This window comes from Halomonas sp. NYA30, from assembly GCF_976980765.1.
In genome coordinates, this window is record NZ_OZ334477.1 from 2,066,586 (window position 1) to 2,292,964 (window position 226,379).

Here is a 226,379-nt window from a genome sequence, read left to right on the forward strand (position 1 = left end):
GTAGCTTACGCCGACGAGTGCAGCAGCGTGCGCTTTGCAGAAGTGGGCTGGACGGACATCACCGCGACGACAGCGCTAGCCAGTGAAGTACTTGAAGGGCTTGGTTACGAGCCAAGCGTGGATACGGTTTCCGTGCCGATCGCCTACGCAGGCATGCGCAACAATGATTTTGATGTCTTCCTGGGTAACTGGATGCCTTCGATGGCTTCCATCAGCGACCCCTATATCGAGCGTGGCGAGGTTGAGCGCCTGGTGGCTAACCTGGAAGGGGCGAAGTACACCCTCGCAGTGCCCCAGTATGTTTACGATGCTGGCGTGACCTCGGTTAACGATTTAGCGGAGCATGCCGACCAGTTTGATCGCAGCTTGCATGGTATCGAGGCGGGTAACGACGGCAACGAGATGATCGAGCAGATGATCGATGATGACGCTTATGGCCTTGGCGATTGGCAGGTAATCGATTCCAGCGAAGCGGGAATGCTGGCTGAGCTAAGTGCCCGAGTACCCAACGAGCAGTGGATGGTGTTTTTAGGCTGGGAGCCGCACCCCATGAATTCCAACTTCGAGATGGCCTACCTATCTGATGCCGATGACTATTTTGGCCCAGATTTAGGCGGTGCGACGGTGCACACCAATACCCGTGCGGGCTTTGTGGAGGAGTGCCCCAATGTGGGAACGCTATTGCGCAACATGACGTTTACCCTGGAAATGGAAAACCAACTAATGAGCGCGATCATGGATGATGGCGAAGACCCTCGTGATGCCGCGCGTGATTACTTGAAGGCCAATGATGGCGTGCTTGACGAGTGGTTAGACGGCGTGACCACACGCAACGGCGAGCCTGGTGCTGAAGCCGTGCGTACTGCTATTCAATAAGTCAATTTCGATACGCTTTGTTAACTAGCAGGGCAAGCCGGAATCCGGCTTGCCTTTCATCGTTAAGATAGGCATAATCTGCACCCGTTGATGAGGAAAGGCTACGTAGCTCAGCTGGTTAGAGCACATCACTCATAATGATGGGGTCCCCTGTTCAAATCAGGGCGTAGCCACCACATCAGCATTAACACACTTATTTAACAACCGAGTGTGCCGTTATGGTGGCCCCTTAGGTCCTCCCGCAACGCTAAACTGCGAACCCCGCCAGGCCCGGAAGGGAGCAACGGTAGTGGTGGCTGCGTGTGCCGGGATGTGGCTTTTGGGGCCGCCTCCATTTTGGCTTTTCTAGTCTGTTGTGATATGAATTCCAGCCAAAATGCCATATTTTCCGGTTTGTCGTGACATAACCTATCTTTGTAGTAATTCTACGAAATGGGGTGGAGTCATTTATAAACACAAGCTCAGCCACCCCCGTGTCAGAAACTCTATAAATTTGTAGCGCAAAATCCATAACAGTAATAACTGTTGACTCGCTGCTCGAATTTTATGCATCCGCTATTTTCTTCATTCTTTAGTTTTACCTAGCTGCATAAACAAGGGTGCTTTGTCCCTGGATTAAATATTAAGTTTGCTAAACCAATAAATATAAAATTATTAAGGTTCCAACTCCTGCAGCTCCTAATGCGTCGAGCGTATCGAACAAATCATTTTCAACCATTTTCAATTCACTGAGAGAAAAATAGCGACCGAGTAACTGTGATATACCATTTGACGTTACACTTAATATGGCGATGGTGATCTCGATGTTTTCTATTCCCGTTAACCACAGCAGAGTCGCTAGTAAAGTAACTAAAACAACGCTGGCTCTAAAGGAAAGCCATTTAGCAGAATGAATAGAGGCGTTGACACCGCCTACCAAGCCCTCCGAGGTTGCCATTTTTTTGGGTAGAAGCCGTCTCCAAAAACCTTGGCTGGAGCCCAATAAATGCGATAAAACCATGTGCATACACCAGAATAGTTGAGCAGAGTGGAAAGCAGCTTGCCATGGAATACTTAACGATCACTTAAGCATTCATTAATTGGCGAGGCTCCGGCACGTTTGGCTAATATCTTTTGCCTGCTGGTAAACGTCCGTTGCTACGTCAAGCAAACCCAACACGCTGTGAAATAAGTTATCGTGCGAGGCGGCTTGATCAGAGACTTGGCGTAAGCAGTCCGTATCAAGCCCTTGCTGCTGTGAAAATGAGTTGGACAGCCACCACACCATAGGCACATGCGTCTGTTCGTCGGGGGCAATAGCGTAGGGAATGCCGTGCAGATAAAGCCCTTTTTCGCCAAGTGATTCACCATGATCCGAGAGATAGATCATCGCCGTTGCGTATTCATCCTGATGCTTTAACGTCTCAATCACCTGATCCAATACGGTGTCGGTATATAGAATGGCGTTGTCGTAGCTATTGGTAATGGCCTCTCTTGAGCACGTGGCTAAATCAGCGCTGTTGCAGGTGGGCACAAAACGCTCATAAGCAGGAGGGTAGCGTTGGTAATAGCTGGGTCCATGGTTGCCTAGCTGATGCAGCACGACCACCTGATCTGCTGAGGTACCGCTAATTTGCGTGGTTAATGCTTGAACCAGTGCTTCATCAAAGCAACGTCCATCTTGACATAAAGACGCATACTCCTCTGGCGAGAGCGCTTTTGTTGTCACTCCGTCGCAGACACCTTTACAGCCTGACTGGTTATCAAGCCAGGTGACCTCTAACCCGGCGTGAGCTAATACGTCCAGCAAGGATTCATGTTGCTGAGCATACGATTTAGCGTAATCGGCACGCCCTGGTAATGAAAACATGCAGGGTAATGAGACTGCTGTGCTTGTACCGCATGAGAAAACATCTGAAAAATTGATAACGTCAGGCTGCAGGGCAAGTTTAGGTGTGGTTTGGCGTTCATAACCATTTAACCCCCAATTCGCCGCCCGTACCGTTTCGCCCACCACGATGACGAGAAGTGTGGGTTTGTCACCCGCTTGTGAGCTGATACTGGCGTCCTCACCCACTGGGGAACGCACCGTATTCGCGGAAGCGTGTTGGCTGGAAAGCGCCTGCGCCATCGAAACAATATAATTACCTGGGGTCACCAAGTAGCGAAGCTCTTTATTGTTGCGCATGAGTGACGACACTTCTTGATAAGATAAAAAGAGCGCTAACAGCAATATAACAGCGCTAGCAAGGCAATAAGCCGAGCGACGCAACATTGCCTTCTTCCAGGTTGAAGGTGTGATGTTAACGCGCCAAATCATGACGGTAGGCAAGCCAAAAAAGATTGCCAAATGAATCAGTAAACCAGCGGTGAGAAGTTCCTGTGCTTCGTTAGTGTCCGTTTGAAGCACATTGTCTAGCATGGAGGTGTCAAAATAGGTGCCGTAGTAACTGGTAAAGTAACTGACAAAGGCGGCAATCAGAAACAGCAAGGTTAATAAAGGTTTTACCAGCGTTCGAAAAGCAAGGCTCACGAAGATCAAATAGTTAAGGCAGGTCATCACCAAAAACATATTGGCAAAGGTTAGCCACGTCTGGACGGCAAGAGGGTCATAGCCAGCAAAGGCTTGTTGCCAAAAAGGGACATTGTAAAAAACACTGAATATGACAACACCCCATAAGACAAGCTGCTCCGTACTTAATGTGGGGCGATAATGCCAAGCGGTGCCTACAATTTTTGAAGGCAATGACAGCAAAGGGGGCATTGAAAGGCTCTCTATATGAAAAGATTAATGAACGCTGGGGGGTAATAAGAATCTTGAAAGGACAAAGCTTACGGTCCAACAAATCATGACGGTCCAGAGGTCATGGGAGAGAAAGTGCGCCCCGCGGAACTGTTGAGTGATCCCAAACGTAAGGCCAAGCCCTAAGCCCAGTGCAAGCCCTGCCCATCGCCAGTGGGGCCGTATGGCGGCAAAAAAGAAGTAGAGGGCTATCCAGGTATACCCTGCGCTGGCATGCCCGGCGGGAAAGCAGGCGGACGCTGGCATTGAGGAAGGCCGTATGCTGAGCAAGCCAATAAAGTCGCGTGCCCCACCATAGCGAACTAAATCCCAAGGGCATTCCATGCTCACTAGGTGTTTAATCGTTGCTACAAGTAGCGCTGAAAGAAGCGTTGCGGAAAAAAGATATAAAAGCGGCGTGCGATACGCTTTAAGACGAGTAACCACGGTGCTTAGTATTAATAGGAGGAGTGTGGCTAAACCCATCGCCAAGCTTAGCCATTTACCGCCTTTGTGAAGAATATCTTGGGTAATTAAGGTGTTTTTCCATGCCCAAGCATTACCCTGAAGGCGATATATAAAGTCCGTTATCGTAAAATCTATGTTTAGAGTGCTGAAGGCTGACATGGCGATTATAAATAAAAGCCAGGCGGATGCTACGGGTTTGAAAGAATTTAGTAGAGCAGCACGCATAGCCACACACCCATCATCATAAAAATGGTCATCATGACGGCGGCAGCCCCCATGTCTTTAGCACGCCCGCTAAGTTCGTTATGTTCTAGTCCAATACGGTCAATGGTGCTTTCGATGGCGGAGTTAATGAGCTCCACTATCACTACAAGGGTGAGTGAAGAAAACAGCAATGCTTTTTCCACTGAAGTGGCATTAACAAAAAATAAAAAAGGGTAGAGGACGAGGCATAGCATCACCTCTTGTCTAAAGGCAGACTCATTTATCCAGCAAGCTTTTAAACCCGATACTGCATTCATAGAAGCGCGGAAGATGCGTTTGAAACCCGTGCCATTGGGTTTTGACGTCGTTGAAATAGGCAAGACAGTACTCTCGATAACGTAACAGTAGGGTCACTATAAAGTGCAAAACTTAACGAACAGTTATGCGCTTTAATTCAGTGGCTAGAATGCAAAGGGGCAGCGCTGGGTGGTGGTGTTACCCACTGTGTTGGTTGATTTGTTGCCGAGGCCGATTGAACGGGATCCGTTGCGTTTTGTCCGTTAAGATTAGTGCGTATGGCTTCTATTACCGTGCTGATTTCTGGGTGCCACAGAATAGTGTCATAGGCTTCTCGTGGTACGAAAGCGAGTGATTTTTTTTGGCGTACCAGGGAAATGGTGGCGACATCGAGTGCTGCCGCTAAGTGCATAGGCCCAGAGTCTGGCGTCACGAGTAACCGCGCACGTTCCAAAACCGCGGCAAAGTGGCGGATAGGAAGCGGTGAGCATAAGCTGCCATAAAGTGATGACTTCAAACGCTTCTCAATAGGTGCTAGAAGCCTAAACTCCTCCGGTCCAAGAAATACAATATAGCGTATTTTACGGGCTTCCATGGCATCGATAAGCATTAACCAAAATTCCAACGGCCAACGCTTGTTTTGATGCCCGCCTACGAAGATCGCAATAAAATTTGTATCTGGTGGTTGTTCGCTATGAAGGCTGGCTAGCTGTTGTATTTTCGTTATTGCCTGATAGCGTTCCTGCTCTGTTATCTGGAGCAATGGCCGGTTACGGCAAGCAACACCGAGCGGACGTGTTAAGTTAACGATGGCATCGTAGGCATGTGATGACGTACCTTCCGCCTCAATGCTGTACCAGCGCTGGTGACCTTTACCTGAACCCATGGTGTACCGTGCCCCTATTAACCGGGTCACTATAAAACCGCTCGTTGATCCTCCACTCACTTGTACCGCCAGGTCATAGCGTTGTGCTCGTAGACGTCGTAATAATGTCACACACTGCCAAGGTCGAAGAATGGCGCTTCTCGACAGTAAAAAGAAATAATCAACAGGTCGTTGTTGCAACAGTGGCCATGTTTTATCAGTCGCTAAATAGTCTATGCGCGCGGAAGGAAAACGTTCACGAAAAGCATCGATGACAGGGGTACTAATTAGCGCGTTGCCTAGACGAAAATTGGGGCGAATAATGAGAATTTTTTCTACGCCCACAAGGCTGTCAATGGTTTCTGGTGTAGGTGCTTTGAGGATATACCGTATGCCTCCCAGTAAATATTGCTTCATTCTTTTTTCTAAAAAACGGGCCATTATTTTTAAATAATAGTTTGTTCTAATAAGTGTTAGTAATTGCATGTTATGGCGCTCTCTCAATTAATAAAAAATAGCCTGCCCACGGTTGCGACAGGGCATAATCAAAATAACTGTCACTGAAGGCACTGCTTGGGCTTTGCCCATGGCGAAAGAGGCAGCATGAGCCTAAATAACTTAAAGAAGAGTTAAACTGCGTAAGAAGTTCGAAAAGATAGGGTGGTTGGCTTACTGGTTGCATTCAGATGAGGTTGCTTTTTGAGAAGTAAGTTACCCTATTTAAGAAAAGCTTAAGTTTTGGTAGCCAAGATAGCGGCTTGTCGATTGAGGGAATCAGCATGCGTGCACTACTAATAGAAGATGATCCCTTGCTTGGGGATGGCATCAAGACGGCGCTGGAGCGCGAGGGCTACGCGGTTGATTGGTTTATGCTTGGCCGCGAGGCAATCAGCGCTATCGGCAGCGAGACCTTTAGTGTGATTATTTTGGATCTTGGGCTGCCCGATATGGACGGTATGCAAGTACTGCATTTACTCCGACAGCAATCTACTCTGCCTATTCTTATTTTGACGGCCCGTGATGCGATGGAAGACCGTATTGGGGGTTTAGATGCGGGGGCGGATGATTATGTGCTCAAGCCTTTCAATTTGCAGGAGCTCCTCGCCCGTTTGCGTGTCGTAATGCGGCGCGCTGAGGGGCGGGCCTCGCAAATATTGACGCTGGGTGCACTGAGTATTGATGAGGCTCTCCATGCGGTGAGTTGGCGGGGCAAAGACGTAAAGTTGGGCCGACGCGAGTATGCCTTATTGCTAGAGCTAGCTAGGCACCCTGACAGGGTGCTATCTCGCCCTCGTTTAGAAAATTTGCTTTACGGCTGGGGCGAAGAGGTAGAGTCCAACACGGTGGAAGTTCACATTCATCATCTGCGAAAAAAGCTTGAAAAACATCTAATTATTAACGTGCGGGGGATTGGCTACCGACTGGATAGCCAGGCGCAATGAGATCGATACGGCGTTATCTGCTTCGCACGCTAGCCATTACCATGGTGGTCGCTGGGGGCGTTGCGGTTACCGCGGCTTACTTAATTACGGATCACGAGCTAGAAGAAATTCTCGATACACAACTCAGTCTGCATAGCCGGATTGTGGCTGGCCAACTCGATCCAAACGCTACCATCGACGACTATGCTCGCCTTGCTGCGCGCATGGGCCTTCCCGCGCATCCAACCCAGCTATATCGTGACGGTATCGCCGTGCCCGTGAGCAGCTCTGAATCAGGTCCCAAGCTTTACCACGAGGAAGAGCTTAAATTAGTACTGGGTTTTTGGAATGCCGATGGCTCACCCAGGCTGTTAGGGGGCAAATGGAATGATGCAGGGCCTTTCCCCGCGCCTTTAGAGGAGGGTTTTCGCTGGGAAAGCTACGATGGTCACCGCTGGCGGGTTTTCAGCATGTTCGATGTTGCCAGCGATACCTGGATCAGCATGGGACTACGGGGTTCGTTTCATGATGAAGTGGTGGAGCGCATCACCTGGAACAATTTATTGCCGATGCTCTTGTTGCTGCCACTCCTTCTTTGGCTGATGAGTAGAGTTATCCGGCGGGGTGTTGCACCCATCCAAGCACTTTCCAGCCAGGTACAAGGTCGCTCCGCCCACGACCTGCGTCAAATCAATAATCCGGTTCCTCAAGAGCTTAATGGATTACGCCAATCACTAAACGACTTTATCGCCCGGTTGAAAGCCACGTTAGAGCGCGAGCGGCGCTTCACTGCAGATGCGGCCCATGAATTACGCACGCCCTTGGCAGCGCTGAGAATCCACTTAGATAATGCGCAGGCAGGGGGAGAGCAATCATTACAAAAGGCTTATGTCGGGGTTGAGCGGCTTCAACGGGTGGTAGAACAGCTGCTCATTTTGGCTCGTTTGGATCAAGTTGCCACAACCTCACCGGCCACTATTGACCTCTATCCGATTATTGCTGAATTGATAGCCGAGCTGTGGCCACTCGCTGATGAGCGAGATCAGCACTTGAGGCTAACAGGCTTAACCCGGTTGGAGGTTCGCGCCGACGAAGTCGAGGTGGGAATGCTCTTTCGTAACCTACTGGATAATGCCTTGCGCTATACGCCGGAAGGCGGTCAAGTGGAGGTAGAGTTAGCGCTTTGGGAGGGGTTGCCTCAACTCACGGTGAGTGACACTGGCCCCGGCCTCCCCGAGGCACTGTTGGATAAAGTCACTGAGCGCTTTCGGCGCGCGTCTGGCCAGGGTACCACCGGCAGCGGGTTGGGTTTATCGATTGTCTCGGAGTTGGCTCAGCGCCAGAACGCACGCCTTACGCTTAGTAATCGTACGCCCAATGGCCTGGCGGTCAGTGTGGTGTGGGAGCAAAACCAACATCAGGATCGCTGATTAGCTTACAGTGCTTTTCTTTGGAACAAGTGATTGAATCTAAATGCATTTCAACCGTTATATGCACCAGAGAATCGCACTGTTGCTACAAGCGCTGGCTAAAAATATGCCCTGAAGGCTGTTGCCACACAGCTATCTGCCACTCTCCCTCTGAAAAGAAAGGGGAAATCAATCACGAGGTGAGGCCATGCAACATACAGAGCACCATCGATCTAACCGTTCAGGTTGGCTGCGCGCAGCCGTCATGGGCGCGAATGATGGCCTTGTCTCGACTAGCAGCCTGATACTCGGCGTGGCAGCAGCGAGCACCGCGCATAGCGACATTATGTTGGCCGGTATTGCGGGGCTAGTGGCCGGGGCTATGTCGATGGCCGCCGGTGAATACGTCTCCGTTAGCTCACAGTCTGACACCGAACATGCGGATCTTGCGCTTGAGCGCCAAGCGTTGATAGAACATTTTGATGCTGAACTGGAAGAGCTGGCAGCGATTTATGAAGCGCGTGGGTTAACACCGGCGCTAGCCACGCAAGTCGCTGAACAGCTGATGGCAAGCGATGCGCTAGGCGCTCACGCCAGAGATGAGATTGGCATCACCGAGACAAGCCAAGCGCGCCCACTCCAGGCGGCCTTTTCATCGGCTGTGACCTTCACGGCTGGCGCCATGTGGCCGTTGCTAATCGCCTGGTGGGCGCCGCCGCCATTGCTTATTCTTCTGGTGGCGCTCTTCTCGATACTGTTTTTAGCCTTTCTAGGGGCGGCGGCTGCCCGTGTGGGTGGCGCGCCGATACTCAAAGCCTCGGTGCGCGTAATGTTCTGGGGCGCATTGGCGATGACCTTGACCTTCGGCATAGGCCGCTTGTTCGGTGTCGTGGCATAAATAAGGGATAGTGCAGCCATTGCTCTGTGTCAAACAGGTCTGAAAAGGCCACTCGTGCAAAATTAAGGAGTGGCCATTATCATTGCATTGTCTTAACAACATCTTAATTAAGACTGAACATCATGAGCCTTAGTGTTGGGGGTAGAGGTAGGGCGGCGGCGATAGCCATGCAACATGCTAGCGATCAAATTATCGCCTTGCTTGAGGCTTTCTACCACAGCACCCAATACATGCAGTGGTACTAGAAAAAGAATCGCGTTGGCCATGAATTCGTGGGTTTCTTCAACCCAGCCAACCCCCCAGAAACGATCCGTTTCTTCCATCATGTAGCCAGTAAGTCCCAGACCGAGGATTAGCCCAAGCAGCACCAGCATCATGATAGCGCCCAGCGGTGTATGGGTAATGCCGGTTTGCTCTATCTTGCTGTCGCGACCGCGCAGCACACATTGAAGTCGGCTCACGGTAGGCCAAAAGCTCCGCCAGCGTGCACTCCAGGGACCGATAAATCCCCAAAGGATGCGTACGACGATTAATGCCACCAAGGCATAACCGACCCATTGGTGTATATCGCCCCCTTCTTCGGTTAGCCATAAGTTGACGGCTACGCCAGCAACCAAAGCCCAATGTACCAACCTGACCAACGGGTCCCAAACACGGATACGGGTATTATCGGCCATGGTAACCTCCTGATCAGTCTTCGACTTCCTGCTTCACGATGCTGGCATCTACTGGGTTGAAATAGATCTCTACCCGGCGCTCCTGCTCGTCCCAGCCGTATATCTCGTAGCAGTTTCCCTCGGTGACCTTAAATTCTTTGATTTTGTAACCCATCTCGCTGATACGTTCTTCCATATCAGCTTGGCTGATCCATTCGTCACTGGGGGCATCAGTACAATGAGTCTCGGCCAGCGCAGCCGTGCTAGCCGTCAGTAACAACGCCGATGTTATAATCTTAGTGATGTGAGTTCGCATAAGTAATACCTCTTTTCGATGATGGGTGGCTGTGCAAGACATATTTGTCGATTGGCACAAGGATCATCCTAAATGAGGTAACTTATGGCAGGCTTAAAAAAAGGTAAGCAGCAAAAAAACTGATTATTGAGAACGTTTCTCTGGCGCCTGATGGGCAGATAAGTGAATAGCTGGGTTCGCTTTCAATTTCTTCGCAGGTTGCGGTTACCCCAGGCGATTAGGCCAACGACAGATCGCGCTGGCTAGCCATCGGTTTTATCACCTGGATTGCCAATTTACCGGGGCGGGGGAGTCGATGGTACTGTAAGGCGCTTTCGCGCAAATCGTCTGCCATGTGATTTACCTCGCTCGCTTTCGCTCACGGCGATAACGGTGACCACATCGCCGATCTTGTTTTTGTTTTGTATTGCTAATCGCCTAGCCACAATTCCATTTCTACAAGCCTTCCTAATTTTTAAATTAGTGGTCTCCGTTGTTTTGTCAATTTTTGTAATCTCAGCGACTAGTAGTTGGCGCTGTACACTTCAGGTGGGATCTACTTAGACGTCGTGTGAAATCTTTCAGTGGCAGCCCCGCTTATGAGGGTATTGAATCCCCTCGTGGGCTGCGTGCGTTATCGGTAGCGGGGATGATGTTGCGAGCTTTAGAAAATTGCGTCGACTCAGTTGCAGCATTATTTGGCATTCCAGCGTTATCATCGGCAGGATACCGATGTCTCGACGTCACCCCATTTTCAGTAGCAGCCGAGTTTAGAGTCAGAAGTAACTTTATCGTGTTTTAACATCAGTTGCTCGGCATAGGCTGAAGGTGTCAGTCCGCCAAGACTCTTCTTCGGTCTTTCCTCGTTGTACTCCCGCCGCCATGCTTCGATGACAACCTTGGCGTGATGAAGACTGGTGAACCAATGCTCATTCAGACATTCATCTCGAAAACGCCCATTGAACGATTAGATGTAGGCGTTTTGATTGGGTTTTCCAGGTTCAATTAAAAACAGGGCAATGCCATGTAGATGAGCCCATAACAGCATGGCACGCCCACAAAATTCCTTTCCATTATCCGTACGAATGGCGCTAGGTAGGCCACGTTGTAAAGCCAGTTGATCTAGAATCCGTGTTAACAACAGTCCCCCGATGGCACGTTCAGGCACGATAGCCACGGCTTCATGGGTAGCATCGTCGACAATGGTGAGGTTCTTTAACACTCGCCCGTCGGCCGTACGGTCAAACACAAAATCCATTGACCAGACCTGGTTGGCGGCACAAGGACGGCCAAGGGGCTTTCGCTCAGACGCAGGAACCTTCTTGCGCTTGCGGCGTTTTATCTGCAATCGAGCCGCCGCGTAGAGGCGTTCGACGCGCTTATGATTGACCCGTTCAGAGTGACCTCCATCTCCAGTAGCGACTCCTCGAGCAGCTTTTTCAAGCGTCCATTTTCGGCTTCGAGTTCTTTGAGTCGTTTGGTATCGGATACGCTCATGCCGCCAAACTTGCTGCGCCATAGATAGTAATTAGCTGCTGAGAAACCGTGCCGACGGCATAGCTCCTTGATGGGCAGTCCTGCTTCTGCTTCGCCTAGAAAACCAATGATCTGTTTGAATCGCCCCGGATATTCTAGACACCCGTTAGGCTCTTAAAGTAACGCCTTTCATACTCAACCGGTGACAAGTTATCACTTGTGCTGTGTCGGCGCTTTGGGTTGTTGAATCGCCCCGGATATTCTAGACACCCGTTAGGCTCTTAAAGTAACGCCTTTCATACTCAACCGGTGACAAGTTATCACTTGTGCTGTGTCGGCGCTTTGGGTTGTAAAACATTTCAATGTAATTGAAAACGTCACGTCTAGCCGCTTCGCGTGTTGAATAAATCTGTCGCTTGATTCGCTCTCGCTTGAGAAGTTGAAAGAAGCTTTCAGCAACGGCGTTGTCATGACAGTTACCACGTCGGCTCATGCTGCCTACCAAGTGATTTGCTTTCAGAAAGCTTTGCCAGTCTCCACTGCTAAACTGGCTTCCTTGATCCGAATGCACCATCACCGTTACTTGTGGCTTGCGTCGCCAGACGGCTGATAACAAAGCATCCAATACCAACTCCGTAGTCATGCGAGACTTCATCGACCAGCCAACCACTTGACGGGAAAACAGGTCGATAACTACTGATAAGTAAAGCCAGCCTTCGTAAGTGCGGATGTACGTGATGTCCGTCACCCAAGCAATATTTGGCGCTGTTACTTCAAACTGACGGTCTAAATGGTTAGGGGATACAACAGCCGGTTTTCCACCACCATAGCCGCCAGGGCGTCGTCGATAGCCCGTCTGAGAGCGTAAACCTTCCCTATTCATAAGACGCGCCACACGGTGCTTCCCGCAAGCTTCGCCAGCTTCACGCAAGTCCTGGTAGACTTTGCGATAGCCATATACACCGCCGCTTTCAAGCCAAGAGTGCTTGATCAATCCCAGCAGGCGCTCATCTTCCCGTGCTCGATTAGAGAGCGCTTTTTTACACCATGCGTAGTAACCGCTGGGGTGCACTGCCATCACCTGACACAAGCGACGTACCGAATATTGGCTCGCATGATTTTGAATAAACGCGTACCTCAGTCGGACTCCCTGGCGAAGTACGCGGTGGCCTTTTTTAATATGTCTCGCTCTTCTGATACGCGTTTGAGCTCGGCCTTCAAACGACGGTTTTCAGCTTGGAGATCATCATCCTCTTGCCGTTGTTCTACCGGCTTATCGTAGCGCTTAATCCAGTTGTATAGGCTGTGACCTGACACGCCTAGCCGCTCAGCGACCTCGGCCACGCGATGGCCGCGCTCTACCACCTGTTTGACGGCTTCGATTTTGAATTCTTCAGTGTAGCGGGGATGGCTCATGGTTCCTCCTAGATACCTTTAGTATAAGGCCTGGAGGTGTCTACGAAACCTGGGGCGATTCACAGTTCGACGCCGAATTGAAAATATACTGGCTGTTGGTCTAAGCGACAGGCTTTTCTTGTAATAAGAAGTATTAACAAGCGTTGGCGCGGAAGCAACATGGGTTCTCATCATCTGTAGAGGCGTTTTCGTACGTACCTTTTTCAGCTGTGGGAATGGAACAACACTAGTTAAGCAAAAGGAGTAAAATTATGAAAATGTTAAATGTGGCATTAATAATTACATTAATGCTTATCTCAGGTGTAGCACTCGCTGAGAAGGGATCGGGTCAGAAAAACATGATTGTTAAATATGAACCGGTGACTACGCAGCTAGACAGCGGCCCACGGGCTGATATTACATTCCGTGAGGGAACCAGAAGTCCTTAGACGAAGCTATCTCTAGCTGATGTAGCAAGTATTACCGGGTAGGCATAGCATCCTTCGGTCTGCCCGGTAATTTATAAGGTTTTATTTAAGAAGGTTTCATTAAAGTCAGCCGTTAATGAGGCAAAAATTCATACTTATGGTGTGCCGTTAATGACAAGCTGTAGGTAATAAAATATTTGGTGAAAAGCCAGTTATTGAACTTCCCTCTTAAATAATCGCCTATAATCTTGATAACGTTTCTTTTTTGACATGTAACTTTTCATTCAAAAGCGATGGAAGTCGCTCGCTCCTCGGGTAAGAAAGTCATACCCCTGTGCCGCTATACCCTTTTGCCAAGGGATAGTTTGCACACCATTCAGAGTGGCAGGCTCTATTATTGTAAGGTGCGTGCCACATTTTCCTGCCTCTCACGTCTGGAGCCAACCCTATGAGCTGGATGCCTGATATAGAGCCTAAATGTCCTTCCGCAGGTAGTCTGAACGACATAGAGACACTGATTATTCCCCGAGCACGAGACCTGGGTGGTTTCGAGGTTCGCCGTGCGCTTCCCGCTCCAAAACGTCAGATGGTGGGTCCGTTCATTTTTTTCGATCAGATGGGGCCTGCTGAGTTTCTTAAAGACGAGGGTATTGATGTTCGCCCACATCCTCACATTGGGCTTGCCACGGTTACTTATCTGTACCAGGGGGAGTTCCAGCACCGCGACAGTCTAGGCACTAATCAAATAATCCGTCCTGGTGCTGTTAATTGGATGGTGGCGGGTAATGGGGTCACCCATTCGGAGCGCACCAGTTCTCTCACTCGTCAGAACAAACATTCTATGTTGGGGATACAGACCTGGGTGGCGCTTCCCGAAGCTTATGAAGATAAGCCTGCAAGCTTTGAGCACCACAGCGAGGAGGCGCTGCCAATGCTGAAAGGTGAAGGCAAAGAAGTGCGCTTGATTCTAGGCACGGCTTGGGGAGAGCGGGCACCGGTACAAACCTTCTCTGAAATGTTCTATGCGGATGCCGTGCTGCAGCCAGGAGCAAAGATCCCATTGCCGGATGACCATGAGGATCGTGGTATTTATGTCATGTCCGGTAGTGTCATTATTGCAGGGGAAACATTCGACGCTGGCCGCATGATGGTATTCCGACCAGGCGATCCGATAACGGTGGTGGCGGGCGAAACAGGCACTAGGTTGATGCTACTGGGCGGTGAAACGCTAAATGGCCCCCGCTATATATCTTGGAACTTCGTCGCTTCTTCGCAGGAAAAGCTGGAGGCCGCCAAGCAGGCTTGGGTTGAAGCGGATTTTGAAAATGGTCGCTTTCGCCTTCCTCCAGGAGATGATGCTGAGTATATCCCTTTTCCTGGTCAGCTCGGTAAATGACGTTTTACAAAAATCTAACTGCCTGAGGTAGTTAGATTACTTCTACAAGTGAAATAATAATGATTAGCTGGCCATTAGGCTAAACCGCGGCCGCTGTTTAAGTCACAAGGAATACATAACTCACGACGGCTTCTTTAAGAGGAAATTGCTAGCCGATGGCAGAGAACCTCCTACTTAGGAGAGTCTGAATGCAACCATAGCACAGCATTAAACTGCAAGCTTATCTGATCAAGTATTGTTATCAGGAATGCAAGATATCTTGAGAAATTCTTGATCTGCGTCACCACGTTTAAATTTTCCAGTTTCATACTGATTGCAAAGGCTAATGCTGGCACTAGCCGTTATACGTTCTTTTCCTTTTGAATGACTAGTTAGTCTAGCCCGGATTTCTCACAGGGTATAAAAGAAAGCGGCTGAAAGTGCTATGATTTCAAGAACCTAACCAATCCATCAAGCACCAACAGCCGCTTCCAAAATGGTACCTGAAAAGCTGACCTTCTCGCCACTCTCACGCCGCCAAATTGAAGCCGACTTCTCCGGGGGCCACATTACGTCGGACGCCGGATTACTCCTGCTTCGTGAAGTCGATAAACAGCATCGCCTGACACGCCGCTTGGCCGCCGTGCTTCATGATCCCCGCGCACCGGAACAGGTTCGTCATAAGCTCGACACTTTGGTTCGTCAGCGGGTGTTCGGTGTCGCCGCTGGCTATGAAGATTTCAACGACCATGAGGCCCTGCGCTATGATCAGGCCCTTCAGACAGCGCTCGGTGAAGAGGATACGCTGGCAGGCAAGTCGACGCTGTGCCGGGTGGAGCAGAACGCCGATCGGCAAGCAATAGTGAAGGCCCATGAGTTGCTGTGGCATCACTTCATTGAACAGCATGACGAACCACCAAAGGAGATCGTGCTGGACTTTGATGGCACCGACATCCCCGTGCATGGCGAGCAACCCGGCAAGTTCTTTAACCGTTATTACGATCACCACTGCTACTTCCCACTGTATGTCTTCTGTGGGCGCCACTTACTGGTGAGCTATCTGCGCACCAGTGACCGCAGCGACAGCCGCCATAGCTGGGCGATCCTCGCCTTACTGGTACGCTTTATCCGTCAATACTGGCCCGATACGCGCATCGTGTTACGAGGTGATAGCCACTTTTGTCGTCCCCGGATGCTGAACTGGTGTGATCGGCATCACGTCGACTACATCGTGGGAATCGCCAAGAACAGCCGGCTGCTCAAGGAAGTGGACGTGCCCATGATGCTGGTGCGCAAGACCCAATGGCAGGTGGGAGGGAAAGTAGCGGGGACGTTCCGCTTCCAGTATCAAGCCCACTCCTGGAAATACTCACGCTGGGTGGTGGCCCGCCTAGAAGAAGGCGAGTTAGGCTCTAATCCCCGGTTTATCATCAGTTCCCGTTACGATGATGGCTTCAAGCTTTACTACGAGCAGTACTGTGCCCGGGGTGACATGGAGAACCGGATCAAGGATCAACAACTGAGCCTGTTTGCTGACCGGACCTCCAGCACGCACTGGTGGGCCAATCAGTGGCGGCTGATCTTGTCGGGCTTCGCTTATACGCTGTTCGAGCGGTTACGGACTTATCTGAAGCACACGCCCTTCGCGCGCATGAGTCCGAGCAACCTGAGGCTCAAGCTCATCAAAGTAGGCGCGGTCATCATCCGCAATACGCGTCGAATCCGAGTACTCATGAGTGACAGCTACCCCTATAAAACGGCGCTATCCGATCTCGTCAGGCGGTTGGTTCCTAACTGACTGCTCGGGCGCCCCCGGCCCGAAGCAATGGGGGAAAGGGGGAAGTGTGTCTGAACGCCGGAAAGTGGTTAAAAAGTAGCCGATGTAAGTCGAGCCAGTAGGTGTTTAGCGGTGTTACAGCCTGAGTGCGGTACTGGCTGAGGTACTATGAGAAATCCAGGTTAGAGGTCTTTACCGATGGTTAGCGCAACAGCACTTCACTCCTTACCTCAGGATCAACTGGCCTTAGCTTACTCGCAAGAAACACGCGAGCTGTATCGCTATCGTGGCCTGACCCTTTGCTTTTTGCCCTTTGACCTTCCCGTTAGCCGTTTGATGAGTGCCATTGGCATGGAGTGCGAACATAGACTTTTTAGTTTACAGGAAGTGGCTAAGCAGATGGAGTTAGTTCTACCTTCAACTATTAGCCAGCAAAGAAAAGCATCCTTTTTAACTAAAAATAGCAGACATTTTTTTGTGGTGGATGAACATATGGGCAGGCAGGTTCTGCTCGATGCTGAAGAAGCTGCTGAAGCGACGTATACACTTTTTAGCAGACTATCGGAAACCAACGCCACTCCTGAATTGCAGCACCTGTTATCTACCTTCGTAACGCAAAAATACAGTGAGTACCGCGTCGTAAAAGAGTGTCGTGAGCAATGGAAAATCGCTCTTTACGCGCTAGGTTGTGCTTCCTAAGCTGTTCTTCATAAAAGAGATATAGCTTTTTACTTGTCACTACACTCATGGTAGGAGGGCATGTTTATGAGTATGCCAATGTGGAAAAATCCTGGCTTTCTGGGTCATTTTGGTGATGATGCCGACTCCATGATGCAGTTTCTATGGGATTTTTTTCCTGCTCCAATGATGATGGTCCGTTGCGAAGGGCCGGGTGATTTCGTCGTTGAGGCAGTTAATCCCTTTCAGCAAGCTACGTTAAGCGACCAAAAAATATACCTGGGTAAAGATCTATCCCATATGTTTCCTGCATCGCTATGCAATGAGTTGACTGCAAATTGTGCTCACTGTGTAGCAGACGGGGTGTCGGTACGTTACGAAATGCCGGGAAAGTACATTGATGAGGAGTGTCATCAGGGCGATTGCCAGCTCCTACTCAAACCGATTAGTGGCCAACCAGGCGTAATTACGCATTTGCTCTGCATCGTCCATAACTCAAGTACCTGTAGCGGTTCGAAGGTGGCCCATTATTCCGAACTAGAAATAGAACGTCGGGTGTTGGAGCGCACCGATGAACTGACGACCATTAATCGCCAATTAAGTTACTTAGCGACTCATGATTGGCTCACTGAAGCGTTTAACCGTCGCCATCTCCTTGAGTTGGCGACGACTGAATTCAAGCGAGTTTGTCGTTATGGTTTATCACTTGGCCTGTTAATGCTGGATATCGATCACTTTAAGTCGATCAACGATGAAAAGGGCCACGCCGCAGGAGATCAGGCGTTGCAAACAGTGGCTCGCGCAATACGTGCGACGGTCCGCAACTGTGATTTGGTCGGACGCTATGGTGGTGATGAGTTCATCATCGTATTGCCCGAAACCGATCTGCAGGGAGCCCGCGCAATTGCCGAGCGGCTGAGCAGCACACTACAGAGAGCTAATCTGTCTGCCAGCATTGGCATCGCCACGCTTGAGCGCAATGACCAAACGATTGATGAGGTGATCAATCGCGCTGATCATTTGTTATTGAGCGCTAAGCGAAATGGTCGTAACCGAATTGAAAGCGCTTCCCTTACGCTTATACCTTGATGGCTGGCGTTTAGTGGCTATTACATTTAGCTTCCGCTCTTAGCGCTTGCTACAAACCGACAATATACGCTTGCGTCCAACCTGCTATCGCGGTACTAACAGTTATCTCTTAGCTTCGGATAACGCGATGAAAACGCTGCTGCGATGGCTGCTCACTCTCGTAGTGCTTTTAGCGCTACTACTAGTGGGGCCTGTATGGATATTGGCAAGTAATCAAGTGGTAACAGATGGGCATTGGTCATCGCTGGATCGCACCTCTGCTGGGATCGCCCCGGACCCAGCAGCGATCTCCGAAGCCGTGGTACAGGTCTATTCTGCCCGCGCCTATAATTGGCGTGGGGCGTTTGGCGAACATATCTGGATCGCGACGAAAGCAGAGAATGCTGATAGCTACCGGCTGCATCAAGTATTGAGCTGGCGTCGCCCTACGGTGGTCTCTTCTATCGATACCCCTGATCGCGCTTGGTTTGGTAACCCGCCAACGCTGTTGGCTGATTACCGCGGTGATGCGGCTGTACAATTAATACCCAAGATAGAATCCGCTGCTGCTGACTACCCACAAGCTGATCTGTATCGCGTATGGCCTGGGCCTAACAGCAACAGCTTTATCGCTTGGGTTATTCGTGAAGTGCCCGGCTTTGAGGTGATGCTGCCCGTTACCGCTATCGGCAAAGATTATATTTTCAACGGTATTTTGGCACCCACGCCAAGTGGCACCGGTTACCAGCTCTCCTTAGGCGGGGTGGTCGGTATTATGCTGGCGCTAGAAGAGGGCATCGAGATTAATGTTCTCGGTTTGAGTTTTGGTATTGATGTGATGCGCCCTGCCTTGAAGTTGCCGGGTATAGGGCGCCTTGGAATGCCCGCACGAGTAGCGGGCGGTGAACTTTAGTTTTTGACAACCTGCGCCTGGAGAAGGGTGTAATCAAGTGCTTCGATGAAACCGTCAACTATATCAATGTTATAACGTCTTCTCAGCGCTTTCGCTCGGCCTGCAAACGCTCCCGATCCCAACACAATGGGCGTCAAATTTAACCTGATTGCTTCTTGAATTGCTTCGTGAAGGCGGGCTTCGGCAAGCTCCGTTTGCGCGGCGGTGTCGGCTACCCCAATGCCGGTGGCCACCACTCGGCAGCGCATGTTCAGCCCATAAGATTCGCTAAGCGACGCAATAGTGGGAACTGCTTCATCAAAGGTAGTGATTACCGTAAATTGGCCGCCAGTCGCCGCTGCATGGCGAATCGCCGCTTCCGCTAAGCTGATCACCGGCACCTGGGTGAGTATGCGGGCTTCAGCAATGGCGATATCGTCAAAACAGGCCATGATATAGCCTGAAAATCCCTCGGCGTTGCGCCTTTGAATAAGTGCTAAGACTTGCTGGGTCGCTGCTGCTTTGTCCTGTTCGGTTTCGATAGCATAGGGCCCGTGAGGCGGACTAGTGACTTCTGTCATCACCCCAGGTGGGGAGATGCTATGTACGACCTCTCGAATATTATCAGTGACGGTGTTGTTGGTATTGGGATTAATAATTAAAAAGCGTGGCGTGTCTTTCACTATTTTTTGATGATGGTTCATTAGCGGCCCACCAGCAGGTCTGGAAGCCACATCACAATGCTTGGCCACACCATAATCGCAAGGGTAAACAGCGCCATAATAGCCACGAAGGGCATTGATCCCCAAATCACATCATTAAAACTACCGCCATCTTTGCGAACGCCCTGAACCACAAATAGGTTCATACCCACCGGCGGGGTGATGAGCGCAATCTCGCACATCAACACGATGAAAATCCCGAACCAGATAGGGTCAATGCCTACAGCCATCACCATGGGTACCGTGATGGGTACGGTAAGTACCAGCATCGACATCGCATCCATAAAGGTGCCGAGTATCACGTAAAACACCAGCAACACGAGGAGCAGGCCGACAGAGGTAAGACCAAACGAAGCGACCCACTGAGTAAGCGCCTGGGTGACCCCGAGCATTGATATGGTCACGTTGAGCAGGAGGGCGCACATCAATACGATGATGACCATACCCGTGGTCTTGGCTGCCTGAAACGAGCAGTGAATAAGTAAGTCGAGACTCATTTTTCCGCCACCGATAATAAACACTAATGCAATGACGACACCAATGGCCGCTGATTCAGTTGGAGTTGCCAAACCGCCGTAAATGCTGCCCATTACCACACCAAAAATAACCACGGGCGGAATCAAGTGTTTTGAGAGCGTCAGCTTTTCATTAAGCGGTAAATTTACTTCCACCATTGAAGCGTTACCTGCTTTGCCGTGAGCAATAAAAAGATAAACAGAGAACAGCAGCGCCAAGGTAATTCCCGGGATTAAGCCAGCTGCAAATAGTTGGCTAACCGACGTATTGGCTAATTGGCCATACACCAACAGGTTAATGCTGGGGGGAATCAGAATCCCTAGTGTGCCACCTGCGGCTAAAGAACCCAGCGAAGGACGAATGGGGTAGCGGTACTCCTGGAGGGCGGGAAGCGCAATCGTGCCCACCGTGGCAGCCGTAGCAACGGATGAGCCAGAGGTCGCGGAGAACAGCGTGCAGGTGGCGATATTGGTATGCAGTAAGCCACCGGGCAGCTTGTTGAACCATACCGCTAATGCGGCGTACATTCGGTCTGCAATGCCACCGCGTAGCAGCAGCTCTCCCAGCAACATAAATAGCGGTATAGCGAGCATAGAGGGGCTGTTTAAGCTACTCCACACCACGCTGCCCATCATGTCGACCAGTGGCGCGCCATACATAAGATAGCCCCCCAATACCCCGACAAACAGAATAGCGACCGCGACCGGTAAGCTGAGAAGCATGAGCGTCAGCATGACCAAAAACGCGGCGATAATCAGCGGTATGCTCATGGTTTGCCTCCTTCACGTTGATCTAAGTCGGCTAGTTCTGCTTCTAGCTCCTCAGATACCGAGCTTGGCCCGAACTGGCGATTGAGTGATGTCCAGTCACGCTTTAGTAGCAGTAATAGCGCTTTGCCTGAGAGAAATGCCGCTGCCACGCTAAATGCCGTCATCGCCACTAGCCAAACGGCCTGCGGATAGATAAGGGGAGTCGCCCAAGGTGTTTGTGCGATTGAGCGATACAACTGAGTCTCTAGCACGGTCTGCACCGTGAAGTAGAGTAAGAAAGCGGCTAACAGCCCCATCGAAATGGCTGCCAGCGCGTTGAGTACTGCCTGGGAAGTGGAGGGAAGGCGCATGTGCAGCAGGTTGATGCGGATATGCGACTGCTCAACCATGGCAACGCAAAAGGCCAGCGGTGCTGCAATAGCAATGGCGTAGCCGCCCAGTTCGTCGACACCCCCCAGTGAGAGTGAGAGAAACTTACGTATCAACGTTTCGAGGGTGATTAAGACCGCAAGCAGCAACATTACGCCGCCGAAAATGATGCCAAGAAGGCGCGAGTAGGTGGTCATGTTCGCTCCTCGCAACTTATAGGCCTAACTGAGTGCCAACGGTTTCGCGCCAAGCGGCTTCACAATCAGCCGCCACAGCGTTGCACTGGCTAGCCCAGATAGGCAGTGATACTTCCTCAACAGCAGCCTTAACGGTCGCTAGATCTGCTTCTGAAACGGGCACTTCGGTTAGCGAGTAAGCGGTGCCGAACTCGCAGGGGGATTCACCCGCATTGCAGCGCATGGCGTCTTCATATAGCTCTTCGGAGTATTGCCAGATATCGTCGCTAAGGGTGGCGACAGCCTCTTCCAACTGAGTCTGCTGTTCGGCAGATAAGCGATTCCAGCTATCCATATTGATGGCATAGCCATTGATTGCTAATTGCAGTGCAATGGGCAGCACCGTGCTGGTGGCTTCGGGCCAGCCACCAGAGTTAGCGGAGGCTGGGCCGGTAATGGCGCAGTCCACAACGCCACGGGAGAGCGCTTGCTGCACGTCGCCAAACGGCATGGAAATGCCGGTAGCACCTAGCTCGCCCACGAAGTTAGCCGCGCTTTGATCACCTACACGCACGCGCAGACCTTGAAGGTCGTCTAAGCCAGTAATTTCATCGCTGCAAAAAATCACCTGAGGGCCTGCGGGCCAGACACCTAGCAGCTTGGCGTTGAAGCGATCTTGTAGGCGAGCATCTACGTAATCATAAAAGGCCATCACATTATTACGTCCAGCTTCAAAGCTGGTGTTGAGCCCGATCAAATCAAGACCCAGGATGGATGGCTCGTCACGACTCACTTGAGGCCCGCGTAGCGATACGATGTCAAATAACCCTGAATTCAATACGCGTAGGCCGTCGGTGTCTGGAATGCCCGCGACATCAACCGGAATATACTGAACAGACACATCCAGGCCACTATTTTCGGCCAGCGCTTCAAAGAAGGGCTGTTCTTTGTTTTGTGCGATAAGCCCAGAGCCTGCGGGTTGACCCAGTACTTTCAGCGATATGGTTTCCGCCTGTGCGGTGGGTACAAAGAGGGCTGTGGAGATGGCGGCGATCAATGCAGTGCGTTTTAACATATCGGTTTCCTATTGAGGTTTTACCACTGACGTATTTCTAAACGGGGTGGCGTGGCATGGAGGTATTTGAACAGCGTGTGCTGTACAGTTATTGCTATGTAGATCCATATTTCATGCCATAATCAATAAGAAACTGCAGTTTCATATTTAAATCAAATGATTACCCCATTTAGCTTGGTCGAACACGTTTATATCGTGAAATGAAAATGCACGCTATAAGTGCATTGAGTGAGTCCTGTGCGCTATCTAAGTGCTTTAAATGCCCAGTAGTGTATTTTAAAGCTCTTCAAAACGATCATTAAGCATTTCGATGCGGCGCAATCGGGATCTTGATGCATCGCCTGCAAGCTCAATGGTGCGCATAACAATCAAATGGCAGAGCGCCATCACGGCGGTATGATTGAATAATGGCCCGGTTGCTAGCGTGTGGCAGCGGAAGTGCCAGGTGGCCATGGGCTCTGTAGTGAGGCCTTCATCGGTAATATAAAGCAGCTTCGTGCCGCACTCTTTGGCATGGTCAAGCAGCTGTTCGGTCAGTGCCACACGGCGGCGAAGACCAAAGATAATGACACAATCATCCCGTGTGAAATTCACCAACTGCTCCCCTAGCGTTTCGCCGCCACCGGGCAAGCTGGTTACCTGCTCAACTACCTGGGTTAACTGCCAGCGCAAGTAATCAGCAAAAGGGTGACTGGCACGAAAGCCAATCACCCATGTTTTACGAGCGCTGAGAATGGTTTGTGCAACATCGTCAACTTCCGCTTGGGTAACAGTGGCAAAGGTTCGATCTAGATTAGCTTTGCCCTGCTCCAGATTGCTGGTAAGGGAGTGCTCTTCAGTACGCGCGTCGGATGAAGGAAGAAAAAGCCTGGAACCGGTGGTTTGCTCTTCACGGGCATGTTTGCGGGCTGCCTCATAGCTTTCATAACCTAACCGCCTTACAAAACGTGACACCGTGGCTTTAGAGACGTTGGCAAATTTAGCGAGCTCTTGGGCATCGTAGCTGGCTAATTCGCCAGGGAAATCACACACGAACTCGCCCAGCCTCCGTTCGGCAGGGTGGAGTGTGGGCAGAGCGCTGCGCACGCGAGTTAGAAACGAGCGTTCCTGATTGATAGGCGACATTATTTTCCTGAAATCTCAGTTTCATAAATAATGAATGCTGATTAGCGTTAGGGCAACAATAAAAGATATACATAGTTTGGTTTGTAGATACTTTTATACTAAAATTGTATCTGCAGATAGAAGAGGTGACTATGCAAACAGCACATGATATTTCCCAAAACAGAGCCGCGGCGGCGGCGGGTTTGAAAGCGGCGGTGCGCATTCTGGATAAGTGGCGTGCGTCTGGCGAGCAGGGCGAGGCAATTTTGCGCGTTTCCCATAGCACATACGCACGTGCCCGGCGGGGAGATATTGCCGAGATCAAGTTAGATAGTGACCAGCTCACCCGGATCAGCTATTTGCTAAACATCCATGCAGCGCTGCGGATGATATTTGATAATCCAGAGAACCTTTATGGGTTCGTTAACATGATTAATCATAACCCTTACTTTAATGGCCGCACGCCGCTGGAGATTATGGGGTCAGGGGATTTTGCAGCGCTTTATGAAACGTTTAAGCGCATCGATAGCCTGCGAGGTGGTCAGTGGTGAAGGCTACTGATTTGCTGCCTTTACCACCCAGCGAAGTCACTGGATATCGTTTAATTAATAGTAAGTTTCCACCGATTGACCTGTTCGATGATGTGGCCAGCGCTGAGGAATTTGCCGCGTTGCACGCGCTGCAAGCATTGACTAATCCACGTTTGCAAAATGAAGTGGGTAATTTAGCGCTGTTACCACCGGAGCAGATCCCGTTTGGCATACGTGGCTGCTCATATGCGGTGGCACCTTTTACTCATGTAAACCCGCAGGGTTCTCGCTTTAGTGATGGCAGCTTTGGCGTGCTCTATTTTGCCGATACGCTTGAAACGGCAATTGCCGAAGTAAAGCATCATCAACAAGTGCATTGGAGCAACATACCCGGTTTGCACTACGAACGATTTGTCTTTCGTGGTTTGAAAGGCATCTTTAATGAAGCGGGCGTGGGGGATGCGCTGGCATTACCCATAGACCATGCCATTTATACGCCCGATGATTACTCGGTCTCACAACCATTCGGTGCAGAGGTTCGTCGCGCGATGAGTGGCCTTCGCTATCGCTCGGTTCGTTTGCAGGGCGCAAACTGTTGGGCGCTTATGACGCCTATTGGCGTGACTGACATTATCCAAACCACTCATTTGGAAATGATTTGGAACGGCACCATTACCCAGGTAAGCCATCTGCGCTTTTCTCATGGGTGACGAGAAGAAGATTTAGCTGTTCTGCTGCTGCTCAGTAAATCGCTGCATTATATCCAGCGTTTCATCGCTCACGTGGTGCTCCATGCCTTCAGCGTCAATACGAGCAGTAGCATCTTTGACCCCAAGCGCGCGTAAAAAATGCAATACGATATCGTGTCGCGCGCGTGAGGTTTCCGCCATTTTCTGTCCTGCCTCGGTCAGAAACAGAGAGCGGTAGGGCTTGCTAGTCACCAGCTCAAGCTCATTTAGACGCCTAATCATTTTCGATACGGTTGCCTGACTCACCGCCATGCGGTTGGCAATGTCCGCCGCACGTGCTTCGCCACGATGCGTTAGTAAATCCCCAATCAGCTCAACGTAGTCTTCAATCAGCTCGGTTTCATGGGCATTACGCACCGTTGCATACTGCTGAGCATGCTGCTCCACGGGCGGAAGGGCATCACCATGAATGCTTGGGGCGGTTAATGAAGCGTTCGGATTAGAATCAGTCATTGGCAAATTATATCGGAAGCAGTGGTAATAATCATTGGATCGTACTTGGGATAGTAGCCTATTTTTACGCAACATTGTTAGCCAAGGCTAAACTATTTGCACAGTGCTTTATTTTTGAGCTACAGTCTACTTATCAGTAATGCGAAAGGGATGAATAATGAATAAGCGCAATCTTTGTATAGCTTTGAGCCTGCCGCTGTGGTTAAACGCAGCAATGGTGAATGCTCAGGGTGAGGATGTTGCGCCATCGCCTTTGAATGTTGCCGTAACGTTTTCCGTGCTTGGCGATATTGTTACCCGCGTGGCGGGGGAGAATGCCAACGTATCAGTATTAACCCCAGTTGGTGCGGAAGTGCATGAGTGGGAACTGACCCCAAGTAATTTTGCGGCGCTAGAAACAGCAAACATCGTTTTCTATAACGGTTACCAGTTGGAGCAGTGGATGCCCCAGGTGGAAGCAACCCTTGTAGATGGCACGCCGCTAGTGGCGGTAGCTGAAGCTTCTGAGTACCCCACTCAAACCATTATTACCGGCGATATGGAAGGCGATGTCGATCCCCATCTCTGGATGGATCCGCGGGCTGTGGCTACCTACGTTCAGGTAATTGCTAACGAGCTAGAGCATGTACTTCCTCAGCGGGCTGAAGAGTTTCAGCAGCGTGCTGAGGCGTTGAAAGAAGAGCTATATACGCTGCACGTTGAACTTCAAGAGCGCTTAGAAGCGATACCTGACGAACGGCGGGTATTGTTAAGTAGCGAAGCTGCCTTTTTATATTTCTCAGATGCCTACCATTTTGAACATGACGGCATCTGGGGCACCAACGCTGAGACCGAGGGCTCGCCCCGTCAGCTTATGCGAGTGGTGGATATGATCAATGAGCGCCAACCCGCCGCGCTGTTTTGGGAAAGCACTATTTCTGACCGCCATGTGACCAGTTTGGCACGGGATACGGGCGTTAAAGTGGCTGGGCCTTTATATGTGGACTCATTGAGTGAGCCAAGTGGTGAAGCTGGCGACTATTTTACCATGATGCGTCACAACGTTGAGTTGTTGCGTCAGACCTTGGCAACCGAGTAAATAGCGATGGCAACTACCCTGGGTGATGCCCCTGTGGCGATTGAGATCAAAGGCCTCTACGCGGCCTACCAGCGTCAGCCGGTGCTTGAAAACATTAACCTGCGTTTTCCGGCAGGCCAATGGACCGCTATTGTAGGCCCGAACGGGGCAGGGAAATCGACACTTTTTCATGTGCTTACCGGTAGCATGAAGGCACTGCGTGGCAGTGTTCAGGCGTTTGGTGAGCCGATTTCGACGCACCGTAAAGCGGGACATATTGCTTATATGGCTCAGCGTGAAGCGATTGAATGGGATTTTCCTGTCTCGGTTTGGGAAACCGTTATGGGTGGCCGCTATGGGCATATGCGTCATGACCCCTTGTGGCGGCGCCTGCTGCCTTCACGTTGGTATGATTCCCGTCATGGCGAGGCGGTAAAGAGAGCGCTAGAAGCGGTGGATATGCTGGCGTTGGCGAAACGCCCGATTGGCGCGCTATCCGGTGGGCAGAAAAAGCGTGTACTACTTGCCCGTACGCTTGCTCAGCAGGCCAACATTTTACTGCTTGATGAGCCACTGGCGGGTGTAGACCCACCTAGTGAGCGGTTGATTTTAGACGTGCTGGCCGGTGAGCGAAAGGCCGGACGTACGGTAATCATGGTCACTCACGATATGCCGGGGGCACGGCGCCACGTCGACCATGTGGTGTTGATCAATCGTTTTATTCGTGGGGTAGGCTCGCCTGATAAGATGCTCAGCGATGCCAAGTTAGCTGAGCTTGCGGTGAGTTCTACCGAGCAGACGGCGAATAATGTGCAGGTCGATAAAGCATCTTCCTTTACGGCAGCGCAGGGGTAACTAACGTGGCAGAACTAATGACAACACTTGGCCTGTTTGGCGATGCGTTGGTGAGCTGGCTCATTGCCGCCATCATGCTTATTGTCAATTTATTTCCCGGTAGCATTTCAGATGCTTTCCAGTACGCCTTCATGCAGCGCGCCTTATTAACCTCGGTGTTGGTGGGTGCTATCTGCGGTATTTTATCCTGCTACGTGGTGCTTAAGCGCTGGTCGCTTCTAGGCGATGCGATCTCTCATGCGGTGCTGCCAGGGGTGGCCATTGCCTATCTGTTAGGCTGGCCCTTCTTTATTGGCGCGTTTATTACTGGCGCGCTGACCTCAGTGGGCATTGGTGCGATCGAGCGCCACACGCGAATCAAATCCGATGCGGCCATGGGATTAATGTTTACCGGTGCTTTTGCACTGGGCATTGTGATTATCAGCAAAATCGCCTCCAGCACCCACCTGATGCATATCCTGTTTGGCAATGTGCTGGGTGTTCAGCAATCGGCACTATTGCTGACCTTAGTGGCCAGCGTGATTGCCTTGCTGGTGGTGTGGCTCGCTTATCGGCCGTTGCTGCTCTACGCGTTTGACCCCCAGCAGGCTCAGGCGCTGGGTTTCAATACCAGCGTGATTCACTACGGTTTGATCTTGCTGCTGACGCTTACCATCGTGGCGAGTTTAGAAACGGTGGGCATTATTTTAGTGGTCGCGATGCTTATTACTCCAGGCGCCACGGCGCACTTACTCACGGACCGCTTTAAAACCATGATGCTGATTTCAGTGGGCGTGGGCGTTAGCTCAGCGGTCATTGGGCTGTGGCTTTCTGTGGTGTTGGACGTTGCTTCTGGCGGCACCATTGTATTGGTCGCTACCAGTTGGTTTTTTATGGCGCTGCTTTTTTCGCCCAAGCAGGGTGTATTAATGCGTTTTTGGCGCCACCGTCAAATCGGCTAGCGCCGGATATTCACAACAGAGGTGTTTGTAGGCTTTCCCAGGTTTTTTCGGCGATCCCGATGCCAGCGCCCGTCATTAATAGGTACGTTTGATCGACGCCGGCAGCACGCAGAGGCGCGGCTTCATCTTGAAAGTGAATGCCCGCAATTATGTGGCCGGTAAATCCCGCTTTGCGCAGTTCGCGAGTAGCAATCAATTTGCTTTCAAGTTCCGGGGTAGCCAACGTGGCTGCCGCTAGATGGTTGATATTGAGATGATGCCAGAACCCCACGTCCTCAATATCGCCATAAAATACTCGTCGTTGGGTGTTTATTTTATTGGGATCTGAATCAATACCCACAGCAGACAACCCTTTCTCAGCAAAAAAATCGTAGGCGGCGTTACCGGTTCGGCCCATACCCAGCACTAGAATGGTGGCACTACCTAAATCCACTGGTTGTTCATCGGGATGGCGAGCGTGTCGTTCAAAACGCAGCAAGCTTTTTTCCCAACGATCAAAAAGCTGGTGGGCAATGCGGTTTAGCGGTGCTGCGATGACAAACGACAGGGCAACGGTAATCGCTAGCGGAACAAGCCACTCTTGTAAAATGCTGGCGGCAACAATTAAGCCGAACTCACTGTAAGCCGTTAGGCTCAAGCCTCCCAGGAAGGCATTACGCGCTCTGATGCGAAAAGCAATGAGAAGGGCAAAAAACAGAACCCCTTTTAATGGAAGTAGAATAGCCAGTACCACTGCAAATAACAGTGCTTCTTTATCGGGCAAACCTGCCATGCCAATCTGCAGAAAGAAGCTGATTAACAGTACTTCTTTAAGCCCCCATAGCGCCTTGGATAATTCTTGCGCGCGAGGGTGCTTTGCAAGTAGCAGGCCCATTACCAGGGCGCCTACCTCGGCGCTTAACCCCACGGCCTCAAAGCCCATACCACCAACCGCAATGGCTAACACAGCACCTAATAGCACCAGAAGCTCATCGTGCTGAGCCATGTTCATTAGCCAATAAAGCACTGGTCGTAATAGCGGCAGTAAGAAAACTAGCAATGCCCAGGGGCTAGGGGAGTCACCGCTGTAAATACTGAGAACCGCTAAGGCAACCAAGTCTTGAATGATGAGAATGCCAATCGCAATACGGCCGTGTAGGGCACGTAGTTCGCGTTTGCTTTCGAGCACTTTAGCGGCCAAAACCGTACTTGAGAAAGAGAGCGCAATCGCCAAAAGTATTGCTTTATCGAGGGGAAGCGAAAGAAAAATAACAAACCCTGCGGTAAACAACAGGCAGGTAATCATTAGGTGTATAAAAGCGCTACCCAGCACTACGGGTTCTGCCAAACTGCGTATATTGAGTTTAAGGCCAATGGTAAACAGCAGTAGTAGCACCCCTAAATGAGCAAGATGCTCAAGCAGTGGGCCCGCATCGCTGGGTAGGCCAATACTGGGGCCAAAGGCATTAAGAGCAAACCCTGCTACCAAGAACCCCACGAGTGGCGGCAAACTTAGCTGGCGTGCCGCGATGCCAAAGATTAACGCTACCGATAAAATAACTACTTCAAACATGCCGCATCCCTTGAGCGTGTAACAGCGCTGACTATCTTCCAACCCGCCAGTGCTTTTGCATTTCTATAAAGGTGAAAGATGCTGACCAAGTGATCAGCACAAAACCGGTTAATGCCAACGTGCCATATAAAAAGCGCACCGGCCCAGTAGCATAAATATCGCCATAGCCCACAGTGGTATAGGTCACTGCAGAGAAAAAGATATAATCCAATACATTAAAGCTGTCGTAACCTTGTAAAGCACCAATGCTCAGCTGGTCGGTTAGCCACCAACCAGTGATCCCAAACAGCCAAATTTCGACTATGTGAGTCATCAATACGCCAAACGCCATTCCGAGAATGCGTTGCCGATGCGGTCTTCGCGATGTTTCAATTTGGCGTGAGATAAGCCACAGGGCTTCGTAATGGAGCAGTACCGCAATAACGACGACCACAAAGGTCGTTACCACAACGGCGATATGCTCAGGGTAGGGAATAGTCATCTACGCAATTATCAACTGGATTCACCGTTGCCACTTAGCATAAACGAGTGCCCATCAGCAGCAAGTTAGCATCCGCCTGCTGCCAGCCCCACCATGCGAGCATCAAACAAGTCAGCAGCAGAAGTGCTGCGATGGCCTTAAGTAAAAAATGGATTGTCATGTGGATACCGTTGTGGGCTGTGAGCGTTCTAGCGGCTTTTCGCTAATAAACCAATGCAGTGCAGCTGCGATGACCGAGAGCACAATAGCAAGTTGCCATACTGTATTGTAGTGCCCGGTAAGGTCATAAAAATAGCCGCCCAGCCAAACGCCCATAAAAGAACCTAGCTGGTGAAATAGAAATACGATGCCGCCCAGCATGGATAGGTGGCGTACACCAAACACTGAAGCCACGATGCCATTGGTTAACGGAACGGTGGAGAGCCATAGTAACCCCATGGCGATACCAAATACGTACGCACTCACAGGGCTTAGCGGCAAATATACGAACGCCGTAATCACCACGCCGCGAATCAAATAGAGCCAGGTTAGCAGCTTGGGTTTTGACCAAATGCCACCCATCCAGCCAGCGGTATAGGTGCCGACAATATTAAATAAACCCACTAACGCCAGCACCGTTGTTCCTACCTGAACGGCAAGACCGTTATCAAATAAGTAGCCGGGCAGGTGGACGGCAATAAACACCACCTGAAAACCACACACAAAAAAACCTAGGCAGAGTAGCCAAAAGCCTTTTTGGCTTGCTGCTTCGTTGAGCGCATCTTTAAGGCTTAGATCGGCGGCTGTTTTGGCCGAGGGCTTGTCACGTAACATCGCTCCCAATGGAATGATGATGGTGGCAATGGCAGCCATGGCCATCAACGCAGCGGCCCAACCTAGCCACTCAAGAAGCCCCAGCGTACCGGGCAGCATTGCGAATTGCCCAAACGAGCCCGCGGCGCTCACAATCCCCATGGCCATGCTGCGCTTTTCAGGCGCCACCGCGCGGCCAACAGCGCCCAAAATGACGGAGAACGTAGTGCCTGATAAGCCTAGGCCTATCAGAAGACCTGCGCTGACCGTCATGCCTAGCACTGAAGTGGAAAGGCTCATAAACAGCAGCCCCAAGGCATATAATAAGCCACCCACAACGATAATCTTAGCCGCGCCGAAACGGTCAGCCAGCGCGCCGGTAAAGGGTTGTGATAAACCCCAAACCAGGTTTTGTAACGCGAGGGCGAAAGCAAACACACCGCGCCCCCAGCCTAGCTCGCTGCTGAGTGGCTCCATAAAGAGCCCAAAACCATGACGTAACCCCATGGCAGTGGAGATAACCAAACTTCCCAGGATAATCAATAGCAGTGAGTGGCGATGAATGAGAGCCATGATGTTCTCTTTATTTGCAGGCTTAGCGTTTGTTCACTATCGCATGAGTCGTGGGGGTTTAAAAGCTAGGAATAGGCTGAGACGCAATGTTAGTTTTACCCATTTAATCTGCTAAAATCCGCCCCCTTCGCCGTTAGTGACCTCTCAATAACTCTAGGGATCTTCATGAATGCAGTAATTCTTGCGGTGCTGGTGATGGTGGCACTGTCACTCGCCCGTGTCTCGGTGGTATTCGCACTGGTGGTGGGCGCGTTAGTGGGTGGCTTGGTGGGCGGTTTATCGCTTGAGCAAACGCTTGGTGCTTTTAATGAAGGCGTCGGTGGCGGGGCTCAAGTGGCACTGGCTTATGCCACCTTGGGTGCCTTCGCGGTGGCTATTTCCCGCTCGGGGCTGCCGGACATGCTGGCAAATCGATTGATTACGCTGCTGGGCAAAGAAGAGGCTACGATTGCGCATCAGGCGCGAGTCAAAATGTTGCTGCTGACGGCAGTACTGTTAGTCGCCATCTCTTCGCAAAACGCTATCCCGGTGCATATCGCCTTTATACCGGTGCTGATTCCGCCGCTATTAACGGTGATGAACCGCTTAAAGCTGGATCGTCGTGCGGTGGCATGTGCGCTCACCTTTGGTTTGACGGCACCTTATATGTTGCTGCCGGTAGGCTTTGGGGCGATTTTTCTTAATGACATTTTGCTGGCCAATTTGAATAGCGCCGGTGAGCCGTTAGGGTTAGAAATTACCCGTGGCATGGTGCCGATGGCCATGGCAATACCGGTCGGTGGTATGGCGTTGGGATTAATCGTTGCGCTGTTTTGGAGCTATCGCCGTCCTCGTGACTATCAGGCGCAAGATATTGCCGCGAATGTGTCTGAAGCTCATGCACCTGCTAAACCGCACATGCTGGGCCTGGTGATGTCGGGGGTAGCGATCGTCGCAGCACTCGGCCTGCAGCTGTATAGCGGCTCAATGATACTGGGTGGTTTGGTGGGTATTGGGCTGCTTTCAATGGGCGGTATTTTTAAGTGGCGTGAAGCAGACGATCTATTTACCAGCGGTATGCGCATGATGGCGCTGATCGGCTTTATCATGATTTCAGCGGCGGGTTTTGCGGAAGTTATGAAAACCACCGGAGAGATAGACGCACTGGTATCGGGAGCCTTCGCGATCTTTGGCGATAACCGTGGCTTGGCGGCGTTGGTGATGCTGCTGGTCGGGCTGTTTATTACCCTGGGCATCGGCTCGTCGTTCTCAACGATACCGATTATTGCTGCGATTTTTGTGCCCTTAGCGGTGCAGTTTGGCTTCTCGCCCATGGCGACGGTCGTGCTGGTGGGTACGGCGGCGGCGCTGGGTGATGCGGGTTCACCCGCGTCTGATTCAACCTTGGGGCCAACTTCTGGGCTGAACGTTGATCGCCAGCACGATCATATGTGGGACAGCGTGGTGCCGACATTTCTGCACTACAACATCCCGTTAGTGGGCTTTGGCTGGTTAGCGGCGATGATGCTTTAAAGGCATTGTTGTAAAAACGTACTGTTTTAAAGCACTATTTTAAAACATGGAAGGGACAACGCGGGTTGTCCCTTTTTCACGTTTTAATGATCGTTATTTAGGCAGATGGCTTTCAAACGCGCTTAGCAGGCCGCGAAGTAAAGACAACTCTTTGCGGCTGGGCTGGGCGCGGGCGAAGAGGGCTTGAAGCTGCTCTTCGGTGCGGGCGTGGGGCTGGGTTAAAAAACCACTCTCCTGCATTAAGTGGCTCAGATGCGCCTGAAAGTGTAAGAACTGTTCGCGGCTTGGCGGCGTTGCCTCCAACGGGCGCTGGTAACTAAAGCCGCTATCTTCACCTTTACGCCAAGCGCGATGTACTTCATAGGCCAGAATCTGCACCGCCTGGGATAAATTCAGAATGCCGTAGTCAGGGTTGGCGGGAATACTGACTTGATGAGTGCAGCAGCGGATCTCATCGTTTGTCAGCCCCGAGCGTTCGCGGCCAAACACCAGTGCCACCGGTGCCGTTTGTGCGTTTTGAATCACATCCGCCGCCATCTCATCGGGTTCGTCAAAGTGGGGCAAGGGCAGGCTGCGTAACCGTGCGCTAGCGCCGACGATTTGAACGCAGTCAGTGACGGCCTCTTCCAGCGATGTAACCACGCGTGCGTTTTCAAGCACGTCAGTGGCGCCTGCCGCTAGCCGTGTTGCCTCTTCATCGGGAAACTTGCGTGGGTTAACCAGTACGAGTTCGGTTAGGCCCATGGTTTTCATTGCCCGCGCGGCCGCCCCAATATTGCCTGGATGAAAGGTCTGTACGAGTACGATACGGATATGCTGCAACATGCGCTAAGAAGCCCGGTAGCTGTTAAAAATCGCGGCGATGATACCATGCTCGCCTAGCGGTTTGGTGTTCAAAGCGCGTTAACCCGTCGCCTAAAACGCAACAACCCCGCACGAGGCGGGGTTGTTGGTGGCTGCCTTAAAAGCTGGCAGCCTAGAGCAATAGGGCTCAGGGGTGCACTACATCATGCCGCCCATACCACCCATTCCGCCCATGCCACCCATATCAGGGGCTGAGTCTTTCTCTTCCGGGTCTTCAGCGATCATGCACTCGGTGGTGATCATCAGACCGGCAACAGAACCAGCGGACTGCAGCGCAGTACGGGTAACTTTAGCCGGATCCAGAACGCCCATTTCGAACAGGTCGCCAAATTCACCCGTTTGTGCATTGTAACCGAAGTTGCCGGTTTCATCTTTCACACGGTTGATGACAACGGCGGGCTCTTCACCAGCGTTAGCAACGATTTGACGCAGCGGTGACTGCATAGCGCGTAGCGCCATGTTGATACCGTGGTTCTGGTCTTCGTTGTCGCCAGTCAGGCCTTGTACTTTGGCCATCACGCGAACCAGTGCGGTACCGCCACCAGGTACGACGCCTTCTTCAACGGCTGCACGAGTAGAGTGCAGAGCGTCTTCAACGCGGGCTTTCTTCTCTTTCATTTCCACTTCGGTGGCAGCACCGACACGGATAACGGCAACACCGCCTGCCAGTTTGGCAACGCGCTCTTGCAGCTTCTCTTTGTCGTAGTCAGAAGAGGTGTCTTCGATTTGCGCGCGGATCTGGTTAACGCGTGCTTCGATATCGCCTTCTGCACCAGCGCCATCAATGATGGTGGTGTTCTCTTTAGACATGGTCATGCGCTTAGCGGTACCCAGGTGATCCAGGTTCGCTTGCTCAAGCGTCAGGCCTACTTCTTCAGAGATAACCGTGCCGTTAGTCAGGATAGCGATATCCTGCAGCATGGACTTACGACGGTCACCGAAACCAGGTGCTTTGGCAGCGGCTACTTTAACGATACCGCGCATGTTGTTAACAACCAGCGTTGCCAGTGCTTCGCCTTCGATATCTTCAGCGATGATGGCTAGCGGCTTGCCTTGTTTAGCAACAGCTTCGAGAACCGGCAGCAGCTCACGGATGTTGGAGATCTTTTTATCCACTAACAGGATGTAAGGATCTTCAAGTTCAACCGTCATGGTGTCCTGGTTGGTAACGAAGTAAGGAGACAGGTAGCCGCGATCAAACTGCATACCTTCCACGACTTCCAGCTCGTCTTCAAAGCCACGGCCTTCATCAACGGTGATGACGCCTTCTTTGCCGACTTTTTCCATCGCTTCGGCGATAATTTCACCGATGCGCTTGTCACCGTTAGCAGAGATGGTGCCAACCTGTGCAATCGACTTGGTGTCGGTGCAAGGGACAGACATCGCCTTGATTTCTTTAACGGCAGCATTAACGGCTTGGTCGATGCCGCGCTTAAGATCCATCGGGTTCATGCCGGCAGTAACGCCTTTCAAACCCTCAGCGATAATGGCCTGGGCCAGAACGGTAGCGGTGGTAGTACCGTCACCAGCGGCGTCAGAAGTCTGTGAAGCGACTTCTTTAACCATCTGCGCGCCCATGTTTTCGAACTTGTCTTTCAGTTCGATCTCTTTGGCGACAGAAACACCGTCTTTAGTAACAGTCGGGGAACCGAAAGATTTTTCCAGTACCACGTTACGGCCTTTAGGGCCGAGGGTTACTTTTACCGCGTTGGCCAGAACGTCGACACCGCGGGCCATGCGCTTACGAGCATCATCTGAAAACTTAACTTGTTTAGCTGACATATCTGCTACTTCCTAAATTGAATGCAAAAACGTGAAAGTAAATAATCGAGGCGCTCATCAATCAAATGTGAGCCGCAACGACTGTTAGCCTTCAACAACCGCAAGAATATCGGCTTCGCTCATGATCAAGACTTCTTCGCCGTCGACTTTTTGTTTCTCAACGCCGTAGCCATCTTTAAAGATCACGTTATCGCCAACTTTAACGTCGAGAGGACGGACATCGCCATTTTCGAGAATGCGGCCATTACCGACAGCAAGAATTTCGCCACGCGTCGGCTTTTCTGCTGCATTGCCCGGAAGCACGATGCCGCCAGCGGTTTTCTGCTCTTCTTCAACGCGACGGACGATGACACGATCGTGCAAAGGACGGATATTCATTCACGTTCTCCTGAGTAGGGTTGAAGCCCTGATGAGGGCGGTTAGTCTAAAAGTGTTCTCGAGGGAGTAACCCGCGAGAAGTGAAGACCTGACGGTCTTCCTTGTTAATGGCAGCTACCGTCTAGATCGCTGCCGAATTTGTGTGCTGGGTGAAAAATGGGGGCTGCGGTTGGCCTTTCAAGGGGGCGAGTAAGAAAAAATTGATTTTTTAGCGATTTTCTTCCAATCCGCGCCTTAGTCGCGGCGTGGAGGCTCATCTCGGCTAATAAAATCACCTTCAATCGGGCCTTCGTGTTGGGAGGTGTTTGGGTTGCGGTAGCCATTTGGCCGAGCCGAGGAAGCGTTGGGGTCTTGCTGCTGGCTGGCGATCTTTTTCAGCCCTAGCCAAGTAAGTGCTTTAAACATCAATTGGCGTGCGCTAGGTATCAGGCACGCAAGGCCCAGTGCATCAGATAAAAAGCCTGGCGCCATTAATAAGGCACCACCAAAAATAAGCGCGGCGCCGGTCAATAGCTCACTAGAAGGGATTTCACCGACCTGCATACGCTGACGTGCGCGAGCAAAGGTTGATACGCCTTCTTTACGAATAAGATGTAACCCGGCAAAGCCTGTGCCAAGCACTAGGAGTAGGGTAGTGAGTAACCCTATTTGGCTACCAATCGAAAAAAGCACCACAAAATCAAGTAGGGTGAACAGTGATATAAAAATAAGAATGGGCATGACTAACTCCAGAAAACGCTATAAATAGCGACTCGATAACCGTCGTAATTGCGTAATATGGTGACATAAATATAAATAGCAAGCAGCTAACATTGCGCCTTCCAGCGGCGATGTAGCTCGATTAATGCTCATAATTCCTCTATGCTGCAATGCACAATGAAGCTGGTTGTATTTCTCGTAAGGAGTCAATAATGGTACTTGCCGATAAAGTAATCGCCGTCACCGGTGGGGCGCGTGGGTTGGGTTATGCCATGGCGCTGCGCCTGGGTAAGCAGGGTGCACGCATGGCGCTGTTGGATATGAGCGCTGAAGCCCTTGATCAAGCGGTATCAGCACTTTCTTCAGAAGGTGTCGATGCGCAAGCCTTTGTAGTGAATGTGGCAGAAGAGGCTTCTGTGACTCAAGCGTTTGCCGATATTGCTCAGCGTATGGGGCCGATCAGCGGTTGCGTTAATAACGCGGGGATTACTCAGGATGCACTACTGGTAAAGGCCAAAGAGGGGCAAGTGGAAAAACGCATGTCGTTGGAGGCATGGCAAAATGTCATTAACGTCAATTTAACCGGCGTTTTTCTGTGTGGTCGCGAGGCTGCCACGCAGATGATTGAAGCAGGGTATGAGGGTGTGATTGTTAATATCTCCAGCATTTCCCGAGCAGGAAATATGGGCCAAAGCAACTATGCCGCTGCCAAAGCAGGCGTGCATGCGCTGACGGTTACCTGGAGCAAAGAGTTAGCGCGCTATGGTATTCGCACCGGCACCGTGGCCCCAGGGTTTGTGGCTACCGAAATGACCGCCTCGATGCGTCCCGATATGCTGGAACGTATCTCATCAAGCGTGCCGCTAAAACGCCTGGGTGAGCCGGATAACATTGCTCAAAGTGTTGCGTTTATCCTTGAAAACGACTACTTCACCGGGCGTATGATTGAGTGCGATGGTGGGTTGCGGCTGTAGCATTTACTTGCTGTAACCAGAATGGGCGGCCAAGCATGGCCGCCCATTAGTCGCTCTTAAAAGATCGTGATTAAAAGGTCGTACCTAAAAATAATCGCGACTAATCTCTCGCTGAAAATACATCTCCAAGCGCAGTGTCATGGCCCAGCGTGGGTCATAGCTAACATCGCGTTGAAAATGCAGTTCCGGAATCACATCGGCAAATAAAATCCCTTTATGGATGTCCCGGCGATAGCGTGTTTGCAGGTAGTAGTTAGTCATGCGAGGATTTGAAGCGCTTTCGCCGATGGCAATCGCCGAGTAGCGCAGTGCGCTGCGGCGGTTAATGCGGTGATTGATTTCGGCAATTTCACTGTATTCCAGCTTATCTTCCTCTTCACGCCACTGAACCGTAGAAATAAACCGCAAATGGCGGCGTTCGCTCAATTGGCGGCCGATATCCCAGCGCGTTCGTGCCGAATAGCCTTCATTGTTAAACCAGGAAACACGGTTGTTCGACTCAAGCTGCCAAGGCCCTTCACCAAGCTGCCATAGCCGTTCGCTGGTAAAGCGAACATAAGGATCCAGAGGGAGACGCAGACGAATACCAGCGCCAACGCGGTTGCTCCAATTTTCGCGCTTGTCACGACTTTCTAGCCAATCCAGGCCTAACGTAGAGCTACGACGGTCGCGCTGGTCATTGGCAAGACGCCCTGATCCTTGCTCTTCAAGAGTACCTTGCGACTCTTCAGGATCGCTTTCGATAACCAGGCGTAAGCGTTCTTCAGAGGTAGGTAGATCGATACGGTAACGAAGTGAGGTATCGCCACGTGTACCATCACCTTCCATCCAATCGATTTCTTGACCAAAACGAAGATAAGACTCGTTTTTAGTCTGCATATGGTCGTCGGTGCCAAAGAAACCATCAATCCGGCGTGACGTGTTATCTACCCAATTGCCGACACTTTCGCGAAACGGTTCAACGCGTTCTTCTGCCCAGGCAGGCAGATCACTGTCATCCTCTTCGGCATAAGCGCTAGCCGCTACCGTGATCATTATGCCGAGCCAGCAGAAGGTTAGAATTTTATGCATCGAATGGTCTCAATTAAAAGTGCTCGCTGTTCAATGTCAGCTTTGCAAAGGTAATGGTTTAACGTGCTTTATGAGTCTCGATCTCTTTTGCCCATTCAAGTACACGCTTACGTTGGCCACGGCTATTGAGTCGGTCTGTATCAACGCTAGCCGGAATAAGCTGACGATTGGGCGATGCATCTAGGTCAAGATTAAAAGAACGCGAGGCGCCGGTAGGCATATCTTCAGAGCCGTAAATGGCAATGACACGAATTTCGAGCTGTATATTCTGCTCATGGAGCAGGCTGTCATCAATTTCCCAATATTGCTTAACCTGATTGACAATGTCGCCAAACGACTGAATATTAAGATAATCCCCCGACGCTAACGGGCCCTGGTGGGTGCGATAGCTGGCTTCCTGTTTTTCGCTGCCGTGTTGCTGGTACTCCACCACATCCAGAGAGTAACTCTTTTTTTGAGTATGCAGCACCGCCACAAGGTGTTGAACATAGATTGCTTCGCTGCTCATATTGCTGATTAAGCAAATAGCATCCACACCAATCCCTTTACCACGGTTAATGATCACACGAGGGCGACGTTGGCGGACATAGCCGTTATAAAGCAATTGGGCATAGAAAACCCAGACGAAGAGGGTGCAAATACTTGCTATTGCCGAGATGGCTTGGGCATTATCGTTGAGCCATTCCATTGTTAGAGATCCTTCTCATAGTTATTGGAGGTAATCATTGGCGATAGTATTGGCGTCAATTACTTGCAGTAAGCCATTTCACATTGAGGCATTGACGAGTATCCAATTAGTCGTTTTAACAGAGCCTAGCGGAAAAGTGGTGCTAAGTCAGCCTGTTAAAAGTATGTCATTCGGCAAATGCCAAGCACGAAAAAAATGGCATTGAGCCATTAATGATTTAAAGCCAGGAGTAAAAACGCAAAAAAAAAGCCTTAATATTACCTAAGCTAGGCAGGTATTAAGACATTTTGAAAGGGGGAAATAACGTTAACTGCTTCAAAACTAACAAGTAATTGGTGCGGATGGGGAGACTCGAACATTCTCTGAACCGCACCAAATCAATAGCTTATACCTAAATCCTGACTCAAAGTTGACCATCAGCAAACATTTCTACCGCTCGCAAACCTAGTTCAGGTGACGTATTAGGTATCCACTGCGCATAGGTTCTAGCGGTGAATACTACATCACGATGGCCCATTTGTTTACTAACCCATGCTAAGGGTTCCCCCGCCGATAGCATCATTGAACCGAAAGTGTGCCGCGTTTGATAGAGCGTGCGGTAACGAACGCCTGAACGGATCACAGCCGGGCGCCATAGCTTTTCCCTTATATCGTTGTCGCCGCTAAGAGGCTTCTGGCTGCGTGGCCACAGGAATATTTTGCCGCTGGGGTGAAACCTGGTGTATTGCATTTGTGCTTTGAGCGCTTGGGCAGCTGGGGGTAGTAGTGCGACCGTGCGCCTGCCTGCAGTCGTTTTTGTGTCTTCCGCTTCGCCCTTGGCTGCTGCCGTGATTGATTTGTTGACGGTGATCTCCATTCGGTGCCAGTCAATATCACCCCATTCAAGGGCGATATATTCGCTTGGACGTAGGCCGGTCCAGAATGCGAATTGAAATAGTGGGCGTACATTGTCCCGTGCGGCCGCTAGGATCGCGGCCTGTTCTTCTCGGGTGAATGGATCCGGGCCTTTCCGTGGGCCTGGTGTTTCCTTCAAGCGGTAGTGCCAGCCCTGCAATGGGTTGGTATCAAGCAGCTCATCATGCATAGCGTCGCTGAGGGCAGAACGTAGAACCATCAGTATGTTGGAGAGCCGTTTATTTCCGCAGGTAAGCGATGCCAGCCAGTTACGTACTAGCGGCCGCGTGATTTCACCCAGTAATAAATGACCCATTTCTGGAATCAATAGGCGTTCGATGATGGTTTCGTACGTCTTAATCGTAGACGCCTTTAGGCTAGGCCTCTTTGAATTGAGCCATTGGCGAAGGTAGTTATCTAGCCGATCTTGGCGCATGAACTTACGGGCGTTCTTACTGCGAGGGAAAGTCACTTGATAATCAAACGTGCCAGCGTCGATCGATGAGATGACCGCGGCCCGATGACGGGCCGCTTTCTTCAGGTTAGCGGGGGTGGGCTCGAGCTTGAGTCGTTCGCGGCAGCGCGTGCCTTGGTAGTAGAAGTCGATTTCGATACTGCTGTTCGAAGCGATCCGGACCCCTTCGTCGTTGCTCCCTTTGTTACCCATCTTGCATACCCTTCTAATGACATTAATATCCGACCATCCGGCGCTTTGAAAAACTGCTCACCTTGCCGCCAGTCACCCCGCTTGATCTTTGATCGGATCGCAAACTCGCTGTAGCCGGTCAGCTCGCTGAAGCGCTCGATGGTGACGTGATCAATCGCTAGCATGGTCGCCTCCTGGAAGTGTGCAGGTTGTGGGCGCTCCTTGGCTTGGCATCGTTGCGGGCTTAATGCCAACGGGCTGTAGGTCGTAGATCCATACCGGTGGGTTGGCGTCCCAACTGCCTTTGCCATTTACGGAGTCCCATAGGTTCCAGAAATGCAGGAAGGCATCACCGTTTTCATCGCCTTCAAACCCCTCTGCCAGCACATCTTCAGCGCTCATATCTTTCAGTCGCTCAAGGCGAACGCTAACAACATCAAACACCAGGCGTGCTGCCCATCGTGGCATGAACATTGAAGGCATCCAGTGAATACCCTTGCCGTTGGCCCGCGTGTAGTTGCTCATTACCGTGGGGAATTCTGCATCATGGCTGTTCGCTGGCCCTTTCGTTGTGTAGTAAGGGTGGCCCGTTTGGCACCTCCATATTTGGCGAGGCTCCCCATCTGCTCTATATATCGTCTGGTATTTGACAGGTGGCGGCCCTGGTATTCCAGCGCAGCCAGGCTGCGAGTACCGGCCTTCCTGTATCGCTAGCGGATGTTGGTCAGCGCATCCTTCCTTAACGTATATCCGATCACCTGGCTGAACCCGTGAGTAAATCCGGTGGGTCGTGCCTTCCGCGCAGGTGGCTTTTAGGTAAGGGCCTGGGTTGCCTGCAGGTGATGGGCCGTTGTCGATCGTCGCGTTGGCGAGGTCGAAGCCTGCTTCATTCCAGCGCTTTTTGCTGATGCCGCTGCCGTCGACCAGGGAGTTGTGAGCATCAATCACGCGGCGGGTTTGGTTTTTACGTGCCTCGAGGAACGCCTGCACCATGGCCGTGTTGAATAGTTTGCCGTGTTCTTTCATGCCACGCCCTCCATGTGATTAAGCGCTACTACTTGGTGATCGTTAGCGGCGGCGAGTGCTGCCATGGGTAGCGGGCTGACGCTGTTGCCGCACATGCGGGTTTGCGCGGTGATCGTGAACGGTTTGCCATCGTGGCCGCGATCGATGATGTAGGTATCTGGAAAGCCTTGAGCGCGGTAGAGCTCGCGGGGTTTGAGCATGCGCAGGCAGATATCGACGATGATGTAGGGCGTGCCTTTGATGTAGACGGTCACCAGGGCTAGGCGGTCTTTCGTCGTCACCGTAGTCATCGGGTCGTGCAGGTCCGCCCACTGGCCACCGGTGCTGTGGTAGCGCATCAGGAACGCGGCCACCTGCAGGGCGCTTTCTTCTACTTGTGGCGAAAGTGTGCAGTTCACTAGGCCGTGGTGAAGGCCGCCTGCAGTTATTGTGTGGAGCGGATGCGTCACATCGACGCCATGCTGGTTTTGCCTCTGAACCATCAAGTGGGCGGTGACGATCTGCTGCTGGGTACCGCGGCCGGTGATGGTGCTTAGCGGGTCATCGGCGGCGCGGCCAGCGCCTTCGTAGAAGCCGCCGTTCATTTGGGCCATGAACGCGGTGGCCACGGCCATTCCACTGCTGGCCGTGATGGTGTTCATCGGTTCTTCAATGTCGCGGCTGCCGATTCCCCAGCGCTGGACGCCACCTGGTTTACCCTGACCGTGAGCTAGCTGAACCAAGCAGGGTGAAGCTACGGCAAAACTGCCACCTTTGGGCCATGCGGTAATGGTGCGCAGTGGCTCGCTAATGGGTTGAACGACTTCACCGGTACCGTAATTGGCGATAGGCACAATGAAGGGCTGCGCTGCATTGATGACGAACTTATCAATGCCCTTGGCGATGCGCTTCAGGGTGTTCTCTGCGAGTGGGCGGGGGCGGTTGAAGATGCTTTTGCCTAGATTCGTCCAGTCAATGCATGATGCCGCCGATGAAAAGCGCTTTTGGCCCTTAGTGGGTTTGCGGGCGTGGGTAGGTGCAGGCCATACGATGGGCTGACCATCGCGGCGGGCGATTAGATATAAGCGTTTGCGGGTGGTGGGTGCGCCAAAATCGCAGGCGGCGATAGTGCGACACTCGACTTCATAGCCCAGTGCCCGCAAGCCACCGATAAAATGCCGCCAGTTCTGGCTGCGTCGCTTCTTATCCGGTACCAGGAACTGTTCATTGATCGGCGTTCGTTCACCTGGAGCGGCTACGCTGCCGTCGATTTTCATAACACGGCCCGTTTCTTTGCAGCGCTTTGCGATGAGTGGGCCCCACTGCAGGATTTGCTCGACGTTTTCCAGTGAGATGACACGGGGGCGTCCTAACCCTGCCCATTTGAGACCGACCCAGCTAAGCGAGCGAATGGCGCGCTTGCGTGGCTGCCCGCCACGGGCCTGGCTGTGATGGGTGCAATCAGGGCTCATATGCAGATGGCCAATGGGCCTTCCCCGCGATGCTGCGATAGGGTCAACTTCGTATATGTCGCACTGGTAATGTTCGGCGCCGGGGTGGTTGGCGGTGTGCATGCTGATGGCGTCGGGATCGTGGTTGATGGCGACGTGCACGGGGCGCTTCAGGCCCATCTCTAAACCGGTGCTGGCACCGCCGCCGCCGGCGAAGAGATCGACGTTGATTTCACCTTCGTAGTCGAGGGCGTATTGGGTGCGCCAGTGGGGAGGCTGTCGTTTCATTGGGCAGCTCCTCTGGTAGTACCATTTAGCACAAGGTGCAGGTCGCGCCCCAGCTTCGACTTCCAGCCTGGTTTTCCCTCTGGATATGGGTGCATCCCCGGAGAGCAGATACTGTCTTCATCTGCCAGTTGCTGAGCCAACTTAAGTTTCGCGGCCAGAGCATCACGTTCTTCTTCAGCGGCAGCGGCTTTCCTGCCTAGTTCGCGGTAGCCTTCAAGGTTGTTATTGGCAGCTTTGGCGATCATTTCACGGATGCCTTGCTCAGCTTTAAGCGCGCGTGACTTCCACTTTTCCCGGCGCGCTTTAAGCTTTTCAATAGCATTCAAGGTTTGGGTGGTGCCGCCCATCAACTGGTCTTCTTTGCGAACACCGGCGGCTTCAGCCACTTCGACTAGGCTGCCGATCACCATTGCAAAGAGCCGTTCATAGTTCGGTGCAAAGGTGGCGGTTGGTTCGGGTAAGTCGGCTAGGGCTTCGCGCCTGATTTGGTTGCCCACCAGAATAGCGACGTTGGCGGCTTGCTCTCTGGGATCGTCGCCGAACTTGTTCCAATCAATGGGGCCGTTGCGCAGTTCTTCAGATACCCTTAGGCAGCCTTGCTGTTGTTGATCAACGCAGAGCTTCTTAAGGCTTACCGCTGGCATTTCATCAATCGCTGACTGTGTGTGCGGCCCTGGGCCCTCAGCGATGGCGGCTTCGATGATGCGCTGCAGGTTGGCGTCTAGTTCGTTGCAGCGAGTGAGGGTGTTAAGCAGCATTTGATGATGCTTGCGGGCATCTTTAAAGGCCGCTTGCGCGGCCTGTTCACTGCTCTGGAAGGTGGCACGCCAGGCTTCGTAGTTCATCGCGTTAGCTCCTGGAGGCGTGGCTTCATGAACACCAGCCAGTGGGTGCCAGCCTTGCGGCCGCTGGTGTTACCGAATAGCGGTTGGTGTGGGGTCAGGGCTAATACTTCACTTAGCTTTACCTGTGTTTCATTCCACTTAAACACCAGCACACCATCGGGGTGCAGCACGCGGAAGCATTCAGCAAAGCCTTGGCGGAGATCGTCGCGCCAATCCTTGCTGAGCTTTCCGTACTTGGCAGCCAGCCATGAGCGCGGGCCAGCGCGCACCAGGTGAGGCGGATCAAATGCGACCAGGCGGAAGGTGGCATCACTGAACGGCAGGGCGCGAAAATCCATCTGCATATCTGGGCAAACCGTTAGCGTTCTTGTTCCGTCGATCCGGCCGTGGCTGCGGTCAGTAATGGATAGTGTTTCGCTGCGCACATCACCAAACACTGCATCAGGGTGGCCACGGTCAAACCACATCATGCGGCTACCGCAAGCGGGGTCGAGTACCCGGGCTGTAGGGATTTCAACGTTGGCATGCGTGTTCATAGCAGCCGCTCCTTGGGTGGGTTGTCGCCAAGGGCTTCCAGCTTATCGACCGTGGCGTTGAACGCTTTGGCCAACCGTTTGCGGCGTCCGCCGGTGATGTGATCGGCTAGGTGGTTGCCGCAGTTGAAATTATCATGGGCATGGGCATATGACAGGTAGAGGCGCCGCGCTCTGGAACGGAGCTGCCTGATTCGAATGGCGTTTAGCATCTTCATCCCCGGCCCCCTTTGCCATAGGCCTTTAGTGCTTCACTTAGCGCTTCGTGTGGGCCCCACTGGCGAAGGTTAGCGTGTAGGTCGCCGGCGGTCATCCAGAGCTGGTCGTGGTCGCCTTCGCCGTAGGTGATCTCTATAAGGGCCGCATCAGCGCCGCGCATCTGGCGCGACTTGCTGAACTCAACGAAGCGAAACTGTGGGTATTGCGGCGCTGCCTCGGGATGTTGTTGTGGGGTGCTCATGCGGCGTCCTCCTCGGCTTTAGCCCTGGCGGCGGCGCGGTCTAGGCGTTCGATTTCGGCGAGGATCAGGGCGCCTGCTTTTACCAGGTCGCGGCGTGGGTCGAGGCTGGGTTTCCACCATTGGCTATCCATGTTGCCGGGCAGCCAGACAGGCTCGCTTGCTTCGTAGCCAAAGTGGGCTTGTGCGATAAATGCCGCGTGGTCTGCATAGCAGCAAGCCAGGGAGGCCAGCTCGCCTTTTGACCATTGATCATCTTGCTCACGGCTAAAGCCTTCGGCATTGACCTGGCGGCTGCGCTCTTCATTAAGCTCGAATAAAGCCACAATAGGATTGGGCACTGGAGCTTCATCGGCTTCATCAAAACGAGGGTCAGACCAAAGCAGCGAACATGCAAAATCTGACTTGGCACGAACTGAAACTATGGTGATATCGCTATCTTCATTAACGAAGCGGCCAATTTCGGTGAAGCCTGTGGGCGGGGCGTAGTTAATGGCATCGACATAGGCGTTGGTTTGCTTCTCAAAAAGTGCCCAAGCCTCTGGCTCTTCTTCCGCACAGGGAGCGTCGTCAAAGTGTAAGTTCACTTCAAAGCCGAACGGCTCAAGTACCTCTTTGACGTCATGCTCTTCAAATAACGGGTGTGCGAGTAGCTTATGCATTTGCATTGGTTTGCTCCTGGTGGTGGAACCCCGCCGCAAGTGGTGGGCAGCGGCGGGGTGGTCGTGCGGGTGTGGCTGTTGCTTATTTGCTGAATGAGCCCAGTAGCAGAGTTGCGTTTTCTTCCAGCTCATCCTGGAGTACACGCTTGAACTCCTTGGCCATTTCTTCTTGCGCCGTTTCCAGTCCGATGATGCGCAGCTTTAGGCGTGGCTTGGTGTCGTCGGTCAGGATCGAGACGCGCATCTCGAACGTGCGTTCGCTGAGCCCTTCGTAAGGGATGCAGGTGAAGCGGATGATATCGGGTGTGCTGTCGCCTGCGCTGGCATCCAATGCGTCCATGCCGCTGCGCTTGGTGTTCCAATCACCATCCTCATGGCTGCGCTCGGAGGTTGCTTTGATCTCGATCTTGCGCACTGCGTTGGCGAGCTGCTTAGCGGTGAGGTCTTGGCCGTTACTGTCGATTCCTTTGATGCAGTGGTGCCAGTCTTCAATCCAGTGGGCCAATTCCTTTTGCGCAAAGCTTGAGCCGTTGGCTTGCAGGCAGGCTTCATAGGCGCCGGTTTTCTCCAAACTTAGGCTGGCGGTGTGGGCGCCATGACCTGGTGCGACTGGGTTGCCGAGGTCAAAAAAGGCCTTGGCGCGCATGGCGTCGATATCTACGAACACGCGGGCTTCGTCTTCTGCGTTAACGTAGTGGCCGTAGTCTTCAATCGAGCTGGTGGCGAAGGTGCCACGAAAGCGCGTAGGCGAATCCATGAAGCGTTCCAGCGACTGCAGTTCATAGCCTTTTGGTACCAACATCGTGGGTTCATAGGTGCCCGGGTTGCCGATCTGCGCGGCGTGAACGAGGGCTTCAATCTTTTCGATGGCTTGGTGATCCATGGGGATTCCTTAATGCATTGGTTTGCGTTGGTGGGTGGGCGTGCCAGTGCGTTAGTTAGGCGCGCTGGGTGTTGCTTTCGCCTTCCGGCTGAAACTCGAACTTGCCCTGGTTCTCGGGGAACAGCGTGAGCTTGCCGCCTTTGCCGACATACAGCGGCGTTTTAGTTGTGTTCTCTTCAGAGCGCTTGCCCTTGGCGGTGGGCACCACATAGCTGAGCTTGTGGGCGCAATCGACTTGCGAGCTATCCGCGATCTGTTTCAGGCTGAACTTGATGGTGACATCAGCCGCTTTGCCGTGAGCGACACAACCGGCGGCGGCGTCGCTTAGGGCGCGGGCTAGCTTTTCGCGGAATATGCCCGCGTCTAGGTCATCCAGTAGGGCGTTTATATCGGTTGAGGTGGGCTCGTTAGCCATGATTGGTTTCCTCTTTTACGTGGTGGTGTTGGCCGTTAGGCCTGGGTTTTCGGTGTGGCGGTGGCCACATCGCGAAACTGGGTGATGCTATGCGGCATCGGTTTATTCGTCGTTGGCTGCCTCGCGCTGGATGCGAATGCCCAAGCGGTTGGCGATGTAGAGCAGGCCGCGCTCGGTGACCAGCGTTTTGCCGTAGGGGCGTTCGGTGCCAAGGCCGCTGTGCTCAAACGATTTCAGCTCAACGAATAGGCGCCCGGTGCTGGTGTGCGGGCGGGTGCCGAGGTTGTGGGCGTCCAGCATGCCGATACCGCGCAGCTGTTTGCATAGGGTTATATGGCCGGTACCAAGTAGCGCAGCGGTTTCCTTGAGCGAGTAGCGCTTACCTAGTACGCGGGCCGCTTGTGGGTGCTGGGGTGCGTTCATGCGGCGTTTCCTCCAGTGGGTGGGATGAGGAGCGCTTCTAGTTCACGGGCGATGTTTTGCAGTTCTTCAAGGCTGCTATTTCCAGCCAAGCGCTCAAGGCCCGGGAGATAAACACAGAAGGACTTGAGCGCCTTAAAATTCTCTTTGGCCAATTCGCTGAACAGCAGCACGCTGACGCGGAATGCATGACCAACGCCCGTATATTCGGCGCTTACGCTATAGACGCCGTGCATACTGGTGGTGATCGCCAGTTCTTGGATGTAGGCCATGGCGTCGCGGTGCGCTTGAGTAAGCACGCTGGGAGCGGGGATGCGGGCGATAGTGTTCATGCTGCACCGCCCTGGCGGCGATAGCGGGCCGCTTCTTCAGGGGTGAGCAGATAGATGGTGCGGGATTTGTTACCAGCCAGGCGGGCGGCAACGCGTCCAGTGACGTGTTGCATGGCCTGAATGGCGATATGACTGTTACCTGCGGCCGGGTGCATATACACCCGGCATGGTTGGGCATTGGTTTGCATTGTCGTGGCTCCGTGGTGGGCGGATTACGACAACGAGTTTTGTACACCAAAAAGGTTTTGTCAACCGTTAAGGTTAATAACCTTTTAGATTATTTTTTTGCGGGAGAGGTGAATTATAGCTTTTTGACCAAATAAAGCCCCTTGCCAACTACTTCCCATGTCTCGCCCATCTTCATGTATTGCGGTTCCCACTTCGGGTTCTTTGCACACAAGTAGTAGTCACCATCTTCATAGCGTATTTCTTTAAATGTGCCACGGTCAGTCTGTGTGCAGCGGGCATAAACTACATCGCCGGAAATCCATTCCGCGTCAGGGTCAATGACAATGCGATCTCTTGGGTGGAAGTCTGGAAGCATGGATACGCCGTCCAGTATCAGTACAAATGAATTTTTACTGCAGTTACCTGGAGCGGGTACATATTCTTCGATGTCAGCTTCCTCGAATGACTCTCTGAGGGCGCCTGCGGTGGCCATCCCAATCACAGGTAGCATGTGCCCTACCGGGTGGAGAACGCTTGCATCATCTAGGCTGTACTCTGCTTTACTGTCACGAACACCGTGAACGAGATTCCTAACATCGTCTAGGTAATTGGTTGGCAGGTTCAGCTTTTCTTCAATGTGCCTCGCAAGCCTTTCCCCAATATTCTTAGTGGGGTTTTTGCCCGCAAAGCTGCTGCACTGGCTGGGATGTCTATCCAGTGCGTCAGATAATTTTTGCAGGTTCATATGCCGCTGTTCCATGACTTTATGAAGCAGCTCTAGTCGTAAGGCGTGTATATTCATAAGGTTATTCTTCGCCATAACCGCAAAGGTTGCGATAACCATTAAGGTGTTGCTTTTGTAATCTCGAGGTGTCATTCTTAATGGCATGACTCATTGGAGACAAAACCATGCAACTTCGTGATTATCTGAAACAGCAAGATGAGGCCCAGCTTGAGCAGTTTGCGGTGCGGGTTGGCACTTCCACTAAGTATCTGCGAGCACATGTGATAAGCGGCAGCCGAGGTGCTTCATTAAAATTTATGCGCGCACTAGCCCGCGGCAGTGAAGGTTCGGTATCACTGTCAGAAGTCTTGCAGCATTACGGTGTTAGCAAGGAAGAATTAGAGGCCGCCTAACCATCGGTTAGAGGTGCTGGGTAAGCTGCCCGAAAGCAACTTCCCCAGCGGTGCCAGAGAGGGTCTGCCCACCACAGACGAGCCCTCACTGGACTTTTTGCAACGCAAGAGAGCAAACCAATAAAGCCCCTTGCGCTACAGTTCCCATCATACACCACAGGGGATCTGTTGCGCATGGCATAGTAACGGGAGTAATGCCATGTCTAAACGCTGGCCCACCTCAAAGGATCGCGCTGAGCGCGAAATCCTGCCCCTTGGTCTTTCGATGTATCACGCGGCGCGTGATTACCCTGGTGGCGGCAAGGCGATTGCCGCTATTTACGGGGTGCCTGCCACCACGCTGCAGCATCGCCTGAACCCTAATGCAGATACCCATAAGCTGACCGTCGATGATCTGGAGTACGTGCTGGAAGCGACACGCGACCCGCGCATTCTCGATTCTCTTTTGGCGTTGGTACCGGGCGCGCACTGGTTCGAGTATCAGGAAGCGACAAACGATAGTAGCGAACAGCAGTTGATGGAGTCGGTGGCGGAAATGTCGACCCGTGTCTCCGATTTGTTGAGCCGCATCAGCGAGCATCGTAAGGATGGTGTGTATACCTCAGGCGAAGTCTCCGAGCTTAAGAAGCTGAAAGGCCAACTGATCAGCGCCTTGCAGGGGCTGCTGGTGAGCGCCCAGCGTTTTGATGGGGAGAGCAGCCATGGATAAGGCCGATATCGCGAACGATTACATTGAGTGGCGTACAGAGCAGGCGCTAAAAGCCCGAGAACAACAGCCCTCTGCGCTTTCCAGCCGTGCGGTGTGTAAGCAGTGCCACGAGCCGATTCCGGCGGCGCGACGTAAGGCGCTGCCGGGAGTGCAGTTTTGTGTGCAGTGTCAGTCGATGTTGGAGAAATGGTGATGGATTTACTCTCTATTGATGAGCTGCGCGTGGCGTTAACACATATCCCCGCCGATGATCGTGATATTTGGGTGAACATCGGCAATGCCGTCAAAACCGAATATGGTGATGACGGCTTTTTTGCGTGGGATGAATGGAGCCAAGGCGACGATAGCTACAACGCGAAAGATGCGCAGAGTGTTTGGAAAAGCCTGCAAGCGGGTCACGTGCGCTTGGGTACCATCATCAAGCTAGCGGGTCAGCATGGCTGGAAGCGTGAGCGTAAGGAGATGAGCGCTGACGATCGGAAGCGGTTGAAAGCTGAGCAAGAGGAACGCCGCCGTAAGGCAGCGGAAAGCGTTGAGGCCGATAAGGCGAAGCTGGCGAGAATGCAGCAAGCGGTTTCGCGGGCCTGTCAGCTGGTGATGGAACGCCACTTAACCACTGAGGGTTCGGCGCCGTATCTAACCGATAAAGGTGTGGGTGCCCATGGTGTGCTGTTCGTTAAGCGTGCGGTGCTGGTCAGCATTGATGCGAAGGTGGAAGCTGCCAGCGTGTGGGTAGGCAGTGAGGTGAAGGATTTCTTTGATCAACTACCTAAGCCGCGTCCTGAGCATTTGCACCTATTTCGCCTGCATGAGGGGGACACCATTCTGCCCCTTTATGATGGCGGCGGTGTGCTGTGGTCGCTGCAGGTGATTAATTCAAAGGGCACGAAGCTTTTCCCTAAGTTTGGGCGTAAGAGTGGCTGCTGGCACCGCATTGCTTGGCAAGAGCAGCCCGCCGTGATCGGTGTAGTGGAAGGGTACGCCACGGGTGCTAGCGTACATGAAGCCATGGAGTGGCCAATGGCCGTTGCACTGGATGCTGGTAACCTTGCGCGGGTGGTGCCTCAGTTGCGGGAGCTTTATCCGCAGGCTGAATTGGTGATCTGCGGTGACGATGACGTGGATACCGAGGGCAACCCTGGCAGAACCAAGGCTGAGGCGCTGGCGTTTGAGTACGGCTGCCGTGCGGTCTTCGCTGAGCTTGGCGAGGTGGCCTGATGCCGGATTGGAATGATCTTCACGTTGCCCGCGGCCTTTGGGCTGTTCGTGACCAAATCAATGCGCAGTTAGCGAGCGCTGCTAATGATGAAGAACTCCCCCCAGCCCCCTCTGAATGGCAGCCCCCGGTGCCGCCGATGGCTGCTGCACCTACGGGGGGCGTGGGGGAGGGCCAAGAGTGGACCGAAGAGAGTATTCACCGGCGCTTTGCGCTGCTCGAAGGTGAGAAGCAGGTATTCGATTTAGTTAAACGCCGCCTGATTAAGTGGGGGGCGTTTGAGGCGTACGTTGGTAAGTCTTTAGCTAAGGCGTGGGTAGATCGGCACGATAAGAAGCTGATTGACCCGGATCAGGCAAGGCACCAGGTGGCGGAAGCCAAGCTGGCAGGTAAGCAGAAGGGCGGGCAAGGCAAGCTGGGCATGGCCCCCACTGACCGTTACGTGTATTTAGACGGTACCCAAGAGATTTGGGATAGGCAGTTAAAGCAGCGGTTGCCTGCGCGCGCTGTGCAGTTGGCGTTGGGCGATGCTTGGTCTCTGTGGATCAACTCGACTGAGCGGCGCCAGATTCCCCATGATTGCCTGATCTTTGACCCGCGCATGACGCAGAGCCCCGGCGAGTACATCAATACATTTGAGGGCTTGCCGCTTGAGCCGATCGCAGAGCCTCAGCGGTGTAAATCCATTCAATACCTGATTCAGTGGCTGTGCAGTAACGACGCGGCCGCGACGCATTGGCTGACCTGTTGGTTGGCTTATCCGCTGCAGAATTTGGGCGCGAAGCTGGATACGGCCGTATTGGCCCACTCAACGATCGAGGGTTCGGGTAAGTCGTTGCTGCTTTCCGATGTGATGGGTGCGATCTATGGCATGTACTCAGCCACTGTTGGCCAGGCGCAATTGGAGATGAACTGGAACCAGTGGCAGGAAAGTAAGCTTTACGGTGTGTTTGAGGAGGTCGTGAGCCGCGACCAGCGTTATAACCAGGTAGGCAAGATCAAGCACATGGTGACCGGCAAGACGATGCGGGTTGAGGCGAAGTTCATGAACGGCTGGGAACAGGCCAACTATATGAACGCGGCGTTTCTCTCCAATGAGATTATGCCGTGGCCGATCAGTGAGCATGATCGCCGCATGCTTGTTATCTGGCCGGAAAAGACGCTACCCCCTGAGGCCAGCCAAGCGGTCGGTAAGGAGCTGGTGAACGGTGGCATTGAGGCGTTTTATCATTACCTGCTGAACTATGACACCGGTGACTTTGATGAACGCACGCGGCCGCCCAAGACGCCTGCCCGTGAGCGCCTTGTAGCCCTGAGCCGTGCAAGCTGGGAGAACTTCCTGGTGGCATGGCGTGAGGGCATCTTGGGAGTTCCGTTTACGGTGGCCAGGACGCAGGATGTGCACGATCTCTATCTTGAGTGGTGCAGTAAGAACCGTGAGCACACGATGAGTGAGACGAAGTTCTCTCTATTCGTTAGCACCCAGGTTCCCAAAACGGATAAGCAATATTGGTGGTATGACATGGACAATAATCGGAAGCGGTCTATCTTCTTCCTCCCCGACCCACCTGATGGGGTAGACCTCGGCGACGGTAAGAAGCTGGGTGCGCTGGTGAAGGCGTTCAGGGACCAGGCCTTAGAAGCAGGCTGGAACCCGGCGACATGGGACAAGTGCCAAGGGTGGATCAAGCCCTATGGCGGCTCGCCACTCGATTAGTGTCTAGGGTTGCTAGGGTATGTCTAGGGTCAATATTGCCAAGGGTAGACAATGAAAGCCATTATAAAACAAACGGTTATTTGTACCTGTCTAGGGTGTCTAGGGTTGTACGCGCCCGCGCGCGTATACGTGCGTCATTATATAAGCAGTTATCCACAACACCTTTTAAATTTTCCCCTATAAAGGAATACCCCTAGACACCCTAGACACCCTAGACAGTATTAAATAAATAGCTGTTATTAATAAGATTTTAAGTGTCTAGGGTGTGTCTAGGGTTGAGATGATTTGATCTAGGGTTGAGAAGTGCCACCACCACGGAGCAAACCAATGATTAAAGCGATGGATGAATTACTGAAACATTGGGCCGATCAATGGAAGTGTCGGGCAATGCGTCAGTGCAGCCCGCTGGGCAAGCTGATGGAGTTCAAGGGTGTGATGCCTGACGGTGGCCCTAAGGGCAGCCGTGACCCGCTTGGACATGGTGAGATCGATGATCTGGCTTGGGAAGTGTATGAGGGCATCGGTTGCCTGAGTAATGACCTTCAGGTGCTGGCTTGGGAGCATTACCACTGGGAAGGCTACAACGAACATAAAGCGCAGCGTTTGGGGCTGACTGAGCGCACTTACTATCATCGCCTCGATAAATTGCACATCGAGCTTAGAGAGGTGCTGAGGCGCCGTAGCAGGAAGATTAAAAGAGCGTAAGCGTTAATCATTTTGACGTTTGCCCAACCATGCCCAACGTATTAAAGAGTTTTTTTGTTTGGCATTACAAGACGCTTGATGCCATTGCAGTCAAGGTTCAAGATTCAGCTATCGTCTAGTAATTGCGGCACCTAGAAGCCCCAGCCTAACCGCTGGGGCTTTTTGTTGGGCGCTAGATAACCAGTGCTCCCGTCCGTGGTGGGCGGTGCCTCGCATAGCTTCGGTTGTGCGGGGCATTTTTATTTACCCTGCTGAAGATTGGTTACCTATGTCATCTGTACTTATCCAAGAGAGCGCACGTATTGCGCCGGTGCCGTTCGGCTGGGCAGCAATGCTGTCATCCGACCCTAGCACCCAGGTAACGCTGGTGGCTGGGTTGCTGACCTGTATCTACATGCTGGCTCAGCTGTTCCTGATCGTACGTCGGGCGCGCATTGAGCGTGAGAAGCATGAAATGGCTAAGCGTGAACACAGCATCACGATAGCGAACCTGGAAGCTGGACGTGAGAGGTCGCCCGAATGAGCTGGCTAAAGCGTATTGGAGTGCCTGCTGTTGGTGCGAGCGCGGTGGCAATCGCCGCGGCTACGGTTGGTTTCTTTGAGGGCAAAGAGAACCAGGCGTATCACGATCCGGTGGGCGTGGTAACTATTTGCTATGGGCACACAGCTACTGCACGCATCGGCCAGACGCATTCTGACGAAGAGTGCGAGGCGTTACTGGAGCAGGATCTGGGTACAGCATTTGAAGCGGTTAATCGCCATGTGACGGTAGATCTGCCTCCAACACGTGAAGCAGCACTGGCTTCGTTTGTTTATAACGTGGGCACCGGCGCTTTTGCCCGCTCGACACTGCTGCGCAGATTGAATGCAGGGCAGGCAAGGGCTGCATGCGATGAACTCCTAAGGTGGGTGCATGCTGGTGGCGTTCGCCTCCAGGGGCTGGTGAATCGCCGCCTTGCAGAGCGAGAGCTGTGCTTGATGGAGCCTACGCCGGCGGTCGAAAAAACGAGGCCTGACTGATGTCTGTTTTCTTGAAGCTGCTGCGCTGGGTACCGGGGTGGGCTTGGGTCGTTGCGCTGGTGTTTGTTCTGGCGTTCTCGCTTCTGGGATTTATCCAGGGGGTGGTGTCTGAACGCGATCAAGCGGTCAGCGAACTGGAAACCTCACGGCTGGAAACGCGAGCACTGGAAAGCGCGCTTGAATGGCGACGAACTCAGGCAGCAAAGCAGCTTCAGGCATTGGAGTTGCGCGAAGCTGAGCTGCAGCGAGTGAGGGCCGGCCACCAACAGCAATTGGATGCGCTTAATCAATTGGAGCAGAACGATGAAGAAACCGCTGATTGGACTGGCGTTGCTCTGCCTAACGCTATTCGTGACTGGGTGCGCCAACTCCCCGGGGAGGGTGGTCGTTCCGATCGTGATGACGCCGGAGGTGCCGGGGTATCTACTTTCACCGATTCCTCAACCGACGCATCGAATTGAAAGCAACCGAGATTTATTGCAGCTACTCGCTGCCTACGAGTCACTTCGCAAACGCGCCAATGCGGATCGCGAAACGGTAAGCCAGCATCTCCAGCAGCCTGGCTCAGCCGGTGAAAAACGCTAGGTTCTCCTGGCCAATCCTAGGCCACACGGGGTCGCAGAGTCCCGGAATTCGTGCAGCTGTGACGCTCCTATGGCTTCCTTACTTTTAACCGTATCAATGGGTTAGCGTTATGACGACTGTTGAAATGATCAATGTCTGTCGCCAAGCGCTGCTGAATTGGCACGCTGCTGAGCTTCCTGCGACGACAAACAAGCGGTCGCTTGCCGAACTGCTCGAAGTCTCTGAGCGCTCGCTGACAGACTGGCAGCAGAAAGGCATGCCGGTTGCCGTTTCCGCTGGCCGTGGTGCTAGCAATGAATACTCCCCCGCCGAGGTGATTGCCTGGCTGCTTGAACGCGCTAATGACACCAGCCGTGAATCCGCTAAGGATCGCCTCGACCGCCTACGCGGTGACCAGCTTGAGCGGGAGATTCTCAAAGAGGATGGCGTGCTAGTCATGCCGGACGATCTAAAAGTTGAGTATGAGGCGCTGGTTGAAGCCGCCCGCGCTGAGCTGCTGTTCAACATGCCCGACGCACTGGCCGCCGAACTGACCGCCATACTGGGTGAAGAGGTGGATGTCTCGATTGTCCGCCGCCATATAGACGATGCCCTGACAACCCTGAGCCATTATGACTCCAGCGATGAACCTGAGCCCGCAGATTCGGGCGACGCTCAAGCGTAATGCAAAGCGCTGGGTGCGTTCGCTTGCCCAGAAGTTTGCCCCGCCTGAGCGCATCAGCACACTGGAGTGGGCGAACAAGCATCGCTGGATGAGCGAAGTGGAAACAGCAAGGCCCGGTAAATACAGCATTCACGTAACGCCCGCGCTGGCATTGCCCGGTGGCCCGCTGGAAGCGATCGACGACCCCAATGTTGAAGAGGTGTGCTGCCAGAAATCGGCGCAAGTGGCCTGGACATCAGGCGTACTCGGCAACGCCCTTGGCCGCTGGATCGACGTGGACCCGTCGCCGATCATCGGCCTGTTCCCGAAAGACGGCGCCGCTAAAGAATACGTTGCGGAAAAATTCGAGCCGATGGTGGAAGCAACGCCACGGCTGAGAGACAAGATCGACCTTCGCTCACGGAAGCTGCAGCAGCGGCAACAGTTCAAGCGCTTCCCAGGCGGCTTTCTCAAACTTGTGGGCTCCAACTCGCCATCGTCGGTGAAGTCCACACCAAGCCCGCGCGGGTTTGTTGAAGAGCCCGATGACTGCAACCTGAACCTGAAAGGTCAGGGCGATTCGATCCTGCTATTGAAAGAACGCGGCAAAACCTACGGCCGTGGCCGTAAGAAATACATCATCGGTGGCACGCCCACCATCGCTGGCATTTCCTCCATTGAAGCGGAGATGCAGCTAAGCGATCGGCGGCGCTGCCTGGTGCCTTGCCACCACTGTGGCGAGTCGCATGAACTCAGCTTCGACAACTTGGTGTGCCCGCCTGACCCCGATCAACGCCACCCGATCTTCGGCCAGTACCGCCCGGAGCGCACGGTTTACGCTTGCCCGCATTGCGGCTGCGAGTGGGGAGACCAAGAGAAAAACGCCAACTTACGGAACGGACGCTGGGCAGCGACAGCAGAATTTCGCGGCGTGGCGGGCTACTACATGAACGAGCTGCTGAGCACGTTTCCAGATTCTCGCTTTGCACGCCTGATGGAAAAGTGGTTATCAGCAAAGCACAACGCTGAGCAAGGCGACTTCAGCGACCTGATCGTGTTTACCAACAGCTCCATGGGGCTAGCCTATGAATTCAAAGGCGATGCCCCCGAAGTTGATGAGCTGAAAGATCGCGCCGAAGACTATGCGGAACGTACCGTACCCCGCGGCGGCTTGCTACTCACCGCGGGTATCGATGTTCAGCACGATCGCCTAGCGGTAATCATCCGCGCCTGGGGCCGTGGCGAAGAGAGCTGGTTGGTCTACTGGGGCGAACTCTACGGCAACACCATTGATAAAGTTGACCCCGTGTGGGATGAGCTCGACAAGCTGTTAACCACAGGATTTGAACACGACAGCGGCGCCACATTGCGCGTCACCGCGTCCGGTATCGATAGCTCTGACGGGCACACCAGCGATGCCGTATATCACTACGTGCGCGCCCGCCAACGCCACGGCGTGATGGCCGTGAAGGGCGCTTCAGTCAACGGCGAAAGCCGCGAGATTTTCAGCCGTCCGAAGATCTCAGATGACACCAACCGGCAGAACACCAAAGCCGATAAATACGGCCTACGCCCGTTTATCGTCGGTACCCACAAAGCCAAAGACCTGATCGACACCCGCATTCGATTGCGCGGCGATGGCCCCGGGCGAATGCACTGGTACCGAGATGTGCGCCCTGACTACTGGGATCAGCTGACTGCCGAAGTCAAAGCACCGCATGCGCGAAACCCACGTAAGCGAGTGTGGCAAAAGAAAGCAGGCAAGCCCAACGAAGCGCTGGACTGTGAGGTTTATGCCATGCACGCCGCCCGCAGCTGTCGCACCCATGTGCTACGCGGCAGCGACTGGGACAAGCTCGAAGGGGCGCTGACCCAAACCACGCTATTTGCACCGCCACCACCGGCAGCCACGCCACAACAGGCTGCCGGTAACGGCCGCAGACGCAACCGAAAAATGAGGAACGGCCGCGTATGACCACGCAAACCTATACAGAGCGACTGGCCCTGGTGCGTCAAGCCATCGACAAGATCATTAGCGGCTCACAGTCATGGCGCTTCGGCGACCGACAGTACACCCGCGCTGATCTGGATACCCTGCAGCGCATGGAAACCCATTACGCCAAGATGGCTGGCCGCGAACAAGCCATTGCCAGCGGCCGCCGCGGCCGAAATCGTATTCGTCATATAGGGTTTTAAGCCATGCGAATATTTGAAGGGCTAGGAGGTGCCCGCGCCAAACTGGCCGAATCCCAGGCGACACAGGCACGCGCTGAGCTGGAAAAACTCAAGGCCCGCCAGCCCAGCACAGCGGCAAATGTCGGCAGCGAAACGCGGCACCGGGGTGCCAGCCGCATGTTACGCAGCATGCTGAGCTGGATACCTGGCCTCGGCAGCCCGCGGCAAGATAATCCGACCAGCGAACGCGAAACGCTGATTGCCCGCTCTCGCGACGCCTACCGCAACCACATGCTTGGCCGTGCTGCGATCAGCCGCGCTGCCACCAACGTTGTCGGCATGGGCCTGACTGTGCGACCTAACGTGGACGGTGAAGCCCTGGGGCTAAATGACGAACAAACGTCAGCACTTAACGAACAACTGGCCCGCGGCTTTCGCCTATGGGCAGAGGATCCCGCTGAATGCGATGCCGAAGCCACGCTGGATTTCTACATGCAGCAGCGCCTAGCGTTTATCAGCGCGCTGGTCAGTGGTGACGTATTTGGCTTCACGCCAATGGATAAACGCCCCGGCTGCCTATTTAGCCTCAAGCTGCAGCTGACCGAAGCGGAACGTATCGGCAACCCGCTAACGGATCTCAACACCGCCAATGAAATTGACGGTGTACGTGTGGACCGACTTGGCAAACCCACTGATGTGCGGGTCTGCAATGGGTACCCCAGCGATTACTTGACCCGCCAAACATGGGAATGGGTGCCGGTGTTTGGCGCCGAAACCGGGCGCCGCCGCATCTTGCACCTGATGAACGAAAAGGATCGCCCCGGACAAACACGCGGCGTGCCGTATTTGGCACCGATTCTTGAAGCGCTGCAAAAGCTGGAGCGCTTCAGCCAGGCAGAGTTAACCGCCGCCGTGATCAGCGCGATGTTCACCGTGGCGATCAAGCACGAAAAAGACGATACAGACCCCGGCTTAGGGGGCTCCACGCTGTGGGATGAAAACAGCAGCGACCCTAATAAACCCCAACGCCCTGTAGTGCGGAGCGACCGCGAACACGAACCGGAAGGCGATAACCTGACACTAGGCGAAGGCGCCGTGTGGGATCTGGAAGAAGGCGCCGAACCGGTACCGATCAGCCCGAACAGGCCTAATGCCCAGTTCGACCCGTTCTTTGTCGCGATCGTTAAAGAGATTGGCGCAGCGCTGGATCAGCCAGCGGAAGTATTGCTGATGCACTTTTCAACCAGCTACACGGCAGCCCGCGCCGCGTTTAACCAGCTGTGGAAATTCGTCAAACAACGCCGCCATCACCTCACCACGCAATGGTGCCAGCCAGCCTATGACCTGGTGGTGGATGAAATGGTAGCGCGAGGCATGATTAACATGCCCGGATATCGCGACCCGGCAAAGCGCCGCGCATATACCCGCGCGCTCTGGATAGGCGAACCGCTTGGCGCACTGAATGACCTGGTGGATGCCCGCGCTGCAACCGAGCGCATTGCCAACGGCACCAGTAACGAAACACTGGAAACCATGGCCTACCACGGCGAAGACTGGAACGACGTCGCACAGGATCGCGCTCGCGAGATTAAGTGGAAGCGTGAAAACAACGTGCCGGTGTATGTCGGTGGCAAGGTTCAGGAGCCACCACCTGAAGAGAATGAAGACAACGACTAGCCCGCCATTTTGGTGGGCTTTTTTCATTGCTAACGACCATTTTCCCGGCATCAGGAAAATGGTCGCAGCTCACTACCTAAGGAGCCACTTATGCCCCGCACTGCATTTGAGCTGGCGGCAAGCCGCCCATGGCTGATGACCGGGGATGCGCTGGATAGCCTGATGGCTGTAGCCGACCGCCAAGGCGATATCCATGCGCTGGAAGCGCGCTTGGGTCGATCACTCGATAACACGCGCAATGTCACGGTTCGTGATGGCGTGGCAGTGATACCCGTCACCGGGCCGATCTTCCGCTATGCCAACCTGTTCGCCGAGATCAGTGGCGCAACAAGCACTCAGGTTCTGGCGACTGATATCCAAGCCGCGCTGGATGATCCGCAGGTACGGGCCATTGTCATCAATGCTGACAGCCCTGGCGGCGAAGCCTCCGGTATTAATGAGATTTCCGAACTCATTTATCAGGCGCGCGGCACAAAGCCTATCAAAGCCTATGTAGGTGGACAGGCAGCAAGCGCAATGTACTGGATTGCCAGCGCCGCCGATGAGGTGGTTGTTGATGACACGGCTCAGCTTGGCAGCGTTGGCGTAGTGCTGAGCATGCGTAAGCGCGAAGACCGTCCCGGCGAAAAAAGCTACGAGATCGTCTCCAGTAATGCCCCCAACAAGCGCCCCGACTTAGAAACAGAAGCGGGCCGAGCACAGCTTCAAACTCGTACCGATGAGCTCGCTAGCGTGTTTCTCGACAAGGTTGCACGCAACCGTGGCATACCCCGCGAAGAGGTCAACGACCGCTTCCGCCAAGGCGGCATCGCCACCGGCGCTTTGGCGGTAGAGGCCGGCATGGCTGACCGCCTTGGCTCACTGGAATCCCTCATTACCGAGCTGGCCGGTTCCCCTGCCAGTAACCAACCCAGGAGCATGACCATGACCACCGTCAAAACCACGGCAGAGCTGCATGCAGCGATCGAAGCCGGTACCGACCCAAAGACTATCCAAATCGCCGCCGCTGAAAGCGTCGATCAGGAAAAGCTGCGCACCGAAGCGGCGGATGCTGAACGCCAGCGCTGCATCGGCATTCAAGCGCTGGCAATGCCTGGGTTTGAAAAGGAAGTCGCGGCAGCCCTAACCAATGGCGACAGCGTGGAAGCAACCGGCTTGGCGCTGTTCAAGGCGGCTCAGGATCGCGGCATTTCGTTGAGTAGCATGCAGCAAGACAGCACTAAGGCACCGCCAGCGACCCCGCCGAACGGCAGCAAGGAATCCGAAGAAGATCAGCAAGCGGTGTCGGCAATTTCACGCCGCTGGAAAACCAAGTAAGTCACGCGCGACCAGCGCAATAGAGGAGGCATTTCATGCCGAGTGCAACACAAACCGCCCATCCCCAAATGGGCTCATTGATCGCTGGCGATTTTCCACGCCGCTACATCACCATCACCATCGCCGCCGGTGAAGTTCTCGCTGCGGGCAGTGTGTTAGGCGAGGTTACCACTAGCGAAGAGTTTAAGCTCAGCGCCGCGGCGGCCACTGACGGCAGCGAAGCCCCAAGCATTGTGCTTTGGGAAGACGTGAATGCCACCGACGGCGCAGTGCAAGCAGAGGCACTGCTATCCGGTGATCTACGCGCCACTGGCTTGACGCTGGGTGATGGCCACACCGTCGCCGCTGTACGCAAGGCGCTGCGGCCCTTCAGCTTGTTCGTGCATAGCTAAGCGAACACCTACCTGTTTCCTACCCTGGAGTAACCCATGGACTTATTTGCAACACGCACCATGCTCGCAGCGGTTGAGCAAATGCTGCGCAGCCGCCGTTTTCTGGGCACGCTATATTTCGGCGCTACCCCTGTAACAGCGACCACTGCCACTGTTGATATCGACATCATCAAGGGCAACCGCAAGATGGCGCCCTTTGTGCGCCCGAACCGCCCCGGCAAAGTGGTTGATCGCTCCGGCAGCGTTATGCGCAGCTACAAGCCTGCTTACGTTAAGCCGAAGCTTGAAACCAGCGCGGGTCTTTTGCTTAACCAACGCCAACCAGGGGAGAGCCTCTATTCTGGTCGCTCACCGCTTGAGCGCGCCGGTGATCAATTGGCGCGGGACATGGAAGACCTCGACGACCAGATCAACCGCCGGGAAGAGTGGATGATTGCCCAGGCGCTCACGACTGGCCAAGTGCAAGTGGTGGGCGATGGCGTCAACGATATCGTTGACTACCAAATGGACGCTGAGCACCTGGTCACCGAGTCCGTTCAATGGACGGAACCCACATCAGACCCGATCGCTGACCTGCGCAAATACAAGCGCCGTAGCGCGAAAAAGAGTGGACGAACGGCCAACGCCTGCGTCATGAGCTCCGAAGCCGCGGATGCGTTTCTTGATAACGAATCGGTCATGAAGAAACTCAATACACGCCGCATCGATCTAGGCATGATCCGCCCAGAAGAACTGCCAGATGGCGTGACCTACCTTGGCTATCTCAACGACCCGGGGATGGATTTGTATGCCTACGAAGAGTGGTACCTGCCAGACGAAGGCGAAGAGCAACCGATGATTCCCGCCGGCGGCTTGATTGTGGGCCCCACCACCAGCCGTTGCTCCATGCTCTACGGTGCCATTCAGGACATGTCAGCGCTAGAAGGCGGCCTGTTTGATGTGGCTCGGTACCCGAAAAGCTGGCTAGAAGACGATCCCGGCGTTCGTTGGTTGATGATGCAGGCCGCGCCACTGCCTGGCTTCCACGAACCGGACGCGTTCGTTTACGCCAAGGTCGTCTAACCACCCCCGCCCAGTGCGGGGTTTTTGTGTATCACCCTGAAAGCCAATAGGAGGCCACCATGGCCAAGCAATTTATTGTTACTCGCGGGCAGATCGAAAAGGGTAAGAGCGTGCTAGCCAAAGAAGGCCAGATCTACAAACCCAAAAACAAGGCCGAAGAGGACCGCCTACTGGAAGCGGGAGTGATTGGCGAAGCGCCTAGCGCGTCTCCAGCCGCAGAACCAGAACCAGAGCCAGAACCCGGCGTGGGCAAAGGCGGTGAATAATGAGCGTCTTCGATGACGAAGTTCGCGAAGGCACCCAAGAGATACTGATGGAGGCCGGCAGCCCGGCCACCTTCAGCCCTCTTAACGGCACGCCCGTTACGGTAAGCGTCATTCTAGATCGAGACGTTGAGCGCACCGTAGCGGGCATGCAGGGCGTTATCATGGAATCCCGTACTGAGCTAACCGGGTATGCCAGCGAATTGGGCGCCGGCGGGCGCGGCGATGTAGTGACACTGAACGGCAAAGGGTGGCGGCTAGGCCAGAAAGCCAGCGATGACGGCTACCTGGTGACCTGGATTGTGACTGAGGAGCGCACATGAGCAGCACAACGCCGATCAAAATAACGGTGGACAGGAATGCCGTCCGCCGGATTGAAAGCGATTTGATGCACCTCAAGAATGGCGCGCCGCGTGCCATGAGTCGTGCTATCAACCATACGCTTGGCGTGACCCGTACGGAGGCTAGCAAGGAGATCCGTAAACAGGTCAAGCTGAAAGCGGGGTATGTGCGGGACAAGCTGGCGGTGAAGCGGGCCACCGTTAATAGGCTGAACGGTGCGATCCAAACGCCTACGCGGGGAACGCTGCTCACGCGGTACCCGAACCGGCGATATAAAAGCGGCAGTGTGGGCGTTCAGGTTAAACCGACCGGCGGCAAGAAACGCATGCCTGGCGCGTTCTTTATCCGATTCGCCAATGGCGTGCAGGCCATTGCCATTCGAACGCAGTACGGCCCCGGCCTTGGCCGAAGCGAAGGGCTAAAGGTTTTGTATGGCCCTTCCACTAGCCAGGTGTTCACCGATGTTAAAGACGATCTGCAGGCACCGAGCGGTAACCGCTTGATGCAGCGCCTGGGCTACGAGGCGGAACAGCTACTCAAACGGCAGTGATATGACCCTACCCATTCGAGAACAGATCATCGCGGCTCTGGCTGCACGGATGACGGCTGAGCGTGCCAACACCATTATCGACACGTTGCCAGCCCGCAGCATCTGGGATGGCAGTGACGGCAACGTTGAGCGCAATCGCTACGGCGGCATGGATGTCACCACGGATATAACCGTCGAAACCATCCACCAAGCCGACCGCGACCACCGCCAGTGGAGCACCCAAGCGAACTTGATTCTGGCGGAACTGATCGCTACGGCCACCGGTACCGACCGCGCCTTAGGCGGGTTAGCGGAAGATGTCGCCTACGCAGGCGGGACTATCTACTACCCCGAAGAAGGCAGCGACATTATCGGCGTCGATCTGGTGCTGACGGTGCGCTGGTCGCACCGCATTGGCGACCCTTACACGCAGTAGGCGCTTCAATAAGAGGACTTCCCCATGTACCAAGAGATGCGCAGCGAGCGCCTGCCCAGCCGCACAGATGTTCGCTGGTTTCACATTGAAACAGTGACTGACGACACCAGCAATCCGCTAATGGTGCCCGCCGTTGATCGTCCGGTGGCGATTGTGGTCACGCCCGGCGCATCGGCCCGCGTGGAATACACGCTCAGTGACTACGCCGCCGTGATAGATGGGGCTGGCACATGGTTGCCGTGGCCCGCGGGTGATGTTTCCGACGCTACCGGCGATTCTGCTGTGGGCGCAGTCACTGCGCTACGGCTGGTAAGCATTGGTGCTAGCACGTGGGAGGTGGCGTTGTGAGCATTTGGCAATCAGAGCAGGGTGCACAGGCAGCGTCCGTGAAGGTCGCGCAACATGTGGCTAAAGCGGATCCGCATCCACAGTATGAGCGGCGTGTTAAGAACAACCTCACTGCCACCGCCGCGCCCGCTGTTACCGACGATGCTAATGCAGGTTATGAGCCGCGCAGTATTTGGTTTAATACGGCTCAACAAGAAGTATACCGCTGCATCGGCGCCGACATTGGCGCGGCAGTGTGGGCAAAAACAACACTAACGATTGATGAGCTAGGTAGTGCTGCGCTGTCTGATGTTGGTGACTTCGATCCTGCTGGCACCGGCGCAAGCGAAGCCGCCAATGCTGTCGCTGCTCACGAAGCCAAAACCGACCCGCACGACCAGTATTACAATGCTTCACGCCTCACTGTCTGGTCGCGCGACAAAGAGCGTGAAGCCCTAGAAGCCGCTACCGGCGGCGCCTGCACTATTGAGCGCACGACCAACGGCCAAGCCTGCCACATGTTCGTGCTGCCCAAGACGACATGGGAAGACCTGATGCCAGGCCAAGAGCTAGGCACTGGCACGCATGAAGCGTTTATTGAAAATGGTGTCGAGAAAAGCGAGCTGCTGGTGGGCATGTACATGGCCGCTGAACTGAATGGCGAAATGGTTAGCCAGCCTCGCACGGTTGGCCGCCGATCCATTGACTGGGATCAGTCGGTTGCGGCAGCGCAAGCCAGCGGCTTTCAGTTGTTTGGCAACTGGGAATGGTCAGCCGTGGCCCTGTGGTGCATGGCGAACGGCTTTCAGCCACGTGGCAACACCGATTATGGGCAGTCACACAGCCACCCGCATGAACGCGGCGTTTATGACGGCGATGGCAGTGGCGAGGAGTACACACTGTTGGGTACCGGTCCGAATTCGTGGAGCCACAACAATGCAGCCAACGGCATCGCTGACCTGGTGGGCAACCGCTGGGAATGGGTGCGTGGGTTCAAGATGGTGGATGGCCGCATTCTTCTGGCACCCGATAACGACCCGACATTAGCAGAAAGCGCCTGGGTAGATACGGGCTGGGATATGCCGGGCAATCAAACGTGGGCCAGTGTTGATAACACGGGCGCGCCGGAGTCGGTAAAAAGAGCCCTTATCGTGCCTAATGGCATCGCCGATCCTGAGGGTTATCTTTACACGAACCTGAGCGGCGAACGCTTCCCGATCCGTGGTGGCACTCGCGGCAATGCGGCGTATGCCGGGCTTGGTGCGCTCGCTCTCATCCATGCGCGCACGAATGCGAATACGCCCCTCGGGCTTCGTCTCTCGCGTTTAATTTAATCTGGTCTAGCCGCGGTAGCGGCGGTAGGAGTTTGGAAAGGTGTCAGGGATGCAACAGAAAGACCTTGAGCTAAAGCTCAAAATAGAGGAAATGGCGTGTTATTTCTTTTCGGTTGCGCTGCCTCAGTACCCCGCAAAGGCCAAGCGGATTATTGGAGAATCCACCGAGCGACAGCTGTGGTTTCTTCTTGAAAAGGTGATTGAAACCAACCACCGCTACTTCAAGAAGACCGGCGCACGGGATATTGACGTGGCGCTCGGCAAGATTCGCTCGGCATTCAGAATGGCCCGACGCCGTGGCTATCTGCAGCACAAGCATCATCAACAGCTCGCAAAGATGATGTGGGAAATCGGCAGCCTTCTGAATGGGTGGATGGCATGGATCAAGAGCCATTCGCCTACTGGCGCAAAAGAAGAAGCCGCCATTTCTGAAACCCTGGCACCTTATGATTTTTCTTAACGGGCTGTGCGTTGAACTTGGTAGCGGATCCCGATCCGTGGTGGCAATCGCAACAATGCGGCGAATGCCGGGCTTGGTGCGCTCAATCTCAACAATGCGCGCACGAATGCGAATACGAACATCGGGCTTCGTCTCTCGCGCTTTAGGGCCATTCCTCAGATCCTATATGGACAGAGGATAGCGCCTAAAACGGATGCACATTCCACGGCATGGATGCCGAAAAAGAATCAGGCTGGCAGCGCGTAGTACCTAGCGGGAGGCCTGTTGCCATGCCGCCTTACGGAGATAACAGACAATGAAACGTCATGGAGGTTTATTCCTTGAGTTTGCGAATTACGATGCACTGGAAGCCGCAGTCCTGAAGGCCAAGAAGGGCAGACGAACCCGCGGCAGCGTGTTGCGTTTCTCGCAGCGCGAAGAAGAGCACCTGGTTGATATTCTCAACCGCCTACACCATGGTCTTTACCGTGTCGGTGGGTATCGGCATTTCTTAGTGCATGAGCCCAAAACCCGGCGCATTGCCGCGCTCAGAAACTTTGAAGACCGCATTGTACAGCACGCGATATATGCAGTGATCGAACCCCTGTTTGAGCGCCGCTTCATTAGTGATAGCTACGCTTGCCGAACCGGTAAGGGGACGCACGCCTGCGCAGATAGGGCGCAGCAAATGCTGCGCGAATGCTTGCAGGAGCACGGGCACATCTACGTGCTTAAAGCAGACATCCGCAAATACTTTGCCAGCATTCCCCACGCGGTAGCTAAGCGCCTGCTGCGTCGCGTCATCAAGTGCCCGCTTACGCTAGCGATTCTTGATGACATTATCGGCAGCTACCACGAGCCCGGAAAGCCAGGCTACGGCATTGCTATCGGCAGCCTGATCTGCCAATTGCTCGCCAATATCGTGCTGGACGCGCTGGATCAGTATGTGAAGTGTCGGTTATGCGAGCGCTGGTATATCCGCTACATGGATGACTGGCTGATTGTCGGCCCTGATAAGCGCCACTTACAGAAATTACGCATCCATCTTGAGTGGTGGCTTGCCGAACACCTAGAACTTGAAACCAATCACAAGACCAACGTTTTTCCCGTTAGCCCAACGCATGGCCGTGGCCTGGATTTTGTTGGTTATCACATGTGGCCGCACAAGCGCCGCCTGAGAAAAGGCAGCATGAAGCGCTTCAAGCGCCGCGTCCGCCGCCTGCGCCGAGAGTACGCTAACGGCGAAATCGCCATGCGAGACGTGCAGTTACAGCTAAATTCCTGGTTGGCTCATGCCAGCCACGCCAACGCTGAGGGCTTTGTGCGCTCGGTTATTTACGACACCCCGTGGGAGCAGCATCATGTCGCTATTTGTGATTGAGCCTGTTGATGCCGAAGTCGACGAGCGCCCGTCTGAGCCAGAGGGCGCCCAATCGCTCGGCCATGCGGCGGGGGTGCGTTGGTATAAGGCCGATACCATCCCGACGAAAGGGCGCGCGCCTACCGTCGATGAATTGGCTGCCGCCAACCTTGAGCTGCCCGCAATCCGCAACCTAAAGGCATCGACACGGCGAAAGATCGAAGCTGAGGTGGGTGACCTGCATGAGGTCGTGGCAGATCAAGCCAAACAGATCGAAGCGCTCACCGTGATGCTTTGCCACCTATCGGCGGAATACCTTGGCGGGACCGTGATGAGCGACGGCGCTAAAACGACCTACCTGGCGCGCGTGGAAAACGTACTGAGTGCGATTGATAGCGGCGCGTTACAGTTGCGCGGCGACCTGGAAGGCACCGACGACATGCTGGAGAAGACGCTGTCCCGCACCAATCGGATTAACCAGATCGTGGGCAATGAGTATCTGCCTTCGCGTGCCAACGTATTTAACTAAGCGCTAAGCAACACGAGGCCCGCCACCGCGCGGGCCTTTTTATGCCCGCTCGCCGGGTTAATGAACGACAGGAGAGCCGCATGGCGATCACCGATAACCCCAAATTAGAGTATGAATCCGGTCAATCATTTAACGACTGGGAACACATGAGCGATACCGGCGATACCGTGGTGTTTGAAGCTACGTTCGCCCCCTGGAGCGCCCGTGCGGGCTTTGATGCCGATGTGCGCCCGTGGGGCTTGGCTACCGGCGGGCAATTGCGTGCCGGCAGCGGTAACGACAACGTCACCGTATCGGCGCTTACAGCGTATATGCCCACCGCGGCAGGCGCTCAGTCAGACGGCCTGGTCAATGTTGCCAGCGGCGATGTATCGGTTGAGCGCGCAGCCACGGCTACCCACATGATTACCAGCATTACCGTGGATGCTAGCGGCACGCTGTTGGCGGTGGCAGGCACTGAAGGTAGCGCCTTTACTGAGCAACGCGGTGAAGCGGGCGGCCCGCCGTTTATCCCGGTGGATAGTATCGAGGTTGGCCAGGCGCGCCTAGCCAGCGCAGATGCGGCCCCGGTTTCCGACCCTGAGATCTTCCAGGTGGTAGGGCTGCACCAGGAGCGCTACGACAGCCCGGTCTTTGAAACCGACCCGACAGTAGGCGAGGTGCATTTCGCGTCTGAGCTGCCCAAGATTCACACCGACAGCGTTACCAAGAAAGTCAGTGTGCGTGGTTACACGCCCATCTTCGCTGAGATTCCCCGCTCAAGCGACTGGGTGCCGGCGGAAACATCGCACTCTGTGAACTCCACCGAGATTTACAACGGCACGCTAGGCAGCGTATCCCGATCGCTAGGGCAAGCCTCGTTTACTTATTACGGCGAAGGCAATGCCAATGACCCGCTGGTGCGCCTTAAAAACCAGCGCCTGTGGTTCCGCTGGTACCAGGATCGCAACCGTTCGCCGCATTCGCTGACGCAAGGGATCTTAGGCATCGGTCGAACTTATCCCGCCGGCGATCACGTCAACATCGCCTGCACCGTCTCTGCCGAGCAAGAAACCCAGGACTTCGAATAACGCTACGCCGCCCCGGTACGCCGGGGCCCAGCTGACAAAAGGGAGAGCCGCATGGAGTTTGACGCTAATAAGTTCGCCAGCGCATCGTTTAAGCGCCGTGAAGAAGATGTGCCGGTACCGGATTTGCGGGACTGGTTCAAAGGCACCAAAGAAAACGAAACGCCTGTGTGGCGGGTACGCGGGCTGGCAGGTGAAGAGCTGGCCCGGGTTAACGAAGCCCAGGCCCGCAACCGTAATAAAAATGCCGTGATCGATGCGCTCAGTTCTGAGAAAGCCGCGCACGTCACAGACGCGATTAGAGAGCTGATCGGCACCGGCAGTAGCGTGCCCGATGATTTAGCCCGCCGTATCGAGATGCTAACCATTGCCAGTGTCACGCCGGAATGCTCTCACCAGGTAGCCGTCAAACTCGCTGAGGCATTTCCGGTTGAGTTTTATGACCTCACGAATAAGATCACCACGCTGACCGGCCTGGGCAGCGAGCCGGGAAAGCCGAAGCGCTCTTCAGGCAGCCCAGCATCCAAGTCGCCCTCCAGCTCTGCGACCTGAAGGGCGAATTCCTGTTCCGCGTTAGGCCCGACCTATTCCCGCTAGCAATGCTGACTGACCTGGAGTGCGACCTGTGGGGGCTGTATTACGAGCAGCGCAAGAACAAATAGTGTGCTAGGTTAAGTGAGGCATCGGCTTGGAGAGTGGTATGTGGGGCGCAAAGACAGCTGCTTTACTTGCAGCGCTGGCACTTCCTCTGGCAGCACAGGGGCAGATATACAAATGCACCAACGGTGCTGAGCATGTGACGTATCAGGATACTTTGTGTCCCGCTGGGGTAGAGGGAATGCGGCTTAGCATCCGCGGGGGCAGGGCTATTCCTGCTTCGACAAATGGCCCGTCTCCTAAAATAGAGGCTCTTGCTCAGTTTCGCCTATCAGCGCCCACGCCGTTTTTGGATAACAATGACGGAAAAATCGACACAGCTTTAAATGCCCCGAGTCTTCAGCCGGGCACAACAATTTTCATTACTGAAATGGACAGGGTAGGCAGCACTGCCTGGTTCCATGCATTTAGGCAGATTGGCGGGCAACGCGATTTTGGCTGGATAAGCTATTTAGCAATAATCGGGCAAGATGAATCGCTGCCCCTAATAGATTGGAATAATGCGCTTGCCGAGAGCGAGAAAGTATCGAGGGCTGCCGCCTTATCAAATAACTTTAGCGCATTGCCAAAATACGATATTGCTCAGTATTGTGATGGGCATTCAAAGGATATTGAAAGCCTTGGTGCTGATCGTGAGCAAATCCGTGAGCAATGCGTGGATGCGCAGCTTAATTCGCTCGCTGCCTTAAATGGTCAATTTGAACAGCTGCCTTTTATTATTAAGCAGACATGCAGTATTGAATCAGTTATTGACTCTTCAGGATCTTATGAGGAGCTACTGAGGTGTGTAGAAATAAAGGAAGATATATCCGGTACAGCACTGACATTCCCGAGTTGATATAAACTTAATTTAAATATTATTTAAGCAATTAAACCCGCTAAGGCGGGTTTTTTATTGCCTGACGTTTAGAGGTGGCTTATGGCCGATCTGGAACAAACAGTCGCCATTATTTTTGAGGGCGTCGATCAGATGGGCGCTGGCGTGGACAGCGCGTCTAAGCGCCTCAACAGCATTATCGGTTCTGCGCAAGGAGTGGTTGATCCCATTGCCAATGCCACCGTGGGTATCTTGAAATTTGAAGCCGCGCTATTGGCAGGGGGCGTTGCAGCAACCGGGTTGGCAGTAAAGCTCGCTGGGGATTTTGACAGTCAATTCCGCGAAATCAGCACCTTGGTTGAAGCACCAACGGGCAGCCTTGATGAGTTCCGTGAGGCGGTTCTGGCCTATGGCAGCCAAAGCACTAACTCCATCCAAGATGTGAACAGTGCGGTATATAGCGCCATTTCGGCAGGGGTGGACTACACCGACTCGCTAGAAGCGGTGAATATAGCAGAGCAACTATCCATTGCCGGCAAGGCGGATCTTGGCGACACGCTGACGGTGCTGGTGTCGTCACTTAACGCCTACGGCGAAGGGATGGGCAGTGCATCCACCTTCAGTGACCAGCTTTTCACCACTGTCAAAAATGGCCAAACCACGCTACCTGAGCTGGGCGGGTCACTCGCTAACGTCACCGGCCTAGCAGCCACCGCTGGCGTTAGCTTTGGCGAACTGCTGGCGGGCGTTGCCACGCTGACGGCGACCGGCTCTGGCACGAGTGAAGCCATTACCCAAATACGCGGCGCTATCTCTACGCTACTAAAGCCCACCAGTGAAGCGGCAACATTAGCCGAAGAGCTCGGCATTGAATTCAACGCCTCCGCGCTTGAAAGCAAAGGCTTTCAGGGCGTCTTGGAAGATGTGTTTGATGCAACTGGCGGAAACGTTGAGCAGATGGCCAAGCTCTTCGGCAGCGTCGAGGCGCTTAACGGCGTGCTAACACTGACCGGCCTAGGGGCTGAATCGTTTGCTAGCAACATTGTGGCGATGAGCGATAGCGCGCGCGCGACTGAAGCCGCGTTTGAAAAAATGGCGGGCACGGTAGAGCAGGGCAACCAGCGTATCGCCAACGCATTTACGGCAATGATGGTAGGCGTTGGAGACCCACTGCTGGATGAATTCGGCGGCATTCAAGAGGCGATCGCCGAGATTTTTAACGCCATTGGCGCAAGCGTTACCGGCGGCCAGCTTGATGAGTTTGTTGGGTTGATCGAAGGCGTAACGGGCTCGCTTGAAGAAGCGCTCTCCAACGTCGCGACCAACTTGCCTGAGGCGCTTGAAGCCGCAGACCTGTCCGGCTTTGTAGGTGGCTTTGAGGCAGTGCGCGATGCGGTGGCGGGTTTGTTTGATAATGCTGACATCGGCACGACCGAGGGGCTGGTAAGCGTTATTCAAACACTAGGCAGCGGCGTTAACCTGCTAGGCGAGTTCACCGCCGGCGCGCTTGAGCAGCTGATCCCTTTCATGGAAACGTTGGCCGACCTGGCTCAGTGGGTCGCCAAGCTTAATCCTGAAATGGTAGCGCTAGGCGGCGCGATCGGTGGCATCTCCATTGCGGCATCCGGCATTCTGGCCGGGCTCGGGGGCCTAGTAACAATACTCCAAGCGCTAGGTGGATCTAGCGGTGTGCTGCCAGTGGTCGCTAGGGCAGTCGGTGGGCTGGTTACTAGCCTGGGCAAGATAGCGGGGCCAGCAGGCGCGGCGTTCCTAGCTTACGAAGCGCTAACACAGCTAAAGGGTACGCTCGACGAGTTTGGCGAATTCAAGTTCAACTTTTCCGACGAGCTAAAGGCAGAGCTGGATAAAACAACCGGCGCTCAAAAGGTTGCCAATGAAGCTGGTCTGTTCAGCCTGCAGAAGCTAGCGGAAGGCTACGTTGGTCTTTCCGACTACTTCGGCTGGGGTGATGAAGCGTCAGCCGACTTTACCCAGCTTTCTGACGCGGCGGTAGCCGCCGCCGTTGAGGTAGCCAGTGCCGCGGGGAGTATCGGCGGCCAAAGTGCAGAGGACGTTAAGCGTATCAGTGATGCGGCTATTGACGCCGCGCTAGGTGTGGCCAGCGCTGGCGATCAGCTGCGCACTGGTCTGTCTGCAATCGATAGCCCGCTGGTGGATCAGATTGTAGGGCTACCCGGCACGCTCTCCGAAGCCGCTTCTGCTCTCAGCAGCGGTGGAGCCTCCATTGTTGCTACCAGCGAAGAGATCCGCGCCGCGCTGAGCGGCGTGCAGGACGCCTTCAATAATGGCGACATTAATGAGCAACAGTATCGAAGCCTCACAGGCGCGCTGCTGGAGCTAAAGGAGGGCAGCGACGCCGCCGCTCAAGGTCAGCAGGCGCTAACTGGCGAAGTGCTGAGCAGCGAAGACGCGATACTTAAAGCACGCCAGGCAGTGCTTGATCAAACGCTTGCGCTGCAACAGCTAGCCAGCGATGAGCGCATTAAGAACATGGAGTTCGCGGTTGACTTCAAAATCGCAAAGATGGAAACGGATGCCCAGAAAGTAGAGGCGATCCTTAATGCCACCAGCGCCACTATTTCCAGCACCGCTGAAGCCGCCGCCAGCATGTTTGACACCTTGGGTAGTGGCGATCTGAGTTTCGGCGATCGCTGGGCAGCCCGTGATGCCATTGAGCAGCAGCTAGAAATTCAGCAGCAAGCCGCTGACCAGCAGGAAAAATTGATTGCTGCGCAGGTGGAACAATTGCGAGCCCGCACCCAGGCGCTGCAATCCGGTGACGGCTTGATCAAGATTTCAAGCGATGGCCTGGAGCCCGCCCTGGAGATGATCATGTGGCAGGTGCTGGAAAAAATTCAGATGCGCGCCAATGCCGAGGGCGCTGAATTCCTGCTTGGCCTTTAAGCCTTCCTAGCTAAAACCCCCAAGCCCTTCTGGCGAGAACCCTATGCACCTAATTGGATTAGCCGCGCGGAGCTACGACCCGCTTGGCGCGATGCTGTTGCCGCACCGCGACGGCACCACGCTAGGCGACGTAAACCGCCGGGTTAGCCGTGTGAGCACACTAGATGGTGGTGTTGCCGTCACAAACCGAGGGCACAGCCCCGGCGACCGCACCGTAGTGCTGTCGTTTGCAGGCCTGCCCCGCGACGTTGTCGATCGCGCCCGCCGCATGGTGCGCCTGCATGCCATCGTCACCCTATCGATCCCCGACGGCTGCTTTGTGGGCGTGCCCAGCGAATACGTTGAGCGCCGCCAAGAGCTGACCATTTTAATTACCGAGGAGGCGTAACTATGCGCTTTGGATTTCTGAATAACTTTGCCACGCAGATTGCGGCACCGGTAGCTGACACTGATACCTCGATTGAGCTAAGTGCAGGGGCCGACCTCATTGCCACTGCGCTGCAAGACGCCGATGCCGTGGTGCTGACGCTATTCACGACCGACGATAGCGGAAACGAGATCAAGCGCGAAGTGGTCTATGCCACCGCCACAGCCGCGCCATTGGTGACGGTGACGCGCGCGCAGGAGGGTAGTGCAGCGCAGGCGTTCAGCGCAGGTGATGGGGTAGAGGCGAGGCTAACGGCAGGGGTTATGGGCGAGAGTTATCGCATGCACATAAAAGGCGCGGGCAGCGCGTCGGGAGATAACTCGTACGCACTCACTGCGGATGCGTCAGCCGCCATGGCGCACAGCTTTGCAGTCGGGCGCAACGCCAGAACGCTGCTAGTCAGGTCAATCGCCATCGGCGCGGGTACACTAGCTAATGGCGAAAGAGCCATCGCTATTGGGCCGGCGACAGACGAGACATTGCCTGATACGGAGGCAGCCACGAACAATCAATTTGGTGCTTATGCTTACGGAAACAGCGCGGTGGCGATAGGCACCGGCAGCAAGGCGCTGAACGTCTCGGCTGTCGCGCTAGGCCCATACTCGAAGGCGGATAACGTCTCGGCTGTCGCACTAGGAATGGGATGTAGCGCATATGGCTATAGAAGCACAGCGGTAAACACTAACTGGGATGTTTATGGTGAGAAGTCCACCGCGATAGGTTTCTGGGCACTGGTAGGCAGTGACGAGCTATATGCAGATAGAGCTGTAGCAGTAGGTACTAGCGCAACAATTCAGGCGGAAAACGGCGTGGCGGTGGGGGCTCACACCTACGTCAATCCGACCGCGCCGAATGGTGTTGCGATAGGCCCAGGGGCCAGGGTTTCTGTTGACTCCGGCTTCCGCATTAACGGCGTGCCATATCTATCATTCGCTCCCGACGACAACGAGATCGAAAACACCAACTCAGGGCTTTCTAGCGAGGTATTGGCGACCCAGCTTCCCCTGGCACGCCGCACGGCCAGTCAGGTTGTCTTTGCCACCGACGCCATTGATCTTACTAGCACCGCGGCTGCGACCACCCTCGACCTTCCAGCAAATACAATCCTCCTACCTGATTCGCTTGATATTGTCATCATGGAATCGGCAAGTCCGAGCGGCGCTCCTGAAATCCAGATCGGCCCCAGTGACGCAACACCCGCCGCCTACCTCTCCGCTACGCCAGTCGGCAAAACCGCTGTAGGCGGGCGCGAAACGCACGCCCCGCTAGTAACAGACGGCATCACCGCCTTGCGCGTGTCTGTCGTGACCGCAGGCACTGGCACGTTAAAAGCCAAAATCGTCGTGCGCGGCTACGTGATGGAGATTTAATATGCTCAATGCGTCGCCGATTAACGCACTCGCGCTCAATGCGCCGCAGCCGACTGGCGGCGAGGCATTTGATGTTGCCGAGCGTATGGAAGTCTACCTGCTCGATGTGGGTGGCCAGCGCGTGCCTATGTCGTCATTCCAGGCTACGATGCAACGCTCGGGCGCGTCGTTTCTGCAAGCCATCATTCCCAATGGCAGCGAGTACATCAGCCTGCTGAATAATGGCCAGCCAATGCAAGTGCATCTCGGCTACTACTATCCACAGCCCGATGCGTTTAGCGGTCTGGCGACAATCGCTGAGGCACCGCTTGAGCAGATTCGCAGTGACGAGGGTGCCACGCGCCACACCATCACCATCTCAGGGTATGGGCAATACAAAAGCGATACGTTAAGCCAGCGCAAGCTCAAAGGCGTGCAGACGCGATCGGTTAATCAGGGGTTGCGCCGCATCCGCTCGGAAATTGACCAGCTGTTGCGCCCAAATCACTACGCGGTAGATACCGATGGCAGCGTGTTTCGTGTCGATAAAATTCAATATTTCGTCAATGCGACGAGCGCGGCGATGGAAGTGACCGAGCTTTATGTGCCGAAGGCCATCACGATCGCCTTCGATACGACCGACTGGGTGCAATACCTCGGCGGCGATTGGGTCGTTGCACCTGATGGTACGCAAATTAGCAGCGCCAAAATCACGGATGATCAAGAGAGCGTGATGACGCTATCCGTGCCCTACGTGGCTAGTATAACCGTGAGCTACAAAGTCAGTTCAGAAGGCAACTATGACTACTTCGTGATCGAGGTTAACGGCGAGCAGGTATTCAGCGATAGCGGCGACAAATCCGCGTCATGGCTTAGCACAACCTTTGAAGCTGGACCCAGCGACACCGTGCAGTTTATTTACCGCAAAGACGGCAGCGTTAGCGAGCTTGATGACAAGGCATACATCCAGCAAATCAGCATCGTGCCAGCATAAGGAATGTATCGTGGGCAAAGCACGCATCATTGAGGCGCTGGGCGAAGGCCAGTATATTATCGAAATCATCGAATCGCGCGAACGAGCTGAGGCCGCAAAGCAGCAGGCTCAGGGCCGCATTAATCGCAACCAGGCCAGAATCACCGAGCTGGAATCAGAAATCAGCGCCGCGCAAAATGATGTAGATACAGCCGTTGCAGAGCAAAACGACGCCATCAATCTGTACCAGCAGCAAGTGCAGGGCGGTGGCACATCGAACATCGACCTTGCCAGCTATGCCCAGGCCATTCTTGATGCTGCCACCAGGCGCGATTCGCTCGCAGGAGAGCAACAGGTGAAACAAGTGATGATTACGTCAGATCAAGCACTAATCGCTAGCGTGGATGCGCTGCCGCCATTGCGCCAAATGCAAGCCTGGTGCGCTGATTTAACGGAAGATTTGAACGGGGAAGTGGCCACAGCCGAAATTCCCGGTGAAATTGGCAATGTGATCATCAAGCCTGGCTTTGAAGGTAACGCCTGGAGCGCGGCGGAAGATGGTGCCATTCAACCAGCATTGGCGGGCACTCCGGCAGGTGTGTTTTACAATCTGGCGATGATGCCCGGCTGGCAGAAATGGCGGCCAACCTTTCGCATCGCAGCCATCACCATCCTGAGCGGTAACACTTGCTCGATCAGCCTGGACGCGGCCAGCAGTAGCCAGCAGGGGCTGGGCGTTAATGCGCAGTCGAGCTACAGCAGCGTGCCAATTCTCTATATGGACTGTAATGGTGGCGCTTTCGAGGAAGGCGATAAGGTGCTGGTGGCGTTCGCGGGGAATGTTAGCGGGCCGACAGTCGTGGGGTTTGAGGCGGCCCCCAAGGGGTGTTGTAATCCGGAGATTTTAGCAACGGCACCATCCACTGATACGTGGAGGATAAAGGAGGATTTCTTAAACTACGAGGTCAACGGTACTGAAAGTGTGCAATGGCGAGTTACCGAAGGAAGCAATAACGAAAATACGCTATATGAAGGGGGTGTGACTCGGGATGCCGAGGGTGTTTTGCGGCTGTCTGGGTTGCCGGATGAAATTGTGTTAGTAGAAGAGGAACTTGTGTCACACCTTTTTTTCGGGGAGAGTTCAACTCTGGACGAAGGTGAGCTTGTGGGTAATATCAGCATACCCGCTATTCCCGAATACGCAGGCGGTACTTTTTACCTAATCTTTCACTTTATACCCCCTGGTGAATACCCCACTAATCATACTGATTATGGGAGTGTGTTTGATACTGGCCCCATAGATAGTGCCGGCAGGGCTATACCTCAATATTTTAATGAAGAGGAGTTTGTTTATGTGGGCTATGAGGGGGAGTCTGGTTGGGATTACGCACAGCAAAAAGGGAAAGGTCTGTGGTACATCCAAGAATCGGGATTTGTGAATTTGCGGTTGGAAAAACGATGTTCTAGTAGCGCGGAGTGGCCCGAGTGATGTTGAGTAATTTTGGATGTTGGCCATTTGCGGCGGCCCGCCTTAGCACTGCGGTTTTTGATAATGCCGCCGAAATGATCAAACTAGGCGTAAGAGCAGGCTTACAAACCCTGTATCCGATTTCTTACATATCCCACACCAGTAAACTGCTACTCTAGAAGTGTGACGCCAGGGCCGACGCTTATATAGCATGACGAACGCGTCACGCCACGGATAGGCAGTTTAGAAAGGGCAAGATCAAGGTGGCCACGGATGGCTTAACCTTTCCCTCTCTGCGGCATTCTCTTTCTGCATTCAGTTCGCCAGTTTACTAACTACTAATACAGCTTGATGGTTGAGTCCAGCCTATCGGCTAGCTCAAGCGCAGCTTTGCCATGCTCTCTCTCAAGGGCGCCCGCCAAGCATTAAAAACGAAAAAAGCACCTCTTGGGTGCCTGATATGCTGACTGAAAAACTGACCATGCTATGCCCAAAACAGCCTACATGTGACTAAATAAGGGGAGGGGGGTGAAACTAACTTCTTGAAAACTAACTAGTAATTGGTGCGGATGGGGAGACTCGAACTCCCACACCTTACGGCACTAGAACCTAAATCTAGCGTGTCTACCAATTCCACCACATCCGCTAAGACGAGGCGTATATTATCAACTTCGTGATAGAAGTCAACCATGAGTTTAATATTAATATCTCTATTGGGGAGAAGGCATGAATGTAAAACAATGGCTACAGCGTGGCGGCCATTGGCTAAAGCAGGCCATGCCTGGCTATTGCGCCTTTTGTTTGGCCCCCGCCTTGGCGGGGCGGGGGTGGTGCACCGTCTGTTTAGTCGGGCTGCCGTGGAACCTAAATGCCTGTCGACAGTGCGGTGACCCTGTTTCCCATGGGGCGAGCTTGTGTGGTCACTGTTTGATTGACCCACCGGCATTTTCGACCACCCAGGCGGGGCTTTTATATCAGGGACCTATTAAAGCGCTGGTACATGATTTTAAATTTCACGCCTCCCCGCGGGCGGGCACGTTGTTAGCGGAGTTAATGGTATTAACGCCGCCGCCTACCCAAGCAGACGCACTGTTGTCGGTACCTATGCACCCAGCGCATGCTCGTACACGAGGATTTAATCAATCGCAGTGGTTAGCCGAGAGGCTCAGTCGCCATCTTGATATACCATTAGTGTCTGCCAAGCGAGTGAAGGATTCCCCCTCCCAGCGGACGTTAAACCGTCGTCAACGGGCTGCTAATTTGGTGGGCGCCTTTGTGTTTGAAACGACGCCACCAGCGCATGTGTTGATCATAGATGATGTTGTCACCACAGGCTCAACGGGTCACGCACTGGCGCGCGCGGCGCTAGAGGCGGGCGCAGAACGTGTCGATATTTGGGCGACCGCGCGGACATCCTTGGGCAAGGATTGATAGAATAGCGCTTTAGCTTATTTAAAAGCCTTTTTGCCAACCCAGGAGTGACCGATGTCACACCCGTTTAGCTCTCTTTCGCCCGACCTAGTGATGTCTGCAATAGAGTCGCTTGATGTTTGGCCCGCCGGTGAGCCTTTCGCACTGAATAGCTATGAAAACCGTGTGCTCATGTTTCGCGATGACGACGGCAAAAACTGGATTGTTAAATTTTATCGGCCCGACCGTTGGTCAGACGCGGCGATTCAGGAAGAGCACGATTTTTTACAAGAGCTCGCACATCAGCAAGTGCCAGTCGTTGCGCCTTGGCGTGATAAGGACAATGTCTCGTTACACTATTTTAAAGCGTATCGATTTGCGCTCTTTCCCCACTGCCCAGGCCAGGCGCCCGAGTTAGATAATCCATCGCACTTATTTGCCATGGGGGAGGCGTTAGGGCGGTTGCATAAAGAGTCGGTCAAAAAAACCTTTCAGCACCGGCCTCGGCTAGAAATGGCGAGTGGTATTTTAGATGCTCAGCAGCGAGTGCAGGCCACTAATTGGATGAACCGTCATCAGCGCCGGGCCTACGATAATGTAATTGAGAAGGTGCATCAGCAGCTTGTAAAACATACGGTGCCCGCCAGCAGCATGATTCGCTGCCATGGTGATTGCCATTTGGGCAATGTGCTGGGGCGTGATGAGGACTTTACGCTAGTTGATTTTGACGACTGCATCATGGCGCCTGCTATGCAGGATATCTGGATGCTACTGCCCACGGATGACCCCCAGGGATGGCGATCATATCTAAGTGAAATTACCGAAGGGTATGAGGAAACCTGCTCATTTCCTACTGATCAGTTGGCGTTGATAGAGCCACTGAGAAGTTATCGTTTAATTAGGCACTCAGCGTGGCTGGTCTCACGCTGGGATGATCCTGCGTTTCCCCGTGCTTTTCCCTGGTTGGCGGATAGTGGCTATTGGGATCAGCATATCCGCCAATTAGAGCAGCAGTGCCTGCAGTTAGATCATCCACGCTGGCTGGCGTAAAAAGCGAGGATTAGTCTGGCACGGCTTCTTCACGGGGCACAGGGTTAGCGATGCCTTCTCCTTCAACTTGGCGGCGTTGTTCGTTCAATTCTTCAGAGGGGTTGTCCTGCTCTTTAATCTCGAGGGATTCATCCAGTGTAAGAACGAATGTTTGACCAGGAGAAAGCGTGCACGGAGTGCCTTCGCACGCGATGCCGTACTGACCATCTTCGGCATACGCGCTGGCGCTGAATTCACCCGTAAAAATATCACTGTCCGCATCGTGTGTTTCAATGCAGGTGGCCTCTTTCGTGGTAACACGAATGCGCTCATCGACTAATTGGGCATTGCCCACGATGACGCAATATTCAGGCAGCGAGTGCGATGCCCTCTCAGCTTGAGTGGGGTGCAGCAAAATATCGTTAAGACGTGCTTGGTTTGACTCAAAAGTAAGCTCTTCAACAACCTCAACGCCAACAGTCGCTTCATTAGGTAGTGAAAGGGTGGCTTCTTCGGCGACAGACGTTAGTGGCGTAGCGAAAAAAAAGGGGGCCGCAACGGCGGTTAACCAAAAGGGTGTTGGCTTAAATAACATGGCAAACTCTCAATGGTGGTGCCTGAAATAAAGGCAATCAATAATGATGATTTATCATAGCACAGGCCTCTAGGTTGCAAAGTGAGCACCGCGGCGCTCTGCCGCAGCTAGAGAGGCCATTGGCAGGCGAGATGCGGTAAAATAATGAAAATAATTAATTTTTATTGTGCGGTTTTTATGAAAAGTATACTTTTTGTATAACATGGGTAGAGGAAGATGATGGTTATCATCTCTCTAGCGATAGTTTTTACTTTTTCCATGCGCAAAGGGTAATGACCCACGTGGCCGTTTGGACGCGATTGCGCACGTTTTTGAAACAGTTTTGAGACAGTTTTTGAAGAGGCTAACTATGTCCGATGATATCGCCGAGCACTACCGCAAGATAATTTCAGCCCTTGGTGAAGATCCTAACCGGGAAGGGTTGCGAGACACGCCAAAGCGTGCGGCCAAGGCTATGCAGTTTTTGAATGCAGGCTACACTCAGTCATTGGACGAGATTATTAATGGCGCAGTGTTTGAATCGCAAACGGATGAAATGGTGTTGGTGAAAGACATTGAGCTCTACTCAATGTGTGAGCACCACCTGCTGCCATTTATCGGTAAATGCCACATTGCCTATCTGCCCAACGGCAAAGTATTAGGATTGTCTAAGTTTGCACGTATTGTCGATATGTTTGCGCGCCGCATGCAGATTCAAGAGAACTTAACCCGTGAGATTGCAGATGCCGTTCAGGAAGTGACTCAGGCAACGGGCGTTGCTGTGGTCATTGAGGCGCGTCACCTCTGCATGATGATGCGTGGCGTAGAGAAGCAAAATTCCAGTATGACATCATCGGTAATGCTGGGTGGTTTTCGTAGTAACCAGGCGACCCGGCAAGAGTTTTTAATGCTGATTAACTGATTTAACTGTCGGTAATTAGCAAGTAAAGCACGCTGTAAACTTGGTCTAAAGGGGTGTTTCGTCTTAGCATGAAGAGGTTAATGAGCCTATAAGGCCATCATTTTGGTCAGGAGCCTGTCATGGAAGCGCTTAAAGAAACACAGCTGTATTGCCCCTTTGCCTATATAGACGGTAGTTGGGTCGCGGCGGATAGCGGCGAGCAGATCACCGTATTGAACCCGGCAACCGGCGAAGCGATTGGCGATATTCCCCGCTTGGGAAAGGTTGAGACTGAGCGAGCGATAGACGCAGCGGATGCTGCACTACCAGCGTGGCGTGCCCTTACCGCTCAGGAGCGTGCTGACCTGCTGATGAAGTGGCACGATCTAATGATGGAGCATCAGCAGGATCTCGCTATGCTGATGACCTACGAGCAGGGTAAGCCGCTCAAAGAAGCGGCGGGTGAAATTGCCTATGCGGCCAGTTTTCTACGCTGGTTTGCCGAAGAAGCGCGGCGTGTTTATGGCGAAACGATTCCGGCGGCAAAAGCCAATCAGCGTATTGTGGTTACCAAACAGCCGGTAGGGGTGGTGGGCGCGATTACCCCCTGGAATTTCCCCGCGGCGATGATTACCCGTAAAGCCGGTGCTGCGTTAGCTGCTGGCTGCACAATAGTGGTGAAGCCTGCGAGTCAGACGCCTTTTTCAGCCACTGCGCTTGCGCTATTGGCCGAGCGTGCCGGTATTCCCCGCGGTGTGTTCAACGTGGTGCCCGGTAGTGCCAGCGATATTGCCCAAGCCATGACCCAGTCGCCCAAAGTGCGCAAGATTACCTTCACTGGCTCGACCGAAGTAGGTCGCAAGCTGATGGCGCAAGCGGCAGAGCACGTTCAGAAGATCTCGCTTGAGCTGGGCGGCAATGCGCCGTTTATCGTGTTTGAAGATGCCGATTTAGATGCCGCCGTAGAAGGCGCTATGGCCGCTAAATTCCGTAACGCTGGGCAAACCTGTGTTTGCACTAATCGCTTCCTGGTTCAGTCCAGCGTGATTAACGCCTTTTGCGAAAAGTTAGCGGTTGCCATGAACAGCGAGCTGCATGTCGGCGATGGCACTAAGCCGAATATTAATATCGGTCCGCTCATTGATGGCAATGCGGTTAAAAAAGTCAGTGAGCATGTGCAGGACGCCATCGATAATGGTGCAGAGCTGTTGTTGGGCGGGCATCCGCACCCGTTGGGCGGTAACTTCTTTACGCCGACGCTGATCAGTTTTGCGACCGACAAGATGAAAGTGGCCCACGAAGAGACCTTCGGTCCGCTCGCGGCTGTCTTCCCGTTTGACGATGAAGAGACCGCGATTGAAATGGCCAACGATACCCAGTATGGCTTGGCTTCTTACTTCTATTCGCGTGATCTCTCCCGCGTATGGCGCGTCGCCGAAGCACTTGAGTACGGTATGGTCGGGATTAATACCGGCGCCATTTCTAACGCTGCTGCGCCGTTTGGGGGTGTCAAAGCCTCAGGCTTAGGCCGTGAAGGCGGCCATCAGGGCTTGGAAGAGTACCTTGAAACCAAGTATCTATGTATTGATCTTGGCTGAGCCCTAAGTGTTCTTTTTTAAGTAAGACTGGGTGAAAAAAGCCCTCATCAGCGCGCTGCTGATGGGGGCTAGTTTTTACGGTATCAGTTTGATGCCGATAGTGTGGCTAAACGTCGTGGCTACTCTTAGTGGCGGAAGTGGCGCATGCCGGTAAACACCATGGCAATGCCTGCTTCGTTGGCGGCGTCGATCACTTCCTGGTCGCGCATGGAACCCCCCGGTTGAATCACGGCGGTAATGCCTGCGGCTGCCGCGGCATCAATGCCATCGCGGAACGGGAAGAAGGCATCAGACGCCATCACTGATCCGGGCACCGAAAGACCTTCGTCGGCGGCCTTAATGCCGGCAATTTTAGCCGAGTAAACGCGGCTCATTTGGCCTGCGCCAACGCCCACGGTTTGGCCCTCTTTGGCATACACAATGGCGTTGGATTTGACGAACTTGGCCACTCGCCAGGCAAAGGCCAGATCACGCAGCTCCTGTTCGCTAGGGGCGCGCTGGCTGACCACTGTCAGGTTGTCACGGGTGACCATTCCGTCGTCACGTTCCTGCACCAGTAACCCGCCGTTGACACGCTTAAAGTCCAGCGCAGGCTGCTGCTCGCCGGGCCAGTGAGCGCTGACGTCCAGCAAGCGTACGTTTTGCTTATTCGCCACGATGGCAGCGGCTTCATCGCTGACCCCTGGGGCAATAATTACCTCGACAAACTGGCGATCAATGATCGCCTGGGCTGTTTCGGCGTCTAGCGGTGTATTGAAAGCGATAATGCCGCCAAACGCACTGGTAGGATCAGTGGCAAAGGCTTTGTCGTAAGCGGCTAAGGCGGTTGCGCCAATGGCGACGCCGCAGGGGTTGGCGTGTTTAACAATCACGCAGGCTGTCTCGTTAAAGGCTTTTACACACTCAAACGCAGCGTCAGTATCGGCGACATTGTTATACGAAAGCGGCTTGCCTTGGAGCATTTTGGCAGTAGCGACACTGGGCTCGCTCGCCTGGGGGTCAACGTAAAAGGCTGCCTGCTGATGCGGGTTTTCGCCGTAGCGCATGTCCTGCTTTTTCGTTAGCTGCAGGTTAAAAGTGCGTGGGAAGGTCTTATCGCTAGCATTCACTTGGCGACCCAGGTAGTCAGCAATCGCGCCGTCGTAGCCAGCGGTGTGTTCAAACGCTTTTACTGCTAAATCAAAACGCGTGGCGCGACTCACCTGGCCATCCTGGGCGGCCAACTCACCAAGTACCCGCGCGTAGTCACTGCTATTGACCACGATAGTGGTGTAGGCGTGGTTTTTAGCGCAGGCGCGTACCATGGTTGGGCCGCCGATATCGATATTTTCAATCGCATCTTCCAGCGTGCAATCAGGCTTGGCTACCGTCGCGGCAAATGGGTAGAGATTGACAACCACCATGTCGATCGGGGTGATGTCGTTCTCGGCCATAACCGCATCATCCTGACCACGGCGCGCCAGGATGCCGCCGTGAATTTTCGGATGCAGCGTTTTTACCCGGCCATCCATAATTTCGGGGAAGCCGGTGTGTTCAGACACTTCTTTCACTGCAATAGCATTTTCCTGCAGCAGGCGGAAGGTGCCGCCAGTGGAGAGCAGTTCAACACCGTGCTCCGTCAGGCCGCGGGCAAATTCTACAATACCGGTTTTATCAGAAACGCTCAAAAGAGCGCGGCGGACGGTGGTGGCGCTACTGTCAGTCAATGAAGAACTATCAGCCATGAGAGGATTATCAGCCATGAGAATGCTCGTATGCAGAGTCGAGAATAGAAAATAATAACGCCCCAGAGTTATGGGGCGTCACCTTCGATAAGTCCGTATTGCTTGAGTTTTTTACGCAGGGTGCCGCGGTTCAAACCGAGTACATCCGCGGCACGGGTCTGGTTGCCGTCGGTGTGCTCCAACACGCAGGCGAGTAACGGCGCCTCTACTTCGGCCATCACCATGGCGTAAAGGTCGCTGGCTTGGCTGCCGTCTAAGTGTTCAAAGTAGCGGCGCATTGCCGTTTCAACAGCCTCTCTAAGTGGCTGTGGCGGTGAGCTAGCAGCCGGGTCCGCAAGCGTGCCCGTTAAATGGGAGTAGCTCTCGCTGGAACGGGTGTCGCTAGAAGAATAGGTGTCGCTAGAGAGAAGATCGCGTTCGGTCATGCAGCATGGCTTCCTTTGGCTAGCAAACGTATGGCAGCACCGGGGGCCATCACGTCGTTGATCCAATCAAATTGCGTTTCAGGTGACGCTAACGCATTGAACTGCTGCTTAAGCGCGCGCTGCTGAGGCTGCGTAAAGCGTGGGTCGTCGCTGAGGTACCAGCCGACATGTTTGCGTGCGATACGCACCCCCATGGTCGTGCCATAAAACTCATGTAACGCCTCGACATGCCCGTGTAGCACGTGCTGGCGCTCCACAAGGGTGGGTAGCGCCAACCGTTCCCCATGCTGAAGATAGTGGTTAATCTGTTGAAATATCCACGGGTTGCCCTGAGCACCACGGCCTACCATTACTGCATCAGCGCCGGTATAAGCGAGTACCTCGGCGGCTTTTTCCGGGCTTGTTATGTCGCCGTTGGCTATCACCGGTATCGAGAGGTGAGATTTTATCTCAGCAATCGTGTCGTACTCTGCCTGTCCAGTATAGCGCTGCTGGCGGTGACGGCCATGTACGGCGAGTGATTGAATGCCTGCTGACTCAGCTAAGCGGGCAATTCGCAGGGCATTGTTTGATTCGGCACACCAGCCGGTGCGAATTTTCAGCGTTACTGGAATGTCGACCGCTGAAACTACTGCGTCAAGAATCTCGGCAACCAAGGCTTCATCGCGAAGTAGCGCCGACCCAGCGGCTTTGTTGCAGACTTTTTTCGCGGGGCAGCCCATGTTGATATCGATGATCTGCGCCCCCAACTCTGCATTTAGCCGCGCCGCCTGCGCCAGCATTTCAGCATCGCCACCGGCGATTTGTACCACGCGCGGGTCGGGCTCTCCGCGATGGTCCATCCGTAGCTGCGATTTACGCGTGTGCCATAAGCTGGGGTCTGACGTCACCATTTCACCCACCACCCAGCCAGCCCCCAGCCGCCGACACAGCTGGCGAAAAGGCCGGTCGGTGACGCCGGCCATGGGCGCGAGAATTACCCGGTTGGGTAATGCATACGTCCCAATGGTGACGGGCTCATCGGTGGCTAGTGCATTGGCTACAGTCATGGCGTTAGGCTTTATGTGTGCTGGGCTAGCGGCGAGTAGGCGATTCAAGGGGGCGTATGATACGCCTACTCGGTGATGGGGTGAAGGCCGTTTGCCGCTTTAACGCGGACGCTGGCCGTTAAGTCGCACCCAGCCTTCGCGAATCACTGGCTCTTCCATGGTGATTCCCTGTGCGGCATAGGCTTCATAAACCTCATTTGCCTGGTTCGCCAAGATGCCGGATAGTGCAATGCGGCCGCCAGGGGCCACGTGCCCGGCAATCATTGAAGCAAGCTCGACTAGCGGGCCCGCTAAAATATTGGCGGTCACAACAGGATAGCCGCCGCCATCGCTTAACTGCTCAGGGTAGTAGAGAGTTAAGTCCGGCTCGGCAATACCGTTACGCTCGGCGTTGTCGCGGCTGGCTTGGAGTGCCTGCGGATCAATATCGGTAGCATCAGCATGGCTAGCGCCCAGCTTGAGCGCGGCGATAGCAAGAATGCCGGAGCCGCAGCCCACATCCAACACGGTCTGCTGTGCTAAGTGCCCAGCCACGGCCAGTTCATCCAACCACTCCAAGCACAGCGCGGTGGTCGGGTGCGTGCCCGTACCAAATGCCAGGCCGGGGTCGAGAATCAAATTAACGGCGTCGGCATGGGGCGGTTCGTGCCAGCTTGGTACGATCCACAGCCGCTGGCCCATCTGCAGCGGTGTGAAGTCATCCATCCATTCCCGCTCCCAGTCCCGGTCAGCCAGTAGCTCATATTCGATGGCGGGGCAGGGCTCCTCAGGCATCTGTTCGGACCATGCCGCCTCAATACGTTCCAACATGCTTTCGACGCCCTCTAGGTCATCGTAAAGGCCGGTTAGAATGGTGTCTTCCCAGAGCGGTGTGGTGCCACGTTCTGGCTCAAATACCGGATCATCGTGGGCATCCTGAAGGCCAATCGCTGTCGCGCCTTCACCAAGCAGCAGTTCTTCGAGAAACTCTGCTTGTTCAGGGGCGACATGGGCTTTGAGTTGGAGCCAGGGCATGGAGAGTCTCCGCAGGGCGAATTAAAGACAAATACAGTCAAGACAGATTCAGTAAAAACAAAGACGTTAAAGACAGAGACGGGGTGGACATGGCCACCCCGCTGGGCATCACTCTTAGCGCTGGAAAGCGTTTGCAGCGCGATTAGCTGCTGAGCTTCTTTTCCAGGTAGTGAATGTTGACACCACCTTGACGGAAGTAGCTATCGCGAACCAAATCTTTTTGTAGATCGATATTGGTTTTAATACCTTCCACCAATAGCTCGTCGAGAGCATTGCGCATGCGCGTCAGCGCTATTTCGCGGTCGGCGCCCCAGGTGATCAGTTTGCCGATCAGTGAGTCATAGTGAGGCGGCACGGTGTAGCCGGTGTAGAGGTGGGAGTCCATACGGACACCCAGGCCACCCGGCGCGTGAAACAGCGTTACCTTGCCAGGGGAGGGCATAAAGGTGCGCGAGTCTTCAGCGTTAATCCGGCACTCGAAGGAGTGACCGTTGAGCTTTACATCTTCCTGGCGAATCGACAGCGGCAGACCCGAGGCAATGCGCAGCTGCTCTTTAACGATATCGACGCCGGTGACCATCTCGGTAACAGGGTGCTCTACCTGAACGCGGGTATTCATCTCGATGAAGAAATACTCGCCGTCTTCGTACAAGAATTCAAAGGTGCCTGCGCCACGGTAATTGATCTTAATACATGCTTGGCGACACGCTTCTAGCACTTGGGCGCGAGCTTCCGGATCAAGACCTGGTGCAGGCGCTTCTTCAAGCACTTTCTGGTGACGGCGTTGGAGTGAGCAGTCGCGGTCATAAAGATGAATCGCGTTGCCCTGACCATCCGCAAGCACCTGAACTTCGACGTGGCGCGGTTTTTCGAGGAATTTCTCCATATAAACCGTGCCATCACCAAAGGCGGCGTGGGCTTCAGTGCGAGTAACGGTGATTGCCGAAAGCAGGTGGCCTTCGGTGTGTACCACACGCATGCCGCGACCACCGCCACCGGAGGCTGCCTTGATGATGACCGGGTAGCCGATGCGACGCGCAGTGGCTAAATTGGTCGCATCATCGTCACCCAAGGGGCCGTCTGAGCCTGGCACCGTGGGAACGCCCGCTTCTTTCATCGACTGGATAGCACTGACTTTATCGCCCATCAGGCGAATCGTCTCTGCGCGGGGGCCAATAAAGGTAAATCCCGAGCGCTCAACCTGTTCGGCAAAGTTGGCGTTTTCAGACAAAAAGCCGTAACCGGGGTGAATAGCGGTCGAGTCAGTGACTTCGGCCGCACTGATCAGGGCCGGAATATTTAAGTAAGACTGCGCTGACGATGCCGGTCCAATACACACGGCTTCATCCGCCAGGCGAACATGCATGAGTTCACGATCAGCTTTGGAATGTACCGCAACGGTTTTAATGCCCAGTTCTTTACAGGCCCGTAGGATACGGAGGGCAATCTCGCCGCGGTTGGCGATAAGTACCTTGTCCAGCATGGGAGAGTCCACCCGTGTTGAAAATGAAGGATTAAGCGATGACGATCATGGGTTGATCGAATTCGACCGGCTCACCATCTTCTACCAGGATGGCTTCCACCACGCCGTCGCGGTCAGCTTCAATCTGGTTCATCATTTTCATGGCTTCAATAATACAAATGGTATCGCCTTGCTTGACGCTATCACCGACTTCTACAAACGACTTGGCGCCCGGCGCGGGGCTGCGATAGAAGGTGCCTACCATCGGGGAGTTAACTGCTTCACCACGGTAGCTTGTGCCTTGAGGCTCAGCTTCAGCAGCCGGTGCTGATGTAAGAGCGGGAGCTGCTGCATAGCCTGGCTGCTGTTGTGCGTATTGCGGCATGGGCTGTGGCTGCCACGAGGCGCCATTAGGGTGGCGGCTGATACGAACGGACTCTTCGCCTTCCTGAATTTCAATCTCGCTAATATTGGACTCTTCGAGCAGCTCGATCAGTTTCTTAACTTTGCGGATATCCATGGCATAGCCCCATCAATGTCATAAAAGAAGATTATGAGAAATAATCACACAGTAACCGTGGCCTATAGGCGAGTTGCTGCGCGGCGCTGCGCGGCTCATCTATAGGCGCAGTAAACCAAATTTAAAAATGAAGAGAACGCTGCATGTTAGCGAACGTTACCCCGTTCTCACCCCTAAAAAAGGAAGTTTTTAGCTAATATGGGAGCGGAGTTTGCCGAAAAAGTGCCAGGATGTCCAGCGACAGCCTAAGCCAGTGCTTAAACTGTCGCTGAATGTAGATTTAAACAACTGTTTGACGATATTCGCGTCAAAACGCTGCTTAAGCGCCTTAGTGGGCAAGGCTCGTAGGGTGGTGGCTCAACTATTGGCAAGCCACTGGCTAACGGATTCAAGATGTTCATGCAGTTGGTCGGCAGTGACTTCGCCTTGAATGCGCGCATCACGAATTTCTTCGCCTTGACTGAAAAACAGCAGGCTCGGCGGACCGAAAAGATTGAACTGATCCAGCAGCTCACGACTTTGTGGGTCGGTCTGTGTCACGTCTGCAGCAATTAACGTGTAACCCTCCAATGCCGCTGAAACACGTGGGTCAGGATAGACATCGCGCTCCAGTAGCTTGCATGAAATGCACCAGTCAGCCGTAAAGTGAACAAACGCTGGCTTATTAGTACTGTTCGCTTGGGCGATGGCTGCCTCAAGCGCGGTAAGGTTATCGACCTCAACAAACTCAAGCTGTTCCACTTGAGACTCGCCAGACCCAATTGAGGTGGCCGCAAGAGGACGCAGCGGGTCACTGCCACCTTGCGCGGCACCAATGACCAGCAGAACACCCCACGCCAGCAGTAAAACCCCCAGCGTTTGACGTGCCCGCGGCCACCCTTGCGGTTGATTGAAGTTCAGCGCCCCAAGCGCCAGCGCCGCGCCGATAGCGAGTGCTGCCCATAGAAGCAGTGCAATGGGCGCAGTGACTAAACGCTCGATCATCCAAATTGCCACGCCCAGCAGTAAAAGGCCAAAGGCAATCTTGACACCATTCATCCAGGCGCCCGAACGGGGTAACAGCGTGGCGCCAAAGGTGCCTACAAAAAGAAGCGGTACGCCCATGCCAAGGCCCAGCGCAAAGAGCACCGCACCACCCATGACTGCATCGCCGGTTGAGGATATAAACACCAGGGCTCCGGCCAATGGCGCGGTGACGCAGGGTGACACCACCAATACTGAGAGCGCACCTGCTAACGCTAATCCCGCTGGGCCACTGCGCTGAGCGCGAGCCTGCCAAGCGTCAATACGGGTGGCTAAGCGGGGCGAGAGATTAAGCGTGAAGGCTCCGAACATCGCCAGCGCAAAGAGCGTGAAGAGTACAGCGAAAGTGATAAGCACAGGTGCCGACTGTAAGCGTGCCTGAAGATTAAGACCGGCGCCGAACAGCCCCATCAATACCCCGACCAGGGCGTAGGTCAGCGCCATGCCCAGCACATAGCTTAACGAGAGGGCAAAGGCGCGTGGGCGGGTGGGGTTCTGGCCGACGACGATGGATGACAGAATCGGAATCATCGGTAATACACAGGGCGTAAATGTCAGCCCTAAACCGGCGATAAAAAACAGCCCCAGCGCCAGCGGCAGGCTAGCATCGCTGATTAGCGCGCTAAAGCGGCTATCTTCGCTTTGAGGCCCTGCGAAGTCACTCTGTGAAGTAGCGGTAGCGGTTTCACTAGCGGCGCTATCGCCTTCTTGCCAGTTCGCAAATTGACTGGGCGGCTCAGTCTCACTCGCCTGTAGGCTCAAGCGTTCCGGTGGATAGCATAGCCCTGCATCCGCGCAGCCTTGAAAGGTTAACTCAACGTTTAGCGGGCCTGCGTAGGGGGCGCTCAGCGGTACTTCAAACACCACCTGGTCGCGGAATATGTAAACATCGCCCATGAATTCATCGTTGGTGAACGTGCCTTCGGGGATGTTGGGTTCGCCAAGCGTTATACCCTCGGTCTGACTGGAGACAGCAAACTGATGCCGATAAAGATAGTACTCATCGGTGATGTCGGTACCGATAAAAAGCGTTTCTCCATCGTGCCAAGCGGTAGGCTGAAAGGCTTCCATTACCGGTAAAAATTCATCTTGGTTGCTAGACGATGAAAACCATTGGGCGTGTGCGCTCAGCGGTAACCAACCGAGGAAAAAAACAAGTAAGGGAAATAGGCTCAGGCGTTTAAGAGATAACACGGTGCGTCCTTAATTAATGGCATCGCAAGCTAAGACAAATAGCATACCGCAACCTTGAATCTCTCGCGTATACGCTGCGGTGACGTGACGCGGTCGCTAATGGTGTGTTAATCCTAACAACCTAAAAGGTCGCCCGAAGGCGACCTTTTCACATACACAGAAGCAGCTTTAGAAAACGATTACGCTTTCTGGTAAGCGATAACGGATTTTTCAATCGCTTTGCGCGCAGCGTCAGCGCCTTCCCATGACTCAACTTTTACCCATTTGCCTTTTTCGAGATCTTTGTAGTTCTCGAAGAAGTGGGCGATTTGCTGGCGCAGCAGCTCAGGTAGGTCAGTGACTTCCTGAATGTCATCGTAGAGCGAGCTAAGCTTGGCGTGGGGCACGCAAATCAACTTGGCATCTTCGCCGGCTTCGTCGGTCATGTTTAAAATGCCTACCGGACGAGCACGAATAATGCTGCCGGGTTGAACCGGGTGCGGGGTCACAACCAGCGCATCGAGGGCGTCGCCGTCATCGGCTAGGGTGTGGGGAATAAAGCCATAGTTGGCAGGGTAGAACATGGGGGTGGCCATAAAGCGGTCAACGAGTAGTGCGCCCATGTCCTTATCAATTTCGTATTTGATTGGATCGTGGTTGGCTGGAATTTCGATCACCACGTAAACGTCGTTGGGGAGATCCTTTCCAGCAGGGATATTATCGAAGTTCATCGTTGATTCCTTGGTAGTACTGTGGCTTGAGTCGTGCAGAGGTTAGGTAATCGTTACAGAGTCGTTGATGGCGAAGAATTATACGAACATGACTACTCGATTACCAATGCGACATAGGTGGGCCGGTGTGGTTTAGCCGTTGCCTATTATGAGGGAAATCAAAAAGGAGCGCATATAAAAGCGCGCTAATACGATAGAGACGTTTGTTGGGCATCGTTTCTGCTCCGCTGCGTGTATTATAGGCAGCGTTTATTGACAGTGTTGGTTGACAGTGAAGTCCCTCGATCGAGTCGGCAGCCTAGGAGGATGACTTGTCGCACGCCCAGTTGCTCATCAGTTATGGTCAAGCATTTGTCGCGCCGGACCGGCGCCTGCACCGCAGTTCAATGTCAGTTCGCTTTCCTGAAGCGCCGCTGCTGCGCGCCAAAGGTGGCTGTGCCGTTATCAGTGACTCCATCTCACGCAATACCATGGCCAAGCAGGCCGGTGATTTAAGCGTGCGCGGCTTTCTGGCCGATTACTTCTCGACACCTGATCATTGGGATGTCAAAACCTCGGCCACCCGCGTGCTGCGTGCCCTTAATAGCTGGTGCTACAGCCAAAGCCAGCATGTGAAAGAGGGCAGCTTTGTCTCCTCCATGTCGGCGATGGTCTTCCGTGGGCGCGAAGCGCATCTGTTTCACATGGGCGACACGCTGGTGTTCCGTTTGCGCGGGGCCGAGTTTGAGCAGTTGAGTCGTGATCATGTCACCGACTTAGGGGGGTACCGTTATCCTTCCCGCGCGTTGGGTATGGATGGCAGTGTTGATATCGATTACACCCATATAGCGCTCAAACAGGGCGACCTGTTTCTGTTCACCACTCAGGGTGTGCGCGGTACGCTGCTGCCTTCCGACTATGTGCGCTTGATCCGCCAAGATGCTAGTGATCTGGATGCCGCCTGTGAGCGGCTTGCCGATGAGGCGAAGCAGCGCGCTCAGGATCGTGGCTACGGTGGCGATCAGTTTTGCTTCCAGTTGGTGCGAATCGATGAGTTGCCTGACGAAGTGACAGAGCATCCTGGGCAGCTTTATGGCGACCTGCCGATTCCGCCAGAACTGGCGCCGGGTGAGCGTTTAGATGGCCTTGAAGTTCTCGCTGTGCTGTCACGCACGGCGCAGTCGCGGGTTTATCGCGTTCGCGATGTGCATAGCGAGCGTGAAATGGTTATGAAAGCACCCAGCCCGGAGCTTTCGTTGCGCAACGCCTATCTGGAGCACTTCCTGCTTCAGCAGTGGGTGGTTGAGCGCGTCAATTCGCCGTTTGTGGTCAAGGTGATGGAGCCGTCCCGGCCGCGCCGTTATCTCTATTACCTGATGCAGCATATTGAAGGTGAAACGCTGCGACAGTGGGCTGAACGTCATCCTCAAGCCAGCTTAACGCAGCGCTTAGATATTGCTAACCAGCTGGGTAAGGCGGTGCAGGCACTGCATCACCGGGAAATTATTCACCAGCAGATTAACCCCGATAATATCCTGATCGACCCGCACGGCAAGCTGGTGCTTACTGATTTTAGCGCCTGCCATATGCGCGATGGCGAAGGGCATCGCCACTCGGGGGAGTTGCTCCGCCAAATTGGCTTCAACGAGCACACCGCCCCTGAGTATGCGTTGGCCGACAGCATTGGTCGGCGCAGTGACCAGTACTCGCTGGCATCCACGACCTACTGGTTACTCACAGGTGCCTTGCCCTATACCTTGACGCCCAATCGCCTGCGCAGCCATACCGATCTTGAAGAATTAACCTATCGCAGCGCGCGCACAACCAACCCTGAGATATCCCAGGACTTGGACGATGCGCTACGCCGTGCTTTGGATCCGCAGCGGGCTCTGCGCTTTAGGCGCCTATCGGAGTTCTTGCATGCCCTTAGGATTCCGCTGGGGCGGTTGCCGAACCGGGAAGAGAGCCGCCAGGAGCCGCGGCGTTTCTGGCAGGGGGTAGCAGGTATATTGCTATTGCTGCTCGTGCTTTCCTGGCTGTTGCGTTAGTAATCAGCCATGTGAAACGGGGCGATGAATAGCTTCATCGCCCCGTTTTTTATTGCCGCATAGCTGTTTCGCTGCGTGCGCGGTTTACAGCGTAAAAGTAGGCAGCTTGCGCTCTGCTTTTGCCAGTTTCAGCTTGGCCACTTTCGGCAAGCCATTCTCAAACGGGGGGAAATCCTCGCCCTGGATCAATGGTGAGAGGTAATCCCGGCACGTCTGGGTAATCGCAAAGCCGTTGTCGCTGATAAAGTCGCGGGGCATAAATTTCTCTTTATTGGCCACCTGTGACAGCGGGGCAGAGATGACATCCCACTGGTAAGGTGACTGAGAAATACGACGAATAGCGGGCATCATGGCATTTTTGCCTGCTAGCGCCAGCGTCACCGCTTCGCGACCCACCGCATAGGCCTGTTCAACGTCGGTTTTAGACGCTAGGTGGCGCGCCGCGCGCTGTAGATAATCGGCCACTGCCCAGTGGTACTTGTAGCCCAAATCCTGCTTGATCATACCCGCAAGTGTGGGCGCTACGCCGCCCAGCTGGCGGTGGCCAAAGGCATCGGTATTACCTGCATCGGCTAAGAAAGTGCCATCTTCGTAGCGGGCGCCTTCAGAAACCACGATCACGCAGTAGCCATATTGTTTAACGCTTTCTTCAACCCGCGCCATGGCCGCTTTACGGTTAAACGGAATTTCCGGGAAGATAATCATGTGCGGCGGCTCGCCTTCGCCTTCGCCCGCTAAACCACCGGCAGCGGCGATCCAGCCCGCGTGGCGGCCCATGACTTCAAGCACAAATACCTTGGTGGAGGTGGCGCACATGGAAGCGATATCCAGCGAGGCTTCCAGCGTAGAGGTCGCAATGTACTTAGCGACACTGCCAAAGCCCGGGCTGTTATCGGTAATCGGCAGGTCGTTATCCACGGTTTTAGGCACGTGGATCGCGGTAAGCGGGTAGCCCAGTTTCTCGGAAAGTTGTGAGACCTTTAAGCAGGTATCGGCACTATCGCCGCCACCGTTGTAGAAGAAGTAGCGAATATCATGAGCTTTAAAGACTTCGATTAAGCGCTCGTACTGGGCGCGGTGAGTATCAATGTCTTTTAGCTTATAGCGGCAAGAGCCGAAAGCGCCGCCTGGCGTGTGGCGCAAGGCTGCAATCGCTTCGTCACTCTCTTGGGTAACGTCGATTAGGTCTTCCGTTAAAGCCCCGATAATGCCGTTATGACCGGCATACACCTTGCCAATCTGATCGGGTGCTTGACGACAGGCTTCGATAACGCCACAGGCACTGGCGTTGATCACGGCGGTGACGCCACCGGATTGGGCGTAAAAGGCATTATGCTGGGCCATGGAAACGTCTCATCTCCTGAAAATGGATAAAGTTAATCGAAATCGTTTTATCACCGCCAATCACGCGCTAACCGGCATTGTCGGTGTTAAAGCACATTGCTGTAATGCGGCAAAGTTTAGCGTAAAGCCTGGTTTTCTGCATTAGCGGCTCTCTGCATTACTGCCTCTATGCATGAGTAATGCATCAGCGGCTAGGCGGCGGATGCCAGGTTCTACTCTGTGCCATCCATCTCTTGCTCGCGCTGGGCAAGCTGCCAGCCGCCCAAATCTTTATAGCGATTCACCATGGAGCAAAACAGCTCAGCAGTTCGCTCAGTATCGTAACGGGCGGAGTGGGCAGCTTTATTATCAAACTCAATGCCAGCAGCACGGCAGGCGCGGGCAAGCACAGTTTGCCCATATATCAAGCCAGCTAGCGTGGCGGTATCAAAACTAGAAAACGGGTGAAAAGGATTGCGCTTAATGCCACAGCGATCCACCGCCGCGTTCAAGAATCCCTGATCGAACGCCGCATTATGACCAACTAAGATGGCGCGAGTGCAATCGTGAGCTTTGATTGATTTACGTATCGGTCGAAAAATTTCATTGAGTGCTTCAGCTTCGCTAAGCGCGACCTGGCTGCGCAACGGGTCATCCAGGTTAATGCCGGTAAAATCGAGTGCCGACTGCTCAACATTCGCTCCTTCAAAGGGGTGAATGTGGTAAGCATAGGTGGCATCAGGCAGCAGGTTGCCTTCTGGATCCATGGTCAGCGTAACGGCAGCAATCTCAAGTACGGCATCACCTTGGGCATTAAATCCCCCGGTTTCTAAATCAACGACCACCGGCAGGTAACTGCGAAAACGTTGGGCCATTAATTCGCGGGCAATTGCCTCGCTCATGCAGCTCTCCTTATGTTCAAGCGAGTAATAGTCTTCAAGCGAGTAGTAGTAAAGCGAGTAACCATTCGACATTAGCGGCAAGCCGCCGCTTTGAATGGGGTGATTCTAGCAGCTTTAGCCCCCAGGCGTCGTTGACGGTATTCGCTGGGCATTGAGAACGCTATACTCAACGTCTGTCTCAAAGATCTATCTCAACGGTCGGTCGCAAAGAGCTCTCGCATCAGCCAAGTGTGAATGGCTAGCGTGGTTTTGTTTTATCAATTTCTTATGGTCAATGAGGAGCAAAGAATGTCCGATGTCAAAAAGGTTGTGCTGGCATATTCAGGCGGCCTGGACACATCCGTCATCGTTAAGTGGTTGCAAGAAACTTACAACTGCGAGGTAGTGACTTTTACTGCCGACATCGGTCAGGGCGAAGAGGTCGAACCAGCGCGTACCAAGGCGCAAGCCCTTGGTGTAAAAGAAATTTACATCGAAGACCTGCGCGAAGAGTTTGTGCGTGACTACGTTTACCCCATGTTCCGCGCTAACACGATTTATGAAGGTGAGTACCTGCTGGGTACCTCTATCGCTCGGCCATTGATCGCCAAGCGCTTGATCGAAATTGCCAATGAAACCGGCGCCGACGCTATTTCTCACGGTGCTACGGGTAAAGGTAACGACCAAGTTCGCTTTGAGCTTGGCGGCTATGCCCTTAAGCCCGGCGTGAAAGTCATCGCCCCATGGCGTGAGTGGGACTTAACCTCTCGCGAAAAGCTGATGGCGTACTGCGAAGAGCATAAAATTCCGGTCGATTTTGCCAATAAAAAGAAAAAATCGCCTTACTCCATGGATGCCAACTTACTGCATATCTCTTACGAGGGCGGTATTTTGGAAGATCCTTGGGCCGAAGCCGAAGACGACATGTGGCGTTGGAGTGTCTCTCCTGAAGCCGCACCCGATACCCCTACCTACGTTGAACTGACGTATGAAAAGGGTGATATCGTGGCCATCGACGGCGAGCCGTTGAAAGCCCACGAAGTGCTAGAAAAGCTCAACAAACTAGGTGGCGACAACGGTATCGGCCGTTTGGATATTGTTGAAAACCGCTATGTGGGCATGAAATCTCGTGGCTGCTATGAAACACCTGGCGGCACTATTATGTTGCGCGCTCACCGTGCGATTGAGTCGCTAACGCTAGACCGCGAAGAAGCCCACCTGAAAGATCAACTGATGCCGAAATACGCGGAAGTGATCTACAACGGTTACTGGTGGAGCCCAGAGCGTCGCATGCTGCAAGCGGCCATTGACGAGACCCAAAAGAATGTAGCGGGTGTCGTGCGTATGAAGCTCTATAAAGGCAACGCTACCGTGGTTGGTCGCAAATCTGATGAATCGCTGTTTGATGAGTCAATTGCGACATTTGAAGATGACGAGGGCGCTTACAACCAGAAAGATGCTGAAGGCTTTATTAAGCTGAATGCCCTCCGCCTGCGTATTGCCGCTGGCAAAGGCCGTAAGCAAAGCTAGTAAAACCTAGTTAATTATAAAAGCGTATATCTTGTCAGGGCGGCAGCTATTAGCTGCCGCCCGGCATGTTAAGGAGCCACTATGTTAAAAAAATTATTATCTGGCCTCTTTGGTAGTGATCGTCAGGCTGCGCCAGGCGCTACCACCAAAGCGGCTGATGCCGTGGAGTACAAAGGTTATGAGATTGTATCTCAGCCGGACGATCAAAGCGGCCAATATCGCGTCAGCGGTTGGATTCGTAAGGCTGATGCCAGCGGTGAAACCCTTGAACACCGTTTTGAGCGTTCCGATATGCTGCCAGGTCGCGAGGCGTGTGATGCCATGATGGTCACTAAAGCGCAGCGCTATATCGATGAAGTAGGGGAGGCAATGTTCGAGCCTGACCCACGTCGTGCTGGCGACAGTTCAGAGTAAGCCGACACAAACGTTCGTAAAGGAGAGGCGTATGCGTGTAGTACACCAAGCCTCGCCCTGGCGCTCCTTATTTAATGAGCATGGACATTTAAACACCATGGCGCTCGACGCGCCGCTCCAGCATCTTTTCTCAAAAACCTCTTCACCTCAGTCTTCCATTGCCGACGCTTATGCTTGGCAACCCTCCTTGGTTGAAACACTAGCACATTACGATTTACCCGCTTGGCGTATCAGCCAGATCATTAGTGATCATAATGCTTGGCTATACCGGCGCGCTATTGCCCAGTCGCTTGAAGAAATGCAGGCGCAAGGGTGGGGCACACCGCCGGCCGATTACTGCGTGTTGATGCTAGGTTCGGCGGCTCGCTATGAAAGCTTGCTGGGCCCTGATCAAGATAATGCACTGATTATCGATGATTATCCCGATCATCGGCACGTTGAGATTGACGGCTACTTTCAAGCCCTAGGCGAGCGGTTTACTCAACATCTGGATGAAGCCGGCATTCCCCTTTGCCGAGGCCATGTGATGGCTCGCTGGCCAATGTGGCGCAAGCGGATAAGTGAATGGCAAGCACAGCTGGAAATCTGGAGCGCTGACCGCCGGGTGAAGCGTGTTCAGCAGACCAATATCTTGCTCGATTTTTCCCCCATCGCTGGCAATTCAGCACTTGCCGCGCAACTGGGAGATAGCATCGCTGCGATACTCCCTAACGCAGCGCTTTATATGGATGAAATGGCGGCGCTGCTGAATGAGCTGCCGGTAGCTTTGAACCGCTTTGGGCAACTTGCCTCGAGCCCACACCTTGAGGCTCCTCACGAGCAAGCCATTAATCTGAAACTTCAGGGCCTATTGCCTTTGATTAGCGCTGCGCGTTTGTTCTGCCTGCGTTACGGGCTGCGCCACATAGCCACCCGCGAACGGTTGATCGCGCTCAGTCATACGGGAGATGGTCATATGGTAAATGCGCTAACGTCGGCTGAATCGGCGTTGCTTATAGCCGCTTTCGAGCGTCTACAGCAGCGCTTATTGGAACAGCAGCGTTACAACAGAGCCCGTGGCCAAGCCGCAGACGCCTGGGTGGATCTTCGCCGCCTGCGTGAAGACCAGCGCCTGCTGTTAAAATTTGATCTGCAGCAGATTAGAGCGTTTGTTCAGCGCGCCAAAAGTGGTTAGCGATAAGTTCTTGGCGGAAAGTTCTTAGCGGAATAGTATCAAGCGTGGGTGCCATTCGGCGCCGCAGGTAGCTCCAGTGTTAAACAGGCACCGCCAAGCGTTTTGGCATCCTCAACCCAGAGTCGTCCACCCAGATGAGCGATAATTCCACGGCTAATGGGTAGTCCCAAGCCGCTCCCTCTGGGCCGTCCTCTTGGAATATCATCGTCTTGCTGTATCTGATGGAATTTTTCAAATACCCGTTCACGCTCCTCCGCGCTAATACCGGCCCCGTTATCCTCCACGCTTAAACGGAAATGGCGGCGATGGCGATAGAGCGACAGGCGTACTTTAGGCTGGTGTCGATCGGCAAACTTACTAGCATTATCAAGCAGGTTAATAATCACCTGTTCTAAACGATCATGGTCACCAACCACCATCGCTGGTTCTGCTTCTAAATGAACCTCTAGCTGGACACCACGCTCTTGGTGCAAATGCGCAATGGCGTCAATGCTGTGTCGGATAAGAGCGGCAAGATCCAGTGGCACCGGGTTAAGCGTTAAACGGCCACTTTCCAGGCGGGCAAGGTCTAGTATTTCTTCGATTAAGCGTGAGAGCCGTTGACTTTCGAGAACGATGACACCCAGAAAATGCTGGCGTTTTTCATCGGGCAGTTGGCCACTATCGCGCAAAATTTCAGCAAAGGCGCGGATGGAGGTAAGCGGCGTGCGGAGTTCATGACTGACCATGGCGACAAACTCATCTTTTAAACGATCCAGCTCCCGCAGTCGTTCATTAGCGCTGCGTAACTCTTCGCCGATTTGGACGAGCTCTTGGGATTTCTGCTCTAAGCGGCGGTTGTACTCAAGGGTTTGCGAGGTGGTATCCAGAATACTAAGGATCGACTCAATATCCAGCGCCTCGCCGCGAACCACTGAGTTGATCAACACCCGCGCTGAAGAGCTGCCCAGAGCCCCCGCCAATGCCTGCTCTGCACGTGTAATCAACTCAGCGGCAGCGGGCTCGTCTGCTACAAATGCGTCTTTGGTACTGCCATGACTGAACACCCGTCGAGTAGTGTGAGCCCCCAGATAGCGAACCAAAAGCTCTTTAAGCGCCCCTTGGGTGGTTTGCCCGCGCCATAATGACGTCGAGAGCGATGTTGTTTGCAAATTAGGGTGCATGGCTTCGGTGAATAGCGCCGCCTGGGTTTGCTCCAGGGGCGTTGGGCGGGTAAACAGCGAAACACCGATCAGCAACCCGACGTTGACCAGCATGCTCCAGAGCAGCGAGTGAGTGTAAATATCCCAATTTTCGAGTCCAAACAGCGCATAGGGTTTCAACCAGCCGATTCCCCATGGCCCGTTTGTAAGTAGCGTGGCGTCCAGCCAGCCTGACTGGGCAAAGCCCGGCAACAGTAGCGTATAGCACCACACCAAGAAGCCGGCGATTAAGCCTGCCGTGGCGCCCTGGCGAGTCGCACCACGCCAGTAAAGGCCTATCAATAGCGCAGGTGCAAACTGTGCCGCACCTGCAAAAGAGACCAGTCCGATGGTGACCAGACTGTATGAGTCGCCAATGAGCGCATGGTAGAGATAACCCAGCAGTAGAATAAGCACGATAGCGACCCGGCGAATTCCCAGTAGCCAGCCGGCAAGCTCGCCTTTGGTACTTAAGTGCAAGCGCCGTGAGCGCAGCAGCAGTGGCATCACCAACTGGTTGCTGACCATTGTGGAGAGGGCGATTGTCTCGACGATCACCATACCGGTTGCCGCTGAAAGCCCCCCGATAAAGACCAGTAGCGGCAGTCCTTCTAGACCTGCTGAAAGCGGGAGCGTCAGAACAAAGCTATCCGGGTCGCCTGCGCTCGCACCCAGCAGCAGGCCTGCCAAGGCGATAGGGATCACGAACAGGTTGATCAACAGCATATAGAGGGGAAATAACCAGCTTGCTCTCGCTAAATGCTGCTCATCGACATTCTCTACTACCAGCACCTGAAACTGGCGGGGAAGCGTTAAAAAGGCCAGGAAGGCGAGCACCAGCATGCCCACCCAACCCGTGACGCCGCCAGGAACGCTGTCCAACCGCATGCTATCGACCAGCGCTGGCGTGGACGCTGCCTGGGCAAACAGCGCCGCGGGGCCTTCAAACATCACAAAGACCACGAACACACCGACGGCCATAAAGGCGATCAGCTTCACCAGGGATTCCAACGCGATGGCGGCCACCATGCCCTCGTGGCGTTCGCTGGCGTCCAAGTGGCGGGTGCCAAAGAGAATAATAAACACCGCCAGCACCAGCGCGACCCAGAGAGACTTATCCATCCAAAAGTGTTCATCCACCAGCGTCGTGTCGGCCGCTTGTGGGTAGTTAATGAGCACCGCATGGCTAACGGTAATGGCCTTTAACTGCAGGGCAATATAAGGCGTGATACTGATCAGGGCCATTAAGGCCACCAGTGCCCCTAAGCTGGTACTTTTGCCGTAGCGGGCACTGATAAAATCGGCAATTGAAGTAATGCGCTGGCGGGCGGCGATGCGAACCATCTTACGGACCACGAAGGGTGCCAGCAGCATGGCGAGGGTAGGGCCAAGATAGATGAGTAAAAAGCTGGGTCCATACTCCGCGGCACGCCCCACGCTGCCGTAGAAGGTCCAGGCAGTGCAGTAAACGGCAATGGAGAGGGCATATACCGTGGGTGAGCCGATCAGCGATCGCCCTTGCTCGGCCCGCCGATCGCCCCAGGCCGCGACCACAAACAGCAGTGCTAAATAGCCAAAGGCAGTGCCCAGGATGACGGCGTCAGTGCGCATCATCAGCGATCCGCACGGTGTTCCATTAGCCAAGCCGTCAAACCGATAACGACTGCCCAAGCGCAAAACAGATAGAGTGGTAACCAGCCGACGTTAAAGGAGGGAAGGCGGTCTACCACGATAATCAATGGTGGGCAGAACAGCAGTAAGGCCACCGCTACCAGGGCCATTAAGCGTTCGGTTTGTCGCGATTTAGTGCCTGTCTTTTTCATGAGGCGAAATTTTTCATAAGACTAAGCCTTTCATAAGGCACTCGCATCCTGTCGGTCAAAAGCATTGGCTTGTAGCGTTAATAGCTGTTCCAGGGTGTCGACACCGCGGGCCTCTAAGCGTGGCAGCAGGGCTAGCCAGAGTTCTGCGGTCACTCGAGCATCGCCTAAGGCAGTGTGGCGGGTGCCGGGGGGGAATGTTAGATCGTAGCGTTGCGCAAGGCTATCCAGGTCATGCCCATCTAAGGCTTCGTCCAGCGCGCGTGAAATTAGCAGAGTATCGATGACGGGAATATCAAAAGCGACGCCTTTATGACTGATGGCGAGCAGATCAAAGGCGGCGTTATGGGCCAGTAAAACGGCTTCCCCTACAAAGTCACGAAAGCGGGTAAGCACGATATCCAGCGGTGGTGCACCAATGACATCGGCATCGGTAAGGCCGTGAATGGCCGTACTGGCGGCCGGAATAGGCCGCTGAGGATCGACTTTTTGATCGAAGGCCTCGCTTGCCAATAGCCGCGCGTTGACCACGCGACAGGCACCAAGACTGATCACCGTGTCGCCTCTACGTAGCTCAAGCCCGGTGGTTTCAGTGTCAAACGCCACGACCTCCAAGCTGCGCAAGGAACGACTCGCAAGCGCTTCATCCGGCGGCGGGAGGTCGGCAATGCCAAAATCATGAAACTCGGGGCGTGGTGGTGCGGTTTCCCGTGGGGCACCAACGCGTTCAACGGCAGGGAGTGGAAGGCGTAGGCGGGCATGCACACCATCATCGTCGGCCAGACTCCAGATGTCGCTGGCGTGTTGGCGCAATACATCGGCCACGCTGGGTGTTAGGGGCAGTGAGTTGAGCGGCTGCTGGCGCCATTCAGCCAGTTCATGTTCGGGGATCGCTTTGCCACGCCAAATTAGGTCTAAATAGACACGCTTATTGCCTAGACATATTTCACCTTCAAAGCCGCTCTCAGGAAGGTGGGTATTCAGATGCTTTACTAATGAGTCGAACAGCGCAATCAGGGCGGGGGCATCGCCTTTAAACCAAGCGGGCATGCCCACTGGGGTAATCAAACGGTGCTCTGGATCTAGGCGTTCATCCAGGGCTTGCCAGAAATCGTTAGACCACATCGGTGTTAAGCGCTCGCCCTGATGCTGCATGTCGTCGAGCAGTTGACCGATTTTAGCCACGTTGTCGCCTAACGTGATGCCTTCCTCATGAATAACGCGCTCAAACCGTTGACGCAGCAATGACGTGCTGGCGTCGTTTTGATGGCGCAGTTGAATCAACGCATCGGCGGCACTGGTTAGGCTGGCGGTATGCTGGCGCAGCGGTGTCAGCATATCGGCCAATTCGGCTCTTACGCCCATTTCATTCGACCACGACGCCGTTGCATCACCAAACGTCAGCAATGTTTCGCCATCGCTACCCGGCACGCGGCGCAGAATAACCTTTAGCCACCGGTTATCGCAGGGGGCGAGCAGCTCTCGCGGGGAGCCGTCGTTAGGCAGTTGGCTGAGTGCTTGCTGTAAGCTAGCAACCGGAAGCAGCGCTTCAAGACGCTTACCTAAACCTAGCCCGGTATTGCCAATAAAAAAGTCTTCTGCCGCTTGGTTAAACAACATCACACGACGGTGGTGGTCACATAGCAGCAGCGGTGTTTCGAGTACTTGCAGCAGTGTTTCCAGCTCCTGGCGAATGCGTGCCGCGCTACGGGCGCCGTCGGCGTGGGCGGTAGCGAGGCGGCTGCGATCTTCGCGCCAGCTTTCGCGCACACGTCGTAAATCTGGCCCCAGCCCTTTTAGCCAACCCTCGGGTGGGTGTTCGTCACGGGCGTCGGGATTGGCAACCAAGCGCGCCAGCTGCACCTGTAAATGACGTAGCGGTGTAAACAGCATGCGTTCAAGCACTAAGCCCGCCAAAAACAGTGTCGCGCCACCGGAAAAACTGCCTAGCCATAGCGCCATTCGGGTGATACCCGTAGGCGCGAGCTGAGCATCCAACCAGGCGGCAAAAATAGCCCCACCCAATAGGCTGATGCCGCTTAGCGAGAGCCATAAGCCAATCAGGCGCTGGCGTTTGGGCAGCCCACCACGGGTCATGGCTGCTCCTTAATGAGTAGCGCTTTGACTTTTTCCACCAAGGATTGGGTGGAAAAAGGCTTGGTAATATAGTCATCAGCGCCCAGCGCCATGCCTTTTTCACGCTCGACATCGCGGCCGTGGGCAGTGAGCATAATAATCGGTAGTTGGGCGGTGCTTTCTTCGTTACGCAGGCGCTCTAAAACGTCAAAACCGCTAATCCCTGGCAGGCTGATATCAAGCAGGAGTAAATCGGGCTGGCTATCCTGGACACGTGCTAACGCCTGTTCACCATCTTCGGCAGTCACTACCTCAAATCCTGCTTGCTCCATCAAGAACTCAAGCGATAGCACAATGTTGGGTTCGTCATCGACGACGAGCACTTTGGCCATGGTGTTCTCCAGCTTTTATTTGTTTTAACGACGCATACTTGCAGTCTAGATAGATCGAGACAGTCAGCCAAGACGACCTTGGCCGAATGTACTAGCAATCCGCTAGCAGCGAGCAAATGCGATTGGTTTGGTACACTGGTGTCTCTATGCCATGGCATAACAAGCGATGGCTTACTACTGATCTGCTTGCTAAGGCTGTGAATGCGCGTACTACTGTTATCCGCCTACGAAGCGGTGAGTCATCGCTATTGGGCGCAAAGTTTAATGGCGCAGCTTGATGAAGTATCGTGGGCGATGTTGAGCCTGCCACCGCGTCATTTTGCCTGGCGAATTCGCGGCAACCCACTGAGCTGGATGTTGAAAGAGCAGGATACCCTTAGCCAGTCGTATGAGGTGGTGCTTGCCACGTCAATGGTGGATCTGGCGACGCTAATAGGGCTGTTTCCACACCTTGGCCGAGCCAAAAAGATCGTCTATTTTCACGAAAACCAGTTTGCCTATCCTGAGTCTAGCGATCAGATACCCCAGGTAGAGGCCAAAATGGTCAACCTCTACACGGCGCTAGCGGCGGATTGTGTGGTGTTTAACAGCGCTTACAACCGCGACTCTTTTATCGATGGCGCGCGAGCCTTTCTGAAAAAAATGCCTGAAAACCTACCTGCAGCGAAGCCATTGGAAGCGCTGCGCGAGCGGTCTCAGGTTTTACCCGTGCCCATTTCTGATAGCTCAATTTCTCACCAGCAAACGGCTGTGCAAAAAACAGTGCCACAGCGTATTGTTTGGAATCACCGCTGGGAGTATGACAAAAATCCTGATGACTTCTTTGCCGTGCTGTTCGCGTTAAGCGATGCCGGAGTGGCATTTGAGCTGGCCGTGCTAGGGCAGCGCTTCCGCCAAGCTCCGGCCATTTTTGACGAAGCCGAGCAGCGCTTAGCCAAGCATATTGTGGCTTGGGGGCCCCAGCCCGAGGGGAGGTATCGCGAATTGCTGGACAGCGCAGGCATCGTGGTATCGACCACCTGGCATGAGTTTCAAGGCTTGGCGATCATGGAGGCAGCTCAGCGCGGGGCGCTGCCCCTAGTGCCGGATCGGCTTTGCTTCCCGGCTTTATATCCACCTGACTACCGTTACGATGGCACTCAGGAAGGGCTTTATAAGCGACTCCATGCTTGGCTGACAAATCCAACTGCGCGTCCTATGAGCCTTGATACTGCGGCTTGGGAGTGGGCCGCTTGGCGCGAGGCCTATCGCCAGCTTCTTTCAGTCGAGCCGGTCTAATCGTCGTGTCGGCCAGTGCACCACGGCGGTATGGCGACGCATCTTTTGCGCAAGCATCGGGTGCTCACGGCGAATCACCTGCTCGGCAAAATCTGACAGAAAGTGGGATTTAAGCTCCGCGCGGGCGCGGTCGACGCCGCTGTGCTGGTAGGGGGTCGAAGCCAGCAGCATAAAGCCATCATCTGGGATGCGTCCGGCGCGCATATTGGTGTCAATGATGGTGGCTGCCGTGCCAATGGGCACTGCTAAGTCCGGCCCGTAAGGGCCAATAATCAGGGCGGTATTGGGTAGGTGCAGAAAATCAAAGCCCCGGCCGATGCAGATCACCCATTCGCGGTGCTCGATATCGAGCTCCCGCTCGACGCCATGCAATTCGCTAACGTGGGCAAGGTTACCTTCCAGCAGAGGCAACAAATCGCGCTGCATGTCATGGGGCATATCGGGGCAAAGGGCATTCAGTTGACTGCTTAGTCCTTCTGGGGCCCGGCCAATCCACTCGCTGACATCAAGGGTGGTGCCGTCTTGGCCATGAATCACCAGCGCATCGCTGTCGGTTTCAAAGCCGCACACCAGCGGGTAAACCTGCTGGTGGTCGTGGCCAAATAGCTTTCCAGCCTGTTCGGCAATGGCATAGGCGTGGGCTTTCGCGGCTTGGGTATCGCAGTTAAACCCGGCGCAGCCGCGGGCTGGGTTGCCATGGGAAAAGTGGTAGGTGATCAGCATTAGCGTGCTGCGCCCCGCCTGAGCGGCGTCGACTACCGTCTCGGTCAGCAGTTCCCCCAGGTAGGGCCAGCCTAGATCAAAAATGCCGCCCAGGTTACGAAACGGCGTAATGATACCTAACGGCGTGCGCGTGGCGTGGGGTATATGTATGCGCCCATCCATGCACTTCATGACGACGATGGATGTCGGGTGCTGTGCCGTATAACGCTGCCGCGCTAGCCATGCCCCTGGGCTACAGAAATGCTCGGCGTGTTGCCGTGACAGATCCAGTAGCGCATCAATACGCTGCTCAATGGGCTGATCATGCAGAAGCGTGGCAGGGGTAGGCATGGAGGACTCCGTCTAGGCGATTTCGGTTTTGTCTTTATAGTCGCACAGATCCTCAATAATGCAGCTACCGCAGCGCGGTTTGCGGGCAATGCAAGTATAGCGACCGTGCAGAATCAACCAGTGATGAGCATCTTGCAGAAATGCTTTGGGCACATGGCGCAGCAGTTTTTGCTCCACCTCCACAACATCTTTACCTTTGGCGATGCCAGTGCGATTAGAGACCCTGAAAATATGCGTATCCACGGCCATGGTGGGCTGGCCAAACGCCGTATTGAGAATCACATTGGCAGTTTTGCGGCCTACGCCAGGCAGGGCTTCTAACGCTTGGCGGGTGTTGGGCACTTCGCCGCCATGCAGGTTGACCAGCATATGGCAGGTTTTCATCAGGTTTTCGGCTTTGGTGTTGTATAAGCCGATGGTTTTGATGTGCTCTTTAAGTTCGTCGATGCCCAAATCAATGATCGCTTGGGGAGTATTCGCTACCGGGTAGAGCCGTGCTGTGGCTTTATTGACGCCCACATCGGTGGCTTGAGCAGAAAGCAGTACGGCAGCAAGCAGCTCAAAAGGTGAGCTCCAGTTAAGCTCGGTAGTGGGATGCGGGTTCTCTGCCTGAAGGCGAGCAAAAATTTCATGACGCTTTTGGGCATTCATGGCTGGTCTCGTTATTTAAAAGACAATGTTTTAAAAGACAGTGGTTAAAAACAGTATTTAAAAAAAAACAGTGACTTATGCGCAGTGATTAAAAACGCTATTTAATCGTACCGGTTACCCGCACACGGCGATCAACTCGGGTTTCAATGGCTGCCGGACGAGCGCGTGCTGCACTGCGTTGATCGATGGCATTTTTCAATGCGATCAACATGCCCGCCACAAAGAAAGCGCCCGGGGGCAGCACAAAAAACAGAAACTGGTAATCGTCGGCAATCGTCAGTTGCCAATTAGCGGCTTGGGGTCCAAACAGCAGCGCCATGTCGCTGAACAGCGTGCCCTGACCGAGTAGCTCGCGTAGGGCGCCCAGGAGTACCAGCACGGCGCCAAACCCCAGCCCCATCATCAAGCCATCGATAGCCGCTGGAATGACCGGTTGGCGGGAGGCAAAGGCATCGGCGCGGCCTAAAATAGCGCAGTTGGTGACAATCAGTGGAATAAAAATCCCTAGCACCTGATAGAGCGGGTAAGCATAGGCGGCCATCAGCAGTTCGGCGCAAGTCACAAAGGCGGCAATCACCATCACGAAAGCGGGCAAGCGCACCGCGCTGGGGACTTGGTGGCGAATCAGCGAGATCGCCGTGCTGGCGCCTACCATTACCAAAAGCGTGGCAAGTGCCAAGCCCAGCGCATTCACCACGCTGCCGCTAACGGCTAACAGCGGGCAAAGCCCCAGCAGTTGAACCAGCGCAGGGTTGTTTGACCACAGCCCATCACGGGCCAGTTGGCGCCATTGGCTCATCTGCTTGTTTTTCACGAGCGTGGCTCCTCAAATGTTATCGGTAATGGTGTATTAGCGGCGTACTCCAAGGCTTTATGAACGGCGTTAACCACGGCTCTGGGGGTGATCGTTGCGCCGGTAAACGCATCAAACTGGCCACCATCTTTAGTTACCGCCCAGCCCTCTGGTGGCAAACTATTTAGCCCCAGGCCATCAAAGTGAGTGATCCAGTCGCTGCGGCTGCGCTCAATATCATCGCCTAGCCCGGGCGTTTCCTGGTGTTGGGTGACGCGCACACCGCTAATGCGCTGCTGCTCATCAATCCCGATCAGTAGGCGAATTTCGCCGTTATAGCCTTGCCGGGTGACCACCGGAAAAATGACGGCACTGTGTTTATTACTGTTGTCGTTGTCGTTGTCGCTGCCGCTTACCCACCAGCCTTGGCTATCGCTTTTCAACCCCAGTGCTTCTGGGTTAGGAAGCGTAAAGGTGCTTTCTAGCACGCGTGCAACGGGCGTGTTGGCAAGCGTCTGAGGCAGTACTTCTTGAAGCTGACGGTGCTGGTAAGCCAACTGATGGGTCGCTATGCGCTCGGCGGTTAATGCGCGCGTGAGCGCAACGCTACCCGCGGTCACCAGAGCAAAAGTGCCCAATGCGAGAGCACCCCGCTGCATGGCTTGAAAGAGCGTCATGGCTGCTCACCCCGGGAGCTTTTTGGCTGCCCCGTCGGGCGTGGCACGCTGTACAGGTCTAGCAGCGGCACGCACAGATTCATCAGCAACACCGCAAACGCCACTGCATCCGGGTAACCGCCAAAGGTGCGAATAATGATAACCAAGGTGCCGATACCGGCTCCATAAAGTAGTTTGCCGCGGCGGCTGGTGGCGGCGGAAACCGGGTCGGTGGCGATAAAAAATGCCCCAAACAGCGTCGCCCCGGTAAGTAGGTGAAAAAGCGGTGAGGCAAAGTGGCTGGGGTCGCTGAGATAAAACAGCGTGGCCAGCACCACTAGGCTACCCAGCATAGCGGCAGGAATGTGCCAACTGATAATCCGCTTTGCCAGCAACAATACGCCACCTGCTAACCAAGCAAGGGCGACCCAGCGCCAAGCACTCAATGTGCTCTCGGGCAGTGGGTGGGTGGCCCAGAATTCGCTGGCAAGCACGGCCTCGCCTTTGTGCTTAAAGGCATCGAGCGGTGTGGCGCCACTTAGGCCATCTAGCTGGCCAGCTGGCAGCGTTCCTGTGATTTGTGCCCACAAGCCCTCCGGTAGTAGTTCTTGGGGGGGAGCCCAAAGCGTCATATAGGTTGGGAACGACACCAAAAGCAGCGCATAACCTACCATGGCGGGGTTAAACGGATTGTGGCCCAAGCCACCGTATAACTGTTTAGCGACGATGATCGCCGCGATCATCCCGACACCGATCAGCCACCAAGGGCTTGCGGGGGGCAGCGAAACGCCCAGTAAAACGCCGGTGAGTAGGGCACTTGAGTCATTCAACGTAATACGAACGGGGCGATTACGTAACTTAAGAATGGCGGCTTCTAGCCCAAGGCCAAACGCTGCCGCTAGCATTACATTGCTGAGTACCCCAAGGCCAAAGAAATAGCTCATAGTGGCGATGCCCGGCAGCGTGGCGATGATCACCCAGCGCATTAAATTTGCCGTGGGTGGCACGATAGTAGCGTTTGCACTGGTCACCTGTGAGGCGTGCATCATGCTCATGGTGATTCCTTGCTGGGCTGTTGTTCGCGTGCTTGGGTAAGCTGGACCTCGGTGGCGCGTAAATTTTCCTGGGCGGTGGCAAGCTGCATTTCGAGATCATCAAGAGGCTGTTTGGGGTCTTCCTGGGCAACGCGTGCCAGGGTTTTTTCAGCTTTTTTGACTGACGCCTTGGCGGCGGCATGGGCAATTCGTAGCCCGCGCAAGTCGACCTTTTCACTACTGGCTGCTGCACTAGTGGGCGTTTGACGCTGTTGCGATTTGCGGGCCTCTTTACGTGCCTGTTTCTCCGCCTCTTCCCGCGCCAACCGCGCTTGACGAAACTCAAAGCGGTGCTTGGCATGCTCTGCTTTTACCGTCTCGATTCGCTGCAGGCGGATTCGACTTTTTGCTTCACGATAATCGTCAACCAGGGGGATATGGCTGGGGCAGACGTAGCTGCAAGCGCCGCACTCAATGCAGTCGAAAAGATGATAACGCTCCATCTTGGCATCATCGTTGGCGCGAGCGTACCAGTGGAGCTGTTGGGGTAGCAGCGACACCGGGCAAACGCTTTCACACTCACCACAGCGTATGCAGGGGGATTCCACCGGGGCAGGTGGTAGTTCGGCAATAGTTGCAGCTATTAAACAGTTGGTAAGTTTGGTAACTGGCGTATCAAGTGTCAGCAGCGGCGCTCCCATCATGGGGCCGCCCTGAATCACTTGATTGAGCATGGGCTGATTAAGGCCTGCCTGTTCCAGCAGTGCTTTCACGGAGGTGCCTAGTCGCACCCAGCGATTGCCGGGCTGACTGATCGCTTCGCCCGTTAGCGTGACAACCCTGGACACCAGCGGCTGACCATCACGCACTGCATGTAATATTGCCAGCAGTGTGCCAGGGTTATGGCACAGCACGCCTACGTCAGCGGGTAAGCCGCCGCTGGGTACCGTTAGATCCAGCAGTTTTTTGATCAGTTGGCGCTCGCCGCCGCTGGGGTAGCGGGTAGAAATCACCTTGAGCTCAACGGTAATCGGGTGGCTATTCTGTATCGCCTGCCGCAGCGCTTCAATTGCCTCGGGTTTGTTATCTTCAATGCCGATAACGATATGCTGCGCGCCGCACAGTTTGGCGCTTATCTGGGCGCCTTCGAGTACGTCGTTAGCGTAGTGGCGTAGCGTGATATCGTCGGCGGTGATATAAGGCTCACATTCGGCGGCGTTGATCACCAAAGTATGAATGTCATGCTGTTCCACTACCCGCGCTTTAATATGGGTAGGGAAACCAGCTCCGCCGAGTCCGACAACCCCGCTCTCATTCAAGCGCTCAAGTAGCGCATTGAGTTCGCCGCGTTGCCAGTCGAGGCTGGGTAACCGGAGCCACTCATCCTGACCATCGCTATCAATGATGATTTGGATAGCGCTCACCTCGCTCACCGTGCCGCTAATACTGGCGTGCACGTTGCTGGAGATCATGCCTTCGCGTTTAGCAATGACACTACCTACGTTGACGGCATCGCCCGGCGCAACACAGGGTGTCGCGGGCTGGCCACTATGTTGTTGCAGCGGGAGAATCACTCGGCTGGGCAGCGGTGCCTCAATCAGCGCGGTCTGATTCGAGCGCTGTTTGCGCTCAGGCGGGTGAATCCCACCGGGGAAATCAAAGGCGTTCGACATGAACACCCCCAACGGTAGGCTGACGGTCACTGGCAATTAACCCCGGGGAGTGCGCTGTTACCGGTTGCCATTGGGTGAGCGGTGCCGTGCGTGGCAGCATATCGATACAGTCTACGGGGCAAGGGTCAAGGCACAGATCGCAGCCGGTACACTCATCCTCAATCACGGTATGCATTAACTTAGCCGCACCAATAATCGCATCGACCGGGCAGGCTTGAATGCACTTGGTACAGCCGATGCACTCCTCTTCACGAATAAATGCCACTTTTGCCACGCTTTGAGCTTCGCCGTCCAGGGGCTCAGGCTCCCGGCCTAATAGATCAGCGAGGGCGTGGATCGTCGATTCGCCACCTGGCGGGCATTTATTCAGTGCATCGCCTTGGTTAATCGCCTCGGCGTAGGGGCGGCAGCCAGGGTAGCCGCATTGGCCACATTGGGTTTGCGGCAAGAGTGCATCAATTTGCTCTACCAGCGGATTTTCCTGACGTTTGAAACGCTCACTCACGCCACCGAGCAGGGCACCGAAACCAATGCCCAGGCCCGTTAATACGGCGATGGCGCTAAGCATGCCAATAGCATTGAAAGTGTCACTCATTGCGCGTTGCCTTCACCCTTGCACCAACCCTGAAAAGCCCAAAAAAGCTAACGACATAAGACTGGCTGTTACCATCGCAATCGCAGCGCCTTGAAAGGGCTTGGGAATATCTGCCCCAGCTAAGCGTTCGCGCATGGCCGCAAACAGAATCAGAATAAGCGAGAACCCCAACGCGGCACCTAAACCATAGAGGGTGGTATGAAAAAAACTGAGTTCGCGGTTTAGCGACAGTAGCGCTACACCCAATACCGCGCAGTTGGTGGTAATTAGCGGTAGAAAAATCCCCAGCACTTGGTGCAGCAACGGACTCAGCTGGCGCACCATGATTTCCGTGAACTGTACGACAGCGGCAATCACTACGATAAAGCTGATGGTGCGCAGATACGTGACATCCAGCGGCACCAGCAGCCCATGATAGACAACGAAACTGGCCGCCGACGCCAGGGTGAGTACAAAGGTGGTGGCCAGGGACATGCCCATGGCAGACTCCAGCTTATTGGAGACGCCCATAAACGGGCATAGACCCAGAAACTGTACCAATACGAAGTTGTTGACCAGCGCTGTGCTGATCAAAATGATAAATAGCTCACTCATGATGGCGCATTGTGCGAAGAAATGGTGGCGTTGGCGAGCGAAGGTGTATAAACCTTGGCGCAGTGTCTGCCAGCTGCTTTAGCAGCGTAAAGCGCTTGGTCAGCGGCGGTCATTAATCCACTGAATGTCTGGATGCCTGCTATACCCAACTGGCTAATACCGATGCTCACGGTAACATGCGGTGCTACGGGCGACATATGGTGTAGATGCTGCAATTGATCAATAGCGTCACTAAGTGCTTGGCTTTTTTCCAATGCCTGGGTAGCTGATGTTGCGGACATCATGGCACTAAACTCCTCGCCGCCTGTACGCGCGATAAAGAAGCCATGTGCAGTGGCGACGTCATGCATGGTTTGTGCTACCCGCTGCAAACATATATCACCCTTGGGATGCCCATAATGATCATTAAACATTTTGAAGTGATCGATATCGAGCATCATGACCGACAACGGTTGGCCTGACGCCAAGGCGCTATTAACCACCTCTTGCAGGCGCTGATCGAATAATCGCCGATTGGGTAAACCGGTTAAAGGGTCATGAGTAGAAAGCTCGATAAGCTCAGCATTGAGCTGCTGTTGATGCTTGAACTGGTCTTGAAAGGCCCGTGCTAGGATGCCGATTTCATCTCCACGCCTTAATAAATTGCTTGATCCCTTTAAATCCACGCTGGCTTGCTGCGTAAACTGGGTCAGAGTTCTGAGTGGCTTCAGAATAATACGCTCCAGTAGCAGCAGAACAAGGCCAATCACTAATAGCATCAAGCAGGCTGTCCATAAAAGTACGTAGCGAAACGTTTCTAGACTGGCCAAATAACTGGTGCGATTAAGCTGGGTTCCCAATGCTAACTGCTCGTTATGCGGGTAGGTAGTCAAATAGCGCTGCGCCTGGATCGTATTGCCTGAGATGGTGACGGCTGCGTCATTATTGATACCGCCTTTCACCATCGAAAGCGTCGTTGGTAGCCCCGTATAGTCTTTTATGATCGTCAACCATTCATCGTCCATCGGCCTTACTTTGAATAGCCATCCTTGGGGCGGACCGCTCTCATCGGTTCTCACAATGGGGTTGGACGCAACCATTAGCGGCGTTGTGCCCGCATACAGGCTACTTTTACCCTGTTCTGGATCTTCTTTAATGGAAGCCTGCATCGAGCGAATAAGTCCCGACATCCAGCGGCACTCACGTTCTGCGGTATAGCAAGCGTGGTATTGGCCGGTAGCAGGATTGAGACCTGCCAAAAAATGTACATCGCCCTCCGCGTTGAAAAAGGCCATTAGCTGGTAGCGCATTTCTTCAAACATCTGTTGGCTAAAATTGGTATCCGTATAGCCAGGGTAGTTACCCTGAATAAATTCATAGGTATCGTCCCAGATCGACCAGTCTCGCGCTTGGGCTAGTAGTTCCTGTTGGCTGATATTGAGGCTGCGTTCAATTTGCGCTAGCTCCTGGATTACTACCGCACGCTCTTCCTTATGAAGTGCGGGAAATATTACCCACTTGCTCAAGGCAGCTAAGGAAATAAGGGCTAGTAATAACACCCCGCCCAAGGCGGCCAGAAAACGAAAGCGCAAAGATCGAGAGAAGCGATGAACCATAGGGGTGCCTAAGCGAAACGGTGACGATGTACGACAGCTGCAAAAAATAAAAGGGGCAAAGGCGTTTAGCCTCTGCCCCTTTGGCATGGCACTTTAGTGATTAAGTGACCCGCTGGCCCGGTTCAGCACCGGTGTCAGGGGAGAGCAAATAGATGCCGTCTTCGTTTGCTGAGGCTAGCACCATGCCTTCCGATACGCCAAAGCGCATTTTACGCGGTGCCAAGTTGGCAACCATAACTGTCAAGCGACCTTCCAGTGCTTCAGGTGCGTAAGCAGAGCGAATGCCAGAGAATACATTGCGTGTTTCGCCACCTAGGTCGAGGGTCAATTGCAGCAGCTTGTCGGCGCCTTCCACGTATTGGGCTTTCGCAATGCGCGCAATGCGAAGGTCGACCTTGGCAAAGGCTGCAAAGTCGATTTCATCGGCAATGGGGTCTTCCGCCAGCGGGCCTTTTGGCGCCTCTTTCAGCTTTTGCTCTTCCACAAGATCTTCCTTTGACGATTCGATCATGGCATCAATTTTATCGCGCTCGACGCGGGTCAACAGCGGCTTGAATTTGTTGATCGAGTGATCGGTCAGTAAGTTTTGACGCGTGTGCCAATCCAGCGACGCAACGTTAAGAAACTCACGGGCCTGCTCAGCCATCGTGGGTACCACGGGAGCAAGATAGACCATCAGTTGGCGGAACAGGTTAATGCCGACCGAGCAGATATCGAGTACTTCAGCGTCGCGGCCATCCTGCTTAGCCAGCGCCCAGGGCTCTTTATCGGCGATATAGGTGTTGGCTTCGTCTGCCAGCTCCATAATTTTACGCATTGCCCGGCTAAATTCACGTGCTTCAAAGTCGTCGGCGATATCGTCACCGGCGGCTATAAAGCGGGCGACCATTTGCGGTTCAGCGCAATGCGTGGAGAGGGTTCCGCCGCCAATTTTTTTCACGAAACCAGCGCAGCGGCTGGCGATATTAACCACTTTGCCGACCAAGTCGGAATTAACCCGGGCGCTAAAGTCTTCCAGGTTTAAATCCAAGTCATCGACTTTGGAGGTAAGCTTGGCGGCAAAGTAGTAGCGCAGATATTCAGGATTCAAATGATCGGCGTAGGTGGCGGCTTTAATAAAAGTGCCACGAGATTTCGACATCTTGGCGCCGTCTACCGTCAGGAAACCGTGGCAATTGACAGCGGTAGGCGTGCGCAGGTCGGCACCATGCAGCATGGCGGGCCAGAACAGCGCATGGAAATAGACGATATCTTTGCCGATAAAGTGATAAACCTCGGCGTCGGAGCCTTTTTCCCAGTAACTGTCGAAGTCGATGCCTTCGCGGTCGCAGAGGTTCTTAAAGCTAGCCAGATAGCCAATCGGCGCGTCCAGCCAGACATAGAAATACTTGCCGGGGGCGTCAGGGATTTCAAAGCCGAAGTAGGGCGCGTCGCGGGAAATATCCCACTCGTTAAAGCCCGACTCAAACCACTCCATCAGCTTATTGCGGATTTGCGGCTGAACGTGGCCGTCGTCGATCCAGCGCTGTAAGAAATCCGCAAAGTCGGGCAGCTTAAAGAAGTAGTGCGTCGAAGTGCGTACTTCAGGAGTGGCGCCCGATATGGCCGAAACGGGATTAATCAAGTCGGCGGGGGTGTAAGTCGCGCCACACTTTTCACAGTTATCGCCGTACTGATCTTCCGAGCCGCATTTGGGGCAGGTGCCTTTAATAAAGCGATCCGCTAGAAACAGTCCTTTTTGAGGATCGAACATCTGCTCAATATCGCGGGTGGCGATATGGCCTTTGTCGCGCAGGCGCTTATAAATCATTTCGCTGAAGTGGCGATTTTCGGCGGAGTGAGTCGAGTGATAATTGTCGAACCCAACGCCAAAACGGGCAAAATCTGCTTGGTGATCCTGGGAAACCCGCTCAATTAGCGCTTCAGACGTAATACCTTCCTGCTCGGCGCGCAGCATAATGGCAGTGCCATGGGCATCATCAGCACATACGTAGTAGCACTGTTGGCCACGGCTTTTCTGGAAACGAACCCAGATATCAGTCTGGATATACTCAAGCAGGTGACCGAGATGAATGGCTCCATTGGCGTAAGGGAGCGCGCTAGTCACCAAAATGTTGCGCGTGGCGGTTGTAGACATGGTGAAGGTTAATTCCGAGTGAATAGGGAGGCCGGGCAGGCAGTAACAAAAAAGGCGGCGAAGTGATTAAATGCTTCGCCGCTGTCGCTGTTAGCGGTAAAGGTTAGTAGAGCGCTTGCTCTTCTTGAACCACTTCGCGCAGCAGCTCTAAAAAGAGTTTATCCGCCTCAGAGTGCTCCGCCGGATCTTCCGGAATATGCACGCTGGTAGTGTCGGAAATTTCGTTGGCAATCCGCGCCATCGCCGCTGGGCTGTTGCCTTCAGTCAACTGCTGACGGGCAACTGCAAGAGATTGCTCAAGGATTTTGGGGTCTTGCAGCAGTTTACGAATAAAATCTCGTAGCTCATTGATGACACGTGTTTTCTGAATTTCTGAACCGGACATGGGAGTCTCCTTAGGATCGCGCTTGGCGACGGCGCCAAGCGAAACCAATCAATGCGCTGACCATAGCATTTTTTCCGCCAACGGGCATGAGTCGCCGAGCATTAATACGCAACATTAAAGGGTCAGTCGACCCGCTTTATGTTTAACAGGATTTGCGTACTGGGCAAGCCAATAAGGACGTAGTGGCGCAGGCACATCGGCAAGCCGGGCATTAAAGCGCTCTCTGTCTTGGCGTGTAATCGACTTGCGCGCTACCAACTCCGGGGCTTCGCCCAACGCCTCTAAGGCTAAATAGTGGCTGGGAAACAGGCGATAACCGCCAATCACCTGACGATCAATCTCAGCGGCGACTTCATCAGGGGTGGCCATGTCGGCGCCTACCGGGGTGCCAAAGTGTAAGCGAACGCGGCCCTTGGAGCCGGTAATGCCCGCCACTATTGAGCGAATATCTTCAAACTCCTCTTTAGCGTAGCTGCCTTGCGTGTCGATATCATGCAGCTCTTGGGCTTTTTGAACATCGCAGGGGTCATATTCGTAGCTAATCGACACCGGCACCAGTTTTAGTTCGGCGATAGCTTCGCCAAATACCATGTCACGCTCGGCGTTGCGTCTGGCCATGGTCAACATTTTGATGATCGCTGGCTCAGTATGGTCGATACCGTTCTTGGCGCGCCCTTCGCGCTGCGCCATCCAAATCGAGTGTTGGTCTTCGGTAATGGTGTGGCGAATATAGGCCGACAGCTGCTGATACGCCGCCAGCATAGCCCGCTTGCCGCGCGCGCTGCGCGGGACAATAAAACTCTTATTGAGCCGCATTAGGTCGGTGACATAGGGTTTTTTTAGCAGGTTGTCGCCGATAGCGATACGCACGGTGTCACGCTTGGCCTGATACAACGCATAGTTAACGAACGCAGGATCCAGTGAGATATCGCGGTGATTACCAATAAAGAGATAGGCGCCTTCAGGGTCGAGTTTATCCAGCCCAGTGACTTCAAAGGCGTCTGTGGTGGTACGAATCATGCGCTCCATATAGTGGGCAATGCGCATTTGAAACTCGTAAACCGACGAGACATCTTTAACTTCACGTCGCACGGCGCGACCCGCAAAGCCGCGCGCCAGCGAGGGCGCCCAGCGGGCTAGACGCGGCAACCGGAAGCGGGTCAGCGCATCCAGCAGCTCGTTGTCCCGTGAGAGCCTAGCCAGGACATCGGCCACTTCATGATCCATAAAGGGCCGAATGTCGGCCCACGGGTCTGTCTCAGTAGAGGCGTTGGTAGCGTTATTGTGATGAGTCATGCGAACCGTTGGATGATAAATAGTGAGTATCGATTAATAACATCAAGGGGAGTAGCTATAGAACCACTTACTGTGCTGCGGGTTCCCGCTGGGTCTCGCCGCCGAGCCACTCTATCAAGCGAGGAATATCGTCAGATAGCGCCTGCGCCATTAAAACAAAGTCCGTTTCCAGGCGCGCAAGGGCGTCATCGCCGTCGTCAGCATGATCGGCTTCTTCAATCAAAGCATCGCCAAAACGCAATGATTTGAGCGCCAAATCATCATGCAACACAAAGCTTAAACGGCCTTCCAAGCTAATAGCGAGTTTGCTGGCCTGTCGGCCGCTCTCTAGCAGCTGCTGAATTTCATCGCTGTCTAAATCGACTTGGCGCGCGCGCAGTACGCCATCATCGCCTTTGGCCTTGAGCTCTACTTGGTCGCCAAGCTGCAGGTCGGCAGGTCGACTCGCAGCATCCCCAAGCCAGGTGGTCATCGCGCGGATAGGCAGCGTTTGAGAGCTGAGTGGGGTGACTTTTAAGCTGCCCAGGGTTTCACGCAATAAATCGAGAATATCTTCAGCGCGGGTACGCGAGCTGGCGTTAATGCCGATCATCTGGCCGCGGGTGTCCCACCACAGATCGATTTTCTGGCTGCGCACAAAGGCGCGCGGCAATAAATTCTCAGTGACTTGCTCTTTCAGTGCGGTCTTCTCTTTGCGAGTGACTTTGCGGCCTTCGCTGGCCTCAATGTCGGCGACCTGCTCATCGACTTCTTCTTTGACCACGGACGCGGGCAGTAGACGCTCTTGGCGTAGGGCGGAAAGTAGCCGATGGGATTGGATTTCGTGAACGAGCTGGCCGCCGCCCATACGCCCAGCGGGCGCTGTCCAGCCCAGGCGACGCGCATCGGCGTTGCCGAGTGGTTTGGCGGAATGCTCGTCTAAAGCGCTAGCCAGCGCATCGCTGGATATTTCGGGCGCGTCGTGCAGGCGGTATATATGCAAGTGCTTAAACCACATGGAGCCAATCCTGTTCAAAAGGTGGCACATTATGGCGAAAGCGGGGCCTTCCTACCAGCATGCAACGTGCAATCCATATTGTTGCGCACGTTTCAAGCTTGTGTTTGATTAAGTTGTTGGCTAATCGATATAAAGGAGTTGTTATGACCGCATCACTTTCACGGGTTCCATTACGCGTTCGGGGATTTCACTTAGATGGCTACGGCCATGTCAATAACGCCCGCTATTTAGAGTTTATGGAAGAGGGGCGCTGGGATTTCTTTGATCAACACCCGGCAATGATTAAAGAGCTTCATCAGGCTAAACGAGCATTTGTGGTGGTGAATTTGAATATTGATTATTTAGCCGCGGCAAGTCACGGCGATGATTTAGAGATTATAACCGGGATCATCGACGTCGGTGAGCGCAGCGGCATATGTCACCACCGTATTGTGCGCAAGGATGGCAGCGTGATCGCTCAGGCAGACTTAACCTTTGTACTGTTGGATATGAAGGCCAATAAAGCCACTCCCATCGAAGGAGAGGTACGCGAGACATTACGTGCATTAATGTTGCCTAAAGAGGCTTTTGCCGCTTAAAAGGCTTTGTAGGCTCTCTGGCTGCCCTTGCCGCTTTTGCAGTGGTATGATGGCAATGTATTTGCGCGCCGCTCTTATCTACTTTTAGGGGCGGTGTTTTTAAGCGCTTTCAACTCTCGCAGTGCCAATGCAGTGCAAAGGATCTGACTTTCATGGGTGACATCGCCAGAGAAATCTTGCCCGTCAATATTGAAGACGAGCTTAAACAGTCGTATCTCGACTATGCGATGAGCGTCATTATCGGCCGCGCGCTTCCAGATGTGCGGGATGGCCTTAAACCGGTTCACCGGCGTGTGCTGTTTGCCATGCATGAACTGGGTAATGACTGGAATAAACCGTACAAGAAGTCGGCGCGTGTCGTCGGCGATGTCATCGGTAAATACCATCCGCACGGCGATAGCGCGGTTTACGACACCATCGTACGTATGGCCCAGCACTTTTCGATGCGTCATGTGCTGGTCGACGGCCAGGGTAACTTCGGTTCGATTGATGGGGATAACGCGGCTGCCATGCGTTATACCGAGGTGCGTATGTCGCGCCTTGCCCACGAACTGCTCGCTGACCTGGAAAAAGATACCGTCGACTGGGTCGATAACTACGACGGTACTGAACGTATTCCCGCGGTATTGCCTACCAAAACGCCCAATTTGCTGATTAACGGCTCCTCGGGCATTGCGGTAGGTATGGCAACCAATATTCCACCGCACAATATGCGTGAAGTGATTGATGGCTGCTTAGCGTTAATCGACGACTACACGCTGACCGTGGATGACTTGATGGAGTATATCCCCGGCCCTGATTTCCCCACTGGGGCGATTATCAATGGTCGCGCGGGTATCTTATCGGCATACCGTACCGGCCGTGGGCGTATTTATGTTCGCGCCTGTCACACCATTGAGCACCATGACAAAACCGGTCGCGATCACATTATTATTAGTGAGCTGCCGTATCAGGTTAACAAAGCGCGGTTGATCGAGAAGATTGCCGAGCTGGTGAAAGAGAAGAAGATCGAAGGCATCGCTGAGCTGCGCGATGAGTCGGATAAAGATGGCCTGCGCGTGGTCATAGAAGTTAAGCGTGGCGAGTCCGGCGAGGTAGTGGTCAATAACCTATTTGCTCAGACACAGCTGCAGAACGTGTTCGGGATCAACATGGTGGCGCTGGAAAATGGCCAGCCCCGTACACTGAATCTGAAAGAGATGCTGGAAGCCTTTATTCGCCACCGGCGCGAAGTGGTGACCCGGCGTACGCTTTATGAGCTGAAAAAAGCCCGTGAGCGTGGGCATTTGTTGGAAGGTTTGGCCGTCGCTATTTCAAATATCGACGAAGTGATTGAGCTGATTAAAGCCTCGCCCAATGCGGCAGAAGCGCGTGAAAAGCTGCTCGCCAAGACCTGGCAGCCCGGCCAAGTGACCGCCATGTTGGAGCGGGCGGGTGCTACTTCTTGCAAGCCAGAAGAGCTGGAAGAGGGCTTTGGTCTAAACACCGCGGCCACGTCGTATCGACTATCGCCTGCCCAGGCACAAGCGATTCTTGAGTTACGTCTGCACCGCTTGACGGGCCTTGAAACCGAGAAGCTGCTCGATGAATACCTGACGATTCTTGAGAAAATTGCTGAGCTTACTGAGATTCTGGCATCGCCTGATCGGTTGATGGAAGTGATCCGGGAAGAGCTGCACGCCGTGCGTGATCAGTTTGGCGATGATCGCCGCACTGAGATCCAGGCAAGCCACCTGGATCTGTCGATTGAAGATTTGATCGCTGAAGAAGACATGGTCGTGACCGTGTCGCGCTCTGGTTACGCCAAGACGCAGCCGCTGTCGGATTATCAGGCCCAGCGCCGTGGTGGTCGCGGCAAGTCTGCCACCGCGATGAAAGATGAAGATGTAATTGAGCACCTGCTGGTAGCGTCTACACACGACACCGTGCTGCTGTTCTCCAATCGCGGCAAAGTGTACTGGCTGAAAGTGTATGAAATGCCCAACGCCAGCCGCGGCTCGCGTGGCAAGCCGCTGGTCAATATGCTGCCGCTGGAAGAGGGTGAAGCGGTTAACGCCATCCTGCCGGTCCGTGACTACGATCCTGAGCACTATATCTTCTTCGCGACGGCTAAAGGCACCGTCAAGCGCACCAGTCTTGAACAGTTCTCGCGCCCGCGTAGCGTAGGTCTTATCGCCATTGACCTTGAAGAGGGGGATCGCTTAGTTGGCGCTGCCATTACCACTGGTAATGATCATGCCATGCTGTTGTCGTCTAACGGCAAGGCCATTCGCTTCGAAGAGGGTAAAGCCCGCGCCATGGGACGTACTGCTCGCGGCGTACGTGGTATGCGCCTGGCTGGCGATGCGGAAGTCATCAGTTTGATTATTCCCAAGAGCCAGCAAATCGACGCTGAAGCGGATGCCGAAGAGGAAACTCAGGATAGCGCGCAAGAGAGCGTCGTGGCCGAAACCGCCGATGGTCAGATATACATTATGACCGCCAGTGAAAACGGTTACGGTAAGCGCACGCGTCTGGAAGAGTTCCCGCTGCGTGGCCGTGGTGGTCAGGGTGTTATCGCCATGCAAACCAGTGAGCGTAACGGTTCGCTAGTCGCGGCGATGCAGGTTTATGACAGCGATGAAATGATGTTGATCACTGACCGTGGCACGCTGGTGCGTACGCGTGTTGAAGAGGTCTCAACCACCTCGCGTAATACCCAGGGCGTGATGTTGATTCGTCTGGGTAAAGAAGAAAAATTAGTCAAAACCGTTCGCGTTGATGAGCCCGCCGAAGTCGATCTGACCGCTCTTGAGGAAGGTGCCGAAGAGGGTGCCGAGGCTAGCCTTGATGAGCGACCTGAAGACGTTCAGGCGAGTGAATCATCCGATGACGCACAGGAACCGGGGACTGATGACACGTCATTATAATTTCTGCGCAGGGCCAGCGGCCCTGCCAGTAGCCGTACTGGAACGCGCCCGGGAAGAGTTGCTGGACTACCATGGGCGTGGCCTTTCCGTAATGGAAATGAGCCACCGTAGCGACGAGTTTGTTGCCATTGCTGAGCGTGCAGAAGCTGATTTTCGTGAGCTTCTAAGCGTGCCAGATAACTATAAAGTGCTGTTTTTGCAGGGCGGCGCCAGTATGCAATTTGCAATGCTGCCGATGAACCTGCTGGGACAGGGCGGTAGCGGCAACTTCATCCAGACCGGTATCTGGGGCAAAAAAGCGCTTAGCGAAGCAAAGCGCCTTGGTTTCGCTTGTCATGTTGCTGCAAGCAGCGAAGCTAATGGTCACATGGCGGTACCCGCGCTGGATAACATCAGCGTTAGCGATGACGCGGCCTATTTGCACTACACGTCGAACGAAACGATTGGCGGCTTGGAGTTTGACTATACACCCCATGTTCAGCGTGCCGATGGCGCTAGCGTGCCGTTGGTCTGCGATATGTCATCAAATATCCTGTCTGGGCCGATCGACGTTAGCAATTTCGGCGTGATCTACGCTGGGGCGCAGAAAAATATCGGCCCCGCAGGTTTAACGCTGGCCGTCGTTCGTGACGACTTGCTAGGCAAAGCCCAAGCCAACATTCCTTCGCTGTTTGATTACAAAATGCTGGCCGAAGCGGGTTCGATGGTGAATACACCGCCCACCTATGCCTGGTATTTGGCGGGATTGGTGTTTCAGTGGCTGAAAGATGACATTGGTGGGCTAGCCGCGATGGACGCCATTAATCAGCGCAAAGCCGATAAGCTGTATGAGGCGATTGATGACAGCGACTTTTATAGAAACCCGATTGCTAAGCACAATCGCTCGCGTATGAACGTACCGTTTGTCTTGGCCGATGCGGCGCTGGATAAAGCGTTTTTACAACAAGCCGATGCGGCGGGGCTGCTCAATTTAAAAGGCCACCGCAGCGTGGGCGGTATGCGGGCTAGCCTATATAACGCAGTGCCTGAGTCTGCGGTAGATGCGCTGATCGCATTTATGGCCGATTTCGAACAAACAAGGGGCTAAACACCATGTCCGACACGTCGATCAATCTGGATGAGCTGCGCCAGCGAATCGATCAGCTCGATAGCGATATTCTGAATCTCATCAGCGAGCGCGCCAGCTGTGCCCAGCAAGTGGCGCATGTGAAGCTGGCCGAAGATAAAGATGCGGTGTTCTACCGCCCTGAGCGAGAGGCTCAGGTGCTACGGCGCATCATGGCCTTGAATAAAGGCCCGCTTGATTCAGAAGAGATGGCGCGCCTGTTTCGCGAAATCATGTCGGCGTGTTTGGCACTTGAACAGCCGGTTAAAGTGGCTTACTTGGGCCCTGAGGGCACTTTCACTCAGCAGGCGGCGCTCAAGCACTTTGGTGAAAGTGCAGTCAGTCTGCCCATGGCGGCGATTGATGAAGTGTTTCGCGAGGTAGAGGCGGGCGCTGTGCATTACGGCGTGGTGCCGGTGGAAAACTCCACCGAGGGGGTGGTCAATCACACCCTGGACACTTTCATGGACTCCTCCATCAAAATTTGTGGCGAGGTGGTGCTGCGTATTCACCATCATCTGCTGGTCAGTGAAACGACCCGTCGCGATAAAGTCTCGCGTATCTACTCGCACCCGCAGTCGTTTGCCCAGTGTCGTAAATGGCTGGATGCTCACTATCCCCATGCGGAGCGAGTTCCGGTTTCCTCTAATGCGGAAGCGGCTAAGTTAGTCAAAACCGAGTGGCATAGTGCGGCGATTGCAGGTGATATGGCAGCCAAGCTTTATGGGCTTGAGCACATTGCCGAAAAAATTGAAGACAGCCCGGATAACTCCACGCGATTTTTGATTATTGGCAACCAGGATGTGCCCATGGCAGGAGAGGATAAAACCTCTATTGTGGTTGCCATGCGCAATCAGCCGGGTACTTTGCACGCGTTACTGGAGCCGTTCCATCGCCATCAGATTGATTTAACGCGCCTTGAAACACGTCCTTCGCGCACTGGTGTGTGGAACTACGTCTTTTTTATAGACTTTAAAGGCCATCGTGATGAGCCCAAGGTCGCGGCGGTGCTTGAAGAGGTGCAGCTGCGGGCGGCGGACTTGCGTGTGCTGGGTTCCTACCCGATAGGGGTACTGTGACGTTAATGGTTGGAAGCAGCGTAACAACATCATCTTGTCATGAGTCGCGCTTATTAATTGTTGGTCTGGGATTAATTGGTGGTTCGCTTGCGGCAGCTCTGCGCGCTTCAGGATTTAAGGGGCAGATTGTTGCCTGTGACCCTGATAAAGATGAAATTGCTCGCGGTATAGAGATGGGTCTGATCGACTCAGGTGGCACCCACCTTGCGGAGCAAGTGAGTGGCGCTACTATGGTGGTGTTGGCTGTGCCGGTGCTGGCGATGGAAAGTGTAATGACTCATTTGGCGGGTGCCCTGGCATCTGCGTCACCGAGTGTGGTCATTACTGATGTCGGTAGCACTAAAGCCACTATCCGCGCCTGCGCTGAGCGAGTATTTGGCCAAGTTCCCACCAATATGGTGTTAGGGCACCCCATCGCCGGTTCAGAGAAAAGCGGTGTGGCGGCGGCGAATCCACGCCTTTATGTGAATCATAAAGTGATACTTACGCCCGAGCCCAACGTAGATGCCGATGCCTTGCAGCGCGTCCGTAGCTTGTGGGAAGCCTGCGGTGCCGATGTGCTGGAAATGGACGTTGAGCGCCATGACCAAGTGCTGGCGCGCACTAGCCATTTACCTCATCTATTAGCATTTTCATTGGTGGATACGCTGGCTCGTCAGGATGAGCGGCTAGATATTTTCCGTTACGCAGCGGGCGGTTTTCGCGATTTTACCCGTATCGCGGGAAGCGACCCGGTAATGTGGCGGGATATTTTTATTGCCAATAAGCAGGCGGTTTTAGCATCGTTGGATGATTTTGAAGCAGGGCTTTCTCGCTTGCGTCATGCGGTAGAAACCGGTGACAGCGATGCGTTAATTGCCACCTTCGATCGGGCGAGCCATGCCCGGCACTATTTCGACTCTTTATTGAACAAAACCAGCTATCAGGCGGAATACCATATGCAACCACAAGGTAAGGTCACCTACCGTGTGCAGCCGGGCGGTCAAGCCCAGGGGCGCCTGCGCGTGCCCGGCGATAAATCCATGTCACATCGCTCTATTATGCTGGGCGCGCTGGCAGAGGGTGTTACTGAAGTAAAAGGCTTTCTGGAAGGCGAAGATAGCTTGGCGACGCTGCAGGCGTTTCGTGAAATGGGCGTGGCGATTGAAGGACCGCATCAAGGTAAAGTCACCATCCATGGCGTTGGCATGCACGGTTTAAAAGCCCCCGCGGGGCCGCTCTATGTAGGCAACTCAGGCACCGCGATGCGGTTGTTTTCAGGGCTGCTCGCAGGTCAGGCGTTTGATAGTGAGCTAACCGGCGATGAGTCGCTGACCAAGCGCCCTATGGGACGCGTGGCTGACCCGCTACGTCTAATGGGAGCCACCATTGATACGGCTGAAGGCGGCCGCCCACCGCTGAAAATTCACGGCGGCGCTAATCTAAAGGGCATTTATTACGATATGCCTATGGCCAGCGCCCAGGTGAAATCCTGCTTGCTGTTGGCGGGGCTCTACGCCGAAGGCGAAACCCGTGTACGTGAACCAGCGCCCACACGCGACCACACCGAACGTATGCTCAATGGCTTTGGTTATGCGGTTTCTCGAGAAGGTGATACCTGCTGGCTGCAGGGTGGCGGTAAGTTAACGGCTGGGCCGATCGATGTGCCTTCGGATATCTCTTCAGCAACGTTTTTCTTAGTCGCAGCGGCTATCACACCGGGTTCTGATATTACCCTTGAGCATGTAGGTATTAATCCCACCCGGATCGGCGTTATCAATATTCTGAATTTGATGGGGGCCGATTTAACGCTTGAAAATGAGCGTGAGGTAGGGGGCGAGCCGGTGGCGGATATTCGTGTTCGCTATGCGCCACTTAAAGGGATTGATATTCCCGTTGATCAAGTGCCGTTAGCGATTGATGAATTTCCTGCCCTCTTTATTGCTGCCGCCAACGCAAACGGCGTAACCCGCCTAAGAGGCGCAGAAGAGCTGCGTGTTAAAGAGTCCGATCGCCTCCAGGCAATGGCGGATGGCATGGCCATCTTGGGTGTTAAGCACACGCTACTTGATGACGGTATCGATATTACCGGCAACGGTAATGCCGAGGTGGCCAGTTATGGCGGTGGGCGTATCGATAGCCTGGGTGATCACCGTATTGCCATGGCGTTTGCGATTGCATCTCTGCGGGCGAGTGCAGAAATTGAGATTGAAGACTGCGCCAATGTGGCGACCTCTTTCCCTGATTTCGTTGAATTAGCCACGCGCATTGGCATGGGCGTTAACGTGGAGGGCGCGCATGAATGATCGCGCTTCAGCTGTTCCAGTGCTCACCATTGATGGCCCAGGCGGGGCAGGTAAAGGCACCATTAGTGGTTTAGTAGCAGAACGCCTGGGCTGGCATTTGCTGGATAGTGGCGCACTGTATCGGCTGACGGCTCAAGCAGCGGTTAAGCACAACGTAGCCGTTGACGATGAGGCGGGGCTTGCCCGCTTAGCGGAGCAATTGGATGTCGCCTTTCCAGTTGAAGATGGTCAGCCACGAACGCTACTAGAAGGTGAAGATGTTGGTCAGGTGATTCGTACCGAACAGGCTGGGGAGCGTGCCTCGCAAGTAGCAGCGCTTCCTGCTGTGCGTCAGGCATTGCTGCAGCGCCAGCGCGATTTTTGCCAAGCGCCAGGGTTGGTGGCCGATGGCCGCGATATGGGCACGGTGGTGTTTCCCGACGCCACGCTAAAGATTTTTTTGACGGCAAGTGCCGACGAACGGGCACGTCGGCGTCATCTGCAGTTGCAGGAAGCCGGGGTGAATGCTAGTCTTTCGAGTCTTTTAAAGGAGATTCAGGCACGCGATGCACGCGACACGCAACGCAGCGTGGCCCCTCTCAAGCCGGCAGATGATGCCATTACGCTTGATACCACGCGTCTGAGCATACCGGAAGTGGTTGAACGACTGACCGAACTGCTCGCCCAAAGAGGGCTGGTAAGCGGCGTGTGATTCTCCCTTGCGGCGCTTTTGGATAGGTGTCACGACGTGGCAGGGCACTAAACTCACATCGGTGAGCCCGGTCAGGTCTAACCAGCGTTAACACCCCCAAAGGCTGAGTGACATTAGGCCCGCACTTGCTGGTGGTGCGGAGAAGGCATTTATGCCTCAACAACGTAATTACGTAGGAACACCATGAGCGAAAGCTTTGCTGAGCTGTTTGAACAGTCTCTTAACGACATCAACATGGAGCCAGGCGCTATTGTCGCGGCTCAGGTTGTCGACATTGACGGTGACTGGGTTACTGTCAACGCTGGCCTAAAATCTGAAGGTCAGATTCCGGCGTCACAATTCCGCGATGAACACGGTAACCTGAACATCGCTATCGGTGACGACGTGCACGTTGCATTGGAAGCCGTTGAAGATGGCTTCGGTGAAACTCGTCTGTCCCGTGAAAAAGCCAAGCGCGCAGAAGCTTGGAAGGTTCTGGAAGCAGCCTTCGAGAAAGACGAAATCATCAAGGGCGTTATTAACGGTAAGGTTAAAGGCGGCTTCACAGTTGAAGTTGACTCTATCCGTGCCTTCTTGCCTGGCTCGTTGGTTGACGTTCGTCCGGTTCGCGACACTGCGCACCTGGAAAATAAAGAGCTGGACTTCAAAGTCATCAAGCTTGATCCGAAGCGCAACAACGTCGTGGTATCACGTCGTGCGGTTCTGGAAGCAGAGAACAGTGCCGAGCGCGAAGCGCTGCTGGCAACGCTGCAAGAAGGCCAGCAGATCAAGGGTATCGTTAAGAACCTGACAGACTACGGCGCTTTCGTAGACCTGGGTGGTGTTGACGGCTTGCTGCACATCACAGACATGGCGTGGAAGCGTATTAAGCATCCGTCCGAAATCGTTGCCGTTGGCGACGAGATCAACGTCAAGGTTCTGAAGTTTGACCGTGAGCGCAACCGCGTTTCACTGGGTCTGAAGCAGTTGGGCGAAGATCCGTGGGTCAACATTAAAGAGCGTTACCCAGAAGGCATGAAGGTACACGCAGTCGTCACTAACCTGACTGACTACGGTTGCTTTGCTGAGCTGGAAGAGGGTGTTGAAGGTCTGGTTCACGTGTCTGAAATGGACTGGACCAACAAAAACATCCATCCGTCTAAAGTCGTTCAAGTGGGCGATGATGTTGACGTCATGGTGTTGGATATCGACGAAGAGCGTCGTCGTATTTCTCTGGGCATCAAGCAGTGTACTGCTAACCCGTGGGAAACCTTCAACACTGACTACAACAAGGGCGATCGCGTTTCAGGTACCATCAAGTCGATCACTGACTTCGGTATCTTTATCGGCCTGGAAGGCGGTATCGACGGTCTGGTTCACCTGTCTGATATTTCTTGGACTGATACTGGCGAAGAAGCCGTACGCAGCTTTAAGAAAGGCGACGAAGCTGAAGCCGTTATCCTGTCTATTGATCCTGAGCGTGAGCGTATCTCGCTGGGCATCAAGCAGATGGATTCTGACCCCGTTGCTGAGTACTTGTCAGTCAATGATAAGGGCAGCATCGTAACGGGTCGTGTCATTGAAGTTGATGCTAAAGAAGCTCAAGTTGAATTGGCGACTGACGTTATTGCTGTGCTGAAAGCTTCTGAAATTAGTGCTGATCGCGTAGAAGACGCGCGTAATGTACTGAATGAAGGCGACAGTGTAGAAGCCCGTATCGTGAGTGTTGATCGCAAGAGCCGTCAGATTAACCTGTCGGTAAAAGCGAAAGACCAGGATGATACGCGTCAGAACCTGAAGAAGATGCGTGAGCAAGAGCCGGAAACTGCGGGTGGCCCGACTACAATCGGCGACCTGATCAAGCAGCAGATGGGCCAAGACTAATTATCGATTAGTTATTGGTTGATAAAAGCGCCGCCCTTATGGGCGGCGCTTTTGTTTGTAAGTGTTGAGCCTTCTAATAGATGACACATAAATTCACAAAGCAATGATGAGCTATTAGGGTTATAAAACACTTTAAATAGCAGTTGTGTTTTTAAAAAACGATTAGTAATTGAGTAAAAATCAACTAGACTGTTGTCAGTTAGTCTTTTTACAGCAATAATGTCCCAGCATTCTGAACTAGTGGGTGCCAAGGTTGTCAAGTTAGCACCTAAGCCAGTTGAACCCCTTTCAGTTGGACCCCGTTCAGTTGGATACGATACTAAAGGAACCCCGATGTCATTACTTAACGAATATATTCAAAAAGAACAGCAGCTGAAGCAGCTTCAAGAAGACCTACAGCGCTTAGAAGGCGATCAGCGCCTTAAAAGCGAGTTGGAGTTCAAGGCCAAACTTGAAGCGCTTATGACTGAGTTCGGCAAGCGTCCTAGCGACGTCATTGCTTTACTAGATCCCGCTTCTGATCAGCGCAGCGTTAAAACGACGGCTAGTGGCAATGCGCGCCGTAAGCGTCGTCTTAAAATTTATAAAAACCCTAAAACCGGGGAAGTCATCGAAACGCGTGGTGGCAATCATAAAGGTCTGCGTAGCTGGAAGGATGAGTACGGCGATGAAGCCGTCGAATCCTGGCTGGTTCGCATGGAAGATTAAGAAATTTAATAACCGGCATTTCTTTACAGAAGTGCCGGTTTTTTATTACCCCAGCTCAGCGGTGCCTCAAAGACGTTATCTTTCCTACTGACTTATAAGCGGGAGCCGAAGCTCTAAACAATGTGCTTTCCATAAGACCTGAGGCGGGTAACCGCTTACGTGGAAGCTATTCTGGCTGTAAAGCAAGTGCGCGATGGTATGCTTCAACGCATCATAAAGATCAGCTAAATCACCAAAGCGCGTACTTGAATAATAGTGGGTTGGAATGTCGACCCGCCGATAAGGCACCGGTAAGGCAATGTCTTGAGCGTTATCTGCTGGTTCAAGGTAAAGGCCTACGTCTGTGCGGTAAGAATGAAAATAATCATTATTAAGCGCACCCACTTTGGCCGATAGTATATCAGGCAGTGAAATGGTGGTTGTCGATAGGCGTAATCGCGCCTGTAAGCAGGCTAGCTGCTTGTTGTGGTAGCGTGCATCCCCTAGCCCTTTAATATGCTCGGGAGCTTGATAGAGGCGCATTAGGATCATTTGCCGGTCACTGGCTTTTTGGATGTCAGTTTTGAAGCCTGGATTAGGCATTGAACGTGACAACGTGCTTTTTAGTGATTGCCGAAAATTACGTGGCCTAAGCTGATAGCGACGCTGGAATGCGCGTGAAAAGGACGAGTGATTATGATACCCACAACGTATCGCAATTTGCGCTATATTGAGAGGCGTAAGGGCTAACAATACAGCCGCCCGTTCTAATCGTCTTTTTTCGCGGTAGGCGCTAGGCGAAATGTGAAAGCTTTGGCGAAATTGGCGCCGTACTTGGGAAGACGAATAACCAATATGGTTAGCAAGGTTTTCAATACCGAGTGGCTTATCAAGTGTGTCCTGTAGCCAGATCTCAGCTCGTGTCATCGCGTTGAACATTATCTGGCCTCTCATGCGTGAATCGTACAGGTCGTGCTTATCTCGCCTGTAGTGCACTCTCCCAGTGCGTTAATGTTTGGTAACCTAGCTGAATAGCAAATGTTCAGCGTCTAGATGAGCGTTGAATCTCTATTCAGGCTACTTGTGGCTATGTTGATGCTAAGCATCAATTTTTGAGTTACCGCTGACTGTGGCGTATTTGATAAAGTGTTTGTCACCATCGTGTGCCTAATGATGTTGTCTTTATGCTGGCAACAGGGTGGCAAAGGCAAGTTTGCTCGTTATCTTTACGCGTTTGTGCACAGTTTTTGCAAAAAAATGCTACGTTTGTAGCCATGTCGACCATTTCAAGTAAGGTGTAAATGAAACATCGATGAAATATCAAAAGGTTCAAAAGCCGGTAGATGAGCGTGAGAAACTGCGTAAATTCCGTGAATTAGACGATGCCTTTGCGCAGGCGTTACGTCAGTTAGACGATCCTGATAGCGACTTTGATATACCGACGGGGCCGCCGGTACGATCGCTTGCGGCATTGGAGCAAGATGATGTAGAAACAAAGCAGAAGGAACAACAAGACGAGCAGGAGCGTGTGTTTAAACAGCGCTTTGAGGCTCTGCTGAATGAGTATGGTATTGACCAGGGCGATCTGGCTGAACTGGTCGAAACACTACTTGGCTATGGGTTATGGCAGCAGGATCAAGTGCCAGGCAGGGAGTAAGGGCTAGGTAGTTAGCACCTCTACAATATCCTACGTGTGGTAATGCTAACGGTAGCGGTAAACGCGCAAACTCGGCAGAAATACATCTGGCTCAAGCTTTTCATCGCGCCGTCGTGCCCGTGTGCGGGTAGTGGGGGGCTGTAAAGCGGGCACGTTTATGTGTGGCAGCCGCTGGTTATTGTCTGGCACGAAGATAGGCATGGCCGCATTCAGTGCTCGCCTTGTATGTCCATCATCGAGTGGCTCGGTAAAAAATAGATTTGCCCGCATAAGGGGAGCTTGCGTTTGCACCTGGGCGAGCACTTCGCCGCTTGGGATGCCTGCTAGTTTGCGTAGTTGAATACGGATATGCGGTGCATCGGTATCGAGCTTTAAAAGCTTTTGCTCAGCCTCTTGAACGGTCAGCCGCTTTATGGAGCGACCACTGCTATACCACGCAAAGCGAACCCGTGACACGGGCGCTTGCGCGATGGGCAGTTGACGCCAACTCTGCTTAAGGTGCAGGCGGGCAAGCCCATTGCGCCTTAACGCTTCATCAACGAAGGGATGGCGTTGTGGCAGACGGCTTTTGGCGTCGCTCAACGTTTGTGGAAAAGCCTGTTTAATATGTTGCAGCAGCTCAGCAAAACTTTTTTTGGCTTGATTAACGGCGTCTACCGCTGTCAGTAATTCATCATTAGCAGCCACAATGGCAATGTAATTTCGCGTTTCGCGACCATCCTGATCTTGTTCATGCCACATATCGAAAAGCGCTTCGCGTAGCCAGTGGCGAGAGAGTGTTGCTTGATGAAAGACCCACGATGCCGGTTGCTGCCGTTCAAAAAGCGAAACAGCGGTCTCAATCATGTCAATTAAAGTGTCAAACTGCTGCTCCAGCTGAAGCAGCAGATGATAGGCCGAGGGCGATGGTTGATCAGGCATTGTTGTAGCCATGTGGATTGCGGGACTTAAAACGTCGGTTGTTTGATGCGTTATGAGAGCGGCGCATCCTTATCGGCTTGCGCCAACAGTGTTTCAATATCAGCTTCATCCATCGCCGATTCGCCCGATATGCGGTGCGACTCATCGGCCCAGGCACCTAAATCTAACAGTTGGCAGCGTTTGCTGCAGAAAGGGCGATAGGTGCTCTCAGGCAGCCAAGGCACACGCTTAGCGCACTGAGGGCAACTAACTTCAAGCGGGGAATCGTTTGCAGGGCGAACCATAAAAACTCCAATTACGTTAACAGGGGCGATATCTCAGTCGTTAAGCAGCTGACGGTAGCGTTGATCCAGCCGCACCACTTGCTCCATCATGCTGGCATGGTCACCGCTGTTATCTATCACGTCATCTGCTTGTGCTAGTCGTTGTTCGCGGGAAAGCTGGGCGGCGAGAATAGCATGCACTTGGCTTTCGCTCACCCCATCGCGTTGCTGGGTTCTCGATAATTGTAGCGCTTGTGGTACATCGACAACGACCGCTCGGTTGGCTAGCAAATTTTGGCCCGACTCAAATAGCAGCGGTGATACCAGTAGCACATAAGGCGCGCCTTGTGTTTTAAGCTGCGCTAAGTGCTGCAATAGACGTTCTCTTATTTTGGGGTGTGTGACTGATTCTAGCCATTGTCGCTGCTCTGGATCTTTAAAAATAATATCGCGTAGGGCCGCGCGGTTAAGCGTGCCATCATGATGCATGACCTGATCACCGAAGCGGTTTTTAATGGCTAATAGTGCCGGTTCGCCAGGTAGAACGATTTCTCTGGCGACATCATCAGCGTCGACCGAGGCAGCACCAAGTGTTTCAAAGGCGCGCGCAACAGTCGATTTGCCCGACCCAATGCCACCGGTTAATCCGATAATCATCTGCTGCCTCACTTAGCTCGGTTTTCAATAATCCAAATTCACTAGCTCAGTTTTAATAGCCAGTTTTTAATAACCAAAATAACAATAGTTAAACTTTACATAAGCAGGCTGAGATACAGCGCCATTAGCTCATCGCCAACTAATAACGCTACCCAACCCGCGAGGGCAAGAAAAGGCCCAAAGGGTAGCGGTTTGCCACGTAAGCGAGGCGCGCAGGCCTGAGCAGTCAAACCAACCACCGCGCCAAGCCCTGCGGAAAGTATCAAGATAAGCGGTAAAAAGCTCCATCCTAGCCAGGCACCCAACGCTGCCAGCAGCTTAAAGTCGCCAAAGCCCATACCCTCTTTCCCGGTGACGAGTTTGAACAGCCAATAAAAACTCCATAGAGAAAGATAGCCCACCATCACGCCAATAACGGCATCGGGGAGCATAAACGGCTGAAAGAGTAGCTGAAAAAGTAAGCCTGCCCATAGCAGCGGGAGCGTAATGACATCCGGCAATAACTGGGTACGAAAATCGATCACGGCGAGTGCTAACAGCATCAAGCAGGCGCCGTAAATAAACAATGACTCTGCAGTGAGGCCATGGAGTGCCAGTACCGCTAATGCCAGTAGGCCACCGGCCATTTCCACCAGCGGATATTGAACACTGATGCTCGTTTGACACTCTGCACACCGCCCGCGGCGTTTAATCCAACCAATCAAAGGCAGGTTGTCGTGCCAGGCGATCGGGGTTTCGCAGCGGGGGCACAGAGAGCCTGGTGTGGCTAAATTGAAGCGTGGCGAGTGTTCGTCATCCAGTTCAAGCGCTGCACGCGCCTCACGGCGCCAATGGCGCATCAGCATGACCGGTAGGCGCGTGATAACAACATTAAGAAAACTGCCTAAACAGAGCCCTAAAAGTAAAACGATAAACCACACGATAAGCGGAGGGTGGTGCATGTAGCTCCTTAGGTTTCTTAAACGTAGCGTTATTGGCAGTTTGAGGCTTAGAGTGCAGACCCTAAGTCGAAGATAGGTAGATACATCGAGACAACAACGCCGCCGACCAGCACGCCCAGTACCACGATAATAACGGGCTCCATTAGCGAAGTGAGTGCATCGACTTTATTGTCGACCTCTTCTTCGTAATAATCGGCGACGCGGTTCAACATGGCATCCAGCGAGCCCGCCTCTTCGCCGATACTAACCATCTGGATCGCCAGAGGAGGGAAGCGGTTAGTCATCCGCATAGCGAAATGCAATTGCTGCCCGGTCGCCACGTCTTGGCGCGTTTGAATCACCGCGCGTTCGTATACTTTATTACCTGTGGCCCCGGCGGCAGTATCTAAGCCCTCGACTAACGGCACGCCTGAGGCAAAGGTGGTAGCTAATGTACGCGAGAAGCGAGCAATAGCAGATTTATGCATAATATCGCCGATTACCGGTAAGCGAAGCAGTAAGGCGTGCATGCGGTAAGCGACCTTAGCAGAACGCTGAATGCTAAATTTGAGCAGTAGTACCGCGCCAATCACCGCCCCCAGCGCCACAAGCCAATAGCGCTGGGCAAGCTCGGACAAATTCACGGTCATCTGGGTAAGTGCGGGAAGCTCCGCGCCGAAGCTCTGAAACATGCTTTCAAATTCAGGCACCACTTTGATTAACAAGAGCATAGTCACCGCGATGCCAATGGTCATAACGGCAGTAGGGTACCAAAGCGCTTTCTTTACCCGTGCTTTGAGCGACTCTACTTTCTCTTTATAAGTCGCAACACGATCAAGCATCTGATCGAGCGCACCTGACTGCTCACCAGCATTAACCAGATTAACAAACAGCCGGTCAAAGTGTTTGGGATGGCGGCGTAGAGCGTCGGAGAAACTAGAACCCGACGACACATCGCTCATCATATGCTGTACGAGAGCAACCATGGCGGGTTTTTTTAGGCTCTCGGCCACTACTTGCAGCGCTTGTAGTAAGGGGATGCCCGCTCGAATCATGGTGGCCATTTGGCGCGCAAAGACCATGACATCATTAGGATTAATACGACCGCTGCCGCCCAGGTTGCCCTTTTTAGAAATGCGCCGGATAACGATGTTCTGCTTGGCAAGCTCAGCCGCTACTTCAGCTTTGCTGCGGCCAATCATTTCGCCGCTTAGCGGCCTATCTTGAGGACCTTTACCTACCCATTTCCAGCGCGATAGTTTGATGGCGGGCGTTGGGCGTCGACGTGCCGTTTTAGCCATGCCTTACTCCTTGCTCACTCGGTTAACCTCTTCCAGGCTGGTAATGCCCTGCATGACTTTTAACAAACCACTGCGGCGAAGGCTGGGGTAACCTTCTTTACGTGCCTGATGATCAATATCTAACGCATTAGCGTCGCGCATAATTAACTGGTTCATCGCGTCAGTAATGGGCACCACCTCATAAATGCCAATGCGGCCTTTATAGCCCTGAGTGCAGTGTTTGCAACCTACCGGCTTATAGATACTCGCTTGCTGTATTTCATCATTATTAAACCCTTCTTTACGTAGCGCTTCGTGAGGAATGTCAATAGGCTCCTTGCAATGCTTGCAAAGTTTGCGAGCAAGGCGTTGGGCAATAATCAGACTAACGGCACTAGCAATGTTAAACGAGGAGACGCCCATATTAGCCAAGCGTGTGAGTGTTTCAGCAGCCGAGTTGGTGTGTACGGTAGATAGCACTAAGTGGCCCGTTTGCGCGGCCTTAACAGCAATTTCAGCCGTTTCAAGGTCACGAATCTCGCCCACCATCACTACGTCAGGGTCTTGGCGTAGAAACGCTCTTAACGCACTGGCAAAATCGAGGCCGATTTTAGGCAATACGTTTACCTGGTTGATACCCGCTACTTTGATTTCAACCGGGTCTTCAGCGGTACAAATATTGCGCTCAATTTTGTTAAGAATATTGATGCCGGTATATAACGAAACCGTTTTACCGCTACCGGTCGGGCCGGTGACCAGAATCATGCCTTGGGGCTGCTTCAATGCCTGCTCGTAGTGACTACGCTGCTCATCGGTAAAGCCCAGCTGCTCAATACCTAACTGAGCGGCGGTAGGATCTAAAATCCTGAGCACCAGCTTTTCGCCATAAACAGTCGGCAACGAGTTAACACGAAAATCAAGCGAGCGGGTGCGCGATAACTTGAGCTTGATCGCGCCATCTTGTGGCAGGCGGCGCTCTGAAATATCAAGGCGAGCCATGATTTTCAGACGGGCTGCAATGCGGTTGCGCATGGCAAAGGGAGGGCGTGCCACTTCTATCAGCATGCCATCCACACGAAAGCGTACCCGATAGAGTGTTTCGTAGGGCTCGAAGTGGATATCAGACGCACCACGGCGAATGGCATCTAACAATATCTTGTTAACAAACTTAACGATGGGAGCGTCCTCGCTATTTTGCGAGGACTCTTCAAGCGGGACTTCGTTACCATCGCTATTTTGTACCACGTTCAGCGAGCTTACCGCATCGTCAATATCATCAAGCTCATCGAGCATGCCGCGCTCGTTTTGCGCAAGGTAGTTATTCAGCGCGACTGTAATTTGGTCAACAGGCGCGAGCACGCCTTCAACGCTAAGGCCCGTAGCAAACTGTAATTCATCCAGTTGCGTTAACGTGGCGGGGTAGGGCACCGCGACGGTAAGGCGGTGGCCATGGCGCGCTAATGGCAGAATATTAAGATTCTGCAGCACCTTGATGGGGTAGTCAGCGGCAGGCGGGAGTGTATTTAAGCGCAACGCCTCTAAATCAACGACCGGAAGCCCATACTCCCAACCCGCCGCCACGGTGGCTTCGATAGCATCTACCAAGCCGCTCTCGATAACATGCTGAAGTAGCGATATTTCCAAATCCGACGCGGTTGTTTCCGCCGTTGCGGCCTGGGCATCGGTCAGCAAGCCGTGTTTCACCAAGCGCTGAGCAATGCCGCGCAGGCCACCACGAGCAGCGGCGTGGCTTAGGGTCGACTCAAAAGGGGGTTGGCTCATCAAAAAACCTGTTTTACATCGGCGTAGGCGAACTACTTGTACCATAAACTAGCGGTTGCAGGCACTACATGCCTAGTCATTCAAAAACTGCTCAAGTAGTAGATAGCTGGGCCGATAGCGTTTAGAGAATCTGTTGTAAAAAAGCATCACGTAAGCTAGTGTAACGCTTATTAACGCTAACTCTTTTTAAGGAAGCTCATTCCTTAGAAAAGCTTGCTCTTTCCCCGTAGGAGATGTCTTCATGCAGAAATCTGCACAACTCAACGCCCGCAGCACGAAACAGGGCGGTTTCACGCTGATTGAGCTGATGATCGTGGTGGCGATTATTGGTGTATTGGCTTCTATCGCTGTACCGCAATACCAAAATTATGTGGGTAGGGCGCAGGCTACTGAAGCCTTTACTGCCACTGCAGGTTTACGGACTGATATTGGTTTATATTTTTCTGAGAACGGTAATTTTGTTGGTTATATGCAGCCAGCCGGTGGCCAGCCCTCTTACATTGCACAAACCGCGAGTGAAATTGGTGGCGAGTATATCGATGATGTGACCCTTGATGGCGGTGCAAGTGGTGGGTTCACTGTAGCTTTCGATAACGGTGTTCACAGTGATTCATCGATGACAATTCAACCCATGATTAGTGTACAAAATGGCACGGAAGTAGTAGCAAGCAATAACACTGATGGAGGGCAAATTACAGGGTGGCGTTGTTCTAGCGATGACATTGATGACACCTACCTTCCTTCGGCTTGTCGTGAGTAATATGTCTTAATCTGCACCATAGGGCCTGCGGGCCCTTTTTTATTTCCATAATCCCTACGCATTTGCTCGTTACACTGTAGGCTCTGACCCAAAGTGAGGAGCCTGCAGTGAATCCTATCAAATTAATTGTCCTGAGTACGCTCGGCGCGCTGCTTCTCAATAGCGCGGCTTTTGCACAGCCTGCACATGCGCCTGCCCACGGTGCGCGTGATAAAGGCCACCAGCAAGAATCACATCAATCACGACAGACCCGTGATGGACGAGTCGACCTACCCCGCATCAACGAGCGTGAACTTCGCCAGCTACTTCGTCAGCATGACGCGCCGCGAGCCGAATCATTGCCGCCGGGTATTCAGCGCAATTTAGAGCGCGGTAAGCCTTTGCCGCCGGGTATCGCCAAGCGCTTTGATGGTCGGTTAGCTACTCAATTACCTCAATACCCAGGCTATGAATGGGAGCGTGTGGGTGCTGATGTTGTCTTGATCGAAGCAGCCACGCGCGTTGTGGTAGATGTGCTGGTCGATGTTTTGCGTTAACGACCATGATTGAAGTCGGCATGACTCGAAAATTACGTCTCGGCGGCTTATGGTAGAAGCTCTTAGCATCATGGCGTTCTAAAGGGAGACTTAATGAGCGACTACACATTAGCTGCACGTCTTGAACAGGCTATTTCCATCGCCGAAGAAGCCGGGCAGATGATCATTCAGGCGCGGGAGCGGCAAGGTTTTTCACAACGGTTGAAAAAAGACAATGAGCTCGTTACCGATGTTGATGTAGCCGTTGATCAGCTCATTAGCCAGCGGCTTGAAGAGCATTTTCCTGGTGAGGCACGGCTGAGTGAAGAGCTCGCCCCCGAGAGCGCTGTGCATGTGCAAGCGCCGCAGCTTTGGGTAGTGGATCCCATTGATGGCACGGTCAATTTTGCGCAGGGGTTGCGTCATGTGGCGGTGTCCATCGGCTGGATGGAAGAGGGCATTGCTAAGGTCGGTGTTGTACACGCGCCGTTTTTAGGCGAAACCTTTAGCGCTGCAGAAGGCGGAGGTGCTTTTTGCAATGATCAGCCCATTCAACCCAGCAGTGCAGATTCACTAGCGAACACCTTGGTAGGAACAGGTTTTCCCTACCGTAAAGAAGGGCGTAAGCACCTTTTAAAGCGGTTAGAAGCGGTGCTTATTGAATGCCAGGATATCCGTCGTAACGGGGCGGCGGCACTCGATTTGTGCGATGTCGCCTGTGGTCGCTTAGATGCGTATTACGAAAGTGTCTCGCCTTGGGATTTTGTCGCGGGCTGGGTCATTGCACGAGAAGCCGGGGCGCGTGTAGGGCACTTATATGAGCCGCCTAAATCGGTGCCAGAAGACCTTTATCCCGAGCACTTGCTAGTGGCTGCACCTGGTGTCTATGACGCAATGGCCTATCTGCTGCTCGACGCTGACCAACGCTAACGAGAAAGGGCGGATTGCATTAAGTGGTGAATGACAAATACTTGAAAAGAAAGCGCTATAAAGGCTTTTCATTTATGCAAGAAACCGCTAGTATACGCACCGTCTTGAGGCAAAGATGTAGCGGCCAATAAAGACAGCGGAGCGTGGCGCAGCTTGGTAGCGCGTTGCAATGGGGTTGCAAAGGTCGCAGGTTCGAATCCTGTCGCTCCGACCAAAGATTATTAAAAACCGCCGATTTGGGTAAAAACCTATCGGCGGTTTTTTGTTGGCTGGTATAACCGTAGCGGCAGCCAGCCTTATGAGCGAAGTACTATCGGTCGTCAATTTTAGGGGCGCCGCTCGGCTAGAACAACGGCACCAATTAATGCGCTGGCCAACACGGTCGTGGTTAGTAACGGATGCATCGAGGCATTGTTGTACAGGCTGGTCTTGGAAACGTGGCTGGCGTATCGGACGCGTTCCCGCCTATCGGTGGCCGCTTCTTGCAATGCGAAGTGGCGGCGATGCTCGGGTTTCTCGGTCTGCTGTTGCTTGATGATCTTCGCTGACATGATTTTGTCCATCATCCGTGGTGCGCAGTGTCCAAGTGCTGTCATAAACCGCCCGCCGCCGCCAACGTACATGTCACGGCGGGGATGCTCGGCACAGTAAAGGATACTACGAGCAACGATGCGGGGTTCGTAGAGCGGTGGCGGCAGGGTCGGTTCCGTATCCATAACGTTACCAGCGTGCTCGGGGAAGGGCGTGGCGATGCTGGCCGGCTTGATCAACGTAACCGAAATGGGCGCGCCAGCATGCTCAAGTTCCATGCGCAGTGCGTCGGTGAAGCCTTTGACGGCATGCTTGGCGGCCGAATACATGCCCTGATAGGGGATGGCTTGGTCCGAAGCGATCGAGCCAAGGTTGATGATCGCACCAGCGTAGCCATCGCGGCGCTTATCTACCAAGTGGCGTGCTGCCTCCAGAGAACCATACACGACGCCCCAGTAAGTCGTGTCAAATAGTCGGTGGTAATCCTTCTCGTCGATATCGAGCAGGTTGCCGAAAAGAGAGACGCCGGCATTGTTGATCCAGGTATCGAAGCCGCCAAACGTATCGATGGCGGTTTGCGTTATCCTGTGAACTTGCGCTTTGTCGCCGATATCCACCGCGACGTGGACGGCCTCGCCACCGGTGAGGTTGATTTCGTCACAAAGTTCGCGCAACGCATTCTCGTCACGTGCTACCAGAACCAGACGTGCGCCACGGTCGGCGGCCATGCGCGCCGTTGCCAGCCCGATACCCGTGGTGGCGCCTGTGATGATGACCGTTTGATGTTCCAAGTCTTTCAAATGCAGTGCCATTTCGCCCTCCTTGCTAGTGTCTGCAGTTTTTGGGGAAAAACTGTTGAACTCAGCTTTTCAGTTCGATTCACTTCCTCAGAATAGACGCTCTGCGAGGATTGCAAAATGCTGTGATTGGTGCGACAAGCATGATGCGCAGCGCTCTTCTACAGGTGCTGTTCCTGAGGGGCTGCCTCAGTATGACTTGGAGGTAGCAGTCCCCTGGGCCCGATAAGGGAAGCAATACTGGGTGGTGGCGCTAGTTGACCGCTGTGAGCAGCAATCGCTGGTTGTGCGGCGGCAAGGGCGTGAGTCGGGTAGCGCAAATTGCTGAAGCTCATCAACCTGAGTTGCGTCATTTGCAGGAAGACACACCATTGGCTGGCTGGAATAAGTCCCCTTAATGCAGAGCTTAAGAAGTGTGATATAGCCAATATACATTACGGCTCCTAATTAAGAGCGCTCTGAAGGGCGCTATTTTTGCTGCTACAGACGCTGTCCGGATCTAATTGATGCGGACAGCGCCGTGATGCTACAGAAGTTCCGAACGTTCAGCGCTTGGCATGCTGTAGAGCTTGTTCTTCGATGTCCCTGTCGACTGAAGAGACGTAGTACTCGTCATCGAAAGCGCCTTCTGGCTCCTTCAGCCACATTAAGCAAATAACCCAACTGATGAAGGCGCCAGTCGCGATGATGTAGAAGAACTGCGATGGAGTGACAAACGTAAAGATGGTTAGGTAGACCACCGCGCCAACATTGCCGTAGGCGCCAGCCATGCCCGAGATTTGCCCAGTGATGCGGCGCTTGATGGAGGGAATGATGCCGAAGGTCGCTCCCTCAGCCCCTTGTACGAAAATCGACGTGCCGATGGTCACCGCAATGGCCAGAATGAGTGGCCAACTCGAATTGAGCATGGCCATCAGCAAGAACCCAACGCTAATGCCAAACATGTAGCACAGCATCACGAAACGCCGGTTACCCATGCGGTCGGAGACCATGCCGCCCATGGGGCGGGCCACCAAATTGACGAAGGCGAACGAGGCAGCGATCAGACCGGCCGTAGCGGCATTCAGGCCCCAGGTCTCCTCAAAGAACATGGGCAGCATCGACACGACCGCCAGTTCAGCTCCAAAGTTGGCAAAATAGGTGCTGTTAAGCGCCGCCACATTGTTGAAAGAGTACTTATCGTCCTCCGGTACCCCCTTACGCAGGATCGGTAGATTGACTCTCAATATCTGGACAATTTGATAGATGACGATCGCGATAATGGCTAGATAAGCGATGACGGCACCCGTAACCGATAAATAGCCCATATATTGAATGCGCCAGACTAGAATGGCGAGTACGCCGACCAGCGGGATCGTCCAGATGATCAGCTTGATCATATCGCCCCAGGAGCTCACTTCCATGGCGGCGGTCTTGCGTGGTTTGCGGTGGGCCTGAGCATCTGGGCCATCAGTGATCGCGAACCAGTAGTAAACACCGTAAGCGGCCATAACAAGGGCACTCTGCGCGATGGCCCAGCGCCATCCATCCGGGCCGCCATACATGCTCAGGGCGATAGTCGGCAGCGACATGGCCGCTACGGCGGAACCGAAGTTACCCCAGCCAGCGTAAAAGCCTTCGGCGAAGCCGATGTCCTTGGGCTTGAACCACAGCGCCGTCATGTGAATACCCACCACGAAGCTGGCGCCAATCGAGCTCAGCACCAGGCGCGCCACTAGCAGCTGCGTCATGCTGTTACCGAAAGCAAATGCCAGCGCCGGTAGCGACATGCTTACCATGAGTACCGAGAACACCCGACGTGGCCCAAAGCGGTCCAATGCCATGCCGACGATAATGCGCGCTGGAATGGTCAATGCGACGTTACAAATAGCGAATAGCTTGAGATCGTCCGGGGTCAGCCAGTCGACACTCTTGAGCATGCTCGACGCGAGCGGCGCCATGTTGAACCACACGTAAAAGGTAATAAAGAAGGCAATCCAGGTCAGGTGCAAGGCCCGGATCTCGGGGCTGCGAAACTTGAATACAGCGGAAACTTTCATGATCGTATCGTCCTGTGTCCCAAAGGTGGTCTGTACCAAAGAAGGGGTAGAGGCTGCTCAAGGGCTGGGTAAGATCAGCAAGGGACACTCGGCGCGCCGGGCCAGGAATGAGCTGACGCTGCCGAAAGTCATGTAGTCGAGTTCATCAACAAAATAGGTCAACGACTTGGCGATGATGCCGCCGTCCGGTTGATGGCTATGGCGAGCAATCACCAGCAGGTCGGGTGAGAGTTTGCGAGTTGCCTGAAGCAGCATCTTGCGTGCATCCCCCTCAGCGAGAAGCTGCTCGGCCTGGAAACCCTCACCGATAGCGAATTTCACTCCCTCTTGGAGGTGCTGTTTGACCTCATCGTGTTCCTGCTGAAAAAGCGTTTCGTTGTTATCGGTAGCGTCGAGTGGATTCTCCACCACGCCGACCAGTACCAGCAGAGGTTGGTTACAGCGGAACATAGTGACGACTTGAGCGAGTGCCAGCTTGGCGTTCCGAGAACCGTCATAGGCAATCATGATTTTCATAGTGTCCTCCCGCATTGGGGTAGGGGGTAAGACCCGGAGCTAAGCTCCGGGCGTAAAGAAGCAAGTTGTATTCAAGGGTTTTTGACGTAGGCACCCTTGCGTAGGTAGAACCACCAGTTGATGACGAGGCAGATGGCGTAGAAGACCGCAAAGCCGTACATGGCAAGCTCCGGTGTGCCGGCCTGGATTTGCTCGCCCATTACACGCGGGGCGATGAAGGCGCCATAGGCAGCGACGGCTGAGGTCCAGCCAAGTACCGGGCCTTTCTGCTGCTGGTCGAAAATAACCCCGATGCTGCGGAAGGTAGAGCCGTTGCCGATACCACTGGCGGCGAATAACACGATGAATAGCAACAGGAACAGCCAAAAGAATTGATTGGGATCGGTGGCGTTATAGGCCTGCATCATCACGTAGCCGGTGGCGATAGAGGCAACCACCATGACCGCAGAGATGATTTGGGTAACGATGGAGCCACCCACTTTGTCGGAGATCCATCCACCCAGCGGACGGATCAGGGCGCCGACGAAGGGGCCTATCCAAGCCCAGGTCAAAGCGCTGGGCGCCTCTGGATTGGCTACGCGAATCAGCGTGCCATCGGCAGTGGCTTCCATCATGTTGCCGAAGATGACGTTGATAGAGAGCGGCAGGGCTGCAGAGAAGCCGATAAAGGAGCCGAAGGTTAGAATGTAGAGGATGGTCATTGACCAAGTGTGCTTATTGGAAAATATCGCGAACTGCTTCTGAATATTGGGCTTGATGTCGCCTGGAATCAGGCGCAACAACACTAAAGTCAGAACAATGGTTAACGGCAGGGCAATCCACATATTAAGCCAGCCGAGTGCCAACATACCGACGATGGTGGTCACCAGGCCGACGCCGTAAAGCCCTAATATTTTGCCGAAAGCCGCCAGCGGGGGGCCAGGATTGGGCGTAATGGTGCGTAGATTGTTCATACCGAACCAACCGGCGAACGCCAGCGGAATCAGAAAAACAAGCCAGATAAATCCAGCATTCTGGATCCAGGTATCGGTACCTGCTTCGATACGGCCGATCAACGTACCGCTAGCGCTTTGCAGTTCCATTGGCGATCCGGCCATAGCGCCGAAAATGCCGACGGTCATCACCAGAGGGATCACAATCTGCATGGTAGTGACGCCGAAATTGCCTAGGCCTGCATTCATGCCCAGGGCGTAACCTTGCTGCTTGCTGGGATAAAATGTGGAGATGTTGCTCATCGAACAAGCGAAGTTACCACCTCCGATACCGGAAAGTAGCGCCAATGCCTGGAAAACCCAGAACGGCGTGCCTGGGTTCATCAAGGCGATACCAGTTCCTGCGGCCGGGATCATCAACAGCGCGGTGGTCAGGAAGATGGTGTTCCGCCCGCCAGCGATGCGGATCATGAACGAGGCTGGGATGCGCAATGTGGCACCTGCCAAGCCGGCAAGTGCGGTCAGGGAAAATAGCTGGTTAACCGTGAACGAAAAACCCAGATTTTGCATCTGGGTGGTAATCATTCCCCACATCATCCAGACAGCGAATCCCATCAAAAGGCTGGGAATGGATATCCATAGGTTGCGGTTGGCGATGTGCTTGCCTTCCTGTTCCCAGAAGTGGGCGTCTTCGACCTCCCACTTCTCAATGTCGGCGTTTCTCTTACTCATGGCGATTTCCCCTTGGCATCAAACCTTTCTGCATGTAGCAGTTAGAAAGCAAGATACGCTGGGGAAAGGAATTGGGGAATAGGTGGAAATGGCATGAAAAACAGCGACATACCTCTTGAGAGGTAGTCGCTGAAAAGCAAGATTCATTGATTTTAAAGACAAATATTCGGACGGGGGTAGAGATGCGCCAGCGCAAAAGAACCCTAACAGTCTTTGGAGGTAACCACAGAGAGCTGACTAGTGATCTATACCTTCCTGGACTGCCCAGACGGCGGCTTCGACACGTGAGCGTAAGTTGAGCTTTTTTAGTAGGTGCTTGACGTGAACCTTGACCGTGCCTTCGGTAATATCCAGCTTGCGCGCGATGAGCTTGTTGGAGAGCCCGCCAGCGAGCTGTTGCAGAATTTCGCGTTCACGCTGCGTTAGGCTATGAATATCAGGGGTGGTGGGCGCATTGCGCTGATTGCGCAGGGCTTCAGCGAGTAGGGCGGTCAGGCTTTCGCTGATCACCATGCGGCCGAGAGCAGCCTGACGCAGCTGGCGAACCATGTCTTCAGGCTCCATATCCTTTAGCAGGTAACCGTCGGCACCGTTGCGCAGCGCCGCGACAACATCATCCTCATGGTCGGAAACAGTGAACATCACCACACGGCCGCTATAGTTGGCTTCCCGCAGGCGGCGCAAGGCTTCTAAGCCATTGACGCCCGGCATGTTTAAATCAAGTAAAACCAGGTCAGGCTCAAGTTTGAGGGCCAGTGCAATGCCTTCTTCTGGGTCGCCCGTCTCGCCAACCAATTCAAGATCGTCTTCTAGTTCAAGCAGCTGTATCACGCCACGCCGTAGTAGCGGGTGGTCGTCAATAATCATCAGACTGGCGGGTGTATCGTTGGCAGTGGTCAGCATCATTAAGAAGTCCCTGTACCTAAGTGAGAGTCGGGGGCAGCCGTAACAGGTTGCTGCTGAATTAAGCGAGCGGTCAACGGAGTGAATAGTATCTCAATACCAGTACCTCCTGCGGTGCGGTTGGCGATGCTCAACTCCCCGTTCAGCGTAGTGGCACGGTCGCGAATAATCACCAAACCGTAGTGCATCGGCGGAGAATTATCGTCTACCAGGCCGATGCCGTCGTCCTCAATACGCACGAGTAGGCGAGCATCGGCGAAACGCACTGTGACCCCAGCCCAGTGGGCTTTGGCATGTTTGTGGGTATTGGCCAGCGCCTCGCGAATGATCTGTAACACGTGAATTTCTTCATTGGGATTCAGTAGGTAAGGCGGCACATCGTAGTCAAGGTCGACTGTTACCCCCATGCGCTGGCTGAACTCCTCGACGGTCTGGCGCAAGGCAAATTGCAGCCCCGGCCCCTCAAGTTTGAGCCGGAACGTGGTGAGTAGCTCACGCAGTTGACGATAAGCACTGTTTAAACCGGTACGTAGCTCGTCGAATACCGCAGACTGCGCCTCTCGGGTGGCTTCTTTCTGCTGCATGCGCTCGAGTCGGGCGACCTGCATCTTGAGATAAGAGAGTGATTGCGCTAGAGAGTCGTGCAGTTCGCGCGCAATAATGGTTCGCTCGTTGATCAGCGTGACGTGTTGCTGCTCCTCGATACGCCGCTGCAGGTACACTGCCGTGGCGAGTTGGTCGGCTAACATGGTAAGCAGGCGACGGGTGCTATCGTTGAGCTGCTCCTGGGGATACCACACTTCCAGGGTGCCGAGCAGCGTATCGCCTACGCTGATAGGTAACAGTAAACACTGCGACTGGTTCTTGGCCACCAACTCCAGGGGGCGAGGATCAATCAAGCAGGCGTGGCATTCCTGGTCGCGACAATACTCAGGCCGGGTACGCGAGTGAGTTTCCAGTACCGGCATTTCCCGTTGGTCAAAAGGGTCGTTTAGCGAAAGACGTATCGGCCCAATGTTCAACAGCTTTTCCAGTTCACGCAGCATGGGAGCGGCGCTAGAGCAAAGGTCGTTACCGCCGCCATACAGCGAACGGCTGGCATCGTGCATCACCTGCAGCGCCTGATTACTGCGTTCAAGCTCTTGTTTCTTGCGCGATACGGTGTCTTCCAACGCGGCGTAGCTGGTCGCCAACTCGGCAGACATCTTGTTAAAGGTGTGGCCCAGCAAGGCCAGCTCGTCATTGCCACGCAGTTCTGAGCGCGGCTTAAAATTACGATGTGCTGCCTCGCGGGCAAGCACCATCAGTTGACGCAAAGGCACTACCAGATTGTAGCGAACATCGTAGAGAGCGATTGCGACCACAATAGCGATCAGCACTAAAAAGAGGACTTGTATCATGCCAAGCAGGCGCACCTTGGCCTCAGTGCTCTGTTCCAGGTAGGTCACTAGCACTTCGATGTCATTGACCATTGCAACGATCATCATTTCCAGTGTATCCAGGTCAAGCGCTGTAGCGGAGGACGGTACTTCTAGTGCCGGGCGAAGCGTGTGCTGCCAGTAGGTCTGGAGTTTCTCCAGTTGACGGCGGCGCTCGTGGCGGTCATCAGTTGGGATGGTTTGCTGTAAGGTTGTGCCATTCAAACGCTGATCAAAGCTCGCCACCAAGCTGGCTAGTTGCTCTTCGCTGGTTTCCTCGGGGGCATACTCCAGGCGCTGTAAGGCCCCCATGATCTGATAAGCATTCATGCGTAATGAGCCGGCGACATTAATCGCGGCAGCGTCACCACGGCTGCTGTTAGACATTGCAATGGTCAGGGTGATGCTGATGAGTGCCATACCGCTAATGGCGAGCAGCGACGCAATAATGCGAGCCACCAGGGAACGTTGAAGTAATTTCATAGTAGTTCCGATAGCGCGGAAGAGGTAAGGGAGTATGGTACTGTCTGCATCTTGATACGAGGGCTATCCCTTTAGGGTTAGCTGAACTACCTCTGATGCTTTTTGACCTACACCCGGTATTTACAGACAATTCTTACATGTCTGCTGATGTCTTCATACCCTCGCCGGGAAACGCTATGCCTTCACCCGTTCCACCTCCGATGCTGGAGACATCAACACAGCCAGTCAATGGCTATCAGCTGCTGGTCGCCATGCTGCTCATGCCGCTGGCAAGCTCCCTGGCGGTGGCTAGCTGGACACTCTACACCTTGCTCGCGATTCATCCCGTTTATGGGTTGCTGCCGCTGGGTAGTGGCCTTCTGTTGGCGTGGCCGACATGGTGTCTGGCTCGTCGAAGTTGCACGTGCAGCTTGATGCAGTGGCTGCTGTTGGGACTGGCACTAGCCTTGGGCTGGTTCGGGGTGGCGAACCAGCCGTGGGAATTTCTGATGGTGGGAATTGGGCTTGGGCTAGGAGGCGCGATGATTGCCACTGGTATTGCCCACGCCAAAGGCTGGATGCCTAGTCGTTGGGTGCATATTTGTGTGGGACTTTGTCTGGCCTTAGCGGCAGGGGTAGGGCTTTCCTTGCGGATGGCGCCCTTGGTCGTTCAAGCCTATGGTTGGCGCGCAGCGCCATTCAGTCTGCTGATCCCACTGTTCATGATAATGCTGTTGCTATGGCTTTTTGTAGAGTCACCCGAGTAACGCCACCTACTAGTCTTACCTGCTCATTCTTACCTATTGATTCTTAATTACTAGCGATAAGGCCAATTTTATGACTATAGCAACGTTTGCCGATTTACTGCAGGAAGCGCGTAAACAACCTAAGCCCCAGCGGCTGCTGTTTGTGTTCGTTCGCGCAGAACTGCCCGATTTCCCTGATGCCGAGCAGCGCCGTCGCTTTGAACAGGGAGAAGGAGGCGTGTTGGTGCCTGTGATATGTGTAGATAAGTCGACGGAGGAACTGAGCAGCATGGCGGCGTTGGTCGAGGAGTCTCGCCGTACCGAAATCGAATGGGATCTAGTCTTCACTGCGGCAATGGACGATCCAGAAGATGACACCGAAGTTGAACGGCAGCTCCAGCGCATGATGGAGTCGCTGCAAATGGGTAATATCACCGCCTTCCTCGCCTTCAATCATCACAGTGATGCGGTTAACGTTGGCTAGGGGTGGCTACTATGGAGCACTATTTTCTCATCAAGCACCTGCACATGACGGCCGCTGCGCTGAGTATTACGCTTTTCGTGGTCCGCGCCTGGTGGTCGGTGCGGGAAAGCCCCCACCTTGACGCCCGCTGGATCAAGGTGCTGCCCCATCTCATCGACACGGCCTTGCTGGGGCTGGGGGTGACCTTGATGGTGTTGCTTTCCGTGTGGCCCTGGCAGCTTCCTTGGCTTGGCGCCAAACTGCTGGCGCTGCTGGCCTATATTGGCGTTGGCTCCATCGCGATTAAACGCGGGCCAACGCCCAAGGCGCGCGCCATAGCCGCCGTTGTGGCGGTGGCCATCTTCGCCTACATGTTGGGGGCCGCTATTCGCCACAGCCCTTTATCCTGGTTAGCATGAGTCTTGGGCAATTTCGTCCTTTGTTGCCTCATGAGAGAATTACAAAAACGTTAAACCATAAACTCTAATCAGAGGGCAGATGTCAGGCTGCTTCGAGAGGGCGCGAGGGGCCAAAGTGCTCGAAGTGTCGGCGATCCTCGTCGACACCCAGTTCAGACAAAGCGCTGTTAATCGCCGTCATAAATCCTTGAGGGCCCACGAAATAACAGCGTGTCTTAAGGTCTGGCAGGTAGTGAGCTAATAAGCTGCGGTCGATACGACCAATATGTTCGGCTTCGTTACCACGCTCATGAATACGGACAGCCTTAAGATGTTGAGGATACTCGCTCTTCAGCGCCTCTAATTCGCCTTTAAAGGCCTGGTGGTCGGCATCCAGGGCAGCGTGTAGATAGATGACTTGCCGCCCAAGGGATAAGGCATGGCGCGCCATGGGAAGCAGGGGCGTTTGACCAACGCCGCCGCTGGCAAGCAGCAGAGGCTCGTCACCTTCAATCAGCGTCAGATCACCTGCTGGCGGTAACAGTTCCAAGATATCGCCTGGTTGTAAGACATCATGGAAATGACGACTGACTTGGCCCTGTTCTTCACGTTTGATCGAGATTCGATAGCTTTTGCCATTCGGCGTGTCTGAGAGGCTGTAATGCCGATAAACCAGCTCGCCATTAATGGTTAGACGTACACCGATATACTGACCTGGCTCATGGTCAGCCACACGGCCTCCATCCTCGGGCTCAAGGATAAAAGAGCGAATTAAAGCACTTTCCTGCTGGGTACTGGCAATCTTGAAACGGCGTGTGCCGCGCCATCCGCCCGGGCGCTGCTCAAACTCACGGTAGCGCTGGTCTTCGAGGTCGATTAACAGAGCGGCAAGCTCGTTATATAGAGCGCCCCAGGCATCGGCGATTTCCGGGGTGACAGCTTCACCCAGCACTTCACCAATTGCCGCCAGCAAACATTCACCGACGATGGGGTACTGCTCGGGAAGAATGCCTAGCGAGACATGTTTACTGACCACAATATCCAGCGTGGCGCGCGCCTGAGCTGGGTTGCTGCGTAGTTGAACATAGGCCAACACGGCGTTGGCCAAGGCTCGGGGCTGACCACCGCTTTGCTGATGAACCTCATTAAAGAGCGGTTTGACCTCTGGGTAGCGGGTAAACATCAGCGGATAGAAGCGCTGGGTAATCGCATTCAGGTGTTCGGCCACAACGGGAGCTGTTGCGTTGATCAGTTTTTCCTGCTCATGTGTTAGCACTGTTAATCCCTCGCTTATTAAGAAGTATTTAAAATGAATCTTAATGCTGCGGATCTATAAATGCTAGCATAAGATGTATTTTTGATGCATGTCATAGTCTTTGTTGATAGCTAGGCGCACAATTATATTTCCAAGTAATTTAGTCGGGATCATGCCATGCCAATGACCACTTCATCCCAACCTGCTTCTAAACCTGAACATCTGCCATTAATGCGCCTGGCTTTTAGGCCTTTCTTTCTGTTGGCCGCGCTGTTTAGTGTGGCGTCCCTATTGGTGTGGTTGGGCTTCTGGCATGGCACTATTTTGCTGCGCCCTTATGGCGGCTTGGTGTTCTGGCATCAGCATGAAATGTTGTTTGGTTTTGCTGCGGCAGTGGTAGCGGGGTTTTTACTAACTGCTGTGCGTAACTGGACTGGGTTGCCGAGCTTAAGCGGCGTGCCGCTACTGGGTCTGGTGATGTTATGGCTATTGGGTAGGGTGCTGATGGCTTTTCCTATGGGTTTGCCGGGATGGCTGCTGCTGGCGGTTGATCTTGTGTTTCTGCCGGTGGTCGCCATTGTTATGGCGCATCTGGTCATCACTGCAAAGCGGTGGCGCAACTTGATCTTTATACCTGTGCTGCTGTTGTTTGCCACGGCTAATCTGGCGATGCACTTAGGGGTGATACAGGGTGACGCTGAGCTTATCCGCCAAGCCGCCTACTTAGCCGTGCTGTTAATCACACTGATGATGACAGTCGTTGGCGGACGCGTGATTGGCATGTTTACTGCGAACCGTTTGGGACGCACCAAACCTGAACCTATTGCTTTACTTGAAGGAGTGACGCTGGCTAGCACGGCTGGGGTTGTCGTGCTGCAGTTGGTTATCATGCTGGGTGTTGCCATTCCTGCGTCATTAATCGGCGGGGTGATGCTCTTAGCAGCGTTGGCCAATACTGTTCGCATGGCGCGCTGGGGTGGGCTGCACAGCTGGCGCGAACCTTTACTTTGGGGACTCCACAGTAGCTACGCCTGCATCCCGCTAGGGCTAATTATGTGGGTCTTGGCACTAATGGGGCTGATACGTACAGAGCTTGCTATACATGCCCTGACCATAGGTGGCATGGGTGCCATGATGCTGGCTATGATGGCCAGGATTTCGCTAGGTCATACGGGCCGCCCCATACGCACCCTGCCCGGTATGGGTGTGGCGCTGGGCTTCATGCTAATAGCCGCCTTGGTGCGCTCACCCGTCTTGGCGATATTTCCCCAGATTACCCACTGGACCTACACGCTAAGCATCATCTTCTGGTGTGTAGCCTACGCAATATTCCTAGTGCATTACACTTGGCCGTTAATGCAGGCGCGAGTCGACGGGCAGGATGGCTAGTGAGTGCTAAGCGGTGACAGTAGGAATGCGCATAAGTTGCGCCAGTTGAGAGCGTTGATTGCCCAGGAGGTCGGCCAACGTATAGTGGTCGAGCACACCTAGAAATGCTGACAGTGCATCATTAAGAATCGGTTGAAGGCGACATGCCGGCGTAATGATGCAGGCGTTGTCGCTATGAAAGCACTCCACTAAAGCCATGTCGTTTTCCATCTCGCGTACTAGCTCGCCTAACCCAATGGTTGCAGGATCACGTGTCAGCAGTAGGCCTCCATTCTTGCCACGAATAGCGGTAACGTAGTTCTTTTGACTCAGCTCCTGAACGATTTTCATCAAATGATTGCGTGAGATATTAAACGTCTCGGCAATTTCATTAATCGTAGAGCGCTCCTCCCCCTTGGTAGCAAGAAAGATCAATACGCGTATCGAATAATCGGTGAATCGGGTGAGATGCATGGAGTGCGTTTTGCTCCGAGAGTAATTCAGCTATAAAAAGTATGTTGTATGAATGTTCAGTGAGTTGCAATGTAAACGTGATTGAAGGCCTGCGAGCCTATACAGCTTTGCTACAGCAAGCATTAGCGCACGGTGTAATTTCAATAGCGCCAACCGTCTATTCCTTTCCGTTGGACGCTCTATCACCTTGGGGGTAGACAGGGTGTATTTGGAGGTAATTACGCAGTAATTCGCTTGTCGATCACGCAGAATCCACTCCATGGAACCCGCGCTGTCGGGTATGCAAATTTCCGAGGAGCCTGGAGATCGACCATGAGTCACTTCATAGATCGGCTGAATTTCTTCCGCAAGTCCCGCGAGCCTTTTGCCAACGAACACGGTGAACTACGCAGCGAATCCCGCCAGTGGGAAGATAGTTATCGTGCCCGCTGGCAGCACGACAAAGTGGTACGCAGCACCCATGGGGTGAACTGTACCGGCTCCTGTAGCTGGAAAATCTACGTTAAGAACGGTTTGGTTACCTGGGAAACCCAGCAGACCGACTATCCGCGCACCCGTCCTGATCTGCCTAACCATGAACCGCGTGGCTGCCCACGCGGTGCCAGCTACTCCTGGTATCTGTACAGCGCCAACCGACTCAAGTACCCCTTAGTGCGCAAGCCGCTGCTGGCGCTATGGCGCGAAGCGCTCAAGGCTAACCCAGACCCGGTCGACGCCTGGGCGTCTATTGTCGAAGACCCCGCCAAAACCAAACAGTACAAGCGTGCTCGCGGCATGGGCGGCTTCGTTCGCGGTAACTGGGACGAGCTCAACGAGCTGGTCGCGGCCTCTAACGTGTACACCGCGAAGCAGTACGGCCCCGACCGTATCATCGGCTTCTCGCCGATTCCGGCCATGTCGATGGTCAGCTACGCAGCGGGTAGCCGCTACTTGTCGCTGATTGGTGGCGTCTGCATGAGCTTCTACGACTGGTACTGTGACTTGCCGCCGGCCTCGCCAATGACCTGGGGCGAGCAGACCGACGTTCCCGAGTCCGCTGACTGGTACAACTCCGGCTACATTATCGCCTGGGGCTCCAACGTACCCCAGACGCGTACCCCGGATGCCCACTTCTTTACCGAAGTACGTTACAAGGGCACCAAGACGGTTTCGATCACCCCGGATTATGCCGAGGTTTCCAAACTGACCGACGAATGGCTGTCCGCCAAGCAGGGCACCGATGCCGCCCTGGCGATGGCCATGGGCCATGTCATCCTCAAAGAGTTCCACCTCGATAACCCGAGTGCTTACTTCACTGACTATGTACGGCGCTATACCGACATGCCGTTTTTGGTTGAGTTGGAGGCGCGCGAAGACGGCAGCTTTGCGCCTGGCCGCCAACTGCGTGCCAGTGATTTCGACACCGCGCTGGGCCAAGAAAACAATCCCGAGTGGAAAACCGTTGCCTGGGACGAAACCCGTGACCAGCTGGTGGTACCGCGCGGCTCCATCGGCTTCCGCTGGGGTGAGACCGGCGATGAAGTGGGCAAATGGAACCTGGAATCGCTGGATGCCGCAGGCACCGAAATCAAGCCGTTACTCAGTTTGGTCAACCACCACGATAGCGTCGCTCGCGTGGCGTTCCCTTACTTCGGTGGCATCGAGCACGAGCACTTTGAGCACGTAAAAGGGGCCGGCGTCGGCGCCGCCGATGACCTACTGTTCCACAATTTGCCCGCCAAACGCTTGAAGAGAGCCGATGGCAGCGACATGCTGGCGGTCACCGTTTTTGATCTGATGTGTGCCAACTACGGTATCGACCGTGGCTTTGTCGGCGACGGCGAAGATGATGGCGCGACCTCGTTTGATCAGATTCGCCCCTATACCCCCGCGTGGCAGGAGAAAATCACCGGTGTCTCGGCAGAGCAGTGCACTCGTATTGCCCGGGAGTTTGCCGACAACGCCCATAAAACCAACGGCCGTAGCATGATCATCGTTGGTGCCGGTATGAACCACTGGTACCACATGGATATGAACTACCGCGGCCTGATTAACATGTTGGTCATGTGTGGTTGTATCGGTCAGAGCGGTGGCGGCTGGGCTCACTATGTGGGTCAGGAGAAATTGCGCCCGCAGACGGGCTGGACCCCGCTAGCCTTTGGCCTTGATTGGCAGCGTCCGCCACGTCATATGAACTCTACCTCGTTCTTCTATAACCACTCCTCCCAGTGGCGCTACGAGAAGCTTGAGATTAAAGAAATTCTTTCGCCGTTGGCCAAGGCCGAGGATTACCCCGGTAGCCTGATCGACTTTAACGTGCGCGCTGAGCGCATGGGCTGGCTGCCGTCAGCACCTCAACTGGACACTAACCCGCTACGCCTGGCCAAAAAAGCCGAAGCCGCGGGTATGTCGACAGCCGACTATGCCGCTGCGCAGCTCAAGAGCGGTGAACTGCGCTTTGCAGCGGAAGATCCGGATGCGCCAGAGAACTTCCCGCGCAATATGTTCATCTGGCGCTCCAACCTGCTGGGCAGTTCCGGTAAGGGCCATGAGTATATGCTCAAGTACCTGCTGGGTACTCGTCACGGTATTCAGGGCAAAGACCTGGGCGACTTCGGCGGCCAGAAGCCCGAAGAAGTGGTATGGCGTGACGAGGCGCCGGAAGGCAAGCTCGACCTGCTGGTGACGCTGGATTTCCGCATGTCCACCACCTGCCTCTACTCGGATATCGTGCTGCCAACGGCGACCTGGTATGAGAAGGACGACCTTAACACTTCTGACATGCACCCCTTTATTCACCCGTTGACTGCCGCCACCGACCCGGCCTGGGAATCGCGCAGCGACTGGGATATTTACAAGGGTATTGCCAAGGCGTTTTCCAAGGTGTGTGTAGGCCACCTGGGCGAAGAGACCGACCTGGTCACGCTACCGATGCAGCACGACTCGCCAGGAGAGTTGGCCCAGCCGGCGGTGATGGATTGGAAGAAGGGCGAATGCGCGCCGATTCCCGGCAAGACCATGCCGTCGCTGATTGAAGTCAAGCGTAACTATCCCGAAACCTATGAGCGCTTCACCTCCGTTGGGCCGCTGCTGGAAAGCATCGGCAACGGCGGCAAGGGTATCGCTTGGAATACCGATGCTGAAGTCGAGCTGTTGGGCAAACTAAACCATCGCAAGCTGGATGGCCCGCATAAAGGGCGTCCGTTGATCGATAGTGCTATCGATGCCGCCGAGATGATTCTCACCCTGGCACCGGAAACCAACGGCGCCGTAGCAGTAAAAGCGTGGGATGCACTCTCCAAGATTACCGGGCGTGACCATACTCACCTGGCAACGCCTAAGCATGAAGAAAAAATTCGCTTTCGCGATATTGTCGCCCAGCCGCGCAAAATCATCTCCAGCCCGACCTGGTCTGGTCTCGAGGATGAGCATGTCTCTTATAACGCCGGTTATACCAACGTTCACGAGCTGATCCCATGGCGCACTGTGAGTGGTCGTCAGCAGTTCTATCAGGATCATGCCTGGATGCGCGCGTTCGGCGAAAGCCTGCTGGTCTATCGTCCGCCCATCGATACCAAAGCGGCCAAAGGCTTCCAGCTTCCCGCCGACAACGGCTTCAAGAGCAAGGCGCTGAACTTCCTCACGCCGCACCAGAAGTGGGGCATCCACTCCACTTACTCGGACAACCTGCTGATGTTGACGCTTAACCGCGGCGGCCCGGTGGTGTGGCTCTCCGAGGCTGACGCGGCTGAGATCGATATCGAGGACAACGACTGGATCGAGGTCTACAACGCCAACGGCTCGATTGCCGCGCGGGCAGTGGTCAGCCAGCGGGTCAAGGTGGGTATGGTGATGATGTACCATGCCCAGGAGCGCAACGTAAACGTTCCTGGCTCTGAGATAACCGGTACACGGGGCGGTATCCACAACTCGGTCACCCGTGTTTGCCCCAAGCCCACCCATATGATCGGCGGCTACGCACAGCTCTCTTACAGTTTTAATTACTACGGCACCGTCGGCTCAAATCGCGATGAGTTCGTGCTAGTGCGCAAGATGAAACACGTTGACTGGCTGGATGGTGAAGGCAATGACAGCGTTCAGGAGGCCGTGAAATGAAAATTCGTTCCCAGGTAGGCATGGTTCTCAACCTTGATAAGTGTATCGGTTGCCACACCTGTTCGGTGACCTGCAAAAATGTCTGGACCAGTCGCGAAGGTATGGAGTACGCCTGGTTCAACAATGTCGAGACCAAGCCCGGTATCGGCTATCCCAAAGAGTGGGAGAACCAGGCCAAGTGGAAGGGCGGCTGGATGCGCCGTAACGACGGCCGCATTGAACCGCGTATTGGTGGCAAGTGGCGGGTGCTGGCGAACATTTTCGCCAACCCCGACCTGCCCGAGATGGATGACTACTATGAGCCGTTCACTTTCGACTACCAACACCTGCATACCGCCAAGATCGGCGAGCACCAGCCGGTGGCGCGTCCGCGCTCGCTGATTTCCGGTCAGCGCATGAAAAAGATCGAATGGGGCCCGAACTGGGAAGAGGTCCTCGGCACCGAGTTCGCCAAGCGGCGCAAAGACGCCAACTTCGACAAGGTGCAGGCAGATATTTACGGCCAGTTTGAAAACACCTTCATGATGTACCTGCCGCGTCTCTGCGAGCACTGCTTGAACCCCACCTGCGTAGCCAGCTGCCCCAGCGGTGCGATCTACAAGCGGGAAGAGGACGGCATCGTTCTAATTGACCAGGACAAGTGCCGTGGCTGGCGGATGTGTATCTCCGGCTGCCCCTACAAAAAGATCTACTACAACTGGAAAAGCGGTAAGTCCGAAAAATGTATCTTCTGCTACCCGCGTATCGAGGCCGGTCAGCCGACTATTTGCTCCGAGACCTGTGTGGGCCGCATTCGCTATCTCGGCGTGCTGCTATATGACGCTGATCGTATCGAGGAAGTGGCAAACTCACCGGATGAGCGTGACCTCTACCACCGCCAGTGTGAGATTTTTCTAGATCCCAACGATCCGGAAGTGATTGCCCAGGCCAAGCGGGATGGCATCCAGGATAACGTCATCAAAGCCGCCCAGGCCTCCCCGGTTTACAAGATGGCGATCGACTGGGGATTGGCGCTGCCGCTGCACCCGGAATACCGCACGCTGCCGATGGTGTGGTACGTGCCGCCGCTGTCGCCGATTCAATCTGCCGCCGAGGCGGGGCATGTCGAGTTCGACGGCATCCTGCCCAAGATCGAATCGCTGCGTATCCCGGTGAAGTACCTGGCTAACCTGTTGACTGCCGGCGAAGAGGCGCCCGTGGTGTTGGCACTCAAGCGCTTAATGGCGATGCGCGTTTACATGCGCGGCAAGCATGTGGAGGGTGCCCCCAACGCCGAAGTGCTCGATGCCGTGGGGCTCAGCGTCGCCCAAGTAGAGGAGATGTACCGCTACCTTGCCATTGCCAACTATGAGGATCGTTTCGTGATCCCCACCAGCCATCGGGAAATGGCCACCGAAGCCTTCCCTGAACGGGGAGGATGCGGCTTTACCTTTGGTGATGGTTGCCACGGTGAGAGCCAGCCCAGCCTGTTTAATGGCCGTAAGCAGACCAGCGTGTTGGTAAAACCGGTAGAGGTCTTCGACCCGCAGCCACAACTTGAGGAGTCTCGTCATGACTGAAGCCGCTACCCAATCGCCGACCCTGGTAGAGCCGTCGTTCGAACCGCTACAGGGTATGCGTAGCCTACGCGTACTGGCCCGCCTGCTCGATTACCCGACCCAGGAACTGCAGGACGCCTGTGGCGAGCTTATCGAAATCCTCAATGCCGAGCGCCGCCTGGGGGCGGCTATCAAGTCGTCATTAATGGAGTGGTGTCAGCGACTTAACGATGGCGACTTGCTTGAGCTGCAGGCCGAGTATGTCGCCATGTTTGATAAGGGGCGCGCTACGTCGCTGCTGCTATTTGAGCACGTTCACGGCGAGTCCCGTGACCGTGGTCAGGCCATGGTGGATCTTATGGCCGAGTACAGCGCGGACGGGTTCGAGCTGGATGCCCGTGAACTGCCCGATCATCTACCGGTGTTTCTTGAATACCTTTCGCTGTGCGATGAAGCCGAGATCGGCCGCTGGCTGGGCGAAATACGCCATATTCTGGCGTTGCTGACGGCACGGCTGGAGGAGCGGGGAGCGGATCACGCGCTGGTACCGTTGTCACTGTTGGCGTTAATCGGTGCCGAGGGTGATGTTGAGGAGCATCGGCCCCAGGTCAAGAAAGAAGTGCCTGATAACACCCCCGAAGCCTTGGACGCCGTATGGGAAGAAGAGGCAGTGCGCTTCTCGGCGACTTCTGATGAAGATTGCGCTCTGCAGTCTGCCGAAGGGCGTCGCTTGGCCGAGCGCAAAAATACAGTGCACCGCGACCCCGTCAAAATCATGCCGTCCGCCTGGAGCGCTTCCCCTTCTTCAACTGTGGCCGATCGCTAAAAGGAGAATCGCCATGTTCATAGAGTACCTGCAACATCTTATCTACGGCTATTACCCCTATCTGGCCGGTACGGTGTTCTTGGTCGGCAGTCTTATGCGTTACGACCAAGGCCAGTTCACCTGGAAGACCGGCTCCAGCCAAATGCTGTCCTCAAAAAACATGCGCCTGGCCAGCAACCTGTTCCATATCGGGATTATCGTCATCTTCTTCGGTCATTTGGTGGGCATGCTCACGCCGCACTGGGTCTACGCGCCTTTCCTACATGCTGGCACTAAGCAGTTGATTGCCATTGTGGTCGGCGGTATCGCCGGTGCCATGTGCGTGGTGGGCGGCGCCATGTTGCTCTATCGGCGTGTGGTCAATCCACGCGTAAAGGCGTCGTCGAGCATGATGGATACTTTGATCCTGGGTTTAATCGTTTTACAGGCGTGCCTGGGTATGGTGACCATCATCTTCTCGCTAGGCCATATGGACGGTGAAATGATGCTGACGCTCTCCAGCTGGGCACAGTCGATAGTCTTCTTTAGCGGCGGTGCGGCGGATTACATGCAGGAAGTGTCGTGGATCTACAAACTGCATATCTTTATCGGCCTAACCATCATCCTGCTGTTCCCCTTCTCGCGCTTGGTGCATGTGTGGAGCGTACCGTTTGGCTATGTGACCCGGCGGTATCAGCTTGTCCGCCGTCGCGCCTAAACACTTACTGTGCTTGCCTAGGCCTAGAGGAGAAATAACATGCAGATGATTGATATCGAACAACTACCAGGAGGTGTCGCTCCGCCTCCGGTACGTGTCGGCGACGCCAGTATTGATGAAGCAACGATTGCGTTAGAGATGCAGTACCACCCCGCCGAAACGGCGGGGGAGGCCCAGCTTCAGGCGGCTCGTGCGCTGGTGGTTAGAGAGCTGCTGCGCCAGCGAGCTAACGTCCTGGGTCTACTATCGGCACAGGAAGCCAGCGAAGCGCAGGAGGATGCAGCGATTGCCGCCTTGCTCGAACAGGAGCTTGAGGTGCCCGAACCGGGGGAAGCCGATTGCCAGCGCTTTTTCGACACCCACCGTGAGCGCTTCAGTGAACCGGTTCAGTTGCGCGTTCGGCATATCCTGCTTGCGGCAGCGCCGGATGACTCCCAGGGCCGCGACGACGCGTACCAGCTTGGCGAAAAACTGCTTAAAGAACTTAATTCCATACCCGAGCGGTTTGCCGAATTTGCTCAACACCACTCCGCGTGCCCTTCAAAAGAGATGGATGGCGATTTGGGCTGGCTGGTATCAGGGCAGACTGTTCCAGAGTTGGATCGCGCTTTGCAGCACCTGCCCGAAGGCCTTCATGAGCGCCCCTTGGCGTCTCGCTATGGCTGGCATGTAGTAATCATTGACGAACGGCGTGAAGGGCGGGCGTTACCTTTCGATCAGGTGGCCGACCGAGTGCGTCACAGCCTGCGCGAGCAGGCGACGCGACGCGCATTGCGCCACTATTTGCTGGCGCTGGAAAGCGAAATAGGCGTCGAAGGAATTGTTCTGGATGACGATGCTGGCGGCAGCTTGATGCAATAGTTTGAAGCAATAGCAAAGCTAATAGGAGAGGCTTGATGTCCCATGTTCCTGTAAATGCACTTTTCACTCCGCTTGGCATCGCGGTGCTAACGGTTTCCGATACGCGTGGTTTCGATGAAGATGGCAGCGGTGACCTACTGGTTGAACATCTGAGCGAAAGCGGCCATACCCTGGTGGAGAGACGCATCGTTCCTGATGATATCTATCAGGTTCGTGCTGTGGTCTCGGAGTGGATTGCGCGAACAGATATCCACGCGATTCTGGTTAATGGCGGCACTGGCTTTACCGCCAGGGATACCACTCCCGAGGCGTTGATACCGCTGTTCGACAAAGCGATTGAAGGGTATGGAGAGCTGTTCCGCCACTACTCCCTGAAGACAGTCGGCACAGCGACGATCCAGTCTCGCGCCGTCGCGGGGGTGGCCAACCGAACGATGATGTTTGCCATGCCCGGCTCACCCAAAGCGTGTGCCTTGGCGTGGGACAACATTATCGCTTTGCAGCTGGACTCCCGCACTCGGCCCTGCAACTTCGCCGCCATGGTACTTCCTTCAGCGAACCCGTGTAGTGGACGAGCGACCTCTTCCAATGAGGTGGAGCACTTATGAACTGTCACTGTGCAGAAATCGTCACGCCCGGCTTGTTAGAGCTGTTTGTTGCACGCCAACGGCTTATCGACGCCGCCACGCCCATTAATGCAGTAGAAAACACCACCCTTGAACAATCGGCGGGGCGAGTGCTGGCAGAAACGCTGGTCGCACCTCTCGATATGCCGGGTGTGAATAATAGCGCTATGGATGGTTACGCGCTGTGCCTAGCTGATTACCAAGCGGCACTTCCCGGTGCAGGCTTACCCATTCTTCAACGCGTACCGGCGGGCGCAGGCGTCATGCTGCTACCGAAAGGAGGCTGCGCGCGTATTTTTACCGGCGCACCAGTACCCTTAGGAGCGGATATTGTGGTGCCTCAAGAGCGGGTCACCCTTGATCAGCACGGGCATATACACCTTGAGGGTAACTTGGCGCTAGGCGCTAACATTCGCCGCCAGGGTGAGGAGACCCGCATGGGAACCCCGCTACTCGCCGCGGGTACGTTGCTTGGTGCCGCGTCGATTGCGCTGCTGGCAAGCCATGGGATAAGTGCTGTGACCGTTAAACGGCGCCTGCGGGTGGCAATACTCTCAACCGGCGATGAACTGATTCCCCCGGGTGCTGCGCGATCACCGGGGCAGGTATACGACAGCAATCGCGCCATGCTTAACGTTCTGCTAGCACAGGCGCAGTGCGACGTGCTGGATTTGGGTATCATCGCAGATTCGCCGGCGTCATTGCATCAGGCCTTTGAGCACGCTCAAACCGCTGCAGATTTAGTGGTGTGCACCGGGGGCGTTTCGGTAGGCGAAGAGGATCATGTTCGTCCGGTAATCGAGCAGCGCGGCGGTCTGCATTTTCATGGTGTCGCGATGAAGCCAGGGAAGCCCTTTGCTTTCGGTTATCTAGGCGCGGAGCCTTTTTCTTCCACACCGTTAATGGCGCTGCCGGGTAACCCCGTGGCCTCCCTGGTGGGTTGGCAACTGCTGGCACTGCCGTTTATCCATGCCATGCAAGGTAGAGTTGTAGCGGCTCTACAGCGTTATCCAATAAAAGCGGGCTTTTCTCAGCGTGGACTTCATGGGCGCTGCGAGCTACTACGGGTGGTACTAGATTGGACTAACGGGGCACCGGTCGCGCAGTTAGCGGGCGGGCAGGGCTCACATATGCTCAGCGCGGCGAGTCAGGCTCACGGTTATCTAATGGTTAATCCTGACACCGACGTGATAGAAGGGGACTCCTACCTCTACTACCCGATCAGTCAGTTTGCCGCTTGAATCGCTTTTTCTGGCGTGACCACTGACGTCGTTTGCTTTTATAGGAGAGGGTATGGCTTCACATCATAAACCGCGCACACTGATTTATGCCTGCTCCGGCTGTTCTGATGTGGCGCAACTGGGCAATAGTGTTGCTCTGCGTCTTGATCATGCAGGAGAGGCAGAAATGTCCTGCATTGCTGGTGTCGGCGGTGGCGTGCCCGGCTTGGTGCGCATCGCCCGCTCCGGGCGGCCTATCGTAGCTATTGATGGGTGTCAGATGCATTGCGCCAGCCACTGTCTTTCCAAAGCGGGCGTTATACCCACTGAGCACGTCAAGCTGTATGAGAACGGCCTGCGCAAGCGACGGGGCCAGTTTTATGATGAGGAAACCATTGAAGAGATTACCGCTGAAGTGAAAGGCGCTCGTTAAAGTCTTCACTGAGCTCTGCCACCTTCTAAATGCACTGCAATGTGACTTCAGTCATATCACTAGTCATTTCGGTATGCTTTATTAGGTAGTCGTCTTGATGGTTTTTTCGATGCAAGGCGTGAGAACGGCGATTGAACTGTAATACTGCTTCCTTAGCTAACATTGAGGTCTGCACAGTACGCCGCACTGACCTGCCATTGCTAAACGGAGATGTTCAATGTCAATTCGCAATTTAGATGCGTTGTTTTCTCCCACCACGATCGCTTTGATTGGTGCCAGCAATCGCCCAGGCTCAGTAGGTGCTGTGCTGGCGCGCAACTTGTTTGATGCCGGATTCGAAGGGCCGATCCTGACCGTAAACCCAAGTGAGCGGGCTATCCGCTCGGCTCTCAACTACCATACGGTAAGTGAGCTGCCGCTAGCGCCTGATTTGGCCATTATTGCGACGCCACCAGATACGGTTCCCGGGCTGATTCGCGAGCTCGGCGAGCGTGGGTGCCGGGCTGCGGTAGTGATTACCGCGGGCTTCGGTGAGGGAGAGCATGCCGATGGCCAAGTGCTCAAACAGGCGATGCTTGATGCAGCCAAGCCTTACTTGATGCGTATTGTTGGCCCTAATTGCTTGGGGATTTTGGCACCGCACCAGGGGATCAACGCCAGCTTTGCGCATATTATGCCCCAAAAAGGGAATGTCGCCTTCGTGACGCAGTCTGGCGCAGTGGCCACTTCTATTCTCGATTGGGCATCAGCGCGGGGGATTGGCTTTTCGCATGTGGTGTCCCTCGGTTCGATGAGCGATGTCGATTTCGGCGATATGCTCGACTACCTCGCCCTCGACCCCAAGACGCATTCCATTCTGCTGTATGTTGAGGCCATTACTGAGGCACGCAAATTCCTATCGGCGGCTCGCAAGGCCTCACGCAATAAGCCTGTGGTGGTGGTCAAAGCAGGGCGCAGCGATGCTGGCGCCAAAGCCGCACTATCGCATACCGGGGCGCTGGCGGGCGCTGATGCCGTTTACGATGCAGCGTTTCGGCGTGCAGGCATGCTGCGGGTCAATACACTTGACGAACTGTTTCAAGCCGCAGGCACTCTGGCCACCGGTATCCACGTTAAAGGCGACCGGCTAGCTATTCTCACCAACGGAGGAGGAATTGGTGTGCTGGCAGTTGATGAACTGGCCGAGATGCAGGGGCGCTTGGCCGAGCTTTCTGAAGCGACACTTGCGCGTTTGGATAGTGTGCTGCCATCCACGTGGTCGCATGCCAATCCCGTCGATATCCTCGGTGATGCGCCAGGGGAGCGCTACACAAGTGCACTTGAAGCCTTACTCAATGAGAAGGAAGCGGATGCGATTCTTGTTATGAACTGCCCCACAGCGGTCGCAGATAGCCTGGACGCTGCCCAAGCGGTGGTTGATACCCTGGGGTCAAAACGCCCGGCAGTTCTTACCTGTTGGCTGGGAGAAGGGGCGCCAGCTAAGGCCCGCCGTTTGTTTGCTGCACAAAAAATTCCAACTTACGAAACGCCTGAGCAGGCCATCCGGGCCTTCTGGCACTTATCCAGCTACTGGAGAAACCAGCAAACGTTGATGGAAACGCCACCGCCCATTTCCACTGGCGGTACCATCGATAAAGCCAGCGCGAACGCCATTATTGACCAAGTCCTTAAAGATGAGCGCAACGTGCTAACCGAGCCAGAGGCCTCGGCAATATTGTCAGCTTATGGGATTCCAACCGTCCCTGCCATCGCTGTGCATACACCGGAAGAGGCGAGTGAAGCAGCAAAGCAGTTGGGCTTTCCGGTTGTGTTGAAGATCCTCTCGCGTGATATTTCGCATAAGTCTGATAGTGGCGGAGTACAGTTGAACCTGGCCTCGCCCGGTGCGGTGGCACAGGCGGCCGAAGATATGCTGGCGACGATTCACCAAGTGGCGCCTGAGGCGCGGTTAGATGGTTTTAATGTACAGCCGATGATTCGTCGCCCTGGGGCGCATGAGCTGATTTTAGGTGTTGCGGAAGATAGCGTTTTCGGGCCGATTATTATGTTTGGCCAGGGAGGCACGGCAGTAGAGCTAATCGGTGACCGGGTGGTGGGTCTCCCGCCACTCAACCCGCTGCTAGCACAAGAAATGATCCAGGCGACACGTATCTCACGTTTGCTGCGCGGCTACCGTGACCGTCCTGCGGCCAACTTGGAGGCGATTTCTCTCACCCTCATTAAACTGTCACAGTTGATCAGCGATCTGGATCGCGTGGTTGAACTGGATATCAATCCGCTACTGGCCGATGCCAGCGGAGTGATTGCCTTGGATGCGCGCATCGTGGTCAAGGCCGACCGTGAACAGCGGCCTCCGTTTGCTATCCGCCCATATCCGCAGCAACTTGAGCAAACTATCGAAACACGCAATGGGCAACGTTATTCACTGCGCCCCATTCGACCCGAAGATGAAGGTGCGCTGGTGGAAATGCTTCGTCATTCCACGTCCGATGATGTGCGGCTACGCTTCTTTGCCGCCATCCGGCGGTTCGACCATGCCTTCGCCGCCCGGCTGACTCAGATCGATTATGATCGGGAAATGGCGTTTGTTGCGTTGCCGCCAAATAAGCAGGAAATCGTGGGTATTGTCCGCTTATCTGCCGATCCCGACAAAGAAAAGGCGGAGTTTGCGATCATGGTGCGTAGTGACATGAAGGGCACCGGGCTTGGCTATCGGCTTATGCAGCAAATGATCGACTATGCGCGTGAAAGTGGCTTTCAGCAGGTCTTTGCCGATGTTCTGCGAGAAAACCATGCCATGCGGGAAATGGCGAAAGAGTTTGGCTTCGTGGTTCAGCCCGCCAATGATGAGACGGATACCGTCATGGTCGTGCTTAATCTGTAACGCCACTACCTCTTTGACTGGGGTGTAGAGAAGATTCCCGCGTTAGCGCCAAGCAATCAGTACCGCTAGTACGCAAACGCCCCGCTGGATATGCCAGCGGGGCGTTTGCGTACTAGCGACTTAATCTTCTGTGGAAGTGTCAGATATCCCACCTATGCAAACCAAGTTGCCTAGCGTTTAAGGACGATTATTGAAGGTATTGCCAGGGCGCTTTGCTGTTGTATCGCGCGGGGTAGCCTGCGGCTGTGGCGGCGTCCGCTTTGCATCATTGCGACCACGAACATCTTTCCAAGCGTCCTTGGCTTTCTGTCTGTTTGCTGGCTTACGCAGCCAATTGACGACTGCCATTACGATCCATTTTCTCATGCGAACCTCCTGGTACCTAATTGCTTAGGGGCATATTCGTTATAGCATTGGTGTTAAGTCCAAGCCGTTCAAGACGGACTAGGGTATGTAACAATATTCGACGCGCCGCATTCCTCTGAGTTCCTAATTTTCTACTTCAATCTACCTCAGGCTAAGTGTTCAGCCATCCATGTGCTATTTCACTATTCTCTATGCGGTCATGCCCTTAATCTTCCTTTTTTGCTCCTTAAGCGTAGCAGAGAACTCATTTGATACCTGTGTGGCTAACCAGCTTTATCGCTCTGTTTTATAGCTATCGACATGCGCTTCGAGAGAAAGTAAACTGACCTTGATTGAATATTGCACACAATGATCATTAGCTCGACGATAGTATAATATGCCCAGTACAACAATTCTAAACGCGCTGGTGAAAGGGCTGATGGCGGGGTACTGAGTGATTTGCAAACGTCTAAGAGGCTAGGGAGAAAATAATGGAGCTTATCAATAGTGTACCTGCGGTCATTAGGTTGCATCATCATGACAACGTTGGCGTGGCGAGCAGGGCTGTTCCGAAGGGCTACCCCATTGACGATGATCAGCATACTGCCCATGAGAATATTGATGCTGGTCATAAGGTTGCGTTAACGGTCATTGAGCCAGAACAGCCCATCTTCAAATATGGTCAAATTATTGGGCTGGCAACGCGGCGTATCGAGGCCGGTGAGCATGTGCATACACACAATATTGTTATGTTGGAACGTGACACATCACTTGAGCATTTCAAGCCAGCGCCAAGAACATCAGTGACTGACAGTCAGCGCACCTTTAATGGCTACCATCGTGCAAATGGCCAAGTAGGTACCCGCAACTATATTGGCATTCTTTCCACCGTGAACTGTTCAGCCACGGTCTCAAAAGTGGTTGCAGAGCGTCTCAATGCTAGCGGTGAGTTTGAGGCATTAGGCTTTGATGACGTCGTGCCGGTCACCCATGGTTCAGGCTGCGCAATGAATACGGAGTCGGAGGGGTTTGCATTCCTTGAACGGGTATTGAATGGCTATGCGATCAACCCGAATTTTGCTTTTGTGCTTATTATTGGTTTAGGTTGCGAAGCTAATCAGGTTAAGCAACTGGTTGAAAAGTATGGACTGACCGATACATCAAGAATATTTTACTTTAATATTCAGAGCGCTGGCGGTACCCGAGCGAGCATTGAGAAGGCGTCGGAAAAAATCCGTCAAATGTCGAATGACTACCGTGATGCCGAGAGACGCCCGGCCCCGTTGAGCCACCTTACCGTGGCACTGCAGTGTGGTGGGTCAGATGGTTATTCTGGCATTACCGCCAACCCCGCTCTGGGACATGCGGCGGATCTTATCGTCCAGCATGGCGGTAGCGTTATATTGAGTGAAACGCCTGAAATCTATGGTGCCGAGCATTTGCTGCTAGATAGAGCCATCAATGAAGACGTTGCGCGTAAGCTGCTGGAAAGGATCGAGTGGTGGAAGCACTACACGCAGATCAATGGAGCTGAATTAAACAATAATCCTTCACCTGGAAATAAAGCAGGGGGGTTATCCACCATTCTTGAAAAATCGCTGGGCGCCGTGGCTAAGAGTGGTTCTTCGAGCCTTAATGACGTGCTTGAGTATGCCCAGCCGTTGAAAGAGCCAGGTTTTAATTTTATGGATAGCCCTGGCTATGATCCGGTATCCGTCACGGGTCAGATTGCTTCAGGCGCAACCGTCGTGTGCTTTACCACGGGGCGTGGCTCTGTCTCCGGGTTCAAGCCCGCGCCGTGTATTAAGCTGGCAACCAATACGCAGATGTATGAAAGCATTCTCGAAGATATGGATATTAACTGTGGCACCATTGTCGATGGTACCGCCACAGTAGAAGAAGTGGGCGAGCATATTTTTGAGAAAATCATTGCGATTGCCTCGGGCGAGCAGAGTGCCAGTGAATCGTTGGGTTATGGTAACAATGAATTTGTGCCGTGGATGGTGGGTGCCGTTACTTAACGGCCCTATATAACCCTTAACTAACACCTATGTAATGAGTGGCTTGAATGTCGCAGTCGTTAAAAGACCAGCTTTACGAGGCGCTTAAGCGAAGTATCAACAGTGGCCACCTTGAGTCAGGCTTAGTGCTACTCGAAGGCAATATTGCAGAAATATTCGGAATGAGCCGCTCTCCTGTTCGTCAGACGTTAGGTCGACTGCATGATGAGCAGTTAATTTGTCGTTTCGATGGCCGTGGTTACTTGGTGGGGGCAGCGGCCGGTGAACCTATCAGACGGAATCTAACCGCGGCCGATTTCAGTGCGTTGGGTGATGATGCCAAGATTGAGCGCACAGACACTTGGCGCGCTATAGCCGATGTTGTGGAACACGATGTTGTATTGAGTTCGATGAAGGGCAGGTTCGAGCTCAACGAGCTCCAACTGGCAAGAAAATACAGTGTCAGCCGTACGATTACGCATCGAATTCTACTCTATCTGCAGTCCATTGGGGTGGTTGAAAAAGTGAAGTACACCAGTTGGTCCATTGTGCCGCTGGACAATGATCGACTGCATAACCTTTATGAAGCGCGTAGGCAGTTGGAGCCCTTTATGATTGCCAGGGCTACGCAGAGTATGCCCGAGCAACAAATCTCCCATTTCATTGAGAAGTTAGAGCAGACAGCGGCGAAATATCCTAATGTCGAAGGCGCGACACTGGATGAACTTGAAAGCGACCTGCACTACAGAACCGTGAGCATGGGGGGCAATCAAGAAATTTTTAACATGCTAAGACGCACTCATCCTGTCCTGCTTATGAGCAAGCACCTGCTGGGCTCGAGCATGGCACTGCCAGACAAAGATCCGTTCTTTCATGACCATCTAAAAATCTTCGACAGAATGCGTCATAAAGAGGGCGAGCAAGCTAGCCAAGCGCTCTCTGCTCACTTGGCAGGCTCCGAAGCCAAGGTTCAAGAGCGTCTTAGCGATTTTCGTGACCACGGCGTTCTCGACATTCCCGATTACTTGCGTTAACGATAAAGGTAGTTTGCGTCGTTAATCGAGGGGCATTTCGTTTCGGCGTCTGAGTTCTCGAATCAAGGCGCTATGGTCGAGCTCTCCGTCGCCATGGGCAACAAGGTCCGTGAACAAGCTATTCACCAGCGATGTTACGGGCAGGTCAAGCGACAGCTCTTTGGCGAGCGCAATGGCCGTTTGGGTATCTTTGAGTTGCCATTTGGCGGGGCCACCCGGTGCGAAGTCATTGGCAATCATACGGGGGGCATGAGCGCGCAGTACGGTGGAGTCCGCAAAACCACCTAACAGTGCCTCGCGAACTTTAGCGGGATCAGCGCCGCCGCGCTCTGCAAGAAGCACCGCCTCTGAGACAGTGGCGATCGTATTGGCGACGATTAATTGATTGGCTAACTTTGCCAATTGCCCGGTACCCGCTGGGCCGACATGAACGGGGTTACCCATAACGTTAAGTAGCGCGCTGGTCCGTTTAAAGGTTTCCTCTTCACCGCCAACCATAATCGCTAAATTACCATTCTTGGCGCCTTGTTCACCTCCTGACACGGGGGCATCCAGATAACCAATCCCGCGCTCTGCAGCGGCCCTGGCGTGTTGCTGAGCAGTGTCAACCGGGATCGAACTCATTACCACCAGTGTGCTGTGTGGCTTCATTGATGCCAAAAGCCCGTTGGGGCCATGGATCACCTCATCGCAGACAGGCCCCGAACTTAGCATGACCACCACAACGTCTGCTTGATCAGCCGCATGCTGGAAAGTCTCGCTTACCGCTATGCCTATCGAGGTAAGAGCTTGCGCCTTATCAAAGGTGCGATTCCAGGCGCTTACCTGATAGCCTGCCCTCGAGAGATTTGCGGCCATCGGGCCACCCATAATGCCGGTGCCAATAAAGCCTACTGTTATCTGCTTGTCTTTCATAATGCGTGTCGCCTTTACGTTGTTTTTGATCCTTCTATTTGGCGTTTTTCAGGGACGAGTCATCAATCGCCTTTTGCAGCTCTGCCACGACATCGTTAGGCAGCGGAATACCCAGTTCGAGATACTCTTTGCGTCGGCTAAGGCCCGCTTGGCCTGGCATGCGCACAGGGCGTTGTGGATCGACGGGGGTAGAGCTCAGGCAGGCGTTAACTAAATGATCTGTTTCATCGAGGAACGCATCTGTGCCTGCGAATAGCGAGGGATCGATCACCATCACCGTGACAGAGGCTCCCCAGCCGCTAGGCTCGTCTTTACGACCGAAGCCGCCTAATGCCGAGGTCAGGGCCTCGACCATCAACCCCATCGCAAACCCTTTATGACCGAACTCCTGACCACCGAGCGGCAGGATGCTACCCTGCGGGTCGCTGAAAAAATCCGTTGGATCGTCGCTGGCAAGCCCCGTATTGGTAAGGATGACGGGATGCGCCATTTTGGTTTTCTCAGCGTGTGCTTTACCCACGCTGCCGTTAGTGACGGTCGACATGCTGACGTCCATCATGATCGGTTGGACGCGACTAGGGATGCCCATTGCAATAGGATTCGGTGTGTAAACTGGCGAAACGCCTCCATAAGGGGCGACCGATTTCACCGCTGGATCAGAGGTCATAATGATCGGCATCAAGCCTTGCTCGACGAAAGGCTGTAAGTACGACGCCAAACAGGCGATATGGTGTGAGCGTTTGATACTTACAATACCAATCCCAGACTCTCGTGCCGCAGCAGCACTGCGCTCCAGCGCTTTTTGCACTAAGTAGGGGCCAAGAATATAGTGGCCATCAACAAGGGCAGCGACTGAGCTGATCTCTTTTGAGGTCATCGCGGTGTGATCACCGCTTGCATGCCCAGATTTCAAATCTCTTAAGTAGCCGTTAGCCAGTTTTATGCCATGCGTGTGATGACCTAGCAAATCCCCTTCAATAAGGATGTTGCTGGTCGTTTCACTTACTTCACGAGAAGCGCCAGCCTCCATAAACAGGTTAACCAGTACCTCTTCCAACCAAGCTTTTGTATAGCGTTTCATGAAATCCTCGGCGCTTTGTTGTGGCTATTTTTTTTGAGTTTTTTATAGGCCATGGCTAATAACGGAGAGAGCCATAGCAAAATAACGAGGGCACCTAGACCTGCACTAATAGGGCGGGAAAAGAAGCTAAGTAGATCGCCATTGCTTTTTAGCATTGAGCTCATAAAACTGTTTTCCAATGTCGTGCCTAACACCAAGCCAAGAATCGCTGGCGCCATGGGAAAGTCACATCGGGCGAGAATTGAGGCGATAAAGCCGATCAGCAACATAATCCATACATCAGTAATCGAATTATTGATGGAGAAGGCGCCTACAATGCAGAAGCATAAGATGATCGGCATTAGGATTTTGCGGGGCGTTAAGATGAATACCTTGGCAGATTTTATCGCCGCATAGCCAATCGGTAGCATGATTAAATTGGCAAGAAAGAACACGATGAAAAGGGCATAGATCAAGCCGGTGCCATCCATGAAAATGGTGGGGCCAGGATTCATACCTTTCATATAGAGTACGCCGATCACTATGGCGGTTATCGAGTCACCCGGAATCCCGAATACCAAGGCCGGCACCCAAGCGCCGCTGATTCCCGAGTTATTAGCGGAGCTGGCATCGACAATGCCTTCAACATGACCGGTACCATAGTTCTGTTTCTGTTTAGAGCGGCCTTTGCCAACGGCATAAGAGATCCACGCCGCAATGTCAGCCCCCGCGCCGGGAAGTGCGCCAATCAGGGTTCCAATCGAGCTCCCTCTTATCATGTTCGGCCAATAAGCTTTTATATGCTTTGGTGCCTGCTTGAAAACGCTATCTTTGGATAAATAAGGCAGCTCTCTGCCCTCATTGCGTGAACCATAAAACAGCATTAGTTCGTTGAGTGCGAACATGCCGATCATTACCGGAATAAAGTTAACACCTCCCATTAAGTCTGGAATGCCGAAGGTGAAGCGGGGGGCGCCACTCATCATATCCAGACCAACCGTCGAGAGCAGTAAACCGATCATCAAAGAGAGAAATGCTTTAACCCTGGAGCCAATAGAGATAAAAATCGAGCAACTGAGCCCCAGTAGCGCCAGCCAGAAATATTCAAAAGAACTGAACTGGAGTGCCACTTCAGCTAATGAAGGTGAGACAAAGACCAGTATTAGTGTTCCGAATAGACCGCCAAATACCGAACAGATCAAGTTCATTCCCAGCGTTTCTCGTGCTCGCCCTTTATGTGCTAACAGATGTGAATCGTTAACATAGGCAGCTGAGGAAGGGGTGCCGGGGATATTTAAATACGTAGCTGGAATATCACCAGCAAAGATAGCCATGGCCGATGTGGTAACAATGGCGGCGATAGCGGGGGTCGGATCCATGTAGAAGGTAATCGGTACCAAGAGTGCAACCGCCATTGTGGCGGTTAGCCCTGGCACCGCTCCCACGAACACACCAAATATGGCGGCCGCAAAGATAACCAGCATTGTTTCTACATTAAAGACGAGCTGCAGCCCTAACAGGAATGCTTCCATAATCTAACCCCAGAAATTCAGTAGCCCTTCAGGAAGGGGGATCAGCAGGTATCGCGAGAATAGGAAATAAATTGTGAGCGACGCGACGAAGGAGACCAGCAGTGCTAAAGGTAGGGAAGTTTTTCTCACCAGCATAAGCACGAACATAATGATGGCTAGGCAGAGGGCCGCACCAAGAAACTCGCTCGCGAATATATAAAAAATAATGAGTGCTATTGGAAGGAGCGAGACAAGCACGGAACGTAAGTCGAAGATATTTTCCACTTTCGCATCGGTGCCTGACAGTTGGCGTTTTAGCGTAGGTAGCTGTGTTGCCGAAAGTACTAGGCCCCCTATGAGAAACCCTCCCCCAATGAGGGAGGGAAACAGAGATGGACCATATTGAAGACTTGCCATCGTCGGGTACTGACTAGCGACAGTTAACACAACGGCGCCAAGCAGCATAAAGGCTAGTCCCAAGAGGAGATCTCTCATTGCTTAGCCCCTTATTGACTCAGCCCAACGTTCTTAACAATTTCTCCATACACAGCATCCATTTCGACCATCAGCTCACCAAACTCTTCGGCATTGCGCCACTCAGTACCAAAGCCTTGTTTAGCCATGAAGTCTTGATAGGTATCGCTGTTGTAAGCGGCCTCTAGCGCTTCTTCAAGGGTCGCTACGATTTCCTCATCCATCCCCTTAGGACCGGTGATGCCACGCCATTCACCGACGAGATAATCGCTTCCGATCGCTTCATTAATCGTAGGGACGTCGGGGAAGCTGTTAATACGCTCTGGTGCCATTACGCCAAGGCTTTTGGCACGCCCGGCTTCGATCATCGAGCGACCTTCGGGAACAGAACTCGGCACAATATCGATACCACCGGCAGCGAGTTCCGTCATTGCTGGCGCCGCGCCCTGGCTGGGGATCCAGATAACACGGTTGGCTTCAAGCCCCTGATCCATTAAGAAGCCTGCAAAGGCTAGGTGCCATACGCCACCTTGACCTGTACCTGAGGCTTTAAAGGTGCCCATGGGTTGCTCAGCAATAGCATCTACGAGTTCTTGGACTGAATCGTAAGGCGCATCGGCGGCTACTTGAATGCCGGCGTAATCAAAGTTGATCTGGCCGATTGGGGTGAAATCTTCATAAGTCAGGTCGGTCAGGCCTTGCCAGTGCATCATATTGAGCTCACCGGTAGCCAAACCCAGGGTATAACCATCCGGTTTTGCACTCGCCATGGCACTGTGGCCGACAACACCGCTACCACCGGTACGGTTAACCACATTCACCGTTTGGCCCAATTGTTCTTCTAACGCAGCGGCAATAGTGCGCGCGGTCGCGTCTGTGCCGCCACCTGCGGCCCATGGAACGATGATAGTGATGGGTTTTTCAGGGTAGGCCGCCAGCACAGAGCTGGATGCGGTGAGTAGCAGTAGAGCAGTAATGCGCTTGAGCGATTTAGTTTTGGTGATCATTTTATGAGTATCGGTTTTTGTGTATTTGTCGAGTGGCAAAACAAATCTAGCATTAACGACCATTGTGTTCAATAATCATATTTTGTAGACTTTAGTTCTATTTTGACCCGTCTTGTTTGGCTTTATTAATGCGGGAATGGGCCGGAATGATGCATCGCGATACCTGCTTGTGGTGTTGCCTCGTCAGGCTTGTTCGCAGTGCGAGAGTAAGTTATTACTAAAAACACTAACAATTCCAAAGGTACTGAAATGGCAATAATCAACTATGTTACTCAAATTCAATTTGATTTCGGGGCTGCCTCGCTGCTGCAGTCAGAGTGCGATCGTCTAGGTATTCGGCGCCCTATGGTGGTGACTGATGCGGGAGTGCGGGCCGCGGGTATTGTCGACCAAGTGCTAAAGCATTTAAGTGATCCTAATCCGGCCATTTATGATCAAACGCCTCCCAACCCCAATGAGGCCGCCGTGCGTCAAGCCGTTACGCAATACCGCGAGGGTGGTTTCGATGGCATCATTGCCATTGGTGGCGGCTCCTCCATTGATCTTGCTAAAGGCGTGGCTATTTGCGGTACCCATGAAGGCTCTTTGAAATCCTTTGCGGTGGTTGAAGGAGGCTCAGAGCGAATTACCGCTGCCACGGCACCTGTTATCGCAATTCCAACGACGGCAGGCACCGGGAGTGAAGTAGGCCGCGGGGCGATTCTGATCCTGGAAGATGGGCGTAAAGTTGGCCTGTTATCACCCCACCTGGTACCTAAATCTGCTATTTGCGACCCTGAATTAACGTTGAGTCTGCCCGCTCAAATGACGGCAGCCACGGGGATGGACGCCTTATCCCATTGCCTTGAAACGTTCATGTCGGCGGCCTTTAATCCTCCTGCCGACGGCATCGCGTTGGATGGACTGCGCCGCGGCTGGCTGAATATTGAGAAGGCGACGCGCAACCCCGGTGATCGGGAAGCACGCATGAATATGATGAGTGCCTCAATGCAGGGGGCGATGGCTTTTCAGAAAGGATTAGGCTGCGTACATAGCTTGAGTCATTCGTTAGGCGGTATTAATCCGCGGCTTCACCACGGCACGCTTAACGCCATTTTCCTGCCAGCAGTGATCGAATTTAATTCCAGCTGTGAGTCTGTAAAGCATGAGCAAAAGCTCGAGCGCATTGCCCAGACGATGCAGCTCAGTAGCCCCGCTGATATTGGCCCGGCTATTACAGACATGACTAAGCGCCTCGATTTACCCATGGGGTTAGCGGAATTGGGCGTGTCTGAAGCGTTATTCCCTCGAATCATTAAAGGCGCCTTGGCTGATCACACCCACAAAACGAACCCGCGCATTGCGAGTGAACAGGATTATCAGTGGATGCTTGAGCAATCCCTCTAAATCGATCACTGGCGAAACAGGAGTAGAAAATGGAACTAGGTATTGCAGGTCGTTGGGCACTGGTGTGTGCCGCAAGCAAGGGTCTTGGAAAGGGGTGTGCCGAGGCGTTGGTAATGGAGGGAGTGAATGTGGTTATCAACGCACGCTCCTCCGAGTTACTGGAAAAGACGGCGGTGCATTTACGGCAAATGAACCCTGATGTGACGGTGCTCACTGTGACGGGGGATATTTCACAAGAAACGACACGCCAAGCGGCGTTAGCTGCTTGTCCGCAAATAGATATCTTGGTGAATAATGCCGGTGGCCCTCCACCAGGAGACTTCCGAGATTGGTCACGACAGGACTGGTTAGACGCTGTCGATGTCAATATGGTCACGCCTATTGAGCTCATCAAGGCAACGGTAGACGCCATGGCGGAACGGGGCTTTGGCCGGGTGATTAATATCACCTCAGCAGCCGTTAAAGCACCCATCGATATTTTGGGGCTATCCAATGGTGCCCGCAGCGGGTTGACGGGATTTATAGCCGGGTTGGCGCGTCAGCCTCAGCTTGCCGGGCGAAATGTCACCATCAATAATTTATTGCCCGGCTCATTTGATACTGATCGCTTAAAGAGCACTCATCAAAACGTCGCAAAATCGTCCACCCAGGAATACGAAAGCGTCCGGGATTCCTTTCGCCAAAAAGTCCCTGCGCAGCGCTTCGGCACGGCGGAAGAGTTTGGCGCTTTCTGTGCGTTTCTGTGTAGCGCTCAGGCCGGTTACATGACCGGACAAAATATACTGCTGGATGGTGGCAGTTACCCAGGAACGTATTGAGCAACACGTGTGGTGAATAGCGCAATCCAATAACATCGACGTGGCGAGCTTCTTTAAAGTGTAATCGGCACGTCGATGTTGCGCCTGCTCTTAATTAGTAGCCTTCCAATGTCGACTCGCCGAATGAGGCGGTTTACAGATCTTGCTTATTTCGCAACATGCTGGCGTCGTAAAGCCGAGGCACATACTGGTCGTTGCCCAGTGTGTTTTCAGCTTGCTTCAATACCTCGCGTAAGGCAGGCAGCATCATGCTCTCGAAACCAGATGCCGCGATCTGAAGTGGTCCAATTGGAGCGGACACCCCGATAAGCCTCATAATGGAGGCAGTGGAGGTGTTCATGACCAAGAAGACTCGACGTCGGTTTTCCGATGACTTCAAGGCGGATGCGGTGAGCCTGGTGATCGATCAGGGGTATTCCGTATCCGAGGCCGCCCGGCGCCTTGGCGTGGAGCGCAGCGTACTGGACCGCTGGTGCCGCAAGCACCGTCAGCAGGTCTCCGGCACCCCGGGGCGGCAGGAGGATGATCGCGACGCCGAGATCAAGAAGCTTCGCGCAGAAGTTCGTAAGCTTCAGATTGAAAAGGATATTTTAAAAAAGGCGGCGGCCTTCTTCGCCAAAGAGTCGAGCTGAGATACCAGTTTATCGAGTCGGAGAAGGCCACCTATCCCGTGGCCGTGTTGTGTCGAGTCATGCAGGTCAGCCGGAGCGGTTTCTATGCCTGGCGACGGCGTGGCTCTGATGACCCTCGTCAGGCCCTACTCCGAGAGGTCAGAGAGATTCATCTCCAGAAGCGTGGCAGCTATGGCAGCCGCCGCCTGGCCAGAGAACTGCGCCGCCGCGGCTACGATGTCGGCCGTTACCAGGCTCGCAGCCTGATGCGGAAAGCCGGCGTAGAGGCACGACAGCGGCGACGCTGGCGTCATACGACCGACAGTCAGCACACCCTGCCGGTGGCGCCTAACTTGTTGAACCGCCAATTCATGGTGACGGAACCGAACCGAGCCTGGGTGGCCGACATCACCGCGATCTGGACGCTGGAAGGGTGGCTCTATCTGGCGGCGGTGCTCGACCTCCACGACCGGCAGCTGGTGGGCTGGGCGATGGCGGATCACATGCGCACGGAGTTGGTTCTGGACGCCCTGGAGATGGCCGTAGGGCGGCGGCAGCCCAAGAGCGGGTTGATCCATCATAGCGACCGCGGCAGTCAGTACGCATCGCATGACTACCGAGCCACGCTGGATCGGCACGGGTTCCAGGCCTCGATGAGCCGCAAGGGGAATTGCTGGGACAATGCCGTCATGGAGCGCTTCTTCGGCTCACTGAAAAGCGAGTGGCTGGCTGACCAGCGATATGGGACCCGCCAGGCAGCACGGCGCGATGTCGTCGAATATATCGAGATGGAGTACAACAGCTGCCGGCTCCACTCGACCCTCGGCTACCAGTCACCGAGGGAGATCGAACTGGCAGCTGCGGCTTGAAAATGTGTCCGCTCTCACTTGACCAGAACAATCGTTTCGCTTAAATAACCCATGTCCTTACCGGCATTGCCCAAACTAAAGCGCAAGCGCGTTTCATCTGCTTCAAGCACCCAGGGCATCACAGCGTTAAACATGGCGCTATTGGCGCCACCTTGCGAACAAACTTCATATAACTTGTGTTGATCAACCTCCATATTTGCTGCCATGGCCGCGGCTTCCGCTGCTAAGGCGGCGGCACTAAGCGATAAATAGTTATTGATCAGTTTGAGTTTGTGCGCTGAACCTAGCTCTCCAACATGAAATATATTTTCAGCAAAGGCTTCTATGGCTGGCCAGGCCTGGTCCACTATCTTTTGGCTACCTCCCACCATGACATTGAGGCGTCCTTCGCGTGCCTCCTTTGGCGTTCTTAGCAGGTGGCATCCTGCGGCTTCGATACTCGCGGATAACCGTTGTGTCGATTGAGGTAGCGATGTCGAGCAATCGACGATAATTAAACCAGGATTCGCGCCAGCAAGAAGACCCTCAGTGCCCAGAGTAATGTTTTCCATTTGCTCACTGGTACTGACACAGACAAAAACTAAATCACTTCGTGAGGCAACTTCAGCAGGAGTTCCTGCCTCGTTTGCTCCCAACTGACATAGTGCTTCGATTGGTGCACGATTTCGATGCGCCATGATAGTCAAAGGAAAATTATGCTTAATAAGGTTGGTGGCCATACCCTGGCCCATCAAGCCAAGTCCTATAAAGCCAATATTTAGCATTTTCTTACTCTCTTTTATAAGGTTGTTAGGGTGGCAATAAGAGTAAAAAGAGAAGGGGGTTGTGCATCGCTATGAATTCAGGTTACACCCTCTTAGGCAAGCCAGCATCTCTCTTTGATTTTGTTCGTTCTGCATCGTAACTACTAGTAAAGAGAATACGATGACGGTGTGCCACTATGGTGATGGCAAATTTAACTCGCTAGCACCAAAGGGTAGTGATAAATAGTACTTTCCGTTAAGCTCCTCAGCAATTTTTACCATTGTCTGCGTTGAGGTGTGTGTATGTGTAGCCCTCTAAGGCTGTCTGCAATAGCACTATCAGTACTCATGATAGCGGGTTGTTCAGACCCCAAAATTGACACAAGCTCCATGCCCGCGTCAGTCGTCTCGGTCGAAAAAGTGCGCAACTCGCTGCCTACTTATAAGCGCGACGATTTTGATCAAGGGCTCATTATTATTTCGACGGCATCGACATTTAACAGCATTGATATTCTTAATCCTAACCGTATGAACGCGGCAGAGATCGCTGAGTCAGCCAATGTGCAAATGCATGGATTGACTGGCGATCAGGTTATTCAGCGCGCCGATCAAATACTTCGCGAGCGCCGGTCACGAGAGCGTGAGCAGGCAATTCGCACGTTAACACGATTAGAAGAGAAGCAGGCTAAGGCGAAAAGCGACCAGCAGCAGTTAGCGCGTTTCAGTATTGATAATGCTCGCTATTACATGGGCAAGAGCCCTTATGGGGCTCCTGAGCCAGTGATTGATCTTGAAGTGACGAATAACACTGATAAGGTCGTTTCCGAGCTGTCTTTAAGAGGAATCGTTACCAGTCCTGACCGCTCACAGCCTTGGGTCGATGAGCAATTCTACTACGTTGTACCGGGGGGGATTGAGCCGGGAGAGACGCTGGCCTGGAGTCTTGCGCCTAATCGTTTTGGCCCCTGGGGAGAACCTCAAATACCAAGTAATGCAGAACTGACAGTTAGATTGGAAGGCCTGCGAGGAGCTGATGAGCAGCCATTATGGGACTCCCCAGCGCTAAGCAAAAGCGAAATTACCAAGCTAGAGCGTCTTCGGGCGGAGTATGGCGGTGTGGCGTTATCGAACGTGGAATAAGCGTCGTGTGGAATAAAGTAAGGTTGCCGTACTACAAAACGCCCTAACGTTTGGCTGTTAGGGCGCATGTGTTATAGCGGTTACCCGCTATTTGAAGTTATTTACTCTTTGGCTTCATGATCCGCCAACGCAGCCACTATGGCTTCTTCCCACTGTCCTTCCGTTAGCCCCCAATGTTCCATTTCTGCTTGGTCGGGACTGCCTTCGGCGGCATCGCGTAATTTATCGACGCTACTGCTTTCATAGCAGTGTTTGGCGAAATCCTTTGTTTTTACATCTTGTAACTGATTAATCATCGACATGTGAGTTCCTTTCAGTAGTGATTAGGGCAATAGTGACTGGTGCATTGCCCACGCTAAGTGTAGCTAATCAGGCCACTTATTTCTGGAATGGTTCCTATTGTCTGGGGCTGATCGCGCCTGTAGCACACAGCCGCCACCTAATCGTCAGCTGTGGTGCGGTGTTGCGGTTTATTTAAGTACGTAGCAGGGTGTGTAATGCTGACCATCTAGCTTCATGCGACCTTGTGCCACAAATGAGGTCAATAGTTCATCCAAGCGCTGCATCAGTTCAGGCTCAGCCGTCAGCACAAAGGGACCATGGGCTTCAATGGCGCGAATACCGTCTTCTTTAACATTGCCCGCTACAATCCCGGAGAACGCCCGGCGCAGGTTAGCGGCTAGCTCATGAGTTGGTTGTAAACGGTGAAGCGCTAGCGATCGCATCGCTTCATGGGTCGGTTGAAACGTTGCCTGAAAATCGCGTGCAATGGTTAACCGCCAGTTGTAGTAGAACGCATCCTGGTGTGTGCGCCTAAATTCAGCAATTTCGTCGATGCCATGGCGCATGGTGCGAGCAACCGCCACCGGGTCGCCTGTAATAATCGTGTAGTAGCGACGAATTTCTTCCCCGAGCGTATAGATCAGGAATTCATCGATTTTCTGAAAGTAGGCAGCAGAATCGGCAGGGCCAGTGAAAATTAACGGGAATGGGATATCTTTATTGCTTGGGTGCAGCAAAATACCCAATAAATAGAGGATCTCTTCCGCGGTCCCGACACCGCCTGGAAAGACGACAATGCCATGTCCTAGACGCACAAAAGCTTCCAGTCGTTTCTCAATATCGGGCATGACGACCAATTCATTAACTATCGGATTGGGCGCTTCTGCGGCGATTATGCCCGGTTCTGAAATGCCTAAATAACGGCTTTCTTTACGGCGCTGTTTTGCATGGGCGACATTTGCGCCTTTCATGGGGCCTTTCATAGCGCCTGGCCCACAGCCGGTACAAATATCTAAACCACGCAGACCTAAGTGGTAGCCGACGTCCTTGGTATACTCATACTCTTCACGAGAAATAGAGTGACCGCCCCAGCAGACCACTAGGCTAGGGTCGCGGCCAGGTTTCAACGTGCCCGCTTTGCGCAGAATATGGAAGACCGCATTGGTAGTGCCTTCGCCAGTGCTAAGGTCAAAGCGGTTGTGATGTTGAATTTCGTTATAAACGTAAACGATATCGCGAATGATTGAGGAGAGATGTTCGCGGATGCCGCGGATCATGCGGCCATCCACGAACGCTTCCGCTGGCGCGTTAGTCAGCTTTAAGCGAATGCCGCGATCTTGTTGCAATACTTCAATATCAAAATCTTTATAGGCTTCTAAAATCGCCAGACTGTCGTCACTTGGGTTACCACAATTTAAAACCGCCAGTGCGCAACGCCGAAGTAAATCATGAAGGCCACTTTGAGAGGTTTTATGCAGGCGATTAACTTCATGCTGAGAAAGTACTTCCAGGCTTCCTTCTGGGGAAATGATACTGGAAAGGGTGGCGCGGGGTTGAGCAGTTGCGGTCATTAGTGGGGCTGTCCCTGGTCGTTTGAGTGCTATTGGCAGTTTACCATGCCCAGGCAGCCGGTACAGCGGCGCAACGGCTGCCCGGGCCGCTGTGCTACTATGAACCCTGTTCAAAAGGATGGCTGCTAAAGACAATGGTTCTTTACTATGTTTAACGCTCAATATTTCCGTACGTTTATTACGTTAGTGGAAACAGGCAGTTTTACCCGTACCGCTCATCGCTTGGAAATGACGCAGCCCGGCGTAAGCCAGCATGTTCGCAAGCTAGAAAGCTACTTAAATAAAGAGCTGCTTGAGCGCAAGGGGCGCAGTTTTACGCTAACGGAAACGGGGCGGCGAGCTTATGATTATGCGTTGAAGCTGTTTGCTGAGCATGAACAGTTTCGTCATGGCCTAGATGACGACTCACTCGATAGTGGCGATTGCCGTATTGCATCACCTGGAAGCGTGGGTCTGATGTTTTATCCGTATATTTTGGGCCAGCAGCAAATGCACCCCAATTTAACGGTCAACTATAGTTTCGCTTTTAACCATGAAATTGTGAATGATCTGTTAGATGGCCGCTATGACATTGGCATTGTCACGGAGGCAATGAGTCACCCTGAACTTCATTGCTCTATTTGGCATCAGGAGCCTCTCTGTTTAGTGGTGCCCGCTGATTTTGCCGGTAGTACGCTGTCTGATTTGATGGGGATTGGCTTTCTCAATTATTACGACGGCATTAACCACGCTAATGCGCTATTACGGGCTAATTATCCGGATGAGTTTCGTTCAATGACGCACTTCCGCCATCAGGGCTTTACCAATGAAGTCAGCATGGTGCTGGATGCGGTCGCCAGGGGGCTTGGCTTTACCGTGGTATCGAGATTGGTGTTGGAGACGTCTCCCTGGCAGCGCCAAGTCAAAGCACTCAATCTGCCCAATGTGGTCAATGAAGTGCTTTATCTACTTCGCCGTCGCGACTCGGTACTGCCTAAACGCTACGAAAAGCTGTTAAACGGCTTTCACGCCCAGCGTGTGCAAGAAAAAACGCCCCTGATGCCATCGAACGGTTAAAGCAGCAGGGGCGTTTAAGTGGCGTTTAGTCGCGATACTCGTCAATGCTGGGGCAAGAGCAGATCAACTGACGGTCGCCAAATACGTTATCAACGCGGTTAACGGCAGGCCAGTATTTAGCGGCTTGTACAGCAGCGGTGGGGAAGGCAGCTAACTGGCGGTTATAAGGCCGTTGCCAGTCACTATCCATCAGGTCCGCCTGAGTGTGCGGCGCATTGACCAGTGGATTATTGTCCAACGGCCATTCACCGCTTTCCACCCGGGCAATCTCGTCACGAATGGCGATCATGGCATCGCAGAAGCGGTCAATTTCATACAGCGACTCCGATTCGGTCGGCTCGATCATTAGCGTGCCTGGCACCGGGAATGACATAGTCGGTGCGTGGAAGCCGTAATCCATTAAGCGCTTGGCAATATCCTCTTCGCTAATCCCGGAGGCCGCTTTGAGCGGGCGAATATCGATAATGCATTCGTGGGCGACGGTGCCGTTCTGGCCGCGATAAAGAATAGGGAATGACGCTTCCAAACGCTTGGCAATGTAATTGGCGTTTAGGATGGCAAGCTCGGTGGCTTCACGCAGGCCGCGCGCGCCCATCATTTTAATATAGGCCCACGAAATCGGTAAGATCGAGGCGCTGCCAAAGGCGGCTGCGGATACCGCACCGCTATCGCTATTCACACCGTTGATCGGCGTAACCACGTGGTTAGAAACGTAGGGCGCTAGGTGCGCTTTAACGCCGATGGGGCCCATGCCTGGGCCACCGCCGCCGTGGGGAATACAGAACGTTTTATGCAGATTGAGGTGGGACACATCGCCGCCGAAATCGCCGGGACGCGTCAAGCCCACCTGAGCGTTCATATTGGCACCATCAATATAGACTTGGCCGCCATTGTCATGCACTACTTTGCACGCTTCGCGCACGCTGGTTTCAAACACGCCGTGGGTCGACGGGTAGGTCAGCATAATGGCAGACAGCTGATCGCGGTGCTGCTCGGCTTTCGCGCGTAAATCAGCCATATCAATGTTGCCGTTTTGATCGCATTCAACCACGACCACTTTCATCTGCACCATCGCCGCTGAGGCAGGATTGGTGCCGTGAGCAGAGCTAGGAATCAAGCAGACATCACGATGACCTTCGCCCTGGGCCGCCTGGTAACGGCGAATCGCCACTAAACCTGCATATTCCCCCTGAGCACCGGAGTTAGGCTGCATGGAGAGATGATCATAACCGGTCACTTCGACCAAGAAGGCCGAGAGTTCATCGATCATTTGATGATAGCCAGCGACCTGATCGCGAGGCGCAAACGGGTGAAGATGCGCAAAAGAGGGCCAGGAAACCGGGATCATTTCACTGGTGGCGTTGAGCTTCATGGTGCAGGAGCCGAGCGGAATCATCGCGTGGGCAAGCGATAGATCCTTATTCTCCAGACGTTTCAGGTAGCGCAGCATTTCGGTTTCGCTGCGGTAGCGGCTAAACGTGGGGTGGCTCAAAAAGTCACTTTCACGCTGGCAGGCAGCAGGAATGCCGGAAGCGTTGTTAGCGACCACCTGCTCATCTAGCGCTGCGATAGACAGCCCGTGCTCATCGCCGAGCAGTACGTCGAACAGCGCTGCTACGTCATGAGCGGTGGTGGTTTCATCCAGGCTGATGCCCACATCGCCATTGGCGAAGTAGTGCAGGTTAATGTCATGGGTCATGGCGCGGCCATGAATCTTGCCTGCATCAACGCCTGTCAAGCATAGCGTATCAAACCAGCTGTCATGGGCGAGTGCGACGCCTGCCTGCTTAAGGCCTTCAGCAAGTAGGGTGGTTAAACGATGAACGCGGCCCGCAATTTTGCGCAGACCCTCAGCGCCGTGATAGGTCGCATAAAAACCGGCAATATTGGCCAGCAATGCCTGGGCGGTACAGATATTCGAGGTCGCTTTTTCGCGGCGAATATGCTGTTCGCGAGTTTGCATCGCCATGCGCAGGGCGGTATTGCCGCGGCTATCTTTGGAGACGCCGATAATCCGCCCTGGGATTGAGCGCTTGAGCTTATCTGATGTGGCAAAGAACGCTGCATGAGGCCCACCAAAGCCCATGGGTACGCCAAAACGCTGGGAGTTGCCCACCACGATATCCGCGCCAAACTTGCCAGGCTCTTTCAGCAGCACCAAACTCAAAAGGTCGGTCGCCACGCAGGTCATGATGTTGCGGTCGGCGGCTGCGTTCAAAAGCGGCGCTAAGTCACGAACTTCACCGCTGGCAGACGGGTACTGTACCAGGGCTCCAAACACATCGTGGGCTGCCAGTTCTTCAGCCGGTCCCATAATCAGTTCGAAACCAAAGAACTCCGCACGGGTTTTAACCACGTCCAGCGTTTGTGGGAATACATCGTCGGCGACGAAGAAAGCGTTGGATTTACTTTTCTTATTGCCGCGCTTACACAGCGCCATGGCTTCGGCGGCAGCAGTGGCTTCGTCAAGCAGTGAAGCATTCGCAAGCTCCATGCCGGTTAAATCCATTACCACTTGCTGGAAGTTCAGTAGGCCTTCCAGGCGGCCTTGAGAAATTTCCGGTTGGTAAGGCGTATAAGCCGTGTACCAACCTGGATTTTCCAGCACATTGCGCTGAATGACCGCTGGCATGTGCGTGCCGTAATAGCCTTGGCCAATGTAGCTTTTAGCCACGCGATTTTGCCGCGCCAGCTGAGCTAAGTACTCTAACGCTTCGGATTCACTGCGCGGATCGTCTAGCGACAGTTCGCGCCCCAGGCGGATATCGCTTGGCACGGTCTGCTCGATCAGATCTTCCATGTGCTGCATATTGAGCGCTTTTAACATCGTGGTAACGTCATCACTACTTGGACCATTATGACGTTTGATAAAAGCATCGTGGTCGGCCAGCTCGGCCAGGCGGCGTGTTTCAAGAGACATGAAGAAGATTCCGAACGTTAAGAGAGAGCCGTGCAGGATAATAAGCGAAGCGCCTGCCAGAAAAGGCAGGCGCCTGAGTTTGCTTTATTCGTCAGCGCTGAGTGTTGCCTGGTAGGCATCGGCGTCTAATAGGCCATCAATGGCATCGCTGTCTAGGCGAACTTTCATAATCCAGCCGCCTTCATAAGGCGCGTCATTGACTGTTTCGGGAGCGTCTTCAAGGGCTTCATTCACTTCAATCACTTCGCCCGCAACGGGGGAGTAAAGATCAGAAGCGGCTTTAACCGATTCAATCACACCAAACTCTTGGCCTTTTGTCAGTGCCGCGCCCACTTCCGGCAGTTCCACAAAAACGACATCACCCAGTGCTTGTTGGGCGTGATCGGTAATGCCGACGGTAACGGTGCCATCTTTGTGGTCAAGTACCCACTCGTGGCTTTCAGCGTAACGGAGATTGGCAGGAAGGTTGCTCATGATGTTTTCCTATATGAAACAGTTGTCTGGACCCGGGCATGCTAGCGGTTGTCGCTCACCTTAGCGACTGTCGGCTAGCGGAAAGCGAGCGAATAAAGATGTATGTTAACGTGTTTCCAATCGGAAACAAATTTCTTATCTGCTCCCTTCAAACTAGTAGAGCTAGGTATTTTGATTCCGTTATTCCTTTGTGTTTGGTTATGAAAAAAGTGGCATCCTCTATGCGCAAGCGACATCACCATAGAAGACCACTAGCCACATAGTGTAAAACATGCAGATTCTGGGTTAACAAATGCAACAAACTAACAGGGTGAGGAGAAGCACATGGAAACATTAACTAGCCTCTTGGGGGCAATCAACGGCGTGGTGTGGGGACCCATCATGTTGATCTTGCTCCTGGGTGTAGGTATCTACCTGCAGATTGGCTTGAAACTGATGCCGATTAGAAAGCTCGGTATGGGTTTCAAGCTAATGTGGGCAGGACGTGAGCCAAAGCCAAGCGCTGATAAAGCGGTGAGTAAAGAGGGCGATGAGGGGGAAATATCTCCCTTTGATGCGTTGATGACAGCGCTGTCGGCGACCATCGGTACCGGTAACATTGCCGGTGTCGCCACAGCGATTGCGCTAGGTGGCCCTGGCGCGGTTTTTTGGATGTGGATTACCGCGCTAGTAGGGATGGCAACGAAATTTGCCGAAGCGGTATTGGCTGTCCGTTACCGTGAAACCGATAGCACTGGTTTCCATGTCGGTGGGCCGATGTTTTATATCAAAAACGGTTTGGGCAAAAAATGGCTCTGGCTGGGCGGTGTCTTTGCTTTCTTCGGCGGCGTGGCTGCTTTCGGTATTGGTAATACCGTACAGTCGAACTCAGTGGCAGATGCTATGGATGCCACTTTTGGTGTGCCGCACTGGGTCACGGGCGTGATCATTATGGTGCTGGCAGGGGCGGTCATTCTTGGTGGTATCAAGCGTATCGCTAAGGTGGCGGGTAAGCTGGTCCCCATCATGGGCATTGCCTATGTGGTGGCAGGTCTGCTGGTATTGATCATTAACGCCGGACAGATTGGCGAAGCTTTTGGCTTAATCTTTTACTATGCCTTTAATCCGATGGCGGCGGCCGGTGGTTTTGCCGGTGCAGCGGTCATGGCGGCGATTCGCTTTGGTGTGGCGCGAGGCATCTTCTCTAACGAAGCGGGTTTAGGTAGTGCGCCGATTGCCCACGCAGCGGCAAAAACCAAAAATCCGGTGCGCCAGGGCTTAATCGCGATGCTGGGTACTTTTATCGATACCATTATTGTCTGCACGATTACCGCACTGGTGATTTTGACTTCTAGCGTATGGATCGACGGTGAAGCCGGCGCGTCGCTGACCGCGCTCTCGTTTGACGCCGCGCTGCCAGGGTTCGGTAATCAAATTGTCGCGGTCGCCTTGGCTGTCTTTGCCTTCACCACCATTCTTGGCTGGTCATTTTATGGTGAAAAGTGCTGCCAGTTCCTGTTTGGCACGCGTTCTATCATGATCTATCGCGTGCTGTTCGTGTTGGCGATCCCGCTAGGCGCCATCGCTCAGTTGGGCTTTATCTGGTTAATGGCGGATACCTTCAATGCCATGATGGCCATTCCCAACCTGATTGCCTTGGCACTGCTTTCGCCGGTAGTCTTTAAGCTAACCAAGGACTATTTCGATGGCAAAGATGTACTACCGGGTGAAGAGCTGGAACACGATCAATAAAGCCTTCAGCTTGTTAGGTGAGCTGCAAGTGAATGTTTGATGTATAGATAAATGGAGTCGGGAAGGCACACAGGTGGCTTCCCGTTCTCTTTTGTGAGTGAAGAATTTCTAAGTGAGGAATCCCCCATGTCTGAATTAAAGCAAACGCCGCTGCATGCGCTGCACCTCCAATTGGGTGCCAAAATGGTGCCTTTTGCTGGCTACGAAATGCCTGTGCAGTACCCGCTGGGGGTCAAAAAGGAGCATGAACACACTCGCCAGAAGTGCGGCCTGTTTGACGTCTCACACATGGGGCAGATTAGTGTGTCCGGCAATAATGTCGCTGAAGCGCTGGAAACCTTGATACCCGCTGATTTAGTGGGGCTTGCAAAAGGCGCTCAACGGTATGGGCTATTCACCAGCACTGAAGGTGGCATTATTGATGACCTGATGGTGGTCAATGCAGGCGATCACTTTTATCTCGTAGTGAACGCTGCCTGTAAAGATCAGGATTTAGCGCATTTGCGTTTGAATTTAGCATCAACCCATGAGGTAGAGACATTAGATCGTGGCTTGCTGGCGCTCCAAGGGCCCCAGGCGCGAGATGTGATGCAGCGGTTGTGTCCTGAAGTGTGCGAATTAGTGTTTATGCAGCATGGCCGCTTCACTATTGCGGGGCAGGAAGTGTGGGTGAGCCGCAGTGGCTATACCGGTGAAGATGGCTTTGAAATTTCAGTCGCGGCTGATGCCTGCGAAGCTTTCGCCGAGCGGTTGCTGGCAGAACCTGAAGTAGAGGCTATTGGCTTGGGCGCACGAGATTCATTGCGTCTGGAAGCAGGGTTATGCCTCTACGGGCACGATATGGATATGCAAACGACGCCTGTTGAAGCCGGGCTGATTTGGGCGATTGGTAAACCGCGTCGCCATGGCGGCGAGCGTGCAGGCGGTTTTCCTGGGGCTGACGTTATCCTGCATCAAGTCGATGCCAAAGATCATACCCGCAAGCGCGTTGGTCTGTTGGCCGACGGGCGTGCACCGGTACGTGAGGGGGCGCAGCTGGTAGACGAAGCGGGCAATGAGATTGGGGTGGTGACATCGGGCAGCTTTGGACCGAGCATCGGTAAACCGGTGGCGATGGGTTATGTGACCCGTGAGCTGGAGGCGCCGCAAAGCACTGTGTTTGCGGTAGTGCGCGGTAAGCAGTTACCCATGGTGGTTACCCCTATGCCGTTTGTAAAACCAGGCTACTATCGCGGCTAACAAAACGGCAGGCACTAACCTAAACCCTACGGCCCCTGTTTAAACAGGGGCCGCTTGGTTTTTAACAAGTGCTTTAACCAGTGCTTTACGAAGAGCTTTAGCGCAGCACCTGCCTAGGATCGATGGGTTTACCACCCTGGCGTAGATCAAAGAGAAGATCATAGCGTTGAGTAGCACTGCTTTGGCCGACTTCGCAAAGCGCATCACCCGCGTTCACCTGCTTGCCTACCTTGACCAATATGCGATCACAAAGCGCGTAGACGGTTTGGAGATTATCGGCATGATGCACAATCATTACTTCGCCAAGCTGGCGCATACCATCAGCAAAACGTACTTCACCGGCGGCGACAGATTTTGCTTGGGCGCCCGCTTGTGTTGCCAGCAGCATTGGCTGGAGAGTGCCACGGCTATCTGGGCCAAAGCGGCGAACCACACGATAATCATCCAATGGCCAGGGCCAGCGTCTAGCTGAAGCGGGCAGCACCTGACTGGGTGCACTACTGGGCGCGGCAGCGGGTCGGTTAGGGCTAGGTGAACCACTACTGCTAGCAGCGGTTCGAGGCGCAGAGCCGCCAAGCGGAACGCTAACGACTTGGCCTATTCGTAAGTTAGTGGGCGTGGCGCTAGGGTTGGCGCTCTGAATACGGCCGCTGGTGGTACCAAAATGGCGGGCGACACTCGAAAACGTATCGCCGGGGCGAATTTGGTAACGATAAGGACCGCCGGAGGGCGCGCGCTCTTGCTGAGTGGGGATCAATAACCGTTGGCCTACCTTAAGCCGTCGTGCATTCACGCCTGGGTTAAATCGTTGTAACCGTTCTAGCGGCACATTAGCGCGGGATGCCATCTGCCCGAGTGTGTCACCGCGCTGTACCTGCACCCAATTGCCACTAATCTGCGTAGCACTAGGGGCCGCAGCACGCTGGTATGACGATTGAGGCGCATTGGCACAGCCGACAAGCATTCCGGCTAATAGGCAGGTGCTTAACAAACCAATCAGTCGTGATCGGTTTGGCCGTCCAACAAACCATCTTTTTCCCGCCAGAGTGAATTGATCCATGTGTGGAAACGTTCCTTATGCTGCTTTTCGTCGTGGTTATTAGGTGCGTACATCCACTGAGGAATATCTAGTTGCCGTGCGTATAGCGTAATGGGTGCTTCATTACCGCACAAAAAACCCCAAAAAGTGGGGGATGGGTTGGTATAGCTAATGGTTACGTCCAGAATACCATCTAATTGACTGCCTAGCAGGCTAAGTACCTGGGCAACGCCACCTGCTTTGGGGCGCAACAAGTGATGATAAGGGCTTTGCTGGGCATCGCGCTTAGCGACGCTAAAACGCGTGCCTTCGACGAAATTAAAAATCGCAATCGGGGTATTACGTGCCTGTTGGCACATACGCTCGGTAGACGTGCGGTCTATGGTGGCAAGTTTGGGGTTTTTAGCTATTTGTTCACGGCTAAAGCGGCGCATGAAGGGGAATTCGAGTGCCCAAAAAGCCAAGCCAACGATAGGAATCCAGATTAATTGACGTTTGAGGAAAAAACGCGGCATCGGAATACGGCGGTGTAACGCCATGAATAGCATAAAGATATCAGTCCAGCTGCGGTGGTTGGATATTACCAGCCACCACTGATTGGGGCTCAACTGCTCGGGAACGGTGATTGATACGTCAGGCTTAAGCCAATGCCGCATCCACCACAGATTAAAGCCAATCCAGTTGAGTGCCACGGCATTTAAACCCAGCAGCACCTTCTGTTTCAGTCGCTGCCCGGGAGCAATGAGTTTGAGTAGCGTCAACAGAATTAGAGGTACGCCCCAAAATAGCGTGTTGAGCGTTAGCAGCAGAGCGCTGACAAGCCCCTTGAAAATAGGCATACCACGTTTCCTTACCGTCAGACGAATAGCTTAATACTGAATGCTAAATGATCCTAGCCACGCTGCCCAGCAGAACCCCAGTTCGTCTCATCAACTTAGCAGAGGGTTAGTCGAGAGGGAGCGAAGGCGCTTGAACGGTATTAAGCAGTACAGTGCGAAGCGCATGGGCGGCAACGGAAAGCTCTTGGTGTGTCAAAATACCTACACGGCAAGAGATGGCTGGCGCTGTTAGCGGTATGCACCGGGCGCCCAGCTCATGCATTTGTCGAATACACATAGAAGGCACTGCGCTCACCCCTAACCCGTCAGCAACCATTCTTCCGACGGTGGAGAGCTGGTGGCTTTCAAACGCCACAGGCAGTTCCATGTGTTGTTTCCGCAGCTCCTGTTCCAGTAAGCGGCGCACCATAGAAGGGCGCTGCAGCGTAATAAAATCGTGATTGAGAAGGGTCGACCAAGCGAGCTGTGAGGCTTGATTTAGCGAGGAAGTCGGTGGTACCACCGCGACAAAATGATCTTCAAACAGGGGGGTAAACAGCAGGCTGCCCGCGCCTTCCGGTGAGAAAGCGATTCCCATTTCCACCTGCCGAGAGCGCACCATTTCAGTGACTTCTTCATTGATGACGTCGTGGACTGTGATATTGATCTTGGGATATTGCTGGCGAAACTTAACTAACGCTGCGGGTAACAAGTTACAGGCGAAAGCAGGCATGGCGGCGACGCTTAACCGGCCCAGCTGAAGCGTGAAGCGTTGACGCAACCGTTCTTCGGTATTATCCCATTGGGCCAGCAAGTGTTTGGCCAGCGGTAGCAGTGACTCGCCTTCTGGGGTTAGCCTAACGCTACGGGTGCTCCGGATTAACAATTTGCCCCCCAAAGACTCTTCTAGCCCTTTGATCGCCAAGCTGAGCGCTGGCTGGGATAAATGCAGCCGCTCACAGGCTTGGGTAAAGCTGAGCGTTTGGGCGACCGCGAGGAAGGCGCGCAGCTGTTTGACGGTCATAAAGTGCCTTTTATAAGTTTTACTAATGAATTGATAAGAAAAACAAACTTAACAAATATATCATCTGGCACAACACTGGCACTATCGTAAGGGGCGGTCTATGTATTACTGACAGCTCATATCAATGACCACTCATATTTAATGACAACAACGTGAGGCACAACAATGGCAGGATTCGATAAGCGAGTATCTTCCTACGAAGAAGCGATGGAAGGCATCGAGAGCGGTATGACCGTCATTGCTGGCGGCTTTGGCTTATGCGGTATTCCCGAAAACCTGATCGCTGAAATCAAGCGTCGCGGCGTTAAAGACCTTACCGTGGTTTCAAACAACTGTGGTGTGGATGGTTTTGGCTTGGGGATACTGCTTGAAGATCGTCAAATTAGTAAAATTCTGGCCTCTTACGTAGGTGAAAACGCGTTATTTGAGAAGCAAATGCTGAACGATGAAATTGAGGTGGTATTGACGCCTCAAGGCACGTTGGCAGAAAAAATGCGCGCAGGTGGTGCGGGTATCCCTGCTTTTTACACTGCCACCGGCTACGGCACGCCGATTGGCGAAGGCAAGGAAGTACGTGTCTTCAATGATCGGCACTATATTTTAGAAGAAGCCATTATTGGTGATTTTGCCATTGTGAAAGGCTGGAAAGCGGATCGCTATGGCAATGTGATGTATCGCCATACAGCACAAAATTTTAACCCCATGGCCGCCACCGCGGGGAAAATCACCGTGGTTGAAGTTGAAGAAATTGTGGAGCCGGGTGAGCTTGAGCCTAGCCAGATCCATACGCCAGGCATTTATGTGGATCGGATTATTCAAGGCACGTTTGAAAAGCGCATTGAAAAACGCACGGTACGTAGTTAAATCACCGCTTTTTCAAAGACTTAAATTTCAAATATCTCACTCGCTTCCCATTTAATGATTCAACAAGAGGTAGTCACCATGGCTTTAACACGAGAACAGATGGCCCAGCGTGTCGCTCGCGAACTTCAAGATGGCTTTTACGTCAATTTGGGCATTGGTATTCCCACCCTGGTTGCCAATTACATTCCAGACGGCATTGATGTCATGCTGCAATCCGAAAATGGACTGCTGGGGATGGGCCGTTATCCTACCGAAGAAGAGCTTGATGCAGATATGATCAATGCGGGTAAAGAGACCGTGACGGCGCGCCCAGGCGCGGCGATTTTCTCTTCAGCTGAGTCCTTTGCCATGATTCGTGGTGGGCACGTGGATTTGACCGTGCTGGGCGCCTTTGAGGTTGATCAACAAGGCAATATCGCCTCGTGGATGATCCCCGGCAAGCTTATCAAAGGCATGGGCGGCGCCATGGATCTGGTGGCTGGCGCTGACAATATTATTTGCACCATGACGCATGCCTCTAAACATGGCGAATCCAAACTGCTGGAAAAATGTGAGCTGCCGCTGACGGGGGCTGGTTGTATTAACCGTGTTTTGACCGATCTCGCTTATTTGGAAATCAAAGACGGTGCTTTTATCCTCAAAGAGCGTGCGCCCGGCGTTAGCGTTGAAGAAATTGTCGAAAAAACAGCGGGCAAACTAATCGTGCCAGACCACGTGCCTGAAATGACCTTTGACGCTTAATAAGGCACCCCGTCAGCCTTTAAGCCGAGTAGCATTAAAGATAGTGGGATAGTGAGACACTAACTGAAAAGAGTTAGCGTCTCACGCCATTTCACAGCGTGTGTGATGGGGCAGAAGTACGTCGGCCAGGCGCTCGTGACTATGCTCTACATGTTTTTGGACGAGCGCCAGCCCCCCTAAGCAGAGGCGATGTTCATCGCCATCGGCGAATACGGCTTTCTGCGGTGTCGTTGGGTAAAAGCGATGGTCGAGCAGCGATGACACCGTAAAAACACCGTTCTGCTGCTCTTGCAGGCCCAGCATGCCTACCTCTTGGAGACGTTGATCCAAAACGGCTAACGGTTCGCCAAGCTGACCACAATCAAAGCCCGCGTGGTGCAAGCGGGGTCCCATGACCGCAAGCCATGCGGCTAGCGGATGGGCCTGTTGCAACTGCTGGTAAAGCGCCCAAGAGGGCATTGGCCAGGGTCTGCCGCGGCAAAGTAAATTATGCCCTTTGCAATCCTGAGGATGCGATTGGCGCACAAGCCCTTCAATTGCTTCTCGTGGCGCTTTAGAAAGGGTGCCTATTTGCAATTCGGCAAGCACCAGCCAGCTACTGCCATCGCTGGGGGCTAGTAAATGCACGAGTAGGCCTTTGTCCGCCATGGCGTAGTGGCTAATAGCGCGATAGCCCATGTGGGCTAAATTGCTGCTAAGCGCGGTAGCGGAAAAAGGGCCGTAGTTGAGCGTAACTAAGGTTAAATATTCGGCTGCGGCCGAGAGTGGCCACAGCCTCAATGCCCCAATATCGGGGTGCGTATGTACATAGTCTAGCCACAGCTGCTGAACAAACTCCTGACGCTGCATGGTGAACTCCTTGCCCAAAAGTGGCACACCTCGCGTGGGCCATGAGTAACTGCACAGTATAGGCAAGCAAGGCAGGCAAGGGTTCAACGGGTATTAACGAGCGTTTTAACGGCAGCGCAGTGGCAATCGCCAATTACTATTAAACGGCGAGGAGCTGTTTGTCGCGGACAAACTGATCAAACTCGGTAAAGCCACCGACATGGGTTTGATCAACAAACACTTGCGGTACGGTGTGAATGGGTTTGCCAGCGGTCTTGGCGATATCTTCTTTAGTAACGCCTTCAGAAGGCATATCAACATAGCGGTACCCTTCAATTTTTCCGGCTTTTTCCAAGTGATCCGCAAGGTGTTTAGCGCGTACACAGAAGGGGCAGGACATCCGACCAAAAATAACCACAAACATAGGTGGCGCTCCTTTACGATAAGCAGAATAAGTTACAAAGTGGAACGTAACCGAGTGAAAAGTCTTTGCGGCACGATAATCTGCGCCCATTGTGGCTTAGCAACACTTATTTCGCCAATAGCAGCTCGCTACATTGCCCATTAATGCCTGTTATCACCTGGAAAAAATTCACACGTTTATGTATATGCTGACTGCTGACGAATACGCCTCTCTTGCTGAACTGGCGAAGGTCTATCGAGATGTGCATTTACCTTCCATGAAACAACAGGAGGGATGGAACCCACGCTTAGGGGTTGATGCGCTATGCTTTCAGCATCATGGTGCAGGAAATATGGTGGGTGCGTTCATTACACCCTGTGAGCTTTGGCTAGTCGTAGTGCCTGATCACTCCCGTCTAACGGAATCCTTGGCAGATACGCTGACACTTACCTTGCCTTCAGGTACCTATCAGCTATCCCTTGAGCGCCTGCCCGGTGGCTATGAACTTTATAAGCGTGCAATCTTGCGCAATCTAGAAGAGCTCGAGAACATGCAGGAGGCTGCTAGGTTGGCGCAGCAAATGATGGCGCGTTTAATGCAACCTGCCGATGAGCCTGACGCTTAACCACGTACCGCTATACTGAAAGCACCTTCTGACCACTTTTATGACAAGGAAATGCCTATGACTTCCTCATCCGTTTCAACGCCGCGTGTAGCGCTGGTCACCGGGACCAGCAGTGGTATCGGTGCTGCGGTTGTTAAGCACTTTTGCGAGCTAGGCCATCAAGTGCTTGCTGTCGACTTTAACCCGGCAGGAAAAGCGATTGCTGAACAGGCTGGCGCTGCCTTTTTTGAAGCTGACCTGACCGATCCAGATGCCTGCCGTGCGGCGGTAGCCGATGCGGTTAAGCGTTTTGGCGGGGTTGATATATTGGTCAATAACGCCGGTATCCAGCATGTTGCGTCGATCGAGACGTTTCCCGAGGAAAAATGGCGGCAGATTATGGATCTGATGCTGACCGCTCCCTTTCTGCTCACGCAAGCGGCCTGGCCGCACATGCGCGAAAAAGGCTGGGGGCGCATCGTTAACGTGGCTTCAATACATGCCCAGGTGGCCTCGCCAGGCAAAGCAGCTTACATCAGCGCTAAGCACGGTATGATTGGCCTGACCAAAACCGCAGCGTTGGAAGGTGGCGAGCAAGGGATTACTGCTAACGCTGTTTGCCCTGCCTATGTAAAAACGCCACTGGTGGATAATCAGATCGCCGACCAAGCTAAATTGCACGGTATGGATGAACAGGAAGTAATTGAGAAAGTCATGCTAAAAGAGGCGGCGATCAAACGCCTGATTGAGCCTGAGGAAGTGGCGCAATTAGTCGCCTACCTGGCGTCCGATGCTGCCGGTGCGGTGACCGGATCAAGCTTTAATATTGATCTAGGCTGGACGGCGCATTAAGCGTTCAGGCCCCCGCCATAAACGTTTTAGTAGGGTGGGGGCTTGGACTAGTGAGCAGTTAACCAACAATTCAACGACGCACTGGGCGTTTTTGTAATTTGCGCTGCAGGGTACGGCGGTGCATGCCCAGTGCTCGGGCCGTGGCCGATATATTGCCGTCGTGTTCCTGGAGCACCTTCTGAATATGCTCCCAGGTGATGCGGTTAATCGAAGGTGGATTATCAGCCAACTCAATATCAGGGTCGCCACTTTGGCGCTCAAAGGCCGTGAGCACGTCGTCTGCATCTACCGGCTTGCAGAGATAATTAACTGCACCAAGCTTAATGGCCTCAACAGCAGTTGCAATGCTGGAGTAGCCTGTCAGCACCACAATGCGACACTGGGGCGAAATGGCCAGTAGCTCGGGAAGCAGCTTTAAGCCCGAACTATTTTCCAGTTTTAGATCAAGGGTCGCCATCGTGGGCAAGTACTGGGCGGCCATTGCCAGGGCCTGATCGGCATCATGGGCAACAATGACTTCGTAACCACGCCGCGTTAAAGCGCGATTTAGCACATGACAAAACATTTCATCGTCATCAACAATCAGCAGGCGTTGGTCTCGCGTTTGCATGTTGTCCTCAATCCATAAAAGGCGATGCTTGGGCCGCCGGGTTTAATGCGGTGCCGCGCAGCGGGGCAGTGTAACTTCCGTTAGCGTACCCCCTTCCGGGTGATTATACAGGCTTACCCCGCCTCCAAAGCGATTGATAGTGGCATGGGTTAAAAACAAACCAATACCCATGCCTTTGCTTTTTGTGGAGATAAACGTTTCCCCTAGCTGGTCGGCAATCGACATGGCCACCCCTGGGCCATGGTCGCGTATATCAATGACCACATTTTCATCCTGCCAATCTAAACGAATCGCAATGTGCTCAGGGTTGGCGTCGGCGGCGTTGTTCAAAAGATTCGTTAACGCTTGGTTAAGCGTGGCATCAACCGCAAGCCATGGCCTGCTACGCTTCTCAGCCACCTCGAACTGATGGCTCACATCAGGCCTTAGCACTAGCCAGCGCTGCACAACGCCTGCTAGCCAAACTTCTGCATCAAGTACTTCAGGCTCTGCCATTCGGCGCCTATCCGCATTAGAGACTAAGTTTTGCAGCCGTGATTTGCAGACGTCCACCTGCTGACGCAGTAGGGTAATGTCCTCATGCAGTTCAGACTCAGGTAGCGCGTCGGCCTGCATTTCTTTGAGTAGTACCGCCATGGTAGAGAGCGGCGTTCCCAATTCATGCGCTGTGCCGGCGGCTTGAGTGGCTACCGCCAATACCTGTTCATTACGCAGTGCGGCTTCCCGGGTGCGGGAAAGTGCCTGGTCCCGGCTACGCAATGCGTGGGCCATTTTGTAGATAAAAAAGGTCACCAGCCCAGCTGAGAGGCCAAAGTTAAGCCACATGCCCAATATGTGCAGGCTCAAGGGGCTGTCGCTATTAATATGACCCAATTGCGGGATTGGGTAGTAAGAGAACATTAAAGAGGTATACCCCGCCATAGCGCAGGCTGCAATGATCCAGGCGTGGCGCCAGGGCAGGGTGGCGGCGGCAATAGTAACCGGGACTAAGTAGTAGGTAATAAAAGGGTTGGTGGAGCCCCCGGAAAAGTAAAACAGCAGTGTAAGGCCTGCAATATCGGCCAGTAGGTGCAGTAGATACTCCAGGTGGGTAACGGCCCGTGGGCGACCCAGCCGCCACCAGGTGGCGATATTAAGGATGCCCATGGCTATCACCACGCTTACCACAGCAGTCACTGGTAAATCGAAGGCGAGCAATTCGACACCCACAATAATTGCCAGTAAAAAACCGGTCCAGGTGATACCGCGCACGATAGTGAGCCGCACTAAATTACGGTTGGGCGTAGAGAGCGGAAGTGGTAGAGCCGTTGGCATGATGAACTTACTTAGTCCTGGTTTTTAGGCCATGAATAACAAATTTAATAAACAACGTCATGACGTAGGTGGCCCAGCCAGCAGAGGCCAGGATATTAAATAGCAGCATTTTCGGCGGCAACCAGGCACTGCCTAATAGGGCTTCCAGCATAATGTGGAAGAACATCGCCAACAGCAGTGGCAGGGCTAAAATATGAATCCACATATCGGTACGACGTTTGCGAATATGGTAACGACCCAACAAATAACGCAGCGGACGATGTGCCCAACAGAACACCACGAGAGCACCAATCACTAACAAACTGGCGAGGGTAGGTTCCGTGCTGCCCATATGGACAGACAGCGAAATTGACCAAGCCAAGCTTAGCCATAACACGCCCTCCAGGCTGGCAATGACATCCGCATAACGCCGCACATTCTGCATAAACAATCGGGCCCTTAACGTTAACCGCGAGCTATCAACCCTAGTCGTTAAGACGGGTTCATTAAGAAAAGTGCCGTCATGATACGACACTTGGGCAAATGTGTGGTGCTCGAAGAGTGGATTTATCCAATCGCGCAATTGCGTATACTGTCGCTATCATTTTTCCGACATCACTCCAGTACAGGACTCGCCGTGGACACTGTAACACTGACCCGCCCCGATGATTGGCATCTTCATTTACGCGATGGTGAAGCGCTAAAGGCGGTGGTAGGCCATACCGCCGCACAGATGGGGCGGGCCATCATTATGCCTAATCTAACCCCGCCGATCACCACAACCTCCCAGGCGATTGATTATCGTCAACGTATCCTAGACGCCTTACCCGCGGGCAGTGCTTTTGAGCCCTTAATGGTGCTTTACCTTACCGATACCACGCCCCCCGAAGAGATTGAACGCGCAGCGCGGAGCGGCATCGTCAAAGCGGTCAAGCTTTACCCAGCGGGTGCCACTACAAATTCTGACTCAGGTGTGACCGACTTAGCCCATTGTGATGCCACTATTGCCAAGATGGTTGAAGTAGGCATACCCCTGTTAGTACATGGCGAGGTCACTACCGCTGAGATTGATATTTTTGATCGCGAAGCGGTATTTATTGAAAACGTGATGAAGCCGTTACTGGAGCGCCACCCCACGCTGAAAGTGGTGTTTGAGCATATCACTACTCAGCAGGCCGCAGAGTTTGTCGCGCAAGCGCCGGACAATGTGGCTGCAACGATTACGGCCCATCACTTACTGTTCAATCGCAATAAAATGTTGGTCGGTGGTATTCGCCCTCACTACTACTGCTTGCCGATTCTCAAGCGTGAGCAGCATCGTCAGGCGCTTTTGAAAGCAGCCACCAGCGGTAGCCACAAGTTCTTTTTGGGCACCGATAGCGCGCCTCACTCTCAGGGTGCTAAAGAGTCAAGCTGCGGCTGTGCGGGTGCTTATACCGCCCCCGCCGCCATTGAGCTTTACGCTACTGCTTTCGATGAAATGAATGCCTTGGACAAACTGGAAGCCTTTGCCAGCCTTAACGGGCCGCGCTTTTATGGCCTGACGCCTAACGCTGACACCATGACGCTAGAACGACGCGAATGGCGACTGCCAGAGAGCTACTCCTATGCCCAAGGCGAGGCGATTATTCCGCTATTGGCGGGCGAAACGCTTGGATGGGCCATTAAGAAGGCGTAGCCCTGAGGTACCAGCTAGCCTTGGCTAAGCTGCTTCAGCATTTGATCTACCATGCGCGATGAGTGGTCGGCAGCTACTTCCAAAAACTCATCAAAAGAGAGGTGGTTGTCGCCGCTGCCGGGAATGTCAGAGAGCGCGCGAATCACGACGAAAGGGCACTGATAGAGATAGCATGTCTGAGCAATCGCAGCGCCTTCCATCTCGACCGCCAGCATGGTGGGAAACTGGGCGCGGGTTGCTTCTACGCGCGCGGGATCGGCCATGAAAGCGTCTCCCGTGGCGATCAGTCCTTCGCGTACGTTGACCTCACCTAATGATGCAATGGCGTTACGGGCAATGTCTCGTAGCGCCGTATCGGCCTGATAGGCGGCGGGCATCCCAGGTACTTGGCCCATCTCATAGCCAAATACGACGGCGTCAACATCATGATGGCGTACTTCATCAGAGATGATCACATCGCCAATCTTTAAATCGGTGGCAAATCCACCCGCCGAACCGGTATTAATAATGGCGTCGGGTTGGTGGCGCTCCAATAAAATAGCGGTGCCCACTGCCGCGTTGACTTTGCCAATCCCTGACTGCAAGACAATGACCTCAAGGCCGTAACGCGTGCCAGTATGAAAAACAAAGCCCGCATGCTCATAGCGTTCTGCATTATCTAACTGAGCTACCAAGGTGCTTACTTCCTGCGCCATTGCGCCAATAATACCAATACGTTGCACTGCGCCATGCTCCTGCATAAAAAAGGGGGGTATATGAATCAGGCGTGATCCTGGGGCGTCAAATCGTGCCATTCGGCGGCTTCAAGCGTATTTTCGAGCAGCGTTGCGACGGTCATGGGTCCCACGCCGCCCGGAACCGGGGTGATAAAGCTGGCGCGTTCAGCGGCGGCGGCGAAATCAAGGTCGCCTTTTAGCGTGCCATCTTCCTGGCGATTAATACCTACATCAATCACGACAGCCCCTGGCTTAATCCATTCCCCTTTAACGATGCCTGGCTTGCCGACGGCTACCACCACAATGTCAGCGCGGCTAACGTGGTCTTTAAGGTTCTGGGTAAAACGGTGGCATACGGTAGTGGTACAGCCCGCCAGCATCAGTTCAAGCGCCATAGGGCGGCCGACAATGTTAGAAGCGCCGACCACGGTGGCATCCAGGCCACGTAGCGCGATATCGCTTTGCGCCAGTAAGGTCATGATGCCTTTAGGGGTGCAAGGGCGTAGCGCAGGCATGCGCTGTGCTAAGCGACCAATGTTGTAAGGGTGAAAGCCATCAACATCTTTATCAGGACGAATACGCTCTAAAATAGGGCCGGCATCTAAGTGCTTGGGTAGTGGCAGTTGAACCAGTATGCCGTCTACGGCCGGGTCGCTGTTGAGCTGATCAACCAGCGTTTCTAAGTCATGCTGAGAGGTCGCAGTGGGCAGAGTATGCTGGAAGGAAAGAATGCCTGCCTGTTCACAGGCGCGGTGCTTATTACTGACGTAAACGTGAGAGGCGGGATCATCTCCTACCACAACTACGGCTAGGCCCGGTGCTCGTGCGCCTGCATCTTTACGTGCGGCAACCTTCTCGGCAACCTGTTGGCGAACAGTAGCAGCGATGGCTTTGCCATCGATTAGTTGGGCAGTCATGTAGAGAAATCCCTGTGGACGTGGAAAAGGGCTAGGCGGTGTCTCGAAGCCTTTTGACGTAATGGCTTTTAAGGCAGTACCTAGTGCTGCTAGCGCAGTTGGCTACGCTTTCTAAGGCGGCAATTTTCGCACGCTAGGGCACCCAGGCAAAGCGCCTTCACGAACAATCACTTTAATGGTTGACTTTAAAATTAAAAATAGTAATATATGCCTCGCTTGAGACGGACCAAGCGGTAGCGTCTAGGGTGATGAAAAATCGGGATGTAGCGCAGTCTGGTAGCGCGCCTGCTTTGGGAGCAGGATGTCGGGGGTTCGAATCCCTCCATCCCGACCACACCTAAACGTGAAAGGTAGTAGCTTGCTTTTTCAAGCTTTGGTTGTGGTCTAGTGCTCATCAGTATTCGTTATTTCTGAATGCTTTTTGTGCGCCCATAGCTCAACCGGATAGAGCAACGGCCTTCTAAGCCGTAGGTTGCGGGTTCGATTCCTGCTGGGCGTGCCACCTAATTTCAGTGGTAACAACCCGTCAGAGAATCATATCTTCAAGTGTGTAATACCTGTTTTTACGTAAGATTGTCTATGGTGGGTGTAGCTCAGGGGTAGAGCCCCGGATTGTGACTCCGGTGGTCGTGGGTTCAAATCCCATCATCCACCCCAGTGACAATATTTGCGTTTCCAGTTTTAGGTTGTGGTGGGTGTAGCTCAGTGGTAGAGCCCCGGATTGTGACTCCGGTGGTCGTGGGTTCAAGTCCCATCATCCACCCCATTACCCCGCATACTTCCTTCTTGTTATTTCCTCTTTTTTAGCGTTTACCTCCCAGCGATTATGCCCTTTTTAGGGATTTTTTCGTTTCTGAATTTTATATCGCTACGTTCTTGTTAACACGTTCCTGCTAGCGCGGCATTACTTTAATGCGATTGCCGGCCATGTTGGTAAGCGGTTCAGGCATGCCGAGTAAATATCCTTGTGCATAGTCAATTCCCATCTGATGTAACGTATCCAATGTTGCCTGGGTTTCAACAAACTCAGCAATGGTCTTAACGCCCAGTGCTTTACCGACGGCATGAATCGCCTCAACCATTGCTCTATCAATCGGATCTTGATGCACATTGCGGATAAAATTACCGTCAATTTTTAGATAATCGACGGGTAGCTGCTTCAAGTAGCTGAAAGAGGAAAGCCCGGTGCCAAAATCATCCAATGCAAACCGGCAGCCGTAGCCTTTCAGGGTATGAATCAATGTTTTGACACGTGAGAGCTGTGCGATCGCGGTGCTTTCAGTGATTTCAAAACAGAGTGTGCCGTGAGGCAGATAGGCAGTGGACACCTGAGCAATAAGATCCTGACAAAATTCAGCGTCAGAAAGCGATGCCCCGGATAGATTGATGCCCCATAGGCTATGCGCTGACGGAACAGAGTGGCGGTTTTGATCCCCTAGCCAGGCCAGAGTATTGCGAATTACCCAACGATCAATGCGTCCCATAAAGTGGTAGCGCTCAGCGGCAGGTAAAAAACTTCCTGGGGCGATGAGTTCACCATGCTCTTCGAGCCGAAGTAATATCTCACGGTAGGCGGGGGCGTCAGCACAAATGGCTTTGATCGGTTGAGCAAAAAGGCGAAAAGCATCATTGTCCAGGCCATTTTGCAAGCGCTGAACCCACTGTAGCTCACCGTGCTTTTCCAATAAAAAATGATCATCAGGCTGATAGCAGTGGATACGATTGCGGCCTGCCTCTTTGGCGGCGTAGCACGCCGCATCAGAGGCGTGGAGTGCTTGGCTAAGCTGCATAGGCTGAGCAGCATGGAGTTCTACCAAGCCAATACTGACCCCAATCCCAAACGTATGCTCTTGCCAGGCAAAACGATAATTCTCTATATCGCTGCGTAGTGCCTCGGTAATCACTAGTGCTCTTTCTATCCCGCAATCTGGTAGCAGTAGGGCGAACTCATCGCCACCGAGACGCGCGGCAATATCGCTGCTGCGTACATGGGATTTCAGCTTTAATGATACTTGGCGCAACAGTTCGTCACCCGCAAGATGACCGCAGGTATCATTGACGATTTTGAACTGATCAAGATCCAGGTAGCACATCACGTGCTGGCCATCCTCCCGATTGAGAAGCGCTGTAAGTGCTGTTTCAAAGGCGCGCCGATTCAACAGGTCGGTTAGGTTGTCGTGGCTGACCTGATAGCTCAACTGTTCAGTAAGCTGGCGTGTGAGGCTAACATCTTGAAAAACCACAACAGCGCCCAGGGTAATGCCGCTGCGTGAACGAATGGGTGAGGCGCTGTGCTGGATGGGGGTATGCGTGCCGTCATGGTGGACGAGCATGCAATGTTCGGTTGATTGCACTGGCGTTAGCTGTGTCAGTACTTGCCGGGCTGGATTACTTATGGAGTCGCCGCTGATTTCCTCAAGTAGTTGGTAAACCACATGAATAGGTTTATCCATGGCCTCTTCAAGGGTCCAGCCGGTCAGTCGCTTGGCTTCCGCATTGATAAACGTGACATTGCCGCTGGCATCACAGGTAATTACGCCATCTCCGATGGAGGCTAAAGTGGTGCGAGCAAGATCACGTTCGCGATTTAACTGCTCTTGAAGCTGTCTGCGCTCGGTGATGTCGCGCACCATGCCAGAGCGCTCTGATGCGGAGCCGCTGGCGCCTTCGCTCACCTGTATTTCGAGATAACGCACTCGCTTATCGGCTGTACGTCGTTTGATTTCATGGCGTGCACCGGGTGTCAGCTTGAAGTTCGGTAGCAGCGTGGAAACGGGTTGGCCGATGAGAGTGGCGGCGTCGACATTAAAGAGCATCTCAGCGCCGGGGTTAAGGCTTGTCAGCGAGCCGTCTGCTTGCCAGGTGATTACTCCATCGCGCAGGTTACGCAGCATCACGCGGGTGTGGCCGAGGGCGGTTTCAAGGGCCGCTGTTACCCGATTATAGCTGGCCGCTATTTCGCCCACTTCAGTAAACGGGTCGGCTTCAATTCGCCGGCGAATATCGCCTTGCTGTTCGTGCTGGCGCATATGTTCGAGTAGCTGGTTCAGCTCATTATTGGCGCCATGCTCGGCTAAATTAAGACCCATTTTTTCAGCTTCAGGCGAGACCCTTAAGGGCAGAAAGCGACGAGTGATACGAAATAGCAGCCATGCGCTGCCAAAGCTCCAGATGCCACAAACGACAACACCAAGAAGCTGAATGCCGAATTGAGCGGGTCGGGACAGGCCACTATCCAGCATTGTCATATCCGCCACCCAGGGTAGTGCGAGTGTGCCCCAAATGCCTGATACTAAATGGGCAGGTATGGCGCATACGGCGTCATCAATACGCTTACTCAGCAGCCATTCGCTGGTCAGTACCATTAGCACGCCGCTAACCGCCCCCAAGCCAAATGCTGCTGGGAGCGAGATCACATGCGCACTGGCGGTGACGGCGACTAGACCAGCAATGGCGCCATTAATTGCGTACATCACATCGGCGTAACGACGTGTGCGCATTCCCATGAGCATGCCAGAAAGGATGCCGCCAACGGCTCCAAGCACGGTATTAGCCAATATGCCGGGTATCTGGTCAGTAACAGCCAAGGTGCTACCGCCGTTAAAGCCGAACCAGCCTAATATCATAAACAGCGCGCCAAGCATCGCGAGTGGAAGGTTGCCAGAGGGAAAAGCGGTAGGAGGCTTGTCGTGTGCGAAACGACCACTGCGGGGGCCGATGCAGAGTACTGCTGCCAGCGCTACCCAGCCACCTACACTGTGAACCACTGTGGAGCCGGCAAAATCAACAAACCCTAGAGCCCCTAACCAGCCTGCGGCACCACCTAGTAGCCCGCCCCAAGCCCAGTGGCCGAATACGGGGTAGATGATTAACGCGATCCAGAGCGCCGTCCAGATATATGCCAGAAAGGGCATGCGTTCCGCCACCGCACCCGACACAATAGTCGCGGCGGTCGCGCAGAACATTGCCTGGAAGATGAATACCGTAATCACCCAGCTGCCCGAAGCGTCTAACTGCCAGCCGAATAACGTCGTACCTACAACACCGCCCAACGAATCACCAAACATGATGCCGAATCCGATGAGCCAAAAAACACTGACGGCAATCGCAAAGTCCGCTACGTTTTTCATAGCAACATTAATCGCGTTCTTGGTACGCGTTGTGCCAGCCTCTAAGCATAGAAAACCAGCTTGCATCACAAATACCAGAGCGGCTGCCCAGAGTACCCAGAGCGTATCGATCAGCGAGCTATCCAGATTTAGCGTGGCAGGCATGGTGTTTTCCTTTGTCACTAGTACGAGGGCATCTTTTGGTGCGAGCGCTTCTTTTTGGTGCTTTATGTGTTTTTCGCAGAGGAGGAGAGGCCGTTACGACGTCTTCAATTGCATACCGTTCAGGTTGCCTAATAGAAACTAAGCAATTGTTATGCCGCTAATAGTGTTGTCATCCTTTTTAGCTCGCTATGGAGCATTAATTACTTATTTTTGGCTCTAAAACAGCGTTTTCTACTATATTAATGCAGTTGGTTTGGTGATATTTTTCAAATAGTTTTTACTTACCAATCATGGTGCTGAATCGACAGCGGGGAGTGCATCAACATGGCGCGTCAAACGGTAGTTTTAGGAGCAGGGATGGTAGGTGTCAGCATTGCCTGGCATCTGCGTCAGCGCGGTCATGACGTCACCGTGGTAGACCGCCTCCAGCCTGGTCGAGAAACCTCGTTTGGCAATGCAGGCATTATTCAGCGTGAAGCCGTTAGGCCTTACCCCTTTCCACGGGATGTTAAAACGCTCTTGAGCGTATTGCCTAATCGCCGGGTTGATATTCGCTATCGTCCTGCGGGCATGGTGAATGCCGCTTCTCCACTGTTGCGCTACTGGATGAATTCAGCGCCGAAGGCTTACCAGAAAATCGTGCCGGAATATGCATCTTTGATTCAGCAGTCACTGAAGACTCACGGCCCGATGATTGAGGCTGCCGGAGCGGAACACTTAGTGCGCAGGCAGGGATGGCTTGAGCTTTACCGTACCCCTGAAAAGTTGGCCGCACGGTTAAAAGATGCCGAAGAGGCGCGCCGTCTTTATGGTGTTCAATTTGAGCAACTGGATCGGGCTGCGCTGATGGAGAAAGAGCCTTCCCTTAGCGAACATATTATTGGTGCGATTCACTGGCTCGACCCTTGGACCGTGGCCGACCCCGGTGCGCTGGTCGCGGCTTATGCCCAAGCATTCAGCAATGATGGCGGGCGCATTCTGCAGGCGGATATCACCTCGGTTCAGCAGGTGGGTGGCCGGTGGCAGGTAAGTACTGCCGCTGAAACATTGGAAGCAGACGATGTCGTGGTGGCGCTAGGGCCTTGGGCGGGTAGCTGGCTGAAGGAGCTTGGCTACCATTTCCCTACCTTTGTGAAGCGTGGCTATCACATGCACTACGCCCCACAAGCAGAGGCCAAGCTAAATTACTGGGTCATGGATGCTGAAATTGGCTACCTGCTGGCGCCGATGAATGCGGGTATCCGCTTGACCACCGGGGCAGAGTTAGACCGCCTTGATGCCCCCGCCGACGTTAACCAACTGGGCGCGGCAGAGAAAGTGGCGCGCAGTGTGTTTCCGTTAGGGGAGCGCCGCGATGAAGCCCCTTGGAAAGGTGCGCGGCCGTGCCTGCCCGATATGAAGCCAGTGATTGGCCCAGCGCCACGCCACCCAGGTTTATGGCTCGCCTTTGGGCATGGGCATCAAGGGTTTACTCTTGGTCCTGCAACGGGTCATTTGCTGGCAGATATGATGGAAGGGCAGCCTACCGCAATTGATATGAAGCCGTTTCGCGCTGACAGGTTTTGAACGGGCGCTATATTCGTTAATGATTCGGCGAGTTAAGCCGATAGTTGTAAATGCTGGCATTAGTAATAGTGACGATATCTTTGCGCGTGATCTAATGCTTTGCTAGTTTGTAAGTACATTTGCATACCATTAGGTGAAAATATGGATGTAGGCATCAGCAGTTCAGTCAGTGCCTCGCTTTATATGAATCAGGCGCAAACAGCCGAACAGGCGCAGATGCAGGTGTTCAAAGAAGCCTTGGACACCCAGGCTGAGCAGGTGACGGAAGTTTTAGCCTCTGCCAACACCGGTGCACAACCGGACTTGGCCAAAGAAGGCAGCGTCGGTACTCAGGTGAATACCTACGCATAACGCTTAGGAGCAGCATCTCGTTGCATGCTTCGTTAAAAACGCTGACTTCGTCAGCGTTTTTTTTGGCCTCTCCAATTGCTTAATCACTCATAAAGCCAGCCGCGACAAAAGCGGCCTCCAGGCGTTACAATTGTTTCAATGGACATTGCTCACCGCGTGCTAATCAATCACTGGAAAGCGGCGCGGAGTAAACATTTTCAAAGAGGCACAATGAAAGAGACTCAGTTAGCCCATGAGGCGGGGCTTAGACGCACCTTTGCGATCATTTCGCACCCTGACGCTGGTAAAACCACCATTACTGAAAAGATGCTGCTGTTTGGCAACGCCATCCAGTTGGCCGGTTCGGTCAAGAGCAAGCGTAACGATCGGCACGCAACGTCGGATTGGATGAAAATGGAGCAGGAGCGGGGTATCTCTGTCACTACCTCGGTAATGCAGTTCCCCTATGGCGGGCGCATCGTCAACCTGCTGGATACACCTGGCCACGAAGACTTCTCCGAAGATACCTACCGTACGCTTACAGCGGTAGACTCTGCCTTGATGGTGATCGACGGCGCAAAGGGCGTCGAGGATCGTACTATCAAGTTGATGGAGGTATGTCGTCTGCGTACAACGCCGATTCTGACCTTTATCAATAAAATGGACCGCGATATCCGTGACCCTATTGAAGTCATGGATGAAGTCGAGACCGTCCTAAACATTCAATGTGCGCCGATGACCTGGCCGATAGGCATGGGGCGCCACTTCAAGGGCGTTTATCACCTCTACAATGATGTGATCCATCTCTACACGCAGGGGCAGGGTAGCCGAATCCCTGAAGACAAGCGTATTGAGGGCCTGGATAATCCCGAGGTCGATGCTGTGCTCGGGGAAGAGCAGGCGGAAGAGCTGCGCATGGAAGTGGAGCTGGTGCGCGGTGCATCCCATGAGTTTGATCTGGACGCCTATCGCCGTGGTGAGCTTTCGCCGGTCTATTTCGGTACTGCAATGGGTAACTTCGGCGTGCGCGAAATGCTAGACGGCTTTGTCGAATACGCGCCGCCGCCCCAGGCCCATGAAACCGATACCCGGGTCGTCACTTCTGATGATGATCGCTTCACCGGTTTTGTGTTTAAAATCCAGGCCAACATGGATCCCAATCATCGCGATCGTATCGCCTTTTTGCGGGTCTGCTCAGGCAAGTACGAAAAGAACATGAAGATGCGCCATGTGCGTATTGGTAAAGATGTCAAAATCGCTGACGCTTTGACCTTTATGGCCTCTGACCGTTCGCAGGTCGAAGAAGCGTGGCCTGGCGATATTATCGGCCTGCACAACCACGGTACCATTCAGATCGGCGATACCTTTACCGTTGGTGAAGATATGCGCTTTACCGGTATACCGCACTTTGCGCCAGAGCTCTTTAAGCGCGTGCGGTTAAAAGACCCGCTCAAGATGAAGGCGCTGCAAAAAGGCCTGCAGCAACTTTCTGAAGAGGGTGCTACCCAGGTCTTTATGCCGATGGACAATAACGACCTGATTCTTGGCGCCGTGGGTACCCTGCAGTTCGATGTGGTCGCTCATCGCCTGAAAGAGGAGTATAAGGTCGACTGCTTGTACGAAGGCGTCAATGTGCAGACTGCCCGCTGGGTCTACTGTGAGGATGCTAAAAAACTCGAAGAGTTTAAGCGTAAAGCCAGCGCTAACCTGGCGATTGATGGCGGCGGCTATCTCACTTATATCGCGCCGACTCGGGTTAACCTGCAGATGACCCAGGAGCGCTGGCCGGATATTCGCTTCCAACCCACCCGCGAACATTAAGTATTTGTATGTTAATCGACGCGCACTGCCATCTCGACTTTTCTGAGTTCGATCATGATCGAACTGAGGTGTTTGAGGCTGCCAAGGCGGTTGGTGTGGCGCGCTTTGTGGTGCCGGGTACAACCCGGGCCCGCTGGCAACAGGTGCTGGCGCTTGGCGAGCGGGATGACACCTCGGTTTGTCTGGGGCTTCATCCGCACTTTATGCAACAGCATCAAGAGGCCGACATCGAGGCGCTCGACCAATCGCTGGGCGAGCACCCTGAGGCCGTTGCGTTGGGCGAGTGTGGCATTGATGGCCGCTTTAGCGACACGCTGGACGCGCAGTGGCATTACTTTGATGCTCAATTGAGGCTCGCTAAGCACCACTCCCTGCCGGTAGTGGTGCACTGTGTTCATGCTAACGATAAGGTCGCCAAGCGACTTCGCCAGCTTGCGCTACCTCAAGCTGGGTTAATTCACGCTTTCTCAGGCTCTATTGAGCAGGCGACGAAATTTCTCGATTTAGGTTTCAAGCTGGGATTGGGCGGCGCGGTAACTTATGAGCGTGCCAAACGGTTGCAGCGAACCGTTAAGGCACTGCCCGATGACGCTTTTGTGCTTGAAACCGACAGCCCTGATATGCCGCTAAGCGGCTACCAGGGCAAGCGTAATGAACCGTGCCGGGTAGCGAAGGTATGTGATGTGGTGGCTGCCCTGCGCGGGCAAACGGCGGAACAGGTCGCGACCATAAGCAGCCATAACGCCACGACGTTGTTTGGCTTACCTCACGCTTAGAAGGCGGAAAGGCTAGTTATTAAGGCCAACCGCCAGCTGTTCGGGGTCAACGCGCTCAATCGTATAGGGCAATGGTAGTAAGGTGGCTGGCGCCCCTGCGAGAAATATGGGCGTTGTTTCTTCCATTACCTTGGTACTCATCACTGCAAGCAGCTCGACGCCGCCTTGTTCGTTAAAGGCGCTGACCACGACTTCGCCCACCGCTTTATCATCACCGTTCGTCAGGCTGGCGCCTACCTCGGGTAGCGCTTCTGATAGTGCTTGCGCCTCTACGCTAATATGCATCAGACGCTTTTTAACCTGACCGCGAAAGTGGGCGCGGGCGACGACTTCCTGGCCGGTATAGCAGCCTTTCTTGAAGCTAATCCCGCCTAACGCTTCCCAATTAAGCATTTGCGGTAAAAAGTGATCCTGCTGGGCGTCGGTTAGCCACGCTAAGCCACTGCGAATATCCTCAAGCTGCCATGCGTTACGACCTTCATCGTCGTCCTGAATCAATATTTCATCGCCATCGATATCGTGATCGAAACACAATAGCCATCTCGGGGTCTTACCGGGGTAACGCAACGCGCAGAGCTGATCATTGTTGGTGTGAGTGCCAACCTGTTCAGGAAAATTCTGCTTAGAAAAGTTCAGGCCAAGTTGATCAGCAAGTGATTTCGCATTGTCGCCAGCGCCGATGAACGTAAGGTTAGGCAGTGCCGTCAGTTCGGCCTTATAGAAGGCGGCGAACTTTTTAAGATGGTTGGCTAAACTCTCTAACAGGGTACTGCTGAGTAGCAGCCGAAAATGGTTTTCCCCCATGCGCAGCAACTGAGCATTGGCTAACATGCGGCCCTTAGGTGTGCAAAAACAGGTCAGCGGCGCAAAGTATCCATCGGCTAGGCTGACTTGGGCGCTAGTCTGGCCTTGAAGGAACTTTTCTGCATCGGCGCCTTTCACATCCAGCGCGGCTAAGTGAGTAAGGCGGACGCTGCCAAGAGCGGAAGTGCGTGAGGTAACGGTCGCCATAAAAACTCCTGATCAAAGTGGTGATTTGTCAGCCATTCTAAGCTTGCGGACAAATGAGTGTGCACGTATTACTCTTAAGTGCGGGCAGTCAGCATTAATTGCAAGGCACTATTAGCGTGCTAGACTCTTTCCCTCGTAGGAGTCTTGCATTGGCCAATAGGCAGGGAAATGGTATGGCGCAGCAATCATTAACATTCCAGGGTGTTAAATCGGTCGAGCAGGTTAACAAAATTACCACAGCGCTCATGATGCTGGATGGCGTTGACAGCGCCGAGGTGGGCCGCCATGGGGCTGATGTCGATGGACGTGCAAAGCGTGAAGCGCTGATTAACGCCATTGAAAAACTCAAGCTAGGCATCAAGGTATCCTAATGCACATACCTATTACCGTCATTAGTGAGCGCAACCATGCCTTTAGGCAGCGTGTTGAAGTCGATGGTCTGGAAGATTTGTATGCCGATGTACCGCCAGTGGTTGGTGGCGAGGGCAGTGCCCCTGATCCGCACGACTATTTTGATATCGCCTTGGGCACGTGTAAAGCAATTACCGTGCAAATGTACGCCAAGCGTAAGGGATGGCCACTTGAGGGAGTAACTGTCACTGTGCAGCGCGATGATAGTCAGGAAAGAAAAGGTATTTATAGACTGGGTGTCGCTTTAACTCTGCACGGTATTAACGACCCTGAGCAGCGTGCCAGGCTTGAAGAAATCAGCCATCGTTGCCCCATCCAGCGTTTGATGACCGAGTCCACGGTTGAGATAGAGACACGTCTTGTTTAGTTACCCTTAAAATAGTTTTCCTTTTTTGGAGCATCGATGAGCAAAGCCTTTCGATTACAGTCAAAATTTCAGCCTGCCGGTGACCAGCCCGCCGCCATTAAAGGGCTGATTGGTGGCCTGGAATCAGGGCTTGCCCATCAAACGCTGCTAGGCGTTACCGGCTCGGGCAAAACTTTCACCATGGCCAACATCGTCGAACAGCAGCAGCGCCCGACCATTGTAATGGCGCCTAACAAGACCCTGGCGGCCCAGCTTTACGGTGAGTTCAAGGCGTTTTTCCCGGATAACGCGGTTGAGTACTTCGTTTCTTATTACGACTACTATCAGCCGGAAGCCTATGTGCCTTCGTCAGATACGTTTATCGAGAAAGATGCCTCTATCAATGACCACATCGAGCAGATGCGCCTCTCGGCCACTAAGGCACTGCTGGAGCGCCGGGATGCGCTGATTGTGGTATCGGTGTCAGCCATTTACGGTCTGGGTGACCCGGACCAGTATCTAAAGATGCGCCTCCACTTTACCCGTGGTGAACTGATCGACCAGCGCGCCTTCCTGCGTCGCCTGGCCGAGCTGCAATATACCCGTAATGATATGGATTTTCGGCGCGGTACTTATCGCGTCCGCGGTGACGTGATCGATATCTTCCCCGCTGACTCTGATGAAGAAGCGGTGCGTGTGGAGCTATTCGATAGCGAAATCGATACGATTCGCTTGTTCGACCCGTTGACCGGTGCCGTTAAGGGCGAGGTGCCGCGTATGACCATCTACCCTAAATCGCACTACGTGACGCCGCGGGAAACCATCCTAGGCGCCATTGATGCCATTAAAGAAGAGCTCAAACAGCGTCTTGAGTGGATGCGCAAGCATGAGCGCCTAGTCGAAGCGCAACGACTAGAGCAGCGCACGCTTTATGACATTGAAATGATGCTGGAATTGGGCTATTGCAACGGTATTGAAAACTACTCCCGCTATCTATCAGGGCGTGCGCCCGGCGAGCCACCGCCGACATTTTTTGATTACCTTCCCGATGATGCACTGCTGTTTATTGATGAGTCGCATGTCAGCGTGACCCAAGTGGGCGGCATGTATAAAGGTGACCGTTCGCGCAAAGAGACATTGGTGGAGTACGGTTTTCGGCTGCCTTCAGCGCTTGATAACCGACCCATGAAGTTTGAGGAGTGGGAGGCGATTTCCCCGCAGACTATCTTTGTCTCCGCCACCCCTGGGCGCTATGAGGGCGAACACGCCAGTCAAATCGTTGAGCAAGTGGTACGGCCTACCGGTCTGTTGGACCCTGAAATCGAGGTGCGCCCGGCCAGCACCCAGGTAGATGATTTGCTCTCAGAAATTGGTCTGCGTACCGCCGTAGGTGAGCGGGTACTGGTCACTACGTTAACCAAGCGCATGGCGGAAGACCTGACCGAGTATTTTGACGAGCACGGTATTCGGGTTCGCTATCTGCACTCGGATATCGATACCGTTGAACGTGTTGAGATCATTCGTGATTTACGTTTAGGTAAGTTTGATGTGCTGGTGGGTATCAACCTGTTGCGTGAAGGGTTGGATATTCCCGAAGTGTCGTTGGTGGCCATTTTGGATGCTGATAAAGAGGGCTTCTTACGCGCTGAGCGTTCGCTCATACAAACGATTGGTCGCGCTGCCCGTAACGCCCACGGCAAGGCGATTCTCTACGGCGACCGGATTACTGACTCGATGCGCAAAGCCATCGATGAAACCGAGCGTCGGCGAGCGAAGCAGACTGAGCACAATCTAGAGCATGGCATTACGCCGACGACGATAACGCGCTCGGTGTCCGATATTCTGGAAGCCGCCCAAGCACCGGGCAAAAAGAACAGCCGTCGGCGCGGCAGTGAACGCAAAGTGGCGGAAAGCGCCGCTGAATATGATGTGTCCACCATGAATAAGCATGATCTGCTGGGCGCGATCAGCAAGCTTGAGGATGCCATGTTCGAAGCAGCGCAAAACCTGGAGTTTGAAGAGGCGGCGCGGCTACGCGATCAGCTCCATCAAATGAAAGAAAAACAGCTGGCGCTGGGCTAGCGGTATGCCAGAAGGGCCAGAGATTCGTCGGGCGGCCGATCGTGTTCAGCAGCAGATAGGCGGGCGGGTAATTGACAAAGCTTGGTTCGCCTTTCCCGAGCTTTCCAGCCAAGCAGACTCTTTCACTGGTGTTCAGGTGTCCCGGGTAGAGACGCGTGGCAAAGCAATGCTGATCCGGTTTGCTGATGAGCGGGTGCTTTACTCACATAATCAACTCTATGGAGTTTGGAAGCTGCATAGCGAGGATAAACCTCCCGCCACAAAGCGCACGTTACGCGTTCGTTTGACGGCAGAAGGGCGCTGCGCAAGTCTTTACAGCGCTTCCGATATCTCGCTTTGGCATCGCGATAATCTCGCCGAGCACCCATTTTTGGCCCGTTTAGGACCTGATTTGTTGAGCCAGGATGTAACCCCCGCCGATGTTCTGCAGCGGTTAACTCTCAAGCAGTTTCACCGGCGAAGCTTGGGTGCGCTGTTGCTCGATCAAGGATTAGTGGCAGGGCTTGGCAATTATCTGCGCTCTGAAATCTTATTCTTTACCCAGTTGCCAGCCAGCGCTCGGCCGGTAGATCTCACCACCCATCAACAACAATCGCTTGCGCACGCTATTATCGAAACAACTCGGCAAGCGTATCAAACCGCAGGCGTGACTAATCGAGAGGCCTGGATTGAACAGGCTAAAGCAGCGGGTGAGTCACGTAAGCAGTGGCGTTTTGCGGTATTCGATCGTGCAGGTCTTGAGTGCCACCGCTGTGGTTCGGTGATTGAGCGCCGAATGGTGGGATCGCGAAGGCTCTATTATTGCCCGCATTGCCAAGGCAGTTAATAGCCTCAATGAGTTAATACAGCGCTTTATTGAGTTATTATACCGTTATCTTGTTTACTGCTGACAATGACTAAAGTGCTAATTCCTGAACTCAAGACACTACCGAGGAGTGCTGCCGCCAGCAAGGCAATACGGTATACTGGCCACACGCTAAGACGGCACTTGCGCCGATGCGCAAGAATGCCGCTGACTAGACGATAACCTAGGAGCTGTTAGTCCATGACCGTGATTCGCCAGGACGACGTAATTCAAAGCGTTGCCGATGCTCTCCAGTACATCTCTTACTATCATCCCAAAGATTTTATTGACGCCATGGCGGCCGCCTACGAGCGTGAAGAGAACCCCGCTGCTAAAGACGCTATTGCGCAAATTCTGATTAACTCGCGTATGTGCGCCACCGGGCATCGCCCGATTTGCCAGGACACCGGCATCGTCACCGTGTTTGTTCACGTGGGTATGAACGTTACCTGGGAAGCGGACATGAGCCTTGACGACATGGTCAACGAAGGTGTTCGTCGCGCTTATTTACTGCCCGATAATGTCCTACGTGCCTCGGTGCTAGCGGATCCTGACGGCAAGCGGGCCAACACCAAAGACAACACGCCGGCCATTATTCACCACCAAATTGTGCCTGGCGACACTGTCGATATTCACGTGGCTGCGAAGGGCGGTGGTAGTGAAGCCAAGTCTAAATTTGCCATGCTTAATCCTTCCGACAGCGTCGTCGATTGGGTAATGGAACAGCTGCCGAAGATGGGCGCAGGCTGGTGTCCGCCCGGTATGCTGGGCATTGGCATCGGCGGCACCGCTGAAAAAGCGATGATGATTGCCAAAGAAGCGCTACTGGATCCCATCGATATTCAGGATTTACAGGCCCGCGGGCCCAGTAATCGCGCCGAAGAGATACGCCTAGAACTGTTTGATAAGGTCAACAAAAGCGGCATCGGTGCTCAAGGGTTAGGCGGCTTAACCACCGTGCTGGATATTAAAGTAAAAGACTATCCGACCCATGCCGCCAATAAGCCTGTAGCGATTATTCCCAATTGCGCAGCAACCCGTCATGCCCACTTCACCCTGGATGGTTCAGGCCCTGCGGCGTTAAAAGCACCGAAGCTTGAGGACTGGCCGGAAATCACTCGCGAAGCAGGCGATAACGTCAAGCGTGTCAATCTTGACACCGTAACGCCCGCTGAGGTCAAAACCTGGCAGCCAGGCGATACGCTACTGCTGAACGGCAAGCTGTTAACCGGCCGTGACGCTGCTCATAAGCGTATGGTGGATATGTTAGCCAAAGGTGAGCCGCTACCTGTAGATATGAAAGGGCGCTTCATTTATTACGTGGGCCCGGTTGATCCAATCGGTGATGAGGTAGTGGGCCCCGCAGGCCCAACGACTGCCACGCGAATGGATAAATTTACCCGCACCATGCTAGAAGAAACTGGCCTGTTAGGTATGGTAGGAAAAGCAGAGCGTGGCCAAACCGCCATTGACGCGATTCGTGACAATGAGGCGGTGTACTTAATGGCGGTAGGGGGCTCAGCTTATTTGGTCGCGCAAGCGATTAAAAAATCCCGAGTCGTCGGCTTTGAAGATTTAGGCATGGAAGCGATCTACGAATTTGAGGTCGAAGATATGCCGGTCACGGTTGCTGTTGATAGTCTGGGCACCTCAGTGCATCAGACCGGGCCTGCGAAGTGGAAAGAGATTATCGCTCAGTCGGCGTAACAGAATGATAAGATTGATTAGGCTTTGAACGCTTAGGTTTTTAAGCGCATAAGGGCCTCGCTGACGGCGAGGCCCTTGCTTTTATGAGGACGTGGCTATGACCTCCTGGTTGCTAGGGACCAGCATCTTATTGATACATTTATTGGGTGTCGTTTCGGCCATTATGGCGTTAATGTCCAGTCGCACCTCTCAAGGGGCTGTGGCATGGATCATATCGTTGCTTACGTTTCCCTATGTCGCGCTTCCTGCTTACTGGTTCTTTGGACGACCAAGATTTTATGGCTATGTGTCTGCGCGGGGGCAGCGTGACACTGTGCTACGCCGTGTGCTGGTACGTTACCGTGCCAATGTAGAGCCTTTTGTGGCACCCTCGAGTAATGCGGATATTCAAGCGGTTGAGCAGCTTGCCATGATGCCCTTAACCCATGGTAATCACGCCACGTTATTAATCGACGGCCCCGCGACCTTTGAAAGCCTTTTTGACGGCATTGATCGTGCCGAACAGTATGTATTGATACAGTTTTTTATTGTTCGCAGCGATGCCCTGGGGCAGCGCTTGAAACAGCATTTACAACGCGCTGCCCAGCGTGGCGTGCGTGTCTATTTCCTCTACGATGAGGTAGGAAGTCGTCAATTAAACGATGGTTACCTAAATGATTTAATCAGCGATGGGGTGGCCGTCAGTGCTTTTCGCTCATCAAGGGGCTTCAAACACCGCTTTCAGCTTAACTTCCGGAATCATCGCAAAGTAACAGTCATTGATGGCAAAGAGGGTTGGATAGGGGGCTTTAATATTGGGGTTGAATATTTAGGCGAAGATCCTCGGCATGGCCCCTGGCGTGACACCCACCTAAAGCTTGAAGGACCCAGTGTCTTAGGCCTGCAAGAAGCGTTTTGGGAAGATTGGCACTGGGCTACCGATGAGGTGATTAGCCTGAACTGGATGGCTGAAACGTCTTCTTCAACTGATCATCATGTTGTTATTGTGCCCTCTGGGCCTGCAGATCGTCAGGATACTGCCAGCCTGCTGGTACAACAGGTTATTCATAGCGCAAAACAGCGCCTATGGGTGACCAGTCCTTACTTTGTTCCTGACCAAGGGGTTCAGGATGCACTGCGACTTGCAGCCATGCGCGGGGTAGATGTACGCGTCATGATTCCCGAACGACCAGACCACTTATTGGTTTTCCTGTCAGCCTTCTCATTTCTGCCTGATATGTTAAGAGCAGGCGTAAAAATATACCGTTATCTCCCTGGATTTTTACATCAAAAGGTGATGCTTGTAGATAGCAGTGCAGCCACGGTTGGCACTGTAAATCTGGATAACCGTTCATTTCGGTTAAACTTTGAAATAACTGCTTTTATTCCAAACCAAGACTTTGCTGCCAGCGTGGAAAGTATGCTGAAAAATGACTTTTCACAATGCCGCCGGGTCAGCATTGATGAAATCAACCAGCGCTCAATGTGGATGAAAGTCGTATCACGTGCTGCCTATTTAATGGCGCCCGTCCAATAGACCGCAAAATAGGAAAACAATATGCGTGCACAAAGGGTGAGACAAGGAGTCCCGGGGTGAATCTCGAAACAAAATGGCTAGAAGATTTCGTAGCACTCGCCAGCACACGCAGCTTCTCTGCGTCAGCACGACAGCGCCACGTAACTCAGCCTGCATTTAGTCGTCGCATTCGTGCACTGGAGCAGGCTGTGGATGTCACTCTTGTCGATCGTTCAACTACCCCTGTTGGGCTAACACCGGAAGGGCAGCTGTTTTTGGTTACCGCCCGTAATTTGGTCGAACAGCTAAACGAATCGCTTAGTCATTTGCGCGGCCTTTCGATTGCCAATGAAGCGTTGGATATCGTGGCCGCTCACTCCCTGGCATTAAGCTTTTATCCGCCCTGGATCTCCCGTTTACAACAGGGCTTAGGCGAATTGCCGACACGCCTAGTGGCAATGAACGTAGGTGAGGCGATACATGTGCTACGTGAAGGCAATTGCGATTTAATGCTGGCTTATTACGATCCCTTTGCCACCATGCAGCTCGATGCCGAAGTGTTTCCCTCCTTCTCGATCGGTAAGGTCAATATGCTGCCTGTCTCGCTGCCGGATGCACAGGGAAAAGCCAAATTTTCCCTTCAGCATGACACTTCCATCCCTTACCTTTCCTATACGCAGGGTGCATTTTTGGGGCGCAGTGTGCGTATGCTACTGAAGAATGATCCGCTACGTATGAAGCTGCGTACCGTGTATGAAACGGCCATGGCCGAAGGCCTGAAAGGGATGGTGCTGCAAGGGGTAGGCGTTGCCTGGATACCGGATTTCTGTATTCGTGAGGAATTGAAAAGCGGCCGCTTGGTCAGGGCGGGCGACCCGAGCTGGGACATTCCCTTAGAAATTCGCTTATACCGCTGCTCAATGGTGCATAAGCCCGGCGTGGAGCGTTTATGGCGGCAAATGATGAAATTACCCAGGGATTTCCTGCAAGCATGAACGTCCCAAGCGATTGCCGCCCTAATTCCTGAAATTTCTAGCTGCTTCCAAAATCGGCAGGCAGGCCTAGAAAATTCTGAATAATAAAAAAGTGGTCTTCAAACAGGCTCTCAGGTTCAAGGTCTGCAAGTGCTACCCAGCGCGCATGATCTCCCCCTTTAACAGGCTTTAAGCGAGGCAGCTGTTGGTCTGGGCGCAACGCAAAGTAGAAAGCTTCTGCCAAAGTGCGCCCCCGCCAACTGCGGTGGGGTTCATCAAACAGACGCTGGCCACGCAGTGACCCCTTAAGCACAGGCTCGGGGACTTTTAATCGCAACCGTTCGCGCAGTTCACGCAAACAGGCATCGAGTAAACGCTCATGAGGATTAATAAATCCGCCTGGCAGGGCGTAAAGCCCTTTACCCGGTGCCGCCGTACGCCGTACCAGCAATACATGACCCGACTGCACCACGACAGCATTTACTGTGACAAAAATAGGCGGGTAGGGGGCATGAGCCCACGCCTGACGGTACTGATCCAATAACTGCTGCTCTTCCAGCAGGCGCTTATAGGCGCTGACGTGGCAAAACTTCTTTACACTCTCGACAACGCCGGGGGGCAGGTCGTGGTAAGCCCCCGTACTCAAGTAGTCGTCGGTGGAGCTGGGCGAACGGAACAGGCGCTCTCGAATTTGACTCGCTGAAATCCCTTCTACCGACGGCACGCTGACCGACTCCCATTGAGGGAATAGCGACAGGTAGTAGCTAGACTGCCCGCGGCTGGCTCCAATCAAACCAATGCGTGGTAGGCGGGCATTGGCAGGGGCGGCTAAATCACGCACTTTGCGCTGAACATCGCGCACCCAGACATCATCATTGTAGAGTGCGTCCAGTAGCGGGGTAATCTCTAAGCGTCGATTATCAGCCTCATCAAACCCTGAGCGGAGCATGGTTTGACGTTCGTCAAATCGCCACGGGTTACGCAATGAGCGTGCTTGCCACGCAGACCCCACCAGTACAATCACTTGCCGCGCGCGTTTTAGTGCTTCTCGAATAATCGCCAAGTGGCCAAGGTGAGGCGGTTGAAAGCGACCAATAAACACCAAACAGTCGAAATCGCAGGCGGTTGTAGAGCGCGCAATATCGGTGGCCATCCAAGCTTCCTTTTGGTTTGGTGATATTAGGGGGTCAACGTACCAGAAAACTGCGCTAAACGCTGTGGTTAGGTATGCTAGAAAAAATAGGCTATTGATTACGTTTAAAATTGGCCTTAGTACCAACGACACAGGGAGTGGATATGATAAAACGTGCGGCTAATTTTTGGTGGAAAGTCACCCAAGACGCCACCGCATTATGGCTGGAACGTAATGCGTTTAGCTATGCGGCTTCGCTCGCGTTTTATACGCTTTTCTCACTGGCACCCACGATTATTATTGCAGTCACTGTCATCGGTGTTGTGATGGGAGAAGAGGCCGCTCAGGGACAAATAGTCGCTCAACTACAAGGCACTTTAGGCACGGATGCCGCCGTCGCGATTCAAGAAGCCGTTGCTCAATCCAGAATCGAAGAGTCTGGCCTTTTGCCCACGCTATTAGGTGTCGGCGCGCTTGTGGTAGGCGCCACCACTGTTTTTGCGCAAATGCAGTTTTCACTCAATACGATTTGGGGCGTGACAGCCAAGCCAACCTCTAACAGTGCGTTAAGGTTTATCAAAAGCCGCTTGCTCTCGCTGACTGTAGTGCTGTCTATTGGATTTATACTGCTAGTGTCATTAGTGCTAGGGGTTGTGTTACGTGGCATGCTGCTTGCGGCGGACAATCTATTCCCATTCGCTAGCCTGTTTACTACTACCCTTGAGTCGCTCATCTCTGTCGCCATGGTGACCCTCCTATTTGCGACTATTTTTAAGGTGCTTCCGGACGTGGTGCTGCGCTGGCAAGATGTGTTGATTGGTGCCGTTGTTACCGCCGTACTATTTACGCTCGGCCGCAGCGTGATCGCGATCTATCTGGCTTATACGGCGACAGCGTCTACCTATGGTGCTGCCGGTTCAGTGGTAATGATCTTACTATGGGTCTACTACAGTTCGCTGATACTGTTGTTCGGCGCGGCATTTACACGCTCCTTACTACTACGCCGTGGTCGTCCACTGGTACCGCGTAATAGCGCAGTGCTAATTAAGCATGAGTTTGTGTAATAGTGTGTATGGTACGAGGAGGAAAGGATGACTGACTGCTGTGTACGTGCCTTGGTCACTGGTAAAGTGCAAGGTGTCTGGTATCGCCGTGCTACTCAAGAGAAAGCGCTTCAGCAGAGCCTTACCGGTTACGCTAAAAACCTGCCTGATGGGCGTGTCGAAGTGTTGATGTGTGGCCACTCCGATGCCGTCAAGTTGCTGAGCGAGTGGTTATGGCAAGGCCCCGAGGGCGCGCAAGTCACCCACGTCGAACTTGAAGTCTTGGATAATTGCCACGCCCCTAGCCATTTTGCTACTCACTAGGGCCTGCTTAGACCCTAGCGCTATCACATAATGCTCTAATACTGCTTTTTAAGCATTTTTCCATTCGCGGATATTATTCGCCGTCAGGCTGACAATATTCTGGCGCGCTTCCGGTGTAATCCAGGCGTTGTGGGGCGTTACGATTAAGTTGAGCGGCTCGTGAAGTGCATCGAGCAGTGGATGGCCGTCTCTGGGCGGTTCTGCAGGGAGTACATCAACGCCCAAGCCGCCCAGCTTGCCACTACGCAGCGCCTCTAGTGCAGCGACTTCGTCGATAACTCCGCCGCGGGCGCAGTTGATCAGCAGTAGTGATGGCTTTGCACTGGCCAGACGCTGTCGATTAATCAAATGCTTAGTGGCGTCACTAAGTGGGCAGTGAAGGCTGATCACGTCTGCTTCTGGGAGCAGGTCATCCAGCGCAGGGCGCTTATCATTGGCTTCATTACCCGGCCTGGCGGCGAAGGTCACGCGCATGCCAAACGCCTCCGCTAGGCGTGCCACTTCTGTGCCTAGTTCACCTTGCCCTACCATGACTAAATGTTTATCCGACAATTGCAGTGTCGGGTAGTCCTGCAAACAGAAAAAGGCGCTACGCTGCCATTCGCCTGCCGCGACATCACGCTGATAAAGCGGAAGTCGATTGGCTAATGTCAGCATCAGCATCAAGGTATGCTGGGAAACACTGGCGGTGCCGTAAGCCGCGACGTTTTTAACCTCGATACTCTGCTCTTTTGCCGTTTCAAGATCGATGTTATTAAGCCCCGTAGCGAGCACACATATCAGCTTGAGTTTAGGCAATTGCTGCAACGTTTCAGCGTCTAGTACCACCTTGTTAACAATGGCGATGTCGGCATTCGCTAGGCGTTCAAGTGCCTGCTGGGTGGTGCTTTGCTCAAACACCTCAAGATGTGTGACTGACTCTTTAATAGCGCTTAAGTTGATCCCAGGGCCGAGGCTTTGCGCGTCCAGTGTTACTGCATGAGACATTTTATTCTCTCCATTAACTGCCGAAGGCTGCATAACCTTGCTCGGCAGGGGTCACAAAAGGGTATAATGGCGGCGCTTATCAACCGCAGCCTTGGAATTTATCCTGACTGGCCACATATTGGCAGCTTGGCAGCGTTTGTGTTCGCCACTGTTCTTTTCTTTCAGTACTTGGTCTTATAGGACTGGGTCTGTCAGTACTGAATCTGTCAGGGTTGAGCTTTTTAGGAGCCAATAACATGCCCATCTATGAATATGAGTGCAAGGCCTGTGGCCATCGCCTGGAAAAATTGCAAAAAATTAGTGCCGATCCGTTGAAGGATTGCCCTACATGCCAAAGCGATGGCTTGGAACGGCTGGTCTCGGCCGCGGGTTTCCGCTTGGCCGGCGGCGGTTGGTACGAAACCGATTTCAAAACGGGTAGCAAAAAGAACTTGGTTGCTGACAGTAAAGCTGCATCCACAGAGACCGCTAAATCAAGTGATTCCAGTGCTACTCCCAAGAGCGTTACTCCCAGTGACAAAGGCGCCGCAGCATAACTGCGGCAGTCAGGGTCGGGACGCCCGCGACACATTAATTGCCACGTAACAGAACAGGATTTGACATGCGCAGCCATTATTGCGGCCAGCTAAACGAAACTTTGGTGGATCAAACGGTTACGGTATGCGGGTGGGTTCATCGCCGCCGCGACCACGGTGGGGTAATTTTCCTCGACATGCGCGATCGCGATGGCATCGCTCAGTTCGTGGTCGACCCTGATACCGCCGAGGCGTTCGCCACTGCCGACCGTGCCCGCAGTGAGTATGTCCTGCGTATCACTGGACGTGTTCGGCTGCGCCCTGAAGGTACTCAAAACGCCACCATGCCCACAGGCATGATTGAAATATTGGCGAAAGAGGTCGAAGTACTCAACACTGCGATTACACCGCCTTTCCAACTGGATGAGCATGGCAAGGTAGGCGAAGAGGTGCGCTTAAAGCACCGTTATATCGACCTTCGCCGCCCGGATATGATTGAGAAGCTGCGCTTGCGTTCAAGCATTTCTCACAACGTACGTGCTTATCTTGAAAGCCAGGGCTTCCTGGATATCGAAACGCCGGTACTCACGCGTGCCACGCCTGAAGGGGCCCGCGATTACCTAGTGCCAAGCCGCACTCACGCGGGAAGTTTCTTTGCGCTTCCCCAGTCACCACAGCTCTTTAAGCAGCTGTTGATGGTGGCCGGTTTTGACCGCTATTACCAAATCGCCAAGTGCTTCCGCGATGAAGACCTACGCGCCGACCGTCAGCCTGAGTTCACTCAGATTGATATTGAAGCGTCGTTCGTGGAAGAGAACGACATCATGGGCATTACTGAATCCATGATTCGTCAATTGTTCCAAGATGTGCTTAACGCTGAATTGCCTGAATTCCCGCGTATGACCTGGCAGGAAGCGATGGATCGTTTCGGCTCTGATAAGCCGGATCTACGTATTCCGCTAGAATTGACCAATGTCGACGATCTGATGCAGCAAGTCGATTTCAAAGTTTTCTCTGGCCCGGCCAGCGCGGATGATGGTCGTGTAGCGGCGCTGAAAGTACCCGGTGGCGCTAAGCTGTCGCGTAAAGAGATCGACGAATACACCAAGTTTGTCGGCATCTACGGTGCCAAGGGCTTGGCGTGGATCAAGGTCAACGAGCGCGCTAAAGGGCTTGAGGGTCTGCAGTCGCCGATCGTTAAGTTCATGGAAAATATCGTTGAAGAATTGCTCGATCGGGTAGGCGCTGAAGATGGCGATATCATCTTCTTTGGTGCGGATAAGACCCGTATCGTCAACGAAGCCATTGGCGCGCTGCGCGTCAAGCTGGGCGCTGACCTTGAGCTCTACACTCAGGAATGGGCACC

219 protein-coding genes, 7 tRNA genes, 1 other RNA gene and 2 pseudogenes (2 of these 229 cut by a window edge) are annotated in these 226,379 nt (G+C 53.6%); 120 read left to right on the forward strand and 109 right to left on the reverse strand.

What is annotated here, in order from left to right; translation table 11 throughout:
* The 3 genes from ACWI0H_RS09400 to ffs form a co-directional block, all read left to right on the forward strand.
* Nucleotides 1–876, forward strand: the 3' portion of a protein-coding gene (locus ACWI0H_RS09400) for a choline ABC transporter substrate-binding protein (RefSeq protein WP_339884722.1). 60 nt of this gene lie to the left of the window's left edge; only the last 876 of its 936 coding nucleotides appear in the window; its start codon lies off the left edge, out of view; its stop codon occupies nt 874–876.
* A 99-nt stretch (nt 877–975) separates the two neighbouring features.
* A tRNA-Met gene (locus ACWI0H_RS09405) sits at nt 976–1,052 on the forward strand.
* 52 nt (nt 1,053–1,104) lie between these two features.
* Nucleotides 1,105–1,201, forward strand: an RNA gene (gene ffs, locus ACWI0H_RS09410) — signal recognition particle sRNA small type.
* A 306-nt stretch (nt 1,202–1,507) separates the two neighbouring features.
* Here ffs and ACWI0H_RS09415 read toward each other — a convergent pair.
* The 5 genes from ACWI0H_RS09415 to ACWI0H_RS09435 form a co-directional block, all read right to left on the reverse strand.
* The gene (locus tag ACWI0H_RS09415; protein WP_035563666.1) at nt 1,508–1,876 is read right to left on the reverse strand and encodes a hypothetical protein; all 369 of its coding nucleotides are present in this window, start codon (nt 1,874–1,876) and stop codon (nt 1,508–1,510) included.
* A 75-nt stretch (nt 1,877–1,951) separates the two neighbouring features.
* The gene (locus tag ACWI0H_RS09420) at nt 1,952–3,619 is read right to left on the reverse strand and encodes a phosphoethanolamine transferase (protein ID WP_035563669.1); all 1,668 of its coding nucleotides are present in this window, start codon (nt 3,617–3,619) and stop codon (nt 1,952–1,954) included.
* Between the two features lie 24 nt (nt 3,620–3,643).
* A complete protein-coding gene (locus ACWI0H_RS09425) occupies nt 3,644–4,330 on the reverse strand; it encodes a phosphatase PAP2 family protein (protein WP_022523382.1) in 687 nt (228 codons plus the stop codon).
* Nucleotides 4,312–4,689, reverse strand: a complete 378-nt coding sequence (locus tag ACWI0H_RS09430; protein ID WP_022523383.1) for a diacylglycerol kinase — start codon at nt 4,687–4,689, stop codon at nt 4,312–4,314. Before ACWI0H_RS09430 ends, ACWI0H_RS09425 begins: the two co-directional genes overlap by 19 nt.
* A gap of 74 nt (nt 4,690–4,763) precedes the next feature.
* A complete protein-coding gene (locus ACWI0H_RS09435) occupies nt 4,764–5,957 on the reverse strand; it encodes a glycosyltransferase family 9 protein (protein ID WP_022523384.1) in 1,194 nt (397 codons plus the stop codon).
* A gap of 293 nt (nt 5,958–6,250) precedes the next feature.
* Here ACWI0H_RS09435 and ACWI0H_RS09440 point away from each other — a divergent pair, with 293 nt between their 5' ends.
* The 3 genes from ACWI0H_RS09440 (at nt 6,251) to ACWI0H_RS09450 (ending at nt 9,199) form a co-directional block, all read left to right on the forward strand.
* Entirely contained in the window at nt 6,251–6,913 is a 663-nt protein-coding gene (locus tag ACWI0H_RS09440; RefSeq protein WP_022523385.1) for a response regulator, read from the forward strand.
* A complete protein-coding gene (locus ACWI0H_RS09445; protein WP_022523386.1) occupies nt 6,910–8,322 on the forward strand; it encodes an ATP-binding protein in 1,413 nt (470 codons plus the stop codon). Before ACWI0H_RS09440 ends, ACWI0H_RS09445 begins: the two co-directional genes overlap by 4 nt.
* Nucleotides 8,323–8,509: 187 nt before the next feature.
* On the forward strand, nt 8,510–9,199 hold the full coding sequence (locus ACWI0H_RS09450) for a VIT1/CCC1 transporter family protein (RefSeq protein ID WP_022523387.1): 690 nt from the start codon (nt 8,510–8,512) through the stop codon (nt 9,197–9,199).
* A gap of 107 nt (nt 9,200–9,306) precedes the next feature.
* Here the strand turns inward: ACWI0H_RS09450 and ACWI0H_RS09455 are convergent, their stop codons facing one another.
* The 4 genes and pseudogenes from ACWI0H_RS09455 to ACWI0H_RS09470 all read right to left on the reverse strand — a co-directional run bounded on the left by ACWI0H_RS09455 (nt 9,307) and on the right by ACWI0H_RS09470 (nt 13,042).
* Nucleotides 9,307–9,876: a cytochrome b/b6 domain-containing protein gene (locus ACWI0H_RS09455; RefSeq protein WP_336275258.1), complete on the reverse strand. Its 570-nt coding sequence runs from the start codon at nt 9,874–9,876 to the stop codon at nt 9,307–9,309.
* A gap of 13 nt (nt 9,877–9,889) precedes the next feature.
* On the reverse strand, nt 9,890–10,171 hold the full coding sequence (locus tag ACWI0H_RS09460) for a PepSY domain-containing protein (RefSeq protein WP_022523388.1): 282 nt from the start codon (nt 10,169–10,171) through the stop codon (nt 9,890–9,892).
* Between the two features lie 733 nt (nt 10,172–10,904).
* A pseudogene (locus ACWI0H_RS09465) lies at nt 10,905–11,758 on the reverse strand (IS3 family transposase).
* 130 nt (nt 11,759–11,888) lie between these two features.
* Nucleotides 11,889–13,042, reverse strand: a protein-coding gene (locus ACWI0H_RS09470; protein ID WP_485875816.1) for an IS3 family transposase whose coding sequence is annotated in 2 segments (ribosomal slippage) — nt 11,889–12,805 and nt 12,805–13,042 — 1,155 coding nt in all. Because the reading frame shifts where the segments join, the coding sequence is not laid out codon by codon here.
* Between the two features lie 251 nt (nt 13,043–13,293).
* On the opposite strand from ACWI0H_RS09470, the gene ACWI0H_RS09475 reads away from it, so the two are divergent.
* From ACWI0H_RS09475 to ACWI0H_RS09500, 6 genes are all read left to right on the forward strand, one after another.
* The gene (locus tag ACWI0H_RS09475; RefSeq protein WP_158414213.1) at nt 13,294–13,470 is read left to right on the forward strand and encodes a hypothetical protein; all 177 of its coding nucleotides are present in this window, start codon (nt 13,294–13,296) and stop codon (nt 13,468–13,470) included.
* 427 nt (nt 13,471–13,897) lie between these two features.
* Nucleotides 13,898–14,845: a pirin family protein gene (locus ACWI0H_RS09480; RefSeq protein WP_035563681.1), complete on the forward strand. Its 948-nt coding sequence runs from the start codon at nt 13,898–13,900 to the stop codon at nt 14,843–14,845.
* Nucleotides 14,846–15,320: 475 nt separating this feature from the next.
* Entirely contained in the window at nt 15,321–16,622 is a 1,302-nt protein-coding gene (locus tag ACWI0H_RS09485; RefSeq protein WP_035565795.1) for an IS1380 family transposase, read from the forward strand.
* A gap of 177 nt (nt 16,623–16,799) precedes the next feature.
* Nucleotides 16,800–17,300 carry a hypothetical protein gene (locus tag ACWI0H_RS09490; RefSeq protein WP_485875987.1) on the forward strand — a complete coding sequence of 167 codons (501 nt, stop codon included), beginning with the start codon at nt 16,800–16,802 and terminating at the stop codon, nt 17,298–17,300.
* 66 nt (nt 17,301–17,366) lie between these two features.
* Nucleotides 17,367–18,368, forward strand: a complete 1,002-nt coding sequence (locus ACWI0H_RS09495; RefSeq protein WP_336275256.1) for a GGDEF domain-containing protein — start codon at nt 17,367–17,369, stop codon at nt 18,366–18,368.
* A 127-nt stretch (nt 18,369–18,495) separates the two neighbouring features.
* Nucleotides 18,496–19,260: a DUF3750 domain-containing protein gene (locus tag ACWI0H_RS09500; RefSeq protein ID WP_485875988.1), complete on the forward strand. Its 765-nt coding sequence runs from the start codon at nt 18,496–18,498 to the stop codon at nt 19,258–19,260.
* Here the strand turns inward: ACWI0H_RS09500 and ACWI0H_RS09505 are convergent.
* The 5 genes from ACWI0H_RS09505 to ACWI0H_RS09525 form a co-directional block, all read right to left on the reverse strand.
* Entirely contained in the window at nt 19,257–19,943 is a 687-nt protein-coding gene (locus ACWI0H_RS09505) for an aspartate/glutamate racemase family protein (protein WP_336274610.1), read from the reverse strand. The genes ACWI0H_RS09500 and ACWI0H_RS09505 overlap by 4 nt on opposite strands.
* Nucleotides 19,943–21,247 carry a TRAP transporter large permease gene (locus ACWI0H_RS09510; protein ID WP_485875989.1) on the reverse strand — a complete coding sequence of 435 codons (1,305 nt, stop codon included), beginning with the start codon at nt 21,245–21,247 and terminating at the stop codon, nt 19,943–19,945. Before ACWI0H_RS09510 ends, ACWI0H_RS09505 begins: the two co-directional genes overlap by 1 nt.
* Nucleotides 21,244–21,813 (reverse strand): TRAP transporter small permease subunit, encoded by a 570-nt coding sequence (locus ACWI0H_RS09515; RefSeq protein ID WP_485875990.1) that lies wholly within the window; start codon nt 21,811–21,813, stop codon nt 21,244–21,246. The genes ACWI0H_RS09510 and ACWI0H_RS09515 overlap by 4 nt, the downstream gene beginning before the upstream one ends.
* 16 nt (nt 21,814–21,829) lie before the next feature.
* Complete coding sequence (locus ACWI0H_RS09520) at nt 21,830–22,867, reverse strand: TRAP transporter substrate-binding protein (RefSeq protein WP_336274607.1); 1,038 nt, start codon at nt 22,865–22,867, stop codon at nt 21,830–21,832.
* Between the two features lie 276 nt (nt 22,868–23,143).
* A complete protein-coding gene (locus ACWI0H_RS09525) occupies nt 23,144–23,992 on the reverse strand; it encodes a MurR/RpiR family transcriptional regulator (protein WP_336274606.1) in 849 nt (282 codons plus the stop codon).
* Nucleotides 23,993–24,123: 131 nt separating this feature from the next.
* On the opposite strand from ACWI0H_RS09525, the gene ACWI0H_RS09530 reads away from it, so the two are divergent.
* Entirely contained in the window at nt 24,124–24,522 is a 399-nt protein-coding gene (locus ACWI0H_RS09530; RefSeq protein ID WP_336274605.1) for an antitoxin Xre-like helix-turn-helix domain-containing protein, read from the forward strand.
* Nucleotides 24,519–25,211, forward strand: coding sequence for an RES family NAD+ phosphorylase (locus ACWI0H_RS09535; RefSeq protein ID WP_336274604.1), 693 nt, complete (start codon nt 24,519–24,521; stop codon nt 25,209–25,211). Before ACWI0H_RS09530 ends, ACWI0H_RS09535 begins: the two co-directional genes overlap by 4 nt.
* 12 nt (nt 25,212–25,223) lie before the next feature.
* Here the strand turns inward: ACWI0H_RS09535 and mntR are convergent, their stop codons facing one another.
* Complete coding sequence (gene mntR, locus ACWI0H_RS09540) at nt 25,224–25,703, reverse strand: manganese-binding transcriptional regulator MntR (protein WP_336274603.1); 480 nt, start codon at nt 25,701–25,703, stop codon at nt 25,224–25,226.
* A gap of 157 nt (nt 25,704–25,860) precedes the next feature.
* Here mntR and ACWI0H_RS09545 point away from each other — a divergent pair, with 157 nt between their 5' ends.
* From ACWI0H_RS09545 to ACWI0H_RS09555, 3 genes are read left to right on the forward strand one after another with little or no spacing between them, the layout of a single operon-like run.
* Nucleotides 25,861–26,781 carry a metal ABC transporter substrate-binding protein gene (locus tag ACWI0H_RS09545; RefSeq protein ID WP_336274602.1) on the forward strand — a complete coding sequence of 307 codons (921 nt, stop codon included), beginning with the start codon at nt 25,861–25,863 and terminating at the stop codon, nt 26,779–26,781.
* Between the two features lie 6 nt (nt 26,782–26,787).
* Nucleotides 26,788–27,615, forward strand: coding sequence for a metal ABC transporter ATP-binding protein (locus tag ACWI0H_RS09550; RefSeq protein ID WP_336274601.1), 828 nt, complete (start codon nt 26,788–26,790; stop codon nt 27,613–27,615).
* 17 nt (nt 27,616–27,632) lie between these two features.
* Nucleotides 27,633–28,556 (forward strand): metal ABC transporter permease, encoded by a 924-nt coding sequence (locus ACWI0H_RS09555; RefSeq protein ID WP_336274612.1) that lies wholly within the window; start codon nt 27,633–27,635, stop codon nt 28,554–28,556.
* 10 nt (nt 28,557–28,566) lie between these two features.
* Here the strand turns inward: ACWI0H_RS09555 and ACWI0H_RS09560 are convergent, their stop codons facing one another.
* The 4 genes and pseudogenes from ACWI0H_RS09560 to ACWI0H_RS09575 form a co-directional block, all read right to left on the reverse strand.
* A complete protein-coding gene (locus ACWI0H_RS09560; protein ID WP_485876196.1) occupies nt 28,567–28,989 on the reverse strand; it encodes an NAD-binding protein in 423 nt (140 codons plus the stop codon).
* Between the two features lie 111 nt (nt 28,990–29,100).
* A pseudogene (locus ACWI0H_RS09565) lies at nt 29,101–30,108 on the reverse strand (cation:proton antiporter domain-containing protein); the annotation flags it as partial.
* 31 nt (nt 30,109–30,139) lie between these two features.
* Complete coding sequence (locus ACWI0H_RS09570; RefSeq protein WP_176303531.1) at nt 30,140–30,589, reverse strand: potassium channel family protein; 450 nt, start codon at nt 30,587–30,589, stop codon at nt 30,140–30,142.
* Between the two features lie 156 nt (nt 30,590–30,745).
* Entirely contained in the window at nt 30,746–31,954 is a 1,209-nt protein-coding gene (locus ACWI0H_RS09575; protein WP_336274599.1) for an MFS transporter, read from the reverse strand.
* Nucleotides 31,955–32,119: 165 nt separating this feature from the next.
* Between ACWI0H_RS09575 and ACWI0H_RS09580 the strand changes: the two genes are divergently transcribed.
* Nucleotides 32,120–33,466, forward strand: coding sequence for a Na+/H+ antiporter family protein (locus ACWI0H_RS09580; RefSeq protein WP_336274598.1), 1,347 nt, complete (start codon nt 32,120–32,122; stop codon nt 33,464–33,466).
* Between the two features lie 93 nt (nt 33,467–33,559).
* On the opposite strand, the gene ACWI0H_RS09585 is transcribed toward ACWI0H_RS09580, so the two are convergent.
* The 4 genes from ACWI0H_RS09585 to ACWI0H_RS09600 all read right to left on the reverse strand — a co-directional run bounded on the left by ACWI0H_RS09585 (nt 33,560) and on the right by ACWI0H_RS09600 (nt 37,210).
* A complete protein-coding gene (locus ACWI0H_RS09585; protein ID WP_336274597.1) occupies nt 33,560–34,291 on the reverse strand; it encodes an RNA methyltransferase in 732 nt (243 codons plus the stop codon).
* 177 nt (nt 34,292–34,468) lie between these two features.
* On the reverse strand, nt 34,469–36,112 hold the full coding sequence (groL, locus tag ACWI0H_RS09590) for a chaperonin GroEL (RefSeq protein ID WP_176303535.1): 1,644 nt from the start codon (nt 36,110–36,112) through the stop codon (nt 34,469–34,471).
* A gap of 84 nt (nt 36,113–36,196) precedes the next feature.
* A complete protein-coding gene (locus tag ACWI0H_RS09595) occupies nt 36,197–36,490 on the reverse strand; it encodes a co-chaperone GroES (protein ID WP_008956441.1) in 294 nt (97 codons plus the stop codon).
* A 234-nt stretch (nt 36,491–36,724) separates the two neighbouring features.
* Nucleotides 36,725–37,210, reverse strand: coding sequence for an FxsA family protein (locus ACWI0H_RS09600; RefSeq protein ID WP_176303536.1), 486 nt, complete (start codon nt 37,208–37,210; stop codon nt 36,725–36,727).
* Between the two features lie 191 nt (nt 37,211–37,401).
* Between ACWI0H_RS09600 and ACWI0H_RS09605 the strand changes: the two genes are divergently transcribed.
* Complete coding sequence (locus tag ACWI0H_RS09605) at nt 37,402–38,163, forward strand: SDR family oxidoreductase (RefSeq protein WP_336274596.1); 762 nt, start codon at nt 37,402–37,404, stop codon at nt 38,161–38,163.
* A gap of 84 nt (nt 38,164–38,247) precedes the next feature.
* Here the strand turns inward: ACWI0H_RS09605 and ACWI0H_RS09610 are convergent, their stop codons facing one another.
* The 16 genes from ACWI0H_RS09610 to ACWI0H_RS09685 form a co-directional block, all read right to left on the reverse strand.
* Nucleotides 38,248–39,234 carry a hypothetical protein gene (locus tag ACWI0H_RS09610; RefSeq protein ID WP_336274595.1) on the reverse strand — a complete coding sequence of 329 codons (987 nt, stop codon included), beginning with the start codon at nt 39,232–39,234 and terminating at the stop codon, nt 38,248–38,250.
* Between the two features lie 58 nt (nt 39,235–39,292).
* Entirely contained in the window at nt 39,293–39,922 is a 630-nt protein-coding gene (locus ACWI0H_RS09615; protein ID WP_008956437.1) for a hypothetical protein, read from the reverse strand.
* Between the two features lie 403 nt (nt 39,923–40,325).
* Entirely contained in the window at nt 40,326–41,483 is a 1,158-nt protein-coding gene (locus tag ACWI0H_RS09620; RefSeq protein ID WP_485875991.1) for an Arm DNA-binding domain-containing protein, read from the reverse strand.
* Nucleotides 41,484–41,633: 150 nt separating this feature from the next.
* Nucleotides 41,634–42,488, reverse strand: coding sequence for a hypothetical protein (locus tag ACWI0H_RS09625; RefSeq protein WP_485875992.1), 855 nt, complete (start codon nt 42,486–42,488; stop codon nt 41,634–41,636).
* Nucleotides 42,485–44,206, reverse strand: coding sequence for a DNA cytosine methyltransferase (locus ACWI0H_RS09630; RefSeq protein WP_485875993.1), 1,722 nt, complete (start codon nt 44,204–44,206; stop codon nt 42,485–42,487). Before ACWI0H_RS09630 ends, ACWI0H_RS09625 begins: the two co-directional genes overlap by 4 nt.
* Nucleotides 44,203–45,051 (reverse strand): hypothetical protein, encoded by an 849-nt coding sequence (locus ACWI0H_RS09635; protein WP_485875994.1) that lies wholly within the window; start codon nt 45,049–45,051, stop codon nt 44,203–44,205. The genes ACWI0H_RS09630 and ACWI0H_RS09635 overlap by 4 nt, the downstream gene beginning before the upstream one ends.
* Entirely contained in the window at nt 45,048–45,587 is a 540-nt protein-coding gene (locus ACWI0H_RS09640; RefSeq protein WP_485875995.1) for a class I SAM-dependent methyltransferase, read from the reverse strand. The genes ACWI0H_RS09635 and ACWI0H_RS09640 overlap by 4 nt, the downstream gene beginning before the upstream one ends.
* A complete protein-coding gene (locus tag ACWI0H_RS09645; protein ID WP_485875996.1) occupies nt 45,584–45,802 on the reverse strand; it encodes a hypothetical protein in 219 nt (72 codons plus the stop codon). The genes ACWI0H_RS09640 and ACWI0H_RS09645 overlap by 4 nt, the downstream gene beginning before the upstream one ends.
* A complete protein-coding gene (locus ACWI0H_RS09650; RefSeq protein ID WP_485875997.1) occupies nt 45,799–46,044 on the reverse strand; it encodes a hypothetical protein in 246 nt (81 codons plus the stop codon). The genes ACWI0H_RS09645 and ACWI0H_RS09650 overlap by 4 nt, the downstream gene beginning before the upstream one ends.
* Nucleotides 46,041–46,709, reverse strand: a complete 669-nt coding sequence (locus ACWI0H_RS09655; protein WP_485875998.1) for a hypothetical protein — start codon at nt 46,707–46,709, stop codon at nt 46,041–46,043. The genes ACWI0H_RS09650 and ACWI0H_RS09655 overlap by 4 nt, the downstream gene beginning before the upstream one ends.
* 76 nt (nt 46,710–46,785) lie before the next feature.
* Complete coding sequence (locus ACWI0H_RS09660) at nt 46,786–47,586, reverse strand: DUF2303 family protein (RefSeq protein WP_485875999.1); 801 nt, start codon at nt 47,584–47,586, stop codon at nt 46,786–46,788.
* 55 nt (nt 47,587–47,641) lie between these two features.
* Nucleotides 47,642–48,001: a hypothetical protein gene (locus tag ACWI0H_RS09665; protein ID WP_485876000.1), complete on the reverse strand. Its 360-nt coding sequence runs from the start codon at nt 47,999–48,001 to the stop codon at nt 47,642–47,644.
* A gap of 102 nt (nt 48,002–48,103) precedes the next feature.
* Nucleotides 48,104–48,424, reverse strand: a complete 321-nt coding sequence (locus ACWI0H_RS09670) for a phage antirepressor KilAC domain-containing protein (protein WP_485876001.1) — start codon at nt 48,422–48,424, stop codon at nt 48,104–48,106.
* Nucleotides 48,421–48,753 (reverse strand): hypothetical protein, encoded by a 333-nt coding sequence (locus ACWI0H_RS09675; protein ID WP_485876002.1) that lies wholly within the window; start codon nt 48,751–48,753, stop codon nt 48,421–48,423. Before ACWI0H_RS09675 ends, ACWI0H_RS09670 begins: the two co-directional genes overlap by 4 nt.
* The gene (locus ACWI0H_RS09680; protein ID WP_278369541.1) at nt 48,750–48,941 is read right to left on the reverse strand and encodes a hypothetical protein; all 192 of its coding nucleotides are present in this window, start codon (nt 48,939–48,941) and stop codon (nt 48,750–48,752) included. The genes ACWI0H_RS09675 and ACWI0H_RS09680 overlap by 4 nt, the downstream gene beginning before the upstream one ends.
* 113 nt (nt 48,942–49,054) lie before the next feature.
* Nucleotides 49,055–49,765 (reverse strand): S24 family peptidase, encoded by a 711-nt coding sequence (locus tag ACWI0H_RS09685; protein WP_485876003.1) that lies wholly within the window; start codon nt 49,763–49,765, stop codon nt 49,055–49,057.
* Nucleotides 49,766–49,830: 65 nt separating this feature from the next.
* On the opposite strand from ACWI0H_RS09685, the gene ACWI0H_RS09690 reads away from it, so the two are divergent.
* The 33 genes from ACWI0H_RS09690 (at nt 49,831) to ACWI0H_RS09850 (ending at nt 78,539) form a co-directional block, all read left to right on the forward strand.
* Nucleotides 49,831–50,058, forward strand: a complete 228-nt coding sequence (locus ACWI0H_RS09690; protein ID WP_485876004.1) for a hypothetical protein — start codon at nt 49,831–49,833, stop codon at nt 50,056–50,058.
* Between the two features lie 199 nt (nt 50,059–50,257).
* Nucleotides 50,258–50,767: a phage regulatory CII family protein gene (locus ACWI0H_RS09695; RefSeq protein WP_485876005.1), complete on the forward strand. Its 510-nt coding sequence runs from the start codon at nt 50,258–50,260 to the stop codon at nt 50,765–50,767.
* On the forward strand, nt 50,760–50,960 hold the full coding sequence (locus tag ACWI0H_RS09700) for a TraR/DksA family transcriptional regulator (RefSeq protein WP_485876006.1): 201 nt from the start codon (nt 50,760–50,762) through the stop codon (nt 50,958–50,960). Before ACWI0H_RS09695 ends, ACWI0H_RS09700 begins: the two co-directional genes overlap by 8 nt.
* Complete coding sequence (locus ACWI0H_RS09705; RefSeq protein ID WP_485876007.1) at nt 50,960–51,985, forward strand: PriCT-2 domain-containing protein; 1,026 nt, start codon at nt 50,960–50,962, stop codon at nt 51,983–51,985. Before ACWI0H_RS09700 ends, ACWI0H_RS09705 begins: the two co-directional genes overlap by 1 nt.
* Nucleotides 51,985–53,700, forward strand: coding sequence for a DUF5906 domain-containing protein (locus ACWI0H_RS09710; protein ID WP_485876008.1), 1,716 nt, complete (start codon nt 51,985–51,987; stop codon nt 53,698–53,700). Before ACWI0H_RS09705 ends, ACWI0H_RS09710 begins: the two co-directional genes overlap by 1 nt.
* A gap of 327 nt (nt 53,701–54,027) precedes the next feature.
* On the forward strand, nt 54,028–54,405 hold the full coding sequence (locus ACWI0H_RS09715) for a hypothetical protein (RefSeq protein ID WP_485876009.1): 378 nt from the start codon (nt 54,028–54,030) through the stop codon (nt 54,403–54,405).
* 268 nt (nt 54,406–54,673) lie between these two features.
* Nucleotides 54,674–54,928: a hypothetical protein gene (locus tag ACWI0H_RS09720; protein WP_485876010.1), complete on the forward strand. Its 255-nt coding sequence runs from the start codon at nt 54,674–54,676 to the stop codon at nt 54,926–54,928.
* Nucleotides 54,925–55,425 (forward strand): lysozyme, encoded by a 501-nt coding sequence (locus tag ACWI0H_RS09725; RefSeq protein WP_485876011.1) that lies wholly within the window; start codon nt 54,925–54,927, stop codon nt 55,423–55,425. The genes ACWI0H_RS09720 and ACWI0H_RS09725 overlap by 4 nt, the downstream gene beginning before the upstream one ends.
* Complete coding sequence (locus ACWI0H_RS09730) at nt 55,425–55,886, forward strand: hypothetical protein (RefSeq protein WP_485876012.1); 462 nt, start codon at nt 55,425–55,427, stop codon at nt 55,884–55,886. The genes ACWI0H_RS09725 and ACWI0H_RS09730 overlap by 1 nt, the downstream gene beginning before the upstream one ends.
* A 233-nt stretch (nt 55,887–56,119) precedes the next feature.
* Nucleotides 56,120–56,674: a terminase small subunit gene (locus ACWI0H_RS09735; protein WP_485876013.1), complete on the forward strand. Its 555-nt coding sequence runs from the start codon at nt 56,120–56,122 to the stop codon at nt 56,672–56,674.
* Complete coding sequence (locus ACWI0H_RS09740) at nt 56,622–58,628, forward strand: phage terminase large subunit family protein (RefSeq protein ID WP_485876014.1); 2,007 nt, start codon at nt 56,622–56,624, stop codon at nt 58,626–58,628. The genes ACWI0H_RS09735 and ACWI0H_RS09740 overlap by 53 nt, the downstream gene beginning before the upstream one ends.
* A complete protein-coding gene (locus ACWI0H_RS09745; protein WP_485876015.1) occupies nt 58,625–58,849 on the forward strand; it encodes a hypothetical protein in 225 nt (74 codons plus the stop codon). The genes ACWI0H_RS09740 and ACWI0H_RS09745 overlap by 4 nt, the downstream gene beginning before the upstream one ends.
* A gap of 3 nt (nt 58,850–58,852) precedes the next feature.
* Nucleotides 58,853–60,505: a phage portal protein gene (locus ACWI0H_RS09750; RefSeq protein ID WP_485876016.1), complete on the forward strand. Its 1,653-nt coding sequence runs from the start codon at nt 58,853–58,855 to the stop codon at nt 60,503–60,505.
* Nucleotides 60,506–60,595: 90 nt separating this feature from the next.
* The gene (locus tag ACWI0H_RS09755) at nt 60,596–61,822 is read left to right on the forward strand and encodes a S49 family peptidase (protein ID WP_485876017.1); all 1,227 of its coding nucleotides are present in this window, start codon (nt 60,596–60,598) and stop codon (nt 61,820–61,822) included.
* Nucleotides 61,823–61,857: 35 nt separating this feature from the next.
* Nucleotides 61,858–62,214: a head decoration protein gene (locus tag ACWI0H_RS09760; protein WP_485876018.1), complete on the forward strand. Its 357-nt coding sequence runs from the start codon at nt 61,858–61,860 to the stop codon at nt 62,212–62,214.
* Between the two features lie 36 nt (nt 62,215–62,250).
* Complete coding sequence (locus ACWI0H_RS09765) at nt 62,251–63,276, forward strand: major capsid protein (protein ID WP_485876019.1); 1,026 nt, start codon at nt 62,251–62,253, stop codon at nt 63,274–63,276.
* A 59-nt stretch (nt 63,277–63,335) separates the two neighbouring features.
* Nucleotides 63,336–63,542, forward strand: a complete 207-nt coding sequence (locus ACWI0H_RS09770) for a hypothetical protein (RefSeq protein WP_485876020.1) — start codon at nt 63,336–63,338, stop codon at nt 63,540–63,542.
* Nucleotides 63,542–63,862: a head-tail joining protein gene (locus ACWI0H_RS09775; protein WP_485876021.1), complete on the forward strand. Its 321-nt coding sequence runs from the start codon at nt 63,542–63,544 to the stop codon at nt 63,860–63,862. Before ACWI0H_RS09770 ends, ACWI0H_RS09775 begins: the two co-directional genes overlap by 1 nt.
* Complete coding sequence (locus ACWI0H_RS09780; RefSeq protein ID WP_485876022.1) at nt 63,859–64,431, forward strand: phage tail protein; 573 nt, start codon at nt 63,859–63,861, stop codon at nt 64,429–64,431. Before ACWI0H_RS09775 ends, ACWI0H_RS09780 begins: the two co-directional genes overlap by 4 nt.
* Nucleotide 64,432: 1 nt before the next feature.
* The gene (locus ACWI0H_RS09785; RefSeq protein WP_485876023.1) at nt 64,433–64,846 is read left to right on the forward strand and encodes a hypothetical protein; all 414 of its coding nucleotides are present in this window, start codon (nt 64,433–64,435) and stop codon (nt 64,844–64,846) included.
* Between the two features lie 24 nt (nt 64,847–64,870).
* Nucleotides 64,871–65,194, forward strand: a complete 324-nt coding sequence (locus tag ACWI0H_RS09790) for a hypothetical protein (protein WP_485876024.1) — start codon at nt 64,871–64,873, stop codon at nt 65,192–65,194.
* Nucleotides 65,191–66,507, forward strand: coding sequence for a hypothetical protein (locus ACWI0H_RS09795; protein WP_485876025.1), 1,317 nt, complete (start codon nt 65,191–65,193; stop codon nt 66,505–66,507). The genes ACWI0H_RS09790 and ACWI0H_RS09795 overlap by 4 nt, the downstream gene beginning before the upstream one ends.
* A gap of 49 nt (nt 66,508–66,556) precedes the next feature.
* Nucleotides 66,557–66,967 carry a hypothetical protein gene (locus ACWI0H_RS09800; RefSeq protein ID WP_485876026.1) on the forward strand — a complete coding sequence of 137 codons (411 nt, stop codon included), beginning with the start codon at nt 66,557–66,559 and terminating at the stop codon, nt 66,965–66,967.
* Nucleotides 66,968–67,262: 295 nt separating this feature from the next.
* Nucleotides 67,263–68,327: a reverse transcriptase/maturase family protein gene (locus ACWI0H_RS09805; RefSeq protein ID WP_485876027.1), complete on the forward strand. Its 1,065-nt coding sequence runs from the start codon at nt 67,263–67,265 to the stop codon at nt 68,325–68,327.
* Nucleotides 68,308–68,835: a hypothetical protein gene (locus ACWI0H_RS09810; protein ID WP_485876028.1), complete on the forward strand. Its 528-nt coding sequence runs from the start codon at nt 68,308–68,310 to the stop codon at nt 68,833–68,835. Before ACWI0H_RS09805 ends, ACWI0H_RS09810 begins: the two co-directional genes overlap by 20 nt.
* Nucleotides 68,836–68,915: 80 nt before the next feature.
* Entirely contained in the window at nt 68,916–69,905 is a 990-nt protein-coding gene (locus ACWI0H_RS09815; RefSeq protein ID WP_485876029.1) for a hypothetical protein, read from the forward strand.
* Nucleotides 69,906–69,956: 51 nt separating this feature from the next.
* The gene (locus ACWI0H_RS09820; protein WP_485876030.1) at nt 69,957–70,454 is read left to right on the forward strand and encodes a hypothetical protein; all 498 of its coding nucleotides are present in this window, start codon (nt 69,957–69,959) and stop codon (nt 70,452–70,454) included.
* A 148-nt stretch (nt 70,455–70,602) separates the two neighbouring features.
* Entirely contained in the window at nt 70,603–71,397 is a 795-nt protein-coding gene (locus ACWI0H_RS09825) for a DUF4124 domain-containing protein (protein WP_485876031.1), read from the forward strand.
* Nucleotides 71,398–71,478: 81 nt separating this feature from the next.
* On the forward strand, nt 71,479–74,301 hold the full coding sequence (locus ACWI0H_RS09830) for a phage tail tape measure protein (RefSeq protein WP_485876032.1): 2,823 nt from the start codon (nt 71,479–71,481) through the stop codon (nt 74,299–74,301).
* 43 nt (nt 74,302–74,344) lie between these two features.
* Nucleotides 74,345–74,689 (forward strand): hypothetical protein, encoded by a 345-nt coding sequence (locus ACWI0H_RS09835; RefSeq protein ID WP_485876033.1) that lies wholly within the window; start codon nt 74,345–74,347, stop codon nt 74,687–74,689.
* A 2-nt stretch (nt 74,690–74,691) separates the two neighbouring features.
* Nucleotides 74,692–76,098, forward strand: a complete 1,407-nt coding sequence (locus ACWI0H_RS09840) for a hypothetical protein (RefSeq protein WP_485876034.1) — start codon at nt 74,692–74,694, stop codon at nt 76,096–76,098.
* Between the two features lies 1 nt (nt 76,099).
* The gene (locus ACWI0H_RS09845) at nt 76,100–77,071 is read left to right on the forward strand and encodes a hypothetical protein (protein ID WP_485876035.1); all 972 of its coding nucleotides are present in this window, start codon (nt 76,100–76,102) and stop codon (nt 77,069–77,071) included.
* A 10-nt stretch (nt 77,072–77,081) separates the two neighbouring features.
* Nucleotides 77,082–78,539: an HlyD family secretion protein gene (locus ACWI0H_RS09850; RefSeq protein WP_485876036.1), complete on the forward strand. Its 1,458-nt coding sequence runs from the start codon at nt 77,082–77,084 to the stop codon at nt 78,537–78,539.
* Nucleotides 78,540–79,079: 540 nt separating this feature from the next.
* On the opposite strand, the gene ACWI0H_RS09855 is transcribed toward ACWI0H_RS09850, so the two are convergent.
* Nucleotides 79,080–79,164, reverse strand: a tRNA-Leu gene (locus ACWI0H_RS09855).
* 80 nt (nt 79,165–79,244) lie between these two features.
* Between ACWI0H_RS09855 and ACWI0H_RS09860 the strand changes: the two genes are divergently transcribed.
* The gene (locus ACWI0H_RS09860) at nt 79,245–79,949 is read left to right on the forward strand and encodes a ComFC family protein (RefSeq protein WP_485876037.1); all 705 of its coding nucleotides are present in this window, start codon (nt 79,245–79,247) and stop codon (nt 79,947–79,949) included.
* A 54-nt stretch (nt 79,950–80,003) separates the two neighbouring features.
* Nucleotides 80,004–80,978 carry a serine/threonine protein kinase gene (locus tag ACWI0H_RS09865; protein ID WP_485876038.1) on the forward strand — a complete coding sequence of 325 codons (975 nt, stop codon included), beginning with the start codon at nt 80,004–80,006 and terminating at the stop codon, nt 80,976–80,978.
* Between the two features lie 10 nt (nt 80,979–80,988).
* Here ACWI0H_RS09865 and ACWI0H_RS09870 read toward each other — a convergent pair whose 3' ends face one another.
* Nucleotides 80,989–81,552: a hypothetical protein gene (locus tag ACWI0H_RS09870; protein ID WP_485876039.1), complete on the reverse strand. Its 564-nt coding sequence runs from the start codon at nt 81,550–81,552 to the stop codon at nt 80,989–80,991.
* Nucleotides 81,553–81,901: 349 nt separating this feature from the next.
* Between ACWI0H_RS09870 and folE the strand changes: the two genes are divergently transcribed.
* Together folE and ACWI0H_RS09880 are read left to right on the forward strand one after the other, a co-directional pair.
* On the forward strand, nt 81,902–82,453 hold the full coding sequence (gene folE / locus ACWI0H_RS09875; protein ID WP_485876040.1) for a GTP cyclohydrolase I FolE: 552 nt from the start codon (nt 81,902–81,904) through the stop codon (nt 82,451–82,453).
* Between the two features lie 119 nt (nt 82,454–82,572).
* Nucleotides 82,573–84,030: an NAD-dependent succinate-semialdehyde dehydrogenase gene (locus ACWI0H_RS09880; RefSeq protein ID WP_035558642.1), complete on the forward strand. Its 1,458-nt coding sequence runs from the start codon at nt 82,573–82,575 to the stop codon at nt 84,028–84,030.
* Nucleotides 84,031–84,155: 125 nt separating this feature from the next.
* Here ACWI0H_RS09880 and purH read toward each other — a convergent pair whose 3' ends face one another.
* The 8 genes from purH to ppa form a co-directional block, all read right to left on the reverse strand.
* Nucleotides 84,156–85,772: a bifunctional phosphoribosylaminoimidazolecarboxamide formyltransferase/IMP cyclohydrolase gene (gene purH, locus ACWI0H_RS09885; RefSeq protein ID WP_336274591.1), complete on the reverse strand. Its 1,617-nt coding sequence runs from the start codon at nt 85,770–85,772 to the stop codon at nt 84,156–84,158.
* Nucleotides 85,773–85,822: 50 nt separating this feature from the next.
* A complete protein-coding gene (fis, locus tag ACWI0H_RS09890; RefSeq protein ID WP_336274590.1) occupies nt 85,823–86,179 on the reverse strand; it encodes a DNA-binding transcriptional regulator Fis in 357 nt (118 codons plus the stop codon).
* A complete protein-coding gene (gene dusB / locus ACWI0H_RS09895; protein WP_336274589.1) occupies nt 86,176–87,228 on the reverse strand; it encodes a tRNA dihydrouridine synthase DusB in 1,053 nt (350 codons plus the stop codon). Before dusB ends, fis begins: the two co-directional genes overlap by 4 nt.
* Nucleotides 87,229–87,327: 99 nt before the next feature.
* Nucleotides 87,328–88,242, reverse strand: coding sequence for a 50S ribosomal protein L11 methyltransferase (gene prmA, locus ACWI0H_RS09900; RefSeq protein ID WP_336274588.1), 915 nt, complete (start codon nt 88,240–88,242; stop codon nt 87,328–87,330).
* A gap of 142 nt (nt 88,243–88,384) precedes the next feature.
* A complete protein-coding gene (accC, locus tag ACWI0H_RS09905; protein WP_008956427.1) occupies nt 88,385–89,725 on the reverse strand; it encodes an acetyl-CoA carboxylase biotin carboxylase subunit in 1,341 nt (446 codons plus the stop codon).
* Between the two features lie 31 nt (nt 89,726–89,756).
* Nucleotides 89,757–90,224 (reverse strand): acetyl-CoA carboxylase biotin carboxyl carrier protein, encoded by a 468-nt coding sequence (accB, locus tag ACWI0H_RS09910; protein ID WP_485876041.1) that lies wholly within the window; start codon nt 90,222–90,224, stop codon nt 89,757–89,759.
* 357 nt (nt 90,225–90,581) lie between these two features.
* Nucleotides 90,582–92,441, reverse strand: a complete 1,860-nt coding sequence (dsbD, locus tag ACWI0H_RS09915; RefSeq protein WP_485876042.1) for a protein-disulfide reductase DsbD — start codon at nt 92,439–92,441, stop codon at nt 90,582–90,584.
* 179 nt (nt 92,442–92,620) lie between these two features.
* Nucleotides 92,621–93,151, reverse strand: a complete 531-nt coding sequence (ppa, locus tag ACWI0H_RS09920; protein ID WP_008956424.1) for an inorganic diphosphatase — start codon at nt 93,149–93,151, stop codon at nt 92,621–92,623.
* Nucleotides 93,152–93,462: 311 nt separating this feature from the next.
* On the opposite strand from ppa, the gene ACWI0H_RS09925 reads away from it, so the two are divergent.
* The gene (locus tag ACWI0H_RS09925; protein ID WP_176303550.1) at nt 93,463–95,178 is read left to right on the forward strand and encodes a bifunctional protein-serine/threonine kinase/phosphatase; all 1,716 of its coding nucleotides are present in this window, start codon (nt 93,463–93,465) and stop codon (nt 95,176–95,178) included.
* Between the two features lie 84 nt (nt 95,179–95,262).
* On the opposite strand, the gene ACWI0H_RS09930 is transcribed toward ACWI0H_RS09925, so the two are convergent.
* Nucleotides 95,263–96,522 (reverse strand): 6-phosphofructokinase, encoded by a 1,260-nt coding sequence (locus ACWI0H_RS09930; RefSeq protein ID WP_176303551.1) that lies wholly within the window; start codon nt 96,520–96,522, stop codon nt 95,263–95,265.
* Nucleotides 96,523–96,734: 212 nt separating this feature from the next.
* Nucleotides 96,735–97,403, reverse strand: a complete 669-nt coding sequence (gene rnt / locus ACWI0H_RS09935; RefSeq protein WP_485876043.1) for a ribonuclease T — start codon at nt 97,401–97,403, stop codon at nt 96,735–96,737.
* Between the two features lie 288 nt (nt 97,404–97,691).
* On the opposite strand from rnt, the gene ACWI0H_RS09940 reads away from it, so the two are divergent.
* The 3 genes from ACWI0H_RS09940 to ACWI0H_RS09950 all read left to right on the forward strand — a co-directional run bounded on the left by ACWI0H_RS09940 (nt 97,692) and on the right by ACWI0H_RS09950 (nt 100,500).
* Entirely contained in the window at nt 97,692–98,912 is a 1,221-nt protein-coding gene (locus ACWI0H_RS09940) for an argininosuccinate synthase (RefSeq protein ID WP_176303553.1), read from the forward strand.
* Nucleotides 98,913–98,993: 81 nt separating this feature from the next.
* Entirely contained in the window at nt 98,994–99,326 is a 333-nt protein-coding gene (locus ACWI0H_RS09945) for an HlyU family transcriptional regulator (protein WP_485876044.1), read from the forward strand.
* Between the two features lie 31 nt (nt 99,327–99,357).
* Nucleotides 99,358–100,500: a DUF294 nucleotidyltransferase-like domain-containing protein gene (locus ACWI0H_RS09950; protein ID WP_485876045.1), complete on the forward strand. Its 1,143-nt coding sequence runs from the start codon at nt 99,358–99,360 to the stop codon at nt 100,498–100,500.
* Nucleotides 100,501–100,538: 38 nt separating this feature from the next.
* On the opposite strand, the gene ACWI0H_RS09955 is transcribed toward ACWI0H_RS09950, so the two are convergent.
* Genes ACWI0H_RS09955 through ACWI0H_RS09970 form a run of 4 tightly spaced genes read right to left on the reverse strand, consistent with a single transcriptional unit; the run spans nt 100,539 to nt 105,969 of the window.
* Nucleotides 100,539–103,292 (reverse strand): ATP-binding protein, encoded by a 2,754-nt coding sequence (locus ACWI0H_RS09955; RefSeq protein WP_485876198.1) that lies wholly within the window; start codon nt 103,290–103,292, stop codon nt 100,539–100,541.
* A 2-nt stretch (nt 103,293–103,294) separates the two neighbouring features.
* On the reverse strand, nt 103,295–103,504 hold the full coding sequence (locus tag ACWI0H_RS09960) for a hypothetical protein (RefSeq protein WP_008957305.1): 210 nt from the start codon (nt 103,502–103,504) through the stop codon (nt 103,295–103,297).
* A 30-nt stretch (nt 103,505–103,534) separates the two neighbouring features.
* Nucleotides 103,535–105,598: a 3'-5' exonuclease gene (locus tag ACWI0H_RS09965; protein WP_485876046.1), complete on the reverse strand. Its 2,064-nt coding sequence runs from the start codon at nt 105,596–105,598 to the stop codon at nt 103,535–103,537.
* On the reverse strand, nt 105,595–105,969 hold the full coding sequence (locus ACWI0H_RS09970) for a response regulator transcription factor (RefSeq protein WP_101147179.1): 375 nt from the start codon (nt 105,967–105,969) through the stop codon (nt 105,595–105,597). The genes ACWI0H_RS09965 and ACWI0H_RS09970 overlap by 4 nt, the downstream gene beginning before the upstream one ends.
* Nucleotides 105,970–106,170: 201 nt before the next feature.
* Between ACWI0H_RS09970 and ACWI0H_RS09975 the strand changes: the two genes are divergently transcribed.
* Nucleotides 106,171–107,247 (forward strand): tRNA-queuosine alpha-mannosyltransferase domain-containing protein, encoded by a 1,077-nt coding sequence (locus tag ACWI0H_RS09975; protein ID WP_101147180.1) that lies wholly within the window; start codon nt 106,171–106,173, stop codon nt 107,245–107,247.
* On the opposite strand, the gene ACWI0H_RS09980 is transcribed toward ACWI0H_RS09975, so the two are convergent.
* The 13 genes from ACWI0H_RS09980 to ACWI0H_RS10040 all read right to left on the reverse strand — a co-directional run bounded on the left by ACWI0H_RS09980 (nt 107,230) and on the right by ACWI0H_RS10040 (nt 120,706).
* Nucleotides 107,230–108,300, reverse strand: coding sequence for a carboxysome shell carbonic anhydrase domain-containg protein (locus ACWI0H_RS09980; protein WP_101147181.1), 1,071 nt, complete (start codon nt 108,298–108,300; stop codon nt 107,230–107,232). The genes ACWI0H_RS09975 and ACWI0H_RS09980 overlap by 18 nt on opposite strands.
* Nucleotides 108,301–108,312: 12 nt before the next feature.
* Nucleotides 108,313–108,951: an endonuclease III gene (gene nth / locus ACWI0H_RS09985; protein ID WP_101147182.1), complete on the reverse strand. Its 639-nt coding sequence runs from the start codon at nt 108,949–108,951 to the stop codon at nt 108,313–108,315.
* Nucleotides 108,952–109,048: 97 nt separating this feature from the next.
* Nucleotides 109,049–109,750 (reverse strand): electron transport complex subunit E, encoded by a 702-nt coding sequence (locus ACWI0H_RS09990; protein WP_101147281.1) that lies wholly within the window; start codon nt 109,748–109,750, stop codon nt 109,049–109,051.
* Nucleotides 109,751–109,761: 11 nt separating this feature from the next.
* Entirely contained in the window at nt 109,762–110,421 is a 660-nt protein-coding gene (gene rsxG, locus ACWI0H_RS09995) for an electron transport complex subunit RsxG (protein WP_101147183.1), read from the reverse strand.
* Nucleotides 110,418–111,455 carry an RnfABCDGE type electron transport complex subunit D gene (locus tag ACWI0H_RS10000; protein ID WP_101147184.1) on the reverse strand — a complete coding sequence of 346 codons (1,038 nt, stop codon included), beginning with the start codon at nt 111,453–111,455 and terminating at the stop codon, nt 110,418–110,420. The genes rsxG and ACWI0H_RS10000 overlap by 4 nt, the downstream gene beginning before the upstream one ends.
* Entirely contained in the window at nt 111,452–113,107 is a 1,656-nt protein-coding gene (gene rsxC, locus ACWI0H_RS10005) for an electron transport complex subunit RsxC (protein ID WP_485876047.1), read from the reverse strand. Before rsxC ends, ACWI0H_RS10000 begins: the two co-directional genes overlap by 4 nt.
* Nucleotides 113,091–113,702: an electron transport complex subunit RsxB gene (gene rsxB / locus ACWI0H_RS10010; RefSeq protein WP_485876048.1), complete on the reverse strand. Its 612-nt coding sequence runs from the start codon at nt 113,700–113,702 to the stop codon at nt 113,091–113,093. Before rsxB ends, rsxC begins: the two co-directional genes overlap by 17 nt.
* A gap of 12 nt (nt 113,703–113,714) precedes the next feature.
* Complete coding sequence (gene rsxA, locus ACWI0H_RS10015; RefSeq protein WP_485876049.1) at nt 113,715–114,296, reverse strand: electron transport complex subunit RsxA; 582 nt, start codon at nt 114,294–114,296, stop codon at nt 113,715–113,717.
* Nucleotides 114,293–115,891, reverse strand: coding sequence for a sensor domain-containing diguanylate cyclase (locus tag ACWI0H_RS10020; RefSeq protein WP_485876050.1), 1,599 nt, complete (start codon nt 115,889–115,891; stop codon nt 114,293–114,295). The genes rsxA and ACWI0H_RS10020 overlap by 4 nt, the downstream gene beginning before the upstream one ends.
* 100 nt (nt 115,892–115,991) lie before the next feature.
* The gene (gene metG / locus ACWI0H_RS10025; RefSeq protein ID WP_485876051.1) at nt 115,992–118,028 is read right to left on the reverse strand and encodes a methionine--tRNA ligase; all 2,037 of its coding nucleotides are present in this window, start codon (nt 118,026–118,028) and stop codon (nt 115,992–115,994) included.
* 103 nt (nt 118,029–118,131) lie between these two features.
* Nucleotides 118,132–118,413 carry a hypothetical protein gene (locus tag ACWI0H_RS10030; RefSeq protein ID WP_064232975.1) on the reverse strand — a complete coding sequence of 94 codons (282 nt, stop codon included), beginning with the start codon at nt 118,411–118,413 and terminating at the stop codon, nt 118,132–118,134.
* A gap of 114 nt (nt 118,414–118,527) precedes the next feature.
* Nucleotides 118,528–119,709: a 1-acyl-sn-glycerol-3-phosphate acyltransferase gene (locus ACWI0H_RS10035; protein ID WP_485876052.1), complete on the reverse strand. Its 1,182-nt coding sequence runs from the start codon at nt 119,707–119,709 to the stop codon at nt 118,528–118,530.
* A gap of 67 nt (nt 119,710–119,776) precedes the next feature.
* Nucleotides 119,777–120,706 (reverse strand): recombination-associated protein RdgC, encoded by a 930-nt coding sequence (locus ACWI0H_RS10040; RefSeq protein ID WP_485876053.1) that lies wholly within the window; start codon nt 120,704–120,706, stop codon nt 119,777–119,779.
* Between the two features lie 143 nt (nt 120,707–120,849).
* On the opposite strand from ACWI0H_RS10040, the gene ACWI0H_RS10045 reads away from it, so the two are divergent.
* The 8 genes from ACWI0H_RS10045 (at nt 120,850) to ACWI0H_RS10080 (ending at nt 131,924) form a co-directional block, all read left to right on the forward strand.
* Nucleotides 120,850–121,284, forward strand: a complete 435-nt coding sequence (locus ACWI0H_RS10045) for an acyl-CoA thioesterase (protein ID WP_485876054.1) — start codon at nt 120,850–120,852, stop codon at nt 121,282–121,284.
* 152 nt (nt 121,285–121,436) lie between these two features.
* Nucleotides 121,437–124,193 carry a DNA gyrase subunit A gene (gene gyrA, locus ACWI0H_RS10050; protein ID WP_336274566.1) on the forward strand — a complete coding sequence of 919 codons (2,757 nt, stop codon included), beginning with the start codon at nt 121,437–121,439 and terminating at the stop codon, nt 124,191–124,193.
* Nucleotides 124,177–125,280, forward strand: coding sequence for a 3-phosphoserine/phosphohydroxythreonine transaminase (gene serC, locus ACWI0H_RS10055; RefSeq protein WP_336269032.1), 1,104 nt, complete (start codon nt 124,177–124,179; stop codon nt 125,278–125,280). The genes gyrA and serC overlap by 17 nt, the downstream gene beginning before the upstream one ends.
* 5 nt (nt 125,281–125,285) lie before the next feature.
* A complete protein-coding gene (pheA, locus tag ACWI0H_RS10060) occupies nt 125,286–126,377 on the forward strand; it encodes a prephenate dehydratase (protein WP_008957324.1) in 1,092 nt (363 codons plus the stop codon).
* 5 nt (nt 126,378–126,382) lie between these two features.
* A complete protein-coding gene (locus tag ACWI0H_RS10065) occupies nt 126,383–128,662 on the forward strand; it encodes a bifunctional prephenate dehydrogenase/3-phosphoshikimate 1-carboxyvinyltransferase (protein ID WP_336269046.1) in 2,280 nt (759 codons plus the stop codon).
* Nucleotides 128,655–129,353, forward strand: coding sequence for a (d)CMP kinase (gene cmk, locus ACWI0H_RS10070; RefSeq protein ID WP_336269031.1), 699 nt, complete (start codon nt 128,655–128,657; stop codon nt 129,351–129,353). The genes ACWI0H_RS10065 and cmk overlap by 8 nt, the downstream gene beginning before the upstream one ends.
* 183 nt (nt 129,354–129,536) lie before the next feature.
* Complete coding sequence (gene rpsA, locus ACWI0H_RS10075) at nt 129,537–131,216, forward strand: 30S ribosomal protein S1 (RefSeq protein WP_176303578.1); 1,680 nt, start codon at nt 129,537–129,539, stop codon at nt 131,214–131,216.
* A gap of 333 nt (nt 131,217–131,549) precedes the next feature.
* On the forward strand, nt 131,550–131,924 hold the full coding sequence (locus ACWI0H_RS10080; RefSeq protein WP_008957328.1) for a histone-like nucleoid-structuring protein, MvaT/MvaU family: 375 nt from the start codon (nt 131,550–131,552) through the stop codon (nt 131,922–131,924).
* 84 nt (nt 131,925–132,008) lie between these two features.
* On the opposite strand, the gene ACWI0H_RS10085 is transcribed toward ACWI0H_RS10080, so the two are convergent.
* A complete protein-coding gene (locus ACWI0H_RS10085) occupies nt 132,009–132,842 on the reverse strand; it encodes a helix-turn-helix transcriptional regulator (RefSeq protein ID WP_485876055.1) in 834 nt (277 codons plus the stop codon).
* Between the two features lie 373 nt (nt 132,843–133,215).
* Here ACWI0H_RS10085 and ACWI0H_RS10090 point away from each other — a divergent pair, with 373 nt between their 5' ends.
* Nucleotides 133,216–133,560, forward strand: coding sequence for a hypothetical protein (locus ACWI0H_RS10090; RefSeq protein WP_335597554.1), 345 nt, complete (start codon nt 133,216–133,218; stop codon nt 133,558–133,560).
* A 45-nt stretch (nt 133,561–133,605) separates the two neighbouring features.
* Here the strand turns inward: ACWI0H_RS10090 and ACWI0H_RS10095 are convergent, their stop codons facing one another.
* The 6 genes from ACWI0H_RS10095 to pilB form a co-directional block, all read right to left on the reverse strand.
* Complete coding sequence (locus ACWI0H_RS10095) at nt 133,606–134,481, reverse strand: DNA replication terminus site-binding protein (protein ID WP_485876056.1); 876 nt, start codon at nt 134,479–134,481, stop codon at nt 133,606–133,608.
* A 50-nt stretch (nt 134,482–134,531) separates the two neighbouring features.
* On the reverse strand, nt 134,532–134,765 hold the full coding sequence (gene yacG / locus ACWI0H_RS10100; RefSeq protein WP_008956862.1) for a DNA gyrase inhibitor YacG: 234 nt from the start codon (nt 134,763–134,765) through the stop codon (nt 134,532–134,534).
* Between the two features lie 33 nt (nt 134,766–134,798).
* Nucleotides 134,799–135,401 carry a dephospho-CoA kinase gene (gene coaE, locus ACWI0H_RS10105; RefSeq protein WP_485876057.1) on the reverse strand — a complete coding sequence of 201 codons (603 nt, stop codon included), beginning with the start codon at nt 135,399–135,401 and terminating at the stop codon, nt 134,799–134,801.
* A 95-nt stretch (nt 135,402–135,496) separates the two neighbouring features.
* Complete coding sequence (locus tag ACWI0H_RS10110; RefSeq protein WP_485876058.1) at nt 135,497–136,342, reverse strand: prepilin peptidase; 846 nt, start codon at nt 136,340–136,342, stop codon at nt 135,497–135,499.
* Between the two features lie 47 nt (nt 136,343–136,389).
* On the reverse strand, nt 136,390–137,622 hold the full coding sequence (locus ACWI0H_RS10115; RefSeq protein ID WP_336269024.1) for a type II secretion system F family protein: 1,233 nt from the start codon (nt 137,620–137,622) through the stop codon (nt 136,390–136,392).
* 3 nt (nt 137,623–137,625) lie between these two features.
* Entirely contained in the window at nt 137,626–139,383 is a 1,758-nt protein-coding gene (pilB, locus tag ACWI0H_RS10120; protein WP_336269023.1) for a type IV-A pilus assembly ATPase PilB, read from the reverse strand.
* 241 nt (nt 139,384–139,624) lie between these two features.
* On the opposite strand from pilB, the gene ACWI0H_RS10125 reads away from it, so the two are divergent.
* From ACWI0H_RS10125 to ACWI0H_RS10140, 4 genes are all read left to right on the forward strand, one after another.
* Complete coding sequence (locus tag ACWI0H_RS10125) at nt 139,625–140,143, forward strand: pilin (protein ID WP_336274563.1); 519 nt, start codon at nt 139,625–139,627, stop codon at nt 140,141–140,143.
* 107 nt (nt 140,144–140,250) lie between these two features.
* Nucleotides 140,251–140,679, forward strand: coding sequence for an anti-virulence regulator CigR family protein (locus ACWI0H_RS10130; RefSeq protein WP_485876059.1), 429 nt, complete (start codon nt 140,251–140,253; stop codon nt 140,677–140,679).
* Nucleotides 140,680–140,772: 93 nt separating this feature from the next.
* Complete coding sequence (locus ACWI0H_RS10135) at nt 140,773–141,588, forward strand: inositol monophosphatase family protein (protein WP_485876060.1); 816 nt, start codon at nt 140,773–140,775, stop codon at nt 141,586–141,588.
* A gap of 137 nt (nt 141,589–141,725) precedes the next feature.
* A tRNA-Pro gene (locus ACWI0H_RS10140) sits at nt 141,726–141,802 on the forward strand.
* A gap of 112 nt (nt 141,803–141,914) precedes the next feature.
* Here the strand turns inward: ACWI0H_RS10140 and ACWI0H_RS10145 are convergent.
* The 6 genes from ACWI0H_RS10145 to ACWI0H_RS10170 form a co-directional block, all read right to left on the reverse strand.
* The gene (locus ACWI0H_RS10145) at nt 141,915–142,931 is read right to left on the reverse strand and encodes an SDR family oxidoreductase (RefSeq protein ID WP_485876061.1); all 1,017 of its coding nucleotides are present in this window, start codon (nt 142,929–142,931) and stop codon (nt 141,915–141,917) included.
* Nucleotides 142,932–143,461: 530 nt separating this feature from the next.
* The gene (locus ACWI0H_RS10150; RefSeq protein WP_101146340.1) at nt 143,462–144,955 is read right to left on the reverse strand and encodes an MFS transporter; all 1,494 of its coding nucleotides are present in this window, start codon (nt 144,953–144,955) and stop codon (nt 143,462–143,464) included.
* 57 nt (nt 144,956–145,012) lie between these two features.
* Complete coding sequence (locus ACWI0H_RS10155; RefSeq protein WP_101146341.1) at nt 145,013–145,471, reverse strand: universal stress protein; 459 nt, start codon at nt 145,469–145,471, stop codon at nt 145,013–145,015.
* 71 nt (nt 145,472–145,542) lie between these two features.
* Nucleotides 145,543–147,135, reverse strand: coding sequence for an MFS transporter (locus ACWI0H_RS10160; RefSeq protein ID WP_101146342.1), 1,593 nt, complete (start codon nt 147,133–147,135; stop codon nt 145,543–145,545).
* Between the two features lie 237 nt (nt 147,136–147,372).
* The gene (narL, locus tag ACWI0H_RS10165; protein WP_101146343.1) at nt 147,373–148,041 is read right to left on the reverse strand and encodes a two-component system response regulator NarL; all 669 of its coding nucleotides are present in this window, start codon (nt 148,039–148,041) and stop codon (nt 147,373–147,375) included.
* Nucleotides 148,041–149,939 (reverse strand): type IV pili methyl-accepting chemotaxis transducer N-terminal domain-containing protein, encoded by a 1,899-nt coding sequence (locus ACWI0H_RS10170; RefSeq protein ID WP_485876062.1) that lies wholly within the window; start codon nt 149,937–149,939, stop codon nt 148,041–148,043. Before ACWI0H_RS10170 ends, narL begins: the two co-directional genes overlap by 1 nt.
* 176 nt (nt 149,940–150,115) lie before the next feature.
* On the opposite strand from ACWI0H_RS10170, the gene ACWI0H_RS10175 reads away from it, so the two are divergent.
* The 3 genes from ACWI0H_RS10175 to ACWI0H_RS10185 all read left to right on the forward strand — a co-directional run bounded on the left by ACWI0H_RS10175 (nt 150,116) and on the right by ACWI0H_RS10185 (nt 151,546).
* A complete protein-coding gene (locus tag ACWI0H_RS10175; protein ID WP_485876063.1) occupies nt 150,116–150,685 on the forward strand; it encodes a hypothetical protein in 570 nt (189 codons plus the stop codon).
* Nucleotides 150,686–150,755: 70 nt separating this feature from the next.
* A complete protein-coding gene (locus ACWI0H_RS10180) occupies nt 150,756–151,148 on the forward strand; it encodes a ribonucleotide reductase subunit alpha (RefSeq protein WP_485876064.1) in 393 nt (130 codons plus the stop codon).
* A gap of 11 nt (nt 151,149–151,159) precedes the next feature.
* Nucleotides 151,160–151,546, forward strand: a complete 387-nt coding sequence (locus tag ACWI0H_RS10185) for a SirB2 family protein (protein ID WP_485876065.1) — start codon at nt 151,160–151,162, stop codon at nt 151,544–151,546.
* Nucleotides 151,547–151,628: 82 nt separating this feature from the next.
* On the opposite strand, the gene hmpA is transcribed toward ACWI0H_RS10185, so the two are convergent.
* Entirely contained in the window at nt 151,629–152,801 is a 1,173-nt protein-coding gene (gene hmpA / locus ACWI0H_RS10190; protein ID WP_485876066.1) for an NO-inducible flavohemoprotein, read from the reverse strand.
* Nucleotides 152,802–152,957: 156 nt separating this feature from the next.
* Between hmpA and ACWI0H_RS10195 the strand changes: the two genes are divergently transcribed.
* Entirely contained in the window at nt 152,958–154,169 is a 1,212-nt protein-coding gene (locus ACWI0H_RS10195) for an NnrS family protein (protein WP_485876067.1), read from the forward strand.
* Nucleotides 154,170–154,175: 6 nt separating this feature from the next.
* Here the strand turns inward: ACWI0H_RS10195 and ACWI0H_RS10200 are convergent, their stop codons facing one another.
* Nucleotides 154,176–154,622, reverse strand: a complete 447-nt coding sequence (locus ACWI0H_RS10200) for an Rrf2 family transcriptional regulator (protein WP_485876068.1) — start codon at nt 154,620–154,622, stop codon at nt 154,176–154,178.
* A 312-nt stretch (nt 154,623–154,934) separates the two neighbouring features.
* On the opposite strand from ACWI0H_RS10200, the gene ACWI0H_RS10205 reads away from it, so the two are divergent.
* From ACWI0H_RS10205 to ACWI0H_RS10245, 9 genes are all read left to right on the forward strand, one after another.
* Nucleotides 154,935–158,717, forward strand: a complete 3,783-nt coding sequence (locus tag ACWI0H_RS10205; RefSeq protein ID WP_485876069.1) for a nitrate reductase subunit alpha — start codon at nt 154,935–154,937, stop codon at nt 158,715–158,717.
* The gene (narH, locus tag ACWI0H_RS10210; protein WP_485876070.1) at nt 158,714–160,276 is read left to right on the forward strand and encodes a nitrate reductase subunit beta; all 1,563 of its coding nucleotides are present in this window, start codon (nt 158,714–158,716) and stop codon (nt 160,274–160,276) included. Before ACWI0H_RS10205 ends, narH begins: the two co-directional genes overlap by 4 nt.
* Nucleotides 160,269–161,081 carry a nitrate reductase molybdenum cofactor assembly chaperone gene (narJ, locus tag ACWI0H_RS10215; RefSeq protein ID WP_485876071.1) on the forward strand — a complete coding sequence of 271 codons (813 nt, stop codon included), beginning with the start codon at nt 160,269–160,271 and terminating at the stop codon, nt 161,079–161,081. The genes narH and narJ overlap by 8 nt, the downstream gene beginning before the upstream one ends.
* A gap of 13 nt (nt 161,082–161,094) precedes the next feature.
* Nucleotides 161,095–161,778: a respiratory nitrate reductase subunit gamma gene (gene narI, locus ACWI0H_RS10220; RefSeq protein ID WP_062362493.1), complete on the forward strand. Its 684-nt coding sequence runs from the start codon at nt 161,095–161,097 to the stop codon at nt 161,776–161,778.
* A 39-nt stretch (nt 161,779–161,817) separates the two neighbouring features.
* Nucleotides 161,818–162,639 (forward strand): peptidylprolyl isomerase, encoded by an 822-nt coding sequence (locus ACWI0H_RS10225; RefSeq protein ID WP_485876072.1) that lies wholly within the window; start codon nt 161,818–161,820, stop codon nt 162,637–162,639.
* A gap of 35 nt (nt 162,640–162,674) precedes the next feature.
* On the forward strand, nt 162,675–163,247 hold the full coding sequence (gene moaB / locus ACWI0H_RS10230; RefSeq protein WP_485876073.1) for a molybdenum cofactor biosynthesis protein B: 573 nt from the start codon (nt 162,675–162,677) through the stop codon (nt 163,245–163,247).
* Complete coding sequence (locus tag ACWI0H_RS10235; RefSeq protein WP_485876074.1) at nt 163,244–164,506, forward strand: molybdopterin molybdotransferase MoeA; 1,263 nt, start codon at nt 163,244–163,246, stop codon at nt 164,504–164,506. The genes moaB and ACWI0H_RS10235 overlap by 4 nt, the downstream gene beginning before the upstream one ends.
* 52 nt (nt 164,507–164,558) lie before the next feature.
* Nucleotides 164,559–164,918, forward strand: a complete 360-nt coding sequence (locus ACWI0H_RS10240) for a putative zinc-binding protein (protein ID WP_485876075.1) — start codon at nt 164,559–164,561, stop codon at nt 164,916–164,918.
* 217 nt (nt 164,919–165,135) lie between these two features.
* The gene (locus ACWI0H_RS10245; protein ID WP_485876076.1) at nt 165,136–167,802 is read left to right on the forward strand and encodes a bifunctional acetate--CoA ligase family protein/GNAT family N-acetyltransferase; all 2,667 of its coding nucleotides are present in this window, start codon (nt 165,136–165,138) and stop codon (nt 167,800–167,802) included.
* A 177-nt stretch (nt 167,803–167,979) separates the two neighbouring features.
* Here the strand turns inward: ACWI0H_RS10245 and ACWI0H_RS10250 are convergent, their stop codons facing one another.
* Entirely contained in the window at nt 167,980–168,168 is a 189-nt protein-coding gene (locus ACWI0H_RS10250) for a hypothetical protein (RefSeq protein ID WP_339883383.1), read from the reverse strand.
* Between the two features lie 470 nt (nt 168,169–168,638).
* Here ACWI0H_RS10250 and ACWI0H_RS10255 point away from each other — a divergent pair, with 470 nt between their 5' ends.
* Nucleotides 168,639–170,168: a UxaA family hydrolase gene (locus ACWI0H_RS10255; RefSeq protein ID WP_485876077.1), complete on the forward strand. Its 1,530-nt coding sequence runs from the start codon at nt 168,639–168,641 to the stop codon at nt 170,166–170,168.
* A gap of 47 nt (nt 170,169–170,215) precedes the next feature.
* Nucleotides 170,216–171,181 (forward strand): GntR family transcriptional regulator, encoded by a 966-nt coding sequence (locus tag ACWI0H_RS10260; RefSeq protein WP_485876078.1) that lies wholly within the window; start codon nt 170,216–170,218, stop codon nt 171,179–171,181.
* Between the two features lie 21 nt (nt 171,182–171,202).
* Here the strand turns inward: ACWI0H_RS10260 and ACWI0H_RS10265 are convergent, their stop codons facing one another.
* From ACWI0H_RS10265 to ACWI0H_RS10285, 5 genes are read right to left on the reverse strand one after another with little or no spacing between them, the layout of a single operon-like run.
* Nucleotides 171,203–172,096, reverse strand: coding sequence for an NAD(P)-dependent oxidoreductase (locus ACWI0H_RS10265; protein ID WP_485876079.1), 894 nt, complete (start codon nt 172,094–172,096; stop codon nt 171,203–171,205).
* Between the two features lie 34 nt (nt 172,097–172,130).
* Nucleotides 172,131–173,177 (reverse strand): Ldh family oxidoreductase, encoded by a 1,047-nt coding sequence (locus tag ACWI0H_RS10270; RefSeq protein ID WP_485876081.1) that lies wholly within the window; start codon nt 173,175–173,177, stop codon nt 172,131–172,133.
* Nucleotides 173,174–174,688, reverse strand: coding sequence for a tripartite tricarboxylate transporter permease (locus ACWI0H_RS10275; RefSeq protein WP_485876082.1), 1,515 nt, complete (start codon nt 174,686–174,688; stop codon nt 173,174–173,176). Before ACWI0H_RS10275 ends, ACWI0H_RS10270 begins: the two co-directional genes overlap by 4 nt.
* A gap of 3 nt (nt 174,689–174,691) precedes the next feature.
* Nucleotides 174,692–175,162, reverse strand: a complete 471-nt coding sequence (locus tag ACWI0H_RS10280) for a tripartite tricarboxylate transporter TctB family protein (RefSeq protein WP_485876084.1) — start codon at nt 175,160–175,162, stop codon at nt 174,692–174,694.
* Nucleotides 175,163–175,173: 11 nt separating this feature from the next.
* Entirely contained in the window at nt 175,174–176,148 is a 975-nt protein-coding gene (locus ACWI0H_RS10285) for a tripartite tricarboxylate transporter substrate binding protein (protein WP_485876085.1), read from the reverse strand.
* A gap of 249 nt (nt 176,149–176,397) precedes the next feature.
* On the opposite strand from ACWI0H_RS10285, the gene ACWI0H_RS10290 reads away from it, so the two are divergent.
* Both ACWI0H_RS10290 and ACWI0H_RS10295 read left to right on the forward strand, forming a co-directional pair.
* Entirely contained in the window at nt 176,398–177,534 is a 1,137-nt protein-coding gene (locus tag ACWI0H_RS10290; RefSeq protein WP_336269007.1) for an iron-containing alcohol dehydrogenase, read from the forward strand.
* Nucleotides 177,535–177,563: 29 nt separating this feature from the next.
* On the forward strand, nt 177,564–178,352 hold the full coding sequence (locus ACWI0H_RS10295) for an SDR family oxidoreductase (protein WP_485876087.1): 789 nt from the start codon (nt 177,564–177,566) through the stop codon (nt 178,350–178,352).
* 133 nt (nt 178,353–178,485) lie between these two features.
* Here ACWI0H_RS10295 and ACWI0H_RS10300 read toward each other — a convergent pair whose 3' ends face one another.
* Nucleotides 178,486–178,653: a hypothetical protein gene (locus tag ACWI0H_RS10300; protein WP_485876089.1), complete on the reverse strand. Its 168-nt coding sequence runs from the start codon at nt 178,651–178,653 to the stop codon at nt 178,486–178,488.
* Between the two features lie 37 nt (nt 178,654–178,690).
* Between ACWI0H_RS10300 and ACWI0H_RS10305 the strand changes: the two genes are divergently transcribed.
* A protein-coding gene (locus tag ACWI0H_RS10305; RefSeq protein WP_485873610.1) for an IS3 family transposase occupies nt 178,691–179,832 on the forward strand; the annotation gives its coding sequence in 2 pieces (ribosomal slippage) (nt 178,691–178,952 and nt 178,952–179,832; 1,143 coding nt in all).
* A 14-nt stretch (nt 179,833–179,846) separates the two neighbouring features.
* On the opposite strand, the gene ACWI0H_RS10310 is transcribed toward ACWI0H_RS10305, so the two are convergent.
* Nucleotides 179,847–180,596: an NAD(P)-dependent oxidoreductase gene (locus ACWI0H_RS10310; RefSeq protein ID WP_485876091.1), complete on the reverse strand. Its 750-nt coding sequence runs from the start codon at nt 180,594–180,596 to the stop codon at nt 179,847–179,849.
* A 282-nt stretch (nt 180,597–180,878) separates the two neighbouring features.
* Between ACWI0H_RS10310 and ACWI0H_RS10315 the strand changes: the two genes are divergently transcribed.
* A complete protein-coding gene (locus ACWI0H_RS10315) occupies nt 180,879–181,715 on the forward strand; it encodes a DUF6694 family lipoprotein (protein WP_485876093.1) in 837 nt (278 codons plus the stop codon).
* Nucleotides 181,716–181,816: 101 nt separating this feature from the next.
* Here ACWI0H_RS10315 and ACWI0H_RS10320 read toward each other — a convergent pair whose 3' ends face one another.
* Nucleotides 181,817–182,017 (reverse strand): hypothetical protein, encoded by a 201-nt coding sequence (locus ACWI0H_RS10320; protein WP_008958028.1) that lies wholly within the window; start codon nt 182,015–182,017, stop codon nt 181,817–181,819.
* 168 nt (nt 182,018–182,185) lie between these two features.
* A complete protein-coding gene (gene ppnN, locus ACWI0H_RS10325; protein WP_485876095.1) occupies nt 182,186–183,568 on the reverse strand; it encodes a nucleotide 5'-monophosphate nucleosidase PpnN in 1,383 nt (460 codons plus the stop codon).
* Nucleotides 183,569–183,715: 147 nt separating this feature from the next.
* On the opposite strand from ppnN, the gene ACWI0H_RS10330 reads away from it, so the two are divergent.
* The gene (locus tag ACWI0H_RS10330; RefSeq protein WP_485876097.1) at nt 183,716–184,624 is read left to right on the forward strand and encodes a LysR family transcriptional regulator; all 909 of its coding nucleotides are present in this window, start codon (nt 183,716–183,718) and stop codon (nt 184,622–184,624) included.
* A 25-nt stretch (nt 184,625–184,649) separates the two neighbouring features.
* Here the strand turns inward: ACWI0H_RS10330 and gcvP are convergent, their stop codons facing one another.
* Both gcvP and gcvH read right to left on the reverse strand, forming a co-directional pair.
* Complete coding sequence (gcvP, locus tag ACWI0H_RS10335) at nt 184,650–187,544, reverse strand: aminomethyl-transferring glycine dehydrogenase (RefSeq protein WP_485876099.1); 2,895 nt, start codon at nt 187,542–187,544, stop codon at nt 184,650–184,652.
* Between the two features lie 84 nt (nt 187,545–187,628).
* Nucleotides 187,629–188,018 (reverse strand): glycine cleavage system protein GcvH, encoded by a 390-nt coding sequence (gcvH, locus tag ACWI0H_RS10340; RefSeq protein ID WP_008958023.1) that lies wholly within the window; start codon nt 188,016–188,018, stop codon nt 187,629–187,631.
* Nucleotides 188,019–188,342: 324 nt separating this feature from the next.
* Here gcvH and ACWI0H_RS10345 point away from each other — a divergent pair, with 324 nt between their 5' ends.
* Nucleotides 188,343–189,749 carry an alanine/glycine:cation symporter family protein gene (locus tag ACWI0H_RS10345; RefSeq protein WP_485876101.1) on the forward strand — a complete coding sequence of 469 codons (1,407 nt, stop codon included), beginning with the start codon at nt 188,343–188,345 and terminating at the stop codon, nt 189,747–189,749.
* Between the two features lie 126 nt (nt 189,750–189,875).
* Nucleotides 189,876–190,988: a glycine cleavage system aminomethyltransferase GcvT gene (gene gcvT, locus ACWI0H_RS10350; protein ID WP_485876103.1), complete on the forward strand. Its 1,113-nt coding sequence runs from the start codon at nt 189,876–189,878 to the stop codon at nt 190,986–190,988.
* Nucleotides 190,989–191,085: 97 nt separating this feature from the next.
* On the opposite strand, the gene ACWI0H_RS10355 is transcribed toward gcvT, so the two are convergent.
* The 3 genes from ACWI0H_RS10355 to ACWI0H_RS10365 form a co-directional block, all read right to left on the reverse strand.
* Nucleotides 191,086–191,952: a murein hydrolase activator EnvC family protein gene (locus tag ACWI0H_RS10355; protein WP_485876200.1), complete on the reverse strand. Its 867-nt coding sequence runs from the start codon at nt 191,950–191,952 to the stop codon at nt 191,086–191,088.
* Nucleotides 191,953–191,984: 32 nt separating this feature from the next.
* Nucleotides 191,985–192,866, reverse strand: coding sequence for an acetyltransferase (locus ACWI0H_RS10360; protein WP_176302084.1), 882 nt, complete (start codon nt 192,864–192,866; stop codon nt 191,985–191,987).
* Nucleotides 192,867–192,972: 106 nt separating this feature from the next.
* Nucleotides 192,973–193,869 carry a LysR family transcriptional regulator gene (locus ACWI0H_RS10365; RefSeq protein ID WP_485876105.1) on the reverse strand — a complete coding sequence of 299 codons (897 nt, stop codon included), beginning with the start codon at nt 193,867–193,869 and terminating at the stop codon, nt 192,973–192,975.
* Nucleotides 193,870–194,034: 165 nt separating this feature from the next.
* Here ACWI0H_RS10365 and ACWI0H_RS10370 point away from each other — a divergent pair, with 165 nt between their 5' ends.
* Nucleotides 194,035–194,733 carry a CoA transferase subunit A gene (locus ACWI0H_RS10370; RefSeq protein WP_008958017.1) on the forward strand — a complete coding sequence of 233 codons (699 nt, stop codon included), beginning with the start codon at nt 194,035–194,037 and terminating at the stop codon, nt 194,731–194,733.
* 78 nt (nt 194,734–194,811) lie between these two features.
* Entirely contained in the window at nt 194,812–195,474 is a 663-nt protein-coding gene (locus ACWI0H_RS10375) for a CoA transferase subunit B (RefSeq protein ID WP_008958016.1), read from the forward strand.
* 81 nt (nt 195,475–195,555) lie between these two features.
* Here ACWI0H_RS10375 and ACWI0H_RS10380 read toward each other — a convergent pair whose 3' ends face one another.
* Entirely contained in the window at nt 195,556–196,323 is a 768-nt protein-coding gene (locus ACWI0H_RS10380) for a VOC family protein (RefSeq protein ID WP_485876108.1), read from the reverse strand.
* 139 nt (nt 196,324–196,462) lie between these two features.
* On the reverse strand, nt 196,463–196,726 hold the full coding sequence (locus tag ACWI0H_RS10385) for a GrxA family glutaredoxin (protein ID WP_035558335.1): 264 nt from the start codon (nt 196,724–196,726) through the stop codon (nt 196,463–196,465).
* 184 nt (nt 196,727–196,910) lie between these two features.
* Here ACWI0H_RS10385 and hybE point away from each other — a divergent pair, with 184 nt between their 5' ends.
* A complete protein-coding gene (hybE, locus tag ACWI0H_RS10390) occupies nt 196,911–197,330 on the forward strand; it encodes a [NiFe]-hydrogenase assembly chaperone HybE (RefSeq protein WP_485876109.1) in 420 nt (139 codons plus the stop codon).
* Nucleotides 197,331–197,387: 57 nt separating this feature from the next.
* Nucleotides 197,388–198,161 carry a 3-hydroxybutyrate dehydrogenase gene (locus ACWI0H_RS10395; RefSeq protein WP_336273097.1) on the forward strand — a complete coding sequence of 258 codons (774 nt, stop codon included), beginning with the start codon at nt 197,388–197,390 and terminating at the stop codon, nt 198,159–198,161.
* Nucleotides 198,162–198,231: 70 nt separating this feature from the next.
* Here the strand turns inward: ACWI0H_RS10395 and ACWI0H_RS10400 are convergent, their stop codons facing one another.
* The 3 genes from ACWI0H_RS10400 to ACWI0H_RS10410 are packed head-to-tail and all read right to left on the reverse strand — an operon-like array spanning nt 198,232 to nt 200,509.
* Nucleotides 198,232–198,771: a response regulator transcription factor gene (locus ACWI0H_RS10400; RefSeq protein WP_101147247.1), complete on the reverse strand. Its 540-nt coding sequence runs from the start codon at nt 198,769–198,771 to the stop codon at nt 198,232–198,234.
* 42 nt (nt 198,772–198,813) lie between these two features.
* Nucleotides 198,814–200,085 (reverse strand): ATP-binding protein, encoded by a 1,272-nt coding sequence (locus tag ACWI0H_RS10405; RefSeq protein ID WP_485876110.1) that lies wholly within the window; start codon nt 200,083–200,085, stop codon nt 198,814–198,816.
* 7 nt (nt 200,086–200,092) lie between these two features.
* Nucleotides 200,093–200,509 (reverse strand): hypothetical protein, encoded by a 417-nt coding sequence (locus ACWI0H_RS10410; protein ID WP_008958009.1) that lies wholly within the window; start codon nt 200,507–200,509, stop codon nt 200,093–200,095.
* A gap of 192 nt (nt 200,510–200,701) precedes the next feature.
* Here ACWI0H_RS10410 and pyrC point away from each other — a divergent pair, with 192 nt between their 5' ends.
* A complete protein-coding gene (pyrC, locus tag ACWI0H_RS10415) occupies nt 200,702–201,742 on the forward strand; it encodes a dihydroorotase (RefSeq protein ID WP_101147249.1) in 1,041 nt (346 codons plus the stop codon).
* 14 nt (nt 201,743–201,756) lie between these two features.
* Here pyrC and mtnN read toward each other — a convergent pair whose 3' ends face one another.
* Both mtnN and folD read right to left on the reverse strand, forming a co-directional pair.
* Nucleotides 201,757–202,464 (reverse strand): 5'-methylthioadenosine/S-adenosylhomocysteine nucleosidase, encoded by a 708-nt coding sequence (gene mtnN, locus ACWI0H_RS10420; protein WP_485876202.1) that lies wholly within the window; start codon nt 202,462–202,464, stop codon nt 201,757–201,759.
* A gap of 38 nt (nt 202,465–202,502) precedes the next feature.
* Nucleotides 202,503–203,375, reverse strand: coding sequence for a bifunctional methylenetetrahydrofolate dehydrogenase/methenyltetrahydrofolate cyclohydrolase FolD (gene folD, locus ACWI0H_RS10425; protein WP_101147250.1), 873 nt, complete (start codon nt 203,373–203,375; stop codon nt 202,503–202,505).
* A 257-nt stretch (nt 203,376–203,632) separates the two neighbouring features.
* Between folD and ACWI0H_RS10430 the strand changes: the two genes are divergently transcribed.
* The 4 genes from ACWI0H_RS10430 (at nt 203,633) to ACWI0H_RS10445 (ending at nt 204,141) form a co-directional block, all read left to right on the forward strand.
* Nucleotides 203,633–203,709, forward strand: a tRNA-Pro gene (locus ACWI0H_RS10430).
* Between the two features lie 91 nt (nt 203,710–203,800).
* A tRNA-Arg gene (locus tag ACWI0H_RS10435) sits at nt 203,801–203,877 on the forward strand.
* A gap of 80 nt (nt 203,878–203,957) precedes the next feature.
* Nucleotides 203,958–204,032 (forward strand) — tRNA-His (locus tag ACWI0H_RS10440).
* Nucleotides 204,033–204,066: 34 nt separating this feature from the next.
* Nucleotides 204,067–204,141, forward strand: a tRNA-His gene (locus tag ACWI0H_RS10445).
* A 127-nt stretch (nt 204,142–204,268) separates the two neighbouring features.
* On the opposite strand, the gene amt is transcribed toward ACWI0H_RS10445, so the two are convergent.
* Entirely contained in the window at nt 204,269–207,649 is a 3,381-nt protein-coding gene (gene amt / locus ACWI0H_RS10450) for an ammonium transporter (protein WP_485876112.1), read from the reverse strand.
* A gap of 324 nt (nt 207,650–207,973) precedes the next feature.
* Between amt and ACWI0H_RS10455 the strand changes: the two genes are divergently transcribed.
* The 4 genes from ACWI0H_RS10455 (at nt 207,974) to ACWI0H_RS10470 (ending at nt 212,142) form a co-directional block, all read left to right on the forward strand.
* Entirely contained in the window at nt 207,974–209,215 is a 1,242-nt protein-coding gene (locus ACWI0H_RS10455) for an NAD(P)/FAD-dependent oxidoreductase (protein WP_485876113.1), read from the forward strand.
* A 141-nt stretch (nt 209,216–209,356) separates the two neighbouring features.
* Nucleotides 209,357–209,566, forward strand: a complete 210-nt coding sequence (locus ACWI0H_RS10460) for a putative motility protein (protein ID WP_101147253.1) — start codon at nt 209,357–209,359, stop codon at nt 209,564–209,566.
* A gap of 210 nt (nt 209,567–209,776) precedes the next feature.
* On the forward strand, nt 209,777–211,366 hold the full coding sequence (locus ACWI0H_RS10465) for a peptide chain release factor 3 (RefSeq protein ID WP_176302095.1): 1,590 nt from the start codon (nt 209,777–209,779) through the stop codon (nt 211,364–211,366).
* 8 nt (nt 211,367–211,374) lie between these two features.
* Nucleotides 211,375–212,142, forward strand: coding sequence for a TatD family hydrolase (locus ACWI0H_RS10470; protein WP_485876115.1), 768 nt, complete (start codon nt 211,375–211,377; stop codon nt 212,140–212,142).
* A 12-nt stretch (nt 212,143–212,154) separates the two neighbouring features.
* On the opposite strand, the gene ygfZ is transcribed toward ACWI0H_RS10470, so the two are convergent.
* Complete coding sequence (gene ygfZ / locus ACWI0H_RS10475; RefSeq protein ID WP_485876117.1) at nt 212,155–213,153, reverse strand: CAF17-like 4Fe-4S cluster assembly/insertion protein YgfZ; 999 nt, start codon at nt 213,151–213,153, stop codon at nt 212,155–212,157.
* A 173-nt stretch (nt 213,154–213,326) separates the two neighbouring features.
* On the opposite strand from ygfZ, the gene ACWI0H_RS10480 reads away from it, so the two are divergent.
* The 7 genes from ACWI0H_RS10480 to ACWI0H_RS10510 all read left to right on the forward strand — a co-directional run bounded on the left by ACWI0H_RS10480 (nt 213,327) and on the right by ACWI0H_RS10510 (nt 221,033).
* On the forward strand, nt 213,327–213,524 hold the full coding sequence (locus ACWI0H_RS10480; RefSeq protein ID WP_101147257.1) for a hypothetical protein: 198 nt from the start codon (nt 213,327–213,329) through the stop codon (nt 213,522–213,524).
* Nucleotides 213,524–213,931 (forward strand): OsmC family protein, encoded by a 408-nt coding sequence (locus tag ACWI0H_RS10485; RefSeq protein WP_485876118.1) that lies wholly within the window; start codon nt 213,524–213,526, stop codon nt 213,929–213,931. The genes ACWI0H_RS10480 and ACWI0H_RS10485 overlap by 1 nt, the downstream gene beginning before the upstream one ends.
* 36 nt (nt 213,932–213,967) lie before the next feature.
* Nucleotides 213,968–215,992: an excinuclease ABC subunit UvrB gene (gene uvrB / locus ACWI0H_RS10490; protein ID WP_485876120.1), complete on the forward strand. Its 2,025-nt coding sequence runs from the start codon at nt 213,968–213,970 to the stop codon at nt 215,990–215,992.
* A 4-nt stretch (nt 215,993–215,996) separates the two neighbouring features.
* The gene (gene nei, locus ACWI0H_RS10495; RefSeq protein ID WP_485876121.1) at nt 215,997–216,818 is read left to right on the forward strand and encodes an endonuclease VIII; all 822 of its coding nucleotides are present in this window, start codon (nt 215,997–215,999) and stop codon (nt 216,816–216,818) included.
* A gap of 219 nt (nt 216,819–217,037) precedes the next feature.
* Complete coding sequence (locus tag ACWI0H_RS10500; RefSeq protein ID WP_336269001.1) at nt 217,038–218,543, forward strand: fumarate hydratase; 1,506 nt, start codon at nt 217,038–217,040, stop codon at nt 218,541–218,543.
* Between the two features lie 97 nt (nt 218,544–218,640).
* Nucleotides 218,641–220,059 (forward strand): cardiolipin synthase, encoded by a 1,419-nt coding sequence (cls, locus tag ACWI0H_RS10505; protein ID WP_485876123.1) that lies wholly within the window; start codon nt 218,641–218,643, stop codon nt 220,057–220,059.
* Nucleotides 220,060–220,115: 56 nt separating this feature from the next.
* A complete protein-coding gene (locus ACWI0H_RS10510; RefSeq protein WP_008957993.1) occupies nt 220,116–221,033 on the forward strand; it encodes a LysR substrate-binding domain-containing protein in 918 nt (305 codons plus the stop codon).
* Between the two features lie 37 nt (nt 221,034–221,070).
* Here the strand turns inward: ACWI0H_RS10510 and ACWI0H_RS10515 are convergent, their stop codons facing one another.
* Nucleotides 221,071–222,165 carry a bifunctional nicotinamide-nucleotide adenylyltransferase/Nudix hydroxylase gene (locus tag ACWI0H_RS10515; RefSeq protein WP_485876125.1) on the reverse strand — a complete coding sequence of 365 codons (1,095 nt, stop codon included), beginning with the start codon at nt 222,163–222,165 and terminating at the stop codon, nt 221,071–221,073.
* 143 nt (nt 222,166–222,308) lie between these two features.
* On the opposite strand from ACWI0H_RS10515, the gene ACWI0H_RS10520 reads away from it, so the two are divergent.
* Together ACWI0H_RS10520 and ACWI0H_RS10525 are read left to right on the forward strand one after the other, a co-directional pair.
* Complete coding sequence (locus tag ACWI0H_RS10520) at nt 222,309–223,208, forward strand: YihY/virulence factor BrkB family protein (RefSeq protein WP_101147264.1); 900 nt, start codon at nt 222,309–222,311, stop codon at nt 223,206–223,208.
* A gap of 27 nt (nt 223,209–223,235) precedes the next feature.
* Complete coding sequence (locus ACWI0H_RS10525; protein WP_472956613.1) at nt 223,236–223,511, forward strand: acylphosphatase; 276 nt, start codon at nt 223,236–223,238, stop codon at nt 223,509–223,511.
* A 48-nt stretch (nt 223,512–223,559) separates the two neighbouring features.
* On the opposite strand, the gene ACWI0H_RS10530 is transcribed toward ACWI0H_RS10525, so the two are convergent.
* Nucleotides 223,560–224,498, reverse strand: a complete 939-nt coding sequence (locus tag ACWI0H_RS10530) for a D-2-hydroxyacid dehydrogenase (RefSeq protein WP_472956614.1) — start codon at nt 224,496–224,498, stop codon at nt 223,560–223,562.
* A 236-nt stretch (nt 224,499–224,734) separates the two neighbouring features.
* On the opposite strand from ACWI0H_RS10530, the gene ACWI0H_RS10535 reads away from it, so the two are divergent.
* A complete protein-coding gene (locus tag ACWI0H_RS10535; protein WP_472956616.1) occupies nt 224,735–225,034 on the forward strand; it encodes an FmdB family zinc ribbon protein in 300 nt (99 codons plus the stop codon).
* Between the two features lie 65 nt (nt 225,035–225,099).
* A protein-coding gene (gene aspS, locus ACWI0H_RS10540; protein WP_472956618.1) for an aspartate--tRNA ligase crosses the window boundary here: on the forward strand, nt 225,100–226,379 show its 5' portion. 502 nt of this gene lie beyond the right edge of the window; 1,280 of the gene's 1,782 nt are visible here — the first part of the coding sequence; its start codon is at nt 225,100–225,102; its stop codon lies beyond the right edge, outside the window.

Excerpts from the sequence above, each read along its gene's own strand:
- ACWI0H_RS09415 (WP_035563666.1), bottom strand. The coding sequence starts at position 1,876 with ATGGTTTTATCGCATTTATTGGGCTCCAGCCAAGGTTTTTGGAGACGG.
- ACWI0H_RS09420 (WP_035563669.1), bottom strand. The coding sequence starts at position 3,619 with ATGCCCCCTTTGCTGTCATTGCCTTCAAAAATTGTAGGCACCGCTTGG.
- ACWI0H_RS09425 (WP_022523382.1), bottom strand. The coding sequence starts at position 4,330 with ATGCGTGCTGCTCTACTAAATTCTTTCAAACCCGTAGCATCCGCCTGG.
- ACWI0H_RS09435 (WP_022523384.1), bottom strand. The coding sequence starts at position 5,957 with ATGCAATTACTAACACTTATTAGAACAAACTATTATTTAAAAATAATG.
- ACWI0H_RS09440 (WP_022523385.1), top strand. The coding sequence starts at position 6,251 with ATGCGTGCACTACTAATAGAAGATGATCCCTTGCTTGGGGATGGCATC.
- ACWI0H_RS09445 (WP_022523386.1), top strand. The coding sequence starts at position 6,910 with ATGAGATCGATACGGCGTTATCTGCTTCGCACGCTAGCCATTACCATG.
- ACWI0H_RS09450 (WP_022523387.1), top strand. The coding sequence starts at position 8,510 with ATGCAACATACAGAGCACCATCGATCTAACCGTTCAGGTTGGCTGCGC.
- ACWI0H_RS09455 (WP_336275258.1), bottom strand. The coding sequence starts at position 9,876 with ATGGCCGATAATACCCGTATCCGTGTTTGGGACCCGTTGGTCAGGTTG.
- ACWI0H_RS09460 (WP_022523388.1), bottom strand. The coding sequence starts at position 10,171 with ATGCGAACTCACATCACTAAGATTATAACATCGGCGTTGTTACTGACG.
- ACWI0H_RS09475 (WP_158414213.1), top strand. The coding sequence starts at position 13,294 with ATGAAAATGTTAAATGTGGCATTAATAATTACATTAATGCTTATCTCA.
- ACWI0H_RS09480 (WP_035563681.1), top strand. The coding sequence starts at position 13,898 with ATGAGCTGGATGCCTGATATAGAGCCTAAATGTCCTTCCGCAGGTAGT.
- ACWI0H_RS09485 (WP_035565795.1), top strand. The coding sequence starts at position 15,321 with ATGGTACCTGAAAAGCTGACCTTCTCGCCACTCTCACGCCGCCAAATT.
- ACWI0H_RS09490 (WP_485875987.1), top strand. The coding sequence starts at position 16,800 with ATGGTTAGCGCAACAGCACTTCACTCCTTACCTCAGGATCAACTGGCC.
- ACWI0H_RS09495 (WP_336275256.1), top strand. The coding sequence starts at position 17,367 with ATGAGTATGCCAATGTGGAAAAATCCTGGCTTTCTGGGTCATTTTGGT.
- ACWI0H_RS09500 (WP_485875988.1), top strand. The coding sequence starts at position 18,496 with ATGAAAACGCTGCTGCGATGGCTGCTCACTCTCGTAGTGCTTTTAGCG.
- ACWI0H_RS09505 (WP_336274610.1), bottom strand. The coding sequence starts at position 19,943 with ATGAACCATCATCAAAAAATAGTGAAAGACACGCCACGCTTTTTAATT.
- ACWI0H_RS09510 (WP_485875989.1), bottom strand. The coding sequence starts at position 21,247 with ATGAGCATACCGCTGATTATCGCCGCGTTTTTGGTCATGCTGACGCTC.
- ACWI0H_RS09515 (WP_485875990.1), bottom strand. The coding sequence starts at position 21,813 with ATGACCACCTACTCGCGCCTTCTTGGCATCATTTTCGGCGGCGTAATG.
- ACWI0H_RS09520 (WP_336274607.1), bottom strand. The coding sequence starts at position 22,867 with ATGTTAAAACGCACTGCATTGATCGCCGCCATCTCCACAGCCCTCTTT.
- ACWI0H_RS09525 (WP_336274606.1), bottom strand. The coding sequence starts at position 23,992 with ATGTCGCCTATCAATCAGGAACGCTCGTTTCTAACTCGCGTGCGCAGC.
- ACWI0H_RS09530 (WP_336274605.1), top strand. The coding sequence starts at position 24,124 with ATGCAAACAGCACATGATATTTCCCAAAACAGAGCCGCGGCGGCGGCG.
- mntR (WP_336274603.1), bottom strand. The coding sequence starts at position 25,703 with ATGACTGATTCTAATCCGAACGCTTCATTAACCGCCCCAAGCATTCAT.
- ACWI0H_RS09545 (WP_336274602.1), top strand. The coding sequence starts at position 25,861 with ATGAATAAGCGCAATCTTTGTATAGCTTTGAGCCTGCCGCTGTGGTTA.
- ACWI0H_RS09550 (WP_336274601.1), top strand. The coding sequence starts at position 26,788 with ATGGCAACTACCCTGGGTGATGCCCCTGTGGCGATTGAGATCAAAGGC.
- ACWI0H_RS09555 (WP_336274612.1), top strand. The coding sequence starts at position 27,633 with ATGACAACACTTGGCCTGTTTGGCGATGCGTTGGTGAGCTGGCTCATT.
- ACWI0H_RS09570 (WP_176303531.1), bottom strand. The coding sequence starts at position 30,589 with ATGACTATTCCCTACCCTGAGCATATCGCCGTTGTGGTAACGACCTTT.
- ACWI0H_RS09575 (WP_336274599.1), bottom strand. The coding sequence starts at position 31,954 with ATGGCTCTCATTCATCGCCACTCACTGCTATTGATTATCCTGGGAAGT.
- ACWI0H_RS09580 (WP_336274598.1), top strand. The coding sequence starts at position 32,120 with ATGAATGCAGTAATTCTTGCGGTGCTGGTGATGGTGGCACTGTCACTC.
- ACWI0H_RS09585 (WP_336274597.1), bottom strand. The coding sequence starts at position 34,291 with ATGTTGCAGCATATCCGTATCGTACTCGTACAGACCTTTCATCCAGGC.
- groL (WP_176303535.1), bottom strand. The coding sequence starts at position 36,112 with ATGTCAGCTAAACAAGTTAAGTTTTCAGATGATGCTCGTAAGCGCATG.
- ACWI0H_RS09595 (WP_008956441.1), bottom strand. The coding sequence starts at position 36,490 with ATGAATATCCGTCCTTTGCACGATCGTGTCATCGTCCGTCGCGTTGAA.
- ACWI0H_RS09600 (WP_176303536.1), bottom strand. The coding sequence starts at position 37,210 with ATGCCCATTCTTATTTTTATATCACTGTTCACCCTACTTGATTTTGTG.
- ACWI0H_RS09605 (WP_336274596.1), top strand. The coding sequence starts at position 37,402 with ATGGTACTTGCCGATAAAGTAATCGCCGTCACCGGTGGGGCGCGTGGG.
- ACWI0H_RS09610 (WP_336274595.1), bottom strand. The coding sequence starts at position 39,234 with ATGCATAAAATTCTAACCTTCTGCTGGCTCGGCATAATGATCACGGTA.
- ACWI0H_RS09615 (WP_008956437.1), bottom strand. The coding sequence starts at position 39,922 with ATGGAATGGCTCAACGATAATGCCCAAGCCATCTCGGCAATAGCAAGT.
- ACWI0H_RS09620 (WP_485875991.1), bottom strand. The coding sequence starts at position 41,483 with ATGGGTAACAAAGGGAGCAACGACGAAGGGGTCCGGATCGCTTCGAAC.
- ACWI0H_RS09625 (WP_485875992.1), bottom strand. The coding sequence starts at position 42,488 with ATGAAAGAACACGGCAAACTATTCAACACGGCCATGGTGCAGGCGTTC.
- ACWI0H_RS09630 (WP_485875993.1), bottom strand. The coding sequence starts at position 44,206 with ATGAAACGACAGCCTCCCCACTGGCGCACCCAATACGCCCTCGACTAC.
- ACWI0H_RS09635 (WP_485875994.1), bottom strand. The coding sequence starts at position 45,051 with ATGAACTACGAAGCCTGGCGTGCCACCTTCCAGAGCAGTGAACAGGCC.
- ACWI0H_RS09640 (WP_485875995.1), bottom strand. The coding sequence starts at position 45,587 with ATGAACACGCATGCCAACGTTGAAATCCCTACAGCCCGGGTACTCGAC.
- ACWI0H_RS09645 (WP_485875996.1), bottom strand. The coding sequence starts at position 45,802 with ATGAAGATGCTAAACGCCATTCGAATCAGGCAGCTCCGTTCCAGAGCG.
- ACWI0H_RS09650 (WP_485875997.1), bottom strand. The coding sequence starts at position 46,044 with ATGAGCACCCCACAACAACATCCCGAGGCAGCGCCGCAATACCCACAG.
- ACWI0H_RS09655 (WP_485875998.1), bottom strand. The coding sequence starts at position 46,709 with ATGCAAATGCATAAGCTACTCGCACACCCGTTATTTGAAGAGCATGAC.
- ACWI0H_RS09660 (WP_485875999.1), bottom strand. The coding sequence starts at position 47,586 with ATGGATCACCAAGCCATCGAAAAGATTGAAGCCCTCGTTCACGCCGCG.
- ACWI0H_RS09665 (WP_485876000.1), bottom strand. The coding sequence starts at position 48,001 with ATGGCTAACGAGCCCACCTCAACCGATATAAACGCCCTACTGGATGAC.
- ACWI0H_RS09670 (WP_485876001.1), bottom strand. The coding sequence starts at position 48,424 with ATGAACGCACCCCAGCACCCACAAGCGGCCCGCGTACTAGGTAAGCGC.
- ACWI0H_RS09675 (WP_485876002.1), bottom strand. The coding sequence starts at position 48,753 with ATGAACACTATCGCCCGCATCCCCGCTCCCAGCGTGCTTACTCAAGCG.
- ACWI0H_RS09680 (WP_278369541.1), bottom strand. The coding sequence starts at position 48,941 with ATGCAAACCAATGCCCAACCATGCCGGGTGTATATGCACCCGGCCGCA.
- ACWI0H_RS09685 (WP_485876003.1), bottom strand. The coding sequence starts at position 49,765 with ATGGTTATCGCAACCTTTGCGGTTATGGCGAAGAATAACCTTATGAAT.
- ACWI0H_RS09690 (WP_485876004.1), top strand. The coding sequence starts at position 49,831 with ATGCAACTTCGTGATTATCTGAAACAGCAAGATGAGGCCCAGCTTGAG.
- ACWI0H_RS09695 (WP_485876005.1), top strand. The coding sequence starts at position 50,258 with ATGTCTAAACGCTGGCCCACCTCAAAGGATCGCGCTGAGCGCGAAATC.
- ACWI0H_RS09700 (WP_485876006.1), top strand. The coding sequence starts at position 50,760 with ATGGATAAGGCCGATATCGCGAACGATTACATTGAGTGGCGTACAGAG.
- ACWI0H_RS09705 (WP_485876007.1), top strand. The coding sequence starts at position 50,960 with ATGGATTTACTCTCTATTGATGAGCTGCGCGTGGCGTTAACACATATC.
- ACWI0H_RS09710 (WP_485876008.1), top strand. The coding sequence starts at position 51,985 with ATGCCGGATTGGAATGATCTTCACGTTGCCCGCGGCCTTTGGGCTGTT.
- ACWI0H_RS09715 (WP_485876009.1), top strand. The coding sequence starts at position 54,028 with ATGATTAAAGCGATGGATGAATTACTGAAACATTGGGCCGATCAATGG.
- ACWI0H_RS09720 (WP_485876010.1), top strand. The coding sequence starts at position 54,674 with ATGTCATCTGTACTTATCCAAGAGAGCGCACGTATTGCGCCGGTGCCG.
- ACWI0H_RS09725 (WP_485876011.1), top strand. The coding sequence starts at position 54,925 with ATGAGCTGGCTAAAGCGTATTGGAGTGCCTGCTGTTGGTGCGAGCGCG.
- ACWI0H_RS09730 (WP_485876012.1), top strand. The coding sequence starts at position 55,425 with ATGTCTGTTTTCTTGAAGCTGCTGCGCTGGGTACCGGGGTGGGCTTGG.
- ACWI0H_RS09735 (WP_485876013.1), top strand. The coding sequence starts at position 56,120 with ATGACGACTGTTGAAATGATCAATGTCTGTCGCCAAGCGCTGCTGAAT.
- ACWI0H_RS09740 (WP_485876014.1), top strand. The coding sequence starts at position 56,622 with ATGACTCCAGCGATGAACCTGAGCCCGCAGATTCGGGCGACGCTCAAG.
- ACWI0H_RS09745 (WP_485876015.1), top strand. The coding sequence starts at position 58,625 with ATGACCACGCAAACCTATACAGAGCGACTGGCCCTGGTGCGTCAAGCC.
- ACWI0H_RS09750 (WP_485876016.1), top strand. The coding sequence starts at position 58,853 with ATGCGAATATTTGAAGGGCTAGGAGGTGCCCGCGCCAAACTGGCCGAA.
- ACWI0H_RS09755 (WP_485876017.1), top strand. The coding sequence starts at position 60,596 with ATGCCCCGCACTGCATTTGAGCTGGCGGCAAGCCGCCCATGGCTGATG.
- ACWI0H_RS09760 (WP_485876018.1), top strand. The coding sequence starts at position 61,858 with ATGCCGAGTGCAACACAAACCGCCCATCCCCAAATGGGCTCATTGATC.
- ACWI0H_RS09765 (WP_485876019.1), top strand. The coding sequence starts at position 62,251 with ATGGACTTATTTGCAACACGCACCATGCTCGCAGCGGTTGAGCAAATG.
- ACWI0H_RS09770 (WP_485876020.1), top strand. The coding sequence starts at position 63,336 with ATGGCCAAGCAATTTATTGTTACTCGCGGGCAGATCGAAAAGGGTAAG.
- ACWI0H_RS09775 (WP_485876021.1), top strand. The coding sequence starts at position 63,542 with ATGAGCGTCTTCGATGACGAAGTTCGCGAAGGCACCCAAGAGATACTG.
- ACWI0H_RS09780 (WP_485876022.1), top strand. The coding sequence starts at position 63,859 with ATGAGCAGCACAACGCCGATCAAAATAACGGTGGACAGGAATGCCGTC.
- ACWI0H_RS09785 (WP_485876023.1), top strand. The coding sequence starts at position 64,433 with ATGACCCTACCCATTCGAGAACAGATCATCGCGGCTCTGGCTGCACGG.
- ACWI0H_RS09790 (WP_485876024.1), top strand. The coding sequence starts at position 64,871 with ATGTACCAAGAGATGCGCAGCGAGCGCCTGCCCAGCCGCACAGATGTT.
- ACWI0H_RS09800 (WP_485876026.1), top strand. The coding sequence starts at position 66,557 with ATGCAACAGAAAGACCTTGAGCTAAAGCTCAAAATAGAGGAAATGGCG.
- ACWI0H_RS09805 (WP_485876027.1), top strand. The coding sequence starts at position 67,263 with ATGAAACGTCATGGAGGTTTATTCCTTGAGTTTGCGAATTACGATGCA.
- ACWI0H_RS09810 (WP_485876028.1), top strand. The coding sequence starts at position 68,308 with ATGTCGCTATTTGTGATTGAGCCTGTTGATGCCGAAGTCGACGAGCGC.
- ACWI0H_RS09815 (WP_485876029.1), top strand. The coding sequence starts at position 68,916 with ATGGCGATCACCGATAACCCCAAATTAGAGTATGAATCCGGTCAATCA.
- ACWI0H_RS09820 (WP_485876030.1), top strand. The coding sequence starts at position 69,957 with ATGGAGTTTGACGCTAATAAGTTCGCCAGCGCATCGTTTAAGCGCCGT.
- ACWI0H_RS09825 (WP_485876031.1), top strand. The coding sequence starts at position 70,603 with ATGTGGGGCGCAAAGACAGCTGCTTTACTTGCAGCGCTGGCACTTCCT.
- ACWI0H_RS09830 (WP_485876032.1), top strand. The coding sequence starts at position 71,479 with ATGGCCGATCTGGAACAAACAGTCGCCATTATTTTTGAGGGCGTCGAT.
- ACWI0H_RS09835 (WP_485876033.1), top strand. The coding sequence starts at position 74,345 with ATGCACCTAATTGGATTAGCCGCGCGGAGCTACGACCCGCTTGGCGCG.
- ACWI0H_RS09840 (WP_485876034.1), top strand. The coding sequence starts at position 74,692 with ATGCGCTTTGGATTTCTGAATAACTTTGCCACGCAGATTGCGGCACCG.
- ACWI0H_RS09845 (WP_485876035.1), top strand. The coding sequence starts at position 76,100 with ATGCTCAATGCGTCGCCGATTAACGCACTCGCGCTCAATGCGCCGCAG.
- ACWI0H_RS09860 (WP_485876037.1), top strand. The coding sequence starts at position 79,245 with ATGAATGTAAAACAATGGCTACAGCGTGGCGGCCATTGGCTAAAGCAG.
- ACWI0H_RS09865 (WP_485876038.1), top strand. The coding sequence starts at position 80,004 with ATGTCACACCCGTTTAGCTCTCTTTCGCCCGACCTAGTGATGTCTGCA.
- ACWI0H_RS09870 (WP_485876039.1), bottom strand. The coding sequence starts at position 81,552 with ATGTTATTTAAGCCAACACCCTTTTGGTTAACCGCCGTTGCGGCCCCC.
- folE (WP_485876040.1), top strand. The coding sequence starts at position 81,902 with ATGTCCGATGATATCGCCGAGCACTACCGCAAGATAATTTCAGCCCTT.
- ACWI0H_RS09880 (WP_035558642.1), top strand. The coding sequence starts at position 82,573 with ATGGAAGCGCTTAAAGAAACACAGCTGTATTGCCCCTTTGCCTATATA.
- purH (WP_336274591.1), bottom strand. The coding sequence starts at position 85,772 with ATGGCTGATAATCCTCTCATGGCTGATAGTTCTTCATTGACTGACAGT.
- fis (WP_336274590.1), bottom strand. The coding sequence starts at position 86,179 with ATGACCGAACGCGATCTTCTCTCTAGCGACACCTATTCTTCTAGCGAC.
- dusB (WP_336274589.1), bottom strand. The coding sequence starts at position 87,228 with ATGACTGTAGCCAATGCACTAGCCACCGATGAGCCCGTCACCATTGGG.
- prmA (WP_336274588.1), bottom strand. The coding sequence starts at position 88,242 with ATGCCCTGGCTCCAACTCAAAGCCCATGTCGCCCCTGAACAAGCAGAG.
- accC (WP_008956427.1), bottom strand. The coding sequence starts at position 89,725 with ATGCTGGACAAGGTACTTATCGCCAACCGCGGCGAGATTGCCCTCCGT.
- accB (WP_485876041.1), bottom strand. The coding sequence starts at position 90,224 with ATGGATATCCGCAAAGTTAAGAAACTGATCGAGCTGCTCGAAGAGTCC.
- ppa (WP_008956424.1), bottom strand. The coding sequence starts at position 93,151 with ATGAACTTCGATAATATCCCTGCTGGAAAGGATCTCCCCAACGACGTT.
- ACWI0H_RS09930 (WP_176303551.1), bottom strand. The coding sequence starts at position 96,522 with ATGGCCCAGCATAATGCCTTTTACGCCCAATCCGGTGGCGTCACCGCC.
- rnt (WP_485876043.1), bottom strand. The coding sequence starts at position 97,403 with ATGAGCGAGGCAATTGCCCGCGAATTAATGGCCCAACGTTTTCGCAGT.
- ACWI0H_RS09940 (WP_176303553.1), top strand. The coding sequence starts at position 97,692 with ATGTCCGATGTCAAAAAGGTTGTGCTGGCATATTCAGGCGGCCTGGAC.
- ACWI0H_RS09945 (WP_485876044.1), top strand. The coding sequence starts at position 98,994 with ATGTTAAAAAAATTATTATCTGGCCTCTTTGGTAGTGATCGTCAGGCT.
- ACWI0H_RS09950 (WP_485876045.1), top strand. The coding sequence starts at position 99,358 with ATGCGTGTAGTACACCAAGCCTCGCCCTGGCGCTCCTTATTTAATGAG.
- ACWI0H_RS09955 (WP_485876198.1), bottom strand. The coding sequence starts at position 103,292 with ATGCGCACTGACGCCGTCATCCTGGGCACTGCCTTTGGCTATTTAGCA.
- ACWI0H_RS09960 (WP_008957305.1), bottom strand. The coding sequence starts at position 103,504 with ATGAAAAAGACAGGCACTAAATCGCGACAAACCGAACGCTTAATGGCC.
- ACWI0H_RS09965 (WP_485876046.1), bottom strand. The coding sequence starts at position 105,598 with ATGACCCGTGGTGGGCTGCCCAAACGCCAGCGCCTGATTGGCTTATGG.
- ACWI0H_RS09970 (WP_101147179.1), bottom strand. The coding sequence starts at position 105,969 with ATGGCCAAAGTGCTCGTCGTCGATGACGAACCCAACATTGTGCTATCG.
- ACWI0H_RS09975 (WP_101147180.1), top strand. The coding sequence starts at position 106,171 with ATGCGCGTACTACTGTTATCCGCCTACGAAGCGGTGAGTCATCGCTAT.
- ACWI0H_RS09980 (WP_101147181.1), bottom strand. The coding sequence starts at position 108,300 with ATGCCTACCCCTGCCACGCTTCTGCATGATCAGCCCATTGAGCAGCGT.
- nth (WP_101147182.1), bottom strand. The coding sequence starts at position 108,951 with ATGAATGCCCAAAAGCGTCATGAAATTTTTGCTCGCCTTCAGGCAGAG.
- ACWI0H_RS09990 (WP_101147281.1), bottom strand. The coding sequence starts at position 109,750 with ATGAGCCAATGGCGCCAACTGGCCCGTGATGGGCTGTGGTCAAACAAC.
- rsxG (WP_101147183.1), bottom strand. The coding sequence starts at position 110,421 with ATGACGCTCTTTCAAGCCATGCAGCGGGGTGCTCTCGCATTGGGCACT.
- ACWI0H_RS10000 (WP_101147184.1), bottom strand. The coding sequence starts at position 111,455 with ATGAGCATGATGCACGCCTCACAGGTGACCAGTGCAAACGCTACTATC.
- rsxC (WP_485876047.1), bottom strand. The coding sequence starts at position 113,107 with ATGTCGAACGCCTTTGATTTCCCCGGTGGGATTCACCCGCCTGAGCGC.
- rsxB (WP_485876048.1), bottom strand. The coding sequence starts at position 113,702 with ATGAGTGACACTTTCAATGCTATTGGCATGCTTAGCGCCATCGCCGTA.
- rsxA (WP_485876049.1), bottom strand. The coding sequence starts at position 114,296 with ATGAGTGAGCTATTTATCATTTTGATCAGCACAGCGCTGGTCAACAAC.
- ACWI0H_RS10020 (WP_485876050.1), bottom strand. The coding sequence starts at position 115,891 with ATGGTTCATCGCTTCTCTCGATCTTTGCGCTTTCGTTTTCTGGCCGCC.
- metG (WP_485876051.1), bottom strand. The coding sequence starts at position 118,028 with ATGTCTACAACCGCCACGCGCAACATTTTGGTGACTAGCGCGCTCCCT.
- ACWI0H_RS10030 (WP_064232975.1), bottom strand. The coding sequence starts at position 118,413 with ATGTCCGGTTCAGAAATTCAGAAAACACGTGTCATCAATGAGCTACGA.
- ACWI0H_RS10035 (WP_485876052.1), bottom strand. The coding sequence starts at position 119,709 with ATGACTCATCACAATAACGCTACCAACGCCTCTACTGAGACAGACCCG.
- ACWI0H_RS10040 (WP_485876053.1), bottom strand. The coding sequence starts at position 120,706 with ATGTGGTTTAAGCACTTGCATATATACCGCCTGCACGACGCGCCCGAA.
- ACWI0H_RS10045 (WP_485876054.1), top strand. The coding sequence starts at position 120,850 with ATGACCGCATCACTTTCACGGGTTCCATTACGCGTTCGGGGATTTCAC.
- gyrA (WP_336274566.1), top strand. The coding sequence starts at position 121,437 with ATGGGTGACATCGCCAGAGAAATCTTGCCCGTCAATATTGAAGACGAG.
- serC (WP_336269032.1), top strand. The coding sequence starts at position 124,177 with ATGACACGTCATTATAATTTCTGCGCAGGGCCAGCGGCCCTGCCAGTA.
- pheA (WP_008957324.1), top strand. The coding sequence starts at position 125,286 with ATGTCCGACACGTCGATCAATCTGGATGAGCTGCGCCAGCGAATCGAT.
- ACWI0H_RS10065 (WP_336269046.1), top strand. The coding sequence starts at position 126,383 with ATGGTTGGAAGCAGCGTAACAACATCATCTTGTCATGAGTCGCGCTTA.
- cmk (WP_336269031.1), top strand. The coding sequence starts at position 128,655 with ATGAATGATCGCGCTTCAGCTGTTCCAGTGCTCACCATTGATGGCCCA.
- rpsA (WP_176303578.1), top strand. The coding sequence starts at position 129,537 with ATGAGCGAAAGCTTTGCTGAGCTGTTTGAACAGTCTCTTAACGACATC.
- ACWI0H_RS10080 (WP_008957328.1), top strand. The coding sequence starts at position 131,550 with ATGTCATTACTTAACGAATATATTCAAAAAGAACAGCAGCTGAAGCAG.
- ACWI0H_RS10085 (WP_485876055.1), bottom strand. The coding sequence starts at position 132,842 with ATGTTCAACGCGATGACACGAGCTGAGATCTGGCTACAGGACACACTT.
- ACWI0H_RS10090 (WP_335597554.1), top strand. The coding sequence starts at position 133,216 with ATGAAATATCAAAAGGTTCAAAAGCCGGTAGATGAGCGTGAGAAACTG.
- ACWI0H_RS10095 (WP_485876056.1), bottom strand. The coding sequence starts at position 134,481 with ATGCCTGATCAACCATCGCCCTCGGCCTATCATCTGCTGCTTCAGCTG.
- yacG (WP_008956862.1), bottom strand. The coding sequence starts at position 134,765 with ATGGTTCGCCCTGCAAACGATTCCCCGCTTGAAGTTAGTTGCCCTCAG.
- coaE (WP_485876057.1), bottom strand. The coding sequence starts at position 135,401 with ATGATTATCGGATTAACCGGTGGCATTGGGTCGGGCAAATCGACTGTT.
- ACWI0H_RS10110 (WP_485876058.1), bottom strand. The coding sequence starts at position 136,342 with ATGCACCACCCTCCGCTTATCGTGTGGTTTATCGTTTTACTTTTAGGG.
- ACWI0H_RS10115 (WP_336269024.1), bottom strand. The coding sequence starts at position 137,622 with ATGGCTAAAACGGCACGTCGACGCCCAACGCCCGCCATCAAACTATCG.
- pilB (WP_336269023.1), bottom strand. The coding sequence starts at position 139,383 with ATGAGCCAACCCCCTTTTGAGTCGACCCTAAGCCACGCCGCTGCTCGT.
- ACWI0H_RS10125 (WP_336274563.1), top strand. The coding sequence starts at position 139,625 with ATGCAGAAATCTGCACAACTCAACGCCCGCAGCACGAAACAGGGCGGT.
- ACWI0H_RS10135 (WP_485876060.1), top strand. The coding sequence starts at position 140,773 with ATGAGCGACTACACATTAGCTGCACGTCTTGAACAGGCTATTTCCATC.
- ACWI0H_RS10145 (WP_485876061.1), bottom strand. The coding sequence starts at position 142,931 with ATGGCACTGCATTTGAAAGACTTGGAACATCAAACGGTCATCATCACA.
- ACWI0H_RS10150 (WP_101146340.1), bottom strand. The coding sequence starts at position 144,955 with ATGAAAGTTTCCGCTGTATTCAAGTTTCGCAGCCCCGAGATCCGGGCC.
- ACWI0H_RS10155 (WP_101146341.1), bottom strand. The coding sequence starts at position 145,471 with ATGAAAATCATGATTGCCTATGACGGTTCTCGGAACGCCAAGCTGGCA.
- ACWI0H_RS10160 (WP_101146342.1), bottom strand. The coding sequence starts at position 147,135 with ATGAGTAAGAGAAACGCCGACATTGAGAAGTGGGAGGTCGAAGACGCC.
- narL (WP_101146343.1), bottom strand. The coding sequence starts at position 148,041 with ATGATGCTGACCACTGCCAACGATACACCCGCCAGTCTGATGATTATT.
- ACWI0H_RS10170 (WP_485876062.1), bottom strand. The coding sequence starts at position 149,939 with ATGAAATTACTTCAACGTTCCCTGGTGGCTCGCATTATTGCGTCGCTG.
- ACWI0H_RS10175 (WP_485876063.1), top strand. The coding sequence starts at position 150,116 with ATGCCTTCACCCGTTCCACCTCCGATGCTGGAGACATCAACACAGCCA.
- ACWI0H_RS10180 (WP_485876064.1), top strand. The coding sequence starts at position 150,756 with ATGACTATAGCAACGTTTGCCGATTTACTGCAGGAAGCGCGTAAACAA.
- ACWI0H_RS10185 (WP_485876065.1), top strand. The coding sequence starts at position 151,160 with ATGGAGCACTATTTTCTCATCAAGCACCTGCACATGACGGCCGCTGCG.
- ACWI0H_RS10195 (WP_485876067.1), top strand. The coding sequence starts at position 152,958 with ATGCCAATGACCACTTCATCCCAACCTGCTTCTAAACCTGAACATCTG.
- ACWI0H_RS10200 (WP_485876068.1), bottom strand. The coding sequence starts at position 154,622 with ATGCATCTCACCCGATTCACCGATTATTCGATACGCGTATTGATCTTT.
- ACWI0H_RS10205 (WP_485876069.1), top strand. The coding sequence starts at position 154,935 with ATGAGTCACTTCATAGATCGGCTGAATTTCTTCCGCAAGTCCCGCGAG.
- narH (WP_485876070.1), top strand. The coding sequence starts at position 158,714 with ATGAAAATTCGTTCCCAGGTAGGCATGGTTCTCAACCTTGATAAGTGT.
- narJ (WP_485876071.1), top strand. The coding sequence starts at position 160,269 with ATGACTGAAGCCGCTACCCAATCGCCGACCCTGGTAGAGCCGTCGTTC.
- narI (WP_062362493.1), top strand. The coding sequence starts at position 161,095 with ATGTTCATAGAGTACCTGCAACATCTTATCTACGGCTATTACCCCTAT.
- ACWI0H_RS10225 (WP_485876072.1), top strand. The coding sequence starts at position 161,818 with ATGCAGATGATTGATATCGAACAACTACCAGGAGGTGTCGCTCCGCCT.
- moaB (WP_485876073.1), top strand. The coding sequence starts at position 162,675 with ATGTCCCATGTTCCTGTAAATGCACTTTTCACTCCGCTTGGCATCGCG.
- ACWI0H_RS10235 (WP_485876074.1), top strand. The coding sequence starts at position 163,244 with ATGAACTGTCACTGTGCAGAAATCGTCACGCCCGGCTTGTTAGAGCTG.
- ACWI0H_RS10240 (WP_485876075.1), top strand. The coding sequence starts at position 164,559 with ATGGCTTCACATCATAAACCGCGCACACTGATTTATGCCTGCTCCGGC.
- ACWI0H_RS10245 (WP_485876076.1), top strand. The coding sequence starts at position 165,136 with ATGTCAATTCGCAATTTAGATGCGTTGTTTTCTCCCACCACGATCGCT.
- ACWI0H_RS10250 (WP_339883383.1), bottom strand. The coding sequence starts at position 168,168 with ATGAGAAAATGGATCGTAATGGCAGTCGTCAATTGGCTGCGTAAGCCA.
- ACWI0H_RS10255 (WP_485876077.1), top strand. The coding sequence starts at position 168,639 with ATGGAGCTTATCAATAGTGTACCTGCGGTCATTAGGTTGCATCATCAT.
- ACWI0H_RS10260 (WP_485876078.1), top strand. The coding sequence starts at position 170,216 with ATGTCGCAGTCGTTAAAAGACCAGCTTTACGAGGCGCTTAAGCGAAGT.
- ACWI0H_RS10265 (WP_485876079.1), bottom strand. The coding sequence starts at position 172,096 with ATGAAAGACAAGCAGATAACAGTAGGCTTTATTGGCACCGGCATTATG.
- ACWI0H_RS10270 (WP_485876081.1), bottom strand. The coding sequence starts at position 173,177 with ATGAAACGCTATACAAAAGCTTGGTTGGAAGAGGTACTGGTTAACCTG.
- ACWI0H_RS10275 (WP_485876082.1), bottom strand. The coding sequence starts at position 174,688 with ATGGAAGCATTCCTGTTAGGGCTGCAGCTCGTCTTTAATGTAGAAACA.
- ACWI0H_RS10280 (WP_485876084.1), bottom strand. The coding sequence starts at position 175,162 with ATGAGAGATCTCCTCTTGGGACTAGCCTTTATGCTGCTTGGCGCCGTT.
- ACWI0H_RS10285 (WP_485876085.1), bottom strand. The coding sequence starts at position 176,148 with ATGATCACCAAAACTAAATCGCTCAAGCGCATTACTGCTCTACTGCTA.
- ACWI0H_RS10290 (WP_336269007.1), top strand. The coding sequence starts at position 176,398 with ATGGCAATAATCAACTATGTTACTCAAATTCAATTTGATTTCGGGGCT.
- ACWI0H_RS10295 (WP_485876087.1), top strand. The coding sequence starts at position 177,564 with ATGGAACTAGGTATTGCAGGTCGTTGGGCACTGGTGTGTGCCGCAAGC.
- ACWI0H_RS10310 (WP_485876091.1), bottom strand. The coding sequence starts at position 180,596 with ATGCTAAATATTGGCTTTATAGGACTTGGCTTGATGGGCCAGGGTATG.
- ACWI0H_RS10315 (WP_485876093.1), top strand. The coding sequence starts at position 180,879 with ATGTGTAGCCCTCTAAGGCTGTCTGCAATAGCACTATCAGTACTCATG.
- ACWI0H_RS10320 (WP_008958028.1), bottom strand. The coding sequence starts at position 182,017 with ATGTCGATGATTAATCAGTTACAAGATGTAAAAACAAAGGATTTCGCC.
- ppnN (WP_485876095.1), bottom strand. The coding sequence starts at position 183,568 with ATGACCGCAACTGCTCAACCCCGCGCCACCCTTTCCAGTATCATTTCC.
- ACWI0H_RS10330 (WP_485876097.1), top strand. The coding sequence starts at position 183,716 with ATGTTTAACGCTCAATATTTCCGTACGTTTATTACGTTAGTGGAAACA.
- gcvP (WP_485876099.1), bottom strand. The coding sequence starts at position 187,544 with ATGTCTCTTGAAACACGCCGCCTGGCCGAGCTGGCCGACCACGATGCT.
- gcvH (WP_008958023.1), bottom strand. The coding sequence starts at position 188,018 with ATGAGCAACCTTCCTGCCAATCTCCGTTACGCTGAAAGCCACGAGTGG.
- ACWI0H_RS10345 (WP_485876101.1), top strand. The coding sequence starts at position 188,343 with ATGGAAACATTAACTAGCCTCTTGGGGGCAATCAACGGCGTGGTGTGG.
- gcvT (WP_485876103.1), top strand. The coding sequence starts at position 189,876 with ATGTCTGAATTAAAGCAAACGCCGCTGCATGCGCTGCACCTCCAATTG.
- ACWI0H_RS10355 (WP_485876200.1), bottom strand. The coding sequence starts at position 191,952 with ATGCTTGTCGGCTGTGCCAATGCGCCTCAATCGTCATACCAGCGTGCT.
- ACWI0H_RS10360 (WP_176302084.1), bottom strand. The coding sequence starts at position 192,866 with ATGCCTATTTTCAAGGGGCTTGTCAGCGCTCTGCTGCTAACGCTCAAC.
- ACWI0H_RS10365 (WP_485876105.1), bottom strand. The coding sequence starts at position 193,869 with ATGACCGTCAAACAGCTGCGCGCCTTCCTCGCGGTCGCCCAAACGCTC.
- ACWI0H_RS10370 (WP_008958017.1), top strand. The coding sequence starts at position 194,035 with ATGGCAGGATTCGATAAGCGAGTATCTTCCTACGAAGAAGCGATGGAA.
- ACWI0H_RS10375 (WP_008958016.1), top strand. The coding sequence starts at position 194,812 with ATGGCTTTAACACGAGAACAGATGGCCCAGCGTGTCGCTCGCGAACTT.
- ACWI0H_RS10380 (WP_485876108.1), bottom strand. The coding sequence starts at position 196,323 with ATGCAGCGTCAGGAGTTTGTTCAGCAGCTGTGGCTAGACTATGTACAT.
- ACWI0H_RS10385 (WP_035558335.1), bottom strand. The coding sequence starts at position 196,726 with ATGTTTGTGGTTATTTTTGGTCGGATGTCCTGCCCCTTCTGTGTACGC.
- hybE (WP_485876109.1), top strand. The coding sequence starts at position 196,911 with ATGCTGACTGCTGACGAATACGCCTCTCTTGCTGAACTGGCGAAGGTC.
- ACWI0H_RS10395 (WP_336273097.1), top strand. The coding sequence starts at position 197,388 with ATGACTTCCTCATCCGTTTCAACGCCGCGTGTAGCGCTGGTCACCGGG.
- ACWI0H_RS10400 (WP_101147247.1), bottom strand. The coding sequence starts at position 198,771 with ATGCAAACGCGAGACCAACGCCTGCTGATTGTTGATGACGATGAAATG.
- ACWI0H_RS10405 (WP_485876110.1), bottom strand. The coding sequence starts at position 200,085 with ATGCCAACGGCTCTACCACTTCCGCTCTCTACGCCCAACCGTAATTTA.
- ACWI0H_RS10410 (WP_008958009.1), bottom strand. The coding sequence starts at position 200,509 with ATGCAGAATGTGCGGCGTTATGCGGATGTCATTGCCAGCCTGGAGGGC.
- folD (WP_101147250.1), bottom strand. The coding sequence starts at position 203,375 with ATGACTGCCCAACTAATCGATGGCAAAGCCATCGCTGCTACTGTTCGC.
- amt (WP_485876112.1), bottom strand. The coding sequence starts at position 207,649 with ATGCCTGCCACGCTAAATCTGGATAGCTCGCTGATCGATACGCTCTGG.
- ACWI0H_RS10455 (WP_485876113.1), top strand. The coding sequence starts at position 207,974 with ATGGCGCGTCAAACGGTAGTTTTAGGAGCAGGGATGGTAGGTGTCAGC.
- ACWI0H_RS10460 (WP_101147253.1), top strand. The coding sequence starts at position 209,357 with ATGGATGTAGGCATCAGCAGTTCAGTCAGTGCCTCGCTTTATATGAAT.
- ACWI0H_RS10465 (WP_176302095.1), top strand. The coding sequence starts at position 209,777 with ATGAAAGAGACTCAGTTAGCCCATGAGGCGGGGCTTAGACGCACCTTT.
- ACWI0H_RS10470 (WP_485876115.1), top strand. The coding sequence starts at position 211,375 with ATGTTAATCGACGCGCACTGCCATCTCGACTTTTCTGAGTTCGATCAT.
- ygfZ (WP_485876117.1), bottom strand. The coding sequence starts at position 213,153 with ATGGCGACCGTTACCTCACGCACTTCCGCTCTTGGCAGCGTCCGCCTT.
- ACWI0H_RS10480 (WP_101147257.1), top strand. The coding sequence starts at position 213,327 with ATGGCGCAGCAATCATTAACATTCCAGGGTGTTAAATCGGTCGAGCAG.
- ACWI0H_RS10485 (WP_485876118.1), top strand. The coding sequence starts at position 213,524 with ATGCACATACCTATTACCGTCATTAGTGAGCGCAACCATGCCTTTAGG.
- uvrB (WP_485876120.1), top strand. The coding sequence starts at position 213,968 with ATGAGCAAAGCCTTTCGATTACAGTCAAAATTTCAGCCTGCCGGTGAC.
- nei (WP_485876121.1), top strand. The coding sequence starts at position 215,997 with ATGCCAGAAGGGCCAGAGATTCGTCGGGCGGCCGATCGTGTTCAGCAG.
- ACWI0H_RS10500 (WP_336269001.1), top strand. The coding sequence starts at position 217,038 with ATGACCGTGATTCGCCAGGACGACGTAATTCAAAGCGTTGCCGATGCT.
- cls (WP_485876123.1), top strand. The coding sequence starts at position 218,641 with ATGACCTCCTGGTTGCTAGGGACCAGCATCTTATTGATACATTTATTG.
- ACWI0H_RS10515 (WP_485876125.1), bottom strand. The coding sequence starts at position 222,165 with ATGGCCACCGATATTGCGCGCTCTACAACCGCCTGCGATTTCGACTGT.
- ACWI0H_RS10520 (WP_101147264.1), top strand. The coding sequence starts at position 222,309 with ATGATAAAACGTGCGGCTAATTTTTGGTGGAAAGTCACCCAAGACGCC.
- ACWI0H_RS10525 (WP_472956613.1), top strand. The coding sequence starts at position 223,236 with ATGACTGACTGCTGTGTACGTGCCTTGGTCACTGGTAAAGTGCAAGGT.
- ACWI0H_RS10530 (WP_472956614.1), bottom strand. The coding sequence starts at position 224,498 with ATGTCTCATGCAGTAACACTGGACGCGCAAAGCCTCGGCCCTGGGATC.
- ACWI0H_RS10535 (WP_472956616.1), top strand. The coding sequence starts at position 224,735 with ATGCCCATCTATGAATATGAGTGCAAGGCCTGTGGCCATCGCCTGGAA.